Source organism: Paenibacillus thalictri (assembly GCF_004307995.1).
GTDB lineage: Bacteria > Bacillota > Bacilli > Paenibacillales > NBRC-103111 > Paenibacillus_AF > Paenibacillus_AF thalictri.
Genome location: NZ_SIRE01000012.1, coordinates 1 through 230,686, shown reverse-complemented (window position 1 = coordinate 230,686; position 230,686 = coordinate 1). Strand labels below are relative to the sequence as shown.

The 230,686-nt window shown below is 50.6% G+C and carries 200 protein-coding genes, 1 pseudogene and 1 riboswitch (1 of these 202 cut by a window edge); of the genes and pseudogenes, 137 read left to right on the top strand and 64 right to left on the bottom strand.

Features of this window, described 5'->3' with window-relative positions:
• From EYB31_RS18330 to EYB31_RS18270, 13 genes are all read left to right on the top strand, one after another.
• On the top strand, window positions 1–313 hold the 3' portion of the coding sequence (locus EYB31_RS18330) for a hypothetical protein (protein WP_131014813.1). Its footprint begins 482 nt before the window's first position; the window shows 313 of its 795 coding nt (coding positions 483–795); its start codon lies beyond the left edge, outside the window; its stop codon occupies window positions 311–313.
• 69 nt (window positions 314–382) lie between these two features.
• Window positions 383–928, top strand: a complete 546-nt coding sequence (locus tag EYB31_RS18325; protein ID WP_165452473.1) for a hypothetical protein — start codon at window positions 383–385, stop codon at window positions 926–928.
• Between the two features lie 121 nt (window positions 929–1,049).
• A complete protein-coding gene (locus tag EYB31_RS18320) occupies window positions 1,050–2,456 on the top strand; it encodes a DNA primase family protein (protein ID WP_131014811.1) in 1,407 nt (468 codons plus the stop codon).
• Window positions 2,457–2,744: 288 nt separating this feature from the next.
• Complete coding sequence (locus EYB31_RS18315) at window positions 2,745–3,281, top strand: hypothetical protein (protein WP_131014810.1); 537 nt, start codon at window positions 2,745–2,747, stop codon at window positions 3,279–3,281.
• Between the two features lie 18 nt (window positions 3,282–3,299).
• The gene (locus tag EYB31_RS18310; protein WP_131014809.1) at window positions 3,300–3,674 is read left to right on the top strand and encodes a hypothetical protein; all 375 of its coding nucleotides are present in this window, start codon (window positions 3,300–3,302) and stop codon (window positions 3,672–3,674) included.
• Between the two features lie 125 nt (window positions 3,675–3,799).
• Window positions 3,800–4,237 carry a hypothetical protein gene (locus tag EYB31_RS18305; RefSeq protein ID WP_131014808.1) on the top strand — a complete coding sequence of 146 codons (438 nt, stop codon included), beginning with the start codon at window positions 3,800–3,802 and terminating at the stop codon, window positions 4,235–4,237.
• Window positions 4,234–4,695 (top strand): JAB domain-containing protein, encoded by a 462-nt coding sequence (locus tag EYB31_RS18300; RefSeq protein ID WP_131014807.1) that lies wholly within the window; start codon window positions 4,234–4,236, stop codon window positions 4,693–4,695. The genes EYB31_RS18305 and EYB31_RS18300 overlap by 4 nt, the downstream gene beginning before the upstream one ends.
• On the top strand, window positions 4,696–5,013 hold the full coding sequence (locus tag EYB31_RS18295) for a DUF960 family protein (protein WP_131014806.1): 318 nt from the start codon (window positions 4,696–4,698) through the stop codon (window positions 5,011–5,013).
• Window positions 5,014–5,157: 144 nt separating this feature from the next.
• A complete protein-coding gene (locus tag EYB31_RS18290; RefSeq protein WP_131014805.1) occupies window positions 5,158–5,376 on the top strand; it encodes a hypothetical protein in 219 nt (72 codons plus the stop codon).
• 12 nt (window positions 5,377–5,388) lie between these two features.
• A complete protein-coding gene (locus tag EYB31_RS18285; protein ID WP_131014804.1) occupies window positions 5,389–6,969 on the top strand; it encodes a recombinase family protein in 1,581 nt (526 codons plus the stop codon).
• Window positions 6,942–7,427: a recombinase family protein gene (locus EYB31_RS18280; RefSeq protein WP_131014803.1), complete on the top strand. Its 486-nt coding sequence runs from the start codon at window positions 6,942–6,944 to the stop codon at window positions 7,425–7,427. Before EYB31_RS18285 ends, EYB31_RS18280 begins: the two co-directional genes overlap by 28 nt.
• Window positions 7,411–9,087 (top strand): recombinase family protein, encoded by a 1,677-nt coding sequence (locus tag EYB31_RS18275; protein ID WP_131014802.1) that lies wholly within the window; start codon window positions 7,411–7,413, stop codon window positions 9,085–9,087. Before EYB31_RS18280 ends, EYB31_RS18275 begins: the two co-directional genes overlap by 17 nt.
• 68 nt (window positions 9,088–9,155) lie before the next feature.
• Window positions 9,156–10,181: a hypothetical protein gene (locus EYB31_RS18270; protein ID WP_131014801.1), complete on the top strand. Its 1,026-nt coding sequence runs from the start codon at window positions 9,156–9,158 to the stop codon at window positions 10,179–10,181.
• Between the two features lie 20 nt (window positions 10,182–10,201).
• Here the strand turns inward: EYB31_RS18270 and EYB31_RS18265 are convergent, their stop codons facing one another.
• The 5 genes from EYB31_RS18265 to EYB31_RS18245 form a co-directional block, all read right to left on the bottom strand.
• The gene (locus EYB31_RS18265; protein ID WP_131014800.1) at window positions 10,202–10,603 is read right to left on the bottom strand and encodes a hypothetical protein; all 402 of its coding nucleotides are present in this window, start codon (window positions 10,601–10,603) and stop codon (window positions 10,202–10,204) included.
• A gap of 181 nt (window positions 10,604–10,784) precedes the next feature.
• Complete coding sequence (locus EYB31_RS18260; RefSeq protein WP_165452472.1) at window positions 10,785–12,488, bottom strand: M28 family peptidase; 1,704 nt, start codon at window positions 12,486–12,488, stop codon at window positions 10,785–10,787.
• Window positions 12,489–12,597: 109 nt separating this feature from the next.
• On the bottom strand, window positions 12,598–13,770 hold the full coding sequence (locus EYB31_RS18255; protein ID WP_240762563.1) for a sensor histidine kinase: 1,173 nt from the start codon (window positions 13,768–13,770) through the stop codon (window positions 12,598–12,600).
• Entirely contained in the window at window positions 13,760–14,449 is a 690-nt protein-coding gene (locus tag EYB31_RS18250; protein WP_131014797.1) for a response regulator transcription factor, read from the bottom strand. Before EYB31_RS18250 ends, EYB31_RS18255 begins: the two co-directional genes overlap by 11 nt.
• A gap of 356 nt (window positions 14,450–14,805) precedes the next feature.
• On the bottom strand, window positions 14,806–15,603 hold the full coding sequence (locus tag EYB31_RS18245) for an adenylate/guanylate cyclase domain-containing protein (protein WP_206105468.1): 798 nt from the start codon (window positions 15,601–15,603) through the stop codon (window positions 14,806–14,808).
• Window positions 15,604–16,350: 747 nt separating this feature from the next.
• On the opposite strand from EYB31_RS18245, the gene EYB31_RS18240 reads away from it, so the two are divergent.
• Window positions 16,351–16,710: a hypothetical protein gene (locus EYB31_RS18240; protein WP_131014796.1), complete on the top strand. Its 360-nt coding sequence runs from the start codon at window positions 16,351–16,353 to the stop codon at window positions 16,708–16,710.
• Between the two features lie 659 nt (window positions 16,711–17,369).
• Here EYB31_RS18240 and EYB31_RS18235 read toward each other — a convergent pair.
• Entirely contained in the window at window positions 17,370–17,846 is a 477-nt protein-coding gene (locus EYB31_RS18235) for a GyrI-like domain-containing protein (RefSeq protein WP_131014795.1), read from the bottom strand.
• 22 nt (window positions 17,847–17,868) lie between these two features.
• On the bottom strand, window positions 17,869–18,348 hold the full coding sequence (locus EYB31_RS18230; RefSeq protein WP_131014794.1) for a hypothetical protein: 480 nt from the start codon (window positions 18,346–18,348) through the stop codon (window positions 17,869–17,871).
• Between the two features lie 144 nt (window positions 18,349–18,492).
• Between EYB31_RS18230 and EYB31_RS18225 the strand changes: the two genes are divergently transcribed.
• Window positions 18,493–19,485 (top strand): helix-turn-helix transcriptional regulator, encoded by a 993-nt coding sequence (locus tag EYB31_RS18225; RefSeq protein WP_240762555.1) that lies wholly within the window; start codon window positions 18,493–18,495, stop codon window positions 19,483–19,485.
• 65 nt (window positions 19,486–19,550) lie between these two features.
• Here the strand turns inward: EYB31_RS18225 and pdxR are convergent, their stop codons facing one another.
• A complete protein-coding gene (pdxR, locus tag EYB31_RS18220) occupies window positions 19,551–20,981 on the bottom strand; it encodes a MocR-like pyridoxine biosynthesis transcription factor PdxR (protein ID WP_131014793.1) in 1,431 nt (476 codons plus the stop codon).
• Between the two features lie 208 nt (window positions 20,982–21,189).
• On the opposite strand from pdxR, the gene EYB31_RS18215 reads away from it, so the two are divergent.
• The 6 genes from EYB31_RS18215 (at window position 21,190) to nrdF (ending at window position 25,766) form a co-directional block, all read left to right on the top strand.
• Window positions 21,190–21,738: a pyridoxamine 5'-phosphate oxidase family protein gene (locus tag EYB31_RS18215; RefSeq protein ID WP_131014792.1), complete on the top strand. Its 549-nt coding sequence runs from the start codon at window positions 21,190–21,192 to the stop codon at window positions 21,736–21,738.
• Window positions 21,739–21,759: 21 nt separating this feature from the next.
• Window positions 21,760–21,930: a LysR family transcriptional regulator gene (locus EYB31_RS41545; protein WP_420819451.1), complete on the top strand. Its 171-nt coding sequence runs from the start codon at window positions 21,760–21,762 to the stop codon at window positions 21,928–21,930.
• Window positions 21,931–22,130: 200 nt separating this feature from the next.
• Window positions 22,131–22,355 (top strand): glutaredoxin family protein, encoded by a 225-nt coding sequence (locus tag EYB31_RS18205; protein ID WP_131014791.1) that lies wholly within the window; start codon window positions 22,131–22,133, stop codon window positions 22,353–22,355.
• Window positions 22,352–22,723: a class Ib ribonucleoside-diphosphate reductase assembly flavoprotein NrdI gene (gene nrdI, locus EYB31_RS18200; RefSeq protein WP_131014790.1), complete on the top strand. Its 372-nt coding sequence runs from the start codon at window positions 22,352–22,354 to the stop codon at window positions 22,721–22,723. The genes EYB31_RS18205 and nrdI overlap by 4 nt, the downstream gene beginning before the upstream one ends.
• Window positions 22,720–24,813: a class 1b ribonucleoside-diphosphate reductase subunit alpha gene (gene nrdE / locus EYB31_RS18195; protein ID WP_131014789.1), complete on the top strand. Its 2,094-nt coding sequence runs from the start codon at window positions 22,720–22,722 to the stop codon at window positions 24,811–24,813. Before nrdI ends, nrdE begins: the two co-directional genes overlap by 4 nt.
• A complete protein-coding gene (nrdF, locus tag EYB31_RS18190; protein WP_131014788.1) occupies window positions 24,801–25,766 on the top strand; it encodes a class 1b ribonucleoside-diphosphate reductase subunit beta in 966 nt (321 codons plus the stop codon). The genes nrdE and nrdF overlap by 13 nt, the downstream gene beginning before the upstream one ends.
• Before the next feature lie 141 nt (window positions 25,767–25,907).
• On the opposite strand, the gene EYB31_RS18185 is transcribed toward nrdF, so the two are convergent.
• On the bottom strand, window positions 25,908–26,606 hold the full coding sequence (locus tag EYB31_RS18185) for an SDR family NAD(P)-dependent oxidoreductase (RefSeq protein ID WP_131014910.1): 699 nt from the start codon (window positions 26,604–26,606) through the stop codon (window positions 25,908–25,910).
• Window positions 26,607–26,769: 163 nt separating this feature from the next.
• Here EYB31_RS18185 and EYB31_RS18180 point away from each other — a divergent pair, with 163 nt between their 5' ends.
• The 3 genes from EYB31_RS18180 (at window position 26,770) to EYB31_RS18170 (ending at window position 28,784) form a co-directional block, all read left to right on the top strand.
• Complete coding sequence (locus EYB31_RS18180) at window positions 26,770–27,201, top strand: MarR family winged helix-turn-helix transcriptional regulator (RefSeq protein WP_131014787.1); 432 nt, start codon at window positions 26,770–26,772, stop codon at window positions 27,199–27,201.
• Window positions 27,202–27,365: 164 nt separating this feature from the next.
• On the top strand, window positions 27,366–27,974 hold the full coding sequence (locus tag EYB31_RS18175) for a DapH/DapD/GlmU-related protein (protein ID WP_131014908.1): 609 nt from the start codon (window positions 27,366–27,368) through the stop codon (window positions 27,972–27,974).
• 24 nt (window positions 27,975–27,998) lie between these two features.
• Window positions 27,999–28,784: a nucleotidyltransferase domain-containing protein gene (locus EYB31_RS18170; RefSeq protein ID WP_131014786.1), complete on the top strand. Its 786-nt coding sequence runs from the start codon at window positions 27,999–28,001 to the stop codon at window positions 28,782–28,784.
• Window positions 28,785–29,090: 306 nt separating this feature from the next.
• Here EYB31_RS18170 and EYB31_RS18165 read toward each other — a convergent pair whose 3' ends face one another.
• Window positions 29,091–29,423: a DUF1904 family protein gene (locus EYB31_RS18165; RefSeq protein ID WP_131014785.1), complete on the bottom strand. Its 333-nt coding sequence runs from the start codon at window positions 29,421–29,423 to the stop codon at window positions 29,091–29,093.
• Window positions 29,424–29,788: 365 nt separating this feature from the next.
• Between EYB31_RS18165 and EYB31_RS18160 the strand changes: the two genes are divergently transcribed.
• From EYB31_RS18160 to EYB31_RS18150, 3 genes are all read left to right on the top strand, one after another.
• On the top strand, window positions 29,789–31,168 hold the full coding sequence (locus EYB31_RS18160) for an FAD-binding oxidoreductase (RefSeq protein ID WP_131014906.1): 1,380 nt from the start codon (window positions 29,789–29,791) through the stop codon (window positions 31,166–31,168).
• A 309-nt stretch (window positions 31,169–31,477) separates the two neighbouring features.
• Window positions 31,478–33,328, top strand: coding sequence for a YheC/YheD family protein (locus EYB31_RS18155; RefSeq protein WP_131014784.1), 1,851 nt, complete (start codon window positions 31,478–31,480; stop codon window positions 33,326–33,328).
• 41 nt (window positions 33,329–33,369) lie between these two features.
• Entirely contained in the window at window positions 33,370–36,279 is a 2,910-nt protein-coding gene (locus EYB31_RS18150; RefSeq protein WP_131014783.1) for an S-layer homology domain-containing protein, read from the top strand.
• 89 nt (window positions 36,280–36,368) lie between these two features.
• Here the strand turns inward: EYB31_RS18150 and EYB31_RS18145 are convergent, their stop codons facing one another.
• The gene (locus EYB31_RS18145) at window positions 36,369–38,426 is read right to left on the bottom strand and encodes a YheC/YheD family protein (protein WP_131014782.1); all 2,058 of its coding nucleotides are present in this window, start codon (window positions 38,424–38,426) and stop codon (window positions 36,369–36,371) included.
• A 205-nt stretch (window positions 38,427–38,631) separates the two neighbouring features.
• On the opposite strand from EYB31_RS18145, the gene EYB31_RS18140 reads away from it, so the two are divergent.
• Entirely contained in the window at window positions 38,632–40,404 is a 1,773-nt protein-coding gene (locus EYB31_RS18140; protein WP_131014781.1) for a diguanylate cyclase domain-containing protein, read from the top strand.
• A 95-nt stretch (window positions 40,405–40,499) separates the two neighbouring features.
• On the opposite strand, the gene EYB31_RS18135 is transcribed toward EYB31_RS18140, so the two are convergent.
• Window positions 40,500–40,865 (bottom strand): VOC family protein, encoded by a 366-nt coding sequence (locus EYB31_RS18135; protein WP_131014780.1) that lies wholly within the window; start codon window positions 40,863–40,865, stop codon window positions 40,500–40,502.
• Between the two features lie 155 nt (window positions 40,866–41,020).
• Between EYB31_RS18135 and EYB31_RS18130 the strand changes: the two genes are divergently transcribed.
• Complete coding sequence (locus tag EYB31_RS18130) at window positions 41,021–41,710, top strand: TetR/AcrR family transcriptional regulator C-terminal domain-containing protein (RefSeq protein ID WP_165452471.1); 690 nt, start codon at window positions 41,021–41,023, stop codon at window positions 41,708–41,710.
• A gap of 108 nt (window positions 41,711–41,818) precedes the next feature.
• Here the strand turns inward: EYB31_RS18130 and EYB31_RS18125 are convergent, their stop codons facing one another.
• The gene (locus tag EYB31_RS18125; protein ID WP_131014778.1) at window positions 41,819–43,171 is read right to left on the bottom strand and encodes an MATE family efflux transporter; all 1,353 of its coding nucleotides are present in this window, start codon (window positions 43,169–43,171) and stop codon (window positions 41,819–41,821) included.
• 147 nt (window positions 43,172–43,318) lie between these two features.
• Between EYB31_RS18125 and EYB31_RS18120 the strand changes: the two genes are divergently transcribed.
• Window positions 43,319–43,999, top strand: coding sequence for a TetR/AcrR family transcriptional regulator (locus EYB31_RS18120; protein WP_131014777.1), 681 nt, complete (start codon window positions 43,319–43,321; stop codon window positions 43,997–43,999).
• Between the two features lie 116 nt (window positions 44,000–44,115).
• Here EYB31_RS18120 and EYB31_RS18115 read toward each other — a convergent pair whose 3' ends face one another.
• The gene (locus tag EYB31_RS18115; RefSeq protein ID WP_240762551.1) at window positions 44,116–45,222 is read right to left on the bottom strand and encodes a winged helix DNA-binding domain-containing protein; all 1,107 of its coding nucleotides are present in this window, start codon (window positions 45,220–45,222) and stop codon (window positions 44,116–44,118) included.
• A gap of 105 nt (window positions 45,223–45,327) precedes the next feature.
• Here EYB31_RS18115 and EYB31_RS18110 point away from each other — a divergent pair, with 105 nt between their 5' ends.
• The 6 genes from EYB31_RS18110 to EYB31_RS18085 all read left to right on the top strand — a co-directional run bounded on the left by EYB31_RS18110 (window position 45,328) and on the right by EYB31_RS18085 (window position 50,979).
• Window positions 45,328–46,305 (top strand): AraC family transcriptional regulator, encoded by a 978-nt coding sequence (locus tag EYB31_RS18110; protein WP_131014776.1) that lies wholly within the window; start codon window positions 45,328–45,330, stop codon window positions 46,303–46,305.
• Between the two features lie 143 nt (window positions 46,306–46,448).
• On the top strand, window positions 46,449–47,348 hold the full coding sequence (locus EYB31_RS18105; protein WP_131014775.1) for an SDR family oxidoreductase: 900 nt from the start codon (window positions 46,449–46,451) through the stop codon (window positions 47,346–47,348).
• A gap of 284 nt (window positions 47,349–47,632) precedes the next feature.
• Window positions 47,633–49,081 carry a DEAD/DEAH box helicase gene (locus EYB31_RS18100; RefSeq protein ID WP_131014774.1) on the top strand — a complete coding sequence of 483 codons (1,449 nt, stop codon included), beginning with the start codon at window positions 47,633–47,635 and terminating at the stop codon, window positions 49,079–49,081.
• 29 nt (window positions 49,082–49,110) lie between these two features.
• Entirely contained in the window at window positions 49,111–49,467 is a 357-nt protein-coding gene (locus EYB31_RS18095) for a nucleotide excision repair endonuclease (protein ID WP_131014773.1), read from the top strand.
• Window positions 49,468–49,824: 357 nt separating this feature from the next.
• Window positions 49,825–50,178 (top strand): winged helix-turn-helix transcriptional regulator, encoded by a 354-nt coding sequence (locus EYB31_RS18090; RefSeq protein WP_131014772.1) that lies wholly within the window; start codon window positions 49,825–49,827, stop codon window positions 50,176–50,178.
• A gap of 198 nt (window positions 50,179–50,376) precedes the next feature.
• On the top strand, window positions 50,377–50,979 hold the full coding sequence (locus tag EYB31_RS18085; protein ID WP_131014771.1) for a class I SAM-dependent methyltransferase: 603 nt from the start codon (window positions 50,377–50,379) through the stop codon (window positions 50,977–50,979).
• Between the two features lie 98 nt (window positions 50,980–51,077).
• On the opposite strand, the gene EYB31_RS18080 is transcribed toward EYB31_RS18085, so the two are convergent.
• Entirely contained in the window at window positions 51,078–51,482 is a 405-nt protein-coding gene (locus EYB31_RS18080; protein WP_131014770.1) for a MerR family transcriptional regulator, read from the bottom strand.
• A gap of 97 nt (window positions 51,483–51,579) precedes the next feature.
• Between EYB31_RS18080 and EYB31_RS18075 the strand changes: the two genes are divergently transcribed.
• Window positions 51,580–52,410, top strand: a complete 831-nt coding sequence (locus EYB31_RS18075) for an SDR family oxidoreductase (RefSeq protein ID WP_131014769.1) — start codon at window positions 51,580–51,582, stop codon at window positions 52,408–52,410.
• 160 nt (window positions 52,411–52,570) lie between these two features.
• Here the strand turns inward: EYB31_RS18075 and nspC are convergent, their stop codons facing one another.
• The 5 genes from nspC to EYB31_RS18050 all read right to left on the bottom strand — a co-directional run bounded on the left by nspC (window position 52,571) and on the right by EYB31_RS18050 (window position 57,116).
• Window positions 52,571–53,698, bottom strand: coding sequence for a carboxynorspermidine decarboxylase (nspC, locus tag EYB31_RS18070; protein ID WP_131014768.1), 1,128 nt, complete (start codon window positions 53,696–53,698; stop codon window positions 52,571–52,573).
• Between the two features lies 1 nt (window position 53,699).
• Entirely contained in the window at window positions 53,700–54,947 is a 1,248-nt protein-coding gene (locus EYB31_RS18065) for a saccharopine dehydrogenase family protein (protein ID WP_131014767.1), read from the bottom strand.
• Window positions 54,948–55,573: 626 nt separating this feature from the next.
• The gene (locus EYB31_RS18060; protein ID WP_131014766.1) at window positions 55,574–55,825 is read right to left on the bottom strand and encodes a hypothetical protein; all 252 of its coding nucleotides are present in this window, start codon (window positions 55,823–55,825) and stop codon (window positions 55,574–55,576) included.
• 210 nt (window positions 55,826–56,035) lie between these two features.
• The gene (locus tag EYB31_RS18055; RefSeq protein WP_131014765.1) at window positions 56,036–56,479 is read right to left on the bottom strand and encodes a MarR family winged helix-turn-helix transcriptional regulator; all 444 of its coding nucleotides are present in this window, start codon (window positions 56,477–56,479) and stop codon (window positions 56,036–56,038) included.
• Window positions 56,480–56,741: 262 nt separating this feature from the next.
• Window positions 56,742–57,116, bottom strand: a complete 375-nt coding sequence (locus tag EYB31_RS18050) for a MerR family transcriptional regulator (RefSeq protein ID WP_240762550.1) — start codon at window positions 57,114–57,116, stop codon at window positions 56,742–56,744.
• A 112-nt stretch (window positions 57,117–57,228) separates the two neighbouring features.
• Here EYB31_RS18050 and EYB31_RS18045 point away from each other — a divergent pair, with 112 nt between their 5' ends.
• The 19 genes from EYB31_RS18045 to EYB31_RS17955 all read left to right on the top strand — a co-directional run bounded on the left by EYB31_RS18045 (window position 57,229) and on the right by EYB31_RS17955 (window position 79,556).
• Complete coding sequence (locus tag EYB31_RS18045) at window positions 57,229–58,095, top strand: SDR family NAD(P)-dependent oxidoreductase (RefSeq protein ID WP_131014764.1); 867 nt, start codon at window positions 57,229–57,231, stop codon at window positions 58,093–58,095.
• A gap of 253 nt (window positions 58,096–58,348) precedes the next feature.
• A complete protein-coding gene (locus tag EYB31_RS18040; protein WP_240762548.1) occupies window positions 58,349–59,989 on the top strand; it encodes a gamma-glutamyltransferase family protein in 1,641 nt (546 codons plus the stop codon).
• A gap of 25 nt (window positions 59,990–60,014) precedes the next feature.
• On the top strand, window positions 60,015–60,998 hold the full coding sequence (locus tag EYB31_RS18035) for an N-acetylglucosamine kinase (protein ID WP_131014763.1): 984 nt from the start codon (window positions 60,015–60,017) through the stop codon (window positions 60,996–60,998).
• Entirely contained in the window at window positions 60,995–62,311 is a 1,317-nt protein-coding gene (locus tag EYB31_RS18030; RefSeq protein WP_131014762.1) for a 6-phospho-beta-glucosidase, read from the top strand. Before EYB31_RS18035 ends, EYB31_RS18030 begins: the two co-directional genes overlap by 4 nt.
• A 346-nt stretch (window positions 62,312–62,657) precedes the next feature.
• Entirely contained in the window at window positions 62,658–63,995 is a 1,338-nt protein-coding gene (locus EYB31_RS18025) for an ABC transporter substrate-binding protein (protein WP_131014761.1), read from the top strand.
• Window positions 63,996–64,063: 68 nt separating this feature from the next.
• Window positions 64,064–64,885, top strand: a complete 822-nt coding sequence (locus EYB31_RS18020; RefSeq protein ID WP_131014760.1) for a sugar phosphate isomerase/epimerase family protein — start codon at window positions 64,064–64,066, stop codon at window positions 64,883–64,885.
• Between the two features lies 1 nt (window position 64,886).
• Window positions 64,887–66,014: a Gfo/Idh/MocA family protein gene (locus tag EYB31_RS18015; protein WP_131014759.1), complete on the top strand. Its 1,128-nt coding sequence runs from the start codon at window positions 64,887–64,889 to the stop codon at window positions 66,012–66,014.
• Window positions 66,015–66,038: 24 nt separating this feature from the next.
• A complete protein-coding gene (locus EYB31_RS18010; protein WP_131014758.1) occupies window positions 66,039–66,911 on the top strand; it encodes a carbohydrate ABC transporter permease in 873 nt (290 codons plus the stop codon).
• 24 nt (window positions 66,912–66,935) lie between these two features.
• The gene (locus EYB31_RS18005) at window positions 66,936–67,763 is read left to right on the top strand and encodes a carbohydrate ABC transporter permease (protein WP_170318249.1); all 828 of its coding nucleotides are present in this window, start codon (window positions 66,936–66,938) and stop codon (window positions 67,761–67,763) included.
• A 98-nt stretch (window positions 67,764–67,861) separates the two neighbouring features.
• Entirely contained in the window at window positions 67,862–69,655 is a 1,794-nt protein-coding gene (locus tag EYB31_RS18000; protein ID WP_131014756.1) for a sensor histidine kinase, read from the top strand.
• Entirely contained in the window at window positions 69,652–71,232 is a 1,581-nt protein-coding gene (locus tag EYB31_RS17995) for a response regulator (RefSeq protein WP_131014755.1), read from the top strand. The genes EYB31_RS18000 and EYB31_RS17995 overlap by 4 nt, the downstream gene beginning before the upstream one ends.
• Before the next feature lie 134 nt (window positions 71,233–71,366).
• Window positions 71,367–72,572 (top strand): MFS transporter, encoded by a 1,206-nt coding sequence (locus EYB31_RS17990; protein WP_131014754.1) that lies wholly within the window; start codon window positions 71,367–71,369, stop codon window positions 72,570–72,572.
• A 30-nt stretch (window positions 72,573–72,602) separates the two neighbouring features.
• Window positions 72,603–73,670 (top strand): Gfo/Idh/MocA family protein, encoded by a 1,068-nt coding sequence (locus EYB31_RS17985; RefSeq protein WP_131014753.1) that lies wholly within the window; start codon window positions 72,603–72,605, stop codon window positions 73,668–73,670.
• Window positions 73,671–73,706: 36 nt separating this feature from the next.
• Window positions 73,707–74,582 carry a sugar phosphate isomerase/epimerase family protein gene (locus EYB31_RS17980; protein WP_131014752.1) on the top strand — a complete coding sequence of 292 codons (876 nt, stop codon included), beginning with the start codon at window positions 73,707–73,709 and terminating at the stop codon, window positions 74,580–74,582.
• Window positions 74,583–74,610: 28 nt separating this feature from the next.
• Window positions 74,611–75,465: a sugar phosphate isomerase/epimerase family protein gene (locus tag EYB31_RS17975; protein WP_131014751.1), complete on the top strand. Its 855-nt coding sequence runs from the start codon at window positions 74,611–74,613 to the stop codon at window positions 75,463–75,465.
• A gap of 15 nt (window positions 75,466–75,480) precedes the next feature.
• Window positions 75,481–76,569, top strand: a complete 1,089-nt coding sequence (locus tag EYB31_RS17970) for an alanine racemase (RefSeq protein ID WP_131014750.1) — start codon at window positions 75,481–75,483, stop codon at window positions 76,567–76,569.
• Between the two features lie 86 nt (window positions 76,570–76,655).
• On the top strand, window positions 76,656–78,275 hold the full coding sequence (locus tag EYB31_RS17965; RefSeq protein WP_131014749.1) for an N-acyl-D-amino-acid deacylase family protein: 1,620 nt from the start codon (window positions 76,656–76,658) through the stop codon (window positions 78,273–78,275).
• Between the two features lie 31 nt (window positions 78,276–78,306).
• The gene (locus EYB31_RS17960; protein ID WP_131014748.1) at window positions 78,307–78,771 is read left to right on the top strand and encodes a RidA family protein; all 465 of its coding nucleotides are present in this window, start codon (window positions 78,307–78,309) and stop codon (window positions 78,769–78,771) included.
• 206 nt (window positions 78,772–78,977) lie between these two features.
• Window positions 78,978–79,556, top strand: a complete 579-nt coding sequence (locus EYB31_RS17955; protein WP_131014747.1) for a TMEM175 family protein — start codon at window positions 78,978–78,980, stop codon at window positions 79,554–79,556.
• A gap of 142 nt (window positions 79,557–79,698) precedes the next feature.
• On the opposite strand, the gene EYB31_RS17950 is transcribed toward EYB31_RS17955, so the two are convergent.
• Window positions 79,699–80,712: an SDR family NAD(P)-dependent oxidoreductase gene (locus EYB31_RS17950; RefSeq protein ID WP_206105467.1), complete on the bottom strand. Its 1,014-nt coding sequence runs from the start codon at window positions 80,710–80,712 to the stop codon at window positions 79,699–79,701.
• 58 nt (window positions 80,713–80,770) lie between these two features.
• Between EYB31_RS17950 and EYB31_RS17945 the strand changes: the two genes are divergently transcribed.
• From EYB31_RS17945 to EYB31_RS17860, 18 genes are all read left to right on the top strand, one after another.
• Window positions 80,771–81,370 carry a TetR/AcrR family transcriptional regulator gene (locus EYB31_RS17945; protein WP_131014745.1) on the top strand — a complete coding sequence of 200 codons (600 nt, stop codon included), beginning with the start codon at window positions 80,771–80,773 and terminating at the stop codon, window positions 81,368–81,370.
• Window positions 81,371–81,559: 189 nt separating this feature from the next.
• Entirely contained in the window at window positions 81,560–81,775 is a 216-nt protein-coding gene (locus EYB31_RS17940; protein WP_131014744.1) for a YwbE family protein, read from the top strand.
• 2 nt (window positions 81,776–81,777) lie between these two features.
• A complete protein-coding gene (locus EYB31_RS40940; protein WP_240762546.1) occupies window positions 81,778–82,749 on the top strand; it encodes an HNH endonuclease in 972 nt (323 codons plus the stop codon).
• Window positions 82,750–82,969: 220 nt separating this feature from the next.
• Window positions 82,970–83,668: a Na-translocating system protein MpsC family protein gene (locus EYB31_RS17930; RefSeq protein WP_131014743.1), complete on the top strand. Its 699-nt coding sequence runs from the start codon at window positions 82,970–82,972 to the stop codon at window positions 83,666–83,668.
• Between the two features lie 146 nt (window positions 83,669–83,814).
• Window positions 83,815–85,362, top strand: a complete 1,548-nt coding sequence (locus EYB31_RS40935) for an ATP-binding protein (RefSeq protein ID WP_131014742.1) — start codon at window positions 83,815–83,817, stop codon at window positions 85,360–85,362.
• A 314-nt stretch (window positions 85,363–85,676) separates the two neighbouring features.
• A complete protein-coding gene (locus EYB31_RS17920) occupies window positions 85,677–86,372 on the top strand; it encodes a Na-translocating system protein MpsC family protein (RefSeq protein WP_131014896.1) in 696 nt (231 codons plus the stop codon).
• A gap of 296 nt (window positions 86,373–86,668) precedes the next feature.
• Complete coding sequence (locus EYB31_RS17915; protein WP_131014741.1) at window positions 86,669–87,718, top strand: LacI family DNA-binding transcriptional regulator; 1,050 nt, start codon at window positions 86,669–86,671, stop codon at window positions 87,716–87,718.
• 148 nt (window positions 87,719–87,866) lie between these two features.
• Complete coding sequence (locus EYB31_RS17910; protein ID WP_131014740.1) at window positions 87,867–88,610, top strand: glucosamine-6-phosphate deaminase; 744 nt, start codon at window positions 87,867–87,869, stop codon at window positions 88,608–88,610.
• A gap of 44 nt (window positions 88,611–88,654) precedes the next feature.
• Window positions 88,655–90,277 carry a gamma-glutamyltransferase family protein gene (locus EYB31_RS17905; protein ID WP_131014739.1) on the top strand — a complete coding sequence of 541 codons (1,623 nt, stop codon included), beginning with the start codon at window positions 88,655–88,657 and terminating at the stop codon, window positions 90,275–90,277.
• Window positions 90,278–90,316: 39 nt separating this feature from the next.
• Window positions 90,317–91,351, top strand: a complete 1,035-nt coding sequence (locus EYB31_RS17900; protein WP_131014738.1) for a Gfo/Idh/MocA family protein — start codon at window positions 90,317–90,319, stop codon at window positions 91,349–91,351.
• A 6-nt stretch (window positions 91,352–91,357) separates the two neighbouring features.
• Window positions 91,358–92,326 (top strand): AEC family transporter, encoded by a 969-nt coding sequence (locus tag EYB31_RS17895; protein ID WP_131014737.1) that lies wholly within the window; start codon window positions 91,358–91,360, stop codon window positions 92,324–92,326.
• A gap of 77 nt (window positions 92,327–92,403) precedes the next feature.
• Entirely contained in the window at window positions 92,404–93,564 is a 1,161-nt protein-coding gene (locus EYB31_RS17890; RefSeq protein WP_131014736.1) for an N-acetylglucosamine-6-phosphate deacetylase, read from the top strand.
• Between the two features lie 18 nt (window positions 93,565–93,582).
• A complete protein-coding gene (locus EYB31_RS17885) occupies window positions 93,583–94,812 on the top strand; it encodes a Gfo/Idh/MocA family protein (RefSeq protein WP_131014735.1) in 1,230 nt (409 codons plus the stop codon).
• Between the two features lie 29 nt (window positions 94,813–94,841).
• A complete protein-coding gene (locus tag EYB31_RS17880; protein ID WP_131014734.1) occupies window positions 94,842–96,173 on the top strand; it encodes an ABC transporter substrate-binding protein in 1,332 nt (443 codons plus the stop codon).
• A gap of 74 nt (window positions 96,174–96,247) precedes the next feature.
• Window positions 96,248–97,144, top strand: a complete 897-nt coding sequence (locus EYB31_RS17875) for a carbohydrate ABC transporter permease (RefSeq protein ID WP_131014733.1) — start codon at window positions 96,248–96,250, stop codon at window positions 97,142–97,144.
• A 79-nt stretch (window positions 97,145–97,223) separates the two neighbouring features.
• Window positions 97,224–98,042 (top strand): carbohydrate ABC transporter permease, encoded by an 819-nt coding sequence (locus EYB31_RS17870; RefSeq protein WP_240762561.1) that lies wholly within the window; start codon window positions 97,224–97,226, stop codon window positions 98,040–98,042.
• Window positions 98,043–98,073: 31 nt separating this feature from the next.
• Entirely contained in the window at window positions 98,074–99,072 is a 999-nt protein-coding gene (locus EYB31_RS17865; RefSeq protein ID WP_131014731.1) for a Gfo/Idh/MocA family protein, read from the top strand.
• Between the two features lie 194 nt (window positions 99,073–99,266).
• A complete protein-coding gene (locus EYB31_RS17860) occupies window positions 99,267–99,842 on the top strand; it encodes a uracil-DNA glycosylase (RefSeq protein ID WP_131014730.1) in 576 nt (191 codons plus the stop codon).
• Between the two features lie 105 nt (window positions 99,843–99,947).
• On the opposite strand, the gene EYB31_RS17855 is transcribed toward EYB31_RS17860, so the two are convergent.
• The gene (locus EYB31_RS17855) at window positions 99,948–101,399 is read right to left on the bottom strand and encodes an esterase-like activity of phytase family protein (protein WP_131014729.1); all 1,452 of its coding nucleotides are present in this window, start codon (window positions 101,397–101,399) and stop codon (window positions 99,948–99,950) included.
• 566 nt (window positions 101,400–101,965) lie between these two features.
• Here EYB31_RS17855 and EYB31_RS17850 point away from each other — a divergent pair.
• The gene (locus EYB31_RS17850) at window positions 101,966–103,462 is read left to right on the top strand and encodes a malate:quinone oxidoreductase (protein WP_131014728.1); all 1,497 of its coding nucleotides are present in this window, start codon (window positions 101,966–101,968) and stop codon (window positions 103,460–103,462) included.
• A 93-nt stretch (window positions 103,463–103,555) separates the two neighbouring features.
• Here EYB31_RS17850 and EYB31_RS17845 read toward each other — a convergent pair whose 3' ends face one another.
• Window positions 103,556–103,987, bottom strand: coding sequence for a MarR family winged helix-turn-helix transcriptional regulator (locus tag EYB31_RS17845; RefSeq protein WP_131014727.1), 432 nt, complete (start codon window positions 103,985–103,987; stop codon window positions 103,556–103,558).
• Window positions 103,988–104,227: 240 nt separating this feature from the next.
• Here EYB31_RS17845 and EYB31_RS17840 point away from each other — a divergent pair, with 240 nt between their 5' ends.
• A complete protein-coding gene (locus EYB31_RS17840) occupies window positions 104,228–105,715 on the top strand; it encodes an MDR family MFS transporter (RefSeq protein ID WP_131014726.1) in 1,488 nt (495 codons plus the stop codon).
• A gap of 119 nt (window positions 105,716–105,834) precedes the next feature.
• Here the strand turns inward: EYB31_RS17840 and EYB31_RS17835 are convergent, their stop codons facing one another.
• Together EYB31_RS17835 and EYB31_RS41255 are read right to left on the bottom strand one after the other, a co-directional pair.
• Complete coding sequence (locus EYB31_RS17835) at window positions 105,835–106,041, bottom strand: TM2 domain-containing protein (protein WP_131014725.1); 207 nt, start codon at window positions 106,039–106,041, stop codon at window positions 105,835–105,837.
• Between the two features lie 241 nt (window positions 106,042–106,282).
• Window positions 106,283–110,650 (bottom strand): AAA family ATPase, encoded by a 4,368-nt coding sequence (locus tag EYB31_RS41255; protein WP_131014724.1) that lies wholly within the window; start codon window positions 110,648–110,650, stop codon window positions 106,283–106,285.
• 339 nt (window positions 110,651–110,989) lie between these two features.
• Here EYB31_RS41255 and rlmN point away from each other — a divergent pair, with 339 nt between their 5' ends.
• The 9 genes from rlmN to EYB31_RS17785 all read left to right on the top strand — a co-directional run bounded on the left by rlmN (window position 110,990) and on the right by EYB31_RS17785 (window position 120,652).
• The gene (gene rlmN / locus EYB31_RS17825; protein WP_131014723.1) at window positions 110,990–112,087 is read left to right on the top strand and encodes a dual-specificity RNA methyltransferase RlmN; all 1,098 of its coding nucleotides are present in this window, start codon (window positions 110,990–110,992) and stop codon (window positions 112,085–112,087) included.
• Between the two features lie 280 nt (window positions 112,088–112,367).
• The gene (locus EYB31_RS17820) at window positions 112,368–114,137 is read left to right on the top strand and encodes a sensor histidine kinase (protein WP_165452470.1); all 1,770 of its coding nucleotides are present in this window, start codon (window positions 112,368–112,370) and stop codon (window positions 114,135–114,137) included.
• Between the two features lie 8 nt (window positions 114,138–114,145).
• Entirely contained in the window at window positions 114,146–115,708 is a 1,563-nt protein-coding gene (locus EYB31_RS17815) for a response regulator transcription factor (protein ID WP_240762559.1), read from the top strand.
• Between the two features lie 110 nt (window positions 115,709–115,818).
• Window positions 115,819–117,144, top strand: a complete 1,326-nt coding sequence (locus EYB31_RS17810; protein WP_131014720.1) for an ABC transporter substrate-binding protein — start codon at window positions 115,819–115,821, stop codon at window positions 117,142–117,144.
• Between the two features lie 94 nt (window positions 117,145–117,238).
• A complete protein-coding gene (locus tag EYB31_RS17805) occupies window positions 117,239–118,117 on the top strand; it encodes a carbohydrate ABC transporter permease (protein ID WP_131014719.1) in 879 nt (292 codons plus the stop codon).
• A complete protein-coding gene (locus tag EYB31_RS17800; RefSeq protein ID WP_420819450.1) occupies window positions 118,114–118,947 on the top strand; it encodes a carbohydrate ABC transporter permease in 834 nt (277 codons plus the stop codon). The genes EYB31_RS17805 and EYB31_RS17800 overlap by 4 nt, the downstream gene beginning before the upstream one ends.
• Before the next feature lie 309 nt (window positions 118,948–119,256).
• Entirely contained in the window at window positions 119,257–119,763 is a 507-nt protein-coding gene (locus EYB31_RS17795; RefSeq protein WP_131014718.1) for a MerR family transcriptional regulator, read from the top strand.
• Complete coding sequence (locus EYB31_RS17790) at window positions 119,760–120,209, top strand: SRPBCC family protein (RefSeq protein WP_131014717.1); 450 nt, start codon at window positions 119,760–119,762, stop codon at window positions 120,207–120,209. The genes EYB31_RS17795 and EYB31_RS17790 overlap by 4 nt, the downstream gene beginning before the upstream one ends.
• Entirely contained in the window at window positions 120,206–120,652 is a 447-nt protein-coding gene (locus EYB31_RS17785) for an SRPBCC family protein (protein ID WP_131014716.1), read from the top strand. Before EYB31_RS17790 ends, EYB31_RS17785 begins: the two co-directional genes overlap by 4 nt.
• Window positions 120,653–120,929: 277 nt before the next feature.
• Here EYB31_RS17785 and EYB31_RS17780 read toward each other — a convergent pair whose 3' ends face one another.
• From EYB31_RS17780 to EYB31_RS17770, 3 genes are read right to left on the bottom strand one after another with little or no spacing between them, the layout of a single operon-like run.
• Entirely contained in the window at window positions 120,930–122,570 is a 1,641-nt protein-coding gene (locus EYB31_RS17780) for a type 2 periplasmic-binding domain-containing protein (protein ID WP_165452469.1), read from the bottom strand.
• Between the two features lie 26 nt (window positions 122,571–122,596).
• Complete coding sequence (locus EYB31_RS17775; RefSeq protein WP_131014714.1) at window positions 122,597–123,673, bottom strand: response regulator; 1,077 nt, start codon at window positions 123,671–123,673, stop codon at window positions 122,597–122,599.
• Between the two features lie 13 nt (window positions 123,674–123,686).
• Window positions 123,687–125,405 carry a sensor histidine kinase gene (locus EYB31_RS17770; RefSeq protein ID WP_131014713.1) on the bottom strand — a complete coding sequence of 573 codons (1,719 nt, stop codon included), beginning with the start codon at window positions 125,403–125,405 and terminating at the stop codon, window positions 123,687–123,689.
• Between the two features lie 340 nt (window positions 125,406–125,745).
• Here EYB31_RS17770 and EYB31_RS17765 point away from each other — a divergent pair, with 340 nt between their 5' ends.
• From EYB31_RS17765 to EYB31_RS17710, 12 genes are all read left to right on the top strand, one after another.
• Window positions 125,746–130,278, top strand: coding sequence for an Ig-like domain-containing protein (locus EYB31_RS17765; RefSeq protein WP_165452468.1), 4,533 nt, complete (start codon window positions 125,746–125,748; stop codon window positions 130,276–130,278).
• 59 nt (window positions 130,279–130,337) lie between these two features.
• A complete protein-coding gene (locus EYB31_RS17760; protein ID WP_165452467.1) occupies window positions 130,338–132,239 on the top strand; it encodes an S-layer homology domain-containing protein in 1,902 nt (633 codons plus the stop codon).
• A 189-nt stretch (window positions 132,240–132,428) separates the two neighbouring features.
• Window positions 132,429–133,448, top strand: coding sequence for an ABC transporter ATP-binding protein (locus EYB31_RS17755; RefSeq protein ID WP_131014710.1), 1,020 nt, complete (start codon window positions 132,429–132,431; stop codon window positions 133,446–133,448).
• Complete coding sequence (locus EYB31_RS17750; RefSeq protein ID WP_131014709.1) at window positions 133,435–134,361, top strand: ABC transporter ATP-binding protein; 927 nt, start codon at window positions 133,435–133,437, stop codon at window positions 134,359–134,361. The genes EYB31_RS17755 and EYB31_RS17750 overlap by 14 nt, the downstream gene beginning before the upstream one ends.
• 98 nt (window positions 134,362–134,459) lie before the next feature.
• Complete coding sequence (gene opp4B, locus EYB31_RS17745; RefSeq protein WP_131014708.1) at window positions 134,460–135,428, top strand: oligopeptide ABC transporter permease; 969 nt, start codon at window positions 134,460–134,462, stop codon at window positions 135,426–135,428.
• Complete coding sequence (locus EYB31_RS17740; protein ID WP_131014707.1) at window positions 135,406–136,293, top strand: ABC transporter permease; 888 nt, start codon at window positions 135,406–135,408, stop codon at window positions 136,291–136,293. Before opp4B ends, EYB31_RS17740 begins: the two co-directional genes overlap by 23 nt.
• Window positions 136,294–136,308: 15 nt before the next feature.
• On the top strand, window positions 136,309–138,150 hold the full coding sequence (opp4A, locus tag EYB31_RS17735; RefSeq protein WP_131014706.1) for an oligopeptide ABC transporter substrate-binding protein: 1,842 nt from the start codon (window positions 136,309–136,311) through the stop codon (window positions 138,148–138,150).
• A gap of 394 nt (window positions 138,151–138,544) precedes the next feature.
• A complete protein-coding gene (locus EYB31_RS17730; RefSeq protein WP_131014705.1) occupies window positions 138,545–140,071 on the top strand; it encodes a PAS domain-containing sensor histidine kinase in 1,527 nt (508 codons plus the stop codon).
• Window positions 140,072–140,229: 158 nt separating this feature from the next.
• Window positions 140,230–140,925 carry a response regulator transcription factor gene (locus EYB31_RS17725; RefSeq protein ID WP_131014704.1) on the top strand — a complete coding sequence of 232 codons (696 nt, stop codon included), beginning with the start codon at window positions 140,230–140,232 and terminating at the stop codon, window positions 140,923–140,925.
• Window positions 140,918–142,012, top strand: a complete 1,095-nt coding sequence (locus EYB31_RS17720) for a HAMP domain-containing sensor histidine kinase (RefSeq protein ID WP_131014703.1) — start codon at window positions 140,918–140,920, stop codon at window positions 142,010–142,012. The genes EYB31_RS17725 and EYB31_RS17720 overlap by 8 nt, the downstream gene beginning before the upstream one ends.
• 90 nt (window positions 142,013–142,102) lie before the next feature.
• On the top strand, window positions 142,103–142,963 hold the full coding sequence (locus EYB31_RS17715) for a M15 family metallopeptidase (RefSeq protein ID WP_131014702.1): 861 nt from the start codon (window positions 142,103–142,105) through the stop codon (window positions 142,961–142,963).
• Between the two features lie 133 nt (window positions 142,964–143,096).
• The gene (locus EYB31_RS17710; protein ID WP_131014701.1) at window positions 143,097–143,333 is read left to right on the top strand and encodes a hypothetical protein; all 237 of its coding nucleotides are present in this window, start codon (window positions 143,097–143,099) and stop codon (window positions 143,331–143,333) included.
• A gap of 132 nt (window positions 143,334–143,465) precedes the next feature.
• Here EYB31_RS17710 and EYB31_RS17705 read toward each other — a convergent pair whose 3' ends face one another.
• The 4 genes from EYB31_RS17705 to EYB31_RS17690 form a co-directional block, all read right to left on the bottom strand.
• Window positions 143,466–144,224 (bottom strand): SDR family oxidoreductase, encoded by a 759-nt coding sequence (locus EYB31_RS17705; protein WP_131014700.1) that lies wholly within the window; start codon window positions 144,222–144,224, stop codon window positions 143,466–143,468.
• A gap of 65 nt (window positions 144,225–144,289) precedes the next feature.
• The gene (locus EYB31_RS17700; protein WP_206105466.1) at window positions 144,290–145,402 is read right to left on the bottom strand and encodes an N-acetylmuramoyl-L-alanine amidase; all 1,113 of its coding nucleotides are present in this window, start codon (window positions 145,400–145,402) and stop codon (window positions 144,290–144,292) included.
• 26 nt (window positions 145,403–145,428) lie between these two features.
• On the bottom strand, window positions 145,429–146,871 hold the full coding sequence (locus EYB31_RS17695) for a M14 family zinc carboxypeptidase (RefSeq protein ID WP_240762542.1): 1,443 nt from the start codon (window positions 146,869–146,871) through the stop codon (window positions 145,429–145,431).
• Window positions 146,872–147,273: 402 nt separating this feature from the next.
• Complete coding sequence (locus EYB31_RS17690; protein WP_131014699.1) at window positions 147,274–148,797, bottom strand: MDR family MFS transporter; 1,524 nt, start codon at window positions 148,795–148,797, stop codon at window positions 147,274–147,276.
• 312 nt (window positions 148,798–149,109) lie between these two features.
• Here EYB31_RS17690 and EYB31_RS17685 point away from each other — a divergent pair, with 312 nt between their 5' ends.
• A complete protein-coding gene (locus EYB31_RS17685; protein ID WP_131014698.1) occupies window positions 149,110–149,730 on the top strand; it encodes a hypothetical protein in 621 nt (206 codons plus the stop codon).
• Between the two features lie 2 nt (window positions 149,731–149,732).
• Here EYB31_RS17685 and EYB31_RS17680 read toward each other — a convergent pair whose 3' ends face one another.
• The 4 genes from EYB31_RS17680 to EYB31_RS17665 form a co-directional block, all read right to left on the bottom strand.
• Window positions 149,733–150,716, bottom strand: coding sequence for a FecCD family ABC transporter permease (locus EYB31_RS17680; RefSeq protein ID WP_131014697.1), 984 nt, complete (start codon window positions 150,714–150,716; stop codon window positions 149,733–149,735).
• Window positions 150,713–151,735, bottom strand: a complete 1,023-nt coding sequence (locus EYB31_RS17675) for a FecCD family ABC transporter permease (protein ID WP_131014696.1) — start codon at window positions 151,733–151,735, stop codon at window positions 150,713–150,715. The genes EYB31_RS17680 and EYB31_RS17675 overlap by 4 nt, the downstream gene beginning before the upstream one ends.
• A 5-nt stretch (window positions 151,736–151,740) precedes the next feature.
• Window positions 151,741–152,736, bottom strand: coding sequence for an ABC transporter substrate-binding protein (locus tag EYB31_RS17670; RefSeq protein WP_131014695.1), 996 nt, complete (start codon window positions 152,734–152,736; stop codon window positions 151,741–151,743).
• A 98-nt stretch (window positions 152,737–152,834) separates the two neighbouring features.
• Window positions 152,835–153,638 (bottom strand): helix-turn-helix domain-containing protein, encoded by an 804-nt coding sequence (locus EYB31_RS17665; protein ID WP_131014694.1) that lies wholly within the window; start codon window positions 153,636–153,638, stop codon window positions 152,835–152,837.
• A gap of 141 nt (window positions 153,639–153,779) precedes the next feature.
• Window positions 153,780–153,883, top strand: a riboswitch (purine riboswitch).
• Between the two features lie 198 nt (window positions 153,884–154,081).
• Between EYB31_RS17665 and EYB31_RS17660 the strand changes: the two genes are divergently transcribed.
• On the top strand, window positions 154,082–154,693 hold the full coding sequence (locus EYB31_RS17660) for a xanthine phosphoribosyltransferase (protein ID WP_131014693.1): 612 nt from the start codon (window positions 154,082–154,084) through the stop codon (window positions 154,691–154,693).
• Between the two features lies 1 nt (window position 154,694).
• A pseudogene (locus EYB31_RS17655) lies at window positions 154,695–155,350 on the top strand (solute carrier family 23 protein).
• A 49-nt stretch (window positions 155,351–155,399) separates the two neighbouring features.
• On the opposite strand, the gene EYB31_RS17650 reads toward EYB31_RS17655, so the two are convergent.
• Window positions 155,400–156,677, bottom strand: a complete 1,278-nt coding sequence (locus EYB31_RS17650) for a Zn-dependent hydrolase (RefSeq protein WP_131014692.1) — start codon at window positions 156,675–156,677, stop codon at window positions 155,400–155,402.
• A gap of 191 nt (window positions 156,678–156,868) precedes the next feature.
• On the opposite strand from EYB31_RS17650, the gene EYB31_RS17645 reads away from it, so the two are divergent.
• Window positions 156,869–158,182, top strand: coding sequence for an NCS2 family permease (locus EYB31_RS17645; RefSeq protein WP_170318248.1), 1,314 nt, complete (start codon window positions 156,869–156,871; stop codon window positions 158,180–158,182).
• 21 nt (window positions 158,183–158,203) lie between these two features.
• Complete coding sequence (ade, locus tag EYB31_RS17640) at window positions 158,204–159,982, top strand: adenine deaminase (protein WP_131014691.1); 1,779 nt, start codon at window positions 158,204–158,206, stop codon at window positions 159,980–159,982.
• Between the two features lie 166 nt (window positions 159,983–160,148).
• On the opposite strand, the gene EYB31_RS17635 is transcribed toward ade, so the two are convergent.
• From EYB31_RS17635 to EYB31_RS17580, 12 genes are all read right to left on the bottom strand, one after another.
• Window positions 160,149–160,673, bottom strand: a complete 525-nt coding sequence (locus tag EYB31_RS17635; RefSeq protein ID WP_131014690.1) for a hypothetical protein — start codon at window positions 160,671–160,673, stop codon at window positions 160,149–160,151.
• A 33-nt stretch (window positions 160,674–160,706) separates the two neighbouring features.
• The gene (locus tag EYB31_RS17630) at window positions 160,707–161,759 is read right to left on the bottom strand and encodes a hypothetical protein (protein ID WP_131014689.1); all 1,053 of its coding nucleotides are present in this window, start codon (window positions 161,757–161,759) and stop codon (window positions 160,707–160,709) included.
• Window positions 161,760–161,845: 86 nt separating this feature from the next.
• A complete protein-coding gene (locus tag EYB31_RS17625; protein ID WP_131014688.1) occupies window positions 161,846–162,817 on the bottom strand; it encodes a hypothetical protein in 972 nt (323 codons plus the stop codon).
• Window positions 162,810–163,688 carry a cell division protein FtsX gene (locus EYB31_RS17620; RefSeq protein WP_240762540.1) on the bottom strand — a complete coding sequence of 293 codons (879 nt, stop codon included), beginning with the start codon at window positions 163,686–163,688 and terminating at the stop codon, window positions 162,810–162,812. Before EYB31_RS17620 ends, EYB31_RS17625 begins: the two co-directional genes overlap by 8 nt.
• Window positions 163,666–164,322, bottom strand: a complete 657-nt coding sequence (locus EYB31_RS17615; RefSeq protein ID WP_131014687.1) for a cell division ATP-binding protein FtsE — start codon at window positions 164,320–164,322, stop codon at window positions 163,666–163,668. Before EYB31_RS17615 ends, EYB31_RS17620 begins: the two co-directional genes overlap by 23 nt.
• The gene (locus EYB31_RS17610; protein ID WP_131014686.1) at window positions 164,319–164,924 is read right to left on the bottom strand and encodes a type 1 glutamine amidotransferase family protein; all 606 of its coding nucleotides are present in this window, start codon (window positions 164,922–164,924) and stop codon (window positions 164,319–164,321) included. The genes EYB31_RS17615 and EYB31_RS17610 overlap by 4 nt, the downstream gene beginning before the upstream one ends.
• Window positions 164,921–165,556, bottom strand: coding sequence for a phosphate starvation-inducible protein PhoH (locus EYB31_RS17605; protein WP_131014685.1), 636 nt, complete (start codon window positions 165,554–165,556; stop codon window positions 164,921–164,923). Before EYB31_RS17605 ends, EYB31_RS17610 begins: the two co-directional genes overlap by 4 nt.
• A 40-nt stretch (window positions 165,557–165,596) precedes the next feature.
• Entirely contained in the window at window positions 165,597–166,484 is an 888-nt protein-coding gene (locus EYB31_RS17600; RefSeq protein WP_131014684.1) for an ABC transporter ATP-binding protein, read from the bottom strand.
• The gene (locus EYB31_RS17595; protein WP_131014683.1) at window positions 166,471–168,216 is read right to left on the bottom strand and encodes a dipeptide/oligopeptide/nickel ABC transporter permease/ATP-binding protein; all 1,746 of its coding nucleotides are present in this window, start codon (window positions 168,214–168,216) and stop codon (window positions 166,471–166,473) included. The genes EYB31_RS17600 and EYB31_RS17595 overlap by 14 nt, the downstream gene beginning before the upstream one ends.
• Window positions 168,213–169,253: an ABC transporter permease gene (locus tag EYB31_RS17590; protein ID WP_131014682.1), complete on the bottom strand. Its 1,041-nt coding sequence runs from the start codon at window positions 169,251–169,253 to the stop codon at window positions 168,213–168,215. Before EYB31_RS17590 ends, EYB31_RS17595 begins: the two co-directional genes overlap by 4 nt.
• A 75-nt stretch (window positions 169,254–169,328) precedes the next feature.
• Window positions 169,329–170,993 (bottom strand): ABC transporter substrate-binding protein, encoded by a 1,665-nt coding sequence (locus tag EYB31_RS17585; RefSeq protein ID WP_240762538.1) that lies wholly within the window; start codon window positions 170,991–170,993, stop codon window positions 169,329–169,331.
• A 258-nt stretch (window positions 170,994–171,251) separates the two neighbouring features.
• Entirely contained in the window at window positions 171,252–172,169 is a 918-nt protein-coding gene (locus EYB31_RS17580; RefSeq protein ID WP_131014681.1) for a LysR family transcriptional regulator, read from the bottom strand.
• 187 nt (window positions 172,170–172,356) lie between these two features.
• On the opposite strand from EYB31_RS17580, the gene EYB31_RS17575 reads away from it, so the two are divergent.
• Window positions 172,357–172,698 (top strand): antibiotic biosynthesis monooxygenase, encoded by a 342-nt coding sequence (locus EYB31_RS17575; protein WP_131014680.1) that lies wholly within the window; start codon window positions 172,357–172,359, stop codon window positions 172,696–172,698.
• A gap of 139 nt (window positions 172,699–172,837) precedes the next feature.
• Here the strand turns inward: EYB31_RS17575 and EYB31_RS17570 are convergent, their stop codons facing one another.
• The 3 genes from EYB31_RS17570 to EYB31_RS17560 all read right to left on the bottom strand — a co-directional run bounded on the left by EYB31_RS17570 (window position 172,838) and on the right by EYB31_RS17560 (window position 177,904).
• Window positions 172,838–173,866 carry a copper amine oxidase N-terminal domain-containing protein gene (locus tag EYB31_RS17570; RefSeq protein ID WP_131014679.1) on the bottom strand — a complete coding sequence of 343 codons (1,029 nt, stop codon included), beginning with the start codon at window positions 173,864–173,866 and terminating at the stop codon, window positions 172,838–172,840.
• Between the two features lie 99 nt (window positions 173,867–173,965).
• Window positions 173,966–177,037: a hybrid sensor histidine kinase/response regulator gene (locus EYB31_RS17565; RefSeq protein WP_131014678.1), complete on the bottom strand. Its 3,072-nt coding sequence runs from the start codon at window positions 177,035–177,037 to the stop codon at window positions 173,966–173,968.
• Between the two features lie 39 nt (window positions 177,038–177,076).
• Window positions 177,077–177,904 carry a GGDEF domain-containing protein gene (locus EYB31_RS17560; RefSeq protein ID WP_131014677.1) on the bottom strand — a complete coding sequence of 276 codons (828 nt, stop codon included), beginning with the start codon at window positions 177,902–177,904 and terminating at the stop codon, window positions 177,077–177,079.
• 157 nt (window positions 177,905–178,061) lie between these two features.
• Between EYB31_RS17560 and EYB31_RS17555 the strand changes: the two genes are divergently transcribed.
• The 5 genes from EYB31_RS17555 (at window position 178,062) to EYB31_RS17535 (ending at window position 190,721) form a co-directional block, all read left to right on the top strand.
• Complete coding sequence (locus EYB31_RS17555; protein ID WP_131014676.1) at window positions 178,062–179,222, top strand: response regulator; 1,161 nt, start codon at window positions 178,062–178,064, stop codon at window positions 179,220–179,222.
• A gap of 246 nt (window positions 179,223–179,468) precedes the next feature.
• The gene (locus EYB31_RS17550) at window positions 179,469–180,446 is read left to right on the top strand and encodes an HD-GYP domain-containing protein (RefSeq protein WP_240762536.1); all 978 of its coding nucleotides are present in this window, start codon (window positions 179,469–179,471) and stop codon (window positions 180,444–180,446) included.
• A 151-nt stretch (window positions 180,447–180,597) separates the two neighbouring features.
• Complete coding sequence (locus tag EYB31_RS17545) at window positions 180,598–180,957, top strand: response regulator (protein WP_131014674.1); 360 nt, start codon at window positions 180,598–180,600, stop codon at window positions 180,955–180,957.
• 254 nt (window positions 180,958–181,211) lie between these two features.
• Window positions 181,212–189,731, top strand: coding sequence for an S-layer homology domain-containing protein (locus EYB31_RS17540; protein WP_131014673.1), 8,520 nt, complete (start codon window positions 181,212–181,214; stop codon window positions 189,729–189,731).
• Between the two features lie 153 nt (window positions 189,732–189,884).
• Window positions 189,885–190,721 carry a YitT family protein gene (locus EYB31_RS17535; RefSeq protein WP_131014885.1) on the top strand — a complete coding sequence of 279 codons (837 nt, stop codon included), beginning with the start codon at window positions 189,885–189,887 and terminating at the stop codon, window positions 190,719–190,721.
• Window positions 190,722–190,753: 32 nt separating this feature from the next.
• Here EYB31_RS17535 and EYB31_RS17530 read toward each other — a convergent pair whose 3' ends face one another.
• Window positions 190,754–192,031 (bottom strand): MFS transporter, encoded by a 1,278-nt coding sequence (locus tag EYB31_RS17530; protein WP_131014672.1) that lies wholly within the window; start codon window positions 192,029–192,031, stop codon window positions 190,754–190,756.
• 58 nt (window positions 192,032–192,089) lie between these two features.
• Window positions 192,090–192,515 carry a MarR family winged helix-turn-helix transcriptional regulator gene (locus EYB31_RS17525; protein ID WP_131014671.1) on the bottom strand — a complete coding sequence of 142 codons (426 nt, stop codon included), beginning with the start codon at window positions 192,513–192,515 and terminating at the stop codon, window positions 192,090–192,092.
• Window positions 192,516–192,753: 238 nt separating this feature from the next.
• Here EYB31_RS17525 and EYB31_RS17520 point away from each other — a divergent pair, with 238 nt between their 5' ends.
• The 9 genes from EYB31_RS17520 to EYB31_RS17480 all read left to right on the top strand — a co-directional run bounded on the left by EYB31_RS17520 (window position 192,754) and on the right by EYB31_RS17480 (window position 200,755).
• Window positions 192,754–194,310 carry a stalk domain-containing protein gene (locus tag EYB31_RS17520; protein WP_165452466.1) on the top strand — a complete coding sequence of 519 codons (1,557 nt, stop codon included), beginning with the start codon at window positions 192,754–192,756 and terminating at the stop codon, window positions 194,308–194,310.
• A 67-nt stretch (window positions 194,311–194,377) separates the two neighbouring features.
• Entirely contained in the window at window positions 194,378–195,223 is an 846-nt protein-coding gene (locus EYB31_RS17515) for a glycosyltransferase family 2 protein (RefSeq protein WP_131014669.1), read from the top strand.
• A 213-nt stretch (window positions 195,224–195,436) separates the two neighbouring features.
• Entirely contained in the window at window positions 195,437–196,702 is a 1,266-nt protein-coding gene (locus tag EYB31_RS17510) for a glycosyltransferase family 39 protein (RefSeq protein WP_131014668.1), read from the top strand.
• On the top strand, window positions 196,675–197,382 hold the full coding sequence (locus EYB31_RS17505; protein ID WP_131014667.1) for a glycosyltransferase family 2 protein: 708 nt from the start codon (window positions 196,675–196,677) through the stop codon (window positions 197,380–197,382). The genes EYB31_RS17510 and EYB31_RS17505 overlap by 28 nt, the downstream gene beginning before the upstream one ends.
• A gap of 7 nt (window positions 197,383–197,389) precedes the next feature.
• Window positions 197,390–197,773 carry a DUF2304 domain-containing protein gene (locus EYB31_RS17500; RefSeq protein WP_131014666.1) on the top strand — a complete coding sequence of 128 codons (384 nt, stop codon included), beginning with the start codon at window positions 197,390–197,392 and terminating at the stop codon, window positions 197,771–197,773.
• An 11-nt stretch (window positions 197,774–197,784) separates the two neighbouring features.
• On the top strand, window positions 197,785–198,123 hold the full coding sequence (locus EYB31_RS17495; protein ID WP_131014665.1) for a hypothetical protein: 339 nt from the start codon (window positions 197,785–197,787) through the stop codon (window positions 198,121–198,123).
• Entirely contained in the window at window positions 198,108–199,172 is a 1,065-nt protein-coding gene (locus tag EYB31_RS17490) for a GNAT family N-acetyltransferase (protein WP_165452465.1), read from the top strand. The genes EYB31_RS17495 and EYB31_RS17490 overlap by 16 nt, the downstream gene beginning before the upstream one ends.
• The gene (locus tag EYB31_RS17485) at window positions 199,159–199,866 is read left to right on the top strand and encodes a class I SAM-dependent methyltransferase (RefSeq protein WP_276322059.1); all 708 of its coding nucleotides are present in this window, start codon (window positions 199,159–199,161) and stop codon (window positions 199,864–199,866) included. The genes EYB31_RS17490 and EYB31_RS17485 overlap by 14 nt, the downstream gene beginning before the upstream one ends.
• Before the next feature lies 1 nt (window position 199,867).
• Window positions 199,868–200,755, top strand: coding sequence for a DUF3473 domain-containing protein (locus EYB31_RS17480; RefSeq protein ID WP_131014884.1), 888 nt, complete (start codon window positions 199,868–199,870; stop codon window positions 200,753–200,755).
• Between the two features lie 95 nt (window positions 200,756–200,850).
• Here the strand turns inward: EYB31_RS17480 and EYB31_RS17475 are convergent, their stop codons facing one another.
• The 5 genes from EYB31_RS17475 to EYB31_RS17455 form a co-directional block, all read right to left on the bottom strand.
• Window positions 200,851–201,693, bottom strand: a complete 843-nt coding sequence (locus EYB31_RS17475) for a carbohydrate ABC transporter permease (RefSeq protein WP_131014662.1) — start codon at window positions 201,691–201,693, stop codon at window positions 200,851–200,853.
• Window positions 201,686–202,579 (bottom strand): carbohydrate ABC transporter permease, encoded by an 894-nt coding sequence (locus EYB31_RS17470; protein ID WP_240762534.1) that lies wholly within the window; start codon window positions 202,577–202,579, stop codon window positions 201,686–201,688. Before EYB31_RS17470 ends, EYB31_RS17475 begins: the two co-directional genes overlap by 8 nt.
• Before the next feature lie 114 nt (window positions 202,580–202,693).
• A complete protein-coding gene (locus EYB31_RS17465) occupies window positions 202,694–204,055 on the bottom strand; it encodes an ABC transporter substrate-binding protein (RefSeq protein WP_165452463.1) in 1,362 nt (453 codons plus the stop codon).
• A gap of 96 nt (window positions 204,056–204,151) precedes the next feature.
• A complete protein-coding gene (locus EYB31_RS17460; protein WP_240762532.1) occupies window positions 204,152–204,928 on the bottom strand; it encodes a response regulator transcription factor in 777 nt (258 codons plus the stop codon).
• 1 nt (window position 204,929) lies between these two features.
• Window positions 204,930–206,684 (bottom strand): cache domain-containing sensor histidine kinase, encoded by a 1,755-nt coding sequence (locus EYB31_RS17455; RefSeq protein ID WP_165452462.1) that lies wholly within the window; start codon window positions 206,682–206,684, stop codon window positions 204,930–204,932.
• A 274-nt stretch (window positions 206,685–206,958) separates the two neighbouring features.
• On the opposite strand from EYB31_RS17455, the gene desA reads away from it, so the two are divergent.
• The 8 genes from desA (at window position 206,959) to EYB31_RS17415 (ending at window position 212,828) form a co-directional block, all read left to right on the top strand.
• Window positions 206,959–207,945 (top strand): Delta(5) desaturase DesA, encoded by a 987-nt coding sequence (desA, locus tag EYB31_RS17450; RefSeq protein ID WP_131014659.1) that lies wholly within the window; start codon window positions 206,959–206,961, stop codon window positions 207,943–207,945.
• Window positions 207,946–208,099: 154 nt separating this feature from the next.
• Window positions 208,100–208,543: a MarR family winged helix-turn-helix transcriptional regulator gene (locus tag EYB31_RS17445; RefSeq protein WP_131014658.1), complete on the top strand. Its 444-nt coding sequence runs from the start codon at window positions 208,100–208,102 to the stop codon at window positions 208,541–208,543.
• Window positions 208,544–208,736: 193 nt separating this feature from the next.
• Window positions 208,737–209,681: a ring-cleaving dioxygenase gene (locus EYB31_RS17440; protein WP_131014657.1), complete on the top strand. Its 945-nt coding sequence runs from the start codon at window positions 208,737–208,739 to the stop codon at window positions 209,679–209,681.
• The gene (locus tag EYB31_RS17435; protein WP_131014880.1) at window positions 209,681–210,289 is read left to right on the top strand and encodes an alpha/beta hydrolase; all 609 of its coding nucleotides are present in this window, start codon (window positions 209,681–209,683) and stop codon (window positions 210,287–210,289) included. The genes EYB31_RS17440 and EYB31_RS17435 overlap by 1 nt, the downstream gene beginning before the upstream one ends.
• Before the next feature lie 214 nt (window positions 210,290–210,503).
• Complete coding sequence (locus EYB31_RS17430) at window positions 210,504–210,929, top strand: SRPBCC family protein (RefSeq protein ID WP_131014656.1); 426 nt, start codon at window positions 210,504–210,506, stop codon at window positions 210,927–210,929.
• Between the two features lie 5 nt (window positions 210,930–210,934).
• Window positions 210,935–211,315, top strand: coding sequence for an ArsR/SmtB family transcription factor (locus tag EYB31_RS17425; RefSeq protein WP_131014879.1), 381 nt, complete (start codon window positions 210,935–210,937; stop codon window positions 211,313–211,315).
• Window positions 211,316–211,496: 181 nt separating this feature from the next.
• Window positions 211,497–212,564 (top strand): YeeE/YedE family protein, encoded by a 1,068-nt coding sequence (locus EYB31_RS17420; RefSeq protein WP_131014877.1) that lies wholly within the window; start codon window positions 211,497–211,499, stop codon window positions 212,562–212,564.
• A 39-nt stretch (window positions 212,565–212,603) separates the two neighbouring features.
• Window positions 212,604–212,828 carry a sulfurtransferase TusA family protein gene (locus EYB31_RS17415; protein WP_131014655.1) on the top strand — a complete coding sequence of 75 codons (225 nt, stop codon included), beginning with the start codon at window positions 212,604–212,606 and terminating at the stop codon, window positions 212,826–212,828.
• Between the two features lie 51 nt (window positions 212,829–212,879).
• On the opposite strand, the gene EYB31_RS40265 is transcribed toward EYB31_RS17415, so the two are convergent.
• Window positions 212,880–213,605, bottom strand: a complete 726-nt coding sequence (locus EYB31_RS40265; RefSeq protein ID WP_165452460.1) for a DL-endopeptidase inhibitor IseA family protein — start codon at window positions 213,603–213,605, stop codon at window positions 212,880–212,882.
• A 323-nt stretch (window positions 213,606–213,928) separates the two neighbouring features.
• On the opposite strand from EYB31_RS40265, the gene EYB31_RS17405 reads away from it, so the two are divergent.
• The 5 genes from EYB31_RS17405 (at window position 213,929) to EYB31_RS17385 (ending at window position 216,884) form a co-directional block, all read left to right on the top strand.
• On the top strand, window positions 213,929–214,171 hold the full coding sequence (locus EYB31_RS17405) for a helix-turn-helix domain-containing protein (RefSeq protein WP_131014654.1): 243 nt from the start codon (window positions 213,929–213,931) through the stop codon (window positions 214,169–214,171).
• A gap of 3 nt (window positions 214,172–214,174) precedes the next feature.
• Entirely contained in the window at window positions 214,175–214,693 is a 519-nt protein-coding gene (def, locus tag EYB31_RS17400; RefSeq protein WP_131014653.1) for a peptide deformylase, read from the top strand.
• Window positions 214,694–214,843: 150 nt separating this feature from the next.
• Complete coding sequence (locus EYB31_RS17395) at window positions 214,844–215,425, top strand: sigma-70 family RNA polymerase sigma factor (protein WP_131014652.1); 582 nt, start codon at window positions 214,844–214,846, stop codon at window positions 215,423–215,425.
• Window positions 215,415–216,410 carry a hypothetical protein gene (locus EYB31_RS17390; protein ID WP_131014651.1) on the top strand — a complete coding sequence of 332 codons (996 nt, stop codon included), beginning with the start codon at window positions 215,415–215,417 and terminating at the stop codon, window positions 216,408–216,410. Before EYB31_RS17395 ends, EYB31_RS17390 begins: the two co-directional genes overlap by 11 nt.
• A 132-nt stretch (window positions 216,411–216,542) precedes the next feature.
• Complete coding sequence (locus EYB31_RS17385) at window positions 216,543–216,884, top strand: helix-turn-helix domain-containing protein (protein ID WP_131014650.1); 342 nt, start codon at window positions 216,543–216,545, stop codon at window positions 216,882–216,884.
• A gap of 133 nt (window positions 216,885–217,017) precedes the next feature.
• Here the strand turns inward: EYB31_RS17385 and EYB31_RS17380 are convergent, their stop codons facing one another.
• Window positions 217,018–217,623 (bottom strand): DoxX family membrane protein, encoded by a 606-nt coding sequence (locus EYB31_RS17380; RefSeq protein WP_131014649.1) that lies wholly within the window; start codon window positions 217,621–217,623, stop codon window positions 217,018–217,020.
• A 273-nt stretch (window positions 217,624–217,896) separates the two neighbouring features.
• Here EYB31_RS17380 and EYB31_RS17375 point away from each other — a divergent pair, with 273 nt between their 5' ends.
• From EYB31_RS17375 to EYB31_RS17350, 6 genes are all read left to right on the top strand, one after another.
• A complete protein-coding gene (locus tag EYB31_RS17375) occupies window positions 217,897–218,976 on the top strand; it encodes an ABC transporter substrate-binding protein (protein ID WP_131014648.1) in 1,080 nt (359 codons plus the stop codon).
• Between the two features lie 212 nt (window positions 218,977–219,188).
• The gene (locus tag EYB31_RS17370; RefSeq protein WP_240762530.1) at window positions 219,189–220,931 is read left to right on the top strand and encodes an alkaline phosphatase; all 1,743 of its coding nucleotides are present in this window, start codon (window positions 219,189–219,191) and stop codon (window positions 220,929–220,931) included.
• A gap of 124 nt (window positions 220,932–221,055) precedes the next feature.
• Complete coding sequence (locus EYB31_RS17365; protein WP_240762529.1) at window positions 221,056–221,733, top strand: ABC transporter ATP-binding protein; 678 nt, start codon at window positions 221,056–221,058, stop codon at window positions 221,731–221,733.
• Window positions 221,730–222,956, top strand: a complete 1,227-nt coding sequence (locus EYB31_RS17360) for an ABC transporter permease (protein WP_131014647.1) — start codon at window positions 221,730–221,732, stop codon at window positions 222,954–222,956. The genes EYB31_RS17365 and EYB31_RS17360 overlap by 4 nt, the downstream gene beginning before the upstream one ends.
• 9 nt (window positions 222,957–222,965) lie before the next feature.
• Window positions 222,966–223,868 (top strand): hypothetical protein, encoded by a 903-nt coding sequence (locus tag EYB31_RS17355; RefSeq protein WP_131014646.1) that lies wholly within the window; start codon window positions 222,966–222,968, stop codon window positions 223,866–223,868.
• Between the two features lie 475 nt (window positions 223,869–224,343).
• On the top strand, window positions 224,344–225,012 hold the full coding sequence (locus tag EYB31_RS17350; RefSeq protein ID WP_338119953.1) for an HAD family hydrolase: 669 nt from the start codon (window positions 224,344–224,346) through the stop codon (window positions 225,010–225,012).
• 40 nt (window positions 225,013–225,052) lie between these two features.
• On the opposite strand, the gene EYB31_RS17345 is transcribed toward EYB31_RS17350, so the two are convergent.
• The 3 genes from EYB31_RS17345 to EYB31_RS17335 are packed head-to-tail and all read right to left on the bottom strand — an operon-like array spanning window position 225,053 to window position 227,676.
• Window positions 225,053–226,588 carry an MDR family MFS transporter gene (locus tag EYB31_RS17345; protein ID WP_131014644.1) on the bottom strand — a complete coding sequence of 512 codons (1,536 nt, stop codon included), beginning with the start codon at window positions 226,586–226,588 and terminating at the stop codon, window positions 225,053–225,055.
• Window positions 226,589–226,612: 24 nt separating this feature from the next.
• Window positions 226,613–227,329: a pentapeptide repeat-containing protein gene (locus EYB31_RS17340; protein WP_131014643.1), complete on the bottom strand. Its 717-nt coding sequence runs from the start codon at window positions 227,327–227,329 to the stop codon at window positions 226,613–226,615.
• Window positions 227,330–227,346: 17 nt separating this feature from the next.
• Entirely contained in the window at window positions 227,347–227,676 is a 330-nt protein-coding gene (locus EYB31_RS17335; protein ID WP_131014642.1) for a PadR family transcriptional regulator, read from the bottom strand.
• Between the two features lie 162 nt (window positions 227,677–227,838).
• Between EYB31_RS17335 and EYB31_RS17330 the strand changes: the two genes are divergently transcribed.
• Entirely contained in the window at window positions 227,839–230,211 is a 2,373-nt protein-coding gene (locus EYB31_RS17330) for a response regulator transcription factor (protein ID WP_131014641.1), read from the top strand.
• The last annotated feature ends 475 nt before the right edge of the window (window positions 230,212–230,686 follow it).

The following is a 230,686-nucleotide window of genomic DNA, read 5'->3' as shown; positions in this document are numbered from 1 at the left end:
GGACGGGAATACAGAACTGTTCATGCCTTTCTTCGGACTCGCCATCAATGTTGCCGGATATTCAGTGGAGAAAAAGGGATCTATCTGTCAAGCCGTTCAAAGTACTTTTGATATGTTTGATTGTTTTGAGGTCAATGATGAACTACGGTTTACCATTCAAGGCATTCACGGAGAAGGGCCGTGTGTTTACAGCATATGGGATATTATCTCTGTTGCCCGTGAGCAATTTGGTCCGGAAATTGACAAGAGGATGGCTTCGATCGGACTGACCGATTATAAGGTCATTTTCTCAGTCAATGAATTCATTTGTTGAACCTCAAGTAGCGTCAGAGCCGTGTATTCCGACCAAATCATACTAAACTTATAGGAGCGTGCATTAACCATGTTTACAATGTTGAATGTCTTGAAATCGCAAGAGCAATTGAAGCTGAGTTTATCAGATTTCCATAATATCCAGTATTTATGCGATGGGAAATCGCCGATTTACAGACTTAACGCTGAATTTGACAACTATCAAGGTATGAAGTTGTATCAACACCCTGATAAAGAAAAGGCAATACAAGGCTTAATTCAAGCTTTGAGCAAAACTAGCTGCCCTCCTGACCGGGTCTTTGTCTTTAATCAGTTTGACCTGCATGTAAGTGCTGAATGGTACCCCCCGTTTCCACTATTGCTTAAAGACGTAGAGCAGTATTGGACGCTGATTGATAACTTTGTGAAGTATGTTGGGACATTCGACTTTGCGAAAGGGCAATTCAATACGGGAGTATTTTCGGATAGTCCGGGTGAATTGACTGAACGCGAAAAGCAATTCATCCGTACGTTTGGCGTCAGCGTTCGGATTAATCCTATGGAGACGCTTGATTTTCACAGGTTATCTCCTAAAAGCTCCCCTCAAGAAATTACCGTTGTTGATGCGCGGTACTAAAATTACAGATAATTTGCGTAAAAACTGGCTGCAAGTAGCGTCAAACTGTTTGACGCTACTTGTAGAAAAAAATGTGATAACTGCCCCATCACGCTATTGAAAGGGGGTGAACAACATAGTTATGAACCCAAGCGCCAGTAGTTTGCTTGATAACTACAGTATTCCCGTCAATGAAGAGGTTTTGGAAGGCGGTAGCCTAAGCCAGCGGCTAGAAAAACGCGGCTTTTATTACGATGAGCACGGCAAGCTCCGCCTAAATTCCAATATCTTCGTTGCTTATGTCCTGTACAGGATACGCCTTAAATATTGCAAAGGAATCTACTACATTTATCATCGTCGTTTGGGGAAATATCAGGAGATCAGCAATGATGATCTTCTCAGGATTACTCGCGAAATCATTCATGAAGCGCAGGATAACCTGTATCACAGCAGCTTTAGCAATGAATATATGCGGGTGCTCCGGTTGGAAACGCCCCAAGTAGAGCGAATGAACCCGAATAAGCTCTTAATCAACGTGAAGAACGGGATGCTGAATATACTGACGAGCGAATTAATGCCGCATTCGTCGGAATATTACTCTACCGTGCAATTGGACTTGGAGTATGACCCCGAAGCAGAACCATCACGATTCCTTCAATACATCTCCGAGGTTACGCTGGGAGACGGCGAATTAGCCGAACTCCTGCAAGAAGTTGTCGGCTACATACTCTCGCCGGAGACCCGGATTCAAAAGGCGTTCTTTCTGGTCGGAGGCGGGTCCAACGGTAAGGGTATTCTGACTCGGCTGATTACGCTGCTGGTAGGCGAACAGAATGTCTCTAACCTGACCCTTTCCGATTTTGGTGATCGGTTCCGGCTTGCCAATCTGGTAGGGAAAGCGGTAAATATCGCGGCGGAAAATGAAATCGGGCACCGCGGGCTTCATAGTGAAAGATTCAAGCAACTGGTTGCCGGTGACGATGTTGTGGTAGAGCGAAAGTATCAAGAGCCGTGCAGCTTCACGCCGACTTGTAAGTTTCTATTTGCCGTGAATTCGCTTCCGCGAACTACCGACCATTCCCACGGATTGTACCGAAGACTGCTGCTCATTCCTTTTGACCGCCAGTTTAGGGATGAGGAGCAAGATAAGGAGCTAATCGACCAGTTAAAGGGAGAGCTTCCGGGTATCTTGAACTGGGCCCTAAAAGGCTTAAATCGGCTGATGGAGAATGACTTCAATTTTACGACTTCGGAAAAAGCGGAGAGACTGCTCAGTCGATATAAGCAAGAGCAAAATCCGCTGCTTGCCTTTGTTAGGGCATCGATTGTTTCAGGATCCGACCAAGAAGGGCTATTTCGTAGCGAACTACGTAAAGCATTACATGTCTGGTGCACAAATAACGGTATGGAAGAACTGATGAAATTGCCCGGTCAGAAGCTATGGCCGATGTTTAAATCGGTTCTTGAAAGCTTGGACCTGCCGAACGAAGAGAAGCAGTATAACGGAAATTACCGATTTAAGGGGCTGAAATGGAAGGACGGCTGCTAGAACCAAGCAAAATCGTCGGCACTAATTTCATAAAGTGAAAAGCAAGTGTGAACAAAGTGGGGTTCATTCGCTCAACAAACCCAGGCAGCACAAGGAAAAGTGGAAAAGTGCGGAGTAAACCGAAAATTATACAAAACTCAATTTCATTCCGAAAAAATTGAAGAAGAAATTTTCGACCTCGCTCTGCACTTTCCCACTTTTTCATGCGGCACAAGGCGTTGCGGCAACTTGCATTCACACTTGCGCTTCACTTAGCCCTACACTATTTCAAAGAAAGGGATGTTTCCGATGGCAATCATTAGACTAAGAGAACCGAGAGAACTATTGTCTCAAGGTGAATATCACGCCCAAATAAGAGGCGTTACCACCCTTAATGATATAGAAACCAAGTTCGGCCCCAAAAAGATGATGAAGGTAACATTTACGGTGAGTTATAACGGAAAAACGCAAACGGTTAGCGAAAGATACAATGTATCAACGCATCCTGACAGCAATATGTCTCGATTGCTGAGAGTCTTCTACGAAGATATACCGGACGAACTGGATACCGATATGTTGATCGGTCGGGAATGCCGGATTGTCATTGAACATAGGACGCTATCGGACGGAACGCCGTGGAATGGCGTGAAGGAAGTTTTGCCTCCCCAGCAGATAACGACCGCGACTTTGCCAGTCGAGCCGTCTACGGCAGCTCCAAATAATAACGCTGTCGTGAGGGCCATACGCCCCAGACCTCCCCTAGCCGAAGCAGCAGCTAGGAGAGCTAGAAGGGACAACCTGCCGGTAACTGATGCATCACCTATTTTTGAAGTTGACCAACCCTAGCGACAGGAGGAGTAAAAAATGTCCATCTTACGTCTTGCTTGGAATGATGGCAGCTTCATTCGTGAAGGCATTTACGAGGCTTTTATCGATCAAGTCTACGTCGATAAGGCGGTAAGAGTAGAAAACAACCTGTGCGACCAAGTGGTCGTCATCTATAAGGTAGCTGTCGGGCAAGGGGTGCGCTCAATACGGGAGAGATACTTTCTCCCGTATTATCCAAGTAGCCGCTTTGCTGCGGTTCTGAATTCGCTCTATGGTTACTTGCCCGAGCAGTTGGATACCTCTGACCTATTAGATTGCGAATGTTTTATTAGGATTTGCCACAAACCTCTGCCGTCAGGAAAGACTTGGTGCTATGTCGATGAGGTGCTTCCTATAGCTGAACCGCAATAGATTAAAACCGTTCGAGTGAACATCTGAAGCAAAGGTGATTCGCGCGAATGTAACGTTTTGACTACATTTTCTTACAGATATTATGACCTTGAAATTCCGGCTTATGCTAGAAAATTTCAAGGGAGATGAGCAGATTGCTAATTATTACGAAAATCGATCACATTATGAAGTTGCATCAAAGCGGTAAGCTGCCGCGCTTCGGGCTGCATTACCTGATGTCCCAATACCTCGACTTTGCAGCCGGACTGAACCATAGTACGCCGCCTGACGATTTTTCGTTGGAGGAACACAGTTACCAGATGGTGGTGCTGGAGCGCGACGATGCAGACTGTGTTTTACCGATCGTCAGCCTATTCGGAACAAAGCCTATTCTGACCGAGTCCCATCCCGAATACGTGGAGTTGGTCGAGCTATCTGACGATCACTCGATGTACCGGATATGCTATATGCCCGACAACGAGTGTTTTCTCATGTTTTACGTAGCAAAAGGCAGCATGGACGCGGATGTGGAGCGATGGCTTGCCGAACAAGCCGGATATCCGGTAGAGGAGGGCGTACAATGAGCGACCGTAAAGCGGCAAAACGAATCGAGGTTGTATCCCTGCGGATGGTACGCGAGAAGACGTCGCTGCTTTACCCGAACCGCGTCATTCGCTCGCCGCAAGATGCAGCGGACTTGTTCCAGCAATTCATTGGGGATTGCGATCGTGAGTCATTCTGCATCCTTTGTCTGAACACGAAGAACGAGCCCACCGCGATTCATCAGGTTTCCTGCGGGTCACTCAATGCTTCGATTGTTCATCCCAGGGAGACATTTAAGCTGGCTATCCTTGCAAACTCGGCATCCATTATTGCCTGCCACAATCATCCGTCAGGCCAGCCTGACCCTAGCCCGGAAGATGTAGAAATAACGGGACGGCTTCGGGATAGCGGATGTTTGCTTGGCATCGAACTTATCGATCACGTCATCCTCGGCGAAGGCACCCGATTCGTTAGCATGAAAGAACAGGGGCTGATGTAAATGTCCAGTTCATTCGGCTCCAAGCGATATGTATCACGCGGCGTCAACAAAATCGTCAGCCCTGAACTGCAACTAACCTTACGGGCTCTCGTGGACGAGCAAGTTCGGAACGGCTTGGAAATGGATTACCTACAAATATTCGATTTGAGCATCGGGGAGGTTCATGGCCGGAAAGTCCAAAAGGTCATGCACCGTCAAGAACAGCCGGTACGCTGTAAGGAAACGATATTGCCCAGCGTTCGTAAGCCGGTAAATATGACCGTTTGGGTCATCGACAGCGGTGATTACGTCACGATGCTCCTTCCTTCGGAATATTGAGGGAGACATTGTAGGTGAACCCGAATATGATCAGGCTCATTATCGTCGCGTTAGAAATCGCAATAAAGATCGCTAGAAGCAAAAAGAAATAGCTACGCCCATTGGCCTTGTTCAATACAAATTTGCATCAAGGGGGAACGAAATATGCCGGAGACATGGGAAGAGCAGGGCGGCTTAACGGCAATGGTCGAACTGCTCTCGGATATGATTATCAACTACCTCGCTTTGGAAGAGAAGAAGGCCGTACGTAAAGCCGGCTTGGCATGGCTTGACGAAATCATGTGGGCCGAAGCGGAAGAGATTGCGAACCGAGAGCTTGCCGCGCAGAAGCTTGGTACATGGGACTTCGAGCTTGTCGCATAGGAGGGGAGTCTGATGGCAAATGACACAGCGGCCCTCTACATTCGGGTATCCTCCGAAGAGCAGGTCGAAGGTTACAGCATCGACGCCCAGCTCGACGCCTTGCGGGAATATTGCAGGTTTCGCCGGATAACCGTCTTGAAAGAATACGTAGACGCGGGGCGGTCCGCTAAGTCCATTGAGGGAAGACCAGCCTTGCAGGAACTGCTGCACGACGCCGCTCAAGGACGATTCCAGATCGTGATGGTATGGAAGCTAAACCGGCTGGCCCGTAACCTGAAAGACCTGCTTCATATGCTGAAAGTCTTCAATAAGCATAACGTCAGTATTCAGAGCTTGACGGAGGACATACAAACGGATACCGCGATGGGCAATTTCCTTGTCCAGATGCTTGGCGCTGCCGCAGAACTAGAGAGAGCTCAAATCTGTGAAAATGTCCAGCTAACGGTCCAGAACCGTAACCAGCAAGGCAAATGGAACAGCGGCAACATGGTGCTTGGCTACCGCTGGCACAAGAACCCCAAACAGGGACAGCCGCAACTGGAAATCGTTAAGGAAGAAGCGCAACTTGTCCGAACCATCTTCGAAATGTACGCAGGCGGACTTGGGCTGAAAGCAATCACGAACCGCCTAAATGCGGAAGGCTTCAAGACAAAGAAAGGGCTCACGTTCTGTATCGCGGCGGTCAGAGGAATCCTCGCCAATCCGAACTACATCGGTAAAATCCGTATCGGAACAAGCCTCAAGCGAACAGGCGCTGACATTGAGGTACAGCTTGTCGAAGGCGAGCAGGAGCCGATCATCCCGCAGGAACTTTGGGACAAGGTTCAGTCGCGGTTTGGGGAGCGAAAACGTTCGTCCGATCGAACGCCCGACCGGGCTATGCCGCTAACGGGTCTGCTTAAATGTCCCCAATGCGGCAGCGGAATGGTCACGGGGCGTTCCAAGGGATACCGAAAGGACGGAACCTTCCGGCTGAATCATTATTATGTATGTTCGAGCTACAACAATAGAGGGTTCATCGCTTGCAGGCAAAACGCGGTTAGAGCTGACGATATGGAGAATTGGTTTTTCCGGCATGTCCGGAAACTTGTAACCGACACCGGTTTGCTAGAGCATGTTGTCGCGGCGGTGAACTCTAAGCGAAATACCGATCGGAAACCGCTTGAGGATGAACGAAGGCGGCTGGAAAAAGAAATGGCATCGTTCGACCATCGGCAGCAGCGATGCTTTGAATTGTTCGAGGACGGCCATATCGACCGGAAAAGCTTTGTCGAGCGCTTGAATGAATTGAAAGAACAGAAAGCCGTACTACAGGCGGAACTTAAAGAGATCGAGGAAAAGCTATCGGACCCTCTTACGGAATCCGTTGATGCTGAACGAATACGCTCGGCGCTGCTACAATTCAGGAAATTGCTCCAGACAGCGCCGATTAAGCAGCAAAGAAGGCTGCTGCGCGGCCTGTTCGACAAAATTACCTTACCGCCTGATCGTAACATTCAAAATGCGGTTATCCATTGCAGCACCGCCTTACAACACCTACAACTACCTGATATGGGGGAAGAAACATGGAAAACCAACAACAAGCTTGCGTAAATAAGCATCGCGTCGCTCTTTACATTCGTTCGAATCAAGCTGAAACCGTTCCGAATGCCAATTCCACAGAAATTCAAATGATAAATCTGAAAGCACAATGCCAGCAAGAAGGCAAAGAGATCGTCGAGATTTACATCGACGAGGGCGTCAGCGGTACCGACTGGGGGCAGCTTCATTCTTTGAATCGGCTCCTGCGGGAAGCAAAGGAAGGAAAATTTGACGAAGTGAAGGTTTACGACCTTAGTCGAATTTCCAGAAAATCAATTGATTTGCTTGAAGTGGCAAGCTTTCTCGGGAAGCATAAAATAGCGCTCTATACCATTGCGGAACGCTTGGACACGACTAGTCCGATGGGTCTTTTCGCTTTACAAATGATGGCTGCAATACGGGAGTTTGATCCGACGAGAGCAGAAGCTACGGTATTGATTAACAAGTGGGGCGATGGGAATAATGCATAAGTCGCCAATCCCCTTGCCCCGGGTTGCCATCTATGTCCGCGTTAGTACGGCTGAACAGGCTTTGCATGGGTACTCTATTGACGCTCAACTCGATACGCTTCGGGAGTACTGCAAACTATTCGGCAAAGAAATATATAGGGAGTACGTGGATCGCGGCGTCAGCGGTAAAAGTACGGAGAAGCGATTCGAACTTCAGCAAATGCTTAAAGACGCCCAAATGGGGCTTTTTGATGAAGTGCTGGTTTGGAAAATAAATCGCCTCGCCCGGAACACTTATGATCTGCTCGGAATCACGAATTTGCTGAGCAGGCACAACGTGGCGTTTACATCGTTTTCCGAACGGCTTGATACTGGTTCCGCGATGGGCAAATTCGCCCTTCAAATGATGGGAGCTGTTGGTGAGCTCGAACGCAACACGATCGTAGATAACGTGAAGATGGGCCTCAGCAAGCGGGCCAAGACTGGCAGGCATAACGGCAAAGTACCGCTGGGATATAAAACCGTTGAGGTACCAGGGGAACGGGGACGCAAAAGGGACTCCCAAGTAGAGGTTGTGCCCGAAGAGGCCGTCATCATCACGAAAATCTTCGAACGGTTCGCGGCGGGGCAGGGATTCAAGTCGATCGCCAATCAGCTTAACCATGAAGGATACGTGACCAAACCCGGTAAAGCCTTCTCAATCTGCGGGGTCAAAGAGATACTCGATAACCCGTTCTATATCGGAAAAGTCCGCTACAATCGCTTCGAGCAGTGGAGCGAAAAGCGCCGGAAGGGGCGGAATCCTAAACCTATTATTGAGAAAGGCCTTCATCCTCCGATTATTGAGGAGGAGCTTTGGAACAAAGTCCAATACCTTCGACAGAAGAAGGCTGTCGTATCCCTAAAGCGCTTCGACGGGGAGTTTCTGCTGACCTGGCTCATCCGTTGTCCGAAATGCGGAGCGCCGATGGTGGCGAACCGCATCCAGAACCGCCAGAAAGATGGGAGCAAGATTACCCGGTTATACTATTCCTGCAGCAATTTCCGCAACAAGGGCAGCAAGGTGTGCAGCGCCAACAGCATCCGCAAGCAGGAAGCCGAGCAGTACGTGGTAGAGCGGGTCAAGGAAGTGCTGGCACAGCCTCAAATCCTGAAAGCGGTCGTGAATAACATCAACGAACGAAAAGCGAAGCGTATCAAGCCGCTCCAGCAAGAACTCGAATCCATTACGGCGAGGATTGCCCAACTGGAAGAGAAGCGGCAGCGATACTTCGAACTGTACGAGATCGATCAATTGGACAAGGAACTGTTCTCGAAAAGGCTTGATGACATCAACGCGGAACTTGACCGGTTGCATGCCAAAAGGCCCGAACTAGCCCTCGAGCTGCAGGATGACAATTCCGAGCCGGTTCCCTACGAAGTAGTTCGCGCTTTGCTGGAGAAATTCGATAAGCTCCTGGCCTCGTCTCCGTTCGAGCAGCGAAAGATGCTGATGCATCTGGTTATCAAGCAAATCACGATCAAGGATACACGAACTGTCGATAAGATTGAGATGAACTTCGATGAAAATACGGTACAACATTTTTTAGCCGCTGACCCTTCTGCGACCCATGCAGAAGGGTCTTTTGCATTGCGGATGAGGCGAGTGCTTGCAGGGCAGAGAATAACAATTGCCATTTGATGAGCCGTAGATGACAACGAAATAGGCTTATGCGAAACTGAAATCAAAGAGAATTGGAGGAGCGGCATATGTCTGCGCTAACAAAAAAGGAAATCGAATCTATCGCAAAAACCATATCCGGACACTATGACGAGTACACGTCGAAATACGAATCAGAAAAATACCCCGAGGAGCCGTATATAGGGTGGAGGCAGACGTTTGCCGATCCCAAAAAGGTTGGTCAAGACGACGTAAGGCAAGCATTGGAGTGGAAGTACGGGCATTGGGGAAAGGTGAACTACGTCCCGGCCCATAAAGTCATCATCGCCAAGCTGCAAAAATATTGGCCGGAGTTTGCCGAGTCGAGTAGATCGGGACTCGACGACATTTTTGCCTTCTGGGAGGATCGGCTAGCGGGGCACCAATCATTCATCACCATAGCATTCCTATGCCACTTGCTAAATCCCGATAAGGTAGAAATCATGGATCAGCACAATTTCCGGGCGATGAATTACCTTATGTCTACAGTAAGGTCCGATTGGGTTTGGAAGAGGAAGCCCGTAAGCTTAGACGATATTACCGACTTTTCTATGTTCCTTCAGTCGCTGCTTCCCGCGGTCAAGGAGGCGAAAGGGAAGAAGCGTGAACTGGACAAGTTCCTAATGATGTTCGGAAAGCATAAGGTGAAGACCATCCCGGTGACCCGGTCCAAAGTGGCCCCTGCATTGTCCAAAAAGCACGACTGGAGCTCGTTCACGTCAAACGTTTTCGACTTGGGAAAAATCTCGCTACGCTCCAACGCCGATCTGCTGTTCGTGCTCCTCCTGCAATCGCTTGAGGCAGAGGGTGCCGACACCGAGGCAGCATATACAATAGAAGAAGTCCATAAGAGAATCCCCATGCAGAAGACAGGCATTGCGATTAGTTCGAGCTACAACTATGCGATGGTTGCGCTGTTCGGCAATCAGAGGGGAAGGGACTACTTCCAGTTTGAGAACCCCAAAATGGTAGTGTATTTTACGGAACAGGCAAACGATCCATCTAGGGACAATACGTGTTGGAAGAAGTATCTCGATGAAAAGGTCCGAGTCAACTCGAAGTATATAATGGGTTGATAGCCTTATTATTGGAATTCCTAGATTGCGTTAGATATTGTTCCAGAACCACCGAGATCATTCATCAGCTTAATAGTTGACCCGCAATTTGTAACACAAAGACTACTTCTTGATTTGCCTTTGCTTGCCTCAAACGGTCGGTTCCTGTATTCCAATACCTGTCCTCTAGACATGTTCCACAAGGGAACCCAAGGACCGACATTCCAAACAGAAGTAGCTAAAGTAACTTCAGAGTTTGGGTTATAAACAGCCACGCCTTGACTACAAAGTGATGTTGCGGGTAAAGCCACATAATAATATTTTGGAGGAGTCGGATCACAGGCTCCTTTCGTTCCGGTATCAAAAGACGAAGCAATGCCCTGAAACCACACACCAACAGTAGCGCTGGTTTTATTACAATATTGATCAACAATTGTTGACATTAAGCTATCGTTACCCGTAATCTTCACTTTCTCCCGATCGTATAGCAATGCCCAAGTTATTGCGGGTTCATTCCCATCGGATGCGGTTATGTCCTTAGAATTTAATAAAAATCATGCATTCCATGGTTTCCCGTAAGTAATATCAGTTTGTATTTGGCTGCTGTACTCCGGGACAGTTTCGTTACGAGGAGGGCTCTTTCGATACTGTCGCCAACAAAGCGGAAGCGATCGAAATCGGAATGACGCTTATCGCAACCACCACCGGGGTAAAAGGCAGCATGAACAGTACATAGATTAACCAACATACAGGTGCATACAGACAAACTATTACTGTGCCGACCACAACTGATGAAATCCATCTTCCGATTCGGTACCGATCCAGTAGGGTAACAACTAGAATCCCTATGGTGGCAAGTGAGAACAAATAGCTAATATCTTGGAACAGAACGGCGCTACCTACAATCAGCAGCAAGAGAAGGGGCAGAAGACCGGCAAGCGATTCGTGCAGCGACAGCTTGCTATCCCGAATGATTGACACAGCGAGAGCGCACGCACCCACAACGAAAAAGATACTCAAGAACACGGTATCATTATTCGTCGACTCGGACAGATGCAGCAATCGTGTTACCCCCGATACGATTCCCCAGCTCAATACCGCCGCTCCGGCCATCCATCCGAGCAGCCGGCCCAATTCGGCAATCATTATGCGGAGCCGTAAGCTGCCCGTTCGAATCTGAAAGATCAAATACCATAGGGCAAACCCGGCGGCCGCGGCCGACAGGACATAAGAAACGGCTTTGTTCATGATCACTAAATAGCCGGGCAATAAGGAAAAGTAAAGGCTGTCCTGTTTTCTTCCATCTTTAAATGGAACCTGTGCGGCATGATCAGCCATTTCCAAGGTGGTCATCAGAAAATGGTATGCCGTAGCGCGTTCCAAATTTTCAAAGTTGTCCGATTTTTCGTGGTAACTCTCGCCCCCCTCAACTGCCGCGAAATTTAGGCCAGAGTAGCCTGCCTTCAAATAACGGGTCAAATCCGTCCCATTGGGCATTCGGCGGTACAACCCTTTCGTAAACGAAAAAGCTAGCGGATGCGAGCTTGCAGATTGAAAGTAGCGCACCGCATCCAGATTGTCGTCAGAAGTCTCGAACATCAACAGCCGGCCGCGATTGCCGCGCGCTTCGAAGTTGATGACCAGATCGATACTACCGAGAAGCTCCGGGTGCGATCGAACAAATTCCTTCGCTCCCAGTGTCCCTAATTCCTCACCATCCGTGAACAGAAAATAAAGGTCCGATTGCAAATTCGAGTTCATCGCCTGCTCACGCATGGCTTCCAGAATGGCGGTAACAGAGACCATGTCGTCTGCCGCACCAGGGGTCGTCGGTTTGGTGTCGTAATGGGCCGAAATCAGGATGCCACGATCTGTTGCGGGGGCGTCCAGCTTCACCAAGATATTTTGCAGAATCAATTTATCATTCTCGTCAAAATGGGCCCGTGTGCGAATGCCATTCTGGAAGTTATCTTTATGAGAAAGTCCGTTAGCAAGCGGCGGCAAATTCTCAAAATCCGGTACGCCATTACGCTCAAACATATCTGCCATCACGTCTGTGACCGTGTAAGTTACTTTCTCGACCTTCGGTTCCAAGCCCATTGCTCGTATTTGCTCTAACAGATAAGCTCGTACCGACTCCAGCTCCTTCGAGCCGGATGGATGCGCCGCGACGGTCATCGCCTTTAGGTTGGCCATCATCCGCTCATATGCCGGATAATTCACATCGGATTCGGATGGTGGCGTCGGCGGCCGCAAAAGTTGCACCTCCAATCCAATCCCCGTCGCAAGTACAATCATTATCAGAACTATTGAAATGATTCTTCGCATATTTCGTCTCCCCCAATACATGGATATACCATGACTATACGGGAGGAAAGGTTAATTCTAGGTTAATTGCGGCAAGAAACGGCCCGACGCAAGTACGGTAGACACCGCTTCAATGAACGGTGTAGGCGTTAGGCAGTTGAACCTCGAATGTGGTGCCCATACCCATTTCGCTCTGGACTTGTATGGAGCCACTATGCTTGTCGATGACCGCCTTGGTAATGGACAGCCCCAGTCCGTTGCCCCCCAGCTCTCTGGAACGCGACTTGTCCACACAGTAGAAAGGCTCAAAGATTTTGTCCATTTGATCCTTAGGGATCCCAATACCCGTATCGGCGATGGTAATCCGCGTTGTATCCGGATGGCGTGTGCCAGTGATTTGAATGCTCCCATTCGGCTTATTATACTTGATGGCGTTATGAAAAATGTTGGAGAATACCCGGTGCAACAGATTCCTCTCTCCATAGACTGGTATATCCTCTAGGTGGACTTCTACATCGATATGCTTGCTTTGAATCTCCGCAGCAAGCTCACTTAAGATCGACTGGAACAGCTCCTTCGCTGAGAATGTCACACAAGCGGTCACATTCAAGTCCGCATTCATTCGGAGCAGGTCGTGAACCAGGGTGTTAAGTCGCTCCGCATTGCACTGCGTATCCTGCAGTGCTTCCTTATATTCTTCAAGTGATGGCGGGCCACCCAGCTGTACCACCTCAATCCTAGCGAGCATAGCGGCGATCGGTGTTTTGAGTTCATGAGCAGCATTGGCTGTAAAGTGCTTATGAGCCATGAATGATTTTTCTAATTTCCGTGTCATTCGATTAAACGATATGGACAACCTCGCGACCTCGTCCTTGGACGGGGGAACCTGAACTTGCCTGTACAGATTATTTTCGTCGATCTCTTCGATCTCCTTGCTTAAGTCTGTGACAGGCTTTAGCGCCCCTCCTGCTACCCTGTAGGCAAGGACGCTTCCGCCAGCGATGATCAAGATTACGCACAGGAAGCCAGTAGAGGCGAAGTTAATCTGCTGCTCAATCAAGACTGGCGGCACGGAGGGTATGGGAGGTGGAGACGGTATTGGAGGCACGGACGGTATGGACACTGGAAGGGGCTCTCTCCCCATTTCTTCTGAGGTACTGACTTCAGGAACAAGCTGCGGGGCGACATAAACGACGCGAGCTGTATAGATTAAAGCGGCCATGAGCGAGAAGCATGCGATTGAGAGTATCATCGCCATTAATAAAGTTAGCCGCACACGCAGCGGAAGAGAATTAATATGCATCAAGCGGCACCTCCGCTATGTAATAGCCAAGCCCTCTTCGGTTCTTGATCACTTCCTGTTCACCCAAGAGCGCCGCCAACTTCTTTTTGAGAGAATTGATATGAACCTTGAGAGAGTTCGAGAACCCGTCGAAGCTGCTGTCCCACAGGTGCTCAGTGATTTCTTCCGCACTGACGACTTTATCCTTGTTAAGCATCAGGTACTCCAGAATGCCGTATTCTTTCTTCGTCAATTCCATTAGGTTGCCCTTAACGTACGCAGTCTTTAACGCGGTATCAATCAGCAGTTCGCCATGCGACATTCGCGTATCCGTCTGGGTGAATCTCCGGCGTAGTAGCGCCCGCAGTCTAGCCTCCAGCTCCTTGAAGTGAAAGGGTTTCGCCATATAATCGTTCGCTCCGGTATCCAGACCAAAAATTTTGTCCTCTACCTCGGAACGTGCCGACAGAATCAGAATCTTGATGTCCTGGTCATTCTTGCGGATCTCTCTCAGGACATCGATCCCATCGATTCTAGGCAGATTCCAGTCCAGCACGAGCGCGTCATATTCGTGGATTTCAACCATTCGCAACGCTTTTTCGCCGTCCGATGCCACATCGACTGCATAGCTGAATTTTCGCAAACCCATGCAAATTGATTTCTGCATCGACAGATCATCTTCAACTACCAATATTTTCAAGATCCCTCGCCCCTATCCAAATTTGTTTGACCCATGATAGGTCAAAATCAGTTAAATTAAGGTTAAGATTCTAATTAAAGACACGATGCCCCAAAATATATCGCTCTATTTTTTACATCAATGTTTATATACTAACCCGATTAAACTACTTTTTACATTGCCCGGTTCAAAAAAATTTAGCCGTTATAGTGTGTAAGGAGAACCATACCATAAGTGACGGCTAATTTTCGGTATTAACCGCTTACTGAGCCTTGATTCGAACAGCAATAGTTCTTGGGGTAAATTGGCGAGTGCTAAGAAATTCTTAATAGCGCTGGAAGTGTACTAATACTCCTTTTGAATCCAGCAGGGTTGCATTACAACGGAACAGTGTAGGCAATAATGGGTTGGTCAATACCCTTCAGGTTATAAGCACGGGGTTCCAAGTGCGGATAATCGCCTTTGATGCTGGAATAGGCATCGTCTGATATCAAGATTTCCCCGTTTTGGGCTGCGCCTTGAATTCTGGAAGCTTTATTGACAACAGACCCAATAATCGTAAAATCCTTATAAGCTGTGCCAAATTCTCCGATAGAGGCCGTACCTGTATGGATGCCAATCCCGATCTTGACCGGGGTGTCCACGCCTGATATGGCTGAAAATTCGGACTGCATATCTCTGCATTTCCTTTGGATCTCTATGCCGGCCATGACAGCCTGATGGACATGATTGTGCCGCTCCAAGGGGAAATTAAATATAGAAAGCACCGCGTCACCGATCATTTTATTAATAATGCCATCTCTCTTCCAAATGGCCGGCGCGCATTCGTCATAAAATTTGTCTAATAACCGTGCAATGTTGGCTGGATCGGCATGTTCCGATAGACGGGTGTACCCCCTCAAGTCGGCGAACATGACGGTGGCCTGGATTTCGATCTGTTTGTTTTTCTTAACCTTCGTAAACATAGATTCACAAATCGTACACAGATTTGGATGCATCCGACTGGGCCTTATTCCCATCAGGCGAAAAGGAAAAGATATCGGGCCGCGAATAAAGATTGGCACCTTCATCTGTTGCCAGCATCCTTTGCAGTATACACTCTTGAAATCATCCATAATTTCAACCTCTTCCCCAGAAGCCTTCAGCTTCTTAAAATGTTCTTTTAAAATATACAATATTTTCTACATATGCGCGATGGGTGATGTAGCATCCAAAATCTTGCCGTTGCAGACAGCGCGATAAACAAGTTTTTGGGTAGCTGAACTGCAAAAACGTGAGTTGCTTTAAAGTCCCAAACGCCGCCGCGCGGCATGCTTAGGTATGAGTTTTGCTAATTAACCAGGGTCAAAAGGTGGCTCTAACGTGAAACGGTACTTGTTCATTTTATTAGGCTAACGAGTAGATAAGTCCCAATATATGGTGCTATAAGGATGGGCATAATAGATCCTGGTGCAATTTTAGCGAAGAGAAGTCAGGCTGCAATTAAACAATATCAAGGGGGACAATAAAATGTACCTCTCTGATTTAAATGAGGAGCATTTAACCAGAGAATTAATAAACAAAATTTTATTCGAAAATATAGTTGATGATGGAAAATCATGTGATTGTATTTTTGTCCCTGCAACTAGGTCGGGAAGTACCTATCGAATACCAGCCGCAGTTGAACAGTATTTTCTAGGTCGGTCTTTATACTAATTTGTACTGGTTTTTTCCACATGCGCCGCTGTTATTTAACTTTTAAGAAATATGCGCCTGTATGGATTGATTTTAGTTTTTGTCCTGTATTAGATAAAACAACTAGACCGGATAATTGGTGGAAATTCGAAAATGGAAGTGATCGTGTCAACAAGGAAGTACGAGGACTAATTCATTACGCAAAAATTGAGGATATAATGGATTTTAAGATCGAGTAACGATGTATCATGGCTATCCATGAGCTAAATGGTTGGGGAAGTACTGAGGAAGTTGCAGGGATAACCGATCTCATTCTCTCGTTTAAGAAGTCGATCCCGGGACGTTCATGGATTGGATATTCTGCTTCCGAGGTGAAAAGGATGCAAATCTTAGATGAAGACGGCTTTCCGACGATAACGAATCCTAAAGAGCTGTCATGGCTTGTGCTGGAACAATTGACAAAGTTCCCCGTCATTTATCGCGGGGAAGCACATCATGATTTAATTGGACACATGCTGACATTCTCACATGCGTTAAACATCTTGTATGATCTAGGACATGTCTCCTTTTTCGAAAGAGGATTACTTCCAAATAAAGCAGCTGATTAAAGTCCTACGCTATAGTTGTACCGTTACTCCTGGAGATTCAATCAGATTGGTGTCGCCTGTCGATTATTTCCCTCTGCAACCGGCGGTGCGAGTAAACTCACTACCGACCGAAATTCAGTTTTGGGAAAAGAACTACAGCGAACAAGACTGGGATTTCGGTCACGTCTTTAAATTTTCTCATAGTTTTTACGATCATTTACGCCGAGTTGAGCTTAAGAAAGATTCATACAGCGAAAACTTTCGGTACATCATAACTCAATAAACATACGATGGCAAGCACGGTATTTCTCACAGAGAAGGGTTTAAGTTAACTGGAGACGATAGTTGAATCAAGTTTGCAAAGGCCACCGATTTATTTCGGTTGCCTTCGTGCGTTACTATGTAGGCATCTCATGCCTCTTGATGGGGTATTAAAAGGTTGGACAATACGCACCGCGGCCAAATCCTTTAGCATTTTTCGCCGATGTCCCCTTTAAGCTCATAGCTACCACAAGTGAATGCGAAAAGGCAGTTTGCCGAGTTTACGAGATTACAATTACGATAAAGCAAGACATTGTCTCCAAAGTAATAGGCCGCCCTGTTCATGGGCAGCCCTCTTGGCTTGCTGAGAGTTATCTTTGGAGAAATAGGTTGTTTATAGTCAGGTTCTTGCCATCGTACTATTTTTTAACCACAGGTACCCAAAATTCGCCGCAGAAAGTGCCGTCACTATTTTCTTTGCGATAAGTCGCGTTTGGACCGCCGATGTAAGCATAGTCAGTGATTTGTGACAAGACTTCGCCAAAAGCACGATAAGTCAACTGATCAAACAAAGTTTCCTTGTCGCCGGTTCCTGCGAGCACGATGTACTCGCTTTCTGGAAACTCGATGATGCGTGTTGCGTCAGCCACCGATTTGCTAGCTTCTACCGCGAAATAATTCCACGGTTTGCCTTGATAAACCTCGTTGACTGACCACTCGCGATCATCTTTGGCGGCCGCTTTGAGTTTATCAAAACGCCCGTCACCTTTGAGTCTTCCCCAAAACTCTGCCTTTTCCTTTTGCAATGCTGGCGCGTCTTGGAAATTGGATTGAATTGAAAAACCATAAGCGGTCAATGTAAATGATTTCTTATGTTCAACTGTGTAATTTGCCATGGGAGTGCTCCTTTGACTGAGATTAGCCTGCTACTTTTTTTACACGAAGCCACATTTCGCCGTAGAATGTACCGTCTTCAGCTGTTTTGACGAATGTTGAGTTACCGGGACCAATGTATTTGTAGTCTGTGATTTCTTGCAGCAGGCCACCGAAAACTTTGCCTGTTATTTCGTCAGCAAGGCGGTCTTTGTCAGCGCCTGTCCCAGGCACCACGAGGTAGTCCCCAGCGAGGAAGTCTAGGGCGATTGCGCCTTCCACGTCGTATGCTCCCATCACGCCGAAGCCGCGCCAAGCTTTGCCGTCGATGACGTAGTTGATTTGATATTCCTGCCCGTCAGCGAGCGCGAGAAGTTCGGCAAGCTTGCCGTTCTCAGTGATTTCAGCTTTTTTCGCTGCAGTTTTTGCTGCATTGCCTGCCCAGTCGTTGTAGTCTTCAAGTGAAACACCGAAAGCAGTCATTTTGTAGTTTTCCGAGATGGTTTGGATGGAGTAGTTAGACATCTTAATCTCTCCTTAGCGGATTTATTTTTACAAGATTGATACTATTCGCTAAATGTATCATAAAACGATACCTTTTCCCGAATATCAAAAAGTAATGCAGAATCAAAATCAGTACTGATGCTACATTTCTGATACAATAAAATCATGAAAAAGACAGAACGAGTGAACCTGATCATGCGCTTCATCAATAACCGCGCGCATTTTACGATTGCAGAGATTCAGCGGGAGTTCAAGATTTCTCGCGCGACGGCGATCCGCGACATTAACGAGATTCAGGCGATGGGTTTTCCGCTGACGACCGAGCTTGGGCGCGGGGGCGGCTACAATGTCCTGCAAAATCAGTATCTGTCCGCCGTCCGTTTCACGCCGGAAGAGCTGAAAGCGATATTTATCAGCTTTATCGCTTCGAAAAATTCGCAGCTGCCTTATTTGCAAAATCGCCGCTCCATCACTGAAAAACTCATCGGCATCGCGTCGCAAACCCAGCACGACGAGCTGATCGAGTTGAATAATATCTTGCTTTTCGAAAATACAAATCCTGCCAGCCCGAATCTTTTAGAACTCGATGATGCGGCGCCTGCGGAGTTGAACCAGTTGATTACGCTTGCTGCGCGGGATAAGCACTTGCGCTTGACGTATGAGCCGAGTCCTGGCTGTCCGCAGTTGATGGACGTTTTTTTGATTCATATTTTAAACTCAAACGCTCGTTGGCTGGTCGAGGTTTATGATCTTGATACCGATGAGTTTCGTTATTTGCCTGTTGAGATGCTGCGGGATTCAGCCATTTCTGAGCAGAAGATGAGGCGGTCTGAGCAAGAGATTTTAAGCAAAAAACGGCTTGGTGCGCGTGAGTCCAATCTAGTCGTAAAGCTTGATGCGACTGGGATTCAGCGCTTTAAGCGCATGCACCCGCCGGGGATTATTTTGTCCTTTACAGGAATGTTCCAGTCAAGCGGGATTTTCAATGTTCAACTGGATGTGACCGATGTTGAGGCGCTAGCGTATTATGCGGATTGGCTTTTGTTCTTGGGGAAAGGGGTCGAGTTTGAACGAATTCCTGATGAGCTGCGCTTGATTATGGAAGAGCGGTTACGGGGAAGTACCGACACTTTAACTAAATATATGCAAGGCCAATAAACATCCACAAAGGGAGACTGCCTCCATGTTTTGGTACAGCCTTGTGAGTGCAGCTAACGAAAATCTTATAAGATCAACTCCGCAAAACGATGAATGCCCTGCTCAATCGATGCTTCATCTACTTTTGCAAACCCCAGCACCCATCCCTTTCGTTTGCTTGCCAAACAGTAGGGTCCAAGAGGATATATACGTATTCCCTCTTGAAGGGCTAACTTTGTCACGGTTTCTTCGTCGTATGACTCTTCGGCCTCAAGTAACATATGCAATCCCGTTTCTACTCCGCTTAGTTTGAAACGTTCCCCTAAACCGCTAGCCATAATAGCTTTAGTCATGGCTTCGTGTCTTCGTCGGTATACATTTCTGACTCTTCTCATATGGCGCATAAAATGCCCATTCTTGATAAAGTGGGTTAGTGTTAGCTGATCCATAATCGGAAGATGACGGTAAGTCAGCTCTTGTACCTTGGCTAGTTGAGCTATTGCCTCGACAGATCCAACGATAGCCGAAATACGAATGCCTGGAGCAATCATTTTAGAAAAACTCATGAGGTACAAGGTATGATTAGATGCCTGGCTAAACAGTGTCGGAAGCGGTTCACCGCGGTATCGAAATTCACTATCATAATCGTCCTCAATGATCCAGAATTGTTCTTGAGCGGCCTTATGCAGCAATTGTTGCCTGCGCGGCTCCGACATGACGACCCCGGCTGCGCACTGGTGGGAAGGGGTCGCGAAGATCAGCTTGGACTGCGGGTGAATGTGCTCAACCACTAGACCATACTCATCAATGGGAACGGGCACCACATTCATACGCCGATATTTCATCGCCATCCAGGCAGCCGGAAAACCGGGATCTTCTACAGAGACGGTGTCCCCGTCAGCTAAAAGCGATTGTGCGATTAAGTCAATGCTGTGCTGAGCTCCTGAAGTCAACAGGATCTGATTGGTTTGGATATGGATGCCTCGTTCAAGTGATAAATAACGCTGAATTTGCTCTCGTAATGGTGTGAAACCATAGGGATTACCGTAAGCCCAGTTGGATAAATCCATTGCAGAGGAAACGTGAAGAAGCGATTGCCGCCAGTTCTTTTGAAATTGTTCGTCTAAATAGGGTTCATGTGGACTAAAATCAATATCCACTTCTCGCTGTTCTTTGCCCCTGAACCAGTCATGTAATTGATCGACCGCCGAGTTCAGCAAGGGAAGTGAAGGGGGGATAGGGCCATCTGTTATGATTTCCTTCGTTGACTCAGTGACTTGCCTCCATTTACTAACTCGCGTTCCTCCTCGGCGGGATGTAACCGTATAGCCGCGACTTAGCAATTCCTCATAGACGATCTGTATCGTTGAGCGGGAGACACCCACCATGTGAGCAAGTTCGCGGGAAGGAATCAAGAGTTCCCCTGGCGCCCAGATCCCGCTAGTAATATTATTGATCGCTTGATCAAGCAATTGCTGCCAGATGGGTCTTTTGTCATTACGAATTACTTTCATCATCGTACGCCTCCAAAAAGAAACTCCAATCCTAAAATGTCCATTATGGATTGGTCATAACCTCGATGTTTGGATATTTTAAAGCAATCCATTAACTGATATACTACCGTAATAACGCTGGTATATGCAATCGAGTCGTTGCTGCACTCAGGTAGAGTATCGGGGTTTGGGGTGGGATAACTATGTGATGGGTGAAAGGAGAGATTTTGAAATGAATTCGGTTCGTTACAAGATTAGGGAATGCCGGGATCAGGAGAAAATTGAAAGTTTCCTTCATCAAGCGAGAATCGGGTATCTTGGGTTGGTTGATGGGAACTTGCCCTATGTTGTACCGCTTAATTATGTATGGACGGAAGGGAAGCTCTATTTTCACGGGGCCGGAGATGGAAGGCGTAATCATGTCATGAGTGAAAATCCGGAGGTATGTTTTACGGTATGTGAGGAATACGGGACCATCACCGATCCGGTACCTGCCAAAACGGATACGGCTTATATGAGCGTAATGATATTTGGGCAAGCAGAACCAATCACAGATTTGGATGAAGCCACCCATGTACTCCAGGAAATGATCAATAAATACGTACCCGGTTATTATAACCGCCCCTTGTCGAAGCAGCATGTGGACAAGTATAGGTCGGCTGTATTCGGCGGACCGGTTCAGGTCTGCCGGGTTCTTCCGCATCATGTGACGGCAAAAGAAAGTCCTATTGAAGCAGAAAAAATGTATAGAACGGTTATGAATGTCGGAAGAAACACTTAACGCCAAGATACAGTTATTCCAATGACCTTGCAGCAATTGAAATATATTCTGACCATCGTTAGTTGCGGCTCCATAAGCGAAGCGGCAAAGAGGCTGTTTATTTCGCAGCCGAGCTTATCCAACGCGGTGATACCCAAACGAAAAGCCTGTCAGATCAATATATTGATGGGAAAAGACAAAATAGTCCGATAACATCCTGTATATTGTATTATTGACGTATGAGTGCTAAGATAAAAATATCTCTACTAAATCGTTAATATAGTATGGATTCTATGTTGCAATGAGCCGATATTATAAATATCTAAAACTGGAGTCGAATGATGACGGTTGCCGCGCTCTCATCCCCGAGGGTGCTTTTTATTCGGCCAAAACGAAACCGGAGGAGAATCAGTATGAAGCTTTATACGAAAACGGTATGCCCGAAATGCATGTGGATCAAATCTGAAATTGCGCGTTCTGGTGTCGAAGTTGAGATTGTCAACATCGATCATGACGAAGCGGCGCGTGAAAGACTATTGGAAGCGGGAGTCATGAGCTTGCCGGTTATGGAAGCTGACGGCGAGTTTATTTTCGATACGAACGAAATGGTCAAACTTATGGAGCAGGTGAACGTATGATCGCTTTTGCGAGCCGTACAGGGAATGTTCGATACATTGTTTCGCGGCTTCGGTTGCCTGCGATTGAAATCGAAGAAGACCGTATGCTTGCGGAGCCTTTTTTGCTTTTTACATATACGGACGGCCTAGGGGAGATCCCGGCCAAGGTGAAGCTGTTTCTCGAGAGAAACGGCAAGCTTTGCCGTGGCGTCATCGTGAGCGGCAACAGCAATTTTGGCCATAACGTGTTTGGCGGAGCCGGTGATGCGATCGCGCGGCAGCTGAAAGTCCCGCTTGTGCGCAAGATCGACTTGCGCGGCTTCGCGGAAGACTATGAGGCCATTCACGACTATTACGAGCAATGTTTCCAAAAGGAGCACGTCGGATGAAATCTTATTTGAAATTGAACAATGAGATGCTGAATCAATACAGCCGGACGGGAAAGCTGGATCTCGCCAAAGATAAAGAGGCAACGCGCCGCTACTTTTTGGAGCACGTCAACGCGAAGCTGCGTTACTTCATCGATACGAGAGAAAAAATACGTTATCTCGTCGACGAGGGCTATTATGAATCCGGATTTTTGGAGCAGTATGACATGTCGTTCATCGAGCTGCTGTACGAAAAGGCGTACGCTTACCAATTTCGGTTTCCTTCGTTCATGAGCGCGAGCAAATTTTATGAAAGCTATGCGATGAAAAGCAGGAATGGCGAGGAAATTCTCGAGAAGTACGAGGATCGCATCGTCATTACCGCGTTGTACTTGGCGCAAGGGGACGAACATCTGGCGGAGCGCGCGGTAGAGGTCATGATGTCGGCGTATCAGCCGGCAACGCCAACCGCACTCAACAGCGGCAAAAAAGCGCGCGGAGAGCTTGTTAGCTGCTTTAAGCTGACCATGGACGATTCGATGAACAGTATTGCCGAGAATATCGGCTATTGCCTGGAGCTGTCCCGCTTAGGTGGCGGTGTCGGGGTAAACTTAACCGACCTCAGACCTCTCGGCGATCCGATCAAAGAGATATTGAACCGCGCAAGCGGCGTCATGCCGGTCGCGAAGCTGCTCGAGAATTCTTTCTCCTATTCGAACCAATTGGGTCAACGCAACGGCTCCGGCGTGATTTACCTGAACATTTTCCACGCCGATATCGAGAACTTCATTTCGGCCAAAAAGCCGAACGCCGACGATAAAATCCGCCTTGCGACTTTGTCAACGGGAATTATCGTTCCGAGCATCTTCTTCGAGCTGATGAAGCGGGACAAGGACATCGTGCTTTTCAGCCCGTACGACATTTATAAGGAATACGGCAAAAGGATGTCCGAAATCAGCATTAGCGAAATGTACTATGAGCTCTTGGACAATCCGAACGTTCGTAAGATCAAGCGGATCAATGCGCGCAAATTGTACACGGAGGTCAAGAAAGCGCAGTTCGAGTCGGGTTATCCGTTTGAGGTGTTCGACGATCAAGTGAACGAGAAGCATCCGCTGCGCAATCTAGGGCGGGTGAAGATGTCCAACTTGTGTACGGAAATCCTGCAGGTTCAAACGACGAGCATCATTAATGACTACGGCACGGAGAACGAATACGGCCTAGACGTATCCTGCAACCTGGGTTCTCTTGACATTCATAAGGCGGTGCAGGAGGACGATTTCGAACAATTGATCGACACGTCGATGCGCCTATTGACGAACGTATCCATGATGACGGAAATCAAGAACGTGCCGTCGGTCGCAAAAGCGAATCGCCTCATGCATTCGATCGGCCTTGGCCTGATGAACCTGCATGGCCATTTGGTCTCTCAAGGAATATTGTATGGCTCGAAGGAGTCCGTTCAGTTCATTGACGCATTCATGGAATCCGTTAACTATTACACGCTGCTTGCGTCAATGCGGATTTCCCAGGAGAAGCAAGCAACGTTCCACGGTTTCGAACAGAGCGACTACGCGAACGGTACTTATTTCGATCAATACGTGTCCAAAGATGTTACCGCGCTGCCGGAGCAAGTGAGAAAGGCGCTTGGCAACGTTCCGTTGATTACGCAGGAGATGTGGTGTTCCTTGAAGGAGCAGGTCATGGAACACGGCCTGTTTAATGCTTATCGCCTCGCGATCGCGCCAACCGGAAGCATCTCTTATATCCGTAGTAGTACGGCTTCGATCGCGCCATGCACGGAGAAGGTGGAGATCCGCGATTACGCCGACAGCCGCACCATCTATCCGATGCCGTTCTTGAACAACGACAACATCTCCTTATATAAGGAAGCTTATGAGATCGACCAGTATCGAATGATAGACCTATACGCAGCTGCTCAGCGTCACATTGACCAAGGGATATCGATGACCTTGTACGTGACCGATCAATGGACGACCGAGCAGTTGGCCCGCCTGTACATCTACGCCTGGATGAAAGGGATCAAGACGGTGTACTACGTGCGTCAGCGCCTGCAAACGATCGAGGAGTGTGTTTCATGTTCGATTTAAAAGTATTCGAAGCCGTCAACTGGAACCGCAACCAGCATGAGCTGACCAAAGTGTTCTGGGACCAGCAATGGAAGCAGATCTGGTTCCCGGAAGAAATCGCGGTCAGCAAAGACATCAAGCAATGGCAGGATTTCGCGCATCAGGATACCTATAAGAAAGTACTCGGTGGCTTAACGCTGCTTGACACCATTCAAACGAATATCGGAATGAACGAAATCGCCCGTTATGAGTCGAATTTGCAAGAGAAAGCCTTGTACACGGTGTTCGCTTCGTTCGAAGCCATTCATGCGAAATCTTACTCGTACATTTTCACGACCTTGTGCACGAACAGCGAGATCGACTCGATCTTCGACTGGGTCAAGCGCAATGAGTATTTGCAGTATAAAGCGAAGCGAATCAGCGACGTATATCTTTCGATCCAAGAAGGCGACGACGTCACCTTGTGGAAGGCGATGTTCGCGTCGGTCATGCTCGAATCCTTCTTGTTCTACTCCGGGTTCTTCTTCCCGCTGTACTTGGGCGGACAAGGCACCCTGCGGAACAGCGCGGAAGTTATTTCGCTCATTCTTCGGGACGAGTCCATTCACGGCGTGGCTATCGGGTATTTCGCCCAGCAGCGTTTCAAGCAATTCACGGCGGAGCAGAAGGAACAGCTGACGGTTTGGGCTTACGAGTTCCTGCTCGATCTTTACCACAACGAAGTAAGTTATACGAACGACTTGTACGCGGAAACCGGACTTAGCCCTGATGTCAAAAGCTACGTCCGCTATAATGCGAACAAAGCGCTCATGAATATCGGCTTTGAAGTCATGTTCCCGGACGAGGAAGTGAATCCGATCGTCATGAACGGAATTCGCAATGAGGGCTCGACATATGACTTCTTCTCACAGAAAGGCTCCACTTACGCCGTAGCGAAGGTCGCTCCGATCACAGATGATACGTTTCGATTTTAATACTGGGCACCCTTGTGATGAGGGTGCCTTTCATTTCGCCGTTGATTGGTTTGTGTTGTTTATTTACACATGCAGAGTAGTGAAATGTATCACAAGCAACGGCGAATAATCACTTGTATTTGTACCAATCACAAAATTTTATTACCAAGGAATAATACCCTCTCGATTTGTAAATGTTCCTGTCGGACCGGTTTTATCTATGGTAGCCATTCTTACGACGGCATCAGTACCTTCTTGTATCGATTGAACGCCATTTTTGAAGCGGTCCCCGGTGTTGGTTGGACCCGGGTCTATTGCATTAATTCTTATTTCGGGAAGAGCTTTTGCATATTGCACGGTAAGCATGCCGACGGCTGCCTTTGATGAACAGTATGAAAGGGCATTAACCTTAGACTCTATTTTTTCGGGATTTAGCACTTGTCCAAATGAGCCAAGGCCACTGCTTACATTTACAATGACAGGCTCCTCCGATTTCTTCAACAGAGGGAGGAAGTGATGAGTAACCCGAACGATTCCAAAAACATTGGTATCATAGACTTGTAACATCATGTCCGCAGTTATATCTTCCGGCTTTGCATATGGTCCAGGGATTCCTGCATTGTTTATAAGAACATCTATGCGGCCTTCTTTTTGTTCGATTTCCTCAGCTGCTTTTTTAACCGATGCGTCATCTGTTACATCTAGAACTATATAGTCTACTCCTAAAGATTCCGAAGCGATCTTACCTTTGCTTTCATCACGCGAGCTGATATACACTTTGTGTCCGAATTCCTTTAAACGTCTAGCTGTTTCAAACCCCAAACCTGTATTTCCGCCAGTTATCAATGTAACTGTCATGATGAGCACACTCCTTTAAGCGCACGTTTTGAAATTGAGGAATAGTATTCGTCTTCCTGATAAGAATCATACTATTCTCCACTATTGTTGTCAATTTAACTGTTGTATTTTTAATTATTTATTTTTCTAGTGTTATGGTATGATTCTTAGAAAAGGAGCAAGCGTCATGATAAAAGGAGCTAATCATATTTCGGAACAAATTCATTTTGTGAGTATTTTACAAAAAAGTTATATTCAAAAGCAGCTAAGTAAAATAGAGCTTAATGAGATACAAGCAAGAACAATAAATTATATACTTACTCATCCTGGAACTATACAAAGAGATTTGGCTCAATACTTAGGAAAGCAAGATGCTACTATCACCAATATTCTCAAAAATTTGGAAAAGGGAAAGTATATAACACGCAAAATTACGGTCGGAAATGAAAGACAAAAACAATTATATCTAACAGAAGGCGGGGAAAAGCTAGCGGAATTAATTCAAAATATATTTTTCGATCTTGAAAAGGTTATATTAAGTTCCTTGAGTAATTCTGAAATAAATAATCTAATGAATGGATTGAAAAAAGTGAGCCATGATTTAGAGCAAAATACATGATACGGAGGGAAGCGAAGTAGTGACCATTAGTCGCTTACCGGGTGCGGAAAGACACCCGAGGGTACAGGGTTAGGTGAGTATGACTGCAATCGGTGGCCCAGTTGTTTTTTTGAAAAGCCGAGAAATTTGTTATATTTATTCCATTAAGAGCATTGTTGAAAGGAATGTTTAATATGACACAACGTGAGAATATAAAGAATGGTTTATTGTTCACAGACATGGGGGAAGGGTTACCTGAGGAACGGCTTAAGGGAAAAGAGCTGGTGTTTGACTTTAACCACACAAGGCCTTCCGAGGTGGCTAAACGAGAAGAATTGGCTAAGCAGCTTTTCGGGAGCTGGGGCAACAATTGCTGGATCGAACCTCCGATTCACTTCGCTTATGGCTCAAATACGTTTATTGGCAATGATGTCTACGCGAATTTTAATCTTACTATCGTGGACGATACAACGGTCAAGATTGGGAATGGCGTTTTATTTGCTCCTAATGTTACGATATCGACGACCGGACATCCCATTGACGCTGAATTACGTGCAACGGGACAGATGTATGCATTCCCAGTTGTCATTGAAGACAACGTATGGATTGGGAGCGGCGCGGTCATTAATCCCGGCGTTACGATAGGCAAGAACAGTGTTATCGGAGCAGGGAGCATTGTCACGAAGGATATTCCGCCGAATGTGGTTGCGGTAGGCAGTCCTTGTAAAGTGCTGCGGGAAATTACGGACGAAGACAAAGTTTACTATTATAAAGACCGGAAGGTGCAGCCCTAATCCCACTTAAAGGAGCCGTTCTTAATGTATCCACATCATCAAACAGCCATTGAGACGATTACAAACAAACTCAAGGATAAGGAAGAGATTTTGGCTGTCATTGTCGGCGGCTCCGTTGCTCATGGCTTTGCAAAAGAAGATTCGGATATCGACCTTATGCTGGTCGTATCGGATGAGGGTTATCGTTCTTTGTTAGAAAGTGGGGATATTCATTATCATGAAACCGAGTCAACCCCTTATGAGGGCGGTTATGTGGATGGAAAATACACCTCGGTTTCATACATTCAGAAAGTAGCAGAATCCGGCAGCGAGCCTGCTCGGTTTGCCTTCAAGGACGCCATAGTAAGTTACAGCGAAATAAACGGCCTGGAAGAGTTGGTACAAGCCGCATCACGTTATCCAATTAATCGGAAAAATGAAACATTGGAAAAGTTTCATGCTCAATTCGAAGGTTGGCGTTGGATGTTCTATGAAGGTTTAAAGAAGAACGAGCGCTACGTAGTTGAATTCTCTGCGGCTAATTTCGTGTTATTTGCAGGGCGGCTTATTCTGGCTTATAACGAAGTTCTTTATCCCTATCACAAATGGTTTATGAAAGTACTGGAGGGCGTTAATTGCAAACCGAATAATCTTGTTCTAATGATGAATAACGTATTGCAGCAAAAATCGAAGGAAAGCATCGAAACCTTGTACGAATGTGTGTCGCAATTCTATTCGTGGCCTAGATCAGAGAAAGGTTGGCATATTCGATTTATGCTGGATAGCGAGTTGAACTGGATGACGGGACACGTGCCAGTAGCTGATTTATAACACTTGTTTATTAAATAAAGAACGATAGTTGAAGGGTTTAAAGAATAGCCTAGGGATGCATACTGTACGGGTGCCTCCAGCGGCATCGGAGAAGCAACGGCAAAAGAGCTCGCATCTAAAGGCGCCCGAAAAATAAGACGAGGCATCTAACCGGGTGCCTTTTGATGCGTGTATTCCTCGGCGCTGCCATAGGTGAGCCTGTACTTCATCTCAATAGCGCTAATGGCTGGTGAGCGGCGAAAATGAAAGTATTTTCATGATTTCAGTTGGGATTTCGATTTTATTCCACTGACCCCAATGAATCAGCTAGGAGCTATACCCGCGTCCGTTCATATAAAAATTGTCCTCGCGGCCAACACGGAAGGAAATCTCCAGATCGGGTATACCAAGCGACCGGACGTGTCGATCAATCGCTTCAGCCATCTTATCTCGCACTTCGTCCCCCCGCTCAAACCACCATACGTCAATGAAAGGGTACGAATCGGTGTATTTGCCGTCGAATATAGCGGTGACGTGCAGGCACTCCAAGGTGAAATTATCCGTTCCGCATTGGCATATTGCGGCCATCTCCTCCACGAGCGGTATACTAATTGCACGTATGCCCTCGGCTGGAATTCCTCTAAAAATTAATTGCGGCATCTAATATCCTCCTGTCGATATGGCTCTAGCCCTTGTTATTTTCTTATTGTAAATGTACAAGTTCGTCTGTTGCAAACGGAGAATAAATGGAGAGGGATATACATGCCCAGACCGTTTCCCCATGTAGTCCAAAGTTGATGAGAATAGCAGCTAGGGTATTCACTTAGAAAAGTAAAATGTGATGAGCCGCGGCAATTCCTTTCGCGTTATTCACCGATGTCCCCGTTAAGCTGAGAAGTATCATAAGTGAAGGTGATTTGAACTATTTTACGATACAAACAAGGCGTTTGCCGCTACTAGGTCAAGTGTCCCTACATAAGCTGATGAGAAAGGCTTATGCCATGAATAGGGATGGTGCAAAGTGGATGACACAAAACCGGAAAAAGACAGGTACACGATTAACCGGAAGAATCGTAGTTCCGGGCAATCCGTCATATAATGCGGCCAGAATGGAGTTCAATAGGCGCTTTTCCAAATTTCCCAAGGTCATTGTTTTTTGTAGACGAACTCAGGATGTGATCAATGCGGTCAAATGGGCTCGTGAGCAGGGCGTACGGCTGCGAGTGCGCAGTGGACGGCACAGCTATGAAGGTTTTTCGACTGTAAATGGCGGTATTATTATCGATGTAAGCGAGATGAATAAGGTTAAGGTGGATCGAAAAAATAGGGTGGCCATTGTACAGACGGGAAATTCACTTGCCCGTGTATACAAAAAGCTGTGGAATAAGCGTGTGGCACTTCCTGCCGGGACTGCACCCGACGTAGGTGTAGCCGGGCTTACCCTGGGAGGCGGCATTGGACTTCTGTCCCGCAAATATGGACTTACGTGCGATAACTTGAAACAAGTGATGATGGTCGTAGCTTCGGGGCGGTACGGAGCAAAGACGATTGTGGCCAACAGGAGGAAACATGCCGATCTATTGTGGGCATCGCAAGGTGGCGGGGGAGGAAACTTTGGCGTTGCTACAGCCTATACTTTCCGGGTGAGACCCATTTCAACGGTTTCTATATACAGCATCACTTGGAAATGGGGTGATTTGGAGAAGGTGTTGCCGGTTTGGCAGCGCTGGGCCCCGTCTGTCACGAACCGTTTAACCTCAACCATTGAGGTGGCTGCCAAGCAGGTGGGAACGATTGAATCTACCGGGCAATTACTTGGCGGTGCAAAGGAGCTGCGTCGATTAATTAGACCGCTCTTGCGAGCAGGCACTCCGGTGAAGGTGCTGGTGAAGACGGTGCCTTTTAATGAAGCAACCCAATTTTTTGCTCAATCGGACCTGAATTTGGAGCCGAAATTTAAAATAAGCGGCGCTTACGGGTTTCAACCTTTGCCTCGTGAAGGGGTGCGAATTATACGTGACTTTTTATCCAAAGCACCGAACAGGCATGCTACCGTGTGGAGTCAAAGCTTAGGTGGTGCAGGAAGCGCGGTGAGCCAGGTATCGCCTACTGCAACAGCCTATCCTCATCGGAAAGCGGAGACAATCTACGAATTGTCAGCACGTTGGAGGAACAACGGGGAGCAGCAGCGAAATATTCAGTGGGTGAAAAGGTTCCGCAGAGCGCTACGTCCCTTTGTGAAGGGGGATTATGTGAACTTTCCCGATTTGCAGATTAAGAACTGGCCCAAGGCGTATTATGGCGGGAACTTTGGCAGATTAAAGCAGGTGAAACGAAAATACGATCCTCATAATGTGTTTCGTTTTGCTCAGAGCATTCCAGTGGGTAAACGGGTCAGAAAATGATCATCCTCGCACCAGAATGAATGGAAGCAAAGGAGCTGACGGCGGCAGCTCCTTAAGGATGTTTCGCTAACATGGTGGCTAGACGGCTTGATCATCAAATTACAGGAGAACATTCCTTAGTGCAGACTATCTCATTTGCTCATAGGAGCACCGTCCCATAATCGTTGAATGGCTTCCAGATCGTAGCTTACAGATGGGAGTATTTATGCTATACTTTTATTAAATTCGATGGAACTTTCGCTTGTGTTTCTGGGTCTTTTTGCCTAGATCGACTATGAAGTTGAAGCTGCAGAGCTAGGGGTATTGCATATGGTGATAGGTTTATATAAACCGGAATCTACTAGCTTGTCGCCTGAATGGGCGACTTTCATTCATAATGAAGCGAACAAACAAGGGCTTTTGATCATTTTTTTCGATTCTTCAGGTATTGATGTAAACTCATATACTGTTCAGGGAAGCATTTGGATGGAGGGTGTTTGGCAGCAGCAGCGCATTCCGTTACCTGAAGCAGTCATAGATATAACTACCTATGAAACCCAGCAGTCGATAGAAAAAAAGTGGCTGGGTCAACATACCATGTTAATTGCAATGGATATGCCGGTAGAGTATGAGGAGATTTATCTTGGTTTGCAGAAATCTCCGCTTTTGTGTGCGCTTGTTAAGCTCGGCCCAGAGGAACATTTATATAGACCGGGCAGTAAGGAGTACCTCCCCCCGCTAGAAAAAATGTATCGTTTTCGCATCAGGATGAGTTGTTCTATAGAAGGTCGATGGATGACAGACAGTATAGAACTGCGTAAGGATGTAGTCCCCTCCAATGCAGAAGAGACCACTTTGGAAAGGGACATTCATTCATTTCTCCTAATGGAATTTCCTGACTCTCATATGTTCATAGTAGCTCATCTCATGCACAAGGCATCTGAAGTCGCAATGCTGATTCAGTCGCTCAACTCGTCAAGACTACCTTCCATTTATGTCGATCTGACAATTGATGGCCAGAGAGATACCCGGTTCTGCGGGGCTGGTATTGGCCGGGACGAGCTTGAGAGGATGTCGCTTGCAATGGCTTATGCCAAGCAACTGGCGGAAGATGGCAGAAATGCTCCGTTTCAGCCTCATGCAAACGACAGTTCATTTGCCGGACACACCATAGGGATGCTAATGGGATGGCCTCTTTCACCGCTTTTTTTGGAGGCTTGCCATTATGTTGCTCAATCAAACGGAGCACGTTTTTTTTACTTTTACCCAAGAAACGTAGATTTTAAGAAAAAGCAGATACGAGGCTCATTCCGGCAAGATGGAAAATGGATAGAAGCTGATTTTTCTTTTCCTGATGTGATCTATGACCGGATGAGAAGAAGGAACGATGAGTATGCTTCATTCTATCAGGCTTTGTCAGATATTCCGATCACACATGAACTTAAGTTCGGAGCGAGTGATAAGATCACAGTATATCAGGTAATGGTTTCCGAATCCGAGCTGGTATCGGCCGTTATTCCGTTTCAGATGCTGAATCATCCGGATCGTGTAAGGGCTTTTATTGACAGTCATCCAAGTGTCATCCTGAAGCGCAAGAGAGGAACGCATGGGAAAGATAGTATCACGGTAAATCGAATGGACGGGCATTATGAGGTTTTTGATCAAAATTTTTTGCACTTCATGAGTAGAGAGGAATTTGACGATCTTCTCAGGGAGCTTAAGAAGCATCATTTTTTTGTCCAACAATTTGTCAATAGCAGAACCAAGGAAGGTTTTCCATTTCATATTCGTGTGCACCTGATGAAGGACGGCTCAGGAAAATGGGTGATCATATTTATATTTCCTTCGTTTTCGCTAAGACCTTATATGAAGATTACGAACCATGAGAAGACTTTTCGTGGAGTAACGAAATGGGAGTGGTTTATAGGCAGCCAATTTGGCGAGCGGCTTGATGGAGTGACGGATAGTAAAGTTAAAGCATTTTCTTACAGGTTTACTGATTTTTTAGAAAGCTGGCTAGGCAAAGGTTTTCATGAAGTGGGGCTCGATCTTGGCATCGACGAACACGGAGATATCAAGTTATTTGAGGCTAATTTAAACAACGTTGGTATGAATTTTCATGAATTTGAGGCCGCCAAGCACGGAATTGAGTACGCCTTATTATTGGCTTCCGGCAAGTAAATTTCTTAATACTAACTTTTAACCCAAGAAGGTGCATTTGGATGGTTGATAACAATAAGGATGAAGCAGAACTGCAAGCATCACAGCGCAAAAGATCCAATTTGGACAAATATAGCAAGGTAGCTCGCACTTCAATGCTGGCGATCACAATGGGTATGAATTGGAATCCTGCAATCTCGACTGCTGCGAATAATGGGGGGTCAAACCCTTCCGATCTGCCGACTCAACAGGTGGCCGCTGCGGCTCCTATCCAATACCAAGGAAATTCACTGGAATATTTCCGAAACCAATTTTTACCTCTGTCAAGCTTTCATTCTCTGACCTTCGGAGAGAACGCGCCGACGGCGACTGTGTCCATTCAGGGCACGGCTGTAGTAGGTCAGACACTGATAGGATCGTACCAATATGCGGATGCTGAAGGAGATCCGGAAGATGTATCGGTTACCCGAAGCACGTATCAATGGTACAGTTCAACCAATGGGATTACCTATGTGCCAATTACCAATGCAACAAGTTATACGTATACCTTAACGCCTAGTGACGCGGGCAAGTATATTGAGTTTGAGGTAACGCCGTATAGTACAGTAGAACCGAAAGCCGGCACACCTACGAAGAGCCTGGCAACAGCCATGGTAGGTCCTGCACCGACGGCGCCGACGGCGACTGTGTCCATTCAGGGCTTGGCTGTAGTAGGTCAGACACTGATAGGATCATATCAATATGCGGATGCTGAAGGAGATCCGGAAGATGTATCAGTTACCCGAAGCACGTATCAATGGTACAGTTCAACCAATGGGATTACCTATGTGCCAATTGCCAGTGCAACAAGTCATACGTATACCTTAACCCCTGGTGACGTGGGCAAGTACATTGAGTTTGAAGTAACGCCGTATAGTACAGTAGAACCGAAAGCCGGTATACCTACAAAGAGCTCGGCAACGGCCATTGTAGGGCCTACGCCAACTGCACCGACGGCGCCGACGGCAACTGTGTCCATTCAGGGTTCGGCTGTAGTAGGTCAGACACTGATAGGATCGTACCAGTATGCGGATGCTGAAGGAGATCCGGAGGATGTATCGGTTACCCGAAGTACATATCAATGGTATAGCTCAATCAATGGGATTGCCTATGTGCCAATTGCCAATGCAACAAGTAACACGTATACCTTAACGCCTGGCGACGTGGGCAAGTATATTGAGTTTGAGGTAACGCCGTATAGTACAGTAGAACCGAAAGCCGGTATACCTACGAAGAGTCTGGCAACGGCCATTGTAGGTCCTGCACCGACGGCGCCGACGGCGATTGTGTCCATTCAGGGCACGGCTATAGTAGGTCAGACATTGATCGGATCGTACCAATATGCGGATGCTGAGGGAAATCCGGAAGATGTATCGGTTACCCGAAGCACATATCAATGGTATAGCTCAACCAATGGGATTACCTATGTGCCGATTGCCAATGCAACAAGTCATACGTATACCCTGACGTTTGGTGACGTGGGCAAGTATATTGAGTTTGAGGTGACGCCGTATAGTACTGTAGAGCCGAAAGCTGGCATACCTACGAAGAGTGCGCCGACGGCTGCTGTAATCGTTATATCTTCTTCGTCTCGTACAGGGACAGCTACCGGAGGAACCGGGACAACAACTCCAGTAACTCCAGCTCCGGTAACTCCGTCTCCGCAAGAAGAAACGCTGATAGAGGTAGTAGCTGTTAAGAAAAATGTGGAAACTAAGGAGTCAGCGAAGCTGATTCTGACCAAAGATGAAGATGGTAGTTCGTTAGCGACATTCCATATCTATACAGACGGGGTGGTTCAATCCTCACAAGAGGCAAATAAGAAGGAAACGATCGCGGTACGTGCAAAAACGCTCATGGATGCGCGGGTAGTTTATGCAGATATCGCCGGCAATGCTATCGAAACCTTGACGTCAAATCAGCAAAGACTGGCAATTCTGACTGGAGATGTAGCAATTGAATTTCCGGCAGCTTCGCTTCGGATCAACGATCTTGTCAAGCAAAGCGGTGTAGTTGCGGATAAGCTGAAGGTTGAAATTAAAATTGAAAAGCAACCCGCGGCTGTAAAAGAAGCAGCAAATCAATGGGCAAGTCTGCAAAAAGCAACCGTGATTGGCGAGCCTTACAAATTTAGCATTCTGATGAATAACGGAAGCAGTTCTCAGCCTATCGTTCAATATGGGAATAGATATGCTTATCAAACCGTGCCAATTCCAAAGGGAGTAGGAAACTTAAACTCCTTAGGAGCGGTAATGCTGCTTGACGGCAAATATGTCTCCGTCCCTGTTCGGATCGTTGATTCCGAGCATGCACTCATTCAAACGCCTACCAATGCGACGGTCATGTTGATCCAGAGAAACGAGAATTTCCCGGATACAGCAAATCATTGGGGTAAGAATGACATTCGTTTAATGGCGGACAAGGGCAATGTGGATGGAGACAAACAAGGTAATTACAACCCTGATGTTGTAGTTACCCGCGCTGAATTTGCCGATCTTCTGGTGCGTTCCTTTGGCTTGGGACATCTGTACAATGGAACCGCGGCATTGGAATTCAAGGACTTGCCTGCTGATGCTGGGGTTCAAGAGAAGATACGAATAGCCGTAGGGGCAGGTTTGTTTACAGGAATATCGGCTGACAAATTCGCGCCAGATCAAGCCGTTACGCGTGAACAGATGATCACTGTGTTAATGCGGTTCTACAACGAATTTGGGCTAGAGGTTGATCCTTCCATTGCTCCCAATCTTCCACCTGATTTCAGTGATAAGGGTCAAATTTCCGGCTGGGCAAATGCAGATGTGAAGGCAGCTGCCAAAGCGGGGATTATCAACGGATATGAAGATGATACGATTCGTGCGCTACGGACGGGGACTCGTGCGGAGGTCGCAGCGCTGATTAGACGATTCTTGCATACGACTAACCTGACAAACTAAACAGCATAACAAAAGAACCTTCAGACTCGTACCGGTCTGGAGGTTCTTGGCGTGCGGACAACGGTCTAAAGGCCGATAGACGGTCCCTTCTATCTGACATTAAGCACTGAGAGTGCATAAGGAATGACTAATCGGGCAGTATCGTAGGAGTGGAGCGTTTCGCCTGGACCGTCATATTCTCCTCCCAGCAGATAAATGGTTCGGTTGCGATCCATCGCCACATCTATAATGAGCTCGTGTATTCGATGATGATTCGCCAATTCCAATTGTTCAGCCATTGTAACGGCAAGTGTTTGAACATGTATATCTACTTCTGTCCCAGACATTTCGTCAAATTCCCGATTTAACAACCAATCCCAGCTTACGGGAAAAGGGAGGGAGCCTTGCGGATCGGGAGAGACAAGCGCTAGCAGCGGCACAATATGAATGATTTCCCAGGTCCCGTCAGCTTGTTTGAACAAATAAACACGTAAATGGAGGGAGTGTCCGTCATGCGTCTTGCTGTCTATTTGTTGAATAAGGATATAGTTGGATTCTTGAAACAATTCCAGAAAAGAGAGAAATTCAGCTTCGTCAAAGGCATGCACATAGTCCCCGTCTCTCACCGCATAGTGTGAGGGCAACCGCCGGATCATGATGATATCTTCCATTGGCAAGGTACTCTCCGATTTCATCACAACAGGGTTATGACAATCTACAAAGTTCTTGGCTTCTTCGGGACTCTCGGGTCGTAGAAAATAAGGCAAGTGATTGGACAAAAGTGGATGTCTGGAAGCAATGGCGAAAAAGAGCGAAGAAGGGATTGCACCTTTGGGCTCGCTGGATGTCAGGAGCATATTGGAGCTCCGGTGGTACAAAACGTTAGAGGCTTCATCATATTCTTGATCGATCAAGTTATACACGATGTCTGGAAAAGGATAATTTTTGTGAATCCATTTCTGCCCATCGCGCCAAAATCCGGAAATGGATGCTGCCCTGAAGCTAATATCCTCTAGTAAAAAATAAACCAGTTGAACACCGTATGCCTTGGCGACATCGGCATAGGCATCCAGGTCTCGCGATGAGGGGTGTGTGCTATATAGCAATCCAAGTGTGACCTTAGGGTTATTGCCGGATTTGGCCGAAGCTTGGTTGCGCGATGCGATTTCTGCTACATACTTTGCATATGCAATGGCCTGGACGGCTCGTTCTTTTTCATGATACAAGGTTCCTGGACAAGTATTGGCTTCATAAAACCAAATACGCTGTTCCGCATCAATCGCAATGTCGATGCCCAGTTCATTTAATGGATGAGCATAATGGGCGTTGATGGCGTCAGCAATCTCCAAACCTATTTCAGCGAGGCGTTGCGGGAAGAGAAGATAATGATCCGGGAATAGACGCATTAGGAAATTCTCTAAATTTTCTGTGCGGCCGCCTACGCTTACATTACTGGTAATCGTATCTTTGGCTCCAATTCGCGGATAAATGACGGAGATCACCCATTTACCCTCACCGTTGCGCTGAGCAAGAATACGAAAATCAAACGGTTCTCCGTCTGGCGTCAGACAAACAATATAGGGCTGGATTAAATAATCCTGCCGTTTCAAATTATTGACGAATTCGGATAGCTCTCTGCGGTCCATGCCAATCCGTTCCGCTCCTCTTTGCAGCTCATATAGACGGCCATTGTGCGTTAGCGCCTGGACGCCTTCACCGCGACTGCCCCGAACGGGTTTAATGACAAGTTTGGCGTGCGACTTCAATAGTTCGTCGATCTGATCTACATTCTGGAGAAGGGCTGTAGGGACAAGAAACTTCGATAGAGAAGGTGATTGGGAAATCAGTTTGGTAATTTTCCATTTATCATCGATTAAAAAAGCAGTAAATGGGACTATTTTGCGAAAAATAAGTTCACGATCCGAGCGTCTGCGTGGCCCCCACGGTCTTATATTCATGACCGATTGCGGAAACGGGAAAGTTCCCTTTGCCCAGCTGCCATCAGCGTAGACACTTCCGTCAATTGTCCTTTGATCCAGATTGATTCCCGACTCATTAAAAAAAACCAATTTAACCTTCTGTTTGACTGACTCCGCAATAATAGACTGTATGCGTTCCTCAGTCATGACTTCAAAAGGATTATGAGGATGGAAAACGCCTATATACACCAAAGTGCCTCCTTACACGATCAGTTTATTATTTACGGTAGCTACCATTCTTTGAAGTACATTATAGCAAATTCACTTTGTGAGCAAAATATAAAATCTCGGAGCAAGCGAATAACCGATTTAAATCACTATAGGATCGGATTTCATTCGCGTGTTATACTTATCGAAAACGAAGAGTACACCATTCACTAAATGGAGATGTGTTATGTCGAAGCAGAACGAAATTCCGGCCTATACCCTCTTTACCATGCCGTCCAACCGTTTGCAGCGGCGGTCTGCTTTTATCATTGGCCTGGTCATTGCCGTCATCACGTTGATGTGCGTTCCGTTTGCCCGGTTGGACTTGCTCAAGAGCAATACATTCCTGCCGACCTTGCTGGGTACAGTGGTCTGTTTTGAATGGATGACCATCTTCGTGTTCTACAATCAGTTTCGCATCCACCGCTCCCCGCAAATTTTGGTCTTGTGTGCAGGGTATGCGTACACTTCTCTGATGACGTTAGCTTATCTAATCCTGTTTCCCGGGTTCTTTCCGCCGACATTTTATAATCCGGGCAATCAGACGGCCGAGTATTTGTATGTCTTCTGGCACGCCGGATTCCCTTTGGCCATATTGATCTATACCGTCATAGAACGTTGGTTTGGAGAGGTTCGATGGAACCCAAAACAAGCCTTGCGGGGAACCGTCCTATTTGGCGTGGGAGTCGTTGGCATCGTCGCTTGTATCGTATATGGTTCGATTGCTTTTGAAAATCGGCTGCCCTATTTGATGAACTTCGGCCTGGTGTCGAGGTTGTTTACGTTTGGTTTTGCTTTGCCGATTATGGTACTTAGCTGTGCAGCCTTTGCCTTCTACTACAGACTGACCCGGGCAGGAACGGTGACTTCGTCTTGGCTCTGCGTCGCCTTGCTTGCGAATGTATTGGACGTGGGAATTGTTTTATGCGGAGGTAACCGATTCAGCCTGGGGTGGTATGTGTCCAAATTCGATACCTTTATTTTCGCGAATATCGGACTTGCCGGAATCATTTACGAATTTATCCAAATGTACGTGAAGATGACGGGGCTGTATGACCAAAGCCGTAAGGCGGAACGCAAGATTGCGGAACAAAGCAGGATTATTGAACGGATGCTGGCCTCGAGCCATGAAGCGGTTACGATGTGCGACAATCGGGGGATGGTTGTGTTTGCCAATGGGAGATTTGAGGAACTGTTCGGAAGACCCTTGTCTATAGGGGATTCCCTGATGACCTATATCCAGGGGATGAAGCTGCTGAATGGGGGAGTGCTCACCGATGGAATGTTCATTTATTTCGAGAAAACGCAGGCCGCTTTCCGTGAATTCGTTACCCATCGGGCGTCGGATGGAGAGACGTACTACTATGAGTGTCATGTCACTCCGATTAGGGATGAGGAAACCCCGGCCTTCTATGGCCACTTGATCGCCTTCGGAAATCGCACTGAAACCGTACATAAGGCACACAACGATGAATTGACCGGACTGCCAAACCGTCGCTATATCGGGGAGTGGCTTGAACGCCGAGTGTCCTTGCAAGAAGCGGGAGAGGCTCCTTATGCGGTGCTGTTCCTGGATCTGGACGGGTTTAAACGGGTGAACGATACGTTGGGGCATGAAATTGGCGACAAACTCTTGCAGGAAGTATCGGCCGCGCTCAAACGTTGTACCGGCGAGCAGTGTATTGCAGCCCGCTGGGCCGGGGATGAATTTGTGATCCTGGTGGAACGGGTCGAGCATTACGTTGATTTGGAGCAGTTAGCAAATCGTGTTATTGCCGACGTGCGGCGTATTGAAATAATCAAGGGCCACCCGGTGGCCATCTCCTGCAGCATGGGGATCGCTTTGGGCACCGAGGCCGGTATGGATGCTAAGACCATTCTGCATCAGGCCGATCAGGCGATGTACGAGGCCAAGTCGAACGGGAAAAACCGTTACTGTTTTTATAGCCAAACAGCGTAGGTTCAATGGACATACAAATGCCGGTTAAAAAAGAGGAAATACGATTAAATTCGCTTTATTATTGATACGAGCCTTATCCTAAATAAGGCCAAGCTTTAATTGTTAAAACAAGTTACCTCGAACAGGATTCCGCCCAATGCTGTGAAGTATAGGGTGTACCCGCCTCTCATCATTTTAGGCACATCGGATCCAATTCCGAATGCGGTAAGTTTCTTATGGAACTCATCAACCTCCGTTGCGGTGCTGACGTAGAACCCTAGGTGAAAATCTTTCGGATAGCGATAATGTTCATCTTGGTTAGCCTGCATGAGGCTAAGAACTAAGGTAAATCCATGGCCGTCATCCATAACGGCAATGGCAGCTGCTTTTTGTTCGATAAGCTGAAAGCCAAATAAACGTTGAAAAAATACAATCGCTTCGGGTAAATCGAGAACGCACAGGTTCAAGTGGTTAAGTTTCATTTGAATTCACGACTCCTTTAAGGTATTGAATATTACTAAAATGCATGAGACGTTTCGAATTTAATCTAATGCCGTTAGAATAATCTAATCCCATTAGATTGTCAAGTCATGATATACTTTAAATGAAAGAGGTGAGCATTGTGGCGAGACGACGAATGTACATTCACCGGCCAGATGGACAAAACGAAGAACTCGGATCAGGTCATGTGCCGCTTGATCGGGAGAGGATACTTGGAACCGCTCTGGAGGTCTTGAACGAGGTTGGATTAAAAGATCTCAGCATGAGAAAAATAGCGGATAAATTGCAGGTAAAGACGGCTTCCTTATATTATCACGTTAAAGACAAAGAAGAATTAATGCAGCTCCTTTCAGACCGGATATGCAGAGGAATGGCTTGGCCGGAACCGTCCTTGGCTTGGCAAGAGCAAATTTACCAGTGGGCGGAGCAATTAAGGAAGGTTCTTCTTTCCTATCGAGATGCAGTAGAGTTGTTTAATCAAACGATTGCAAGGGGCTCAGAAAGACTCGTTCAGATCGAAAAGTTATATCACCTGCTTGTTAGCGCGGGTTTCCCGGATATCCACATTCCATGGATTGCAGCCATACTGAAAAATTACGTGTTTGGTTTTGTTGCTGAGAATGTTCAACTCATGACTATAGCCAATAACCAATACGATTCTTATGAAAACATGAGCGCTCATTATGAGCAGTTTTATGAACAACTGCCAGAGGATACATTTCCGAATATGATTCGCTTGGCTTCCTACACGACTAAAACCGATTGGGAAAAAGAATTTCATTTCGGCTTGAGCGTGTTAATAGACGGTTTAAAGGATAAGCGTTAGCAGGCAAGTCCTTCATAGATGCTAGTAGCCTATTCCCGCCCATGTACCTAGAAAAAGACAGGATCGGGGAACTCCCTTATCCTGCCTCACGCATGTTATATATTTTTTCTATTGTACTAGACTCTCCAAATCCGGCTGCAATTTGGTCCGCAGAACATACAGCATGATGGCACCAACAAGGAATGCGACGGCGTCGGCAATGACGATCGACCAGACTACCCCGTGGAAGCCGCTCATTCGATTGGCGATAAACAACACAGGAATCAGAGTAATTCCTTGAATAATTGACATAATAAACGCAGCGGTGCCTTGTGCTGTTGCTTGGAAGATCCCCGTGAACAACGTAGTCATTCCTGTAATAAACAAGGATAAGAACGTGACGTGCAGGATGTAGCTGCCCATTTCAATTAATTGCGGGTCATTCGTAAATAAACCAATTAAATGACCGGAAATCAGATAGACGATGACGCCAAACACAACTGCTAACGCTACAATCGTTTTGATCGTAAATCCAATAGTATGCTTCATACGTAACTTATTCGCTGTAAAAGAGAAGGCAATCAACGGCACAACTCCCTCACATAAGCCCATCAGAATAAACTCAGGAAATTGCAATAAGCGGGATGAAATTCCATAAGCCGCGACGGCTTGATCCCCATATTCAACGAGAAAATGGTTGAAAATAAGCGACATTGCCCCCAAAAAAACACTCATAATAAAGACGGGAACTCCGATTTTGAAAACATTGCTTAGAATGTCTTTTGTAGCCTTAAACCATTTTACGGAAACCGTTAAGAATTGGCTCTTAACTCCCATATGAAAGGCGTAGAAAGCACTCGCAACCAAGTTAGAAATGACCGTAGCGGACGCCACGCCGATCACGCCCCAATGAAAGACAAAGATGACTAGTGCATCAAGAATAATATTCACGACAACACTGAGAATCATACCGGTCATCGACGTGATGGCTGAACCCTCGGAGCGCACAATATTCTCCAGCGTGAAAAATAAGACGACGATTGGGGAACCAATAAGCATAACCGTGACATACTCCTTCGTGAATCCGAAGGAATCGGGCGTTGCCCCCAGACCATGGACGATTGGATCGATCAACGGGAGACCAACGGCTATCACGATCAGACCGAGAACTAAACTGCTGTAAAAGGCAAATGAAGACACATGTTTGACATCGTCATATTTTTTCTCTCCCAGCAAACGGGAGATGAATGTGCCGCTGCCCATGCCTATCAAGTTGCCTAGCGCCATAATGATCGCAAATAATGGCAAGGTGAGTGCAAGTGCGGTTAACATCGCCGTATTGCCCAGTGTTCCAAGGAAAAAGGCATTTAAGATGGAATATATGACATTCATCGACGTGCCTAACATCATCGGTACTGCGAAGTGAGCTACGGCTTTTGCGACCGGTGCTTTTCCGAAGTAATGGAGGTTTTCTGCATCCATGTGAATCCCTACTTTCTTATATTTATTTTGGTTTTCAATGTGTTAGACTAACGGTGTAAGATTGAACCTTACAGTGTAAGATGATATCATGAACTTATAGACCTGTAAAGCATAAACTTACACTGTTAGATAAAAGGGCGGATACCGATGAAAAAGCAGCAGCCTCAGATTTCGGAGGATAAGATTTTGGAAGCCTCGTGGAAGCTTCTGGATGAGGAGGGCATCGAGAAATTCAGCTTGCGGCGATTAGCCGACCGGCTTGGGATTCAGGCTCCCTCTTTGTACTGGTACTTCAAGAGCAAGCAGCATCTCTACCAACGTCTGGCCAACCAGGTATCGAAAATAATTCTGGAGGAGTTTCACTCCGAAGGGGACTGGAAGGAGCAGCTGATGGGACTGGCGGTAACGGTACGGAGTGTGCTCAGCCGGTATCCCTGCTCCACGCAGCTCATGATGATGACGCTGCCCCACGAACCGGACATCATCCGGTTCACCAACCGTATGCTGCTCTGTGTGGAATCGACGCCACTAGAGCAAGAACAGAAAATGCAAGCTGTTACTACGCTTGTGAACTATGTCTTCTATTTCGTTCTGGACGATTATCAGCATGAGCGCAATGTCTCTGCGGCCCTTAAGGATCAAGGAACGCTTCCGGGTGAGGAGATGGTCCGACTTCTCGACTCCATGGGCGAGACGGAAGCGGGGCTGTTTAAGAGGATGTTCACGAATGGGCTGTTCGAGTTGATGGGGACCGACGTGGCGTTTGATTTCGGCTTGAAGTTGATTTTGTTGGGGATTGAACAGGTCATAAAAGAGCGAGAGAAGTAGCATGTAAAAAAACGCTCCATCCGTTTAGCGGATGGGCGTTTCCAATGGGTTTGCACCCAATGCGCTGGAAAATGTGTTTGCGGCGGATAACGTGATTGCATGGTTGGATGTATTTATTATTGCACCAGTTGAAAGGATGTTTCGGCTAAAGGTAGTCCCATAAATCCGCAATATCGCCCGGCAGCTTCGATGATGCTTTCTTCTCTGTCTTTCAGAGAGGCAAACAGATTAAATTCGATGTCGATCCCTTTGGTCTTCACGGTTCGTTTCCATATGCCGGAGACTTGGCCGTCGATAACGATGGTCGGCATGAATACGCCGTTATTGCCCGGGATAACATGGCGTGCGTGCGCCGCGCTTAATATCGCGCTCCGGTTTTTGTAGCCAAGCAAATATTCATCGAATCCCGGAAGCAAATAAACAGCCGGTTCTTCGTTGACTGCGTAAACCGGGGCGTTGTCGGCCGTCCAGTATTCTTGTCCGCTTATTTTCTCCGACACCAGCCGGGACCGTATAGCTTCGATTCCTTGTCTTGCGTCAGAGAGCGTGATCCCGGCCCACCAGGCTAAATCTTGTACCGTTGCCGGCCCATGGCTCGCCAAATACTTCTCCGCAAGCACAGCGAGCGCTTCGACCCTGCTGATTTCCTTAGCGGCAGGCACCCACTCATCCAGCAAAACAAAGGTTTGCTGTTTGCCTTCTCTTGGCCCAAGACAAATGAAACTGCTCTGTGCGAGATACCATAGAAGATGATAACCGCGCTGATTTTTCGTGTGGAACCCATTTTCCTCCAGCAACTGCATAAGATTAGGACGGGATATCCGCTTGTTCCCCTGCAAGGCATCATAGATAATCCGCTTGCAGCGCTCAATAATCTCCAGATTAAGCTCCAATTGTTGCAATCTCCGCCCATCCTGCGCCAGCATGCGCGATGCTAGATGTTTGAGCATCCACCTTATGTTTTCCGGATGCACGAAATGAATCGTACCGCGCATCGCCCAAGTCAGAACAATTTTACGATTCTCAATAATTTGCTCGATATCCGCCGTAGTAGCAGATTGCGTACGTATTCCGATTGCCCACAGGGCCTGATGGTAATCTTGTGCTTGCAAAGCGCCGAGTTGTTGGGCAACATGTTCGCTTTGCTCCATTCTTGCGCCAGTGATGTGCAGATTGTGCATCCGTCGAAAGGGGATGTTTGATTCTCTCATGGATTCTATCATGGACTGCCTCCCGAATCAGAATCGGCATTTCTTCCTAACCTTTCCTGTCACATTGTTCTTACATTATACCAGATCGGGGGAGCCATTGGAGGTGCTCTTGTACTTATGACGATTCAATCCGAAGATACATTGGCTGCGCTTGCGAACGGCAGCACCAAGGACGCTCTTGTTGAAGAAACGATTCGCTTGGCAAACCTGATTAGCGGTCAAACCCCATATGACGGCACCTTTAGCCAGCGCATCCCCGGTTTGTCCGTGAGCCGTTATTCTCGGGTAAATGAGGACTATGTGAAATCTTTTGACATGCCCTCCATGATCATTGTTGCACAAGGGGCTAAAACCGTAACAGTAAGGCAAGAGGTTTATCGATTCAATCAATCGCAAATACTTATGCTTCCTGTCGCTCTGCCGATTGCTATGAAGGTCACACACGCTACTTACACCGAACCTTACTTGAGTGTGAAGCTGGTTCTTGACCCGCATAAAATTGCTGAAATGGCCCTCAGGGTATACCCGCAGGGGGTGCCTGCAGCAACGAAATGGAGCGCGGGTTATATTCTTAGCGCCGACCTAGGAATGATGAACGCTGCAACAAGACTTGTCCAATGTTTGACCCATACCGGCGATGCTGAATTGCTCGCTCCCCTTGTAATGGATGAGATTTTGATACGCGTCTTGCGCAGCCCTATTGGTTCTTGGATGGCTGAGCTTGGTTTTGCAGGCTCGGAAGCGCATCTAGTTACGAAAGCGATTGCTTGGCTCCGCAATCATTTCTCCGATCCAGTAAAAGTTGCGGAATTAGCTGAAATGGTACATATGAGTGAGTCCACTTTTCGAGTGCACTTTAAGTCCATGACTTCAATGAGTCCATTACAATATCAAAAAGCACTTCGTCTTCATGAAGCGAGACGCTTAATGGTATCCGAATCATTGGATGCAACAACAGCATGTTATCTAGTAGGCTATGCCAGTCCCTCGCAATTTAGCCGGGATTACAGCCGTTTTTTTGGAAGTCCGCCAAAAAGAGACGTTGTTGGACTGCGTCCACAGGTGACTGCTGATTCGAATCTTCCGTTGGAATAGGCAATAAGTGAAGCAGAACGGGCAATCATCGGGATAAGATGCGTTCTACAATAAACTTAAGCCTGATAACCACGAATGCCGATTACGCGCTAATCATTTCGTCGGTTGGGGAGATTTACTATTCAGTGTAGGAGGGTCTCTTTATGCGTATTTTTGTAACTGGAGCGACAGGTTTTATCGGCTCTGCCGTTGTAAGTGAATTGTTAGGAGCGGGGCACGAAGTCATGGGCCTGGCTCGCTCGGATGAAGCGGCCAACTCTCTTCTTAAGGCCGGGGCATTTGTACACCGCGGTTCTTTGGAAGATCTCGAAAGCCTAAGAAGCGGTGCGGAAGCAGCGGATGGTGTCATTCATACGGCCTTCAACCACGACTTTGCTGACATGGCGGGTGCTGGCCTCATGGACCGCCGTGCTGTTCAGACTTTCGGTGCGGTGCTTGCCGGTTCTGGCCGGCCGTTGGTTGTTACTTCCGTGATCGCTCATCTTCCGCCAGGTCGAATCGGCACAGAGGAAGATGCCCCTGATGTCAACACTGCAGGTAAGCATCGCATCGCTTCTGAAGAGGAGGCTCTTTCCTTGGCTTCTCAAGACGTGCGTGTATCCGTGTTGAGGCTGCCGCCTTCGGTACACGGCGATGGTGACCGCGGCGGTTTTGTTCCGGCATTGATTCATGCCGCTCGGCGTACAGGTGCCGCAGCCTATGTGGGCGAAGGTGCAAACCGCTGGTCCGCTGTGCACCGGCTGGATGCAGCACGACTTTTCCGACTGGCGTTTGAAGCCGCTCCTGCAGGCTCCAAACTGCATGCCATCGGCGAGGAGGGCGTGTCTATTCGCGAGATCGCAGCCGTTATCGGACGCCGCCTCGATTTGCCTGTAGTCAGCAAGTCGCTTGAAGCTGCTCCCGGTCACTTTGGTTGGCTGGCGCATTTTGCTTCGCAGAACATTCAGGCTTCGAGTATGTTGACCCAAGAACGGCTCGGGTGGAAACCTGAGCACGCGGATCTTCTGAGTGATCTGGAAGGGGATTATTATTTTAAAAGCTGATATGGAACGACAGGATTGTCCCGATTCCCGGTACAAGAAAACTGGAGCGTTTGGAAGAAAATCTTGGAGCTGCCGAGCATTCTAAGCAGTCTGTTATATCGAAAATTAAGAGAAGTACAATGGACAAGCTTTTCACAATGAGGTGAAGAGCTTGTTACGATTTTATGCTGATGTTGGAGCAACCTTCTTGCATGGAATAGACAGGCATGTCCATAATAGATAGAATATAATCTAGACTCAAGAATATAGAAATTCGTTGTTACTTAGATAGAAGGGGTATACTTATGAGCGAGCAAGGCTTTAAAGACTATAAGTTAGGCGAAGAAATTACCCGTTCTTTAGATAACTTGGGGTATCAACAACCAACGGAAGTTCAAAGCAAGGTGATTCCGATTGCGCTTGAGCGCAAAGACATGACCGTCAAGTCCCATACGGGAAGCGGGAAGACCGCGGCTTACGGCATTCCGATCTGCGAGATGCTGGAATGGGAAGAGCATCGGCCGCAGGCGCTGATTTTAACGCCAACTCGCGAGCTTGCCGATCAAGTTATGCAGGACATTATGAATATCGGCAGATATAAACGAATCAAGGCAACCGCTATTTATGGAAAGCAGCCTATCGCCAGGCAGAAGGCGCAACTGCAGCAGAGAAATCACGTCATCGTAGGCACGCCGGGGCGGTTGATCGATCATATCGAGAAGCAGACGATTGATTTGGAGCAAATCAAGTTTCTTGTGATTGATGAAGCCGATGAGATGCTGAATATGGGATTTATCGAGCATGTGGAGAAGATTATCCGTGAGCTGCCCCAGGATCGAATGACCATGTTATTCTCGGCGACCTTGCCCAAGGACGTGGAAAATTTATGCCATAAGTATATGAATGATCCATTGGACATAGAGGTAAAGACCGAGGCAAAAACGACAAGCCAAATCGTACATTCGATGTATTCGGTTAGGGACGAGAACAAGCTGAATCTGCTGCGGGACGTCACCGTTGTCGAGAATCCGGATAGCTGTATTATCTTTTGCCGAACGCAGATCAGGGTCGAAGTCGTGTTTAAAGAATTAAATAAACACGGTTACCCCTGCGGCAGAATTCATGGGGGAATGGAGCAGGATAAGCGCACGGAGATGATGAACGCGTTCAAACAAGGGGAGTTCCGCTATCTGATCGCGACGGATGTCGCCGCAAGAGGGATCGATATCGAGAATATCAGCCATGTCATCAACTATGATTTTCCGCAGGAGAACGAAAGTTATGTTCATCGAACCGGTCGAACGGGAAGGGCTGGACATTCGGGAACGGCGATCTCCTTCGCCACACCGACTGAAGAGAAGTTCGTTGCCAACGTTGAGCGGTATATCGGCTTCGAGATTCCCAAGAGAAGCAACCCTTCCCAAGAAGCAATCGCGAGTACCCGTCCTGCTTTTGAAGAGAAGATAAGGGGACGGCGAATTGTCAAGAAGGACCGGGGCTCCGGTTCGAATCAGGAAGTATTGAAGCTTTATTTTAACGGGGGGAAGAAAAAGAAGCTCCGAGCGGTAGACTTCGTCGGCACCATCGCTAAGATTGACGGGGTATCGGCGGATGACATCGGGATTATCACGATAGAGGATAACGCATCGTACGTGGATATTCTCAATGGCAAAGGGCGCCTTGTTCTTGATAAGATGAAAGATACGACGGTCAAAGGCAAGCTGCTGAAGGTACTTGAGGCGAACCGGAAATAAAAATGAAATAGAAGAGAGAGTGAATGTTCATGATTCAAATAACGATGCCGACACCAGATGTCACGATTTACAAACAGGAAAATCCGGAATTAAGCCATATTTACGGGTTTACCGATTTCATTCTGATTCCTAGAGATAAAGCGGGGATCTTTATGTTCTACAACGATAAAGATGAACTCCTTTTCGTCGGCAAGGCGTGGAAGCTAAGACCGCGAATTAAGAAGCATTTCGAAGATACAGTGTCGGTCATCAAAGACTATCGGGAGGAAGTGACCAAGATCGAGCTTTGTTTGGTCGAGGACCCCGTCCATAGAGAAATTTACGAGACGTATATTATCAACGAATATAAGGCTAAGTACAATGTAGATAAGGTGTTGTACAAATAATAGACGGAGTTCCTATTGCCTAAGGCGCCATGATATAAAATAAAGCAAAAAATGCCTTTAATCCACGTTCGGTGGGTTAGAGGCATTTTCACATCTAAGTGTGGCTTACGTAAGTTCTGATAACTGGAGGGAGACATCTGATCGTGTGCCATAAGCAAAAATGGATCATAGTTCTTCCAGTTACGAGAGTTTCCCTCCTTGCAATATGATGCATTCATTACTAATATAAAGTTAGTATCATTTCTTTTTATTGTATCTCGTTATACACGAATGATGAATTAGGCACACTACAGTAACATTGCATTTCATTTTATACAAAAACCGAGATGCATTATATGGTTAAAGGGAGGATAACAAATGGACAGGGACCCGAGTAATTGTAGAGTCGCGACGGCGTTGGAGACGATTGTAGGTAAATGGAAAATCGCCATTATGCTTCATTTACTTCATAATGGGACGATGAGGTTTAGCGAGATACAACATGCAATGCCGGGTGTTACTAAAAAGGTGCTTACTGCCCATCTGCGCGATTTGGAGGAAGAAGGCATCATCCAGCGCGTAGTGTTCCCGCAGGTTCCCCCTAAGGTTGAATATTCAATGACAGCATACGGAGCCACTCTCCAGACCATGCTTCAGATGATGCATGACTGGGGCGAAGCGCACTTGATAAGAAAACAGCAGGAACAAGTACAGCAGTCGCTGAATTGTTAATTCTCCTCGCGGCCGCTGATACGGTTTTTCGATTCGCCCGCCACTAGAAGCGAAAGTCTGAATCAAGAAAAGTCATTGCAACTTGGTTGTAGATTGTTTATTGTGGATATCACGGGTCTATATAGGTTGTTATAAAAAAGAATTCGCCGGAGCATGAGACCGGCTATGGGGACTCAAACGAAAATAGGAGAGATACGAATGGGAAATACGGATAAGTTCGAAATGATTGCCAAAAGGTACGACACACCGGAAAGAATCCAAATTGCCAAGGTATCGTCAGATGCCATCAGTGAATATGTAGTGGATGCTAAAAGCAAGAAGGCTATTGATTTTGGCTGCGGAACCGGCCTTGTCGGAATGAACTTGTTAAACGCTTTTCATTCCATGCTTTTTCTCGATACCTCCCCAAACATGCTGGATCAAATCAAACAAAAAATTTCTGATTTGAATATTCAGAATGCACATACATTATGTTTTGATTTTGAAAAGGAAGGTCTGCCGGGTTTACGGGCCGACTATATTTTCATGGCTCAGGTCCTGCTTCATATTCATGATGCCGAATTCATTTTATCGAGATTATTTGATGTTCTGAACGAAGGAGGGCATCTGCTGATCGTCGATTTTGACAAGAATGAAAAAGTCGTTTCGGACATCGTTCATAACGGGTTTAAACAAGATGATTTGGCTGAGATGATGATGAAAATAGGGTATAAGGATGTTCAATCCAAAACGTTTTATACCGGAAGAGGGATATTCATGGGACATGATGCCTCTATGTTTATTCTCCATTCTCGAAAATAGACTTCCACAGGGAATCGTCTCGTAAGGCCTATGCTTCTGCCGCGGCAAGCGGCTTTATCTTTGTACAAGTGAGAGCAGCCGCGCGCTTTTCGTACGAATTAATCGGATTGCCAGCTTGCAAGCATTAAATGAGCCTTCTGTGGATCATGAATCAGCGCCATTCGGTATTCCAACATCAAGTGAAGAGTAGCCAGCATTTGATCGTATTCGTCTTTTTTACGCTGGATTTCACTTATCTTCTGAGAAATCCACTCAATGATTTGTTGATTGGTAAGCGTATTGGTATCATGATCCTGCAAAACTTCCTTCAGTTCGACTAGCGAACAGCCTACGCCCTGAAATTTCTTAATAAGCTTCAATCGTTCGATCGCCTTGTCCGAGTAATTGCGATAATTATTTTTCTCTCTCTGGACATGACGGCCGTCCAGTAAGCCTTCCTTTTCGTAAAAACGAATGGTGTGAACGGTTAAACCCATCTTTTCAGCTAGTTCTTGAATTTTCATAGCAACTCCCCCTAAAAAACGACTTGCCTTAGAGTTCACTTCATAGTTTACACTAAACGTGTTCAACTAATCAAAGGATTTGTAGGAGGAGATTGTTATGAGAATTTTCGTAACTGGAGCAACAGGATACATTGGTTCCGCCGTTGTCCGCGAGCTCATCCAATTCGGCCATAAAGTGGTAGGTTTAACTCGCTCAGACCAAGGCGCCGCGGCTTTGGAAGAAGCCGGAGCGGAGGTGCATCACGGTACCCTTGAAGATCTCGACAGTCTTCACAGCGGAGCAGCTTCTGCGGATGGCGTCATTCACTTGGCTTTTAAGCATGATTTCTCGGATTTCCCCGGCGGGCTTACAACCGATCTTCGTGCTGTTGAAACGATGGGGGCGGCACTGAAGGACTCCGGCAAGCCCTTTGTGATTACGGCTCATCTCAATGGGGAGGCGTCGGACAATGCAGTCATTGCACTGGCTGAACAAGGCGTGCGGACATCGATCGTGTCGCTGGCTCCGTCCGTGCACGGTGAGGGAGAAAAAGGATTTGTGCCGATGCTGATCCGTATCGCCCGCGAAAAGGGTGTCTCTGCCTACATTGGTGACGGGGCCAACCGTTGGCCGGCTATACATCGCTTCGATGCGGCAAGCCTTTTCCGGTTGGCGGTGGAAACCGCTCCTGCAGGATCACGGCTGGACGGAGTGCACGATGAGGGTGTGCCTTTTCGCGACATCGCAAGCGTCATTGGCAAGCAGCTGAACTTGCCGGTGGCCAGCATTTCACGCGCGGAAGCAGACGCTCATTTCGGCTTTCTCGGAGCCCTCGCGTCGCTGGACATCCCAAGGACGAGTGCACAGACACAAGAGCTATTGGGATGGAAATCTGTGCACCCCACACTGATTCAAGACCTCGAACAGGGCCACTATTTTAACAAATAAAACGATGGTCCAGCTCCGCAAACGGAGGGAAGATCGTCGAATATCAATAAAAAGGCCATCCTTCAGGGATGGCCTTTAAAATTTGATGTTGCATAACTTGTACAATCCTGCTACAAATGACGGAATAAAAATGCCATATTTCTCAGGAAAAACCTTTATGTTACGCGAGCCGTGTCTTGAAATCTTGATAGCCGAATTCGCGCACCACGCGGCAATCGCCATCTTTGCCTTGAACGGCAATCGCCGGAAGCGGCATGCCATTAAATGTATTGGTTTTCACCATGGAGTATATCGCCATATCCCCAAATACGACCCGATCGCCGCATTGTAAGGGTTGATCGAACGAATAATCTCCGATCACATCTCCCGTCAGGCACGTTTGCCCTGTAAGCCGGTACGTAAACGGCTTCTCACCAGGCTCACCGCTCCCCATCAGAGGAGGACGATAAGGCATCTCCAGTACATCCGGCATATGACAAGTCGCGGAGGTGTCCAGAATCGCAATATCGATCCCATTCTTATGAAGATCGAGCACGGAAGCGATTAAGTAACCTGCGTTAAGCGCAACGGCTTCCCCTGGCTCCAAATAAACCTTGAGGCCGTATTGCTCCTGCATTCTCGTAATGCAAGCTTCAAGCGTGGAGAGATCATAATCGTCTCTTGTAATATGATGCCCGCCGCCGAAATTAATCCATTCCATTTGCGGCAGCCACTCTCCAAACTTATCTTCGACCGCCCGCAGCGTGGTCGCAAGGTCGTCGGAGTTTTGCTGGCAGAGCGTATGGAAGTGCAGTCCGGATACGCCGTCCAGCAGATCCGGGCGGAAATCTTCCCGTTTGACCCCGAATCTGGATCCGGGCGAACACGGGTCGTAAATTTCGTGCCCGACCTGAGTCGAGCATTCCGGGTTAATGCGCACACCGATCTTCCGGCCGGCCCGAAGAGCCCGGTCCTTGAACCTCTCTAGTTGGGAGAAGGAGTTAAAAATAATATGATCGCAAATGGAGATAATTTCATCGATCTCGTCTTCCCGATAAGCAGGGGCAAAGACATGATTCTCTTTGCCCATTGCTTCATAGCCAAGCCGTGCTTCAAACAAGCCGCTGGCGGTCGTGCCGTTCAAGTATTCGCCAATGAGGGGGTACAAGGTTGTCATGGAAAATGCTTTTTGGGCCAAAATAATCTTTGCTCCCGTACGCTGCATGACACCGTTCAGGATTTTAAGATTTTTCTCGATGAGCGCCTCATCGACGACAAAACAAGGCGTAGGTAGCTCTTCAAACCGCATCTTAACGAGTCAGCGCCGGTTGTTTGACAGTTTGGAGCGAATCTTCTCTATCATCAACCAATACAGGATTAAAGTCTTCTACCCATGGAAGTCCCCATTTGTTCAACTCTTCCATGAATGGATCCGGATCGAATTCTTCGATGTTGTATACCCCCGGTTTGTTCCATTTGCCAGTCAGAATCATGGCCGCGCCGATCATGGCAGGAACGCCAGTTGTATAAGAGATCGCTTGAGAGCCCACTTCTTGGTAGCACTCTTGGTGATCGCAAATATTGTACACATAATACGACTTATATTCGCCGTCTTTTTTGCCTTGGATAATGCAGCCGATGTTTGTTTTACCGACAGTGCGCGGCCCCAGCGATGCCGGATCCGGCAATACAGCCTTCAAGAATTGGAGAGGAATGATTTTCTTTCCTTCGAATTCGATCGGCTCGATCGAGGTCATGCCGACATTCTCCAGTGCACGGAGGTGAGTCAGGTAGCTTTGGCCGAAAGTCATGAAGAACCGAATACGTTTCAATCCCGGCATGTTCTGCGCAAGGGACTCAAGCTCCTCGTGGTAAAGCAAGTACATATCTTTCTCGCCGACCCCGTTGAAGTCATAGACGCGTTTGATTTCCATCGGCTTGGTTTCGATCCATTCGCCGTTTTCCCAGTATCTGCCGTTAGCGGATACTTCGCGGATATTGATCTCCGGGTTGAAGTTCGTTGCGAACGGATAGCCGTGATCGCCGCCGTTGCAGTCCAAGATGTCGATGTATTCAATTTCGTCGAAGTAATGCTTGAGCGCATAAGCGGAGAACACGCCCGTTACGCCTGGGTCGAAGCCGCTGCCAAGAAGGGCGGTAATGCCGGCTTTCTCGAAACGCTCGCGGTATTCCCATTGCCATTTGTATTCGAACTTTGCAGTATCTTCAGGCTCGTAATTAGCCGTATCCATATAATGAGTTTTGGTCGCCAAGCAGGCATCCATGATCGTCAAATCCTGGTAAGGCAGCGCCAGGTTCATAACGATATCCGGTTTTACCTCCAGGATCAAATCAATAAGATCTTCCAGGTTGTCTGCATCCACTTGGGCGGTCGTAATTTTCGTTTTGCCGCCATCCAGCTTCGCTTTCAACGCATCGCATTTGGATTTAGTACGGCTTGCGATACAAATTTCTTCAAAAACCTCGTAATTTTGTACACATTTGTGAATGGCTACCGATGCCACTCCACCACAACCAATGATTAATGCTTTTCCCATCTCTCCATCTCCTTACCTTGTCATTTTTTTCTTATTTCTTGCCATGCTCGCTGGCCCAGATGATTGCCATCGTTTTTTACGTACAAAAAAACAAGTGGCAAAAACGCATCATCGCGTATCACACTTGTTTGGATATATTTGGGAATATTAAATGTCCCCGTCACCCGGGACATAGCTTTTTTTGAGGAAGCTCTCTAATATTCAAAATATATCGATAACGAATCAGAGTCTATATAGCAAATAATCACTTTTACCACTCTTATTGATCGTTTCACAAGTTAATGTGCGATGCAATGCACTGGTCGTTAAGAAACCAAACTTATAAAATTTGAGCTGCACGCTCAATCAATAAGGCAACCAAAGTTGCCAGTCGGCATTTGACCCGGCTGTCCGTATGGCCTTAACTTCCTTAGTGGATGTGGTCAAAAAAGTTATCTGCTTGGAAAGACTCCGTATATTTTGAATAACAGCTTTCCAACAATGCAATCTCATAATATCATAAACACTAAAGATATCAACAAAAATATTTAAAAAAATTCGTAACATTATATGACAAATTTTGCGACCGAGGAACATATTGGCTTTGGATGTATTTAGAGGAATGCTGGGAAGTGATAAAAATAGGGCTATAGCGCGGCTGAACGATTTAGAATATGCTCCGTCAGTCTATTGCGTTCCTCGTGCAAGCTCTCTACGATTGCGGCGTATTCCGGCGCTTTTTTGCCGATCTCTTCGAAGGTGAACAGCTGCAGCCTGCGTGCGAATTTCTCGAAGGTTTCATCCCCTCGGGCGTCTACCCCTTGAAGCAGCTGCATGCAATCGGCAAAACCTCTCCAAAGCGGCCAGACGCATTCCTGCGAATAACCCGCCGCGTTCATGAACCGGACGCCTTCGATATGGTATTCGCGTTTGACCAGTTGTACATCTGGCCGCAGCTCGGCTGCTATCGTATACAGATCCGCCAGACGATACGTGCGCGGTCCTGCGGCAGCGGACCTGTATGGAGGGCTGGTTTCATAAATAAGTCCTCTCCTTCAATAAACGACTTCAGACAATTAGAATTCTAATTATGAACCAAAAAAATTTTGTTACTCCACCGAATCCTTTATGTGGTTCATATGACCGGCCAGCTTGTTCAGCAGAGTGTTGAGCTGTGCGGATTCTTCTTCAGTGAAGCAGGCCATCGGATCAAACTGTTCGACGGCGTCCAACGCCTCCTTCAGCGATGCAAGTTTATCGCGCCCTTCGTTTGTGATCGCAATGTTGACCAACTTGCCGTTATACGCGTCCTTGCTTTTGGTCACCCAACGCTGCCGCTCCATATTGTTAATGATAACGGTAGCCGTAGGACGGTCGCAGTACAACATCTCGGCGATTTGCGACGGGTTCAACGAAGTTTTGTTTGCGAGCTGCCTGAGGACAAACAGCTGCTTCAACGTGATTTGGTGCGGGAGCAGCCGTTTCTGCAAATAGCGCTCCCAAGTCAGGAAAATAACGCCTATACGGGACATCGCGGCGGGGTTCTTCAACATTCCATACTCCTAACAATTAGAGTTCTAATTATACAATACACATTTCTTTCCCTGAGAGCAATGATCTATTGAGATTAGCGTTGAATGAAATGGAGAAAGCTGCCGCGGCACGCATGCATCAAGTTTTTTCGCAATTCCAGCTGCAACTTGAACCGATTCATAAGCAAGGTGAAAATTGAGGATAATGTAAAATGTGATGTGAAAAAGTAAGCAAATCTCGACTTTTCTCTGAGACATCTTAGTCGCCGTGATTCGGCTTTCGTTATTCCGACGCTTCCAGCTGTTTGAATAAATCGATTTTGTAGTCGATTTTTACCAGCGTTTCTTCAAGCTTCTTCATTTGATCGATCACTTTATTGCGGTATTGCTCCATGAACTGCCGTCGAGCTGTCGTTAGGGAGCTGCCTTGTTCCGGCTTGATGCGAAATTGCTGCATCTCATTGATGGGCATGCCCATTTCTCTATAGTATTTGATAATGTGAAACCATGCGACGTCGGATTCCGAATACAAGCGATAGCCATTTTCGTCCCGCTCGATCCCATTGATTAATCCGATTTTTTCATAATATCGCAACGTATGAATGCTTAATCCTGTTTTCTCCGATACTTGCTTGCTTGTATATTTGTCGCCCATCATTTTCTTGTCCTCAGTCCTTTCATACGTATTGCTATAGAGTTCACTCTATCCTTTATTATACCTTTAGCGATTAGAAATTTCATTTTTCTAAAGTGATGGGGAGGTAAAGGGGATGGAAGGAACGCATCTGGATATGAAGAACAAAACGGTTCTCCTATCGGGGGGCACATCCGGCGTCGGGAAGGCCACGGCGATAGGGCTGGCCAGCCGGGGAGCTAAAGTGATCATCCTAAGTAGGAGCGGCGAGAACGGTAAGCAAGCGTTGCTGGACATTGCAAATGCAACCGGGAATAACCAAGGGGAACTGCTGATTTCCGACTTGTCCCTGCAATCGTCCATTAGGGAAACCTGCGCTGAATTCAAGCGAAAATATGATCGCCTGGATGTGCTGGCCCATCTTGGGGGAGCGATCTACTGGGAAAAGCTAATAACAAAAGAAGGGATTGAGCGGATGTTCGCGGTGAATGTCCTCAGTCATTTTCTTCTTACTCAGGAATTGTTGGACATGTTGAAGGAGAGTCGCCCGTCTAGGGTAATAACCGTTGCCGGCAATCCGCGGTTTCTGAAAAAACCGCATATCGATTTTGAAGACATCCAGCTTTTGAATCATTTCAGCGGCATGAGAGCTGCGACCCAGACCATGAATGCCCGTATATTGCTTGCCTTCGAATGGGCCAAACATCTCGAAGGAACAGGAGTGGCTTCCGTTGCGTTTCACCCGGGATGGGTCAAATCCAAATTGACCCGGCATTCGCCATGGTATCTTAGGATGATGGCGCCTTTCATGAACGCACGGGCAGGGGACGACTGTAAACCTGGCGTCTATGCGGCTTCGGCCATGGAAATTGCAGAGGCGAACGGCGCTTTCCTTGACGATAAAATGCATATTCTCCCCATTCGGCACAATTACGATATAGAGGCCGGTCCGAAATTGTGGCGTGTATGCGAGGAGCTTACAAGCGGCCAGTGGGCTGATTAAATGTGATTTGCTACAGTGATAGGATGGACACTTTGAATAGGGTCATGCGACGGGGCAGAAAAAAACCGGTTTATTCATAAATGTGAAACTTTTATGAATCTTTTGTAACCGCTGTCATTCGGCGAATTATAATAAGAAAAGAGATTCCTTCCCGTATCCGGCAAGGGTATTTTGAGTATTGACACTGAAGAAAAACAAAGGCAATAATGTCATCAAATCGCTGCCCCAAGGTGGGATTTGCCGATTTTAAACGATGCAACCGAAGGGAGAAATGCTGGTGACGATGCAATATGATGCGCTGTATTATCCTTATCCTTCCAGAAGAATGGTTCATTACGCTAACCGGGGTATGGTTTCGACTACCCAGCCCTTGGCGGCAGAAGCCGGGCTTGACATGCTCAAGCGGGGAGGGAATGCCATTGATGCCGCCATTGCTACAGCCGCTTGTTTGACCGTTGTTGAACCCAACTCCAATTCCATCGGCGGCGATACGTTCGCTTTGGTATGGACGCAAGGCAAACTGCACGGACTTAATGCAAGCGGGCCGTCGCCCGGCGCTATTTCGCTCGAGCAAGTGCGGGCGGCCGGTCATGAAAAGATGCCGACCTACGGCTTGCTCCCGGTAACGGTTCCCGGAACGCCGGCGTCTTGGGCGATACTGTCCGAGCGGTTCGGCCGCTTGCCTTTATCGGAGGTGCTGGCTCCGGCCATCCGCTACGCCGAGGAAGGTTTCCCTGTATCCCCAACGATCAGCAGCTACTGGAACCTGGGCTATCACAATATCAAAGCTCTGAATGACGAGGTTTTGTACCGCTCCTGGATGGAGGTCTTTGCCCCAGGCGGCCGCACCCCGCGCAGCGGGGAGCTCTGGCGCTCACCGGGACATGCCCAAACGCTGCGCTCTATCGCTGAAACCAACGCGGAGTCGTTTTATCGCGGCGAGCTGGCCGATCGAATTGATGCTTTTTTCCGGGAGCATGGAGGTTATTTGAGCAAAGAGGATCTGGCCGCGTACAGTCCGGAGTGGATGGAGCCGATCAGCGTGAATTACCGCGGATACGATGTTTGGGAGATGCCGCCCAACGGGCAAGGACTTATTGCGCTGATGGCGCTGAATGTGCTCAAGGGACTGGATTTCGATGCCAAGGATACGCCGGAAACGCTGCATAAGCAGATAGAGGCCGTTAAGCTGGCATATGCTGACGGGCTCCGCTACATCACCGACCCGCGAAACATGGAGGTCACGGTGGAGGAGCTGCTGTCCGAGACTTATGCGGCGCAGCGCAGGTCGCTAATTGGCACGGAAGCGCTGATGCCGGCTCCCGGGGAACCTCCAAAGGGCGGGACGGTGTATTTGGCGGCTGCGGACGGGGAGGGCAACATGGTGTCGTTTATTCAAAGCCATTCCGGAGATTTTGGCTCGGGGTTGGTGATTCCAGGTACCGGCATCTGCATGCAGAACCGGGGCGCGGGTTTCTCGTTGGATCCCAATCATCCCAACGTGCTGGCTCCGCGCAAAAAAACGTACCACACGATCATTCCCGGTTTTATCACCAAGGATGATCAGCCGGTGGGCTGTTTTGGCGTGATGTGCGGTTCGATCCAACCGCAGGCGCACGTCCAGGTGGTCATGAATGCGATTGATTTTCACTTGAATCCGCAAGCTTCGCTGGATGCGCCAAGATGGCGCTGGCTGCGGGAGAAGACGATTGAGGTCGAACCTCAGTTTCCGGACCATCTCGCGCAAGCGCTGTCACGCAAAGGCCATAACGTGCAGAGGGCGCTGGATTCGGGCATGTTCGGACGCGGACAAATGATTTGGCGCGACCCTGAAACCGGTGTGCTGGCAGGAGGCACCGAGCCGCGGGCCGACGGCCATGTGGCGGTATGGTAAGCATAGAGCGAACAGGAGGCTAACGATGCCGTACGTACTAGGGATCGATGGGGGAGGCAGCAAAACCTACACGGTGGTTACCGACGAGCTGGGCAATAGGCTGGGTCAGGGCGTTTCCGGGCGCAGCAATCATCAAAAATTCGGCGTGGATCAGGCAATGGCAAACATCCGCGAATCAATCGACATCGCGCTGACGGAAGCGCAGCTGGCGTACGAAGATATCGTTTTTGTGCAATATGGCTTGGCAGGGGCCGACCGGCCCAAAGATTTTGAGGTGCTGCTCCCTGCCTTAGGCCATCTTCCGTTTCGCAGCTGGGATTTGGTCTGCGATACGATGACGGGCTTAAGGGCGGGCAGCCCCGACAATATTGGCGTTGTGCTCGTTTGCGGCAACGGCACCAATGCGGCCGGGCGCAACCGCCAGGGCCAATCCGTGCAGACCGGAGGCCTGGGCCCTTTGTACGGAGACCGCACGAGCGGTCCCGATTTGGCCCGGGAAACGTTCAGCTGCGCCGTACGCTCATGGGAGCTGCGGGAGCGTCCGTCGCTGCTGACGGACCTTGTGCCCCGCTATTTCGGTTTTGCGGCGATGGAGGAACTTGTGAACGACTTTCTCGACCGCGATGTCCAGAAGGTGCCGGGCGAGCTGACGATTGTACTCCATCAGGCCGCGGATGCGGGAGATGAGCTGGCGATTGAGCTGCTGCGCAGCTCCGGGAAGGAGCTGGGGTTGGCGGCGAATTCGGTCATCGAACGTTTGGGCGGGTTCGATGCTTCGGCAGCCGTGCCGATCGTGCTGGTAGGAAGCGTGGTGCAGGAAGGCCGCAACCCGCATTTGCTGCAGGCTTTACGGGAGAAAATCGCGGAGAAACATGCCCATTTTGAGCTGGTTGTACCCAAGCTGTCGCCGGTATACGGCTCGGTGCTGCTGGCGATGGACCACCTGCAGCTGCCCGTCACGGAAGAGATCATGAATAAATTCGCAAGCTACGGAGGGTACAAATCATGAGAAAATCAGGTTTGAAAATCGCCGTTATCGGCGGGGGATCGTCATACACGCCGGAGCTGGTAGAAGGATTTATCAAGCATTACAAGGAGCTGCCGGTTACGGAGCTGGTGCTGGTCGATGTCGAAGCGGGCAAAGACAAGCTGGAGACGGTGGGCCGTCTGGCCGAGCGGATGATTGCGGCGGCCGGAGTTCCCATCCGGCTCAGCATGACCTTGAACCGAAGGGAAGCCATTGCCGGGGCCGATTTTGTAGCTACGCAAATGCGCATCGGCTTATTGGCGGCACGCTCCCGCGATGAGAAAATTCCGCTCAAGCACGGGCTGATCGGACAGGAAACGACCGGTGCCGGAGGGTTTGCCAAGGCGCTGCGCACCATTCCGGTCATTCTGGATATTTGCAAGGACATGGAGGAGCTTGCACCTGACGCGTTCCTCGTTAATTTCACCAATCCGGCCGGGATCGTCACCGAAGCGGTCATCAAGTATTCGAGCGTTCGCACGGTAGGTCTGTGCAACCTTCCGATCGGTACCCGCATGCAGATTGCGGACATTTACGGCATCGACGTGGCGAGGGTGCAAACCGAAATGGTGGGCATCAATCACTTGAACTGGACGACCCGTATTTGGATCGACGGTGAAGATATAACCCGCAGCTTCTTGAGCAAAGCGGCGGGATCAAGCGGCCTGACGATGAAAAATATTCCCGATTTCGAGTGGGACGACGAGTTTCTGCAAGCGGTTGGCGCATTGCCCTGCAGCTATCACCGGTATTACTACATGCGCAATAAGATGCTTGGCCACATGCAGGAAAAGTTTCAGGAGCACGGTACTACGCGGGCAGATGATGTGCTCAAGGTCGAAGCGGAGTTGTTCGAGCTGTATAAAGACAAGGCGCTGGCCGTGAAGCCTCCTCAGTTGGAGAAGCGGGGCGGAGCTTATTACTCCGAAGCTGCGGTTAATCTGATCCGGGCAATTTACAATAACACCGGCAATATCCAGACGGTAAACGTGAAAAATAACGGGGTTTTGCCGTTTCTGCCGGACGACGCCTCGGTCGAGATCAACTGTGTTATCGATGCCGCAGGAGCACACCCGATCCAGCCTTCGGCTCCGGTTACCGCCCATATGCGAGGCATGCTGCAAGTAGTCAAGGCGTACGAAGAGCTAACGGTGAAGGCGGCGGTCGAAGGCAGCTATGAGGCTGGCTTGGAGGCGTTGACCTTGCATCCGTTGGTAGGGGACGCGGCACTTGCCAAAGTGGTGCTGGATGAGATTTTGCAAGAAAATGAGGCATGGTTGAGTAGATTCCAATGAAAACCAAATCTGTATCCAATGGGTAAAACCGCAGTCCCTGTGTGACGTTATCTGCGGCAAAAAAGCGAAAATAGCCGGCGATTTGAGATCGCTTGGCTTTTTTTGTTTTTTCGGGATACACTAAAGCTGACATGAATAACAAAAAATCAGATTTTATTGAATGCGCTTTCCTTTGTGTAATATAATCTAACATAAAATCATGAAAATAGTCGAAAAAGTCAATGTACATTAAAAATTTAAACACTTTTATATTTCTGTGGGATGGTTAAGCGGATACAAATGAACTTATAATTGGTTTGTGAGGTTTGGTGTTAAGGTTAATGACATTGAAAAGGGGAATGGTCTAGTGAAAAACGCGATTCGTAAAACAATGTTGGTTACTGCTTCAGCTGCGATGGTAGCTGCGATTTCAGGCTGTGGAGGTACGGAAGCGCCCAAACAAGCCAGTGGGAATGGAAGCGCTGCCCCGGCAAAGGATTCGAAAGAACCCGTAACATTGACCATGGAGTATAACTGGTCCAGTCCTAACGTAGATAACTTGATTTACAAAGAACGGATCAAAAAGTTTTTGGAATTGAATCCCGACATCAAGATTGAAGCCCAGGATGTGCCATCCGCCCAATACCGCACCAAACTTCGTACGGAAGCAGCAGGTAACAGCATGCCGGACATGTTCGTCATGTTCCCGAGCGTAGAAATTGAGCCTTATATTGCTGCCGATGTGCTCATGCCGCTTGATGAAATTATGAGCACCTGGAAAGATATTTTGCCGCCTCAAGCGCTGGCCGGATACAACGTAAACGGCAAGCAATACGCGGTTCCGACAAAAATGACCTTTGTTGACATTGTTTATTATCACAAGGATATGTTGGCGAAAGTCGGCTATAACGAATTCCCTAAAACATACGATCAATTCCTCGATCTGGCCAAAAAATTAAAGGATTCCGGCGTAACCCCGCTGGCGATCGGCAATAAAAACAAATGGCCGATGCAATCGACCTTTATGTCGGCAGTAGGAGACCGGATTCTCGGCAGCGATTTCTTGACTAAAGTAAACAAAGGCGAAGCTAAATTTACCGATCCCGACTATGTCAAAGCTTTAAACGTCATCTCTGATCTTGTGAAGATCGATGCCTTTAATGCGGATATCAACACGATGGACGAAGTACAGCAGCAAGATTATTTCCTGCAGAAGAAAGCGGCTATGACGATGACCAGCTCCACCATCGATACGAAGTTTAGAGGCGGTAATCCGGATAAAGCGGCTGCCGAAAATATCGGTATCGCCTTGTTCCCGGCGATCAGCGGGGGTAAAGGAGATCCAACGAAGAGCGCAGGTGTTATTCAATACGGTATCAGCTTGAGCAAAAACTTGACCGGCGCCAAGAAGGAAGCGGCTTTGCGGTTCCTGAAATATTTCTATGCGCCTGAATTGTACCAAGACCTGATGAGCAAAGGCATTGTCGTGCCGGCCAAAGTGGAAGCGCCTGCTGACACCAGCCCGTACTTGAAAGAAATGCTGAAATTGACGCAAAACGGCTCCGCGCTTGTGTTTGACGCCATAATGCAGCCTGCGGTGAAGGATTCAATCGAAAACGGCATTCAAGCAATCATCACGAAACAGAAAACAGCCGAGCAAGTGGCCAAGGAATTGCAAGAATCCGTAGATAAATCGAAAAAGTAAGATCATCCGAGCAAAAGCACGGTTAACGCCGGCATCGTGAATGTGACCGGATCAGGGAGGTTAGGACATTGAACGTTTCTATCGGAGGTTTCTCCTTTTACCAACTGCTTAGCGCTGGGGAAATGGACATTTACGGTTATTTGGAAACCGCCCGGCATCGTTTCGGACTGGGGTCCGTTGACTTATGGAACGGATTTTTCACCGATCGGAGCAATCTTTACTACCCGGTTGCAGATGACGTCGACTTGCGGAAAATCAAACGGTTTTTGGATGAGAAACAATTGACGGTCGCCAACTTTGCGGTTGACCGGGCCCACTTATGGGACCCGGACCCCGCTATCCGGGAGATCCTGCATAAGAACGCGCTGGACTACTTGCGGGCTGCCGAGCTTCTGGGGGCTCGGACGGTACGGATCGATACAAGCCGCGGACCTGTGGAGCCTTCGGAGGAACAATTCGAATACACCGTGATGCGGTATAAAGAATATGCACAGCGAGCGGCGGACTTCGGATACACGATGGGGCCGGAAAATCATACCGGCATATCGCTTGATCCGCATTGGATGAAACGTCTCGCTGAAGCGGTCGGCCATCCGGGTTATGGCGTGCTGCTGCATATCGGACGATGGCAGGACGCGGCAGTGCCTGGTGAAAAATTGCTCGCACCATGGGTGAATCATGTTCATCTGGATGCAGCCAGGGTATCCTCGGAAGCGACAGTAGACATCATGCGAATGCTGATGGATCAGGGGTATCAAGGAGACTGGGCTGTTGAATACAACGCCCAGTCTCATCCTTACATTGAGCTTCAATGGGCATTAGCCTCCGCTAAGCGCCTGTTGGCCAAGGCTGGAGCAGCCGGCCCGGAGCAAGGAAACGGAGGAAACTAGGGTGCAACGAATAAGAATCGGCGTCATCGGCATAGGCATTATTGGAAAAGTGCATTTGCAGGAGTATGCCGGAATTCCCGGCGCTGAAGTTGTAGCGGTGTGCGACATCAACGAGCAAGAAGCGCGTTCGGTGGCGGAGAAATACGGAATTCCGCATGTGTATACGGATTACAAGGAAATGCTGTCAAGAGACGATATCGATGCGGTGGATGTGTGTCTGCACAATAATTTTCATGCGCCGCTTACGATCGCCGCTCTCAGAGCGGGAAAACATGTTTATTGCGAGAAGCCGATTGCCGGCTCTTATCATGACGGAGTTTCGATGCTGGAGGCGGCCCGCGAATGCGGGAAGAAACTGCACATACAACTCGGAACCTTGTATAAGAAAGAAACAAAAGCCGCTAAGGCATTAATAGAAGACGGACAATTAGGCCGGGTGTTTCATGCCCGTTCGAACGGTTTCCGCCGTCGGGGCCGCCCCTATGTAGACGGTTTCGGCACCGTGCATTTTACCCGAAAAGCTAGTAGCGGAGGCGGCGCTTTGCTCGATATGGGCGTTTATCATATCGCCCAGATGCTGTATTTGCTTAATGTGACGGAAGTGGAGCGGCTTACCGGCCGGATGATCCAAGAGATGGACATGGACCCGGAACGCCGGCAGATCAGCGGATTTGACGTAGAAGAGCTGGCGTTGGGCTTTGTTACCTTCAAGGGCGGGGTGACGCTGGATATTTTCGAAGCCTGGGCTGTAAATCTGGGTGGAGTGGAAGGCAGCAGCATTGTCGGCTCGAAGGGCGGCATCCGCTTGCCATCGTACCACTCCGGCGAGCAGACAGGGGAATTCAGTTTCCATACGACAGTGGCGGATCTTGATCTGAACAGCACGATTGATCTCAATCGTATGGATGTGCGCTGGCATCGGATGCGGGAAACCGAAGACGCCTACGATTCTTCACAGAAGCATTGGGTTGCCGCTCTGCAAGGAAGAGTGGAGCTTCTGCCAACTGCGGACATCGCGCTTGCGACCATGCTGATCAGCGAAGGCTTATATTTATCGGATGTTTTGGGGCGCGAAGTCACGGCGGACGAAATTGCAGCTAACTCCCGATCGCTTGCTGTGAGCATGTAACTTAACTGTGAACGGAGGCTGCATATGCATGTATTAAAACGAGCAGGATGGACGGCGTTTTTCGGAATGCTGCCGGCTTTGGTCATTTATATCGGGATTGCGCTGGTACCGATCGGCATGTCCTTTTATTATTCGTTCTTCAATTGGGACGGACTGTCTCCGATGAAATTTACCGGATTGGACAACTATGTGACGACGCTAACGGACGGGATCTTCTGGAAGGGCGTCTCCAACAATATTTTTATGATGATTACCGGGATTTTCGGCCAATTGCCGGTAGGGCTGTTGTTTGCGCTGCTGCTGAACCGCTCGCTCCGAGGGATCAAAGCTTATCGTTCGGTCCTGTTTATGCCGGTGGTCATTTCGGCGGTTATCGTGTCGATTATTTGGGGTATGGTGTTTAAAATCGAATCGGGTTTGCTGAACGGTTTGCTGGACTTAATCGGCTTGGGTTCTTGGCGGCAGGACTGGCTTGGCAGTCCGAAATTCGGGATGCTTTCTGTCAGTATCACGTACATTTGGCAAAACTACGGATTTTTTATGGTTATTTTTTTAGCGGGCTTGCAAAATATTTCGGAAGAAATCAAGGAAGCCGCCGTTGTGGACGGGGCGACCGGGTGGAAGCAATTTTGGCATGTGACACTGCCGATGCTGAAAGAAACGATTTGGGTTACATTGATTTTCGCCATCAGCAATAGTTTCCGCGTATTCGATCTGATTTATGTAATGACGGGCGGAGGTCCGGCTCATAACACCGAAGTCATGACGATTTACATGTACAACAGCGCTTTCCAAAACATGAGCTTCGGCAGCGGCAGCGCGGTTTCCATGCTCATTTTATTGTTCAGTCTTATCGCCATTTACGCCGCCAAATTGCTCACACAACGCAACCAATAAGCAACTATGGCGAAAGGAGGCATTATGCGGCTATCACGGGTTAAAACTTCGTCACTTCATCTATTTCTGGCAGTTGTCAGCTTGGCGAATGTGCTTCCTATCCTTTGGATGATGATGAACGCCTTTAAGGCCGAAGAAGAGTTTTCGGTCAATCCCATGGGACTTCCGAAAATGTGGGACTTCAGCAACTTTTCGAAGGCATGGCAGGTCGCCCATCTGGGAACCTATTTCTGGAACAGTTTGTACGTAACCATTGCTTCCATTTTATTAACGGTGCTGCTTGGCGCGCTGGCTTCCTATTTTATCGCCAGATTCGAGTTCAAGTGGTCCAAATGGGTATACGGCCTATTCGTGATCGGGATGACGATTCCGATTCATGCTACGCTGGTGCCGATCTTCATATTAATGAAGAAACTGGGGATTCTGAACACACATCTGTCTCTTGTGCTGCCGTATACGGCGTTCCATCTCTCCATTACCATTTTCATTCTGGTTGGCTTTATGAAGTCGTTTCCGAAGGATATCGAAGAATCGGCGATTATTGACGGGAGCGGGGCTTACCGGATTTTCTGGTCGATTATTTTGCCGATGACCCGCCCGGCTTTGGCCACCGTTGTCATTATCAACTTCATATACAACTGGAACGAGTTTCTATTCGCTTTGGTGCTGATCAGTAAAAACGGCCTCAAAACGCTGCCTCTCGGACTTGCCAACTTTGCCGGGACCGAAATGAAATTCCAGACGATGCAGATGGCGGCTTTAACCATGGCATTGCTGCCTGTGGTGGCATTCTACCTGATGCTGGAGAAACAACTGGTCCAGGGGATGACCGCGGGGGCGGTAAAGGGATAGATTTTTCAGTAGCCTCCCGCTCGAACCTTCCTATATGATAGAGGGAAGAAGACGGATCTCGCTAACTCCGGGAATCCGTTAAGGGGAGGTACCCGGCTATGAAGATGAATCCATTCAGATGGGCAAACATCAACTTGAGAAAAAAATCGGTGGCAATCTTCGTCCTGTTGGTTACGCTCCCATCGCTGCTGGTCGGATATGCGTTTCTAAACCGGTACGATATTATTTTGCGCCAGCAGTTTATCGATTCTACGGAAAAAAATCTAAACACCATTGAGATGAACCTCTATGAAAAGATCAAAACCGTAGGCGATATGACCGACTATATGATTTATCAAAAAGATTTCCGGGGATTTATGCAGACGGTGGAAACGCCGGAGACGCTGGATCAGCTGAATGCCCACCGGGCTTCCATTGAAGGTTTTGTCGCTTTTCAACTGATGTCCAAAAACTATATTAAATCGATTACGTTAAAAGGGTTAAACGGCAATACGATGCAGATGGGCGAGCCGGTTGAAGGGTTGGAACAACCTTGGATCGATCTGGCGAATAAAAACCGGGGCGGGATCGTGTGGTCGGATTCTTATCCGTTGTCAAGTCCCTGGTCCGGGCCAAAACGCGTCATTTCCTTATTCCGCATTATTAATTCGTTTGACGATTTATCGAAAACGGTGGGGCTGGTTATTGTCCGGTTGAATGAATCGGAAATTTCCACTTTGCTGAAGGCGGCCGTTCCCGAGAAGCAAGGTTCGATCTTTATTTTGCGGCCGGACGGTACGGTGATGGTAGGCGGGGAAGATCAACTGATAGGCAAGCTTTATCCCAATGAAGAACTGCTGAAAATCGTATCGAAGTCTTCGGATCAAATTGCCGAGATGGAAATTAACGGAAGCAACTATGTGGTCATCAATAAAAAAATGCGCTCTACCGGCTGGAACATTGTGACCATGATCAAAGAGAAAACGATGGTGGCGGAAACGAATGGACTGAAGGTGACGCTGCAAATTTTGTTTTTGCTCGTCTTTATATTCGGATTACTTGCCTTAATCGGCTTCGAGCTGACGATCATCCGTCCGATTCTTGAGCTCAAAAAGCAAACAAGCCGCTTGAAAATCGGCGATTTCTCGGCCCGTGTGACGGTCCGCTCGCGCGATGAAATCGGGGATTTGGGCCGGCAGTTCAATAACATGGTGTTAACGATCAAAGATTTGATCGACAAGAAATATAAGCTGGAAATCCAGCAAAAGGAGTCCGAGCTGCGCATTCTGCAAAGCCAGATGGACCCGCATTTTCTGTACAATACGCTGGATATGATCCGGTGGACGGCACGGCTGGAGAAGGCGCCGGAAACCAGCCAGCTGATTGAAGCGTTGTCCGGCTTTTTCCGGATGAGCTTGAACCGTGAGAAGCAGACGGCGACATTGGGTGATGAGCTGGAATTCGTCCGCGCTTATCTGAATTTGCAGCAGAAGCGGATGGGCAGCAAGCTGCGTTTCTCACTGCTGATGGAGGCTAACCTGGAACAAGTTGTACTGCCAAGACGTCTTATTCAGCCATTGGTTGAAAATAGCATCAAGCATGGCTTCGTCTCCAGACGCCAAGGGATCATCCGTGTCCGCTGTTACCGGAGCCCTCTTGATGAGCTGATTATCGAGGTAGCGGATACAGGAACCGGCTTCACGGCGGACCGTTTGAATGCCGTCTACGACGCGATTCATGGAAAAGGCCTTGATGAAAGCGTATGCGGGCATGCGCTCAGCAATATTAACGAGCTGATCTCGCTTGTTTATGGAAGCGGATTTGGCATTGAATTTCCGGAGGAATATAACCAGGCTGGAGCTTGCGTTCGATTAAGAATTCCCATTCAAACGAACGGTCAGGAGGCCCTATGACTATCAAATTGCTGATTGTAGATGACGAGCCTATCATTTGCCGGGGACTGCGGGAGACAATTCCGTGGGAGACAATCGACGCGGAAGTCATGGGCGAAGCCTCCGACGGAGCGGAAGCGCTGGAGCTGATCGGCCGGTTGCCGGTCGATCTGGTGCTGACGGATATTCATATGGACGGCATGGACGGGATCGCCTTATCCAAGAAGCTGCGGGAGCTTTATCCGCACATACGGATCATGATCTTAAGCGGGTATGACGATTTCGAATATGCGCGGCAGGCTCTCCGCATCGGTGTCGAGGATTACCTGCTGAAGCCTGTTGATGTTGATGAGCTGATGGCGATGGTGAAACGTATTGGCGGTGAGCTGACGCAAGAGGCGCAGCGCAACAAGGAGGTCGTACGTGACGGGTGGCTCCATTGGCTGAACCACTTGCAGAAAAGCGGCGGTACTGTGTCTGAAGGCATCCGGCCGCCGGAGGTTCCCGCTGAAGTGCGCTGCTTCCGGCTTCTGGCAAGCCAGCTGGAAGATTACGCGATCTGGGCGGAAGAGGCTGCGGAGGAAGAGCGGCAGGCGGTTCGGCAATATTGGGAACAGTCTGTGCAGCATGCACTGACTGAGCTTGGATGGGAAGCTGTATCGTTTTTCCATCATCCGAATTTGCTGATTACGTTGTGTCTGGATTCCAAGCAAAGCAGCGGGGATCAGCTGGCTGCCGCGTTAAGCGGCGCGGCATCGCTGACTGCGCAGTGGCCGCGGATTCTTTTTGGCGTATCGGCTGAATTTCACGATTTGGATGACGCTTATGCCCGCTGTGAAGCGGCTGTTGCATCCGTTCAGCTCGGCGGCGCAATGGAAGATCAGACCGTATTGTTCCAAGAAGAGGCAGCACGGCGGCACAAACCGCAAGCCCATCTCACATCTGTAGAGATGGAGAAGCAGTTGGTGAACGTGCTGTTCAATGGGAGCATCGGCGAGCTTGAAGAGGTGCTGGAGAAGTTAATGGCCCAATCCAGGGAGCGGGGGTATTTGCCAGCGGATATCATCCGGGCAGCCAAGGAGCTGAAGATTGTGATTCAGCGCCGGTTAAGAACAAGCAGCGTGGAGCTGACCGATGAAATCGAAGCTTTGTTATCCGGCGATATCGATCCGTATGCCTACAACTCGTACCGGGCGCTGGAGTCGCGGATCCGCCGTGAGCTGCTGTCGCTGTTTACGCTGATCCACACCTCGGTCAACGGAAAAAATCATTGGACGATCGACCGTGTTATTAAGTACATTGAGGCGCATTACAACACCGATTTAAAAGCGTCCGAGGTAGCGGCTTGGTTGAAAATTACGCCGAATTATTTCAGCATCGTATTTAATCAATCGTTTGGCAAAGGTTTTGCTGAATATTTAAATGAAGTGCGGATCGAACATGCCAAAGCGTTCCTCAGCGGAACGCATGACCGGGTATTCGAAATTGCCGAGAAGGTCGGGTACAACGACTATAAATATTTCTGCTCGATTTTTAAGTCACATACCGGAGTTACGCCTACACAATACCGCAAGCTTGCGGAAACGACACCGGGATAGGAGTTTGTCCGACGGGTTCACGAGCGGCAGGATTCCGCACATCTCCAGCTGACAACCGCGCTCATGAATAAATTTCCACCGATTTGCTTTCGCCGGACAGATTCCCTTGGCCGGATAAGGAGATGAAGCGCATTATGGAAGCGGCTTCCGGACTGAAGACGCGGTCATTTGCCGTTATCAAGAGCTTTAATTTTTTTGTTTACGGCGCAATTGCGATTTACTCCTCATTTTTTCCGCTTTATCTCAAAGAAATCGGGGTGCCGTCGCTGCAAATCGGCATGCTGCTCGCCGGGGGGCCGTTTATTGCCATTCTGGCTAATCCGTTCTGGGGATACTGGAGCGACCGGTGGCGCAATATCAAGCTGATTCTGATCGTGCTGCTGATCGGCAATGCGGTTGTGATGCAATCCGTCTTTTTGGGGGTAACGGGCACCCTGCTGTTTGTGCTGATGCTGGTCTACTTTTTTTTCCAAAGCCCCTTGTTTTCCCAAAGCAACAGTCTGATTCTGGACACGATTGAACATACGGGGCGGCGATTCGGAGAGTTCCGGGTGTGGGGGTCGTTGGGTTGGGCGCTGATGGCCGCAGCGGCGGGGCCGGTACTTGGTTTTCTGGGAATTAACCGGTTCTGGATCATATACAGCCTGTTGATGCTGATTGCTATCGCCATCGCCTTTGTTCTTCCGCGGGGTAAACCGCGGCCGAAGACGGACGTGCAGCGAGGCGGCTATGTGCGGATTTTTGCGAACAGGCAATTTGTCGCTTTTCTTGCCATCAGCGTTTTAATTTCCGTTCCGAACGGGATGAATATGACGTTTATGCCGATCTACATTTCGGATTTGGGGGGCAAGGAAGGGCTGGTCGGGCTGTCGGCTTTTTTAACGTCGATCTTTGAAATTCCGGTTTTTCTGCTGTTTGACCGGCTGCTGCCCAAAAACAACCGGACGATGATCCTATGTCTGGCCGTAGTCAGCTTGCTGTATGCAGCCAGATGGCTGCTGATGTCGCTGGCGACTTCGCCGTATGAGGTGGTTGGCATTCAAGTTCTCAATGGGATCACGTTCGGAGGTTACTATTATATCGGCACACAGCTGACCTTCAAGCTGGTTCCGCTGGAATACCGGGCTTCGGGCCAGGCGTTATATGCGCTGAGCTGGGGCGGCTTGTCCGGAATTATTGCCGGCATCGCCGGCGGCTGGGTGTTTCAAAATTGGGGTGCGGTGGCCATGTACCAGTTTGGTTCGATATTGGCCTTGATGGGGCTGGCAGGGTTTTTGGGCGTTTATGCGCTGATGAAGCGAAGCCCGTCTACGAACATGAATCTAGATGAAAAGCAATAACATAACACATTCCCAGGAGGCGTAATTACGATGAAAAAACTAAAAGTCGGCGTCATTGGCGCAGGATCTATCTCCACCATGCATCTGGATTCGTACGCAAACAACCCGGAGGTTGAGCTCGTTGCTATATGTGATATGAACCGCACGCGTGCCGAGGAAAAAGCGGCCAAATACGGAATTCCCCATGTATACTCGGATGTCAATGAGCTGCTGGCCAATACCGAAGTAGAGGCGGTCAGCATCTGCACCTGGAACAATACTCACGCCGAGTTCAGTATTGCGGCGCTTGATGCAGGCAAACATGTGCTGTGCGAAAAACCGCTCTGCCAGACGGTGGAGCAGGCGCTGCAGGTAGAGGCAGCGGTTCGCCGCAGCGGCAAGGTATTCCAGGTTGGTTTCGTCCGCCGTTACGGCCAGACGACACAGATGCTGCGCAAGTTTATCGACGCCGGCGACTTGGGCGAGATTTATTATGCCAAAGCCAGCTGTTTGCGGCGTTTAGGCAACCCAGGAGGCTGGTTTTCCGATAAGGAGAGGTCCGGCGGCGGGCCTTTGATCGATTTGGGCGTACACGTGATCGACTTGTGCTGGTATTTGATGGGGAGGCCGAAGGTGGTATCGGTGTCGGGCAATACCTATCACAAGCTGGGGAACCGGGCGAATGTGAAGCATTTATCGTTTTATCAGGCAGCAGACTATGATGCTTCCAAAAATGACGTCGAGGACTTGGCCAATGCCCTGATCCGCTTTGAAAACGGCGCATCCTTGATGGTGGATGTCAGCTTTACGCTCCATGCGATCAAAAATGAGATTTCCATCTCGGTGCACGGCACCAAAGGCGGAGCTCAGGTCGAGCCGGAGCTGCAGATCGCTACGGAGAAACACGACATGATGCTTAACTTGCTGCCGCAGGCCGACAAGCTGACATTCGATTTTCCCGCCGGTTTTCAAAATGAAATCAACCATTTTACCGGGACTTGCTTAGGCCGTGTGGAGACGCTGAGTCCGGTAGAGGACGGCGTCGAAATGATGAAGATGTTGTGTGCAGTATATGAATCGGCTGCTCAAGGTCGAGAAATCCGGTTTGACGGCAAGTAAGGTTGCGATCCGCGATCAAGGGAGGGGGAGTGACTGATGAAGCTGACGAATAAAGTTGGCGTGATGGTAGACAGTTTTGGGATTGGCGTTCGTGACGGTTTGCTGAAAGCGCGCGAGGTTGGAGCAGACGGCGTACAGATTTATGCCGTCAGCGGAGAAATGGACCCGCGGAATTTGAACGCAGCCGCCCGCCGCGAATTAAAACAATATATTGAAGGCTTGGGCCTGGAGATATCCGCCTTGTGCGGCGATTTGGGCGGTCACGGTTTCCAGGACCGCAAGGCCAATTCGGAGAAGATCGAGACGTCCAAGCGGATTCTGGACCTTGCGCTGGAGCTTGGCACCCAGGTGGTGACGACTCACATCGGTATTGTCCCGGACGATATCGGCAGCGAAGTCTACGATGCGCTGCAATCGGCCTGCGAGGAGCTGGGGCAATATGCGAAAAGCATGGGGGCTTATTTTGCCATCGAAACAGGGCCGGAGCCTGCCGCCCATCTCAAAGCTTTTCTGGATACGCTCAGCACTAACGGCGTGTCCGTCAATTTCGACCCGGCGAACATGGTCATGGTGACCGGAGACGATCCCGTCAATGGGGTCTATTTGTTGAAGGATTATATAGTCCACACCCATGTGAAGGATGGAATCCGTCTGCGTGAAGTGGATCCGCGGATCGTATACGGCGCGTTGGGCTTTGACCCGATGGCTCATGAGCATATCGCTCAAATGGCCGCCGGCGGCGACAGCTTCCGCGAAGTGCCGCTTGGGCAGGGCAAGGTTGATTTCGGCCGTTATTTCGCCGCTTTGCAGGAAATTGGATACGGCGGTTATCTGACTATTGAAAGAGAAGTAGGTGAACAGCCGGAGACGGATATTCGTAAGGCTGTTGAATTTATACGCGCATATCAATGAGAGTGAAGCCGGGAATGGAGGGTTTGAAATGAAGACAAGTTTAAGCGTGTGGAGCTGCCATAAATATTTCTATGATCAAACTTGGAAGAATGTAGAGTTTATCCGGTTTACCGGACAAAACACGCGTGCCGAGGGGATCGAGCTGCTGCATCGCTTCTGGTATCCCGAAGCCGAGAGCCGGAACGAGATCGAGCGGGCACTTCAACAGGAGGGGCTCGAGGTGGCCTGTGTAGGCGCAAGCAATAACTTTGCTTTGCCCGATGCGTCCGGACGTGCCGAACAACTGCGTCATATTACCGAGTCGGTCGATATTGCAGCCGGATTCGGAGCGAAGACGGTGCGTGTGTTCTCAGGCAACCGCCAAGAGGGGGTTGATTTTGAAACGGCGCGCGGCTGGATCTTGGAAGGTTTGAAAGCCGCGGCGGAATATGCCGGAAGCCGCGGCGTAGTGCTCTGTCTTGAAAATCACGGTCTGTTTGCCGGAAAGTCGGCGCAGGTGCTGGATATTATCCGCGATGTGAATTCCGAAGCGCTGCGCAGCACGTTTGATATGGGCAATTTCCTGCTTGTTGACGAGCAGCCGGCTGATGCGCTGTCTACCCTGCTTCCCGTTGTCGCCCATGTTCATGCCAAAGATTTTGTGCAGGTGGCGGAAGGTTTTGCAGGCGAAACTTATATGGCTCTAAGCGGTGACCGCTATGCAGGTAAAGTGCTTGGAGAGGGCGGCGTCGATGTGAAAGCGCTGCTGTCGCGGCTGCATACCGGCGGTTATGCCGATTGGGTAACCGTGGAGTATGAAGGCAACGATGAGCAGAAGCTTGGGTCCATCCAGTCCGTAGCGTATGTCAAGAAAGCGTTGGAGTCAATCAAGCAAACCAATTAGCAGAGGAGATCGGACATGCGGGAAACTCCATGCCTTGTAATCGATGTTACGAAGATGAACGCCAATATCAAGATGATGGCCGATGCGGTGCGGCAGCGTGGCGTAACTCTCCGGCCCCATATCAAAACACATAAAACCCCGTCGATCGCCAAAGCGCAGCTGGATGCCGTGGCCGTAGGCATTACCGTGGCCAAAGTTTCGGAAGCCGAAGTGATGGCTGCACATGGCATCGACAACATTTTTATAGCTTATCCGCTGATTGCGGCTTCCAAAATCGAAAGAGCGGTGAAGCTCAGCCGGCAGATTCAACTGGTGGTCGGCGTCGACAGCGATGAAGGCGCGCGCCGCTTGTCTGAGGTGGCCGGGCGGCTGGGGCATGAGCTGCAAGTCAGGCTGGAGATTGACACAGGGCTGCAGCGGACGGGCATCCCTTACGACCAGGCTGTCGCTTTGGCAAGCCGGATCCACACACTTCCGCATCTGAAGCTGACGGGAATCTTCACTTTCCGCGGGGCGCTGCTTGACGGCAAACCAACGATGGACCTGGAGCGGGCGGGCCGGGAGGAAGGAGAACTGATGGTTCGTCTTGCCGAGTCGATGCGGGCGGAAGGCATTCCGATCGCCGATGTGAGCGTCGGTTCTTCGCCGACAGGCTTATATGCCGCTCAAGTGCAGGGTGTGACGGAAGTCCGCCCTGGTACTTATGTGTTTAATGACCGGATGCAGGCGGCATTTGGCGTTTGTTCGCTGGAGGATTGCGCCGGCGTTATTGAAGCGACGGTGGTCAGCCGTCCTTCGGAGCATTACGCCGTCATTGACGGCGGCAGCAAGACGTTTGCGACCGATGTTCAGCCGGGGACGAACCCATTGCAGTTGAAGGGCTTCGGCCATATTCTCGAAGCGCCGGACGCTGTGTTGGAACGGCTTTCCGAAGAGCATGGCGTCATCCGCCTGGAGCCGCATCATATGTTAAAGGTCGGAGACCGTGTGCGCATCATTCCGAACCACATTTGCAGCACGTTAAATTTGCATAATCACTTTTATTTTATAGATGGCGAGCAGTCGGAGAAGGTGCCGGTATTGGCGCGCGGCATGCTGGAATAGACGGATAGCGGTGATTGGCGGGAAACCGGAAACCATGGGCAGGATGAATGAGCGGAATGCCGCTAGGGAAGGGAGACTGAACTCCAATGCTGGACTTCATTATTAAAAATGGCAAAATCGTGGATGGTACAGGGAATCCGTGGTATTACGGCGATGTCGGGGTGGCGGATGGTGTTATCGCCGCCGTCGGGCGGCTGGATATGGAAGCTCATCGTGTCATTGACGCGCAAAAACGCGTGATCTCGCCTGGGTTTATCGACGGGCATTGTCATTCCGATCTGATGATTTTGGATTATCCGCATAGCGAAATCAAGCTTAGACAAGGCGTCACAACCGAAGTCATCGGCAACTGCGGTTTGGCTCCGGCGCCGTTGATACCAAGCCGTGCGGAGATGCTGCAGACATATATTCAGCCGGTGCTGGGATCGACAAGCTGGAAGTGGCCGTGGGAGACCGTCGGCGAGTACATGGCGCATTTGGCCGGTTCCCGTCCGTCCGAGCATGTGGCGACGTATGTGGCTCATGGCGCACTGCGCATTGCCGCTATGGGCTTCGAAAACCAGCCGGCGACTTCGGCCGAGCTGGACCGCATGAAGCAGCTGCTGGAAGAAGGGCTGCAAGCGGGCGCAATCGGCTTCTCGATCGGGCTGCTGTACGCCCCGGGCAGCTATACCTCGAAGGAAGAGCTGGTGGAGCTGTGCCGGGTGCTGCCCAAGTATAACGGGCTATTCTCTACGCATATCCGCGGCGAGGGCAACAATCTGATCGCTTCCGTCAAGGAAGTGATCTGGATTGCCGAGGTCAGCGGCGTATCGCTGCATATCAGTCATCTGAAAGCAGCCGGTAAACGCAACTGGGGGAAAGCGTTGGAGGCGCTGGAGCTGATTGAAGACGCCAGGTCGCGGGGATTGGACGTTACTTGCGACGTCTATCCTTATTCCGCAGGCTCGACCACACTCACCACCGTGCTGCCGCCATGGACTTTGGAAGGCGGCATCAGCAGCACACTGGAACGTTTCCGCGATCCGTCCATGCGCCGGCGCATTAAAGAGGAGCTTGGCCAGGAACAGACCGAGTGGGATAATCTCGTCTGCTCAACAGGTTGGCAGGCAGTCATCGTTTCCTCCGTCCGTCGTCCCGAGAATGCCGTTCTCGAAGGCAAATCGATTGCGGAAATTAGCGAAGAGCGCAGCCAGCATCCGGTTGATTGCGTGATGGACCTGCTTCTGGAAGAAGCCGGACAGGTGTCGATCGTTTATTTCCATATGGCCGACAGCGACGTCGAGCAGGTTGTAGGCTGGGAGAAATCGCTGATTGCCTCCGATAGCCTGCATTGCGAAACGGGCAAGCCGCATCCGCGGTTATACGGCTCTTTTCCGCGTTTGTTTTCAAGGTATGTGCGCGAGAAAAAGACATTGTCGCTGGAGCAAGCGGTGCGCAAGGTGACCTCTTTTCCCGTACAGCGGTTTAAACTGGGCAAACGCGGGTTGATCCTGCCGGGATACGCGGCGGATCTGGTTTTGTTTGATCCGGCAACGATTCACGACAACGCAACCTTCCAAGAGCCGCGCCAATATCCGGACGGCATCTCGCATGTGATTGTGAACGGCAAGGTGACCCTGGATGACGGGGAGCACACGCAGGCTCGCGAAGGGACGCTTATTCGTGCCGTCCATTGCTGCAGCAACGGACATCATCATCACTAATAACGATTTGATACGATAAGGAGATTTGACCATGTCCACTATTGAAGCCCGCCTGAAAGAAATGAATATCGAGCTGCCTCCCGTTGGAGTGCCTCGTTTTGCTTATATTCCGTGCAACCGCACCGGCAATCTGCTTTATTTATCCGGACAGGACTGCCGTATTAACGGAGAGTTGATGTATGAAGGCAAGGTCGGCAGCGATCTTACGATCGAGCAAGGACAGGAAGCGGCTCGTCAGGTGATTATCAACTCCCTCGCTGTAATGAAAGATTACCTTGGCGATCTGGACCGTGTCGTGAAGATCGTCAAAATGCTAGCCTTCGTAAACAGCGCGCCGGGTTTTGGGGATCAGCCTTATGTCATCAATGGCGCTTCCAACCTGTTAATTGAAGTGTTTGGCGAAAACGGCAGGCATGCGCGTTCCGCCATCGGCACCAGCGATTTGCCGTTCCACACGCCGGTTGAAATCGAACTGATCGTTGAAATCCAGGATTAAGCAGCCGGCTGGGTCGTAAAGGAATAAGAAGAAAGCCAAGCGACTTACGGAACCGATAATTGTATACCAGCAGCTAAAGCCGTCGTTGATTATTTCGACGGCTTTTCGTTTTTTTTATATGATACAATAAGCAGAAAAGACAGAGGCCGAAATTACCGGTGCCGAATAGGCTAAAAAACGCGGGAAGCGAGAAAAGGTGAGGCATTCTGAAAGCAAATCGGATGGAAGCCTTCAGCGATGGCGTGCTGGCCATTATCATTACGATTATGGTGCTGGAATTTAAGGTGCCGGAAGGCCATGACTGGCATGCACTGATCCAGCTTGGCCCGAAAATTATTAGCTACATTTTTAGTTTCGTCTATGTCGGGATCTATTGGAACAATCATCATCATCTGCTGCACATGGTTCGAACGATGAACGGACGGTTGATGTGGCTCAACTTGCTGCTTCTCTTCTGTTTATCCCTTGTGCCGTTTACGACCGCTTGGATGGGGGAGAGCTATTTTGCAGCTACTCCAACGGCGTTGTACGGCATCATCTTGCTGCTGGCGGCGCTATCGTATTGGCTGCTTCAGTGCGCTATCATTAGCCAGCATGCCGGTGACTCTTCTTTTGTTATGGCCATCGGGAAAGATTGGAAGGGCAAATTATCTCCTTTGCTCTATCTGATCGCGGCTTTGACCGCATATGTGAGCCCTTGGATTTCCGGCTTCTTTTTCGTACTTGTTGCCGTGATCTGGTTTATGCCGGATAAACGAATCGAGCATGCGCTGAGAGGCCGCTAACATGCTCCTCGAATCTCGCTGGCAAGCGGGTTTCGAGGAGCATTTTTTCTAACGCGGTCACCATGTAGGAGCGGGAGTTCCTGTATTACAGACGGGGGTCGTACTTCGAAAGACGCGGAAATCGACGCAAAATACAATAAAATCAAAATTCAAATGTTACTCCCGTCATTTCTTCGCTTAAGGTCCATAGCCGCTTTGCTTGTTCCTTATCAATCGCCCACGGACGTACCCCAAATCGGGATGTGGAGTCGGCAGGAACTGCGGCAGCCATGTTGTTATCTTCTAGAAATACGCCGCCTTTCCCGTTTAATTCCGGAGATGTGGCTGCCCAGGTTTGTGTGGATGCACCTTGAGCAATGGTTTTGTAATAATCGTAATCGGCGCGTTTGAAGCCGGCTTTGGCTGCGGTGATGAAGTTGCGGATACGGAGCAGGTTAAATGTATTGATGATATTCAACCCGTTGCCGCGGCTGTTGCCCGAATAACGGCCTATACCCGTTGTAGGGACAAGACCGGGATGAACGGCAAAAGCGCGTATACCGCAGCTTTTAGCCAGACGATCCAGCTCCACAGCAAATAAACTATTTGCTGTCTTCGATTGTGCGTAGGCCAATCGGGGATTGTATGCGGTATGCGCAAAATCCACATCATTCCAGATGATCCCGCCTTCGCGTTGAGCACGGCTGGAGACGGCAATTATACGTGCGCCTTCAGCTTTTTTCAGTGCCGGCAGCAAACGGGCGGTCAGTTGGAAATGCCCCAGATGGTTGGTTGAGAATTGAGACTCGTGTCCCCGGCTGTCTCGCTGCAGTGGCGGATACATGATTCCGGCATTATTGATGAGAATATGAAGAGGCCGGTTCGATCTCAGAAAATTGCCGGCATAAGTATCTATCGAGGCCGGATCCATTAAATCAAGCGTACCCACTTCCACACGGGCTATATTTGTAACGGCCTCTTGCGCAATGTCCATTCGACGTGCAGGCACGATTACCGTTGCTCCGGCGGAACTTAATGCTTTGACCGTTTCTAACCCGACACCGCTGTATCCGCCGGTTACCATGGCTACTTTTCCCGTTAGATCGATTCCTTTCACTACATCTTCGGCCGAACTTTTATAAGTGAATTTACTGTGAATGGGTTGTTGATTCGTCATATGAATACCCCCGGCTTTTCATTTAGAGGTTACACTTGTAACGTTACAGTGATATCATATGATCTGGGTAACGAAAGTTCAACCCTCGCGGCCTCATCTGTTACATAAGGAGAAAAGTGTAATGCCTCGATCATACGCCGAAAGCCAAAAACAGCTGACCAAAGAAAGCATCACAACAAGCCTATTTTTGCTCTTGAAGGAAAAAGATTATGCGGGTATCACCATTACGGACATCACGAAAAAAGCAGGCGTCTCCCGAATGGCATTTTACCGTAACTACAACGAGAAAGATCAAGTAATCGAAGAGCATATGAATCAAATATACGAACAATTTTTCACTAAAATCGGCAGCCTGCCGGCTCGCACCCCCGAAACAATCTCCTTTGAATTAGTAGGTTACTTTGATAAATACTCAGGCCTGTTTGCTGAATCGCTTGCTCGGGGGTACAACCAGATCTTGTTTCATTCGTTTGCAAGAGCCCTGGGCGATTTCTATAAGTCTACGGTTACCTGGGACAACTATGAAGGAACAAGAGCTCATTACTGGAATACATTTATGGCTGCCGGGCTATTCTATGTCTTTATGAATTGGATCGAACGCGGGAAAGCGGAAACGGTTAACGAAATGGCTGAGCTTATAACCGAATTGAATACCTAATTTACAAGGTTTTTTAGCCTATGTCAGGCAAGTATTAGGATAATCGCTGATGGGCGGCCGGATTCAAGCAGGAGGGAAGAGGGCATGGTCAAGGAGAACTGAGGAGAAGCTGGGAAATGACAGGTTTTTTGTTGCCGCGGGGATGTGGTACGATAGGGACAACATGATGAGAAACGAGGATGTGCAAGTATGGCCGGCAATGGAAAATTACGCAGCGATGTAAAGCCTGGGCTTGAGGTCGATATTGTCTTGAAGCAGGATCAGCGGACGGGTAAGACGACACGTGGCATCGTGAAGGACCTCTTGACGAATTCGCCGCAGCATCCGCATGGAATCAAAGTGCGGTTGCAGGATGGACAAGTTGGGCGCATCAAACACATTATTAGCGGCGGAACGGGCGGGTAGGGATGAGGCAATCAGCGGACGGAGAGATCACGGGGCGTGCCGAGGGAACGCTTGTCACGGAAGGCATGAGCGAAAGCGTGCAGACAAAGCAATGCGTGTGCTGCCTGAAACAGAAACCGCTTGCGGAGTTCAAGAGAAGAAGCGGCAAGCGGCGCGGGGCCGTGGCTCGCCGCGGGACTTGCCGTGCGTGCCGTGAGGAGATGCGCCAGCCGGAGGTTCCGGAGGGCGCGATGCCGGAGGCCGCTGAGCCATCCGGGGCCAAGACGGCTGCTCCGGCGAAGAAGAAGCGCCGCCGCCGTCGTTCGAAGGCGGGGAAGGGCGTTCCGGCTGTCGAGCCTGCGATTGTCGCAGACTCGGTTACGGGTGCGGGCATGGCCGATTCAACGGCGATGGCCGATCCAGGCGAAGAAGCGCCGCCGACCAAGAAGAGAAAACGCCGTCGCCGCCGCTCGAAGAAGGCTGCTGCCGCCACGGTTGGCGAAGAATTAACCGTGGCGGCGGCTCCTGCGGCGGATGCCGCCGTCAAGAAGGCCTTCGTCTACACGGTATCTCCACGCGCGATGAGGGAGATCGGGTTAAAGCCGACTTGGGGCGGCTTTATTCGGATGCGCGGCAAAACGGATAGCGGACGGGGATGGTACCAGGAGATCGATCCCGACCTTGCGTACACGCTTGTCACGGAGAATGCGGCGGTTGTCGTCAACCGTCACACGATTCGCCGATTGTACAGCAACAAGGAGTTTCGCATGCTCATTTTGGAGCGGGACAAGTACACGTGTTATTTTTGCAAGCAATACGGGGATACGATCGATCATTTGCTGCCCCGTGCCAAAGGCGGCCACACGACGCCGGATAACTGTGTATGCGCATGCAACTTGTGCAACCAATCGAAGGCCGACAAGGATCTCGAAGATTTCATGAACGATTGGCCTCCCGCTAAGGGGGAACTAATGCTTGACTGGCCCTTGCTTTAGGACGGCTGCAACAGCCTTCTACCGATGAAATCCATAGCGGAAGACACTAGTGGACGGCAAGTACATCGGGGCAACCACATGATGTATAAACCACGCCGGGATGAGACAAAATGAGGAAGTAAACGTTAACAGAGTAGTTGCCCGCTTTTCAAAATATAGGTACAATAAAATCAGGTGGAAGATTTGACGCTTTTACCTTAACGTTAGGATATGATCGTTGTTGGAACAAGAGAAAACAGTCCAATCGGAACTGGCCAGTCATGTCGGAAGGCTGCTAAGGGAGTCATTCGGAAAGGGGCCGCAGTCCGTCTTCGTAAGTATTCGCCGGCCTTTTGTCGTGTTCTACTTGCGCGGATTATTATCCCCCACGGAAAAAATACTTCTTGAGCAGGATCAGGTTGTCTCCATACAGCATACTAGAGACTTGCTCATGAAGACGCTTATTCCAGAAATTAAAGCGTATACTTCATTGATTGCCGGCATTCAATTTCAGGAATTTTATTATGACTGGGGATTACATAATTTAACCGGAGTATTCGTTGGGGTTGAATCGAGTGAAGACAATTTAGAAGCGATCAAACAAGAAATGTATACCGGAAAAGAAGCGCTCGAGCAAGAAATTATAGATATAAGCCATCTGGTGCAGAAAGCTCCGGAAGAAACGTATTCCTGCATGCTCAATGACCGAACGCTGCTGGTGATCCGAAACGGTATTCTCATCAGCATCGAGAAAGAGTTAATCCGGCTTGGCTTTGAAGGAAATTTGAAGCTGGCGAAACGGAATCTGGAAAAAAGCCATTTCCATAACAACAATCATCTTGAACCTATATTGGATACGAAAATAATCGATGCTTTTGTGGATTGGGACGTCCACCTTAATAAAAGCGTCATCGTATTTGTGCTAGATCCCATTCGTTAACAAAGGTAGTAATGGCCCAGAGATAGCGCTGGACATAAGCCTGGATAAAAGTTGCGAGCAGCGGCTTTTATTTAGGCTTTTTTTATTCCGGTGAGACGCCAATTAAGGGTAATTGTGGAATTATAATAACGAAGGAGGTACGGAAATTGTCTGTATCGAATGGAACAAATCAGGTAAGCGAGTCCGACCTTAAACTGGACCGGCTGGCTTCAGTCGGTCAAATCGCCGCGGGTATTGCACATGAGGTCAAAAACCCTTTAACCGCGGTAAAAGGCTTCCTCCAATTGCTTAAAGATGAGTCGCCGCACAAGTATCTTGATTACGCTTATTCGGAATTGGAAAACGCTTTATCCACGCTGCAAAATTTGTTGCATGTTTCAAAACCCGATTTAGAAAACGAACCGTTCGACTTGATCAACCTGTGTTCCGAACTGGAATCCTTATTGTATCTTTTTCAAGAAAGGTCGTATCAAGTCTCGATCAATAAACAATTCTCCGATACAGACACGAGAGTATACGGCAAAAGAAATCAGTTGAAAAAAGCGTTTTTCAACCTGATCAAAAATGCGTTTGAAGCGATTTCCGATAAGGGAACCATTACGATTAAACATTATAAATCAAACGACAAACTTATGATAACGATTTCCGATACCGGGAGCGGAATACCCGAGGAGAAAATCAACTTGCTGGGTACTCCCTTTTATACATCCAAGACGGAAGGCACCGGCATGGGGTTAACCCAGGTATTTACGACGATTTACAATCACAACGGGATCATTCGGGTCAAAAGTGAGGTTGGCGTAGGTACAGAATTTTCGGTGCAATTTCCGATTCAAACGATGACGAATCAACTAGGAGTGGTTTCTTTGAACTTAAAGTACGTTCCAGATCAGAGTTTTGCGGACTATTATACGGATAATCAGGATACTTTCTTCGAATTGCTAAAGCTGCAAGGGAAAGAACTATTTGAAATCCTTAAATCGACGTCCATCGATGCCGATTTTATTCTTCAATCCGCGAATAGGGTCGTGCTCCTGCTGAATGATCGGGATGAGCACGGATTAATCATGCATGCCAGGGAACATGGAAGGAACTGGGCAAGCCATAACCTGGATTTAATTCTGAAGCTGGATTGGATTCAAATGCTGCGCAAAACCTATTGGGATGTTCTCTTTAATTACTACTCCCATGTCGAGCAAAACCAGAAACAATTTTTCGAATTGGAGCGACAGGTTAATTTTACCTTAGATTCCTACCTGAAGCATTTTGCGTCCAGTTATTCGGAATATAAAAATGAGCTGCTTTATTCTCAGCGCGGGATTATTGAGGAGCTGTCGTTTCCGGTTATTTCCCTCTCAGATCATATCGCCATGCTCCCTGTCGTTGGTACTTTGGACACAGTTCGTGCCAAAAAAATCCAGGAACACGTATTAACTCGTCTCTATCAATCGAAAGTCAAACTTATTATCCTTGATGTATCCGGCGTCTCCTATGTAGATGCGGCGACCGTGTCCCATCTGTTGAGAATTGTGAATGCGGTTGCTATTCAAGGGTGCAAAACGATCATAACCGGTATACGTCCTGAAATTACGAATACATTGGTAGAATTAGGAAGCGATTTGCATGAAAAAGCGGAGATTAGAGGGTCGTTGCAGCAAGTTCTTGAGACATACGCCGAAAGTAATAAGCTTTAACCTTGCTAAATAGCAATAAAATTATTAAAATAAGGTTGGGTAACAGATATGACGCTCTTGCCTTATCATTTACGTGTAGGGAAACCTGCAGTTAATTTATGCAGTACCAACAAGAATAAGGATCTAGTTGGCCGTAATGAACCAGAGATTGCGCTGGACATAAGCCTGAATAAAAGTTGCTCAGCAACCTTTTATTTAGGCTTTTTTGTTGCTAAGGAAAGTTTAGGGCAAAAAACTACGGTGAATTATATTATCCTAATAATAGGGTAAAGCTATGATGTTTTTACCTAGACCGAGGTTGAGTTTTTTTGAATATGAATGAAAACCAGTTCCAAACTGAAATTGCAAGTCACATAGGGAAAATGCTCAGAGAGGCATTCGGCAAAGGGCCTCAAGCGATTTATGTAAGTATGGACCGTCCGTTTGTTGTCGTTTATTTACGGAATTTTTTGACGCCGACAGAAAAAATATTGCTGAAACAAGGACAAATCCGTACTATTCAACATACAAGAGATATCGTGATGAGGTCGTTAATTCCTGAAATCAAAGCCTACCTGCTGCTGCTAACCGGAATGAACATTCTGGAGTTTTATTATGATTGGGAATTACATAATCACTCCGGCATCTTTATCGGGCGTCAGTTCGAGAATGCTCCATTAGCATCCGGATCACAGGAGTATTATGCGGGCAAAGAGGAGCTGCATCATGAGATCAGCTGTATGAGTCACCGAATTCAAAAGAGACCGGATCAAATCTACTCCCGCATGATTAATAAGAGGACACTCCTGGTTATACGTACCGGCGTTCTGATCGACCTCAGCAAAGAATTAATTCGGCTTCGGGACGAAGAACATTTAAAGCAGGCTTTAAATCGTCTCGAGAAGAGTTACTTGCAGGACAACAAATACGTGGAGCAAATACTGCATACGAAATCCGTCGACGTTTTTGTCGATTGGGATTTTGTGCGGGATAAGAGCGTCATTGTGTTTATTTTAAACCCGATCACATGAAGTTGCGGTGAAAGTCGTATCCGTGTTTGGAGAAGGGGCTGCCCTGGGCATGCTCCTTTTTTATCCCAAACGAATTGAGTGAAAATTCAAATTTATTTTTACAAATGTATTGACATATTTGAATATGTTTAATTAGTATAATAACTAAGCGTGATGTAAATGCTTACATCATAGTTCAATCAAATGAGGTGAGCCTACTCTTAACTATTGTGTCGGAGATACCTTCAAGTTAGAGCCTATGTGTTAAAGCAAGCTCATCGTAGAGTGAAGCCGATCATTAGAACAAGGTGGAGTTTATGCAAAAGCAGGTCACCATCCACGATATTGCAAAATTAGTTAACGCTTCGGCGGCGACGGTATCGCGCGTGCTTAGCAACAGCAGTTACCCCGTCAGTCAAGAGTTAAGCGAGAAGATTAAACTAGCCGCCAAACAATTAAACTACACACCCAATATGCTGGGCAGGCAACTAAAGACGCGGAACAGCATGACGATCGGTGTCATCATCCCCTCTATCAGCAATCCGTTTTACGCAGACATCGTTCTAGGTATCGAAGAGGTCGCACGTAAATACGATCATCAGGTTTTTCTCTGCAATTCACACCAGAACCCCCAACTAGAAACCGAATATCTTCAGAATCTTCTTGAAAAGCAGGTTAAAGGTCTTATTATTTCGTCCATATCCAACCAACAAGATTTATTGGGCGATTATTTGGCGAAAGGGATGCGTGTCATCTCGATTGACCAGGCTATCGATATTCCCGACATTTATCAAATTGGTTTTGACTATCGCAAAGGCGGATACATAGCTTGCAAGCATCTAATTGACAACGGTCATCGCAAAATCGCTTTTCTATCCGCACCACTCGACCGTCCGAGCAGACGCGGGGTGTTTCAAGGTTATCAGGAGGCGCTTCAGGAAGCGGGAATCGAACCCGAGTCGTCTTGGCTGCAAATTCATCAGTTTGTAAAAGGTGAACGCTTGGGCAGCGCCGTTGAGTTTACCAACGGCAGAATGCTGGCCAGGAACATCATCCATATGGCAGATAGGCCAACGGCGATTATCACCTGCAATGACTTGACCGCTATTGGCGCGATGAATGAGCTGATGACGTACGGCGTGAAAGTGCCGGATGAAATTTCGGTAATTGGCTTTGACAATATCGAGATTTCACAGATGGTCACGCCATTATTAACAACCATCGATCACCCCAAATATGAAATGGGTCAGATGGCATGCAGCATGCTGATGGATGTGCTTCAGGGCATTCCGGTACACGTAAAGGAACAGATTTTGCAGCCTAGGCTGATTGATCGCAGCTCGGTTAAGAAACGGGTTGATTTTTAGCCTAATAGAAATCGGTTTCTATAACGCAGAAGAACAGAATCGCTGTCGTTGATCCATGAATGGACTGCGACAGAAGTTTTTCTTGCTGCCAAAAGAAATCGATTTCTATAAAGTCAGTTACCAACTTTATAGCTGAAGGAGTGGCTTCATGAAAGTGCATGTATTGGAAGATGCGCAGAAATTGGGAGAACAGGCTGCTGAGCACGCTGCTAACATCATAAACGAACTGCTTGCTAAGCAAGATAAGGTAAGACTGGTGTTGTCCACGGGAGCGTCGCAGTTCGAGACGTTGTCGGAGCTGGTGAAGAAAAACATCGAATGGAGCAGGATAGAGATGTTCCATCTGGATGAATACATCGGGCTGCCGGAATCCCATCCAGCCAGTTTTCGCAAATATTTGAAGGAGCGGTTTGTCCAGCTGATTCCGCTGGGGAAAGTCCATTTTGTCAATGGGGAGGGTAATATTACAGAGCACTTGGAAGAGCTGACCCGGGAAATCACGAAGGAGCCGGTTGACCTCGCTTTGATCGGGATCGGAGAAAACGGGCACATCGCCTTCAACGACCCGCCGGCTGATTTCGAAACAAAACAGTCCTACATGGTCGTCGATCTGGACGATATTTGTAAAAAGCAGCAGGTAGGCGAGGGCTGGTTCCCGACCGTAGAAGACGTACCTAAACAGGCGATTACGATGACCGTGCATCAAATCATGAAAAGCAGGACCATCCTTTCTTGTGTTCCTAATAAAGTCAAAGCCAAAGCCATCCGAGAATTCTTCGAGAACGATATCGATCATCGATTCCCCTCCACTATCATGAAATCACACCCCAATCTTACCTTATATCTCGACAAACAGTCCGCATCCCAAACTGACCCAAAATGGTTACTATAAGTGGTTGATGATGTTCCGTGCCATGTTCATAAGGGGGTAATGGAATGAATTACCTTAGCTTTGATCCTTTGTATAATCCGTACGGTTCGTTTCAAATGCCTGTCTACGGCAAAAAAGGCATGGTAGCGACCTCGCATCCGCTTGCGGCCCAAGCCGGGCTGGACATTCTGAAGCGGGGCGGCAACGCTGTTGACGCTGCGATCGGCGCTGCAGCCAGCTTAACGGTGCTTGAGCCGAACTCAACCAGCATCGGCGGGGACGCCTTTGCCCTTGTGTGGCATGGCGGGCGTCTATACGGGCTGAATGCAAGCGGTCCGGCGCCGAAAGGGATGTCCATCGACGCTTTGCGGCAGGCCGGGTACAGCAAAATCCCCGAGTGGGGCGTCCTGCCGGTTACCGTACCCGGTACCCCCGCTGCCTGGCAGGCATTGTCCGAAAAATTCGGGCGGCTGCCTCTGACCGAATCGCTGGAGCCGGCCATCCGATACGCAGAGGAAGGTTTTCCGCTGTCACCGGTCATCGGCTATAACTGGAAGTTATGGGTGGAACGTATCGCAGCGAAGCTAGAGGGCCAGGAGCCATTCGACGCTTTCTTCGAAACCTTCGCGCCCGGCGGTCGCATCCCTGAAGCGGGCATGCTCTGGAAATCGCCGGATCATGCCCGAACTTTGCAGCTGATTGCGCAGACCAAAGCGGAAGCGTTCTACCGGGGCGAGCTTGCCGAGCAAATAGGCGCCTTCATGAAACGTTACGACGGGTTCCTCTCACAGGAAGATTTGGCATCGTACGCCCCGGAGTGGGTTGAGCCAATCAGCGTCAACTACCGCGGGTTTGATGTGTGGGAAATCCCGCCGAACGGTCAAGGGCTGGTAGCGCTGATGGCATTAAATCTGGTCAAGGGCTTCGATTTCGCGGAAAAAGATTGTGTCGAGACTTGTCATAAGCAGATCGAAGCTATGAAGCTGTCATTCGAAGAAGGTTTCCGTTACATTACGGACAGCCGCAAGATGAAAGTCCCGGTGCAGCAATTGCTTTCCGAAGAGCATGCGAATAACCGGCGCCAGCTGATTACCGACCGGATATACAATCCGGATCTGAGCTCGCTGCCGAACGGCGGAACAGTGTATCTTGCCGCAGCGGACGGCGAAGGCAATATGGTCTCGTTTATTCAGAGCAACTATAAGGCGTTTGGTTCGGCCATTGTCATCCCGGGCACAGGCATCAACCTGCAAAACCGCGGCATGGATTTCTCCATGAATCCGAACCACGACAATGCGCTCGAGCCTGGCAAGAAGACTTACCACACGATCATTCCGGGTTTTCTGACCAAAGGCGGCCAGCCGGTAGGCCCTTTCGGCGTAATGGGCGGTTATATGCAGCCGCAAGGACACCTGCAAATCTTAATGAATACGATTGATTTTCGTATGAATCCCCAGGCGGCGCTTGATGCCCCCCGGTGGCAATGGAGAGAAAACAACACGCTGGAGCTGGAACCTTCTTTTCCTAATCATATTGCGGAAGCGTTGGCGCGAAAAGGCCATCATGTGGTGCGGGCTACCAACAGCTACGGTTTTGGACGCGGTCAAATCATTTGGCGGGATGCCGAAACCGGCGTTTATGCAGGAGCTTCGGAGTCAAGGGCGGACGGACAGGTGGCCGCATGGTGATGATCGACTTTTATCAGGTGAAGGGAGCGGGTAATTGATATGAGTAGAAAAATAAGATTTGGGATTATCGGAGCCGGCGTCATTGCGCAAGCCCACGCCAAAGCGATTGTCGGCAATCCGGATGCCGAATTGATTGCCATAGCGGATACGGAAACGGACAAAGCGCGGAGGATGGTCGAAGAATACAATATCCGCTATCAGTATTCCGATTACGAGCAGTTGCTGAAACGCGACGATCTTGATGCGATTACCGTGGCTGTACCCAGCGGGTTTCACGCCGACGTAACGATTGCGGCGGCACAAGCCGGCAAGCACATATTGTGCGAGAAGCCGCTGGATATTACAGCGGACAATATGACGCGGATGATTGCAGCCTGCCGCAAAGCTGGCGTCAAGTTAGGCTGCGTATTTCAGCGCAGGTTAGTGCCTTCCGCTATTGCCGCCAAGAAAGCGATCGAAGAAGGGAAGCTGGGCAAGCTGGTGCTTGGCGATGTTTATCAGAAGTATTACCGCAGCCCGGAATATTACCGCAGTGCAGGCTGGCGGGGAACTTGGGCGATCGACGGCGGCGGTGCATTAATGAATCAAGGCGTGCACGGCATCGATCTGATTCAGTGGCTGATGGGCGATGTGCATTCGGTTTTCGCTTATTCCGCCCCCTTGGTGCGGGATATTGAGGTGGAGGATACCGCCGTTGCGGTTGTGAAATACAAAAACGGCGCATTTGGCGTTATTCAAGGAACGACGTCGGTATATCCCGGCCAGGAGTCGCGTATGGAACTGCACGGGGAGAAAGGAACGATTATTTTCGACGATTCGGGTTTTCATCAGTGGAAGTTCAGCGATTCCGAAGAACCGATGCCCATTGTGGAGCCCCGGGTTAGCGCCAAAAACGATCCGACGCAAATTTCCAACGACGGGCATTTTGTGCTGATCAAGGATCTCATTGAGGCCATCCGCGAGGACCGCGATCCGATCATTTCCGGCGAGGAAGGCCGTAAATCGGTTGACCTGATTCTCGCTATTTATGAGTCGGCGCGAACCGGCAAAGAAGTGGTCGTCGGTCAGGCGTAACCCGTCGTGACGCTAAATGGGCTGCCTAGCGGAGCGATCGGGCAAACGCTGATCTCGCTGATCGGATCGCTTGCGGTTATGACGATCGTCGGTGTTATATTATCGCGTTTTATTTCGTCTCGCGACGAGGTGAAAAAGGTTTTTACGACGCTGATCGTAAATATCGCCATGCCGGGTCTGATCTTCAGCAGTCTGACATCGCTGCCGTTTGATGTTCATCTGCTTTGGCAGATGCTGCTCGTATTTCTTCTGTCGCTTTTGTTTCACGGGACGGGTATGGTCCTTGGGTGGACATTCAGCTTGCCGTTTGGACTGCGCCGGCAAAAGCAGAAGGAGCTGGCGGTATTGTCGGGACTGGGGAATACGGGGTTTATCGGCATCCCGTTGTGCGCGCTGTTATTTGGTCCTGAAGGAGCTCTGCTGGCTGCTGTGTACGATGCCGGGCTCGATGTTGTGCTCTGGTCTTATGTGGCGGCAGTTCTAAAGAGGAAGGAGGAAGCCGGGGCAAAAATCAGGGGCCGCCGGAACTTCAAGGCGCTACTGAATGCGCCGCTCTTGGCCATCATCGCGGGGCTGCTCGTCGCTGCCTGCGGATGGACGCCACCTGAGGTGGTGGGACGGACGGCCCTTACGCTCGGCGGCATGACCGTTCCGCTGGCGATGCTGTATATCGGTCTGATGCTGGCGCAGCTGTTTCGCACCAAACCGAAGGTGCAATGGAGACTGCTGCCGCTGCCTGCCGTGGTGAAATTAGCGATTTGTCCCTTATTGGCATGGGGAGTCCTACAGCTGATTCCGATCGCCCCAGCTACGGCTCGCGTCGTTCTGCTGCAGTCAGCGATGCCCACGATGACGCTTGCTTCCATCATCTTCGCCAAATATGGAGCGGATGAGCAACTGGCCGCAGTTGTCACTATCTTGTCCACCGTGATGTCGGTGATTACGCTCCCCTTGCTTCTTTTTCTGATTTTGTAAATCGAAGCGTGTTAGTTGACGGTATGCTCTGAAGAAGTCGCAAGGAACCTATTGATTTTGTGCAAGGAGGTCGGCACATGAGAAAACAATGGTTAGGAAAGCACTGGCTGTCCGGCGACACCATCGAAGTGGTTGCGGAAGCGGGCAAGGTGCTTTCCGTAACAGAGACGAATCAACCGGCGGAACGTTGGATTGCGCCGGGATTGATTGACGTACAGTTGAACGGAATCGGCGGTTATGATCTCAACGGATTGGATACCAGCGTGGAGACCGTCAGCCATATTGTCGATGTCCTCCACCAAGGCGGCATCACCCGGTTTTGTCCGACAATCGTCACCGGCACGAAGGAGCGTATGCTGCACTGCATCCGCACGATCAGAGAGGCCTGCGAGACCAATCCGGCCGTGGACCGGGCGGTGATCGGCATCCATGTCGAAGGGCCGTTTATCGCTTTGGAGGATGGGCCGCGCGGGGCGCATAATCGCGCCTGGGTCAGGGATCCGGACTGGCGCGAATTTCTGGAATGGCACGAAGCGGCGGACGGGCGCATCTGCAAGATCACCTTGGCGCCTGAGAAGCCGGGGGCCATCGAGATGATCCGGAGGTTGCAGGACTACGGCATCGTCGTTTCTATCGGCCATACGGCCGCCAGCGAGGAGCACATTCAGACGGCTGTGGGTGCAGGCGCGCGGATGAGCACGCATTTGGGCAACGGCGCACATCCGTATATCAAGCGGCACCCGAATTATATCTGGGCCCAATTGGCCGAGGACCGGCTCTGGGCGGGTCTGATTCCCGACGGCTTCCATCTTCCGGCCTCGACGCTGAAGGCGATGATCCGGGTTAAAGGCAGAAAAGCGATTTTAACGAGCGATGCGGTCAGTCTGGCCGGTATGCCGCCAGGTCATTACCACACACATATCAATGACAATGTCGTTTTGGAGGAAAACGGGTTTCTTCATCTGGCGGAAACGCCCGATATTTTGGCAGGCTCGGCGACACCGCTGCATATCGGTATAGGAAGAGCGGTTAAGTCGGGATGCTGTACGTTAGGTGAGGCGATTAATATGGCTACGCTTCATCCGGCGGAGCTGTTTGGTTTGGATAAAGACGGCATTGGCAAGATCGAAGCAGGTTCTCCTGCCGACTTCATATTTTATGAGCAGCAGCCTGACGGGAATATGCAGCTGCTTGAAACCGTCGTCGGCGGTGAGACGGTGATTTCCTCCGAATCCTAATAAAAGGAAGGATAAGACATGAAGACTTATGCGATTGTCGGGGCAGGCAGCCGGTGCACTTCCATGTTTGCGGTTCCTCTTTCCACTCAATTTGCGGATGTAGCAAAGATTGTCGGCGTCTACGACCCCAATCCGAAACGGGCTGCGCTGCTGCAGCAAAAATGCGGCGGCGATTTCCCGGTATACTCCAGCTTCGAAGATATGGTCGGCCAGTCGAAGCCGGACGCCGTCATCGTCACCACCATAGACCGCTATCATCACGAATACATCATTAAAGCGCTGGAGATGGGCTGCGACGCGATCACGGAAAAACCGATGACCATCGACGAGGAGAAGTGCAACGCGATTCTGGAGACCGAACGGCGGACAGGGAGGAAAGTAACGGTTACTTTTAATATGCGGTTCCGTCCGTTTGTCGTTCGCATCAAGGAGCTGCTCAAGCAGGGCACCATCGGCCAAATATTGCACGTGAATCTGGAATGGTTTCTCGATACAAGTCATGGCGCCGACTATTTCCGCAGATGGCATCGCAAAAAAGAAAACTCCGGCGGGCTGCTGATTCATAAATCGACGCACCATTTCGATTTTGTAAACTGGCTGTTGGAGGAAGAACCGGTTGAGGTCTCGGCATTCGGTACGCTGCGCTTTTACGGGCCGACCCGGGAAGAGCGGAGCGAGCGGTGTTTAACATGTAAGTATAAGCAAACCTGCGAATTTTATTACGACATCGGAAGCGATCCTTCGATCCGCGAGATGTATCTGGAGACTGAAGACGCAGACGGTTATTATCGCGACCAATGCGTTTTCTCCGAAGAGATCGATATTGAAGATTCGGTCAGCTTAAGCGCCCGGTTTTCCGAGGGGGCCACGATGAGTTATTCACTGACCGCTTATTCGCCTTATGAAGGCTTCAAGCTGGCTTTAAGCGGAAGCGAAGGCAGAATCGAAGCCGAAACTTTTCATGGCTCAGTCGGTCCTTTTGCCGGAGAAGATATCAACCGGCTGCGAATTTACAATCGCCGACAGGAAGAAATTACGGTGAAAGTTCCCCATGTCACCGGGGCGCACGGCGGCGGGGACGAGAGATTGCTGAAGATGATTTTTCGCGGGGGGTTATCCGATCCGTTAAATCAACAGGCCAGCTCCTGGGACGGCGCGCTGTCCAATGCGATCGGGTTTATGGCTAATAAGTCGATGAGAGAGGGGAGAAGCGTGTTATTTAATGAACTGGTAAAGAGGCCGTTATAAACTGAAAAATATGAGGAGGAACAAACAAAATGAAAAAGTTTCTGCCACTATTTTTAACCACGTCTCTGCTTGCCGTTTCCATTGCCGGTTGTGGTGGTGGCGAGACCGCCGCACCCAGCGGAAGCCCGGGGGGCGCCTCCAGCAGCGCTCCCAGCACTTCCGGTAAAAGCGATGCGCCGGTTACGCTGCGCTTCTCCTGGTGGGGCGGGCAAGCCCGCGCCGACTATACGATGCAAATGATCGAATTGTACCAAAAGCAGCATCCTAATGTAAAAATCCAGGCGGAATACGCTTCTTTCGACGATTATTGGAAGAAGCTTGTGCCGCAGGCGGCGTCCAATGATTTGCCCGACATCTTTCAAATGAGCGTAGCTTATATCAGCCAATATGCCGACCGCGGTCAGATAGAGGATCTTGGCCCGCATATGGACAAAGGCACGATCGATAAATCCTCCATCTCGCAAAGCTTCTTGGATGTAGGTAAATACAACGGTAAACCATATCAAATTACATTAGGTGTTAACGCGCTTGCCGTCGTATACGATCCGGCAATGATCAAAGCGGCCGGGGCGCCGGAGCCTTCCAAGACCTGGACGTGGTCCGATGTGGAAACGATCGCCGCCAAGTTGAAAGCTAGCGGCAAACTGCTGACCTCGACCATTGACGACCGCAACTTCTTTAACTTCTACCTGCGGACAAAAGGCAAAAATCTGTTCGACGAAAAAGGCATCGGATACCAGGACGACAAGATGTTCGTTGATTACTATACACGTTATCAGAAGTTGTACAATGACGGTTATTTGCTGTCGCTCGACAAGCTTGCGCAGAAGAAAGATGTGCCGGAGGACGACGAAATGGTGCTTGGCAATGCGGGGATGTCCTTCACCTGGTCCAACCTGTACGTGGCCGACTCCAAGGCGGCTAAGCGCCAGCTGGAAATGGCTCCGCCTCCGGGACCGGACATCGACAAAGGCTTGTTCCTGCAGTCCAGCCAAGGGCTGTCGGTAGCGAAAAACTCCAAAAACAAAGAAGAAGCGATCAAATTCGTCAATTTTATGATTAATGACATTGAAGGGAACAAAATTATGAAGGGGGAACGCGGTGTTCCGGCTTCTACCAAAGTGCAGGATGCAATCAAACCGCTGCTTGCGCCGGAGGACCAGAAAGTATTTGAATATGTGGCCTGGGCCGGCGGGCAAACCAAATCGAACAACCCGATTGACCCGGTAGGCGCGGTTGAAGTTACCAAGCAATTGGTCGATATGAGCAGACAAATTTTTTATAAGAAAACAACCCCTGAAGAAGCTTCGGCCAAGTTCCGTAAGGACGCTGTTTCCATCATGGCTAAAAACGCCAAATAACGGCGGCAAGCGGGCTGGGAGTACGATTTCTCCCGGTCCGTTTACATTACCTAGAAGGGGGTTGACGACAAATTATGAAGCTGCGCGAAAGCAACAATATAGTCGGCTACGTGTTTATCTCACCGTTTGTGCTTGGATTTCTCATTCTGACGATCTTTCCGATCTTATCTTCACTGTATTATTCCATGACCGACTACAATTTGATGGAGTCGCCCCGATGGGTTGGCTTAAGCAACTATGAGAAGATGTTCACGGACGATGAGCGCTTGATGAAATCGTTCCAGGTGACGTTTACCTATGTGCTCGCCAGCGTGCCGCTGCGGCTTGCTTTTGCCCTGGCAGTGGCCATGCTGCTGAATGTTACCTCGTGTGCTGTAGGGTTTTATCGCTCGACCTATTATCTCCCCTCGCTGATTGGCGGCAGTGTGGCGGTATCCATCATGTGGATTCAAATTTTCGGCGATAAAGGTTTGCTTAATTCTTTCTTTGGCCTACTGGGCTACCATACGGATGTTTCCTGGATCGGCAATCCGTCGACTGCGCTGTGGACGCTGGTTGCGCTCTCCGTGTGGCAGTTCGGTTCTTCGATGCTGATCTTTCTTGCCGGGTTGAAAAATATTCCGCAAACCTACTATGAAGCGGCCAGTGTGGACGGAGCCAACGTGTTCCATCGTTTTACGAAAATTACGCTTCCGATGCTGAGCCCTATCATTTTGTTTAATCTGATCATGCAGACGATTTCCGGTTTTATGACCTTCACACCGGCGTACGTAATTTCCAAAGGCGAAGGCGGACCGCTCGACAACACGCTGTTGTATTCGCTGTATTTATACCGCAGGGCATTCAGCTTCATGGAGATGGGCTACGCCTCCGCGATGGCTTGGGTCATGCTGGTAGTCATCGCGATCATTACGTATGGCATTTTTAAATCCTCCGCCTACTGGGTCCATTATGAGTCGAAAGGAGACTAGTGCGATGCTGTCAACCAATCTGCGAAGCAAACCGTTAGCAAGCAGCGGCACCGGCCGAAGAAGCGCCTTTCCCCTCAAAATGCTCGTCTACCATGTAGGTGTCGGAGGGCTGGCGCTGCTGATGATTTATCCGATCGTCTGGATGGCTGTCAGTTCGCTCAAGCCTAATACGGAAATTTTCGCAACCGCCTTTAATTTGATCCCAAGCACACTGGAGTTTCACAACTATGTAACCGGGTGGAAGGGATTTGGTTCGGTCAGCTTTACGACGTTTTTCAAAAATTCCTTTATTATCGTGATTCTTTCCACCATCGGAGCCGTAGCATCGTCCGCCCTGGTGGCCTACGGCCTCGGCCGGATTCCGTTCAAAGGCAGAAGCTTCTGGTTCGGCTGCGTCATGATGACGATGATGCTGCCCCACGATGTGACCATTATTCCGCAGTATATTATGTTTTCGAAGATGGGTTGGATCTCGACGTTTAAGCCGGTCATTGTCCCGCATTATTTCGGGACTCCTTTCTTTATCTTTATGATCATGCAGTTCATTCGGTCGATCCCGCCGGAAATGGATGAGGCGGCCAAAATGGACGGCTGCAGCAAATATTCGATTTTCTTCCGGATTATCGTGCCGCTCATCGTGCCTGCGCTGATTACGGCAACCATCTTTTCGTTCTACTGGCGGTGGGACGATTTTATCAGTCCGCTGCTCTACTTGAACAAACCGGAGCTATATCCGGTGTCGCTTGCGTTGAAGCTGTTCCTGGACGCCGATTCGCTTAGCAACTGGGGCGGGATGTTCGCCATGTCGACTCTGTCGCTGCTGCCGGTTGTGCTTATCTTCTTTTTCTTTCAAAAGTACATTGTGGAAAGCGTCACGACCAGCGGGCTAAAGGGATGATCCATATCGTATATTTTGGAGGAGGTCATTTATGAATACAAAGATGTTCTCAATTATTGGCTGCCGGCATGCCCATATCAGCATGTTTATCAACGAAATGCTGGAGCTTGGCTACAGCTGTGCGGGCGTATACGATGCAGATGAGCCTTCTCTTGCGAATAAGCTGTCGGACCAGTTCAGCATCCCGCGTGTAAGCGACCCGGATGTGCTGTTATCACCGAAAGTGCAAATTGTCGGTTCTTCCGCAATAAATAGCAAGAAGATCGATATCATTGAAACCTGCGAACGGCACGGCAAACATATTATGCTGGATAAACCGATCGTCACTTGCCGAGATGACTTTAACCGGCTGGAAGCGTTGTTCAAACGCAGCAACATCGAAGTGGGCATGCTGCTGGTGTCGCGGCAAAGAAAGTCGATTTATACGCTCAAGCAGATGATGGACGCGGGTGAGTTGGGCGAAATCACCAGCATTACGATGCGCAAACCGCACAAACTGTCTCCGGCTACACGGCATCCTTGGCATTTCTCCAAAGAGCAAAACGGCGGCATTATCATCGACCTGCTGATCCACGACTTCGATCTGCTGAGGTGGCTAACCGGCCGGGAAGTGATTGCAACTACCAGTCTGATGGGGAAACATATTTTGCCTGAGTATCCGCGGTTTTACGATACGGCCGCAGCGCAGGTGTGCATGGAGGGCAATCTGATCGCCCAGTTATATGCGGATTGGCATACGCCGGAGCAGTGCTGGGCGTTCGGCGATTGCCGCATCTTTGTCACCGGAACGAAAGGAAGCGTGGAGCTGAGATTGTTCGGAGACCCGGCGGTATCGATGGAGCAGCTGCTGTTCAAAATGACACACCAGGAAAAATTCCGCAAAGTGGAGCTTCTGGAGGCGCCGTATACGGTGGTCGAGGATTTTATCCATCGCGTGGAGGGCAAATCTTACGAGATTTCGCACCAAGACTTGCTGCTGGCGAGCAAAGGGGTCATTGAAGCCGACGAACAGGCGGTTATTGCCGTTTAGCTTTTGATTACTGAAATGTCCGCTATTAGCGGATATTTGAAGTTTAGAAGCGGCAAAACTAGTTTGACCGGCACATGCATGGGGCAGTTACATTCAATGATAAACAGAAACATGTGTTCCCCTCCGCATGAACCTGATGGCTCTTCGGGTATACTGGTTTCATTGGATGCAACAAGAAAGGGCTGGCGAGAGGAATGGATCATCCATATGTACTCTTACCCGAAGAAGCGGTGCCACATGGTTTGCAGCATTGTGAGCGGTGTGAGCTGGCCAAGCAGCGGACTCGTGTGATTTGGGGGGAAGGGAACCCCGAAGCCCGGCTCATAATGATCTTGGATAATCCCGGAGCCCGGGAGGACCGGCAAGGAAATTCGTTTCTGTGCGGTACTCGCGAAACACTCCAGCACGGCATGAGGGAAGCGGGTCTGGAGATAGATTCGGTTTATGTTACCTATTTGCTTAAATGCAGGCCAATCCGTGCCTACAATAAGCCGGAGGCCAGGGATGCCTGCTTAACGCACTTACAGATGCAGCTTCTAGAGAAGCGGCCGCTTGTATTATTTGGATTCGGAAACGTGGTGGCTGAAGCATTATTCCCAGGGCGGGAGAACGCCAGTGTGAAGGAATTGCGAGGGAGCTGGCATGAGTTTCAGGGGATTCCCGTCGGGTTTACTTATCATCCGCTTGCTGTCAGAAGGCGCCCTAATTTAATGAGGTTTTTCGTGGAGGATCTGGTAGCACTTAAGAAAAAGTGGGAGAACGTCCAGTGAAAGGAACCTTTCTGTAGACGTGCAGCGTGGCCGTCATGATAGCTGTCCAAATAAGTTTACAAAGAAAACAGGACCGATTCTCATCGGCCCTGTTTGACGATCTTATTATTTGATTGTATATGGCAGTTTGAATGTCCACAGCTCGGTGCCGTTGGTTGGAAGCGTGCTGTCGATGCCGAAATCATTGTCGTTGACGATGGCCAACGTATTGCCGTTCACAAGCGATAAACCTTCGATTTTCTCGTACGGGAATTTGAACTCAACCGAATCTAATATCGTGCGTTTGGAGACGGGCATAATGCCGCTTGCTTTCAGGTCTGCAATCTTCATCTGCTCCAAAGATTTGCCTGCGGCTGTTGCATCGTCATATTTGCCGAGGATGTTCGTTGCAGTCGACAGATCGACCGCATAAATACGCTTCAATTGCGCTTTATCGCCGGCAAATTTGTCACGTTCGTCGATCAGCAGCGTGTTTTCATTAACGGCCACCATGTCGGAAAGGACGATGTCGCCTTGGGCCAAATCCTTATATGGCGATGCATCCTCCAGGATGTACACGTATTCCGCAACCGGGTTCAACGTCGCCAGATCGAACTTGATGATGCGTACTTGGCGGGAGTTGTCCATCGCCTTGTCAGGGTTGCGCAGCGCATTTTGCATAGCCATATACATATATTTGCCGTCCGGTGTAATACCTACGGATTCTGCGCCGCGGTTTTGGCGAAGCTTATTGTATACGGCAGGCAGCGTTTCGCGGGCAGGGACAAGCGGAGTCGCTATTTGAGCAGCCCAGCCTTTTGGTACAATCCGCTCAATGATCGTTCCGTCGCGTTTGACGTGTACGACCGACGGGCCGTATTCATCGGAAATCCAGAAGGTGTCGTCACTCGAGTTGTATGCGAGACCTTCGATATCCAAGCCGTATGGATCATAGGACAGCTCTTTCTCTGCTTTCCCATCGTAAGGCGCTTCGTCGCGCCCTTTAATATTCGGGAGCCCGCTGATTGTCGATTTGCCGGTCACAGGGTCCGTACCGTTGAGTTTCAATGGGAACTGATCGAGAATCTTAATTTCGCCGTCGGCGATTTGAATTTTATAAATGGTAGGTACGTAATCTTGAATAGGGAATGTGCGGCGCGTAACCCCATTGACATCGATTTGGCCGTTCGGTCCGCGGTCGGCTGTCGAATAAAACACATTGTCGGGGTCGCCTGAAATGTGCGTCAACGAGGAACCGACGCCCATTTTGATACCTTCGGCCAAGTTAGGCGCGTTCAACGAATATTTGCCGGTCAACACGGGTTTGTCCGTCAAAGCTACGCTGCCGCGGAATTCGTCCCAATCCACATATTTGCCCAGCGATTCGCTTAAGGCGCGAACCGGAAGGTAGAGGCTGCCGTCAATATTGACCGCCGGTGCGGCTGGCGAAACGGCTTGTCCGTTGTTCGAATACTTAATTTGATCGTTTGTTGTTCCGTTCACATTCGCTGCGCTTGCGATGCTTGTACCCGTAGTAAGGGCCAGCACGGCGGATAAGGTAATGAGCCATTTTTTCATGCTTAGTATGAACTCCCTTCAAGTTCTTAAGTAATGATCTTAAAGAAAAGTTTACCAGGGTATTGTAAAAATCAAGGCAGATTCTTATTATTTTTTTGTAAAATCCGGGGTGATGAAATAATGTGTTCACATACACCAGTTTTTTCTATGGGATTCTCAAGCCGCAGGGGTGGCAAAGCTCCTTGAATCGTATTACAATAAGTATTGTAAACACAGTGTCAAAACAGTGTAACGGATCGGATAAAAAAACATCGAAAAACCGACAGGATGTTCGATATGCATGATATGGAAGCAATAAGTCGATAATAGCTCACTGCGATCACGATCTTGGCAAAAGCCAGTAAAAGTGCTTGATTTTCGAGCTGTATTGAGAATTTATCTGCTTTCAAATAGCATGTAACTATCATATAATGGTAGTATCTTAATCTATAATTCATAATGATTCGGTCTGAATCAGGTTATAAGGAAAAGGTGTGTGACTTCGTCGCACCCTGGTTTTGCCATGGAGCTTAAACGGGAGCGGCTTCATCTTTTCTTCAAATATTAGCAAACAAGGGACGGTAAACATGAGTGACAGACAATCCAAAACAGACGTTATCTTAATTGGTGCTGGCATTATGAGCGCGACTCTAGGGGCCATGTTGAAAGAATTGGTGCCTGACTGGGAAATCAAAGTGTTTGAGCGGCTTGCAAGCGCAGGGGAAGAAAGCTCTAACGAGTGGAATAATGCGGGAACAGGGCATGCGGCACTGTGCGAGCTGAACTATACCGATGAGAAACCAGACGGTACCGTGGATATAAGCAAAGCAATCAAAATTAACGAGCAGTTTCAGGTTTCGAAACAGTTCTGGTCTTATCTTGTAGAGCGGAATTTGATCAGCAATCCGCAAGACTTTATCGTACCGCTGCCTCATATGAGCATGGTGCAGGGGAAACAAGATGTCGCTTTTCTGAAGAGGCGTTTTGAAGCGATGTCCAGCAATCCGTTGTTTCAGGGGATGGAATATTCCGATGACCCGAAGAAGCTGATGGAATGGATTCCGCTGATCATGAAAGACCGTAAATCCAATGAACCTATAGCGGCGACAAAAATTGACTCCGGCACGGATGTTAACTTTGGCGCTTTAACGCGTATACTGTTCGATCATCTAAAAAATCAAAACGTCGACATAAAATTCAAACATAATGTCGATGATATTAAACGTACAAACGATGGTTTGTGGGAATTGAAAGTGCGGAATATCGACACCGGTATAGCGCAGCGTCATTGTGCCAAATTCGTCTTTATCGGCGGCGGCGGGGGCAGCCTGCATTTGCTTCAAAAATCGGGCATTCCGGAAGGCAGGAATATTGGCGGATTCCCGGTCAGCGGCTTGTTTATGGTTTGCAACAACCCGGAGGTTGTCGCCCAGCATCACGCCAAGGTATACGGCAAAGCGCCTGTCGGCGCTCCTCCGATGTCTGTGCCGCATCTGGACACAAGATTTATCGACAACAAAAAATCATTGTTGTTTGGACCGTTTGCCGGCTTTTCGCCTAAGTTTTTAAAAACCGGCTCCATGTTTGATTTGATAGGCTCCGTTAAGCCTAATAATGTCGTGACCATGCTGGCGGCAGGGGTGAAAAATGTTCCTCTGACGAAATATTTGATCCAGCAAGTGATGTTATCGAAGGAAAAGCGTATGGAGGATTTACGGCAATTTATCCCCAACGCCAAAAGCGAGGACTGGGATCTGCTTGTAGCGGGTCAACGTGTGCAGGTTATTAAAGATACGGCAGCCGGAAAAGGAACGCTTCAATTTGGCACCGAAGTCGTCAGCGGCGCCAACGGCTCGATCGCTGCATTGCTGGGGGCATCTCCAGGCGCTTCCACGGCCGTTTCCGTCATGCTTGAAGTCATCAATAAATGTTTCCCGCAATATATTAAAGCTTGGGAGCCGAAAATCAAAGAGATGATTTCATCTTATGGTGTATCGCTTCTGAAAAATCCGGAGTTGATTGAGGAAATTCATACATCAACTTCACGTACGCTTGGTCTGAACCGTCAGCTGCAAACCGTGTAACCAACAAATATAACCGGCCTTTGTCCTGTGATCCAGGGGACAGAGGCCGGTTTCTTTTTAGCTGGGGTAATGCTGAATTAGCCGAGAAAGGCTTCAATGGTTCGGTGGAGGGCTGCTGATCTTACGAAGCAGTGCAGCGAGCAGATTGGTCTCTTCTTGAGTGAGCCCTGCGGTAAGGCTGCGGCTGATCTCCGTTAGAATCGACTGCAGAAGAGGAGCGAATTCAAGGGCCTTGGCTGTCGGATAGAGCAGCGAAGAGCGGCGGTCCTTGGGGTCCGGCCTTCGCTCGATGTAGCCGGCCTCCTCCAGATGCTTAACTGCGCGTGCGGTAGTCGCTTTATCGTATTTGGCCTCATTGGTCATTTGATCCTGTGTAATCCCGGGCCGGATCAGCACCAGCTTAAGGAAGTTATATTGTCCGCCGCCGCCAATGCCGTAAGGCAGCAATTCTTTGGCAAGCGTCTTCTGATTCTGCCGGTAAAGCTGAGAGATCAGCTTGCCGACAGGTTCTAATTCCTCGTCCATCCGTCACACCTCTTTGCGATCATATTTACTGCCGTCAGCATCTTACATAAAATAGTACAACAAAGTAGTTGCGCATGCAACTAAAATGAGGTACACTAGGTTCGGGAATTTAGTTGCATTCGCAACTATATATCGAAAAATGGACTTCCAGTTTGAGGTGATGTGAGCCCTCAGTGGATACCGGGTGCTGTATGAGGGATTCAGTTTTGAAGATATGGAGAAGGTAAAGGAGGAACAATCATGGTTGCCAAAGAAAGCAAAACAGGGCTGGTCGTAGCCGGTTTATTATTAGGGCTGTTGATGGCCGCTATGGACAATACGATTGTCTCGGCTTCCATGCCGACAATCGTAGGGGATCTTGGCGGCTTGGATCAATTTATTTGGGTGACTTCCGCTTATTTGGTCGCTACCATGGCCAGCATGCCGATATTCGGGAAGCTTTCCGATATGTTTGGGCGTAAAAGGTTTTATTTATTAGGGCTGGCGGTCTTTCTGATTGGATCCGCATTATGCGGAACTTCACAAAGCATGGTTCAGCTTATTGTGTACCGCGCCATTCAAGGTATCGGCGGCGGTTCCTTAATGCCGATCGCTTTTACGATCATCTATGATATTTATCCTCCAGAAAAAAGGGGGAAAATGGTCGGCCTGTTTGGCGCCGTCTTCGGATTATCCAGTGTCATGGGCCCTTTATTAGGGGCGTTTATTACGGATCAAATCAATTGGCGGTGGGTCTTTTACATTAACTTGCCGTTTGGCGTCGTTTCATTATTTTTTATCGCTCAGTTTTACCGCGAAAACCTTCAACTGAAGAAATTGAAGATCGATTGGTTTGGCGCCCTTACGTTGGTAGGGTCCGTCGTCAGCCTCATGCTTACGCTTGAATTGGGAGGACGTCAGTATGCGTGGACATCCGCCCCGATCACGGCTTTATTTTTCATCTTCGCCGTAATGTTTGTTTTGTTCATATGGATTGAGCGAAAGGTGCAAGAACCTATCATTTCGTTCAGCTTGTTCAGAAGACAATTGTTCGCCGCCACACAAGGCGTAGCTTTCTTCTACAACGGAGCATTTATTATCATCACGGTGCTTATTCCGCTGTTTGTTCAAGCTGTATATGGCGGAACCGCGACGAATGCCGGAGTGATTCTGATCCCGCTGATGGTGGGGTCGGCGGTTGGCGCCCAGGTGGCCGGGCAGATCGTAAAAAAATTCAGCTACCGCGGGATTATGCTTGTATCGGTTGTTATCTTTTTTAGCGGGATGTTATTGCTGGGTACGATTGACGTTCATACCGCCCGGTCTGTTCTAACCGTATACATGGTCATTGCGGGTCTGGGCATGGGCTGTTCTTTTTCAATGACGAGCTTAGCGACCCAGCATAACTTGGAGCCGCAGCAACGCGGCATAGCCACATCAACAAATACATTTTTTCGAACGTTAGGGACTACGTTGGGTGTGACCGTTCTGGGCACGATTCAAAATCATATATACAATTCCTTGTTAGCCGGTCATGTGGATTCGCGCGCAATTCTTTCGGCCGAGGCACGGGAGAAGCTCTCCCCTGAAATGGTTCATCAGATGACGGACGCCATGTCCATTTCCATATCTGCTGCGTTTTATTGGGCGCTGCTGCCGATCGGACTTGGCTTTATCTGCATTGTGTTTATGGGGAAAGCGAGAATCGTGCCGCTTCAAAAAGATCAAAGACGCACGCAGACGTCATAACTAGGGCCGTTTCGATCGGGACCTAAGCGACTTGTATGCAATAAATCCCCCTAAACAGATCGTATTCCAAGTCTGCTCAGGGGGATTTTTATGTACGTTGTTTACGCCAGACCGCGTTATTAAGCGGATGCGTATTTTTGTTGGAATTCCGAGTCAGTTTTGGTCAAATACAAGATACCTTCAATCAAACCGATGATCGATGGGATGCCTGTCCAGCAGAACAGTAAATATACAATGCCGATACCGATTTTGCCCAAGTAAAATTTATGAATACCAAACCCGCCCAATAAAATTGCAAGTACTCCCGCAGTCACTCTCGACTTCATTTATTCATCTCTCCCCGTATATGTTCTTACTTCTTGCCTCAGGCAAGTTCGTTTTTATTATAGAGTGGCGGCTTTTGGTTTAGCATCAAACGAAAGTTGTAAATCCGCATATTTTATACAATTTTCGCCAAGGATGAGATCAAACGAAAGTAGTAAATAGACAATAAGCGACACCAAAAAAGGCCAACATCCGGAATCGCATGATTCCGTTTATCGGCCCCAACACAGCGTTGTCACAAGGTCAATCCAAGATCCGTAATTCTCTGGCTCGGGCAATAGCTTGCCCCCGCCGTTTTACTCCGAGTTTCCCGTATAAGCGGAACACATGGCTTTTGACCGTTGCTTCCGTGATCCCGAAATGATCGGCAATCTCTTTATTCGATAAACCTTCAGCCAGCGCCGATAACATCTCCTTCTCACGGTTCGTCAGGGGGTCAACGAGCGGCTGCTGCGCGGCTGCCGCGGCCGCCGGCGGACCGGGGTCAATATCGGGATCAACATTCGCCACCGGCCGCGATTCCTCCAATGATTTCAGATAAACCATGCGGGTAATCATGAGATCCAGCATATCGATTCTTTCTTGGGTAAAGACGTAAGAAATCAGATTGTTTTCTAAGTAAAGCACAAACGGCCATGATTTCCCCGGAAAAACAACAGGCATGCATAAAATCGACTGAGGGTGAAAGCGGAGGATATAAGGGTCCGCCGCATAAGAACTGCGTGATGCTTCCTCAACTACGACCGGCTCGCCGGTCACGGACACATAACGTACGATGGCTTCCGCATACAGATGTTGTTCCTGTACGTCACTTCGATGTCCTGCTTGCGCTTCTATGGAGAAAACCCTCTCCCGGCTGCTCAGCACGTACCCTCGCTCCGCTCCGGAATAACGCAGCGCCGCTTCGAGGAACCGGTTCATGACATCTTGACGGTCCGTCTTGCTTGACCATCCGGTGATTTGCTTGAGCAGCCCTTGACCGTCGTCAAACAAAGCCGCTTTTTCGCGTACGTCTTCGCCGGGCTCGTTCGCCAGAACGTTTCTCGGAACAGTCTCATTGCCGGACGGCTCTGATTTGCCAAGCGCACCGATCCTGCTTTCTTGCAATGCCGACGCGGATAAGGGCAGTTTAGGGTGGGCCGCTCTCAGCTTATTCACTTTGGCGGTGGCGCCCCAGCGCAGGTAGGCGGCACAAGCGTCCACAATAAGCGCGTCCGCCGCTGTCACGATGCCTGCTTCTCTATAATAAACCGAGGCCCGTTCGCAGGCGATTGCTTCCATCATGGCATATCCTTCTTTGCGTGCCGCTTCAATGGCCTGTTCAAATCCTTTGATCGCGGCCACCCGATTACCGGCGAATTGCTCCAATTCTGCCGAGATAAGCAGATAAGCGGAAGATTGGTGTCCATAATAGCCGGACCAATGCTTCATGGCACCCAACTGTTTGCCGAGTTTGGCACGTATGGCTTTGCGTTCTTTGGGCGGTGACTTGGCGTACAAGGCCGCCAGCGCTAGCGATTGGTAGACATGCTGTTTGCGGACCTGCATGCGTGTCTGCCGGAAATTGTTGAATTGCCCCTGCTGCACCCATTCCAGCGCGTCGTGGTACCGCCCGTCCAGATAAGCGATCTCCGCTTGGCAGGTGCAGGTATAATACACTTCGTTGTTGAGCATATGGGTGGAGCGCTGGGTTATCAACGGGGCTACGACTTCATCGTTTTCACCGAGCTCCCCTTTTAGCTGCGCTAAATACCACCTTGCGATCCGAAAAATGTTGAGGGTGATCTCGTCGACAAGTTTCTGGGAGACTTCCTCATAATCGGTAATCCGTTCGGATAACAACTGCAAATCCCCGGTATGGTTTGTCGTGCAAGTGAGCATCGCAATACTGACAAAGGTCAGATTGGCCGATTCCATCCCGTAACCTACGGATTTGTTAAAATGCTCCGCGGCTTCGTCCGGGTTTTGCAGCAGCGCAGCCAAACCTCTGATGTAATACATCCGGCAGCGCAAGTCCGTGCTTTCCAAAGCGGATGAAAGCAAATAAGCCGTTTCGATATATTGGCTGCCCATTTGCGAAAGGGAAATTTTATTTCTAAGAATGACCAGCCCGTAGCCGGCAAGAATATAAGCAAACGCCTCGTTGTTTCCGTATTTCAGACCGTAACGGACGAATCTGGAAAACAGCACGGCGGACAACTCCAAACTTGTGGAAAATGCCGAAGTCGCTATCGCCATCAGCAGATCGGACAACGCTTTATAATGCGGATCGCGGTTGACCGGCAGGTTAGGCAGTTCCTTGCGCATGCGGTATAATGCCAGATTTGTCCTGGCGACCTCGGACATGACCGTTGTTCTCGACGGTTTGAGCGGCAGCTTCCAGCCAAATTCGGCTAAAGCCTGATGGCCGATGTTCAATGCGATATCTTCCCGCTTCAAGTAGGTATTCATGGCGATCCAAATCAAATAAATTCTTGAACGTTCAATGAGATCCGCGGTACAGGCCATTAATCGGTGAAGCATGTCTTCCGCCGCATCTGCGCGGCCGCACATATAATAGCACTCCGGCAAATCCATCATGAGCCGGTAAGGCAGGGAACCCGGGGACACTTCATCTTTGGCAACAAGGGACAATCCCGTTTCCAGAAAGTGCAGCGCCGCCGCAAACGCCGTAGTCGCTTTTGATTTCAGACCCGCCTGAAGATTATACTCAGCCAGCTCCCGCCGCTCGACTTCATCGGCCATCTTACTACACCCCAGGTTCAAGTGATGTACCAAGTCAAAGGTGAGTTCGCCCGTGTGCTCGTGTACATGGCGTTTGATGGCGCGGCCAATGTTCAGGTGCAAATCTGCGCGATCCGCATCGGGAACGATTTTATAGGCCGCTTGCTGGACCCGGTCGTGCAGAAACATATATACGCTATCTTCGGTTCTCGTCTCGTCGGCGTCATTCTCCGGACTGATTAAACCTTCTTCTTCAGCGCAGCGCAGATGCAGGAGCGTATCCGTCAAGGCGTGCCCGCTGATTAGAGCGATCATGGCCGGGTGGAAACGGTGTCCGATGGCTGCGGCAATGGTAAGCAGCTCAATCGTTTCTTGGGGTAACATGCGAATACGGAATTCGAATAAATGGAGAATATCGGGATCTTCGGGTATTTGCGAGATGGCCGCCGCATCCCATGTCCAGGCGGATTGTTCCTCATCAAAATAAAGCTTTTTCTCACGGTACAGGTTATCCAGAAAGCGGTGCAGGTAGAGGGCGTTCCCGCCGGTTCGGTAATAAAGCGATCTTGCTAGCAAGCGGACACGAGCCGAGTTTTCGTTCAGCGTGGTTGTTACGAATTGTTTGACATCGAGATAAGACAAGGGGTTCAGCATAAGGTGCTGCATGTGAAGCGGCAGTTCGGCCTGATGCGGGGCCAATGCCGATTGAAACCAAGAAGCTGCCGCAAGGTCGCTTCCATGCTGTGCCTGATCGGCCGCCGCTTTGGTCCGGAAAGCTCCAATAACTAACAATCCGTGTAAGCTAGGGTCGCTTGCAAATAAGCGGACAACATCCAGCGTATCGGGATCAGCCCACTGAAGATCGTCTAAAAACAACACAAGCGGATGGTCGTTATCCGTGAATATATGAATGAAAATAGGCAGCAGCCGGCGGAAACGGATTGCTGCTTCGGCGGGGGAAAGTCTCTCCACGGATGGGAAGTCACCGATCAACGCGGCTGCTTCCGGGAGAAACTCCGCGATGACCCCCGCGCCTTGTCCTAACGAATTGGCTAATTTAACCCTTAACTGCGAGATTCGTTCGGGTGACTCACTCCAGATTTGGCGGATCAGTCGGCGCAGTGCCTGAAGGAGCGGGGAAAAGGGAATGTCCCGATTCATCAAATCGCATTTCCCGATGATGAATTGACCGCCTTGCCGGGTAACCGGCACTTGAAGCTCACGGATCAGCGCGGTTTTCCCGATACCTGCCTGACCTGTAACGAGGACAAACGAAGAGGCGCCTTCACAAGCCATCTTCAAAGCATTTCGCAGCTGCTCATCTTCCTTTGCACGGCCGAAAAGCGTCTGCGGCAGCCGAAACCGGCTGGCTTCGTCCATACGGGCAATCTCAAACGGCACGATTTCTCCGGCGTATTCCAGCGACGACGCGCACCGTTTCAAATCGGCTAACAAGCCATAGGCGCTTTGGTAGCGGTCTTCGGGGGATTTGGATAACAACTTCAAAATGATCTCCTGCAAGGGAACCGCTATATCCGGACGCAGCTTATTCAGGGGCTGCGGCATCACGGCAAGATGTGCATGAATCCAATCTTCCGCATGTTGTGCTTGAAACGGCAGCCGGCCTGTAAGCATTTCGTAAAATATGACGCCTAACGCATACAAATCGCTGCGTTCATCGGGTGTACGGTTGATTCGGCCTGTCTGCTCGGGGGCAAGATATGCATAATCCGGCTTACGGTTTGGGGTAAGTTCGGCCATGCTCAAATCCGGCCGGATGCTAACATAAGCGGGGCTTAAATTTCCGATAATCGCAGGCTGCTTATGAACCGTATGTACCAGTTGGGTAATCGTTATAGCTGCATGGATGAAGGATGGCATCTCCATGATAGTCTCATTTAGCAGATTCCTGAGCTCGATGCTGCCGGTGGGTAACACAACAATTCCTCCATTTTATTCCTGCAAAATTCCAATTCTTTCATTTGTGGTTGGGCTTACTTTCCTATTGTATCATGTAACTTAACGGGATATGTTAAGGTTTATAAGAAAATAATAGCGCACGTATGCGGCGGTCTCGACCGTTGCAAGGCATCCGGCAATGCCTGGTATAGCAGAGCGGCGAAGCAGGATCAGCAGGTATCCAAAAATTTTTTTAGGAGTATAATGAAACAATAGGTTATCTTCGTTATGAAACTAGAATCGGATGAAATAGGGAAGAGGATATGCATGAATAAAAGCTCTGTATATGGATTAACACTGGACCGCCTGACAGATTGGCTTGCGGAGCGCGGACATAAAAAAACGCGTGCCACCCAAGTCTGGGATTGGCTCTATAGAAAGCGGGTCACCGATTTCTCCGAGATGGTCGATGTCAACAAGGATTGCATTCAATTGCTGGCCGATCATTTCATGATTCAAACGGCAGAGGAACACTTGAAGCAGCAATCGTCGGATGGAACGGTCAAGTTTTTGTTTAAGCTGCAGGACGGCAACTTAATTGAAACCGTATTGATGCGGCATAAATTTGGATTGTCGGTATGTGTCACCACGCAGGTCGGCTGCAATATCGGATGCAGCTTCTGCGCGAGCGGACTTTTGGCGAAAAGCCGCGATTTATCGAGCGGTGAAATTGTCGAGCAGATCATGAAGGTCCAGCAGTATCTGGACAAAGAAAAGCCGGGAGAAAACGTGACCCACGTGGTTGTCATGGGGATCGGCGAACCGTTTGACAATTTCAATCATGTGGCGGATTTCATCCGAGTCATTAAAGATCACAAAGGCCTGGCTATTGGCCCAAGACATATAACCGTCTCCACCAGCGGCCTTGCCGATAAAATCGTCGAATTCGCCGACAGCGACCTGCATGCGAACCTGGCGGTTTCCTTGCACGCCCCCAATAATGCATTGCGCACGCAAATTATGAAAATCAATCGGGCCATTCCTATCGAGAAATTAATGCCGGCCATCGATTATTATTTGGAAAAAATGAATCGGAGAGTCACGATCGAGTATATTTTGCTCAAGGATGTCAATGATCGTGTGGAGCATGCGTTGGAGCTTGCCGAGCTGATCGGAGATCGCCGCCATGGCGTTAACGTTAACTTGATTCCGTACAATCCGGTGGACGAGCACAGCCAATATCAGAGAAGCGAGCAGGACGCGGTAAGGGCATTTTACGATGTTCTGAAGAAGCAAAACGTCAGCGTCAGCGTAAGACTTGAGCACGGGGCGGACATCGACGCCGCTTGCGGCCAGCTGAGAAGCAAGCAGATCAAGGCGTCCGGGCGCCAGGATCATCGCTCCGAACAAGCAGTGACAGGATAGTCAAACCAATAAGATCAGCAGGCGCACCGGCAGCGGTGCGTTTTTTGCTGCCAAGACATGCTGTGCTGCATCTGTTCATGCGGGGTTCGACCGCCGCCACGCGACGCTGGACGCACGCTCGGGATTCGCGCTCGTTGGTGGGAAGTTTGTTTCAGGGCCGAAAGGCGGCTTCCGCACGTTCCGGACGGTCTACAGGGAGTCATTTTCTGTTGTGAAGGCGGTTGCAACTTGCTAAAATGGCAATACATGCGGGACATGAATACAGGTTGGGGGAATGTACATGTGGCTCAAAAAGAGCTTATTTGCCAAATTATTGATCGGTATGCTTATCTCGGCGGTCATTCCCTTATCTTTATCGATTATTGTCTCATATAAAACGACCTCGCGTTCGGTGGAACGCCAGGTGATTGAGCTCAATCAAGGCACGATGGACAGCGGCATGGACAATATTAAGAGGTATTTGAACGATCTCAATTATATTTCGGTTTCTTTTTATTACGACCAGACGTTAATGCGTTACTTGCGGTCGCGGGAAATTGTGCCGGCCCATACGATGGCTACCACCAGTCAGCTCGTTACCATCTACAACAGCCGGCCGGAGTTTCGCGCCGTACGTTATATTAGCGCTTTGACCGGGGAAACGATTGTAAACGCCGATATCGCCCGTGTTGGAGTTAATATGGTGCTCCCGAGCATATCGATACCGCGTACCGAAAGCGAGACCCAGGACTATGCCAGGTGGTATGAGGTGAATACGGTTGGCGGTGTGCCCACGCTGGCGTTCCACAAGCCGATCGTCGATTACCCGCACCCGGAAGTGCTGGGCGTCGTTTCGATTTATGCCGGGCTTGCGGAGATTGAACGACGAATCCGTCCCTTGACGATTCCTGTGCATAATGAAGGCGAATATGTCATGTTGTACATCAAAGAGGAGATGAAGCTGCTGTATTCCTCAGCCCCGGAACCCGCGGCTGAAATAACGAACGGGAATTTAACGCAGGAGCTTACCGGAGTGAGAGGTTCCGTGAATGGCAAGTGGAACGGCAGAAGCGGGATCTATATTTATGTGAAAGATCAATATTTGGATTTGCCGCTGACGATCGTGAAGTTTGTACCGATTACCGCTGTGAACGAATCGGCGAACCGGACGCTGAACCGCTCGCTGGTCATCCAATTTATTGCCGTCGCTTTTGTCCTCGTGCTTGCTGCGATTTTGTCGTATCGGACGATCGCTCCGGTCAAAAGATTGCTGCGCAGCATCGCCAGAGTGGAGACCGGCAACTTCGAAGTTGTGCCTTCCACAGGCCGCATGGACGAGCTGGGGGTGCTGGAGCATCGCTTTCAGACAATGGTTCGCAATCTCGACGATTTAATGAACCGGGAGTACCGGCATCGCTTGGAGTTGTCGACGGCCAGGCTCAAAATGCTGCAGGCGCAGATCAACCCGCACTTTCTGTACAATACGCTGCAGTCGATCGGCACGCTTGCGCTGCGCCATGGTTCCGACGAGGTCAGCGATAAAATCGCCGAGCTGGGAGCGATTTTGCGTTACAGTATGGATTTGCAGACAGAAACGGTGCCGCTGCACAAGGAAATCCAACATATCGAACATTATTTGTCGCTGCAAACCGGGCGGTTTAAAAATAAGCTGTCCTACACCTTGTCTTGTTCGGACGAGGCTATGGACATCCATGTGCCAAAGCTGATCCTCCAGCCGCTGGTGGAAAACAGCATTATCCACGGCTTTGAAAAAGGCCGCGGCTCCGGCGTCATCCACATCGGCATTGAAGTCGACCGGCAGCTTCGCATCCGTGTCATGGATAACGGCAAAGGGATCGAAGAAGAGATTTTGCAGCGGATCAAACAGGAGTACGGCGAACGCCAGTTTCATACGGGGCAGGAGGGCGGCATCGGCTTGATTAATGTGCTGACGCGGCTGCGGCTGCATTACGAACAAGGCTTCGAGTGGGATATTCAAAGTGTTCCTTACGAAGCGACGGTCATTTCCCTTAACATCCCTATCGATCCATTAACCGAGGAGGCGACTTGAATTTGAAAGTGTTGATTGCCGATGATGAAGAACATGTAAGAGAAGGGATCGAGCTGGCCGTCGATTGGGGCAAATTCGGGATTTCGCAACGGTTAACGGCAGAAGACGGGCTGCAAGCGCTGGAATTGATTCGACTGCACAATCCTGCCGTGCTGTTCTGCGATATGAGTATGCCCCATATGGGGGGCACCGAGCTGCTGCAGCAGCTCCGCGAGGAAGGCTGGGGCACACAGGTGATCGTTGTCAGCGGGTACGACGATTTCCCCTATACGCAAGCGGCGATCCGGGCCAACGGCGTCGATTACTTGCTGAAGCCGTTTCGCAAAAGCGACTTGGAGCGTGCGCTCACACGCGCAGTAGCTGCATGGCAGAAGCAGGAGAACAGTCTCCGTGAGGACCGGGAGACGGAGTTCCGGATCCGTAAAGCCGATGCGCTGCTCGATGAGCAGAAGCTGGCCGTATATTTCAAAGGCGAAACCCCGCTACACGAAGGCCTCCGCAGTGTATTTTTCAAAATCGGCTTGCCTATGGAGCAGCTGCGGGTGGCGTTGGTGCTGCCGCGGAACCGTACGGCGCTTATTGAACGCCGGTTTTTCGGAGACGGCGAGCTGTTTGTGTTTGCCGTCAACAATATCGCACATGAGACGCTAAAATCCTACGGCTCGTATTATTTATGCCGTCTGGACGGATATCAGTGGCTGCTGATTACCGCGGCGGAAGGGAGTGCCAAGGCACTGCCGGGTGAACACCGCCGCTATATGGACAAGGTCAAGGAGGCGTGGCGCAGCACGCTGGGGCTTGAGGTGCTGATCGGTCTCTGCGAAACGGAAGCGGCGGTGGAGACGCTGCCTGCCGCCAGCGTAGCCGCACGGTCGGCGCTGCTCAAATGCGATTTGCTGCATCCCGGCCGTCCGGCCGGATCGGGGAAGCAGGCTCCGCGGTTGATGGACCAGCAGCTTCTGCTGCAAACCGCCTTAAACAACGAGAACAAAACGTACGCGGCGGAAATTATCCGTTCGTTTACGCAAGCGCTGCGCGACCGCGGCGATTTGAGCTTAAAGGAACTGCACGCTTACACGATGGAAGCCAACGTATTGTTGGAGCGGGCAAGCCGTCTGCGCAATCCCGGTGCGGATGCGGCGGACGCTTCGATGCCGCTGTGGATCAGCGATCTGGACGAATGGGAAAAGCTGCTGATCCAGTCATGGTGGATGCTGATCGAAGAGAAGGGTAGCGAGAGTTCCGGCACTCACGGCATTCAGGCGATTCACGATTATATTCACCGCCATTTTCAAGAGGAGCTGTCCTTGTCCTCGTTGTCCGAGCGGTTCCGCTTCAGCCCGCAATACATCGCCAAAAAGTTCAAAGAGCTGTATAACACAACACTGATGACTTATCTAACGGAGCTGCGCATGGAAAAGGCCAAGTCACTGCTCCTGCACACCGATATGACGGTATCCGCGATGGCCGGTTCTTTGGGTTACACGGATGAAAACTATTTCAGCAAGGTATTCAAAAAGCACACCGGCGTTTCCCCGCTGCAGTTCCGTAAGCAGCGCCGAGATTCATAGATTCCTCTTTTTGGCGAAAATATTCTCTACCCCTCCATCAGGCAACCTTGTAGACTAATTTGTGAAGGAACTCATAAATGACTAACTAACCATAGAGGGGATGAGGAATCATGAAAAAGAAATTTTCCTTGCTTACCGTTTGCGCATTGCTGCTGACATCGCTGGTCGGCTGTGCCGGCGGAGAAGAACCGGCCAAAGGCGGCTCCGGCGCGGCAGCGGGTGCGGGCGGCGGCTCGAATACGCAAACTGCGGGAGGATCTGGCGGCGGCGCAAGCGGGCAAAAGGTGACGCTCAAGCTGCTGCAGTTTAAAGTCGAGATTACCGACAAAGTGAAGGCGATGGCAGCCGACTATATGGCGCAAAACCCTAACGTCATCATCGAAGGCGGGGCCACTTCCGATTACGATACGATTGTCAGAACCCGCTTTGCCTCCGGCGATGCTCCCGATATCTTCATGTCGAAAGCGTTTACAGATATCAAGGATTGGTCGGATAAAATCGCCGACTTATCGAACGAGCCATGGATGTCGAAGGTTGCCCCTGCGGCGGTGGAAGGCATGACCGTGGACGGCAAGAAGCTCGGATTCCCGGTTGCTTTTGAAGGATACGGTTTTATTTACAACAAAGATTTATTTGCCAAAGCCGGTATCGACAAGGTGCCGACAACGCTGACCGAGCTGAAGCAGGCGAACGAAAAGCTGAAAGCGGCTGGTGTGCTGTCCTACTCGGAAGGCTACAAGGAATGGTGGATTCTCGGCCAGCACTTGTTTAATCTGCCGTATGCCTATGAGAAAGATCCTGTTGGCATGATTCAGAAAATCAACAAAGGCGAAGCCAAAGTGAACAACGTCGCCAACATGAACGGATTTTTCGATGTGCTGGATATGACGGTCAAATACGGCAAAGGCGCAGAGTCGGTTGGCATTAGCTACGACAACCAGGTGTCGGATTTCTCCACCGGCAAAACGGCGATGATGCAGCAGGGCGTCTGGACGATCGATTCCATTACGAAAATCAATCCTAACCTGAAGATCGGCATGTTCGCCATTCCGTTGAATGACAACGCCTCCGACACAAAACTGCCTGTTGGCGTACCGGGATATTATGTGCTGAACAAAAACTCCAAAAACTTGGATGAAGCGAAGAAATTCCTGAATTGGCTGCACGATAACGGTCAAAAATATTTGGTCGATTCCTTTAAGCTCATTCCTGCATTTACCGACTTGAAAACGTCGCCGGAACTCGGACCTTTGGCTCAAGATTTGAGCGCTTATGTGCAGAAGAACCAAACGATTCCATGGGCGCATACGCTTTGGCCGTCCGGCTCCAACCAAGAGTTTGCCAAGCCGCTGCAAGCTTACGTCGGCGGTCAGATGAACAAGGAGCAAGCATTGACTGAAGTTCAGAAAATTTGGACCGACCGGGTGAAAAAGTAACCTTTCCCAAACATGACGCGGTGCATGGCTCTCTGATCCGAAGCCGTGCACCGATTGTTTATCCACTCCCGCCATGAAAGGAAAGGAGAAGCCCATGACGAAGATGAGAACCCGGCAAATATTGATCTATTCCGCATTTGTGGCTCCGGCGGTATTTTTTTTCACCATCATCATCTTGGTTCCGTTTCTGAGGGCCATTATCTATTCGTTCCAGGATTGGAACGGAATCAGCGCCGACATCCGCTTCGCCGGATGGGACAATTACAAAAAAATCGTGCAGGACACCGGATTTTTTAAATCGTTTTATTTCACCTTTAAGTATGTGCTGGCGACCACGATCTGCCTGAACATATGCGGGTTGTTTCTGGCTCTGGTGCTGAACATGTCGCTGAAAACTCGCAATATGCTGCGCACCGTGTTTTTTCTGCCGTATGTGATCGGGTCGGTTATTATCGGTTTTATTTGGCAGTTTATTATTGTCCGCTTGTTTGGAGAGATCGGAAAAGCGACGGGCTGGGGCCTGTTTCAAAAAAACTGGCTCAGCTTGCCCGATCAGGCCTTCTGGTCGCTTGTTCTCGTCACGGTGTGGCATTCCGCAGGATACTTTATGGTGATCTATTTAGCGGCGCTGCAGGGCGTGCCGAAGGATATGCTGGAGGCGGCGGAGATTGACGGCGCCGGGCGGATCAAGCGGTTCTGGCATGTGGTGCTGCCGCTCATCCGTCCTGCGATGACGATTAACTTGTTCCTGGCGATTTCCAGCGGATTTAAAGGCTTTGATCTGAACTTCGCTTTGACCAAAGGCGGGCCGTTCGGAACAACGGAATCGCTGGCATTCCACATTTATTTGGATGCTTTCACGAAAAATCTGTTTACCTACGCTGCGGCCAAGTCCGTTATCTTTTTCCTTGTGCTGGCCTCGATTACGCTGGTGCAGGTGGCCGTGATGAAACGCCGGGAGGTGGAGATGTGAGCGAACACCGCTATTCCGCCGGCAAGCTGATCATAGAAATATTGATGATTGTGCTTGCGCTGCTCGTGTTTGTCCCTCTGTATATTACTTTTATCAACGGGTTTAAGACATACAACGAGGTGGCGACCTCCACATTGGCGCTGCCGCAGGTGTTTCAGTTCAATAATTTCGCCGTCGTATGGAAGCAGATTAACTTTCTCGGCGTGTTTATGAACTCTTTGATTATTACCGTTATCTCCGTAGGGGGGATCCTGTTCGTCAGTTCGGCAGCCGCCTTCCAATTGGTGCGCAGGCCCGGTCTGGCCAGCCAGATCATCTTCCTTGCCATCTTGTCTTCGCTGGTCATCCCGTTCCAAACGATGATGATCCCGCTTGTCAAGGTCGCTCAGGAGTTAAAATTGATTAATACGCTGTACGGTATTATCGTGATGTATTGGGGCTTTGGCGTTCCATTTGCACTGTTTCTGTATCACGGATTTATTAAATCGATCCCAAGAGAGCTGGAAGAAGCGGCTTTGATCGATGGCAGCGGGACAGTGGGCGTTTACTTCCGGATTTTGCTGCCGCTGCTCAAGCCGATTACGACCACCGTGGCGATTCTCAACTCGCTGTGGATATGGAACGACTTCCTGCTGCCGCTCATTACGTTAAGCTCGAAAAAAAATCAAACGATTCCGCTCGCATCCTCCGTTTATTTCGGACAGTACACCAACGAGTGGCATCTGGCCATGGCGGCTTTGACAATGGCCGTGATCCCGATCATTATTTTCTTCCTGGCGATGCAGCGTTACATTATTCAGGGCATCACCGCCGGCGCGGTGAAAGGGTAATAAATTCCGGTCATAACGAAGCGCTTCCCCGTTCATACTAGGGAATCGGGCTATCTGTAAGATATGAAAGATACACATGTCCGCCCTGAGGAACTATGTTCCTTGGGACGGACATAGTTGTTCCTTCCCTCCGCCATATCGTGGAATTACCCTTATTTCTCCATCTTTCTCCCCCTTATAAGCCATAAAGCCCGGTGTATATAGACAATAAATAATGAGAAAAAATATTTTAATGCTTGCACCTTACGTAACGTCAGGTTTTATAATAAAGCTACCGGTATAAAGCTAGCGGCTACGAAAGGGATGGTTATGAACAAACATTGGAAAGTCGGGGATCTCGCCAAACTGACGGGATTAACGGTGCGCACCTTGCGTTTCTACGATCAAATCGGCTTGTTCTCTCCATCCGGACAGACGGAATCCGGGCACAGGTTATATAACGAAGCGGATTTGGCCCGCCTGCATCAAATTGTTTCGCTCAAAGAGCTGGGTTTGTCTTTGGATGAGATCAAGTCTGCGCTGGACGGCGGACATATTGGCCCGCTTGAGATCGTTCGTTTGCAAATGGAGCGGGTCAAGGCGCATATGCGAATGCAGCAGAAGCTGCTCGATCAGCTGATGCATGTATCCAAGCTGATGCAAGGGCACAAGCAGCTGTCGGTTGAAGATTTCACCGGACTGCTGCAAGCGATGAAAATGGAGTTTGAGAAGCCCGTCATGGAGCGGCAGGCAGGGTGGGAACGTCATTTGGACATGCTCGGAAGCTTTTTGGATGGAGACGAACAATTGCCTAAACCAAAGGAGGAAAACAAATGAACGAACGATTTGTCAAACATGCAACTTTTGTTATTGAGAAGGTATATGCCGCTTCACCGGAGCGGGTTTATCACGCTTGGGCCGATCCGGACGCCAAAGCGAAGTGGTTCTCCAAACCGGACAGTTTGGAGTTCCGGGTTGGCGGTAGAGAGTTTAGCAAAGGGGGACCTCCCGAAGGCCCGGTTTTTACTTTCGATGCCTGCTACCAAGAGATCGTGTCGGAGCAGCGTATCGTTTATACGTATACGCTTGATTCCAATGATGTGCGGATGTCGGTTTCGATTACAACGGTCGAGCTGATCCCGCAAGAAGGCGGAACCAAGCTGATTTTCACCGAGCAAGCCGCTTTCTTCGATGGGCTTGATACGCCGGAAATCCGCGAACACGGCACGAACCTCATGCTTGACGCATTAGGAAAATCGCTGGAAGGGGAGATGGAAGCGTGACGGCAACCGTGGGCAACAATGAAATCATTTCATTTCGCGAATTTGACGCTCCGCGAGAACGGGTGTTTCAAGCTTGGACAACCCCCGACTTGTTGGCTCAATGGTGGGGACCTCACGGATTCACAAATACGTTTCACGAAATCGATATTAGCCCGGGAGGCACATGGAAATTTACGATGCATGGGCCAAACGGCGCCGATTATCCGAATCATAGCGTTTTTGTAGAGATCGTGCCGTCGGAGCGGATTGTGCTGGACCATCTGTCCGGCCACCACTTCCGGATAACCGCTACCTTTGAGGAACAAAACGGCCGCACCGCGCTTACCTTCCGCCAGAGTTTCAGGGACACCAAGGATTTCGAGAAAGTCAAAACCATTTGCGTCGAAGGCAATGAGCAGAACTTTGACCGGCTGGGCAAGGTGCTGGAGGAGATGGCCTCTTAAACCGCAGCCAAGCAAATGTGAACTGCAATCCGGAGGCTGCCCCCACAGGGAAATCGTATAAGCAGTCGCATTAGAAACGGGTTCGCAAGGATGGCGCTTACGGGATCCCCAATTTGCGAAGCTGAATTCGTTCGAGAAAAAGGACCTCGTCTCCATGAACTACCCGCCAATTGTTAGGTTGTACCCAGCAATTGGCGGGTAGTTCACCGCTATCCATGGAGATTGTGGTCCTTTTTGTTCCTGCCGGGATGTTTCAATGTTATGCGAAGACTCCAGTTTACTGATTGTTGACTTCTTCGGTAATTTGACCGCCGCCGTATTCGGTCCATAATCGGATAAACTCGTCAAACGAATCGGCAGCGGTTTTGCCATACACGATTTTCAGGAACGTTTCTTTTTCCAGCTTGGTCAGCAGCGGCCACTGCGTGCTCATGGTGGGCGTATCGGGCCCGATAAATTCGTTCTTCTGGGCATACTTCAACTGCATATCGCCGACGATGCGACCCTCTAAATAAAGCCGGGAGGCCGTGGAAGCGAGCTTTTGCTCGTATACGTTTTGAATATGGCCGCGAAAAACACGGCTTTCAATGCTTTCGTGCACGGGGTTCGGCGGGCTGCCGGGGGCAAACAGCAAATAGTCGGAGATGGTGCTTGTCACGTCCGGGAAATCGTAGACGACTTGACCGTCCTTGTGTATATAGTCGTAGCCTTCTCCGAAACCGATAGCGAAATCGGAATCAAGATCTTCTAGCGCATGGCCAAGCATCTGATCCCAATAAGCAAATACCGCGTCCATCCGTTCGAAGCCTTTGCGGAAAAAATAACTTCCATAAGAAGGCCTGGAACCGATGCGGCCGATTTTGCCATCTGGTCCTGCTGGGTAAGGATACGGTTTAAATACCGCTCCTTCCTTGGCCGGAATTGACTCCCCAAGCGGCCAGCCGCCCATCCATCCGGGACCGGATACGATGCCGGCCCTGCCTTCCGCAAACAGCGCAGCCGCTTTCTGCTCATCGTGTGTGCCGAAGTCGGGGTCGAGATACCCTTTGCGGTACCAGTCGGCCAGACGGATCAGCGCCGTCTTGACGGTCGGCTGTATGGAGCCGTAAGTGAGCCTGCCATCCTGCCCGCGGTTCCACTGGTACGGCTGCTCGCCGTAGGCGCCAAACAGGAAGCTGGCATCGCCCATCCAGCTGTTCAGCGAATTTTTGCCGGCGAGCGCCAGCCCGACCGTATCGCGTTTGCCGTTGCCGTCGGGATCGCCGTTGGTGAACGCATCGAGCAGCGCCTCCAGCTCGTCCAGCGTGGCGGGAGCCTGCAGGTGGAGACGGTCCAGCCAGTCCTGGCGAATCCATAATATCGGGTCTCCGACTTTGCCGTCGGAAATTTGCGGCAGGCCCCATCGTTTGCCGTAAAGCGTTACGGTTTTCCACACATCCGGGTTCTGCTCGAAGGCTTCCTTGACGCGGGGAGGGGCATACTTAGCAAACGCGTCCTCCACGTTCATGACGCGGTCTGATGCGACCAGATCGTCAAGCAGCTCGGGAATTTCGTGGTTGGTCAGAAACAGCACGTCGGGCAGTTCTTCGCCGCTGGATAACGCCAGCTTGACGCGGGTGGCCATCGCTTCGTTCTGATCGGTGACGATCCATTTATTCGTTTGAATGATGCCGAGCCGATCCCTGGCCCATCGCGTAATCGGGTTGTTTTCCGTCGTATCGCCAAATCGCAGCTTGCCATAATGATGCATCGCTTTAGCCGTCGTAATGACGACGGGCGGATCGAATTTGTCTGCGTGTGGTGCGGGCGCCTCCCCCTTACCTGTATCCTCTGAAGGCAATCCGGACGTGCGGAAGAAAAACAATACCCCGATAGCGGCCACGGCTGCCAGCGTTATTTTTATCCATAAGTGTTTCATGATCTCTCGTTCTTTCATCATTTTGTTCAAAGCGGAATATGCAGCTCCAGCAGGGTACCCGGGGGCTCCTCGCATGCCGCCAGCCGCATCGTTCCGCCCAGCCGGTTCACCCGTTCCTGCATCGTACTGAGGCCGAACCCGGGAGCTGTTTCGCGATAAGGCGTTCCGTTGTTCCATAAGGAGAAGATGAGTTTGCCCTTCTGCTCATTCAGTCGCATGCGGAAAATACGGCTGCCGCCGTGGCGGATACCGTTCGTAATGCCTTCCAGCAGCGCATGGCAGACGACTTTGCGGCAGTCGGCATCGGTGACGGGGGCAGCGAGCTCCAACTCGCTGTGAATGGAAATGTCCGCGATACGCTCCGCTTCGGCCGCAATGTCTAGGAGCTCGCACTGCAGGTCGAGCGTCTGCTCCGGATGCTTCAGCAGGCTGACCGCTTCGCGAATGTCGCTTAAACTTTTGCGCACGAGCTGCTGCGATTTTTCAAGCCGCTGCATGCCCTCTTGCTCGTTTCTGGCGAGCAGCAGCCGGGCCGCTTCCATCTGCACAAGCGTGGTGGTGAGCGTATGCCCTACGATGTCGTGGATGTCCTCCGCGATGCGCTCGCGTTCCTCCAGAACGAACAGCTCCGCGTCGGCTTTGGCTGCTAGCAGGTCGGCTCGCAGCTGCGGCACCTGCCGGTCCAGCGTCTCCTGAAGCCGCTGCAATTCAGCTTGCTCCTGCAGCCGAAGCTTGAGTTTCTCCGTAATGCCCCTCACTGAACGAATCAGCTCCTCATCGCGGACCGGTTTGACCAAATAATCGATAGCTTGCAGCTTGATCGCCTGATTGGCATATTCGAATTGGGCATACCCGGTCAACAGGATGCAGTTGATGCCGGGGGCAAGCTCCCGCGCCTGCTGGATCAGCTCGAGGCCGGAAATGCCCGGCATGCGAATATCGGTGACAAGAATATGGACTTCATGAGCAGTCATGATGTCCAAAGCTTGTTCGCTGGAATATGCCGTATAGACATGGATGATTTCGAACTGATCCCATGGTATCGTCTGAGCCATGCTTTCCACGAGATGTTTATGATCGTCGACCAACAGCATTGAGAACATGCGGACCACACCTTTACGATTGCATTTTGCGCCAGCGCAGCACGACCTTAAGCCCTCCCGACGGCGAGGCCTCGACCGTTACCCCGGACTGCTCGCCGAATTGGTAGCGCAGCCGCTGGCTTACGTTCCACAAGCCAAAGCTGTCGCCGCCTGCGTCACTTTCCTTCAAACGAGCATTCAGCGCATTCCGCTCCGCCTCGGGCATTCCGATCCCGTCGTCTTCCACCGAAAGCGAGCACCAGTCGTGCTCTTCCGAACCGATGATCCGGATGCCGCCCCCTTCAGGTTTCGATTCTAAACCGTGAACGATCGCATTTTCTACGACAGGCTGCACGAGCAGCCGGGGAATCCATTGTTTTTCCAGCGAAGGAGGGATATCTATCGTGTAATGGAACTTGTCCAACTGGTAATTCATGATATCGATATAAGATGAGACAAAATCAAGCTCTTCCCGCACGGTCGTCATCATAGCCACATTACGCGTCGTATATTTAAAATAATCGGCCAAGCTGTAGGCCATCGGAACGATAGGCTGCGGCCGGTTCAGCTTCGCCATGCTGACGATATAAGCAAGGCAGTTGTACAGGAAGTGCGGATTGATTTGCGATTGGAGCTGCTTCATGATCGCTTCTTTGGCGCGGATTTCCTCCAGATATACTTTCTCGACCAAATGCTGGATACGCGCAGCCATTTCGTTAAATTGTCCGATCAGCGGTGCGAATTCCTGATTGGCTTTGGAGGTTATCCGTGTGGAGAAGTTGCCCTGTGTCAGCTTTGATACGTTTTCCATGAGCATATTGACCGGTACTTGCACATGCGTATATAAAATAATCGCCGCTCCGATACCAAGCAACAGCAGCAGCGGGACCGTGGCATAAAACAAATACCGGCTTTTGGTCATCGGAGCGACAATGTCCTCCAACGGCACATAATCGATCAAGGTCCAGCCGAGATTGGCCGAGCCGAGAAAATAGATCAGCACCTTTTTATCGTCAAGGCGTATGACGTCGTGGTTTTTGGTGGCAGAATTGGCGGCAATGTCGTAAGAAGCGATGATGCGCCTAGCCATACGTTCATCGGATGAGTGGTTCAGCACATATTGATCGGGCGCTTTATATAAGAATGGATCGTTATTTCCCTTGGATTTGAACTGATCGAGCAGACGAACGATATTGTCTTCCATCAGGTCGAACTCCACGATGATAGACGCGTCCCGCAAATTGGAAATGCCTGTATACGGCTCGACAAAATACCGGGTAAACGTACGCTTGTCGATCCCGTTAATCGTTACGTTGCGGAAGGTCCAATGTGGGTTCAGATGCTGCTGCAAGTAATTTTCGTCATAGACGACCGTGGAATGGGAAGAAACGGCTCGGCCGGTAGCGGGGAAATACAAATTGATGCGGCTCATCCAGTCTGTCGACAAACTGAACAAACCGAGTTTCCATTCGGCGGTCTCGGAAAGTACCGAGTAATCGTATCTGTCGATCGAAGAAGCGTTTCTGGCCAGCTTGGCAAAGTCAGGGTCCTTCGTAATGATGTTCGAGTAGTTGGACACCTGATTCAGCGTGCTCTCGATTTCATTCAGGAACCGCGCCAGCCGGTCCTGGTTCGCCGTATTGATCTGATCTTCGATAACGGCGATGCTCTGCTCGTTGGAATACATGTACAACGCAATGACCGGAATCAGCAGCATCGCTATGAGAATCAGCGTTTTGGATATGAGATTCATAGGCTCAGTTTATCAAACGCTGGAATAAAATACAATCATTATGAACTTTTCGGAATCTGGCCGAAGGCGCGGCCATTTCTCTCTGTTTTTGTCACATTTATTTTATAAAAATTTAATATAGACTCGGTGTGACAATAGTTCCAAGTACATGGGAGATTTGATAGCATAAAGTGTGTATGCATAGGAACATAAAACTTCTGTTATGAAGCTACTCTAGGAGGTGCGACCGCGGTTTAGCGGAAGTTTTTCGGTGACATAAATTATAAAGAAAAAGGTGGAAAGTGACGCAACTATGAAAAAACGAAAGAATCGATTGTGGCCCCTGTTACAAGCCAAGGCAATGCTGTCTCTTTACGCTGTTTTGGCCGTAGCTTCCTTGCTGGGCACTCAGCATGTTTCTGCCGCTACGCCGACTCTGATCAAGCCGGTCCAAAATATCGACATCCCATGGATGAAGGGTTCCTCCGATTCCACGGATTCGGATCCCGCCCGTGCGGCGATTGCGGTGGAAGGCGGCACAGTCAGTATCGACGTGTTCAAGCATTTTGAAAGGTTAACTGGATATACCCTTTCGGCGGTGTCCGATGCTCCGGCGGTGGCGACTGTGGCGCTGGATAACACGCTGATGAAACTTACGGTGATCAGTCCGGGGAGTGTGAACATTCGCCTGATTGCGCAGAAGGACGGCAGCCCTTCCATCGTTGATACGTTTCAGGCGGTATTTACCAAGATCGGCGATGTCACTGGCGATGGCGTCGTGACAGCCGCCGATGCTTTGTACATAACCAAGGTCGTAAACGCCAAGACACCGCTGACAGCCGCCGAAATCAATATGCTCGACATCAATCGGGACGGTGTTGTCACCAGCGCGGACGCCTCTTATTTATTGAGCACTTATGTGGGCAAGTCCGGTACTCCCGCGGCGGATTCAGCGGTCGTCACCCTGAAGTCGGTGAATGACGCTCCTTACATCTTAAATGCGCGCATAACCGCTCTGAATACGCTGGGAAGCCCTGCCGATCTTCAGCAGATCAAGAAGGGGTTCAAGCTTAGCGCGAGTTATGACTATTGGGATATGGAGGACGAGCAGGAAGGTTCATCCGCGATTCGCTGGTTCAAAGGCAAGCTGCAGGACGGTACGGACAAAGTAGCGATTGCCGGAGCGACTACAGCGAATTATGTGATTCAGCCGGACGACGAACAATATTATTTGTTTGCCGAGTTGACGCCACAGACGGCGGCCGGCGCCAAAGGCGATACCGTTCGGTTGGACGCGGGAAGAGTCCCGGATACTACGCCGCCGACGGTCGTAAACGTGGAGAAACCGGCAGACAGCACTTACGTTCAAGGCGATCGGCTGGTCTTCAAGGTGAAGCTCAGCGAGCCGGTGATGATCGATGGGGGACCACCTTCGCTTGGTCTTGTGATCGGCACAGAAACGAGAAGCGCGGAATATGACGCACAGTTGAGCTCGCCTGACACGCTTGTGTTTGCTTATACTGTCGTCAATAACGATCTGGCCCCAGGGGGAATTGCGATAGGTGCCGTGAGCTTGTCTTCAGGCGTAACCGTCGGCGATCTTGCGGGGAACGCCGCCGATTTCACGCTGGGCTCGATTCCAACCGGCAACGTCAAGGTGGATGCCGTCAAACCGTGGATAAGCCAAGTTACTGCTCCCGATGCGGGAACGTATGTGGCGGGCAATCGGCTTCGGTTTAAACTGCAGATGAGCGAGCCTGTACTTCTCACAGGGGCTGCCCCGGTGCTGGATTTGCAGCTCGGAGCGGCTAGCAAATCCGCGGAGTATAACGCGGTCGAAAGCACTGCGACGCTGCTTGTATTTGATTATACGGCAGCCGACGGCGATCTTGCCGTGAATGGTATTGAGGTAGGTCCCTTACGGCTGAGCGGCGCTGCGGCAATCAAAGATGCGGCAGGAAACCCGGCCACGCTTTCATTTTCCCCGATCGATGGCTCGGTGATTAAAGTCGACGCCGTGGCGCCGTCCGCCGTCCGTTTGGACAAGCCCGCTGACGGCAGGTATGCGGCAGGCAAGCAGCTAACTTTTACCGTACACATTGATGAAACGATTACGATTGCCGGGGGTGCCCCGACATTGCCGCTGACCTTGGGAACAGTCGGCAAAAATGCGCTTTACGACGCGGCGGCGAGCACGGCTACGGATCTCATATTTACGTATGCGATTGCGAACGGCGATAATGCTCCGAATGGAATTGGGGTTGCTCCAATGGTTGCCGGTCCGGGAGTTATCATGGCCGATGCAGCAGGGAACCCGGTTCGCTGGTTGATCGGCACGGTGGATGCAACAGGAGTGATTGCGGATACCGCTGCGCCGGTTGTCGACAGTTTCCTTCCGGCGCATCAGGCGGTGAACGTAGCACCCGGCAGCGATCTTGCCATTAACTTTAACGAACCGGTTGTTGCCGTTGACGGTAAGAACGTGCGGATACGCAACTACGACGGTAATGCCGTTGTTCAAACTTATGCGGTCAATGATACGTCCAGCGTGACCGTTAATGTGTATCAAGTAACGTTAAAAAACGCCAGTCTTAACAATAACAATGAGTATTATATAGAAATTGATGCCGGGGCGTTCAAGGACTTGGCGGGTAATGAGTATGCGGGCATTTCGGGCAATAACGGCTGGAAATTTGCCGCTCCGGATACGATCGCACCTACTGTCACGAGTCTGACGCCAGCCGACGACACGACAAATGTAACTCCGGCAACACCGCTTTCGATCACATTCAGTGAAAACGTCGTTGCAGGGAACGGGAAATTCATCTACATTCGCCAAGCTTCAAATAGTGTCGCAGTAGCGACATACAGCGTTACAGATACAACGTACGTGACGATTAGCGGCAAAACGGTGAATGTGGCAAATCCTAGTTTGCAAGAGGGTCAATCCTACTATATCGAGGTTGACAGCGGTGCATTTGTCGATCTGTCCGGCAATGCATTTGCCGGTATGTCCGGTCCATCTGCCTGGAACTTCACGATACCGGATGTGACGCCGCCGACGATTGTTTCGCGTACACCGGCGAACGGCGCTGTCGACGCTGCCGTATCCGGCAGCCTCAGCATCACGTTCAGCGAGAATGTAGTGCCGGTTACAGGCAAATCGGCAAAAATACGCAGGGCCTCGGATCAAAATATCATTACCGCGATTTCCGTAACGGATACGACTACTGTCACGGTATCCGGCAGCGTCGTGACGATGGCGCATCCGAACCTGGCCGATGAAACGGATTATTACGTGGAAATGGACGCCGGGGCTTTCCGAGACACCGCGGGCAATGACTTTGCGGGAATCAGCGGTTCCGCGGGCTGGAGCTTTAAAACAGCGGATACGACACCACCTGTGGTCCTTACCAGATCGCCGCAAGCCAACCAGACGGGCGTAAGTAAAACAGCCGATTTTACGCTGACCTTCAGCGAACCCATTGCGCTTGGCGATCTGAGCAAAAACGTCAGATTGTTCCAAGTAGGGAATCCGTCCCCGGTTGTTACTTATTCGGTGTACCAAGCGGTGTATGTGACGCTCGGAACGTCTTCGGTGACGATTAAAAATCCGGGTTTGTCCGACGATCAAGAGTACTATATTGAAATCGACGGAGGAGCATTTAAGGATCAAGCGGGGAATCCGTTCGCCGGCATATCCGGTCCGTCGCAGTGGAACTTCTCTACCCCGGATTCCAGAACAATGACGGCCGCAGATGCGGAGGAGTTTTCCGAAGCGCAGATGCTCAGTAGTGGCGGAGCTGTCCTCGAATTAACTCTCGTCGGGGATTCGTTCGCCGATTCGCTGGCGGACGCGGATATTGAAATATTCAACGCTCCGCCGGGCTTAACAGTATCGTATGCTGCGAAAATTACGGCAAGTACCGCTTATGTGTTCTTAAATTATGACGGCACGGACTTTGATGAGAATGTGACCAATTTCACCGTCAAGGTCAAAGGCACCGGTCTGAAGAGCGGCCGGGCGCTTACCTCCAACCCGTTGACGATTACGGCAACGATCGAGACGTTCGACTATGTATCGTTATCTCCGGTTAATGGCGCGGCCAATGTCAACAAAACGGACAATCTGGTGTTGACCTTCGACAAAAATGTGACGGCCGTTAGCGACAAGACGATTCGTCTTTATTACAAAACCAACAATCAACTGGCGGCGACCATCAGCGCGACCGATACGGCGAAGGTGAAAATTTCGGGGAAGACGGTGACGATTGAGCAAGCCGGACTTCGAATTTTGCAGGAATATTACGTGATGATCGATCCGGGCGCATTCAAGTATGAAGACGGCTCGACATTTGTGGGCATTGAACAAAATACGGCATGGACCCTCAAAACTACGCTGCAAACGTTGACCGGTCCATTTATTTCCGAATACGACGACGGCGGAGATGGCCGCAGGGCAATCGAAATCATGTTGTACGACAATACAATTACCACTTCGGTGACCGGGTATTCCATTGACGTGTATCGGTATGTCGGCAATCAAATCAGCATCACCAATTATCCTATATTGGAATTATGGAATAATGTTCCATATATTGGTATTAACAGAACGTTTTATGACCCTTTTGATAAGGCAAATATCTGGTATGTCAATGAAGATAATCTCATTCTGGATGATCCTCCATTCAACGCCATTGTTCTAAAAAAGAACAGTCAAGTATACGATGTGCTCGGCGATCCGACGGCAACGACGTACAAGCCGTTTCTATCAGACGGCGGCACTCTCGTCCGCATACAAGGGATCAAAGGGGGAACCTCGTCGTTTGACATCGACCAATGGAATATTTTCCCGAAAGGGACTTTCCAGTATCTGGGGTCGCATACGCCGTAATGTCCCGGTATGACAACAAATCAATCACAAAGAAGCCGGAGGTTCCCTTTATGTCAGGAATGAGATTAGGCAAAAAAATGTACCGTGTGATCTTGGCGGTGTGTCTGGCTGCCGCCGCTTTACAGAACGGAGCGGTCATAAGCCCGGCCGCCGCGGCGCCGACCGAACCGGTGCAACTGTCCATCGGGGACGTAACGCTTCTGAAAGGGGGCACTACCGCGGTTCCTGTCAGTATACAGACAGGCGCCGACGGCGGTGTGGCTTCATACAATATGCAACTTGATTTCGACCCGAATGAAATTCAGGTCGTGCAGGTAACGCCAAAATATGGGAGTAATGACGAGGTTGCTTGCACCTCCGCTGCCGAGGGATGCTTTCAAGCCAATTTCGACAATAATGCCGGTTGGGTGCGGGCCATATGGCTCGACGCCTCGGCCGGCAAAGCCGACACGGACGGGCGGATTGCCGGCAGCAAGCCGTTATTTGAAATCACGTTAAAGGCGGCGACTGGCAGCAGCAGCGGGTTAAAGCATTTTACGATCGACAAGGATAATCCGGAGAAACTGACGTTTACCGGATATGACCATCTGCACCCTCTGCCGGTTACCATTGCCGGCGGCAATCTGAATCTGGTGCTGCTGAACTCCTCTTCGACACCGGCTGCGCCGGCTGAACGCGCATCGGCGGAACAACCGTCTTACGTGAAGGTCATTGTCGACGGCAAAGAGCAGAATACGATGGCCACCGCCGTCACGGAGAAGGCTGGTCAACGCACGGTAACGAAAGTGATCGTAGACAACGACAAAGCGATCGAGCAAGTCAACCAAGGGGAGCTCAAAACATTGGTTGTGCCTGTAAAGGGCACTGGCTCCGATGACATTGTGGGCGAGTTGAACGGAAAGCTTGTCAAAACGATGGAAGGCAAAGATGCCGTAGTTGAAGTCCAGACGGACCGGGCCACATACATACTGCCAGCTTCGCAAATTCAGATTGACAGCGTCTCTGCGGCGCTTGGTTCAAACATTGCGCTTGAAGATATCAAGATCAGTGTGAGAATTTCGGAGACTTCGGGAGACAAGGTGGAGGCGGCGCAAACTTATGCGACAAACGGAAATATGGAGCTGGTGGTGAAGCCTGTCGATTTTGAAGTGGTGGCCAGCTATGGCGACAGCAAGGTCGAAATCAAGCAGTTTAACAGTTATGTCGAACGGACGATCACCTTGCCGGATAACGTCGATCCGAGCCGGTTGACGACGGGGGTTGTTGTCGGAGCGGATGGTCAATTGACTCATTTGCCTACCCGGATTACGATGCGGGACGGCATATATTACGCAGATATTCAAAGCTTGACCAACAGCTCGTATACGGTGATATGGAATCCAAAAACGTTTGACGATGTCAAGCAGCATTGGAGCCGCGAAGATGTGAACGACTTGGCGTCCAGGCTAATTATTGAAGGTTCGGCGGATGGGCGGTTCCTCCCGGACAAGACGATTACCAGGGCGGAATTTACGGCGATTTTGCTGCGCGCGTTGGGCTTGCGTACTCCCAAAGCGGGGACGCCTGCCGTGTCGTTCGCCGACGTAGCTCAGATCAACTGGTATGCCGCGCCGATCGCCGCCGCCGTGTCATACGGGTTGATCAGCGGGTACGAAGATGGCACTTTCCGTCCGGAAGGCACGATTACGCGTGCGGAAGCGATGGTGATGCTGGCGCGTGCGATGGATATTGTCAAGCTGGACAAAGTGTCTGACAGCACGAAAGTAAGCCGGTTACTTGCCGGGTTTACGGATAACGAGGCGATTGGGGTTTGGGCGCAACCGGCGGCTGCTTCCGCCGTGCAGCAGGGTATAGTCGATGGCGTTGACGGAAAACTGCTGCCGAAAGAAGCGATTTCACGGGCGCAGACGGCAGCCATGGTGCGGAGATTGTTAATCCGGGCGAAACTGATTAATCCTTAAGCAAGGCATATTGTTAACCTTTGAGCGAATCCGGTCAGTCCGCAAGGTATCGGAATCGCTCAAAGGTTTTTTGCGTTCAAAACTTGCGGAAATTGATAGTTTCCTGGAGGAAATCCCACTCGTGCCTAGAATTATTGTAATAAAAACAAACGCCGGTAACCACTTTTGATAAGGCAGGAGGAGCTGCACTTGACGCAAGAGGTTTTACACATCGACAATCTGCGGGTTTCCTTCCGAATACGAGATGACTATTATGCCGCGGTGAACGGCGTATCATTAGAAGTGCATCCTTATGAAGTGCTCGCTATCGTCGGCGAGTCGGGATGCGGCAAAAGCGCGCTTGCGCAAGCGGTTACAGGGCTGCACGATCCGGGGAGGACAAAGCTGGAAGGCTCCGTGTGGTTCGAAGGCACGGACCTGCTGTCGCTCCAAGCAAGCGAGCTGAATCAAATTCGCGGTAAAAAAATCGGGTTGGTATACCAGGACCCGCTTTCCGCGCTCAACCCGCTGATGACGGCGGGCAAGCAAATCGAAGAAAGCCTGGACTATCATACGTCGCTTTCTGCTGAAGAGAAGCGGCAGCGAACCTTGCGTTTACTGGAGCGTGTAGGGATTGCGAACGCGGAGCAAATCTACGGCAGCTACCCGCACGAGTTATCCGGCGGGATGCGGCAGCGGGTGATGATCGCCACGGCCATGGCTTGCGATCCGGTGCTGCTGATTGCCGACGAGCCGACGACCGCGCTGGATGTGACGACACAAGCGCAGATTATGGCGCTGCTCAAAACGCTGCAGCAGCAGACAAACGCAGGTATTGTACTGATCACTCATAATTTGGGCGTTGTGGCGGAATTGGCTGACCGCGTAGCCGTGATGTATATGGGAGAGATTGTGGAATTAACGGATGTATACACGTTATTTGCCCGTCCGCTGCACCCGTATACCCGTTCGCTGGTGCATTCCATTCCTTCGCTTCAAGCGCCCGACGAACGGCTTCATGTCATTGAGGGCATCGTCCCGCCGCTGCACAAGTGGCCTGCGGCCGGCTGCCGGTTTCAGCCGCGTATCGGCTGGATTCCCGCAGAGGACCATGAAGCAGCCCCGGCGCTGAGGGAAGTGGAGCCGGGGCATTGGGTCCGCTGCACATGTTACCGCCATTTCTATATTCCGCGTCCTCACGAGGGAGACATGCACGATGGCTTTGCTTAAAATAAACGGACTGAAAATACATTACCCGTTGCGCGGCGGCCTATTCCGGCGGGTCGTCGATCATGTGAAAGCCGTGGACGGCCTCAGCTTGGAGCTGCAGCGCGGCGAAACATACGGTTTGGTCGGCGAATCGGGCTGCGGCAAAACGACGGCCGGACGTACGGTAATCGGGCTGATCCCGGCGACATCGGGGGACATTCTGTTTGAGGGAACCCGCATCAGCGGTTTGCCGCGGCGCGAGTTTGCCCGCTACCGGCGGGATATCCAAATGATTTTTCAAGATCCTTATTCCTCGCTGAATCCGCGCAAAAGAGTGCTGGATATCGTGGCCGAGCCCATTCGCAATTTTGAAAGGCTGTCGCCGCAGGAGGAGCGCCGAAAAGTGCAGTTTTTCGTGGAGCGGGTGGGACTGCCTGCCGAATCGCTGCTGAAGTATCCTCACGAATTTTCCGGCGGCCAACGCCAGCGGATCGGCATTGCGCGGGCGCTTACGCTGAATCCGAAGCTGATTATTGCCGATGAGCCGGTGTCGTCGCTGGACGTATCGGTGCAAGCCCAAGTGCTCAATTTTATGAAGGACATTCAGCGGGAATTTCAGCTGACCTTCCTGCTCATTAGCCATGACCTCGGCATTATTCGCCATATGTGCGACCGAATCGGCATTATGTATCGCGGCCGGCTGGTTGAAGAGGGCACAAGAGAGGACGTATTTGCAAACCCGCAGCACATTTACGCCAAAAGGCTGATCTCGGCCATCCCCAATCCCGATCCACGGCAGCGGCAAGAACAGCAGCGGCTGCGGCTTGAACTGGAGCAGGAATATGAGAAGCTGAAAACTTCTTATTTCGATCATGAAGGAAGAGCGCACCCGTTGAAGCGGATTACGGACACGCACTCAGCGGCCATCTTATAGAGATTGTTCAAAAAGTCATCTTTTGATCACGAAGCACCTTCTCGGTGCCGAAAAGCCGACTTTTTGAGCTCGCACTTATAGAGACGGGGGAACGGGAGATGTGGAAATTTATTTTGCGGCGAGTTGCGATCATGGTCCCCCAACTGCTGGTGCTCAGCGTTCTGATCTTTGTGCTGGCCAAAGCGATGCCCGGCGATGCGCTGACCGGGCAGTTGGAGAACAATCCGAAGATGGACGCGCATACGCTCGCTGAGCTACGGCAGAAGCTGGGATTAAACGATCCGTTTTATGTGCAGTATGCAAGGTGGATCAGCCATTTGTTCCATGGGGATCTGGGTCTTTCGTACATTCATCAGCAGCCGGTCACCGATATATTGGGGCAGCGAATCGGCAACACCTTGCTGTTGTCTGCATGTATACTGGTACTGACGTACCTCATTGCCGTGCCGCTTGGCGTCGTATCGGGCAGATGGACCGACACTTGGGCCGATAAGCTGATCGTCGGTTACAGCTATGTGAGCTTTGCCGTGCCTTTGTTTATTTTTGCGGTGGTGATGTTGTATGTGTTCGGGTTTACGCTGGGCTGGTTTCCCATCGGCGGGAGCGTCAACATCCAGCTGAAGCCGGGCAGCCTGGAGTATTACTTCGATAAGTTGCACCACCTGCTGCTGCCGTCCTTATGTGGAGCGCTGATCGGTACGGTAGGCATCATTCAATATTTGCGCAGTGAGATTATCGAGACCAAATTGAAAGATTTCGTCAAAACCGCGCGGTCCAAAGGAGTACCCGAATCGCGGATTTATTCGCGGCATATTTTGCGCAATTCCTTTCTGCCGATTGCCGCTTTTCTCGGCTATGAAATTACCGGGTTGATCGGCGGTTCGATTTTTCTGGAATCGATCTTCAGTTACCCGGGTATCGGGCAATTGTTCCTGCAGTCCATCATGCAGCGCGATTACAGTGTCGTTACCGCCCTGGTCATGATATCGGGAGCCGCTACCTTAATCGGGACCTTGTTGTCCGATATCATCTTGAGCATCGTAGATCCGCGCATACGGATCGAGTAGCGGAAGGGGGCACAACGTGGCTATTTTATGGCGGGAAGTTGTAAAAGATAAGCTGGCGCTGGTCTCTCTGCTGCTGCTTGCGCTCATATTGCTGTCGGTATATGGGGCGTCGCTCCTGCTGAATCAGGAGCTGGTGAACAGGGTGGACCTGCTGTCCATCTACGAGCCTCCGTCGGGAGAGCATTGGCTGGGCACCGATTACGGCGGCAGGGACATCTTTGGGCAGTTGATGATCGGGGCCCGCAACTCGTTTACGATCGGCTTTACGATTACGCTGCTGACCGGTCTGATCGGGCTGACCGTCGGTTCGCTCGCCGGGTATTTCGGCGGGGTGATTGACAATCTGCTGATGCAGCTGATCGACTTTATGATGATTTTGCCGTTTCTGATGCTGATTATCGTGTTTATCTCCATATCCCCCCAGTATAACGTCGGGACGTTTATTCTCATCATGACTGCGTTCCTGTGGGTGGGGAAAGCGCGGCTTATTCGGGCCAAGATGCTGGCGGAGCGGGAGCTTGACTACGTCAGCGCTTCGAAGACGCTGGGCACTCCCGATTGGAAAATCATCGTGCGCGAAATTTTGCCTAACTTAAGCTCTATCATTATCGTTAACCTGACGTTAAACCTGGCGGGAAACATCGGGATCGAGTCCGGGCTGAGCTACTTGGGTTTCGGGCTGCCGGAAAGCTCGCCTAGTCTTGGGACGCTGGTCAGCTATGCGATGAATCCCGAAGTGCTGCAAAATAAATGGTGGGTGTGGCTGCCCGCTTCGGTACTCATTTTAGTGATGATGCTGTGCATTAATTTTATCGGTCAAGCTTTCAAACGGGCGGCCGACGCCAGACAGAGATTAGGATCTTGAAGGGGGAGAACATCAATGAAAAAACGTGGCATATGGATCGGTGTGCTGGCGAGTCTGCTGCTGCTCTTGTCGGCATGTGAGGGCAGTTCGGCGGGCAGCGGTGCGGCAGGCACGAAAAGCGTCGCGGGCGGCGACGCATCCGGCGCAGCGGCAAGCAGCTCCGCGCCGGCGTCCGGCAGTAAACAGAAAGGGCAGCTGGAGAGCATCTCCAGTTTTCCGATGACGGTAAAAAACGACGCAGCTCCCGTTGACGGCATACTGACTTACGGCCTCGTATCCGATACGCCGTTTGAGGGAACGTTGAACACGGCTTTCTACACCGGAAATCCGGATGCGGAGATTATGCAATTTTTTAATGAGTCGTTGTTTCGTTTGAACGGGGACTATGAAATTACGAATGAAGGCGCCGCTACTTTTGCGCTTTCCCCCGACAAGAAGACGATGACGATCAAAATCAAGGATAACGTCAAGTGGCATGACGGCGAGCCGGTCAAAGCGGAGGATCTGGAGTTCGCTTATTTGATCATCGGCAGCAAAGATTACACCGGTGTCCGTTACGGGGACTCGCTGATTCAGGACATCGTCGGGATGGAGGAGTATCACGCCGGGAAGGCGCAGAACATATCCGGCATTAAAGTCGTTGATGCCAAGACGTTAACGATTACGTGGAACAACGCCAATCCGTCGGTATTGACAGGAGTCTGGTCCAGTCCGGTTCCGAAGCATTATTTAAAGGATATTCCGATCGCCCAGATGGCGCAGTCCGATAAAATCCGCAAAAACCCGATTGGCTTCGGGCCGTTTAAATTAACCAAGATTGTTCCCGGCGAATCGGTCGAGTTTGTCCGCAACGACGATTACTGGGAAGGCAAGCCGATTTTAAAAGGCGTGATTGTCAAGGTGGTCAGCACCAAGGTGGTGCTGCAGGCATTGAAAAAAGGCGAGATCGATATCGCCTCATTCCCGACCGACCAATACCCGACCGCCAAAGGAACAAAAAACGTGCAGTTTATCGGAAATATCGACAACGCCTACACGTATATCGGCTTTAAGCTCGGACATTGGGACGCGCAAAAGCAAGAGAACGTCATGGATAATCCGAAGCTGCAAAATAAAAAGCTGCGTCAGTCAATGGCATACGCCATGGACAATCAGGCCGTTGGCGACAAGCTGTACCACGGCTTGCGGTTCCCTGCGACAACCTTAATTCCGCCTTCATTTGCCAGCTACCATGACAACAATGTGAAGAGCTATACGCACGACCCTGCCAAAGCGAAGGCGCTGCTCGATGAAGCGGGCTACAAGGACAAGGATGGGGACGGGCTGCGCGAAGATCCCGAAGGCAAGAAATTTACGATTAATTTCCTGATGATGAGCGGAAGCGATATCGCCGAGCCGCTGGCCAAATTTTATATGCAGGGCTGGAAAGAAGTAGGCCTTGATGTGCAACTGGTCGACGGACGATTGGCCGAGTTCAATTCGTTCTACGACAGGGTGCAGAAGGACGATCCGAAGGTGGATATTTACGCGGCGGCCTGGTCGACCGGAGCGGATATCGACCCGTACGGGCTGTACGGACGGAACGTATTGTTTAACTACACCCATTGGGTGAACGAGAAAAACGATGAACTGCTGGAGAAAGGCCACTCCGAGCAAGCTTTCGATAAAGCGTACCGCAAGGACATCTACAACCAATGGCAAGCGCTGATGAACGAGGAGCTGCCTGTCATCCCGACACTGTACCGCGCCGATATTTACGCCGTGAACAACCGGGTGAAAAACTTTACCGTCGACCCCAGCTCCAAATTGACCTGGAAAGATGTGAGCGTGACCGCGGATAAGCCGCAAACGGAGTAGGCCGGTGTCATTTAACGCGATAGTTGCCGGGAAAATCTAGCACAATTATGTTTAACCCTCATTTTGGAAAAATAAAAAGCCGCCTATTGGCGGTTCATAGTAAAATATGGATTGTACACGGCGAGTTACATTTTCGGGTATCCACTCGGGGGAATCGTCCAAGTGTTGAGCAGGGAGACGTTAGCGGCGTCTCCTGTTTTCATTATATGCTTGCTTTGATCTTACCATCCCTACGAGAAGCGTCATAATGAGGCATTAAACCTTGACATAATGGATAATTATGACTGAAAATAGACTTAAATTAGAAGTGAATTATGGGAAAAAGTTTCGAAACGAACTTGGGGCGCCATCATTCATTGGGGAACTTACAGCCGGATTGGAGAAGTCGATTTAGATGCTTACAAATCATAAAGACATGAGCTATGCTTTATCCGCGTTGGATGCCACATTCATCATTTCCATTACGGATTCGAGAGGGATCATTACATCTGTAAACGAGCATTTCTGCAAAGTATCCCAGTACAGCCGGGATGAATTGATCGGCGCCAGCCACAAGACCGTAAATTCCGGCTTCCACCCCCCTGCGTACTTTAAAGAGCTGTGGGAGACGATCAGTTGCGGACAAGCATGGAACGGAGAAGTGAAGAATCGGGCCAAGGACGGCGGGGAATATTGGGTCAGCCTCACGATCGTGCCGTTTGTGGACGATCAGGGCGTTGTCTCTGAATATCTCGCTATCGGCATGGATATTACGAAACGCAAGCAAAATGACCTCAAGTTGTCGCAAACTATGGAGAACCTGCGTGATATCGAAAATGCGCTGGATGCCTCTTCCATCGTAGCCATAACCGACGACAAAGGTGTCATTACTTACGTAAACGCCAAGTTCTGCGATATTTCCAAATACGATCGGGAAGAACTAATCGGCAAAACACACCGGGTCATTAATTCCGGTTTCCATCCGAAATCGTTCTTTAAAGATATGTGGGAGACCATTAAGCAAGGGAACGTTTGGCGGGGGGAAGTGAAAAACCGGGCCAAGGACGGCAGCGAATATTGGATGAACACGACCATCGTGCCGTTTCTTAACGAAGACGGAACTCCCCATCATTTTATTTCGATCCGTACGGATATTACCGACCGGGTGAAAGCGGAAGTCGCCCTGGCGGAACGCACCAAGCAGCTCGCCAAAGCGCATGACGAGGCGATCAATGCCAATCTGACCAAAAGCCAGTTTTTGGCTAATATGAGTCACGAACTGCGGACGCCGCTGAATGCAATTATCGGGTATAGTGAAATGCTGCAAGAGGAAGCGAGGGAACTTGGCGAAGAAGTTTTTGTCGAGGACTTGTCCAAAATCAGCAAAGCGGGTAACCACCTGCTCGCGCTGATTAACGATATTCTGGATATTTCCAAGATTGAGGCGGGCAAAATGGAGCTTCATCTGGAGACATACAGCTTGCGGGATCTCGTTCAAGACGTGCTGACGACCATCCGGCCTCTCGTCGAAACCAAGGGCAATAAGCTTCGCACCCAATGTGAGGAATCGGGCGACGTTACGGCGGACATGATGAAGCTGCGGCAAATTCTGATCAATTTATTAAGCAATGCCAATAAGTTTACGGACGCGGGTCTGATTACCTTCGAGGTATATAAAGAAACGAGAGACAACCGCTCCGGTTACAGTTTCCGGATCCAAGATACAGGCATCGGCATGACGCCCGAACAACTGGAGAAGCTGTTCCAGCCTTTTACACAAGCCGATGCTTCCACTACCCGGAAATACGGCGGTACGGGTCTGGGGCTGGCGATAAGCCAGCGGTTCAGCCAGATTATGGGCGGAGATATTCGCGTGGAGAGCACGTTTGGCGAGGGCACAACGTTTATATGCTGGTTGCCCCATCAACAAATGTCTCAGTAGTCCAAGCGCTTTTTTATGCAAAAGGGCAACAGATTAGGTGAACGCATCCTCCTCAGCTGCCGGGTTCATGGAACCGGTGGCTGTTTTGTATTTCGGCCGCAGCGTGATATGGTAAGATCAGAGGCGGGCAACTGATGACGGTGAGGAGTGGGTAGTCGATGAAACCGATCACGATATTGATAGCCGACGATGAAGCGGAGATTGCCGATTTGATCGCGCTGCACTTGGATAAAGAAGGCTACCGCTCAATTAAAGTATCCAATGGACGGGAAGCGCTGCACGCCATACAATCCCAACCGATTGATCTGGCGATTCTGGATATCATGATGCCGGAATTGGATGGTTACGAGGCGACCCGGCAAATTCGGGAGCGGTACCGGATTCCGATCATTTTTGTAAGCGCCAAAACGTCCGATCTGGATAAAATAACGGGCCTGGTTATGGGGGCCGACGACTATATGACCAAACCCTTTAATCCGATGGAGCTGATGGCTCGAGTCCATGCGCTGCTGCGTCGTTCCATGCGGCTCAATCAACCGGACCTGGAACCTACATCGGTGATCGAAGCGGGCGGATTAACCATCGATCCTGACAAGCGGACCGTCACCTTTTACGAGGAGAACGTCGAGCTGACGCCGAAAGAATTCGATATTTTGTATTTGTTGGCCTCCCATTCCAAGAAAGTGTTCAGTGTTGAAAACATATTTCAGCATGTTTGGGGCGAGGCTTATTATGAGGGCGGCAATACGGTGATGGTCCATATCCGCACATTGCGCAAAAAGCTCGGTGAAGATACCCATAAACATAAATTCATCAAAACCGTTTGGGGGGTGGGATATACGTTCAATGGCTAAACTGATGCGCAGCTTTCGGCTGAAAATGATCGTATTGTTAGGTTTAAGCATGATCTTGTCCGGACTCGTCACTTATATCGTGTATAAGGCGCTTCAACTGTATTACCGTTCCAGCGTTCAGCGGGACGATCCGTTGGCCGATATCCGCCATCTGATCAAAAGCATAGGCGACTTCAACAGCTTCCTGCTGCTGTTCATCCCCCTTTCCATTATGTTCTTCTTTATACTCACAGCCCGGTACGAGGTTTATTTCCAGAAGATATCAAGCGGCATTCACCATCTGGCTAACGGCGATTTCACCAAGAGGGTGAGCGTTGATTCCAATGATGAATTTGCGGATATTGCAAGAGACATCAATCTGGCCGGCGAAAAATTGCAGAAAGCGGTGGAAAGAGGCGATTTTGCGGAGAGCAGCAAGGATCGGCTGGTCTTGAACTTGGCGCATGACTTGCGGACGCCGCTGACTTCCGTGCTGGGCTACCTGGATTTTATGCTTCGGGACCGTGACTTGTCTATGGAGCAAATCAAACATTACGCTGCCATCGCTTATACCAAATCACAGCGGTTGGAGAAGCTCATTGACGAGCTATTTGAGATCACAAGAATGAACTACGGCAATCTTTCCATTGAGAAAAAACCGATCGATTTAAGCGAGCTGCTTATACAAATTGACGAGATGATGTATCCGCTATTCGAGAAAAACCAGTTGGCCGCCAAAATCAACGTGACGCCCCATCTGCATATCGAAGGCGACGGGGATCTGCTGGCCCGCGTGTTTGAAAATTTATTGACCAATGCAGTCCGTTACGGCAAAGACGGCCAATTTGTTGAGATCAACGGATTTGCGGATGCAGGGGAAGTGGTTGCGCAGGTGGTCAATTACGGGGACGCTATTCCCGAGAAAGATCTGCCTCATCTTTTCGAACTGTTTTACACAGGGGATCAAGCCCGGTCTCACCAAGGCGGAAGTTCGGGGCTCGGTTTATTTATCGCCAAAAATATCGTAGAACAGCATAACGGCAGCATTTCCGTCCAAAGCAGTGTGATTCGCACGATATTTGAAGTGCGGATACCTTCCAAAGCATAGAGAAGTTTAAGAAAAACTTTATATTTACCCTACTTCTTTTTAAAAAGTTTCCTTTATCCTGATGTGAATGACGGATAGGAGGCAGTGAAAATGAAGAAGTGGGTTTTTTGTCTTGTTGTTTTGTTTCTGGCGGGTTATGCGGCTGTTTCACTCAAATCCGGCGCAGCTATAATGACAATGGAGCAGCCCGGACAAGCTCCCAAAGGAACCTCGACCCAAAACGGGATAACGATAAAAATACCGCAGGAGCAAATATACAAAGGCGATCTGCTGCTGGTCAACAAGGATTACCCCGTTCCGCAGAAGGGGGCGGCAGCCGAAGCGGTTAAGCTGATGCAGCATAAAGAGCTGGTCCAAGGGTTCGGGCTGCTGGATAACACGATTCGGCTGTCGCCAAGCCTGGTGCAAAAGTTCTCGGCGATGACAGAAGCCGCGGCCAAAGATGGGGTACGTCACTTTGTCATTAGCAGCGGATATCGTGACAACAAGGAGCAGGACCAGCTGTACCGGCAGATGGGCGCCGATTATGCGATGCCGGCAGGCTATAGCGAGCATAACCTGGGTTTATCGCTGGATATTGGGTCCACACAAGGGGAGATGAACCAGGCAGCCGAAGGAAAATGGCTGAAGAAAAATGCATGGAAGTATGGTTTTATTTTGCGTTATCCGAAAGACAAGACGGAAATCACCGGCATCCAATACGAACCTTGGCACTTTCGTTATGTCGGCTTGCCGCACAGCGCCATTATGATGGACAACAACTGGGTGTTGGAACAATATTTGGACTACCTGAAAGAACGGAAAACCATAAAGAAGACGATCGGTAAGACCACCTATGAAATTTCGTATTACCCCGTATCCAACAACACCACGATTCAAATACCGGCCAATCGCCATTACGAACTATCAGGCAATAATATGGACGGTATTATTGTGACTGTGTATCCATGAGATAGCATAATCGTGAATATAGCCGACATACAATGAATTTGAGAGGAAAGTGAGACCCTTCGAGGGCCGAATGGTTATAGCTTAAGTCCGGCGTAAAGCTGAAGCAAACTATTCCTTAGAGGAGGTTGTGTAGATGGTTTTTAACGTAAGGGCGATTAAAGGGATGTTCATGGGGATTGCAACAACGGGCGGATGGCTGCTTGCCGACCTGCTTTTACCCGAGCCGTGGGGAGATTTTCTGTTATTCGCGGCTATGGCCGTGGTTAATGCGATCGTGGGCTGGTGGTTAGTTACATTGTCCGATCAGCGGGACCGCGCTCAATCTCAGGTCATCGACACAAGAAGCGCCGCCAAATTCGAAGAGTCTTGACGATAGGATGGGGTGCGAACGGCAGAAAGTGGTTTTTATCGGTGTGATTTAATGTGGGTGAACATCATGAAGACGTCAATCGGGCAGAAGCCGCTTGACGTCTTTTTATGTGCGCTTGGCAGTGCGCCGCCTTTAATACGCTGTCCAGCCGGCATCCGCTGCCACCACGGCGCCGTTCACAAAGCTGGCATCGTCGGAAGCCAGGAACAAGGCGACTTTGGCAATTTCCTCCGGCTTCCCGGAACGCGGATTAATGCCCATTCCCGCCATGGCCCGCTCCATGCCAAACGGATTCGGGGAGTTGATCGTAGTACCGATGTTGGTTTCGACCCCGCCCGGGGCGATTGCATTGCAGCGGATGCCTAGAGGGGCGTATTGGAACCCGACGTTTTTCGTAAAGCCGACAACCGCGTGTTTCGAGGCAGTGTAGGCTGCACCGGCCCTGGATCCATAAAGTCCTCCGGCGGAGGCGATGTTCACGATGACTCCGCTTTTTTTCTCTGTGAACAACGGCAGCACCTTGCGTGTCGTTCTCATCGGGCCTGTGGTATTGATGGCGAATACCCGGTCCCACAGCTCATCGGTTAAGTCCGCCGCAGGTACGAAGTTATCCATAATTCCCGCATTATTGACCAAAATATCCACCGTGCCGAACTGCTTCACCGCAGTATCGATTAATTGCTGAACATCCTCTTCTTTGGCTACATTGGCCGCAACGGCAATGGCCGCGCCGCCGCCGGATTCAATAGCCGAGGCGACCGTTTGGGCGGCTTCAAGACGAAGATCGGAAACAACCACTTGGGCTCCTTCGGCCGCGAACAGTTCAGCGATCGCTTTCCCCATGCCCGACGCCGCTCCGGTTATTACGGCAACTTTTCCAGAAAGTCTCATTTCGGAATCCCTCCTGTGGCTTATTGTTTGCCCGAAACCAATGGATCATGCAAATTGTTTTCTATTTAATGGTTGAGAACCCATACTTCACCGAGCCAGGTATCGATCAAATACCACTCATGCCACTGCTCATGCGCGGTAACCGTTTGAGAGGACAGCCGGGCAGCCGGCTCCGAATCGTAAGGGCTGCGGTAAAGGGGCGTGTTGTCGGCCAGCTGAATTTGCCGTTCTACAGCATTCACGGGGGATAAAGACGAACCCAGCGGTATCCACCGTTCGCCGATCCAGGTGTTCACTTTGCCCCAATTGCCGCGCACCGCGGATAACTTCACGATTTGCGGCGATAACGCTACCTGGGTACGGGTCATTTTACCGTTGTTGTACTCATAGAGCTGGGTAGAACTTGGCAGGAATACCCGGGTTGACGTTTCCTGCTCGGGTTCGTCGGCAGCAACCGATAAGGCCAGATTGATGCCGGTCGCAATGCCTTCCATAAGTTTATTTTGATATTCCGGATCGGACAGCCGCCGATCTTCTTCCGGGTTGGTCATGAACCCCATCTCAACCAGCACGGAGGGTACCGTGGACCAATTAAAGCCGGTCAGATCGGAGCGGGGGACAACGCCTCTGGACACTGCGCCCGATGCTGCGACCGCTTCCCGTAAAATCAGCTCCGCTGCGGCTTTGCTTGGCAGGGAAGGAGCCCAAGCCCCTTGGACAGCGGCCGGATAAAGCAGCGAGATACCCTGTGCTTTAGGCGAATTATCGCCGTCGGCATGGATGCGAACCGCCAAATCGGCTTGAGCTTCGTTGCAGACAAGCGCCCGTTCTATATTGGAAATATCCACATCGTGGGTGTCACGGGTCATGATGACCTTGTACCCGTAGGTCTCCAGCTTGTCCTTAAGCAGCAGCGACGTTTCCAAGGTCAGGACATACTCCGGTTTTTTGGTGGAGACACCTCGGGTTCCGGATGTGACCTTTGCTTTCTTCTCTTTGGCATCCGGCGCGACAGGCTCCAGGGCATTGTTGCCGTACAGCTGATGGCCCGGGTCCAGACAGATTCGTTGTTCATGTTGTTCATTGGCGCTGGCCGGCTCAGCCGGCAGCGCGCAAATCAGCAGAACCACCGCGAGTATAACCGGAAGCATGTGGCGGGCAAGATGGATGGAAGCCATGGACGTTCCTCCTTTTTAGGTGAGCTTTAAATACGTTTGTTTTGGATCCAGACGTTGCCTAGCCATGTTTTGACAAGGTACCAGTCATTCCATCGTTCCACTGTATCGATTTCCTGCGGGGTCAATTGTCCGAGCAGCATGGAACCGTCTTCCTTCGGATGCTTGTACATCGGCGTTTGGGCCGTCAAGCTGATGTGTTCAGTGTGTTTCTCGCTATGTCCGATCAAATACGCTGACGGATTCAGGCGAACCCATTTCGGGCCCAGCCATGTCGGGATGCGGTACCAATCCCCCAGGCGCGCGTCAGCTGTTAGTTTCGCACCGTTCAGTTGTGCGCCAACGGGAAACGAAGCATCGGGACGATTGTACAGCGGTACCGGCTCAAGAAGTTGAATGTTCGTGTTGGCCCATTCGACCGGATAACGTTCATGCCATAACTTGTACCCTTCGGATGCCAGATAAAGCCCGATGGCTTGATTCTCATCCCATATGTCGGTAAAGGTCCAGAGCGGCAGCTCGGTTTCAACTTGATAGGGACCTAACTCCGCCGTAAAACCGGGGCGTCCGAACTGCGCGATAAACCAATCGGTAAAACCGCCGCCGGAAGGATCTTTGGCCGGCTTGATCTGGCTGTAGCCTGTCATATTGCTGATGGTGTCGGCCATCCGTTTATCGCGTGCCATATGCTCCGGCGACGTATTGAAATACCAGTACAGCACTTCGCCGGAAGAGTGGTAAGAAAAGGCGATTTCCGGGTCGGTCTCATAAGCGAAGTGGATCATGCTGACGGCTTCCGCCGTCTCCGCTGGCTCGGAGCCCTTATAGTTTTTGAACATCGGGTATTTGGGAGAATTGCGAATGCCGGTCCACATGGCGGGATACTGGCGGTTGATATCGATTCCGCTGGCATTGGCTTTCCAGCGTTTGAAATCGCGGCTTCCGCCGTTCATCCCGACAAACCAGGAATGGTAGTCCTCAGGGAACGCATCCAAGCCTTGCTGCTGTAGGGTAACACCGTCCGGATTGACCATCGGGACAAACCAGATTGAGCACTGATTCAGCAAATCGCGCACGATGTAATCGCCATATTTCATATTGTGCTCATACGCGTAGGCATAACGGTCGATCATGTACATAATCAGGTTGGTGCCCATCCATTCCCGGGCATGCTGGGAACCGTCGATCAGCACGGTGGCTTCTCCCTTGCCAAGCTTGACGGCTTTAATGTCCCGGTCAAAGTCCGTCTTGCCAATCGTTTTGACTTGAATTAGATCCGGATAGGCCGCGGCAAGCTGATCGATATGTTGTGCCGTCAGTTCATAGGTGTACGTCTGGTAGGGGTCTACGATGTCTTTGTTTATCGTGCCGTTTGCTTGAGGCGCGGCTCCTAGTGCGCTCCCCGCAGCGAATATCATCCCTAGAGCCGCCACCAGAAGCTGCAGCGCTCTTTGGACTTTTTTCTTGTTCACAAGCTTCTCTCTCCTATTCTCTGCTGCAAGATTACCCGTAAGTGGGAGGAACTTCCTTATACGACTCACTATTTTAATAGATTCGTGGGCAAATTGCTATATTCGGAGCAAACGTTCTGCTCCGGGTTCGAGAGAGATAGCAGCGTAGGAAGCGGACAAAGCGGTGTATGTCAAAATTGGGCAGAGGGGCGGCCGGTGAGCGGATGTCGAAACCAACGGCGGTTTTTGGCCGGAAATGAAGATGCCGGCATAAGCTTCCAGCCCAAGGCGAGATATCCCTGGACAGGCAGCATACATGCCGGCAGATGCTTAACCGTTTCTAGCGATGATCAAGAAGAAAACGAAAGAAACTAGAGTACAAGAAAATGGAGACTTAACGGACGAGCCGGCTGCTGCCGCGGACTACTCCGCTACGAGAGCGGCAGGTTGCTCGGGCTCGGATTCTTCTCTTTTTGTAAGCACTCCTTTATTTAAAAACCAAGTGATGACAAAAGCGGCGATCACAAAAAACAGCGATATGATAAAGATGTTTTGAAAAGCGCTGGCGAAAACATGCTGAATGTTTACCGTCAATTCCGGTGCGAGACCGGCAGGAATACCGCCGGTAGCAATATGTTCCGCCTCCCCGGGTGGCAGCTGATCGCTTAAACCGGTCACGCCATTCTTAATATTGCGGGCAAGCAGGCTGCCGAAAATGCTCAAACCCACCGTCGCTCCGAGCGACTGGAACAATTGTACGGTACCAAGCGCTACGCCGCTATGTTCCTTTTCGACGGATTCCTGAACGATCAGGTTGTCGCCTCCGAACAATGCGCCGATGCCGAGGCCTATAATAAAGAAGGTCACAATAATGTACATCACGGTTGTGCTGACGGCGACTTGTGTGAGCAGGAAGAAGCCGACCACAGGCAAGATGAAACAAATGATAAACAAATTGCGGTATGGAACCCGGGTAATCAGAAATCCATTGGCGATGCTGGAGGGGATCGCGCCGGCCATAAAGGCAAGCATGAGGTATCCGGCCGCTGTCGGTGTCAGTCCCATCACATTTTGCGCAAAAAACGGGAATGTTGCCATGCCGCCCATAATCCCTAGCATCAGAATGAGCACTAGAGAAGAAAGGACAACGACATTCCGATTGCGGAACAGGTGAAGCGGAATGATCGGTTCTTGGACTTTGGATTCTATCCAGATAAATAGCGCAATGAACAGTGCGGACAATACAAGCATTCCGATAATGACGGGCGAACCCCACGACAGGCCGTTGTTGTCAATCAGCACAGGCGCCAGCAGAAGGGAGAGCATTGCCAGAACCAAGGTGGCCGCACCCGCCCAGTCGATGCTCCGCTTCTCGCCGCTTCGCGATTCCCTCATACCGACCGATAATACGGCCGCGGCCAGCAGGCCAACCGGAATATTAATCAGAAATACCCAGTGCCAATTAACGTGTCCGACCATATAACCGCCAACCGTGGGGCCAAGCAGCTGGGGGAGAATCATCAACGGTCCGAACAAGCTTTGAATTTTGGCCCGCTGCTCCAAAGGATACGTTTCCCCGATAATCACCAGTGCGAGCGGCATTAAACCTCCCGCGCCAATGCCTTGGATGCCCCGGCCGATGAGCAGCATCGTCATGGTTGGGGCCAAGCCGCTTACAATCGAGCCGGCAATAAATAAGGCCATGCAGCTAAGGTAAATGCGCTTGCGTCCGTACAAGTCGGCCAATTTGCCTAAAATCGGCATAAAAATGGTCACGGCGAGCATATAGACACCGGCCACCCAGCCGTAAAGAGACAGACCGTGCAGCTCGCGGATGATCGTTGGCATGGCCGTCGAAACGACGGTTTCGTCCAACTCGGCAAATATCAGGCCGATCAGCAGGCCGGTCAGCACGAGCTTTTTGTTATTTTCTTTTTGGATGGTCATGAAAGACAACTCCTATCCGTTATTCGATACGTTCGTAAGTATAACCGCGGTTTTTAAACTGAATATAAACTGGAAAATTCTCCTGCCGCTTCATTGATTATAGAGCAGCGACGAAACGGTGTCCTCGTGCCGGAGACGGAATTATTTTTCCCTTAGGGCGGAGCTGATGGTTTCGGAAGGGGCAGGGAATAGACGGATTAACTGGAAATGCAGCTATCCAATCCCAAATAAAGGTAGATAAATGAGGGGATCCAAGTTATAATGGGCTTTCGACAATACAGCCTTAAGGCATAGAGGAGAGGGGAACTCATAATGAACAAAACACTTGTAACCAAAATAGCCGCCGGTCTGGCAGCCATCATGCTCACTACGGTAATTGCGGGATGCGGAGCAAAAGCCGTGGAGGACGGCGCGAAGCCGGCAGACACCGCCAAATCGGCAGACAGCGCAAAAGCCGGAGCGACTGCTAGCACACCGGCACCTGCAGCCAACACACCGGCACCGGCTGCTGGCGTACCGGCGGCAGCTGCGGGCAGCGAAGCGAAGGATGAGGGACAAAGCAAGGGCTTAGACCTCCTTCAATCCAATGGCGCTGCCAAACCTGACGCTATCGATTGGGACAAGATCCATCTCACCAAAAAAGACTTCAAAGCTTACATCGATGCGCTGAACGATAATAAAGGCGATGAAAAGCAGCCGCTCAAAAGTGCGACGATGCCTGACGACAAGACCATTGAAATCGTGATTAATACCGCCAATGGGGGGCAATTGGGCGCCGGCCTCATGATGATGATTTTTGACCCGTTTATTCGTCAAATGTACGTGCATTCGGATTATTTCAAGAACAACCAGCAGCCGGTAATCCGCTTTAAGGACACCAAGGGAGAGGTTCTGGGCGAAAACAACGACTTCCCTAAAGAAAAAGGCAAGTAACTTTAAGCGGACCGCCGATTCCGTTCCCTGCGCAGCAAATAGATGAAATAAGGGGCGCCGATGACGGCGGTCATGACGCCTACCGGAACCTCGCGCGGAATGATGATCACCCTCCCGAGACAGTCACCGAGCAGCATCAGATCGGCGCCGATGACGGCGGCGAGCGGAAGCAGCCGCTGGTTCAAGCCTCCGACAAGGCTGCGTGCCATATGCGGTGCCAGCAGTCCGACAAATCCGATCGCGCCGACCGCCGATACGGATACGCCGGCTAGGCTTACCGCAAGCAGGAGCAGCCAAAAACGTTCGCGTACGATGCGCAGGCCCAGCGACGCACCGATGTCGTCGCCCAGCTGAAATGCGTTCAGTTTGGCGAAGCTCGCGCCGGCAAAAGCAAGCAGTACAGCCAAAGAAGGCAGCAAGTAGGCGATATGATTCCAACTGCGGCTCCATAAGCTGCCGGACAGCCATAGCAGCGCCATATTGATATTGGTTGGATTGGTGACGATCAGATATTGCGTGCCGGCCTGAAAGATGGCGCCAATAGCGACGCCGATTAAGGCAAGGGAAGCGGGAGATAAAGTGAGCCTGCGGCTTAAAGCAAGGAGCACCAGAAAGGTAATCACGGCCCCGGCAAAAGCGGCGATCGGCAGCACATAGACGGGTGACTTCGGAAACAGGAAGATGACAGCCGCCGCGGCGAAACCGGCTCCTTTGGTTATACCGATGACATCGGGGCTGGCTAGCGGGTTACGGATCAAGTTCTGCAGAATCACACCGGCTACAGCCAAACCGAAACCTGCGAGCATACCGACAAGCACTCTGGGCAGCCGCACCTCATGGACAATGAAATAAGTCGGGCTTGCCGGGTCCGTCAGGCTTGCTCCTATATCCCCTAGCGGAATGGACACGGCTCCGACGCAGATGGAGACTACAGCAAGAATGAGCAGAAGCAGACAAGCGCCGCCAAGAATGGTCGTGTTCCTCATTTCTTCTTCCCTCCTTGCCGCCGGGATAAATAAATAAAAAACGGGGCTCCGATCGCAGACGTGACGATACCAACCGGGGACTCGAACGGAAACGATATCATGCGGCTGAATAAGTCGGCATACACCAGCAGCGCGCCGCCGAGCAGTCCTGTCAAAGGAACAAGCAAGGTCAGATTGGACCCGACCAGCGCTCTGGCGATATGAGGGACGATCAGGCAGATGAACCCGATCGGACCGCATACGGCGACGGCTGAGCCGGCAAAAACGATGACCAGCAGCATGCCCGCGGCGCGGACCAGTGCGACTCTCTGGCCTAGTCCGGCAGCTACGTCGGAATCCATCGGCAGCAGGCGAAATGCGGGGATCATAAAGATAAGCAGCGCAAGCCCCCCGATGACAAATGGCAGCAGCAGAGCGACCTCATGCCAGCTCGCGCGGTTTACCGACCCGACCAGCCAAAAGATCATGCTTTCCGTCGAATATTGGTTCAGAATCATGACGCCTTCGGTCAAAGAAGAAAGCAGGAAATGAACGGTAATGCCCGCAAGCGCAAGGCGCACATATTGCCTGTGATCGTTGCCGCTCAAGGACCAGACCAGAATGACGCCCGCTACGGCACCTGCGAAGGCCAGCAGCATGGAAGCAAACAGGCCCAATCCGGAGGCCAATACAAGGCCTAACACTACGGCTAACGACGCACCTGCGTTAATGCCGAAGATGTGCGGGGAAGCCAGCGGATTTTTCGTTGTCAACTGAGTCAGCAGCCCGGCCAGCGCCAGCTGAATACCGACGATGCAGGCGGTCAACGTGCGGGGCAGCCGTAAAGTTTGGATATAGAGGTGCAGCTTGTCGTGGCTTCGGAAGGTTAGCGCTTCGAATAAAGTGCCCCATGACATCTGAGCTTGGCCCCATTTCAGGCTCAACAGCATGCCGAGAGCCAAAAGAAGCAAACAACTGCAAAAAAGGAAGAGCAGAAACCGGGGGCGGCTCTGCTTCTCCAAACGAATCGTGTTATCCATTTATTTTATTCTCCCAGCTGTTTCAAAATATCCTCTGCAATCTTCTCCGATCCGAGCATACCTCTGGATAGCGACCAGTCCCGGCGTTCTACGGTGTATACCTTGTTGTTGTTCACCGCGTCGAGTTTCTTCCATAGTGGATTCGTTTCCCACTGGTTCACGATCGTCACCTTATCCGTCGGCATCAGGAACAACGCCTGCGGGTTCGTTTCCACCAGTTGCTCCAGGGTCATCTGCGGATAAGCCGTATCGTTTTTCAACGGATCGGTATAACCTAACATTTTCAGCATGGATCCGGAATACGAATGGTCGGAGTGACCGAAAAATCCGGTAGGATTCACGACGGCGGGAAGCACGGTCATGTTGGCGTTTTTAATTTTTTTCTTAGCTGCCTCCATTTTGGCTTGGTGTTCCTGCAGACGTTTCTTGCCTTCCTCTTCTTTGCCAACAGCTTTGGCGGTAATGATGTAATTTTTCAACATTTGATCATAATCGGCTTGGAAGTCGTTTAATACCAGCAGCGGCGCGATCGCTTTAAGCTGCGGCAGGGCGTTCTTATGCTTGTTGATATCGACGATAATCAGATCGGGCTTAAGCGAGCTGATCAGCTCGATGTTGGGCTCATAACGGGAGCCTACGGATGTATATGATTTCAGTTGGCTCTTTACTGCATCCATGAACAAAGCCGGACTGCCGTCATCGGCAATGCCCACGGGCTGCACGCCCAGCGTAATCAGCATATCGGTAAAGCTGAAATCCATGGTGACGATCCGTTCCGGCTTTTTGGCTAATGTAACGGTTCCTTGCGCATCTTCTACTGTAATTTTCCCGTCGCTAGGAGCTGCAGCGGGAGCGGGCGAAGCTGCCGGAGCGGGGGCCGGGGCCGCAGGGGTTGAGCTTCCTTGAGCTGAAGGCGCGGCGGTTTGACCGCAAGCGGCAAGACTAAGCGCGATAACGAGAAATAACATAAGAGTGACTAAGCGGCTGGTCTGAAGTTGCATGATGAATCCTCCTGATAATAATAATTATTCTCAATTGATTTTAGCTGCATAACCTCAGATAGACCATATCCAATTCTAAGATTGGACATGTTATATTATTAGATTTTATGCAGCTCCTTGAGATACGCGGCAGGAGAACAACCGACTTCTTGCTTAAACGTTCTGCTAAAATGAAAATAGTCCGCGAAGCCGACCAACTGGGCCACCTCTTTGGCCGGAAGCCGGAATTGCTGGAATATTTGCTTGGCTTTGCTGATGCGCAAACTCCGCAAATACCGGCTCATGGAAGTGCCGGTTACATTTTTGAACAATACGGTGTAATGTCCGACGCTGATCCCCGCACGTTCAGCGAGCATAGGGAGCGTAAGCTTCAGCATGTAATGCTCATTAATATATGAAATGGACTCTTCCATACTTGCAAGCGATGCGGTGGTTTCCCGCTGCATCTGTGTTTCATATATATAAATAAACAGGATTCGTTCGAGAATAAGGCGCTTGCGAACCTGCTGCACGAGGTATTTATCTTCACTGGGCACGTCGTTTGCTTCGGTTGTCCGAAACAGTTCATCCAGCATGTATTTGACCTTCACTTCGCTTGACGTGCGGAGCGAACCGTGCAGGGACCAGGGGCTGTTCTCGGGGAAAACGCGGTAAGTGATGACCACGTATTCGGCTTCTTTTGTTTTTGGCACCTGAATGGTGAAGGGGCCGTATTGGGGATGGCAAGCGAAACCTTGAGATACGAGGATGGGCTCCTGACTCTGTCCGGAGATGGAGAGGTGTCCGCGCAGCACGACAACGAGCATATGCCGGTCAGCAGAGCTGGCGATAACTTGAGTCATTCGGCTGGATTCCACGCGTTCAAATATCGGAATGATGGAAACAAACTGTTGAAAGCTCATGGCGGCGTAGTCCTCTCTCAAAGTGGAGATGCTGAATCAAGCAATGAAATGAGCATAAACCCGAGCGCTATGAAATAGCAGCATGGACTATATTATAAAAAATTCCCTCTTGAAAATACAGGGCCGGGAATGTACTATACAAGGTATCATTTTAATACGACTCATATAATTTTGGGGATATGGCCCATAAGTTTCTACCGGATGACCACATCAATTGTCCGACTATGAGTGAAGGCGAATGCGTCGCGGTATTTACTCAGGTCGGTTAGGGCCGATCCCGCGCCGCAGGTACGTGTTTTATGTACACCACTAGGGGAAAACCCGGAGGGACAAGCTTCACTTGAGAGCTAGCAGCTCAAGGAGGCTTGTTCTTTTTTTTCTCTGGCCTACATACAAAAATGCCGTCGCCATGGGGATTATGTCATAAAGGAGCGATTGGGAAGATGAAACAGCTAGAGGAACGCATACGTCAAGAGGGTCTTATTTTGTCGGAAACGGTACTGAAAGTCGATTCGTTTCTGAACCATCAGGTCGACACACAGCTGGCGCTGGAAATTGGACAAGAGTTCGCGCGGCTCTTTTCCGGCAAACCTGTCACCAAGGTGCTTACCGTCGAAGCCAGCGGGATTCAATTTGCAATGGCTGCGGGAATTGCGCTTGGAGTTCCTTTTGTGTACGCCAAAAAGAAGAAAGCCGTGACTTTGTCCGAGAAGGTATATTCGGCGCCGGTGCACTCCTTTACCCGCCAGGAAACGTACCAGATCAGCATTTCCCACAAATATTTGGGGCCTGACGATAAAGTGCTGATCGTTGATGACTTTCTGGCCACGGGGGCAGCGCTGGTCGGCCTGGTCCAGATCGTTAGGGAAGCGGGAGCGGAACTGGTCGGCGTGGGTAGCGTCATTGAAAAAAGCTTTCAAGAAGGCCGCGGTCTGCTGGAGCAAATGGGCGTCGAAGTCCATTCATTGGCACGGATCGCTGCGATGTCCCCGGGCGTAGTTCGCTTTGTAGGCGAAACAGACGCCGCTGCTGAGCAGACGAAGGAGAATTTATAGCATGTTAAGCAAACAGCGGGTCGTTACACTCGGCTTTCAACACGTGCTGGCTATGTATGCGGGGGCTGTTGTCGTGCCGCTGATCGTTGGGGGAGCGCTTAAGCTGACCAGCGCGCAGATGGCTTATTTGATCGCCGCCGACTTGTTCACGTGTGGGGTCGCCACTATTTTGCAGGTGATGGGCAGCAAGTACTTCGGCAGCAGATTGCCTGTCATTCTTGGATGTACCTTCACAGCGGTCGGGCCGATTATTGCCATCGCTTCGGCCTCCAATTTGGCGACGGCATACGGAGCCATCATACTTTCCGGATTATTCGTCGTATTAGCCGCACCTTTGTACGGCAAGCTACGGTTATTCCCAATGCCGTATTGGGCGGCGCGATGATCGTTATGTTCGGCTCGGTAGCGGCTTCGGGCATCTCGATTTTGTCGGAAGTGGACTTGCGCAAGGATGCCAATTTGCTGATCGCCGCCTGCAGCATCGCCATCGGTCTGGGCTCGGCGACGCTGCCGCAAATGTTCGACCAACTGCCGGACTTTGCCAAAATGCTGCTGCAAAACGGCATCGTGTCCGGCTCGCTGACGGCGATTATGTTGAACTTGGCGTTATCGGGACGAACTGACGTTCCGGTGGTTCGCAATCAGAGAGGCCATTAACAGAGACAGGAAAAAACGAAAAAGTCCTCCCGGGCAGGGAGGACTTCATTTATTCGTTTGCCAACCGTCTAAGTGTCGCGTCGAGTACTTGTACTCCGACGGCAATATCGTCAAGCGCCGCCCATTCCTTCGGGTTATGGCTGATCCCTTCGAGGCAGCGTACAAAAATCATTACGGTCGGGACATGGCGGCCGATCACCATGGCATCGTGCCCGGCCCCGCTTGTCAGCTTAAAGGGCGGGCAGCCCGTTTGTTCAATCGCTTCTTCCACGATACCGATCAACCGCGGCGACATGGAGGTAGGCGCGATCCTGATTTTCAGTTCGCTGGTGACGTCCAGCCCTCTTCTGGCTGCGATGGCGCCGGCTTCGTGCAGAATCGCTTCAATGAGCTTGTCCCGGCTGTCCAGGTCAATGTCGCGGACATCTACGATAAAGCTGACTTCGCCGGGGACAACGTTGCTGCCGTTTGGCGAGATGTCCATTTTGCCGACCGTTGCTACGGCGGTGGGGCTGTACAAGGCCGGCAGCTTCTCAATGGCGACGATGCATTCGCTTGCCCCGATGAGGGCATCCAGCCGCATGCCCATCGGCGTTGTTCCGGCGTGTGCGGCTTTGCCGCGCCACTTGATTTCGAGCCAGGCCGGCCCGGCGATGCCGCTCACAACACCAACCGGTAGCTGCCGTTTCTCCAGCACCTCGCCTTGCTCGATATGAACTTCGACGAAAGCGTGGATCGTTTGCGGGTCGCGTGCGGCTTCCTCCGATTCGGCAGGGTCCAGCCCGTGCTCCCTCAGCACTTGGTCGAAGCTGCGTCCCTCGTCGTCCCTGTAATGGGCCACCGATTGAAGATCCAGCTCGCCCATAAGAAAATGGCTGCCGGTCAAGCTGGCATGGAAACGGGAGCCTTCCTCGTCGGCAAAAGCGGCGACTTCCAGGCTTCGGCGCGGCACAAAACCTTGCTCGAACCAGGATGCGGCTACCTCCAGCGCCGAAATGACGCCGACGACACCGTCGAAATGCCCGCCGTTGGGCACCGTATCGATATGTGAGCCGGATAGAACGGAGGGCAGCTGCGGTTCGGTCCCCGCATAGGTCCCGAATAGGTTGCCGACCGCATCCTCGCGAACGTTCAGACCGGCTTCGCGCATCCACGATTTGAGCAGCTCCTTGGCCGTCCGGTCTTCCGGGGAATAACCGATGCGCGTAGCGCCCTGCCCGGGAGTGGTTCCGATTTCGGATAACGCTTGGATGCGCTGGGCTACCCGTTCCATACGGAGGTCCGTATCCAACCGGCTTCCTTGCATCAGCTTTTCATACACCTGCATAAGGCTTCACCTGCATAATAAATAGTTTTTTGTAATTTACATATCATAGCATAACTGGCGATTGTATAAAAAACCGAAAATCGGCATCGCTGTGCAGGGTCAATAAGATGCCCGCTGCGGATTGACGGTTAAAAAGTTGGCATGGTATATTTTGTTTTTGATTTTATTTTTTTCGAGGAGAGAACTACAACATGTCGAACAGCACAAACCCTTCTTTGCTTAACAAATTGTTTAAGCTGGAACAGCTGAAAACGAACGTGCGGACGGAATTTATCGCCGGACTGACCACGTTTATTACGATGGCTTACATCATTATCGTTCATCCGAGTTTGATGAAAGCTGCGGGGATGCCGGCCGGACCGGTAACGGTCATGACGATTTTGTCGGCAGCCATTTTCTCGATCCTTATGGGCGTTTACGCGAACCGGCCGTTTGCGGTAGCTCCGGCGATGGGCGGCAATGCCTTTTTCGCTTACACGATTGTAGCGAGCGGTGCGGCTACATGGCAAACCGGGCTGGGTATGGTGTTTATCGCCGGGGTCGTATTTCTACTGCTCACCTTGCTGGGGATTCGCGAGACGATCGCCAGAGTGCTTCCGAAAAGCGTTAAAAATGCCATGGCCGGAGCCGTCGGTATTTATGTTATCGGTCTGGGCTTAAATAACGCCGGAATTATTTTGCCGACCAAAACAAACCTCGGACTGGCTTCGCTCCACAATCCGACGGTGCTGCTTGCCTTTATCGGTCTTGCCGTTACGCTGGCGCTGATGTCGCTTAGAGTAAGAGGCGCCGTGTTCTTCGGTATATTGGTTACGACGATCATCGGGATTCCGATGGGCATCACCAAACTTCCAACCTCATTTATTTCATTGCCTCCGAATCCGTCTCCCGTCTTGTTTCAGGTGGACTGGCTGGGCGCTTTGAAATGGTCCTTTTTCCCGCTGATTTTCACTTTTTTCACCGGCGAGTTTTTCTCTACGATGGGAACGGTGCTGGGTGTCGGCGGCAAAGCCAAATTATTGGATGAAAACGGCAACCTCCCGGATATCCAAAAGCCTTTCCTAGTCGATTCGGTCGCTATGGTCGGCGGTTCCGCAATGGGCATGACGACGGTCACGGCATACATCGAATCGGCCAGCGGCGTGGAAGTAGGCGGACGTTCCGGCTTGACGGCGGTATCGACAGGCCTTGTGTTCCTTGTGGCGTTATTTTTGACGCCTGTGTTTCTGGCTATTCCCTCGGCAGCTACGGCCCCGGCTTTAATTGCGATCGGCTTATCGATGCTGCAGGCGCTGAAAAATATCGATTTCGACAATTTGGATGAAACGTTGTCCGGGTTTATGACGATCCTGATGACCGCCTTCACGTTTAGTATCGCTAACGGTATCGTGTTTGGCATTTTGTCCTACGTGGCGATCAAACTTCTGTCCGGCAAAATCAAAGAAATTCCTATCGGCTTGTACATTTTGTGCGTACCATTAGTTTACTACCTGTGGTTGAAATAACGGATGGAAGGGGTTTGAACTATGAACAGCAAGCTTGTTGCCTCCGCACGCGGAGATTTGCCTATCGATGTGGCAATTGAAAATATACGGTTAGTCAATGTATTCTCCGGTGAAATTTACCCAGCTGCGATCGGGATCACCGGGGACACGATTGTGCATGTCACGGCTCCGGGCGTAACGACGCTTGAAGCCAAGGAACGGATTGACGGCAAAGGGTTATTCGCAGTGCCGGGTCTTATCGATACGCATTTGCACATTGAAGTGAGCATGATGACGCCCGCTCAATACGCCGAAGCCGTACTGGTGCACGGAACGACAACCGTCGTCACCGACCCGCATGAAATCGCCAACGTGCTGGGAGAACGCGGAGTGCGCTATATGGTCGACGCTGCCAAAGGACTGGACCTGCGCATGCTGAACGTAGTGCCTTCCTGTGTGCCTGCAGCGCCGAATGTGGAAACTTCGGGCGCGGACTTCACTCCCGAAGCGGTTGAAAAGATGCTCGCCTGGGAGGGCATACACGGCTTGGCCGAGGTGATGAACTATCATGGAGTCATTCATCAGGACCCTCGCATGGTGGGCATCTTGGAGGCCAATGAACGCGCAGGCGCGGGAAAAATCGTACAAGGTCACGCTCCCCGGGTATCCGGCCGCGATTTGTCGGCTTATATGGTGGCCGGCCCGAATTCCGATCACGAGAGCCGGACAGGGGACGAGGCGCTGGAGAAAATCCGCGCCGGCATGATCGTGGAAATCCGCGAAGGCTCATTTTCGATGAATTTGGCGGACTGCGCCAAAGAAATTAAAGATATGGGTTACCTGCCCAATGTTTGCTTCTGCTCGGACGATCTGCTGCCAAACGATATTCTCGAGAAAGGCCACATGAATCACATTGTGCGCAAGGCAATGCAGGAAGGCATTGAGCCGGTCAACGCGATCCGTTATGCAACGTTAAATGCGGCGCAGCGGATGGAACGGAAAGATTTAGGCGCGATTGCGGCAGGAAGGCTTGCGGACATCGTGCTGATCGAGCAGTTGGAGACGATGAAGGCCGTCGACGTTTTTGCATCGGGCCAAAGGGTCGTGCAGGAGGGCAAGCTGATCAGACAGCAGCCGAATCTGGAGCCGCCAGCAGACTTTCTGGAAACAGTGAAGCTGCCGGAGATTACGGAAGACGATCTTGTGCTTCGAATTGAAGAAGCTGGGGCATCGGAAGCCCGGATTCGCGTGATCGAATATGATGCCGCCCCGGGGATCCCGACCGACTTTCTGGAAGTGACGCTGCCGGTGGAGAATGGCTTGCTGCGTCCCGAAGCGTACGAAGGGGAGAAAGGCCCGCTCTGCCGCGTGGCTGTATTCCATCGTCATGGCTTAAACAGCAACCGCAGCTTGGGCCTGCTCGCCGGTTACGGCATTCTGGAAGGCGCTGTAGCGACTACCGTCGCCCATGACAGCCACAACCTTGCCGTACTTGGTGTGGACACGAAGGACATGGTGATCGCCGCCAACACGCTCCGTGCCTCGCAAGGCGGGTTCGTCGCCGTCAAAAACGGCAAGGTGATTGCCCATCTGCCGCTGCCCCTGGCCGGTCTGATGAGCCTGGAAACGGCCGATACGCTTGTACCGAAGCTGAAGGAACTCGTATCTGTGCTGCAGCAGGAAATCATGCCGGGGAAAAATCCGATTCACCGGATGATCGCCGTTACGCTGCCCGTCATACCAAGAGCTAAAATTACAGATATCGGATTGGTCGAAGTGGAATCGCAGACGCTGCTGCCGCTTGTCATCGAGACCCGGTAAATATAAAGAGGTTATCCTGCAGGTTATGATCAGATCATGACCGCGGGATAACCTTTTTTTTATTATATTGCGGCATATCGGGATATGCGAGCTACCTTGCCAACCATATAAAGGTGTCAGACCCCCAGGGTTTGTGGCTGGGGGTCTGTCTTATTTTATCAGGAATTTATGAAATGCGTCTCACTTCCAACAGTTCATCCTGCGGCAGAGCCAAGGCATGTTTGGACAGCGAGATTTTCAAATTGCGGAATTCCTCATTGTCGGCATCCGTCATTGTGCCTTCGCGGGATTTCTTCAAGTAGTCATAAAATACAGGCGGCAGGAAGTTTTCCTTCAGCGTCACTTCGATCGAACCCGCTGTTGCCGATGAGATGACATAAGCATACGATTGCGGGCGGTACGGGTCATGTTGCCCCTTCGGATAATTCACATCCACCGTGTATACCCCGCGGGTCAACGCCCGTGTCACGAATTCGAACGAGTCGCGGAATCCGGGGCCGGCATGGCCGGACATGATGGAAATATCTTTGCGCTGCGGCGCTTGGTCGCCGAACAGCTCTTTGAAAGCGGCCTGTTGAGCGCGGAAAGCGACGGCAACCGCCATCAATGCAAGACGGCCGTGAAATTTCTCGATATCGGCAAAGCTGATGTGCAGTTCATCTGGACCATCCATAATACGAATAACGGACATGTTAAAAAGCCTCCTAAATGTTCTATTGTATGTTTATGATCTGCTGCGTCCGGGCTTCCTTCTGAACATCCAGAAGCCGAGAGCAACTAGCAGCACGATGATAACGATCGGCACCGCGAAGGATGCGGATGCGGGTTTCTGCGCCGTCATCGGTTCCCCGGGGGCGGCTTGCACCGCGTGATTGGCAGCGGAATGGTCCGCATGCGCGGCACCTGGGCTGCCTGGGCTCGGCTGGGCTGCCGCTGGCGGTGCGGCTGATGGCGCGGCCGGCGATGCAGGCTGTGCCGCAGCGGCGTTATTGCCGGAAGCGGCCTGCTGCTGCCCCGACACAGCGCCGCTCGGCTGCCCCGCTGCCGCACCTGCGGGCTGCGCGAAGACGAGCAGCTGAATTTGCCGTACGCCATTTTGCTCCGGCCCAAGCCAGGACGCCTCGACCTTCTTCCCTTCCCAGACAGCGGCGTCGGCTGCGGCGTGCAGCACCTTCGGATGCGCGTTCAGCTCAAGTGATGTCCCGCCGATGCTCAGCACCGTCACCGTTGACGTTTTGCCGCTGCCGTCTTTAACTTCCTTCGTGGCGACTTTCTCCAGCGTTCCCGCCGGCCCGGCAATAAATCCCGCGGCATCGGCTAGCGATTTGCCGTTAACCGGGGAGGAAACCCATTTGCCCATCAGTTGAGCGAACGCTTCCCGTGTAATGGGACCTGCGGGAAGCTGAATGGACGCCTTCCCTTGAAAATAGGCCTGGTTGATATCTTCCGCTGTCGCGTCTCCGTCCAAGCTGGACAGCAGGCCTTTGGCGAGCGCCGCCTTGCGGATCGCCTGGGCATCGGTTTGCTCTCCGGCCGCGCCGGTGAACGATCCGGCCCAATAAGCCAGATCGCTGCGGCTGAGCACGTCTTTCGGCTTAAACAAAGCCGCCCCGTGCGTGTAAGGGATAACGCCCAATCCACTCAGCAGCACAATCGGGTCGCGCGCATCGGAATAAGCGATATCGTCATACAAGCTTTGTTCGTTGGCAATATGAGCCGAGACTACTGTAGGCAGCATCAGCAGAAGAGCCAGCAGCCAAGTCAAATATTTGTACATCTTGTTCTCTCCTTCACAACGGTTCTGATGTCCGGATGCGGTACCCGCACAGCGGACAAGCGGATGAATCTGCTCTGCACCTTATCTTAGGGCTCCGAACGGAGCAGCAGCGTACCTCCGGCCTGCTGCAGGGCGACCGGCTTGCCGGTCCCGACCGCAGCTTGCAGCTGCTCCCGCGGAAGCTGAAAGCCGCGCAGCTCCTGAATCAGCGTATCCGGCATCAGAAAGCCGTTAAAGAAGCCGGCTTCGAACTGCAGCTCGTACGTATGGTTTGCACCGCCGCTTAGTACCTGACCGATCAGAATGACATGGATGTCGTCATTTTTCTGATACACTACATAGACATGATCCGGGCGAAAAAAATACTCCAGCTCGCTTTGCTCGTTTAGCCAGCGCTCGTCCAGCTTCCCCGCCGCGTCGGGCGTTTCGCCGCTGGCGGCCGCCCACTCGCGCACCCGGGTCGCGGCCAGCTGCCCATCATGCTCAAGCTGCTTCAGCAGATGAGGCTCCACTTCGGACATCCAATCGATGTCCAAGTAGTTCGCCTGCTGCTCCAAGTCGACATCCCGGCTGGAGGCGAGAAACGTTTGGCGGGCATTGAGGTTGCGCCCGATCATCGACAGCAGCCGTTTGTGCCCCTCCAGCGTTTCCTGCGTCGCCGACAGCCGCCAATACTCTTTGTACAGCGTATCCAGCTGCTGCATGTAAGCCGACACGTTGCGCTCGACCAGCCGCTGAGCGGAAAGCAGATCGAGCGGCTCCTGCGCCCGCAGCATCAGACTCAGCCAAGAGTCCAGCCCCATATCGTTGTAGAACCGCAGCTTCTCTGCGGCTGCGCCGCGGTTTGCGGCAAACTGCCGCTCCAGCTCGGCCGCTTGCGGGGCAAGCGCTTCGATATCGTTTTTGGTGCGCTGCATTTCTTCTTTGAGCTTGGCGGTCGTCTGCTCGTCATGAACGGTGACCAGGAAATCGGCAAACGCCCCTGTCAAATGCGCATACACAGCGGTGGAGCCGGAGAGCAACAGGAACAGTCCGGCGGCAATCATTTTTTTACGCATCGTTCATCAGCTTTCCGGTTGAAAAATAACTGGCTGCCACGCCGATGCAGGTACCTGCGGCGAGCAGTCCCAGCAGCAGCGCATACATCGCCCCGGGAGATACGTGGATCAGACCGGGCAGCAGCTGTGCCACCCGCTGCAGCACCGCAACGTACAGCCCATAAATCGCAAGCAGCGCGAACAAGCTGCCAAACAGACCGATGATCCCGCCTTCAAGCAGAAATTGGCTGCGCACATGCCATGGTTTGGCGCCGAGCAGCAGCTTCACCCGGATTTCTTTCTGCCGCTGCGAAAGCGCCAGCGTGATCGCCAGAAACACCGTCAGAAAAGCAATGGCCGCGAAAAACAAAAACAACAGCAGACCGTAACGGTTGACAGCATCCGACCAGCGGAGCAGCGTTTCGGCAAACTGCTGAGGAAATAACACGTCGCTGATACCCTTCATGCCGCGCAGTTGATCGGCCACATAAGCGGCGTCGGTGCCCGGCTTCAGCTTCAGCCGAATCGCGTCCGGCATATCGCTGTCCTTGAAGCTGTCCAGCAAATACGCCTTACCTTGGAAAAACAGGCTCAACTGCTGGAGCTGCTGCTCTTTCGTTTCAATCACGGCGCTTTCCACAAAGCCGTTCTGCCGCAGCACACCGGCAATGGCCGCGCTATCGGCTTGAGGCTGCACATAGACCTTCATGCTGACCTGCGATTGCAAATATAACATGATATCGCCCGTTCCGGCGCGAACCAGCAGCAGCACGCCGGCCATCGTCATCGCTGCAAAAATCAGCGCGGCTGCGGCAAAGGCGGCTCCCCGGTTGCGCCGGATCCCTTCGCGCGCATCCCGCCATAAGTAGTTAAACGGCTGCAAGCTCTTCAATCCTTCCTTGCCGCATCATCAGCGTCCGCGCCGCCGCCGATTTCACCAACTGCTCCGAATGCGTGACGACCAGCATGGCCATGCCTTCTTCCTGCTGCAGCTCGCGCAGCAGCGCCAGCACTTCAAGCGCTGTCTCGGGGTCGAGATTGCCGGTCGGCTCGTCGGCCAGCAGTACCCGCGGCCGATTCAGCAGCGCTCGGGCAATGGCCACCCGCTGCTGCTCTCCGCCGGACAACTCGTGAGGATACAGCTGCAGCTTGCCGCCCAGTCCAATCCGCTCTAACAGCCTGCGGGCCTCCGGTTCGATATCGTCAGGGCTGCGTCCGACAACCTCTCCGGCCAGCGCCACATTTTCGTACACCGTTTTCTGTTCCAACAGCTCGAAGGATTGAAAAATAACGCCCATTTTCCGGCGCAGTTCATACCGGGGGAGCTGATCCAGCGGAATGCCATCGATTTCAATCTGCCCTTCATAGTCCCCGATGTCCCGGTACAGCAGCTTAAGCAGCGTGCTTTTGCCCGAGCCGGATCTTCCTTGCAGGAAAGCAAATTCGCCTGCCCGCAAGTGAAGATCCAAGTTCGTAAGCACTGCGGCGGAACCGTAACGTTTGGTCAGACCGCGGATGCGGATCACAAATCGCCCTCAGCCAGCCAAGGCAGGAAGCCGTCCAGGAACAGCTCGGTAGCCGGCATAAAATAAGAGCCGTAATGGAAATCGGGATCTAGCGTAGTCATAATCAACGTTCCGCCTGTGCTGACTTTATCGATATAGAACACAGATCCGCCTTCTTCCAGCGAAATCAGCGTTTCCGAGCCTTCCGGCGGCCAGAACACACCATGCTGGTGCCATGTGGCGTCAGCCATCGTCAAATACTTAAACATGTTATGATCCGGATTATGCTGTACAAGACCACTTTTGGCGTCCTTTTCCAGCCACCACCAGAAGTTGGTCGGGCGGAACTCCCACTTCTGTCCGGGGAACCATTCGGTCGATTGCGGGCCGAACGCCACGACAATCCCGCCGCGATCGGCGAATTCGCGGATTTTGTCCTTTGCTTGCAGCATCAGGCCCTGATGCAACTGGGACGGCAGCAGCAGCACATCGTATGCATCAAGCGACGCTTCCGCAAACTCGGGGAAATAAATCAGGTCCTCGATATATTGCTGGTATTTAGGCTCATTGAAGGTGCGGTGATGCTGTACGCAGCCGCCATAAACTACTCCAATTTTTCTCATGCTTGCAAAGCCTCCCTTGTTTGTTGAAGTCTTTGATGTTCCTCACGGATCCACGCCACCAACTGATGGCCGATCTTCCATGAAGTTTGCGCGGGGTTGCCGTAGCCGAACAAGTCGTTGCCGGAATGCACAAATATCGTCCCTTTGGTGCTTTGACGGTCGATGTATACGACAGGTTCGCCTCCGGGCAAGGAAAGCAGAATTTCCGCCCCGGCAGGAGCAGGATGATGGCCGCGCGCGAAGAAACCGGCCACGCCTTTGTTAAACGTCAAATCTTCGGTGCGTACGCCTTCAAAAATCGGATGCGCCGTCACGACCGAAACTTCATAGTCGTGATGGGTGCGGATCGTCCTCGGAAGAAAATTCGACGCACCCGGAATCCACTCGCGGAACAGATGGCCGCTGAAGGAAAGCACCTTGCCTTCGTTCAGAAAGTTGCGGATAATGTCGCGGTGTTTGTACATAAACTCCTGATCGATCAGATTGGGTACGGTAATGGCGATATACGGGCTCAAATCGACATTAGGCAAATCGTAGCTGTCAATAAAGGTAAAGACGTCTTTGTACCGGGGATCATTCTTGCGGGCTTCCACGAAATTGCTCCCGGAGCTTAGCGATAAAATTGGGGTCATGGCGGGAATTTGCTCCTCTCTGCCTTCGGGCAGCTGTATGTTAAAAGCGGTTCAGCTCAAGCAGCGAGCCGATTAAACTTTGCGTAAACGGGTGCTGCGGCTCATCGATCACTTGCTCGGTAGGGCCCGATTCTACAATAACGCCTTGATCGAGCACGATCATGCGGTTGCAGAATCCGCGGGTCAGCGCAATGTCATGCGTGATAAACAAATAAGCGATATTATGGCGCTGTCTTAAGCGGTTCATGAGCTCCAGCAGCTCCAGACGCAGCGAAGGATCCAACATGGAGGTCGGTTCGTCGGCGATAATGAGCTGCGGCTGGCAGATGAACGCGCGGGCCAGACCGACCCGCTGCCGTTCGCCGCCGGATAATTCGTGCGGGTGGCGGTTCATATAGCGGTCGGGCTGAAGCGAAACTTCGGATAACGCTTGGCGCACCATTTCGCGCCGGGCAGCGGGGTTGCCTGCCTGCACACGCTGAATGACAAGCGGTTCGGCGACCAGTTGTTCAATCGTCATCCAAGGCGACAGCGATTCGTACGGATCTTGAAAAATCATCTGGATTGGCCGCATCGCCTCATTACGCTGCTTGCCTCGGAGCTTCCAAATGTCGGTTCCCCTGAACAGCATGGCCCCGCTGTCGGGGCGCTCCAGCCCGGCGATGATGCGGCCGACAGTGCTTTTGCCGGCGCCGCTGGCGCCAACCAAGCCAACCGTCTCGTTTTCCTCGACGGTAAACTCGATGCCGCGCAGCACCTCGGACCGCCGGGAACGTCCGCCCGGCACCGCGTAGGTTTTGTGCAGGCCTTCGATGCGAAGCAGGGATTGCGCCTGACCGCTTCGCAGCGGTTCGGCCGCCGCCGCTGCTTCGTGAGAAGCGCCGGCGGCGGAATCAGGTTGATTTTGCCGTGAATTAGGAGCCGACATGTACGATCCCTCCCGTTCTGGAAGTTGGGTCAGCAGCGTCTTGCGCTGCAGCGCGTCTTCTGAGGCGCGGTATCGCTGCGAGCAGACGCTGCGTGTACGGATGCTCAGGAGACTGGGCAATCACGGAAGCCTTGCCGCGATCGACGATTTCGCCTCGGTTCATAATGAGGATGCGGTCCGCCAAACGCAGAACGACAGGAAGATCGTGAGAAATAAAAATCATGGATAAGCCCAGTTTTTTCTGCAAATCGTCCAGCAGGGTAATGATTTCGGTCTGTACCAGCACATCCAGCCCGGTTGTCGGTTCGTCGGCAATGACCAGCTCCGGCTCATTGACCAGCGCCATGGCGATAACGACCCGCTGGCGCATGCCTCCGCTCAGTTCGTGCGGGTAAGCGGAGCCCCATTTGGGGTCCAGGCCGACCTGTACGAGCAGTTCGTTGATGCGCCGCTGCAAAGCGGCCTTATCCAGCGAACGGTGAGCAAGAATGGCTTCGGCCATCTGGCGGCGAATATTCAGCACCGGATTGAGCGCATTCATGGCCGCTTGGGGAATCAAGGCGATCCGGCTGCCCCGCAGCTTCTGCAGCTGCGTCGGACTTAGGCTGGACAGCTCTTCTCCGGCGAACCGGATGGAACCTTCGATTTGCGCCGGCGGCTTCAGCAGCTGCATCACCGCAGAGCCGATGGTCGTTTTACCGCTTCCCGATTCTCCGACGATACCTACAATTTCGCCTTTGCGAACGGAGAAGCTGACGGCATTTAACGCTTGAACGATACCGCCGTCTTTCGGATAAGCGACGGTTAACCGCTCTACCTCCAGCACATGCTCTGAATCCGGTTTGAAGGCGCTTGCTGCGGCGGCCGCTTGTTTCTTGAGACGGGAGAGCATTGCACTGCCGAACGAATAAACGCGCAGGCGCGGGCTGAAGCGTTCTTCCAGCACATAACCGACAAAGGAGAAGCCAAGCACCGTGATGACGATGCAGAGTCCGGGCGGGAGTACCCACCACAGCCAAGCGTCGGTTTGGAACGCGCTGCGGGCGTTGGCATAAAACAGCATGCTTCCCCAGCTTTTGGCGAGCGGATCGCCGAGCCCAAGGAAGCTTAATGACGATTCCATCATAATTGCTGAGTTGATCGCCCTCACGAATTGCGGGATCAGCAACGGCATGACGGCCGGGAAAATATGGCGGCGCAAAATATACAAATGGCCGCCGCCCATCGTTCTAGCTGCCAGTACCGGTCCTCTGCTGCGCACGGACAAAATCTGAGCGCGCAGTTCCCGGGCTTTACCCGCCCACATTGCCAGCGTAATAACCAGAATCTGGGTGTATAAGCTGGGTCCGATGTATACGCCGATGACAATCATCAGCGGCAAATACGGCAAGGTCATTGTGACATCCACGACCCTCATCAGCAGTGCGTCGCACCAGCCGGACCAGTATCCGGCGAGCAACCCGACAACCGCCCCGATTAACGTAGCGAGCAGCGCAGAGGTGATGCCGATGGTAAGCGAAATGCGGGCTCCCGACACAAGCTCGGCGAGAATGTCCTGCCCTACGTCGTTGGTGCCGAGCAAATGCTTCTGGCTCGGCGGCTCGAGCGGGCCGCCGGATTTCACCGCAGCGTCGTAAGGGACGATCAGCGGCCCCAATATGGCAAGCATGAAAATGAGGGCCAGCAGCAATATGCCGGCCAGCCCCATTTTATGGGTAAAGAGCTTTCTCATACCGACCCCTCCATATGTTTAGCTCCGCGGGCTCTTGGGTCAACCAATGGATACGTCAGATCCGCAAGCAGATTGGCTGCAATGACCCCAACCGTGATGAACAGAAATACACCCTGCATCGTTGGGAAATCCCTTGCGACGACGCTCTCATACAGCAGACGGCCGATGCCCGGATACGAAAATACCGTTTCTACCACAACCGCGCCGCTTACGAGAACGCCCAGGCTGATCGTAATATGCGTGTAGACGGGAAGCAGTGCATTGCGCAGCGCGTGACGGTAGATCAGCCCTCTTTTGGTAATTCCTTTGGCCTCTGCCATAAATATGTAATCTTGGCCGAGTGTATCGAGCATGGACGAGCGGGTCAGCAAAAAATAAGAACCGATGGTAGCCAGCGTAATGGTCGATACCGGCAGAATCATCCGCTTCACGATTTCCAGCACATACTGGCCTGTGGTTCCGTGGACAAGCGGTACGGCGCCATATGACGGCAGCCAGCCGAGCTGTACGGCAAACACCGTAATAAACATCATGCCGATCCAGAATCCGGGCAGCGATTGCAAGGTCAACATCAAAGACAACAGCCCGATATCCCGGCGTTTTCCCCGATTCCACGCGGAATAAGCGCCGAACACAACACCAAGCAGCATACTTATCAGCAGCGCCGGGGTGACGAGCAGGAATGTCCATCCCATCCGCTCCTTCAGTACCTGGGTGACCGGTTTGCCGAACTTGGTCGAGCTGCCGAGATCAAGCCGGAAAGCGCCGGACATAAAATCGCCGTACTGGTGCAGCACCGACTTATCCAATCCCAGCTCCTTCTCGAGCCGGGCCCGCTGCTCCGGCGACAAGAGATTGATTTCCTGGCCGGCAAAGTAGTTCATTGCATTCCCTGGCGCAAGCCGGGGGAGGGCGAAGTTAATCGACAGCGCCACGAGCAGAACAAGCGTATATTGGACGAATTTGCGTCCGAACCAACGGAAGAGCGCGCTTTGCGCCGCTCTTCCCGATCTTGTTCTTGTTGTGTTGTTCGTCATCTTACCTGCTCCGTTCCATCCTATAAATTCATGGAGTTTACAGCGATATTATGCGATTCATCATAACTCCCGGCTTTATTTGGCCAGGCCGGCCGCTTTCCTTGCGCTTGCAGGTAAAAACGACAATTTCTCCACGATGCCAAAGCCAGGGGATTCCAGCCAGTTATCGTATTTATCCGAACGGAAGGCATAGTTTTCTTTTGGATAGTACATGACGATACTGGTTGGCTGCTTATTGAACAGCGTCTGCATTTCGAAGGAAATCTGCTTCCGTTTCTCTACACTTGGCTCTTTCATCCATTTATCAGTCAGAGCGTCCATTTCAGGATACGGCAATCCCTTCGTCCACAGGTAACCGGAACGATGCGACATGACGAACTGGTCAGGGTCGGCTACGCCATGAGGCACGATGTTGTTCATGTACATATCGAATTTGCGCGATTGCAGCAAGGTGCTGATTGTTGCCGAATCAAGCACTTCCACCGTTACCTTGATGCCGGCTTGAGCGAATTGGTCTTTCAGCAATTCAGCTGTACGGATCCAGGTTGGTTCTGTCGTCGGAGCTTTCAGATTGAGCTCCAGCGGCTGTCCGTTGGCATCTTCCCTTACGCTGTCGCCGTTTTTGTCCGTGTAGCCCAGCTTGTCGAGAAGCTCTTTCGCTTTAGCCAGATCAAACGGAGTGCTCAGGTTCGGGTTCGTCCACGGGGAATCCGGGTGCGGGTAGCCTTGCAGGCCCGGTTTCGCTTGACCCAGCATGACCGTATCGTTAATCGACTTGCGGTCAACCGCGTAGGACAACGCTTGTCTGAATTCCGGCTGATTAAACGGCGCTTTCTCATAGTTGACGCGAAGCTCAACCAGCGTCATGTCCGACGTATTGACGACTTTCATGTTCGGCAGCTTCTTGAACGTCTCCAGCAGCTCTGGAGGCAATCCTTTGCCTGCTGCGTCGACTTCACCGGAACGAAGCGCGTTAAACATCGCTGCCGGATCTTTAATAATCGGCATGACCAGCGAATCTACGAGCGGCTTGCCTTGGAAATAGTTCGGATTGGCTTCAAAACGGTAGTATTGATCGGCTTTGTATTCCACCAGCTTATACGGGCCTGTGCCAATCGGCAGATCGGTGAATTTCCGCGGGTTCTCGACTTTCTCCCAGATATGCTTCGGCAGAATCGGCAGATCCGCCATCGTAATGGAAGCCAGTGTCGGACAAGCGTATGCGCATGTAAACTTCACTGTCGAAGCATCCTCGGCTGTGATCGTTTTGATGCTCGGGACTTCGCTGACGTGGTGGGTGTACCGGTTGGACGGACCGTCACGGTAATAATCAAACGTGAATTTGACGTCGTCGGCGGTAAACGGCTTGCCGTCCTGCCAAGCGATACCTTGACGCAGCTTCACAACCCAGTTCAGATCGTCCAGTTGTTTGGCCGATTCAGCCAACCACGGCTGCGGGTCTTTGACAAAAGGGGATGGAGCAAACAGTTTATCGTATACGAGCTCCAGCAAGCCTTCATTGCCGGAGTTCAGGTACAGATTAAGCGGACCTACATCGGCCGGAACGGCGATTTTCAGTTGATCGGCATGCGGCTCTTTGCTCGCAGCGGTGGTTGTGCCTGCGGCTGCGCTGTCTTTTGGGGCGGCGGCTTCCGGTTTGGCACTGCTGCAGCCTGCCGTAACTACGGCCAATGCCAGCAAGCTGGCGGCGATCATTCGTTTGGACTTACCATAAAACAATGGGGACCCCTCCTATGTATCTTTGATTTGACTCTCGGCTCATTTGCAACAGCAAAATCATAATATAGATGATAATGAATATCAATATCAGTTGAAGTGGTAAAAAATCGATATCTCCTTTACTTCCGTGTATTTGAATCGCGTTATTTAATTTTCTAATACATCAATTAATAAATTGAATGGAAAGCTTTTCACACAAAAACAACGCTCTTCGGCTGAGGAGCGCTGTTCCTTTTTGGAGAATGAGAGTTTATAAGCCTACGCTTCAATGGAGTCAACTTTTACTTTGGCTGCAAAATATCGTTCCACCACGTTGAAGAACGATTGTTCGACAGGGCTCAACCGCACGTTTTTGCGAAAAACAAATCCGTTCTGCCGCCTCATATGGATACCCGAGACAGACCTGACCGCCAATTCTCCGCGCACATTTTCTCCCGCTACGGCCAAGTGGGGCAGGAAAGCCAGTCCCAAGTGGGATTTAACCGCTTGCTTAATCATATCGAAATTGCTCATTTGCAAATACCGGACCTTCGACTGATGCCGGCCCAGCTCGGTCATAATGAATTGCTGGAGGTAGTCGCTTCTCGGCAGCAGGATCGTTTCGTTGCGCAGATCGCGGGAATAGATCGTTTTACGGCCGGCCAAAGGATGGTCTATGGGGACAATGAACTGAAATTCATCTTCAAATAAAACAGCCGATTCAAACTGCGTCTGAATGTATTTATCCTCAGGGTAGATAGGCATCAACGCCATATTCGTTCTTCCGTCCAGCAAAGAATCCTTCAGATCCTGATAACAGTATGTATGTATTTCCATATGCTGTTTTGGTATTTCGTGCTGGAAATGATCGAGGATTTCCGGAAAGAACACCTCTGCGATATAGTTGCTGACATAAAGCGCAAGCACATCCTGCCGGTCCTCTTCCTTCATTTTGACCGACGCTTCCTCAAGCAAGTGTACGATCTGCTTAGCATAACTTAAAAATGTTTCGCCTTGCTTGGTTAGCTTTACCGTTTTGCCGGACCGGTGAAACAGTTTGGTCTGGAATTGCTCTTCCAACTGATGAATATGATTGGTGATGGTCGGCTGTGAGCAGTAGAGACGTTTGGCTGTCTCTATAAAAGAACTGCAATCGGCAAGAACGAGGAACGTTTCGAGTTTATCCAATGTTTTCATGGACGTGCACCCCGATATAGAAGCAATTATTGATAAAGATTATCATTATCATATAGTCGCGCGGCAGGCAATGTCAATGGAACGAACTAACTGTTATCCCAATTTTAGAGTGTATTTTGCGATTTAATTGACGTTGATTCTCATTTTCAATATATTGAAAGAAGATATGATAAGGAAGGTGATATTCATGCTGATTCAAACTAGAACTGTTGTTGTACAAAACGGCTATGCCGACCAAGTGGTGGAGCGCTTTACGAAAGAAAGTCCGATGGATGCGATGGAAGGCCTGATCGATAAAACCGTCATGGTGAATCGAAAGAAACAGGAACACGACGAAGTTGTTATCATGATTCGCTGGGAATCGGTGGATGCCTGGAAGAACTGGGAGAAAAGCGATGTCCATATCCAAGGGCACCGTCAAAATCACGGCAAGCCCAAACCGGAATACGTCATCAGTACGACGGTGAACATGTATGAGGTGAAGGCGATTAAAGCAGGCTCCGGAAAGACCCCTGTGAGCCCACAGTAAGCAGCATATTGAAACGGCCGGCATCAGACGCGTGCATCACTCGCGATTCTGCATGAAGTGCCGGAGGCAAGCGGCAAATATAGAAATCCCCTGGCGGTAGGTTCATTCATGCCAGGGGATTTTTGATTTTGTCGCTTTGTTACTTTTGGGCGGGAGCGACAACTACCTTCAGAGCTCCGCCGATCGGCGGCAGGCTGCGGGTCAACATGCCGTTGTAGAATCCGATCACCTTGCCTCCTTGGACGAGGGCGCTTTTTTCGACGGCTTGCCCGTCTTGATCGACGATTGACGTTTCGCCGGTAATACGCAGAACAATTTCGCTTTGCGACGATTCGTTTAATCCGGTGCCTTTAATCCGCAAACTGACGGTTCCGTCGTCGCCGGTACGGACTTCTTCCACTTCTCCGGCTGTACCGAACACGTCGCCTTGGCGTTTGTTGTCCGACACCGTAATTTGGTACGTCGGGGTTTGCGGCGGCAGACTCAGCGTGGCGGCTAGGGAATGCTCGGCCGTTACGCTCATGCCAAGCTGAAGCTCGGAAAGGCTGAGCTTTGTGCCGTCAACTGCTTGAATCAGCGTATCCTTGCCTATCGTCAGCACGATGCCGTCCATGCCGGCGCCGCGAATTTGCACAGCCGAAGAGGTATCCGACTGACGGATCGCGGTAATGACGCCCGAAGTCTTCGCGCTTTTGCGTTGTTCGCCGGAAGTGATAACAACGGCGTTGCCTTCCGTATTGACCGTGCCGTGCAATATTTTACTGACAAAGGAAGCCGGTACGTAAAGTTTGTTTTGAATCAGCTCCGGCGCTTTCCCGAGGGGGGTCAGCATTTTGTTGACCGCGTAGCTGTCTTCTCCCGTCTTGACGGTAGTCATCACACGATCTTTGGCGAGGTCGCCGGACAATGTGTCTTGATTCCAAACAAGCGTATATCCCAGCGTTTCAGAGACAGCCCGCAAAGGCAGCATCGGTTCGGCAGGGTTGTCCGTTTGAAAGCCTGTATCGGCGAGCGTTTCTCCGCCAATTTGAATGCTGACAGGCGCTGCGGAAGCAGGCGCCGTTGCAGATATGGCATGCGCTTGTTCCGGAGCAGCATAAGCGGCTCCTGTTGTCATAAGCGCGGATAAGGCAGCGGCGGCCAAGCTTTTTTTCATGGTGTTGTTCATAGGATGGGATTCCTTTCAGTTATGTGATTTGATCTTTTCATAACCTCAGACGGAGCCCGCATGATTTATGTTGCAATAGGTTGTGATTGTGAGGGACTTTCATGATTTTGAAGCGACAAAAGTAACCGTTGTGCCTTGCCCCGGTATGCTGCGCATCTGCAGTCCTTTACCGTATATTTGCTTGAGGCGCCGGTCCGTGTTGAGCAGACCGATGCCCGATTTCCTGTCGGAGCGGCCGTCTAACAGACGCTGCAGTGTAGCTTGATCCATCCCTACGCCGTCATCGATGACGGCAATTTCCGCATATTCATAATGATCGGCAATTCGGATCGTAATGGTTCCGCCGCGGTAACGGCTCAGAACACCGTGTTTCACCGCATTTTCGACAAGGGGCTGGATGGACAAGGGCGGGATTTGAAGTTCAATGTCTTCGTCCACTTCCCAAACGATTTGCAGCCGTTCGCCAAATCGTTCCTTCTCGATATATAAATAGGAGCGGATGAGGTCTAACTCATGCTTCAGCGTGACTACCCGCGCGGAGTTTTGAAAATCGAAGCTGCCGTGCAAGTAATTGCCAAACACATCAAGCAATGTCCGCATACGCGCCGTATCCACTTCGCTGAGCGCAGCCACGGAGTTCAATGTATTAAATAAAAAATGGGGCTGTATTTGCGCCTGAAGCCATGCAGCTTCCATGCGCAGCCGTTCGCGGACCGACCTTTTCAGATCGGTTAGCGCCCGCACCCGCGATTTCAGCTCCCGTGCTTCCACCGGTTTGGTCACATAATCGTTGGCGCCCGAGAGAAAGCCGGCGTCAATATCTTCAGGCCGGCTGCGAGCGGTCAGAAGCAGAATGGGCAGCTCCGACATGGAGAATCGGCTGCGTATGGAACGGGACAATTCATAACCCGACATATAAGGCATCATGACGTCGGTGACGAGCAAATCCCATTCTTTCGTATCCAGCAGCGCCAAAGCCTCTTTACCACTGGATGCCGTGACAAGATCAAAGTGCTCCGGAGATAAGATGTTGACCAGCACGCTTAAATTTACAGGATCATCATCTACAACCAGAACATTCGGCCGATCGGCCGATGCGGTAACCTCCGAGGCTGCCGCACTCAAATCCGGGTACATGGAGACGGACGGTTTATCTTGATTGATAAATAAAGGGGGGACTCTCATGGTTTCCTCCACCTTGACGGTTGAGTCGGCGAGCGGCAGCGTGAAAGTGAACACCGAGCCGTATCCCGGCTTGGAGCTGGCCGTAAGCTGGCCGCCATGCAATTCGACCAGCTGCTTGCAGATGCTGAGCCCTAAGCCGAAGCCTCCGCCGATCGCAGTGTTTCCCAAGTCGCCTTGCTCATAAGGCATAAATATTTTTTGCAGCGTTTCATCATCCATGCCGACTCCGGAGTCTGAGATGGTAATATGCGCCGTGCCGTTTATGGCGCGGGCTCCGACCACGATGCGGCCCTCGTTGGTAAATTTGATCGCATTGTGAAGCAGATTAAACATGATCTGAATCAGCCGGTTCTCGTCGGCTTTTACATCGGGAAACGTATCCGGAATGCCGTTGCTCAGCATAATCGGCTTATTTTCCGTCATGAAACGAATCATGTCCAGCACCCCGGAAACGACGGTTTGCAATGGAACGGGCTTTAACTGCAGATGAATCCGGCTGTCTTTCAGCCTTGTGAAATCAAGCAGGTCATTTAACATAAACGACATGCGCCGCCCGACCGTAATCAGAAGTTCCAGGTTTTTGACATTTTTATCGCCAAGCGTCTTCTTGCCGCTCTCCAGAACCGCTTGGGCGATATTAATCATGCCATGAAGCGGATTGCGCAGTTCATGGGAGGTATTGGCCAAAAAGTCGTCTTTGACATGATCGGCCATTTGCAGTTTTTTGGCGAGCAGCTTCGTTTGAGCGGATGCCCGAAAATATTGCTTGGACCAGAACGAGCCAAGCGCCAGGAAGCTGATCAGCATATCGACCGGATAATAGCCAAGCTCGAACCAGACGGTATTTTTCACTATCCCCCATAGGGCGTTGACCGTCAGGCTGGTGGCGCAGAGCAGCAGGAAAATGGCGTCGGGAGTACCCTTCAGCGCCGTCTTGAAGATGATGAAAGGTACGGCGATAAAAGGGAACAGAAAAATAAGGATGAAAAAGTAACCTGTAATCATCGTATAGGGCGCGGTTGGCAGCGGCGTACATAACGCAAACAAGATACACAGGGCAAAGAAGGGGCGAAAGGCGGTCATTTTCATGCCTTCCGGCAGCAAATATCTGAAAAACTGCAGCATAAATACGCCTGCACCGGTATAAGCCAAGGAGGGGATTTTCAGGCTCCAGTCGTAGTTGACCGGCACCCAGGCAAACAGCATTTTCTCATCGTCGGCTAATAGGGCAAGCGATGTGCACGTAAGCGTGAGGGCGAAGTAAATGAGCGCTTTCTGGCGTGTTCCGATCAGATAAAGAATGCAGGCATATACCGCATGCATGAGCAGAACCGTACAGACGACCAATTGCGTGCCCATGGACAGCCGGTGTTCGCGGCTGAGCGCCTGCCCGGTTCCGAATTTGATGGCATTGCTGATGCCTCCGCTGCTTTGGTTACCGAAATTTGCTACATGAATCACAATATCAATGGCGTCGCCGCTTGTTGTAAACGTGCCGATATAAGGAACATTATTGGGGGTGTATATCTCGGGCCGATCGGCAGGATGACCCGAATGCGCGAGCGGGCTGCCGTTGACAAATACTTCGGAGGAGGCGAGAGCTCCCATCATTTGCAGGCTAAACTCCTGATTGCCGCGGGGATCGACCAAAACGTGCAGGCGATACGACCCGTATCCCAGCGGAGACTTGTTGTCCGGCGAGAACGCTTGCCGCCAATCTCCGGGAACCTGAACCCAACTTTTCGAAGTCGTATCGGATTGGGAACCGGCGGCATTTTGCCTCAGCAAGGTGTTTGGGTAAAATTCCCATTGGCCGCTCAGCGTAAGGGTGCGCCCGGCATCGAAGTTCCAGCCGCGCAGATCGATGACGCCTTGCACTGCGTACGGATGGCTTGCCGGCCCCAGCGTAAATATCCAGATCAGCCGGATGCTTGTTAACACGAGGAAAAACAGTCCTGTAACGATAATGATCTTTTTCTTAGACATCTGTCATTGCTTCGGCTCAGCAGCCGAAATCCTTTCTCTCTATAATTCGGAGCACAGTCCGTCATTATAGACATAAACCCGGTTTTTACCTTGTTTTTTGGCTTCATGCATAGCCACATCGGCGGATTGGAGCAGCAGCATGTGTTCGCTGCTTTGCAGTGTCCCGCTGCTGATTCCGATACTGGCTGTAATGTTGACTTCCTTATGATCGAGCAGGAAGGGCTGATTCACCTGTTGCAAAATGTCCTCCGCCAGCGACGCAGCTTGGTCCTGGCCGCATTGCAGGGAAACGATCAAAAACTCGTCCCCGCCTATACGAAATACGCGCTGGTTGGCCGAAACAAAGCTGTGCAGCCGGTTTCCCGCTTCTTGAACGAGGAGATCACCGATATGATGTCCCCAAGTATCGTTAATCATTTTAAATTGATCGAGATCGAAAAACAACATGCTGACGCTTTCTTTCCCGGTACATGTGTCCAGAAACCGGTTCAGCCCGTTGCGGTTAGGCAGTCCGGTCAGCTTATCGGTGTAAGCCAGCTTCTCCAACCCGCGGCGATCCCATAACAAAGCGATCCATGAGACCAGCAAAAAGACAAATGCGGCGGCTGTAATTCCGAACGGGGAGAGGGGAATTTCATCAATTACGGCATTGTTGTAGGGTGGGCTATCGTAACGACTATAGAAGCTGAACAACATCATAATAATGCATACTTCAATAAAAAGAGCGCTGGCTACGAGCAGAAAAAAACGCGGCCGCCCTTCAATGCGCGAACCTCTTGCCAGCGTGTATAAAGTGAAGCAGCTCGCTGCAATTGCTAGCATGCTTGAAATCGCAGCGGTATAATTGTAAAGCTCTGCACTCAGCATATCCCGTTAGCCCCTGTTCAACTGAATATTCAAGTTATATTGTAGCAGTTGCTTCTGAACAATTTCTGAACATCGGCGCAGCAGGAAATGGCCGAGACGGTATCGAATTAAGTGAGCAGGTATGCTTGATTTGCAGGGTGCGGAGGTCATAGAGGTAATGGAATCGATCAAAGTCATGCTGGTAGATGATGAACAACTTGCGTTGATTCAGCTCAGAAAAATGCTGCAGGAAATGACCGGTTTCGAAATCGTCGGCGCTTATCTGGATCCGGTAGAAGCGATTGAAATGGCGAGTGTGTTGCGGCCTGATGTGGTTTTTCTGGACATTCATTTGCCTGAGATTTTCGGGCTGAGGGCTGCCGAAATGCTGAATGATACTTGTCCCGATGTAGAAATCGTGTTTATTACGGCTTATGACGAACATGCCGTAGAAGCGTTCACTTTAAATGCGCTCGATTACGTATTAAAGCCCCTTCAGCGATCCCGCCTGGCCATCACGGTCGAGCGGTTAAAAATAAGCATTGAAAGCAAACGGAAGGACCGTAAAACATCGGACCCCGTTCGGATACATTGCCTGCAAACGCTGCAGATTGAATTTCCCGGGCAGCAGCCGGAAACGATGAAATGGCGCACTTCCAAAGCACAGGAGCTGTTTACCTTCATGTTTCACCATCGGGGGCAATTGGTCCGCAAGAGTGAGCTGTTTGAACTCCTTTGGTCCGATTTTGACGTGCCGAAAGCGATGACTCACCTGTATACGACGATTTACCAGGTACGGCAGGATTTGAAACGGATCGGAGTCAACATTGTCATTCGCAGCTTGAGCATTAAGGACGGGTACGTGCTGGATGCCGCCGGTATTTGTATAGATACCGTGGAGTGGGAGCGGGAGCTGCGGCGGCTGTCGCCGGTTTCCGATACGAACGTCGCCGAACATCAGCGAGTGATGGACATGTACCGGGGCGATTATTTGCAGGATGCCGGGTATTTATGGTCCGAGAACGAGCGGCAGCGTCTTCGCACGTTATGGTTGCAGCATGTGCAGCTGCTCGGAGATTACTATGTTCGACAGGGCCGTATGACGGAAGCGCTCGCCGTGTATCACCGTATGCAGATCCAATGCCCGTATTACGAAGAAAGTTATTTTTGCCTGATGAAGCTGTATGATGAATTGGAAGACCGCGTGGCGGTAGAAGAGCAGTATAAACGGTTGACGCTGGTTTTGAGCGAAGCGCTGGACACCGTTCCAAGCCCAAAAACGGAGGTGTGGTACGCGAAATGGAAAGGGCTGCGTCCACAGTTGGAATCCGGCACTTAAACAATACGTTCATAAGACACGAAGGCAGCTCCATGTTCACGGAGAGCTGTTTTTGTTTGTTCATTTTTTGTTCAGGTCCATCTGATTAAATAGAAAAATATGAACGATTATGATGTTCTGGGTTCATTTGGAAGGGGGAAGAGGGCATTGCACCAAAACGGCAGGCAATCTGCTGAGCATGACTCCACAGGCGGGTTTCCTCATCAGAACGAAGGATTTTTTTACGGAAAACGTCTAAAAAAGGATATGTTTAATCAGACAGGAGTTCTTGTTGCCGCGGCCGGCACAGTACTCAATCATTCCGAACTGGAGAAACTCCAGTTCCACGGTATCGAGCTGCGCGAAGATGATGTGGAGGCGGCCGGATCCTTTGCGGGAAAAATGATGGAACAAAGCGAGCTGATCAATCAAGGCGTCCGCAAAATAAGCCCGATTTTTGAGGAAATGCGCATGACCAAGCAAGTGCCGCTGCTCGAGATTCGGCAAAATATTCTTCCCATTATCCACCAAACGACAGAACAGCCCAATCTGTTCGGTTTATTTGCCTCGCTGCAGTCCAAGGATGATTACACATACCGGCACAATATCGGGGTGGGCGTGATCGCTACGCTGATCGGCAGATGGCTGGGGCTGACGGAAGCCGAGTTGTCCCAATTAACGATGGCGGCCACTCTGCACGATATAGGGAAGGTAAAAATTCCTCTGGAAATTTTAAATAAGCCGGGCAAGTATACCGAAGAAGAATTTTCGATGATGAAACGGCATGCGGTATACGGATACCAAATTCTTAAGGAAACGGTGGGAATTAACCACAGGCAAGCGCTGGTCGCCCTTCAGCACCATGAAAGGCAAGACGGGAGCGGGTATCCACTGGGTATCGGCGGGAACAAAATCGACTTTTTCAGCCGCATCGTAGCGGTGGCCGATATTTTCCATGCCATGACCTCCAAGAGGGTGTACCGGGACGCGTCTCCATTCTACGAAACGCTTAAGCAAATGGAGAATAATGCGTTTGGCGTGCTTGATCCGCGGATTGTGAGACTGTTTTTGGATAAGGTAATGGGCATGCTTGTCGGCAATGAGGTACTGCTGACCAACGGGAAAAACGGAACGATCGTGATGGTGCACCCCCAAGATCCGATGCATCCGCTGGTTCATATCGACGGGACCTTTCTGGATTTGCGAAGTGAACCCGGTGTGCACATACAGCAAGTGGTGATATGAGCATTATACAGAAACGGCGGCCTCTTATACGGGGTCGCCGTTTTGTGAATTTTGCCACAACAACGGGGAAAAGGGCCTGTTTGTTTAGTTTTTGTTCATTGCAGTCGTTTATGATGGAGATATAAATATTTTCCAAACGGGGGGAACGGAAATGGCGGCTGTTATGGTAGTGGACGATACGGCATTTATGCGCATGGTAATGCGCGGCATACTGGAAGGAATGGGCATGGATGTAGCGGCTGAAGCACAGAACGGAGAAGAGGCCGTCAGATTGTACGAGAAGATTAGGCCCGATTTGGTGACCATGGATATTACGATGCCCGAGATGGACGGCATTGCCGCGTTGAAGCAAATTCGGGATATGGATCCCGCGGCGAAAATCATTATGTGCTCGGCGATGGGACAGCGGGATATGGTGCTTGAAGCGCTGCGCAGCGGAGCTCAGGATTTTATTGTAAAACCGCTGCAAAAGGATCGTGTCGAGCAAGCGATTCAAAAGATTTTGCAATAAATAAACGAGGGTATGTTTGGTGAACTGAAAAACATACAAAATCTAAGTGACGAACGGCCGCTTCCCGGACTTTGATGGGGGGTGGCTATTTTTTTTGCAAATCCGCTTGTTTATTTCTTGTTTAGTTTTTGTTCAAATCGATGCCGCATAATCTTTTTAGGGCTTTGGGCCGTGGGTCTCAAGATGTGGAATTTACATTAACGGGACTGAAGATCCATGTGCAATCAATTTGATATGCGGAGGTATAGAAAGAGATGAGGAGAAAGTGGATTTCCGGCGGGCTCGTGGTTTTACTGCTGCTAGAGATGATTCTTGGAGCCGTCGTCGCATCGGCTGCGACCCCATCGCCGGTAGCGCCGGGTTTGTTAAGCGTAACCTTGGATACGGGCGGGGAAATTGTTCTTGGCAGGGATTCGAAAGTGGGTGTAACGATCACGAATACCAGTTCCACTAACTGGGCCTATAACGTAGGCATGGAGTTGGTGCTCGACGATGGCTTGGCATTGGGCGTTCAGGACGCCAAGCTGCCGGCGTACACGTCGAAAACAGGAAACCTCGTTTTAGGTCAGGAGACGACGTATTGGAAGGACTTCAAGAACGTCGCTCCGGGTGAAGCGTACTCGTTTACGCTAACGATCAACTCGCTTGGCAGCTACAGAGTAAAGAACTCGGGGGGGCTGGTGGAGTTCAGCTCCGAACTGGGCATTAGGATGAATTTGTACGGCACCAGCGTGCCTCGTGTCCTATACGAGCCGCCGTCTGTGGCAAGCGCGACGGCTTCGAGGCAGGTAACGATCATTCCGTTTACCATTACACCGTCCAAAGCGGGTAAGCAGGTAAAAGGGGCGGGAGCCAATTCGAGCGCCCCGGCGTCGGGTGATGAGTATGGAAAATTGGATGTCGATTTCGAGATTGTCAACAATTCGAGGTACCCGACTACGTTGTCCGGCTTAAAGCACGAGGCGGGCGGGGAATTGGAGTTGTATGAAGCTAAGTTCGGCAGCCTCGCTCTCACGGCTTCCGAAACGTATGATTTTGCAAGCAACAAGCGTTACGTTTCATGGGGCAATATCACCCTGGGGGCCAGCGAAACGAAACACCTCACCTATAAGGGAGCTTTTCTCGATAAAAGTTTTGACATGACAAAGACGACGCTGGCGCAAGCCGACAACAAAGGCGCCGATCTGGCTCACGACACGATGGTTAAAGGCATGCTGATCTATACGCCTACGGTAACCGGTCTATCGCTGCCGGCCGGCTCGCTTGAGTACGACGTTTTCGTCGCCAAGGATATTGTAATCTATAAGACGGTTACGCCGGTCGATGTTGGGTATGGCACGGTATTGAACTACACGTTAAACGTAAAGACCAACGAGTATTATGATGTAAGCGGAGTTACCGTGACCGACAAGATTGGCGACGGGCAAACTTACAACTCTGGCAGCGCCAGTCTCGCACCCGTGCCTCCGGTTGCGCCCGCAACGGACTACGAGAAAGCGGCGGGAGTTACGACGCTGACTTGGAATCTCGGGAATTTTCCGAAACAGACGGAGCAAACCATTACATATAAAACGACCGTCGACAGCAACTGGTCAGGGGGAACTTACGGAACAGGTCCGATTTATGCGGGCGACAGCATTGATAATGAGGCCACCGTCAGCGGTACTTCGACCGAATCCGGATTAATTGTAAGTGATACGGAAAACACGACCGTTACGATCAAAGCGCCGAAAATCAGCGAAGCGATTACCGCCATCAACGGTTTGGCCCCGGTGTCGCCTTCAACGGATAAACTCGGCAAGGTGACGATCGGAGATACCGTGACGTTCTCCGTTTATTACAAGTCGAGCGATTTTGTCGCCAAGCAACATAAGGTGGAAGTGGTCGATTTCTTGCCGCTGGGCACAAAACCGTCGGTAAGTTCAGGGGGAACAAGAACGACGATTCAATCGGATGGGGTTATCACGGATACTGCCTTCATGCTGAAGGGCAAGTCTCCGTCTTACACAGCTGAATCCAATATGCTGTATTGGGACTTGGGAGACGTCAATGACAATGTGGACGATGTAGCCCAGGTGACGATTGAGGTTCAGAATGTAGCCGACGCCGATATTAGCAAAGCCGCAGAAAACCTGGTCAACCTGTCTTATCAGAATTCAGGCAGCCGCGTCCAAAGCCAGCGCGACAGCGTCAGTCTGAATTATACGGCCCCAAGTTTAAGCGTGACGGCGCGTAAGGTGGATGCTTCTTCCAGCCTGGTCAGGGTTAACGGGGGGCAGACGGTTACTATTGCCATAGATGTTAAAAACAATTCGACTGTACCCGCATATGACGTCAAGCTGACCGAGTATCTGCCTGTGGAACTGGTAAACCCGGTGCAGTCCGGCAATCCGTTTACTGCGGGCAGCCCGGATGGAGCGGGGGTCATTCCACTTGAATTCAAGCACGAAAACAATCCGGCGCTCGTAAAGATCGATCCGGGTCAAACGGTTACGCTGACGTACAAGGCGACCGTACTTAATCCGATCGGCGCATTGAAGGAAATCAAGCAAAAGTCTCATATCGATTACTACGGTCAACCCAGCGGTGTAATTAAGTCTTACACCAACGACGAAAATGCAAAAACAACAATGCAGGCGAAAGATGCGACAGTAACAAAAACATTCATTGAAGGTGTGGCCTTCGACGGAACGACTTTACGAGCACGCGCTCAAAACGATTTGCGCGTCGGCGACTGGGTCGTGTATAAGTTGAATGTCGATCTGCCAACGGGCATCACGGCTTATAATCCGCTTCTCACCGATACGCTGCCAAACAACGAGTCGCTGCTTGAAGTGATGTCGGCTTATAACAGTGTGACTCACACAGGGACGACCGTGGCGGCGAACGTCTATGCTTATACGCCTCCAGCAGCTCCCGTAGCTCCTGAAACGGTATGGAGCAACGGCAAGCTGGTCTTCGGGAATTTGACGGTGACTACGCTCCCGTCTGTCACAACGGCCTATACGTATTATATTAAAGCCAAGATTGACCGGTTAACCGGTACAACCGGATCGCAATATACGGAAGTGCAGCAGGCGGCTGCCGTGTTCGATTGGGATGACGCGAGCGGCAGCGGAAAAGTTCATCATACGAACACGACGGCCAAGGTGTCGGTTACGGTAAAAACGCCGAATCTGACGGCTTCCATTAACCCGAACTCGCTTCAGCTGGAGAAAAGCGATCCGGCTAAGCCGCTGACGTTTACGATTCAAAATAACGGCAACGGCGTTGCATATGATTTTGTGCCTAAAGTAACCGTGCCTGAGGGTTATAAACTAGCGAGCGCCGTTAAAAACGGTACCGCGGAAACCGGGGTTATTGCTCCGGACGGTCTCTCCGTAACGTTTGCGAAGCGGGATTTGAACGCCATGGCGTCGGAGCAGTTTGATCTGACCGTTCAACTGATCGATGTGAAGGGCTCGGGAGCGAGCTTTAGCGTAAATGGAATAACCGGCGATTATTATGTATCGGATGAGGCTTACCAAAACGATACGAGGAAAAATCAAGACGTTGCCGGCGACGACGATATAAGATCGATGAGATATGTTGCCGCGACGGCGAATGCTTCGCTGACCGTGCCGGACGTTTCGCTGGCATACAAAATTATCGCTACAAGCAATGCCGGCGACACGACATATATTCTCCCTGGAGACAAGGCCCGCATACGGCCAGGAGATACGGTCGATTACGAGCTGAAGGTAACCGTGCCCCCGGCGACGCAGGCATTTGAGCTCAATGTGGAGGATACGATCGCAGGGCTTATTTCGGGAGCAGGCAAAACATTCGAGCTGGTCAATGTCACGTTTGATCCGCAAGCCAGCATCAAAACATATGACGGTCCCGACGCCAACGGCAAGCTGACGCTGCATCTAGGCACAAGTCCGGACCCGACGGTAAAACCGGAAGGGATTACTTATACCAATGTAATTCGAGTCAGGGCGTTGTATAGCCAGAACAGCCCGACAACCGGAGAGTTTCAAACCAATAAGGCGACGTTTGGCACAACTGCGTCTGCCGGCTGGAAACCGACCGCCAGCGCAGCCAATAAGATGACGGCATCGCAGACGACATCGGTCGACGTCGTACAGCCGAATTTGGCGATTGCTACCAACGGCGTTGCGCAGACACAATTTTCGGACAGCACGGGCACGATTCAGGTAGGCTATACATTGACGAATTCATGGCCCGGACCGGCTTATGTTCCAAGTCTGGAAGCGAGCATCCCGGTCGGATTGTCCGTATCGAATATTACCGGGGGAGGCACCTTTAGCGGCGGCAAGATCAGCTGGAAAAACTTCAAGGTCGATGGCAGCAGCACAAAATCGTTGACGTTTGATTTAGCGGCCACTTCGGCTGTCGGAGCCGGCTTGAACAATATCACGATTGTTCCTACGATTAGCAGCTACGAGTCAACCCCGACACCAAAAGATACGGTCGATCAAAAAGCAAAGGTGTACACGATTGCGGCGCCCACAAATGTTACGTTGTCCACCGCGCCGGCTGCTTTAACGGCAAGCGTAACGGACAACACATACGGCAGCGGCAACACCACTACGGTCCGTCCCGGAGACACGCTGACCTATAAGCTCGTTGTTCACTCGCCGGGAGCAAGTACGGCTTTCCATGTCGTATTGCCGCCAACCGGACTTACGGAGCAGGATATCGACGGCGTATGGCTGGGAGAGCCTACCGGCACAAAGCTGCCGTATTCGTCCGCAGATAACGGCTATGTGATCGGCGACGTAACGGGAGATACGACTGTTACTGTAACGACTAAAATCAAGCTGTCCGGCGGCAATACCCCGAGCAGTTCGCCGTATACGGCGATGTACCAGCCTAGCGTCACGTATTTATCAGCAGCGGCGGATTCCTCGCCTAAGACACTTACGGTGCCGTCGCCGATGCAGCAAACGGTGATAGAACCTAATGTAGGCGTTGGAATCAGTGTCGACAAAACGCAGCTGACGACAACCGGCGACAACAGCAGCTTTATTCTGACTGTAAACAACATAAACGGACACAGCACGGCTTATTCGGCTAAAATGACCTTGTCCGTCACAAACGACGTGTATCTGGTCAATGTAGGGTCGGGAGCAGCGGGCGAACAAGTGACCAAGGACGCCAACCATATCACTTGGAGCATCGACGCGATTCCTGTCGGTGCCACGCGCCAACTGACATTCCGTATAGGTTCGCACAATACGACCAATGTGACGACCTCCGTTTATGTGCAGGCGAACCTGGAGACATATTACTCGCTGCCTAATAGCGGCGGCAAACAATATGGCCCGTTATCCACGTCCGGTATTGATGTCATTGTAAAAGGCCAGCACATATTAAGCCCATTTGGCGATGTGACTTTGACAGCGGGCAAGGATGCGACTTTTGATCATACGTTGACCAATAACGGCGCAGGCCGCGATCTCTTCCTGATGTCGATTGAATACGGTCCTTTCCCGGCAGATTTGTATGTCGAGGGACAAATCGATAAAATCGCCAGCGGCAGATTAATAGGCGGAAGCTGGGTATGGGAATATATTGCCGATGGTTATAATGTCGGCGGGGTTCTCGCAGTGCAGCTTGATGCGGGAGGTTCCAGGGCGCTGAAGCTGATTGTCCACGTGCCGCAGGAAACGCCGTACAATGAGGCGGCGCCGCACATTTACAAGCTGACCGCAACCGGCCAGAAGAGCGGAAGCAGCAGCTTCGTGCAAGATAAGGTAACCGTCACAGGGATCCCGCTTGACGGCTGGAGCGGCGATCAACTGCGCGAAAACTGGAAGCTGCCGGTATATGGACATGGCGACTCTTATAGGGCAAGCGCGGTAAGCGCTGTGCATGTAGCCGGTGTAGGAGCCATCTACAGCAACGGTACAGCCAGTCCGGAAATGGCCATGAAGCTGGTAAACGATAAAACCTACGTGTTGGACGGCTACAAGCTTTGGAGCTTGGCGCAGCGCCTGCCGGACGATATTGCAGCCGGCAGCTATGAGGTTACGTTTGTCGGCAAGGACGCAAACGGGAGCCAGCTGGAAATCGACACGACTACCGGGCCGGTAGGAGCCAACAATCCGTTTGCCGTCAAATACAAAATCGTCGTACAAGGACAAATTACCGACGCCGCGGCCAAAACGCCGATTGCCGGCGCGAAAGTGACACTAATCGATCCTGCATCCGGAACATCCGTCGCGGATACGACCACGGACGCAAACGGAAATTACAGGTTTGATGATGTAACGGTGAATCGCTATGATCTGAGTGCAACAAAAGACGGTTACGCCGATTCTCAGAAGGAATTTTATGCATTGCCGAAGGATGGTACGGTCAATACGATCGTTGTCGATATGAGCCTGTCGCCTTACCGCGTCACGCTGAGCGCCGATCCTTCCACTATTCTCGGCGATGGCAATTCGGAAACCGAACTCACGGCAATTGTTTCCGACACGACGGGCAAGCCGGTTGCCGGCGTCACCGTGACATTTTCGTCACCGACCGGTAAAGGCGCATTTCCGAAAGGAACTACGGCTGTAACCGATGAGAAGGGCGAAGCCAAGGTGCCGCTCCGTTCCGATGTTGTTACAGGAGTTTCCTCTCAGCGTTTACCCGTTGTCATCGACGTGCAGGATCCGGTGCGCAATCTATACGCTACAGCGGAAATTGTCATTACTTTTGACCCGGGAGCGATATTCGGTATCGTAACCGAGATGGTAAACGGCGTATCGCAACCGGTGGCGGGAGCCGTTGTGGAAGCAACCAAAGACTTTAACGGCGATGGTATCACCGATTTCGCCGCACGTGTCGTGACCAAGTCGGACGGTTCTTACCTGATCGCCATTCCGCGCGGCAACGAGACTTACGACTTGAAAATCACCAAACCTGTGCAAATTGGTGGACAAACGCAATATATTTCGTTTGAACAATCCGCGGCTGCGGGCGTTATTACAGAAGATGGACGGGAAAAATTCCCTTCGACGAAAACCGTTAGCGGCATTCTGCTCGGGAAAAATCCGGATCAGCAGACAACACAGCTGACCAAACAGCTGTATGCCGCGATGAAAGGTTATCTGCTCGACAGCCAAGGCAGCATAGTGACGAAGTCGGACGGTACGCGTCTTGATTTCCCGATCAACGAGTTTGGCGCATTCAGCGCGCAGAACATCAATGCGGGCTCTTATAGGCTGGTCATCGTGGCGGAAGTAGCGCCGGGCCAGGAAATCATCGTCAACCGCAAAGCCGACGGCGCGCTGCCTGAACTGGTGGTGCAGCAAAACGGCGAGATGAACATCGCCATGGAGCTGATCGACCCTTACGGTACGGTGACCGATATAGGAACGGGCGAACTGATCCCAGGCGCGCATGTGGAATTGCGTTATGCCGATACGGATCGCAACCGGACGAACGGGCGGACGCCGGGCACGCTTGTTAATTTGCCCGAACTGATCGGCTTCGCTCCGAATGATAACCATAATCCGCAGGATACGGACGTTTACGGGTTTTATGCGTATATGGTGTACGGCAATACCGATTATGTCGTCACCGCTAATAAACCGACGTACTACACTTATACGAGTCCGATCATCAGCGTAGAGGATTCGATCGTGCGGCACGATATCCAAATGAGGAGGGTGCTGACCGGAAGCAGCAAGCCGGTTGAGGCGCTGTCGGCAGGTTCGGGAGGATCGGCAACAGCGGAACCGGCGCCTGCACCGACTGGGACGCAAACCGATGTGGCTGTCGACTTGTTCAGCGACCGGGCGGCCTACCCCGAAGGCGGAGTCATTACGTACACGATCGAATATGTTAACAAATCGGCCCATACAGCACCAAATGTCGTCGCCGAAGCGCAAATTCCGGAATTTACGACGGTGCAGGACGCAGCGGAAGGAATTGTAGGCAATGGGGTGATCCGCTGGAGCCTTGGCGATTTGGCGGCGAACGCCTCCGGCAAAATCGTTTATCAGGTGCTTGTCGTCGACAAGCTGCTGCAGCAATCGGAGACGATCATGCATAATGAAGCGCGTATCAGCACATCGGCGCCAACGATCAATCCGGAGGACGACCAGTCCGGCCTTCAGGTGATGTTGTTCAGCTCCCGTTACGGGCAGCAGCTGCACAAGCGTTATATTGCGGGATATCCGGACGGATTGTTTAAAGCGGACCGTTCCATCACCCGGGCGGAAATTGCTGCGATTTTCGCGCGAATTATGGATTTGCAGAGCACCGTCAAAGGTGAAAAACTGTACAGCGATGTAGAGCCTTCCTTCTGGGCCGGCGGTTATATCGAAGCGGCATCCCGCGCCGGGTTGTTCGGCGGTTATGAGGATAACAGCTTTATGCCGGATCAGGCGATTACTAGAGCCGAGCTTAGCGCGGTGATTGCAAGATTCCTGAAATTGACGGAACGGCCGCCGGTCAATGTCCATTTCACGGATACAAGCGGCCACTGGGCCCGAAATATGACGGAGCAAATTTATCGTCATCATGTGATCGAAGGTTATCCGGACGGCACGTTCAAGCCGGATGCGTCCATGATTCGCTCTGAGGCGGTCACTATGATTAACCGTCTGCTTTATCGAGGCCCGCTTCGCGGGGCGGAAGTCAGTTTCCCGGATATGACGCCGGAGCACTGGGCTTTCGAGCAGGTTGAAGAAAGTGCGATTACTCACGAATTTACCCGTAATCCCGACGGTTCGGAGACACTGCTGAAGATGATCCCTGAAGAACTCTGGTAACATAGGCATAACAAGCAAGGCTGCCCTGCGACGCAGTATGACGCGTCTTAGGGCAGCCTTGTACCATTTTATCCGGCAAAATGCGGGTTATCGTTTTGGGCCGCTGCTGCTATAATCATAAGATAATTGTGCAATTGGCGGTGTGACGTGATGTTGAAACAAAAAAGCAAAGATATCGTTTTACTGATGGTAGGGTCGCTCTTGTTCGCGCTGGCCGTCAATCTTTTTGTCATTCCGAATAAGTTCGGAGAAGGCGGGGTTACGGGCCTCACCATCATTTTATATTATCTGTTTCAATGGTCGCCGGGTCTGGTTAACTTCGTGCTTAATTCTTTCCTGCTGCTGATAGGTTATAAGTTTCTAGACAAAATGACGATTGTATACACCATTATCGCCGTAGTTTTCAATTCATTTTTCCTATATGTGACGGAAAACTGGCGTATCGATTCCGACGAGCTGCTGGTCAACGCGATATTCGGCGGCGTATTCGCCGGTATCGGCTTGGGATTAATTATCCGCGCGGGAGGCACGACTGCGGGGTCGACGATCCTGGCGAGGATCGCCAACAAATACTTCGATTGGAACATCAGCTATACGCTGCTGTTTCTGGATTTGGCGGTCGCAGGCTGCTCTTATTTTATCATCGGTTCAAAAAGCTTGATGCTGACGATCATTATGCTTTACGTTGGGGCCAAAGTGATGGATTTTATCATTGAAGGACTTAATCCCAAGAAAGCCGCGACCATTATTTCCGCCGAGCACCAACGCATAGCCGAGCAGGTGAATGTGCTGCTCGACCGGGGCGTCACCGTTTTGCACGGGCATGGCTACTATACTAAAGCGCCGAAAGAGGTGCTTTATATTATATTGAGCAAGCAGGAAATCAGCCTGCTGAAGAAAATCGTCAAGTCGCACGATAAAGACGCGTTTATCGCTATTCATGATGTGCGTGACGTGTTCGGCAAAGGTTTTGTCGAGCTGTCAAAATGAAACCGCATCATGGTTCAGCGGCCAGCTGCCGGTTATTGCGCTGCATGCGATTGGCGCACAGCGGCGCCGATTTTGGCGATTCGCACCGCCATTAATGCAGCAAACAAGCAGACGAATCCAGCGGTAACAAACGGCACCGTGTAGGAGCCAAAGAAGTCTCGCATCGCACCTGCCCCGTAAGCGGCGGCGGAAGCGCCCAATTGATGGGCGACGACAACCCAGCCGAAGATCATTCCGGATTTGGCCCTGCCGAATTCATTGGCGGCTAATTTCACGGTAGGCGGTACGGTCGCGATCCAATCCAAGCCGTAAAATACGGAGAAGATAAGCAGCTCGGTTGGGCCTGCAGCCAGCGCGTAAGGCAGGAACAGCAGAGACAGGCCGCGAAGCCCGTAATACCAGAATAGCAGCCAGCGGCTGTCGAAGCGGTCGGAGAGCCAGCCTGACAACGTTGTGCCCAATAAGTCGAACAGCCCCATCAGAGCGAGCAGTCCCGCGGCCATTACCTCAGCAATGCCGAAGTCGCCGCAAGCAGGAATGAGATGGGTGCCGATGAGGCCATTGGTCGAAAAGCCGCAGAAAAAGAATGTGCCTGCCAGCAGCCAGAACGTTTTGCTCGCCATTCCTTCCCTTAGCGCCTGCAGCGGCGCGAGGAACAAGCTGCCGGTAAAAAACACCGGTTTGACCGGGCTTTCGCTCCCGTACGGGGCCGCCCCGATATCGTAAGGATCATTGCGCATCCAGATAGCGACTACAACGAGCAGCACGATCAAAGCGGCAACGGCTGTATACACCGAATATCTCCAGCCGACACTGACCGTAATTTGGGCTAGCATCGGCAGGAAAAGCAGCTGTCCTGTCGCGGCGCTGGCCGTCAGCATCCCGACGACCAAACCTTTTCGTTTGACAAACCAGTGATTGGCAACGGTGACACCAAGCACGTTGGCAAGCATACCGCTGCCAAGCCCGGCCACAACGCCCCACAATAGCTCGAATTGCCATAAGGCCGTCATGAAAGGCGTGACGGATAAGCTGACGGCCAGCACCGCCATGGAAATAACCATTACCTTGCGGATGCCGAATTTCTCCAGCATGGCCGCAGAGAATGGGCCGATCAACCCGTAAAGGAAGATGCCGGTGGAGACAACGGAGGAGATGCTGCCGCGGTTCCAGCCGTATTCTTTTTCAAAAGGGAGCATCAGGATGCTTGGCATCGAACGGATCCCCGCCGATACAAGCAAGGTTACAAAGGTAATCAGAATGACGATCCAACCGTAATAAAAGCCGGTTTTTGTTCTACTCTCGTCCATGCGCTGCTCACTCCATCTATTTATTTTGTTTGTACATACAAACAACAAATCGTAGAAATTATGCCTTTTCAAGCTGGCTGCTAGTCGTCTCCAGCAATTCGGTCAGCTGGTTGGCAGCTTCGACCCCTAGAATGGCCTCATACCGGCTGTGCAAACTTTTGGATGCGGCACGGATGGTTGGCTCCAGTTGTCTTCCTTTATCGGTGGGGTAAACGAGCACGGTTTTACCTTGCACTTTCCGTTCTACGAGCCGTTTAACTTCCAATTTATCGATGAACCGAGTCAGTGTGGATGCAGTGACGCTCAGCTTCTCGGAAAGCTCCTTTTGCGAGATGCCGGGGGCTCCGTTGACCAAACGAATGAGATAGCCGTACATGGGGGTCAGTCCGGTCGAGGCGAATTCCTCCTCGGCCATTTTAGTGATGGCGCGGCCTAGCCGGTTAGCGGTAAAAAACAGGCAAGTATGTAAGAAGCCGTCATCCATGGTCGTTATTCTCCTCTCATTCGTCTATTTTGTATGTACAACAAATATAAACAAAACCTTTTCCCCCGTCAATACCCAAAAAAACCTTCAACCTTCGACTCTTTCTGCCGATTATTATAAAATAACGGTAAGTTCAAAAAAACAGAACCGCGATTTTGACTCGTTTTCCTGAAGGAAACGTTTTGCAACGCTTACGATACATGCATTCCTCATGGAATGCCCTTGGGAGGGAACTTCAGTGAAGAAGTGGAAAGCTGTGCTGAGCGCATGCTTGATGGTAACGGCTATCGCGCTGCCTGCTACGGTGCATGCGGCAGCAGAGCGTCAAGTTAAAGTATATTTGGACAATAAGCTGGTCAAATTTGACGTGCCGCCGATTTTGGATGATGGGACGACATTGGTTCAATTTCGGCCGATATTTGAGAGATTGGGCCTGACGGTGGGCTGGGACGCCGCTACGCAAACCGTAACGGGTACCAATGATTCTTTGAAGATTACACTGACCATCGACGATATTGACGCTTATGTGAATGACGATGTGCGCAAGCTGGACCTGGCTCCGCGGCTGGTCGACGGAAATACATTTGTGCCTTTGCGGTTTGTCAGCGAAGCAAGCGGAAAAGAAGTGAAATGGGTTCAAAGTACGGCCGCGATCTACTTGAAAAGTCCTGCCGGCTCCAAGCCGAATGTAGGCCTGTCCGGAGGAGGGGCCAAACCGGTGTTAGGCTCGGAAAAGGGCGAATACGTTTTTCCAGACGGCAGCAAGTATACCGGCCAGATGAAAAACGACCTGCCCGAGGGCAGGGGGAAAATCGTAAGCGCTGCAGGCAAGCCGCTATTTGACGGAACGATGGTGAGCGGACTGACTTGGGACGGCCGCCAGAAGAGTTATTACGACAACGGTCAGATGGAATATGATATTGCAATCAAAGACGGCGTGTTTAACGGGTCGGGAAAACAATATTCCACTGCAGGCAAGTTGGTCTATGACGGGACTTTTGTCGACGGCGAACGCGAGAAGGGCACGCTGTATTATGACAACGGCGATAAATACGTCGGTCCATTCGCCGGGGATCAGCCTAGCGGCACCGGCAAGATCGTCTACAAAAACGGAGATGTGTTCGAAGGCGAATTTATCGACGGCAACCGTGAGGGCCAAGGCGTCTACACCACAACCAAAGGCGAAAAGCTGATGGGTCCTTATAAAAATAACTTGATGGACGGCACGATGTATCTATACGACAAGAAGGGCAACCTGCTGTCCGTAAGCGAGTACTCCAACAACGTGCAGATGAGCAAGGTGGATATGGGGGACGGAACCAGTACGATCCCCAATACGAACCCGACCGTAACCGATCCGACGACGTATGAAAATGACCGCCACGATAAAGCGTTGAAGCAAATCAAGGAGCGGTATGCGCAGAACAAGAAGGTGCTGGAGGATCAGATCACTCAGATCCGTAAGGATAATCCAGGGATCTATTCCACCCAAGCGGCATATGACAAAGCGCTGCAAGAAGCGAATAAGAAGCAATCCGATATTATCGAGAAAATGAACAGCATTTCCAGAGATTATAACAGCTCGGGGGATGCGGCCATGGAGGAGCTGAATAAGCAGCTGTCCGACATTCAGGAGCAGCTTACGAAGCTATATGCACTCGGATCGGCACAGCGCCGTATCGCGGAGCTTAAGGACCAAGTGTCCGCGCTGACCAAAAGCTACAATACCGAGCTGAAAAATGAGAACGACCAGCACAACAGCGCGCTTAAGCAGATTAAGCAGCAATCGTCATAACCCATACCAGGCGCCGCAGCCGGCGCCGACCGATAAAACCCGCTTCTGTCTAGAGGCGGGTTTTGGCATGAAACGAACTTTACTGCGGCAGTTTTCATACTATAAACGAAAAAGAAAGGATGTGATATGTATTACGGAGCCTACCGAGTTCGTCACGATTGCCATTTTGGCCAAGCAAAAAGCGCATGTGCTGTCGCTGTACCTCGAACTGATCGAAAAGCAAACGTACCCCGCTTCGAAAATCAAGCTGTATATACGCACGAACAACAATACCGATCATACAGCGGAGCTGCTGGAGCAATGGATCGAGAAGGTAAAGGATAAATATTCCGAAATTTACTACGACGGGGGCAACGTCAAGGAGCCGGTTCAAGATTACAGCCCGCATGATTGGAACCCTTTAAAGCTGGATGTGCTGACGCGTATCCGCCAAGAATCGGTGGAATGGGCGAAAGCGCGCGGAACCCACTATTTTGTCGTGGATTGCGACAATTTTATCGTGCCGGAGACGCTCGAAGCGCTGCTCGCTACCGGCCTGCCCGTTGTCGGCCCGATGCTGCGCAACGGCGACAATCCGCTCAGCCTCTACTCCAACTACCATTTTGTAACCGATGAAAACGGCTACTACAGACATCACGATCTGTATTATGCGCTGTTTAATTTAAGCATCAAAGGATTAATCGAAGTCGAGGTGGTCCACTGCACCTATCTGGTCCGCAGCGATGTTTTGCAGCACGTCCGTTATATTGACGGGACCGCCCGGTTTGATTATGTCATGTTCAGCGATAACCTCCGGAAGCTGGGCATACCCCAATATTTGGACAATCGCCGCCCCTATGGAAAACTGACATTTTGCGACACGGAAGAAGAATTTAAAAGTAAAAATATTACTTTCGATACTTTAACGACATAGTATTTTGTTCAAACAGCAGGCCGCCGGTCAAGCATTCGACAGCAGCGGCCTTTTTGTGCGCGCGCCAAATAAAAAACTATTGCCAAAATGCGGTGCCTCAGTGCAAAATAAGGGTAGCGAGAACCAATCTATGACAGGACTGATGCGGAATATCTTTTCCTGAGAAATAGAAGAACCTCACAACTGTATACTGTAATTTGGAGCTGTGGATGAGTGCTGCTGCAACTATATCACAAACTTAAAGATCGGGACTTCATTTACTATATTCCACTCGCGCTGCTTTCTCTGGATGTGAGATTGCGTTATTTACTCTACTTGCTATCCTCTGGCAAGGGTCTCCCCTATTCCGAAGACGCCCAATGGTACATTGATTACGCGCAAAACTTGATTGCCACCTTCAGCATCGGCCACGAAATGAACGACCTGATGTACATCGGGTTTAATGTGCTGCTGGCGCTGCTGCTCGCTATTGTCAAAGATCCGCTTATTGTTATGTATATACAGGTAGTCACCGCTGCACTCAGCGTCATTCTCGTATACAAGATTGCCCGCATACTGTTTAATCGGACAACCGCCATTTTGGCAGGGTACTTCTTCCATGATTTGTGGGACATCACTTTATGGACCGTATACGTCCTTGCCGACAGCTTCTTCATCAGCTTGTTATTGCTTTGCGTCTACTTCCTGCTGCAGTTTAAGGACACAGGCAAAAAAGCGTACAAGATCCTCTTTATCGTTTCCGCTATATATATGCTTGTCTTTAAACCGACAGGTATCGTCATGGTGATGTTTATTGCCATTTACTTGCTTTTGAACACGCACCGGGAAACGATCTTCACTTTCCTCAAAAAACACCGGTTGGCTATAGGCGGCAGTTTAACGATCCTGATTATTGCATCTCTTTCTTTGTATTTGGGACATAAACTTGACCCTCTTATTACCTCCATGCAGTTTAATGCCAAAAAAGTACTGTACAACATTTACGCTAAGGGCTGGATTTACGACAAACCTTCCAATTATGACCATTTCTTTAGGCCGGATTATACGATCAACATCTTCAACAGCTTAATCCTAAGCTTCCTGATCCATAATTGGGACCACATCTTGGTTATTTATGCAAGAAGAGCGCTTGCTTTCCTGGGAAGATGGGTGTGGGACATCGATTTACACAGCAAGCGCGGCATCGTCAAATTCGCGGATAACCTGATGCCAAGTCTGCTGTTTATTCTAAGTACTGTGTCCGCTTTCAAAACCGGAACGTTCCGTAAAGCGTCCATTTTGTGGCTGATTGTGCTTGCCATATTTATATTCTGTATCGTCTTCTTTATCGACGGCTTGTACAGGTACAGGGCGCCGGCCATCCCGTTTATCGTCATTATTGTCGGTTACGGAGCTGAGCGGATCATCTACGCTGCCATCTACATGATAAAAAAATATACGGGGAAGCTGCTATGGAAAAAGAAAAAATACTCCTTGTAATTCCGGCCTTTAACGAACAAAACAACATTTTGCGGGTCATCGGCGACATCCGGGACAGTATCCCCAATGCGGATATTCTTGTGATCAACGATTGTTCGCTTGACGGCACATCGGCTGCCGCCAGGAAAGCGAAGGACGTGAAGGTCGTGGATCTGCCTTACAACCTAGGCATCGGCGGCGCGGTACAGACCGGGTTCAAGTATGCGTATATCTACGATTATCAATACATGGTGCAGATTGACGGCGACGGGCAGCATATCCCCAAGGAAGTCAACAAACTGGTTGGCGCGATGGCGCAAAGCGGCTGCGATATGGTGATCGGTTCGCGGTTTCTGGATGTGCAGTCATTCCGGACAACCTGGGCGAGGAGGCTGGGCATCAAGGTATTTGACTTGCTGTTCAGGCTGCTGATTGATACGAAGGTGACGGACAGCACCTCGGGCTTCCGGATCTACAACCGGAAGAGCATCGAGCTGCTTTGCAAATTTTACCCCGAAGATTATCCTGAGCCGGATGCGATCATTCTGCTGAAGAAACACGGGCTCAAAATTAGCGAAGTCGGCGTTGAAATGAGAGCGCGGGAGCACGGCACATCATCGATTACGCCGATCAAAAGCCCGTATTACATGGTGAAGGTTATTATGTCGATACTCTTCTCCTATACGCGGACAAGGTGGTGATTTGACGATGGCGGAAGGGCATATATACAGCGTTCAGCTGATGGGGATCGTATTCAGCTTGATCATTATCGTTTCCGTGTTTTTTATGGTCAGAGCACATATGATCCGGGAGAAATATTCGCTTGTGTGGTTTCTGATCGGCGTGTTTACGCTGGTGATGTCGGTATTTACCGATCTGATGGAGGAATTCTCCGACTTGATCGGGGTTTATTACGCGCCGTCGGCGTTTTTCGCCATTCTGATCGCTTGCGCCTATTTGCTGCTGCTGAACATGAGCGTCAGCATATCCGGTTTGAAGATGCATAACAAAGCCCTCACGCAGGAGCTTGGACTTACCAAACTCAAGCTTGAGGAGCTGGAGAAGAAATTAAATAATGAGGTGGAATTATAATTAAGTATGTAATGCTTTTCGCCAGCGTATCGATGACTGTATTGGCGCAGACATTGCTCAAACTGGGGGGCAGGTCGATTCAATTCGACGGGGGCCTCCTGTCGATCGTCATGAGCTACATCTCGTCGCCGCTGATTGTCGCAGGGTTTGCGGCATATGCTTTGGCTGCCGTCATCTGGGTGTACTGCCTTTCGGCGTTTGATCTCAGTTATGTCACTTTCGTATCGAGCATTCAATATATTTTGCTTGTCGCGGTGTCCATTCTTATCTTTCAGGAGCACATCAGTATGATGAAATGGGCTGGCTGCGGTTTTATTATGATCGGCGTATTTTTTTGGTTGAAAGGATAACGATGATGTTCAGCTGTGTAGCCTATACGGAAGCGATGAGGGATGAATGGGACCGGTTCGCGTCATCCAAGGGCACCATTTTCCATACGACCGCATTCAGGCAGGTGCTGCTAAGCTCCTTCGGATACAAGTGCTTATATCACGCTGTATTGGATAAGCAAGGCCGGATCTGCGCGATCCTTCCGCTGGTGGCGGGACGTAATCTTGGCCTCAAGAAGGCAGGGGTTTCGCTGCCCTTCGTCAATTACACGGACATCTGCGCAAGCGGCGAAGAGGCGTTTCAATACGCGGTCGAAGTGGTGGCCGGCATCAGAGAACGGCACCGGTTAAGTTACGTCGAGCTGCGGCTGAAGGAGCAGCACATAGACAACGGCAACTGGTCGGCTAATCTTCACAACCACACATTTGTGCTGCCGCTGGAAGAAGACGAAGAGAAGGTGCTGGCTTTATCTTCAAGCAGCAACCGGAACCATGTGCGGAAGGTGTACAAAAACAACTGGTTTGACGTTTCCTACGACAAATCCCAACTGGAGCGGTTTTACCGGGTGTATGTCATCCGGATGAAGCAGCTTGGCTCGCCGGCGCCGGATATTCGGTTTTTTCAAAGCTTTTTTGACCATTTGCCCGAGCATAGTCATTTGCTGACTGTATTGGACCGGGAAAACGGCGACGTTGTTGGCGGCATGCTGCTGTTGACAAGTCCCGGAGACTCGACGTTGTATTATCCGTACGGGGCCAACCTGCCGCAGTACAATCATAAATATTTGAACAATTTCATGTATTGGGAAGCGGTTCGGTTCGGTATCGGCAACGGGTTGAAGCAGTTGGATCTTGGCCGCTCGCAAACGGGGTCGGGGACATACAAATACAAGCAGCAGTGGGGTGCGAAACCGCAGCAGCTGAGATACGTAACATATACCGGTGGCACGCAGGGGGCCGGAGCGCCCGACAAGACGAACTTAAGCCTGTTTGTGGAGCTGTGGAAGGTAACTCCCGGCTTTATTACCCGCGCGGTAGGGAAACGGTTGATTCCATATATTATGCCGTAGTGCAAAAAACCGGAGGATGCATAAAATCATGGGCAATTCCAATTGGAAGCAATATTTCGACAATAAAGCGGAAACGTTCGGCGCATCGGTCAAGTCGTCCGATTATTTCAACGAGGAAAGCTTTTTTATGCAGCGGGACAACACGCTTCGTTGGCTGGGACGGCTTGAGGGCAAGGAGATTCTGGATGCAGGCTGCGGCGTAGGCGCGTTCAGCGAACCTCTGGTAAAGAACAACACGGTATACGGCGTCGATTTTTCCGTAAAAAGCCTTGAGCATGCCGCCGCCCGGGGCTTGCGTACGTCATCCGAGGATTTGACTGCGCTCAGCTTTGAGAACGGCAAGTTCGATGTGGTTATGTGCATTGGGGTGATCCAACTGATTGAGCAATACGAGAACGTGTTGAAAGAGCTGGCCCGGGTAACCAAGCCAGGAGGCACACTGCTGATCGAGACGTTGAACAAGGGTTCGGTGCAGCGGAAAATGCTCAAGCTGTTCGAGAAAAGCAAGAAGTTCGAGAAGATGTACACGATGGACGAGCTGAAGCGCGTATTCAGCAAATACGGCTTTGGGCAGATCGAATTTTTGAAAATATACCATCCGTTCAAATTTGTTACCCAAGGTAGCGGGGACGGACTGATGTCGAGTATGTTCTCCACTTCATTTGCGATCAAAGGGAGAAAGAACATTGACTAAGATGACAGGCGCACAGGCCGGGGGTTCCGCAGCTGCGGCGAATCAGCCGGAGGTAAGCAATATGCTTACCTTCGATATCGAGGAATGGTTCCACGCCAATTACGACAATGTCGTGCCCGATCTCAGCAAAGGCTCCAGCTTCAGAGCGCACATGGACACCTTGCTTCGCTTGTGCAGCGAGGCGGGCTGCAAGGGGACCTTTTTCGTACTGGGCTGCATTGGCGAGAATTACCCGGATGTGGTTCGGGCTATCGCCGACGAGGGCCATGATGTCGCATCCCACGGGTACGGGCATGAACTGGCTTACAAGCAAACGTACGAGGAATTTAAAGCGGACGTGAAGAAGTCCGTTGATATATTGGAGAATTTGACCGGCAAGCCGGTGCTTGGTTACCGCGCACCGTCGTGGTCGATTGTGGAGCGCAATCTGCATTATTTATTGGCGCTGGAGGAGCTTGGCCTGAAGTACGATGCGAGCATTTTTCCGGTCAAAACGTTCCTGTACGGCATTCCAACCGCGCCTACGGAGATCCATAAACCCAGAGTGAACGGGAGGGAGCTTGACTTATTCGAGGTCCCGATGTCGGTAATGAAGCTGGCCGGGCGCAATATGGGGTATTCCGGCGGATTTTACTTCCGCTTTTTCCCGCGTTTCTTCATTAAGCAGGCGATCCGCTCCGCCAACCGCCAGGGGAAAAGCGCGATTGTGTACTTGCACCCGCGGGAAGTCGATGCAAACGAGCATCAGTTGGACCTGCCGGCCAAAGAGCATTTTATCCATTATTACAACGTACGCGGGACCGAAGCAAAGCTGGAGTCGATCATGAAAAGCTTCCGTTTCACCTCCATCTCCGAGCATTTACAGCGCCAGCACGGGCTGAAATGGTAAGCATACGGCAACAAACGCCTCCCGAAAACTATTCCAATGAGCAGTGAGCTGGAATGGTCTCCGGAGGCGTTTGTTTTGTTTCGTACAGCCGCTTTTTATTTTAGTCCGGTCATCGCAATGCCCTCGATAAACTTCTTTTGCGCGAAAAAAAATACTGTGAGCAGCGGAACTGTCGCCACAACGGAGGCGGCCATCACGAGGTGCCACTCCGTGCCGCTGTCCGAGGTGAATAAGGAAAGGGCAAGCGGGATGGTGTACAGCTTGCTCGAATTCAAGTAAACGAGCGGTTCGAAAAACTCGTTCCAGCTGTGCAGAAACGTCAGGATCGACAGCGTCGCCATCGCCGGCGTCGCCAGCGGCAGCATAATCCGATAGAACGTTTTCCATGGCGTGCAGCCGTCGATTTTGGCCGCCTCATCCAGATCGCTGGGGATACCGAGGAAAAACTGCCTGCACAAAAATACCCCAAACATCCCGCCGGCTCCGAGCATCGGAGGCACAATCAGCGGGAAATGCGTATCCACCAGCCCGACTTTGGACAGCCAAGTAAACAGCGGAATCGTCGTGACCTCCGTAGGAATCATCATGCTGCTGAGCAATGTAAGGAAAATCGCGTTTTTCCACGGAAAGGCGATTTTGGCGAAGGCATAGCCGGCTAGTGCGGCAAGCACACAGGTGCCTGCCGTAACGGCGGCGGCAATGTACAAGCTGTTAAACAAGTAGAGATGGAACGGCTGCTTAACGAATAAGTCGGCGTAGTTGCTCCAATGGAGCGGGTTTGGAATCCACTGCGGCGGGAAGGAAAGCACGTGCTGGAACGTTTTGAGCGACGAGCTGACCATCCAGTAGAATGGCACGAGAATGATCAGCGAAATCACCGAAAGCAGCGCATATTTCAGCAAACGGATGCCCGCAGCCGAACGAGACAAGTTACTCATTGTGTACCCACCTCCTTCGCAAATTCCATTGGAGCAAGGTCAACATCAAGATAATAAAAAACAATATAAAAGAAATGGCCGACGCATACCCGAATTCGTACATTTTAAACGCCAGCTGGTAGATGTAATACACAAACACGTACGTGCTGGTGCCCGGCCCGCCTCCGGTCAAGACATAGATTTGCCCGAACACCTTAAGCGAGCCGATCATCGTGATGACGACGACCATAAACACCGAAGGTGTAATGAGAGGCAACGTGACGTTCCGGAACGTTTTCCACCGGGAGGCTCCGTCAATCGTGGCCGCTTCATAATACATCTGGGGCACTTCGTTCAGGGCGGCAAGAAAAATAACCATGTTGACGCCAAGCCCCTTCAGCAAGGTGACGAGAATAACCGTCGGCATCGCCAAGCTCAAATTGTAAAGCCACGCCGGACCCGTGACGTCAAATAGATGAAGGATGGAATTAATGAGCCCGTTGTCGGTTTGGAAGATGTATTTCCAGACCACCGCCCATACGACGATGGAGGTGACAACAGGCGTAAACAGCACCGTCCTGAACAGGCTTACGCCCCATATTTTCTCTTTCAGCAGCAGTGCCAGCCCCAGCGTCAGAGCAATATTCAGCGGTACGAACACAATCGAGAAGTAAAATGAATTCCACACCGTGTTCCAAAAGACCGGGTCTTGGGTAAATGCTCTTGCATAATTGGCAAGCCCGATAAACTCTTCTTCCTTGATTAGTGACCAGTTCGTAAAACTCATCCCAAAGGCGGCGATGATCGGTCCGAGCAAAAACAGCGCATATCCGAGAACCATCGGCGAGATGAACAGGTAGCCGTACCATTTTTCACGCTGCATCAATTTTCCTGAATGCGTACTCACAATAGGTTCTTCCTCCGCTTATCTATTCGTTGTTATATGTGCAGGCTGCATAAATTTCGCCAAGCGCAGGCTTGGCGAAGGGGATACCCGGCATCGCGCAAGCGAGCCTGTCAATTATTTGAGCAGCGGAGTGACTTCATCTTCCATCTTTTTCAGTACGTCTTTGACGGTATAGGTTTTGGTGTACAGCATATCCAGGACCGTCTGCACCTTCACGTCGATCTGCTGCCAATTCTTATGAGCGTTCTGCGCTCTGAGTTTGCCGTTCATCGGATCGATCAGCGACGCTTTAATGCCTTCCTTGGTCGGGGATTCGAAGCCTTTGGTCAGCGCATCCGAGGCCAGCACAGAGCTGCGGTTAGGCACGTACATAAACGAAAACTCGGTCATCGCTTCTTTGCTTGTCATAAACTTGAGCAGTTCAATCGCTTCCAGCTTGTGCTTGGAGTCCTGCATCACCGAGTAGGCGGCCAAGCCCGTGGCTGCGGGAGCGTCTTTATTGGTTCCCCTCGGCATCGGCGCGATGTCCCATTCAAAGTCTTTGACCGCCCTAGCCGTGTTGACGTAAGCGTAGTTTTGCCGCGACATGCCGATTTTCCCGCCTTCGAACGATATTTGGTCGCCAGGCTTCGGATGGGACTGGTCTTTAAAGATCATGTCGGAGATGGCTTGCAGTGACTTCTCGCCTTCCGGGCTGTTCAGCAAAAACTTGGCTCCCGCCTCATCCATAAAATCCGCTCCGTACGCCCAGAACGTATCAAGGTAGGCATCCTCCCACGATTTCCAGCCGTTGGCGGTAATCAGGTAGCCGCCGTAGACGCCTTTGGAGGAATCGGTGAGCGCTTTGGCCGTTTTAAAAAACTCGTCATAGGTCCAATTTCCTTCCTTATAAAGCTCCAGCGGAGTTTTCAGACCTTTCTCCTTAAACAAATTTTTGTTGAAAAAAATCACTTTCGGCGGGTTAAGGAACGGTACGCCGTATATTTTCCCGTCTTTCTTCAAGCGGGCGAAGCTGGGCTGAATGTTATCGGCAAAATCGAAGTTTTTGTCGTTCTGAATGTCAGAGATGTCAGCCAGCTGCCCGGCTTCAAGAAACTGCGGAACCATCTTGTCTGACATCCAGACTACGTCCGGCGCGGTTTTGGAAGCGACCATGATGGAAAGCTTTTGCTGGTAATCGGCAAACGGAACCAACATAAACTCCACTTTGATATTCGGGTGCTGCTCGGTGAATTTTTTGGAGTAGGCCTCCAATATCTTTTTGCGCGAATCGTTCTCCCCCCACATCCCTACCTTCAACACGATTTCCTCTTTAGATGCTTCTTTAGCGGCTGGTGCAGCGGTTGCACTGGCGGGAGCGCCGGGCTGGGCGGCGGTTTTATCGGCAGGTTTGGCGGCTTCCTGGCCGGAAGAGCAGCCGATCAAGGAGCTTGCGGCGAGCAGCGCGACCGAAGCGATGGAAAGCATTTTTTTCATTGTCGAATTCCCCTTTATCATTTTCCGTGTGGTATAAGCGCTTACATGTTTAATCATAGTGAAAAACGAACACCCGAGAAATCCGAATGATTCGAGTTATGGTTCAAAAATTCGAGAACCTTCGTTTTCCCGGTAATCGGACGGCGTTACGCCGATAAGCTGCTTAAACACGGTCATGAAATATTTGGCGTTGTCGTAACCGGAGAGCTTGGCAATCTCGTATATTTTCAAATTGGTTTCGCGCAGTAACTGTTTGGCGCGTTCCATCCGGCATTGAATGACGTAATCGACGAAGTTCTGTCCGGTTTCCAGCTTGAAGAGCGAAGAGAGATACTGGTGATTCATATGTACATTGCCCGCGATAAACTGGAGCGAGATATCCTGGTCCAGATGGGCGTGGATCATTTCCTTGACCTTGCGAATAATTTTTCGCTCGTTTTCTTCGATGCCTCCGGATTGTGGGGCGGACGGGTGGTGCGGTGCGCCCGGCTTGCGGCCGTCGAGCCGCTCCTTCAAGCCGGTCAAATATTGCGACAGCTCAATCCGGTCCACCGGTTTGAGCAAATAGTCCTCGACCTTGAAGCGCAGCGCTTTTTTGGCATATTCAAAATCCCCGTATCCGCTGATTACCAGCACCGGAACGTCGGGAAAGCTGTGGCGCATCTGCTCGATCATTTCCAGGCCGTTCATTTCCTTCATGCGGATATCGGTGATGATCAAATCGGGCAAGCTGCGCTTCAGCGACTCAAGCGCTTCGCGGCCGTTTTTGGCCTCCTGTGCGACGGTAAACCCTCCGATGACGTCTTCTATCAGCTTTTTTAACCCTTGCCGGATTAAATCTTCGTCTTCTACCAGCAGTACCTTGTACATCATGTTATTCCTCCCATTCGAACGGCAGCCGGATCAAGACGGTCATGCCTTTATGATCATTGTGCTGAATACGGATGCCGTAGGGCTTGCCGTATAACAGCTGCAGCCGCTGATGCACGTTGCGCAGCGCGTAGCCGCCGTTTCTCTGGCCGAAGGCGGTGTTTCTGGCGGCTGACGTGGTTTCCTCGGGAGCGGACAGCCGGAGCAGAAGCCGCTCCAATGCCGGATCGTCCATACCGACGCCGTCATCCTCCACGGTCATTATCAGGTCGTCGTTTTCGGCGGCGGCTCTGATCCGAATCGTCACCGGCTCGCTGCCCATGCCGTGTTCGATCACATTTTCAACCAGCGGCTGTAAAAGCAGCTTAGGCACCAGCACAATATGCAGCGACGGGTCGATAAACAGCTCCGCCCGCATGCTGTCGCCGCTGCGCAGCTTCTGAATTTGCAAATACGCCTCCACAAACCGCAGCTCGTCGCGCAAATATACTTTTGTTTGCCGTTTGTCCACCGTATAGCGGAGCAGCTTGCCCAAGCTGGATACGACGCCGGACAACTCCAGATGGTTGATCTGCACGGCCATCATATTAATCGATTCCAGCGTATTGTACAGAAAATGCGGATTCATCTGGCTTTGCAGCGCCGATATTTCGGCATCGCGTTCCCGCAGCTTGGTTTCGTACACTTCGCGGACGAGCCGGTCGATTTCGCTCATCATGCGGTTGAACACCTCGGACAGCTGTCCGATTTCGTCATTGTGCACGACCACGGCGCGCTCTTTCAGAAATCCCTTTTTTACAAGCTCCATCTTGCTCTGCAAATGGCGGATCGGCTTGACGAGCCGGTCGGAGGAGACAATGGCGAGCAGGAAAGCGACGGCCAGCGAGATCAGCGAAATCATCAGCGTGTAACCGGTAATATCTTTGGCTTCCTTCCGCAGCTCTTCCAGCGGGATTTGTCCCCATATTTGCATACCGGTATATTTCGATTTGGCGGAAGCGCTTAAAAAACGAGGGTCGTTAATGTCCGGGCCGGCCGCGGCGCTTTGCGGGTAAAGCGGAATGCCGTTCCGGTCGTAAATGTACAGCTTGCTGTTATTGCCGAAGTTGACGGAGGAAAATATGTTCTCAAACCCGTCGACCTTCAAGTCCACCTTAATAAAGCCGATTTTACTATGCGTATATGGCTCGCGGATCAGGCGCGACAGCGAGATGACTGTCTTGGGCCCGGCCATATAATACGAAACGGCATGAGGCGGCAGGATGGTAAGCCCTCCGTCGTCGTTATCCACCTGCTCCATCCACTTTTTGTTTTCTTCCAGCCAGTAGTTGGTCACATTAGTATCGGCATTGCCAAACAAACTTCCGTCATTGGTGAAAATAAGAATGCTTTCAATCTCTGAGCGGTCAAACGACATGGAGGAGATAAACAGGTTCATCTTGAATTGTTCCTCTGCCGTCAAATAAGCGCCTTTCTGGTATAATTGACTGTGGTTTTTCAAAATCGCAAGGACGTTCGGATCGTAAAGGGGGGCGAGCGTCAATCGTTCAATTTCCTTCACGTAACGATCGAGATTGATGCGGATTTGGTCGACGATTTGCAGTGTGGAGTTTTTCGTGCTTTGTTCGACGTTGGAGGCATATTTTGTGTACGTAAACGCCCCGCTAATCATAAACGGAATCGTAATAAGCGCCATAAATAAAATCATAAATTTCATCCGCAACGACAAAAAGAAACGGTTAAAATGCTGTAGCTGCATGGCTGCACTTCCTTCGGGGATGGCTATTGGCAGATGCTCAAAATCTCTTATTTGGGGTTTTATTCCTGATATCTTATCACAATCTTGGAAAAATAGGGACATAGATCGCGGCTCTGCCGGAAAAGCGATATTTCCAGCTGTTTCCGATCAAATAAACGAAACCTTTTGCAAGGTTCAAACGTATTATATCCGATGGGCATGAATCGTGAATCCCTTGATTCGGAATCCATTTTGTCAGACACCACGGATCCGAAGAGAGGAAGAAAACTTAATAATGCATTTGGAAAACCACGACAGCTGGAGAGCAGATATCTCTCCTTATGAAAGACCTCTTGTGAAGCACAGTGTAAGGCAGTTGCTCAATACGCTGATTCCTTTTTTTGTATTGTGGCTGGGCGCTTATATGAGTCTATCGATTTCTTATTGGCTCACTTTGCTGCTGGCTATTCCGGCTGGCGGTTTTCTGGTGCGGATATTTATTATTTTTCACGATTGCTGCCACAAATCGTTTTTCAGAAACCGGCTGGCCAACGATATTGTCGGGACTGTAACCGGCATACTTACCTGCTGTCCGTACCACCAATGGCGCCACACCCATACTGTGCACCACGCGACAAGCGGTAATTTAAGCAAACGGGGAGTCGGCGATATTTGGACGATGACGGTAGACGAGTATGTGGCTTCATCCAGGTTAAGGAAGCTGATCTACAGAATATACCGCAACCCGCTTGTGATGTTTGGGGTCGGGCCGATTTTTATCTTCTTGATTGATTACCGGTTCAACCGGAAAAAAGCCGGCAAAAAAGAGCGGATGAATACGTACCTGACCAACGCAGGTATTGTGGCAATTGCCGGAGCGCTCTGTTGGGCGCTGGGATGGCAGTCGTTTCTGCTGGTTCAAGGTCCGATTTTTATGATAGCGGGCATCGCCGGCATTTGGCTGTTCTATGTACAGCATCAATTCGAGGATACGTATTTCGAGCATGATCAAGAATGGGATTATGTGAGTGCGGCGCTGCAAGGAAGTTCGTTCTACAAGCTGCCTAAAGTGCTGCAATGGATCACCGGAAATATCGGTTACCATCATATTCATCATTTAAGTCCGCGGGTGCCGAATTACTATTTGCAAGCGGTTCATCAAGACAATGCGTATCTGCAAAATGTGCCTACCATTACGTTTCTATCGAGCTTACGCGCACTGCGCTATCGCGTCTGGAACGAACGGACCAAGAAATTTATCGCATTCAAGGATATATCATAAAGAAGCCAAGGCAGCCGGGAATCAGAATCAGTACCGGCTGTCTTTTTTTAAAGTCGGACATAGGAGTGCTTGACAAACTAGCGCAAATCATATATCTTAAAATTAAGATAACGCAAATTAAACTGTTGCGGTAACGAAAGGGGGCGGCGGCCATATGGCAGAGGGAAAAAACAGCTCGTTGGATCTTTACATTGCCTTATCCAGGGCGAGCGAATGGGTCAACGCCCATGCGGACCGGGATATCCGGGGGCACGGCTTGAACCGCACCGAATTCGGCGTATTGGACCTGTTGTATCATAAGGGTGCGCAGCCTATCCAGCAAATTGGCGGCAAGGTGCTGATGAGCAGCGGCAATATTACGTATGTTGTCGATAAGCTGGAGAAAAAGCAGTTTGTGACAAGAAAGGCTTCAACGGAGGACCGCCGCCTTATTTACGCGGAAATCACGGAGCAAGGCAAGCAGTTTTTCGAGAGTGTGTTTCCCGCCCATACCGAAGTCATCGAAAGTGCGGTCATGGGACTCACCGACGAGGAGAAACAAGCGGCCAGCCAGCTTTTGAAAAAGCTGGGCAAGTTCGCACAGGAAACCTTTAAGTAGCTATCGCCAAAGGTTAGGAACTATCACGGCGCGGCTGCTTATTTTATCCCATATATCTTAAAATTAAGATTCTTAAAATCCGAATACGAAGAGCTGCGATAAGCTGTTTTCATTAGCATGTGGAGTATCCGGTTGATCTATTCTCATCTATTTTCTTCACGAGCACATATTAAAATAAAAGGAGCTGGATTTAATGAACGCAACGGCAGGAATTCACCATATTACCGCATTTGTAAGAGATCCGCAGCGCAACGTCGACTTTTATGCAGGGGTGCTTGGCCTTCGGCTTGTGAAAAAAACGATCAATTTTGATGCGCCGGAAGTTTACCATCTGTATTTTGGCGATAAAGGAGGCAGTCCGGGCACGATCATCACTTTTTTCCCATGGCCCGAATCGCGTAAAGGCCGCATTGGCGGAGGGCAAGTTGGCGTCACGACTTATGTCGTTCCAACCGGTGCACTGTCGTTCTGGAGGGAACGTTTGGAGCGGTTGGGCGTCCAAGTGAACGAGACGGTAAGATTCTCGGAAACGTATTTGCAGTTTGCAGATCCGGACGGTTTGCAGCTGGAAATCGTGGAGCGCGAACAAGGGCCGATGAGTGAATGGACTTTCGGAGGGGTGCCGGCCGATAAAGCGGTCAAAGGATTCGGCGGGGCGATCCTGCTCAGTACGGCTCCGGATAAAACCGCTCATCTGCTGGAGCGGGTGATGGGCCTTCAGAAGGTCGGGCAGGAAGGAGCTTACGCCCGGTACCGGGCAGCCGGGGAGCTTGGCAACATCATCGACCTGAATGTCACCCCCGTGCAGTATGGCGCAGGCGGAGCAGGGACGGTGCACCATATCGCATGGCGGGCTAAAGATTATGAGGAGCATGAGCAATGGAGAAACCATGTGGCTCAAAACGGCTTTCATCCTACACAAGTCATCGACCGCCAATATTTCAACGCGATCTATTTCCGGGAAGAAGGCGGCATATTGTTTGAGATTGCGACAGATCCGCCCGGATTCGCCAGAGATGAGCCTGCGGAACAATTAGGAGAAAAAATTATGCTGCCGGATTGGTATGAACCGCACCGTGAGGTGATTGAAAAGAACCTCATCCCTATCGAGGTAAGAGTTTTGGAGGGGGATCAATGATGAAGCATATTTTCAAACAAGGGACGTTTTCCGATGAGCCGGTGCTTGTGTTATTCCACGGCACGGGCGGTACGGAACAAGACCTGCTGCCGCTTGCGCAGCTGATTTCACCCGGCTCCTCGGTGCTCAGCGTAAGAGGCAATGTGCTGGAAAATGGAATGCCGCGATTTTTCAGGCGGCTTGCGGAAGGTGTATTTGATGAAGAAGATCTCATTATCCGCACGCAGGAATTAAGCGATTTTCTCGAAGAAGCTGCAGCGCAGTACGGATTCGACAGGAGCAATCTGGTTGCGGTGGGATACTCCAACGGCGCCAACATCGCCGGCAGCTTGCTGTTTCATTACCCGAATGCGCTCAAGGGAGCGATCTTGCATCATCCGATGGTGCCGCGGCGCAGTATTGCGCTGCCGGATTTGACGGCAACGCCGGTTTTTATCGGCGCAGGCCGCAATGATCCGATCTGTTCCCCGCAGGAAACGGAGGAGCTGCAATCGTTGTTTCAAGGCGCAGGCGCTGCCGTCACCGTCCATTGGGAAAACTTCGGCCATCAGCTTACCCGTTCCGAGGTAGAGGCGGCGGTGGAGTGGTATCAACAACAGTTTAAGTAATCTATCGCATACGCGGTAAGGCTTATTGCAGCAGCAGCCCAGGCTTAGCTCCTACTAAGCCTGGGTTTTGTTTGCCGGCGGAACGATAGGGAAATAAAAAACGGTTGACGTGAAACCAAATGGTTGCGTATAATAAACGCGAAACCATTTGGTTTCGTAATTAATCGCCGAAATGATCGGAATACTAAATGTTACAATGATGGAGGAAACCTAAATGGAAAACAAAAGCCCAAACGCCTTGCCTGATATTCGTCATACGCTCGTATTTAACGCGCCGATCCAGAAAGTGTGGGACGCCGTTGCTACATCCGAAGGCATCGCGGCCTGGTTTATGCCCAACAACTTTGAACCGGTTGCGGGTTTCGAGTTTCATGTCGATGCCGGTCCATTCGGCAAAGCGCCTTGCAAAGTACTGGAAATCGATCCGCCGAACCGTCTTTTGTTTCAATGGACGGACGATTGGACGATTACTTTTGAATTAAAAGCCTTGGAAGAGAAAACCGAATTCACATTAATTCACTCGGGTTGGGATGCCGACAAGATGACCGGATTCGGACAAACCCATACGATGATCCGCGGCACCATGGATCAAGGCTGGGCGGGATTGGTGCAAAAACTCGGTTCGTACGTCGAGGCTTAATGTCCATGTCCGCGCCATCGCCGCAACACGACGTGTTTCAAGCCATTGCCGATCCTACACGGCGCAGGCTGCTCAGCATGCTCAGCGAACAGGAGATGGCCGTTACTGCGATCAGCGGGCATTTTCCAATGAGCAGAACGGCTGTGTCGAAGCATTTGCAAATCTTGGCGCATGCGGGACTTGTCAGCGAACGGAAGGTCGGCCGGGAGACGCGGTATCGCTTGGAGCCGGGGCCGCTGCAAGAAGTGAAGTTGTGGCTTGAGTATTTCGAGCAGTACTGGCACAATAAGCTGGCTTTGCTGAAAGCTTTTGTCGAGTCAAACGAGGACGGGATGAAATCTCCCGACCTGCCGTTATCCGAAACAGGCAAGCGGGAAGTTGAATAGCAGTACACATGAGAGGGGCCCGTAGTGGGCCTCTTTTTTGCTATGTGGGATATTCAACCAGTTGTTAAAAAACTATTGACTACACCGCCCAATATGATAAAATCTGATCTATCGTTTAAGTCTATAGATTTACTTGGAATTAGACTTAAGAAAATACGGAGGAGGATTTGAAGTGGCACAGATGGTGATTACAGGGTTATTGTGCGGGGCCTTGCTTGGGTTTGTTATGCAGCGCGGACGCTTCTGCTTAACGGGCGGTTTCCGCGATATGTACCTGGCCAAGGACAATCGGATGTTTTATGCGTTATTGATTGCCATTACGATTCAAAGCTTGGGTGTTTATGCACTGATTCAGTTCGGATTGATTCAGTTTAAAGCCGGCGCGTTCCAATGGCTGGCTACGGTAATCGGGTCGTTTATTTTTGGGATCGGCATTATTTTGGCGGGCGGCTGCGCTACCGGTACTTGGTACCGTGCAGGCGAAGGGCTGATCGGCAGTTGGATTGCGCTGGCGGGTTACATGACGATGAGCGCAATTATGAAGTCGGGAGCGCTTATGCCGGTGAACGACAGCTTGAAGCCTTACTCCGTGCCAACGAATTCGATTCCGGCGACGTTTGGCATCTCGGTATGGCCTTTTATCGCGATTCTTGCTATTATCACGATTGTACTTGTAGTTAGACAAGTGCGGAAACCAAAAGTATTTATTCCTTCCTTGCCGCCTAAACGGAAAGGCCTTAACCATCTGTTGTTCGAGAAACGCTGGCATCCGTTTGTGACGGCGATTCTGGTCGGACTCATTGCTCTGCTGGCTTGGCCGTTAAGCGAAGCGACAGGCAGAATGTCCGGCCTTGGCATTACTACGCCGTCGGCTAACGTCTTGCAATATCTGGTTACCGGCGACAGCAAAAAATATATCAACTGGGGCGTTTTCCTGGTGCTTGGCATCTTCCTGGGGTCGTTTATCGCTGCCAAAGGCAGCCGCGAGTTCCGGTTTCGTTCGCCTGACGCCAAAACGGCCGTATCCAGCTTTGGCGGCGGTATTCTGATGGGCTTTGGGGCCAGCTGGGCCGGGGGCTGCTCGATCGGCAACGGTCTGGTCATGACTGCTATGATGACCTGGCAGGGCTGGATTTCCTTGATTTTTATGATTTTGGGCACATGGACCGCATCGTATTTCGTTTATGTACGTCCGCGCACCAAGGCAAGCCGTAAAACGGCAGGTAGTTACCAAACAACAACAGCATAATTGTTGCATAAAGCGCTGAACCTAGAGGAGGAACTCCAGATGAAAACAAAATTGGCCGTGCTCGGCATGGTATGTCCGTTTCCGCTAATCGAAGCAAAAGAAGCGATGCAATCGCTGAACAGCGGCGATGAGCTGGTTATTGATTTTGACTGTACGCAAGCGACCGAAAGCATCCCGCGTTGGGCTGCCGAAGCGGGGCACAAAGTGACGAACTACGAGCAAATCGATGACGCTTCTTGGACCATTACCGTTCAGAAGAAATAATGTTTACATGAAAAATGCCGTCCCCACAGCGATGTGAGGGCGGCATTTTTGTTACTTGATGGAGTCGACGGTTCCGTCGATCCGCCAGCCGTAACCGGGGATGAACCGGTATTGGACTTCAATTTCTTCATGGGTATGATCGACGTCATAGAACGGAACGTTCAGCTTGAACGTTTTTTTATCCGTACTGTCTTTCACCAGCGTCGCTTTCGCTTCCGCCCAGTTCAGGCTGCCGCCGCCATCGGCATTAGGCTGCGCCAATCTGCCGTTAATCTCCAGCAGGATGCTGTTGTCCGTTTGCTTGTTCCAATAAGCCGAAACTTGCTCGGGGGTGTAGGTTTCTTCCAAATAAGCGAGCAATTTCGCCTTGGTTTCAATGTCGCTGCCCAGCCAGCGGTACTCCATACCTTTCACCGTAAAGCTCTGCACCAGTCCTTCGCCTTGTCCGCCTCCGGATACATGCCAGTAATGATTTTTGGCCGATGCGGCCAATTGGGCGGCGTCTAACTCGCTGAACGGCGTCGGAGACGCCAGTTTCGTGACCGTCACGGTGCGGGAGGAGCTATCCCACTCGACCTTGGCCCCCAACGCTTCCGCCAAACCGCGTGCCGGCACCATCGTATTGCCGTCGATAATCTGCGCGGGCACTTCGGATTGAACTTCTTTTCCGTTAACGATAAGTTTAACGACTGCAGGAGCGGCGAATGAAATACTTGAAAAAAAGACGGCGCCAACCGCAACGCCGCTAATAAATGATTTTAAATTGATGCGCACCATATTTTGAGCACCTCTTTTTACAGTAGAAGCTATACATACTTAAACGTATGAAACCGGGAAAGGTTTCTTGCTTTTGTCGTATGGTGGCGAATAATTTTTAGAATCCACGCACAAAAAAGGGAATTTTGTTGCAATTTACTTTAAACCGGTCGTGCTGATGCTGTCCAGGATGTAGCGTGTCCGTAAATAACATGTTGTTCACATATCAAATAAGTAAAATAGGGTAGCATTTCGTCTTCACTTCGCGTATATTAGGTATTAACTAAAAATATTAGGTAATACCTAATATTTCACTCGTGATAATCTGAAAAGGAGCGATAGGCATGTTGGAGTGGATGCTGCGTAAAGTGATGGCCGACCGGGGGGTGTGGTCGGGGGCGGCGCTCGCCAGGCTGCTGCTGGAGAAGGCGAATTACAGCTTATCGGCGCCTTCGATCAGCATGCTGCTGAAAGATCAGCCGAAGCAGATGAAGGCGGATACGCTGGACGCGTTATGCACGGCGCTGGAATGTTCGCCAAGCGACCTGTGGGTGCATACGCCTCCCAAGCAGGCGAAGGGAGCTTAATCGATGACAGTTAGGCAAATATTGCCGTTTGGCGACTCGATTCTTCGCAAGCAAGCAAAGCGGGTGGATGACATCACGCCGAAGATTACGCGGCTGCTCGATGACATGGCCGAAACGCTGTATGCGTCCGACGGGCGGGCCGGCTTGGCCGCGCCGCAGGTTGGCGTTTTGAGACAGTTGATTGTAATGGACTGCGGGGACGGATTGATCGAATTCATTAATCCGCAAATACTGGAGATGAGCGGTAAGCAGACCGGAGCGGAGGCGTGTCTATCGTTTCCCGGCTTCGCCGGTGAGGTGGAGCGGGCCAATGTCGTGAAGATCAGCAGCCAAAACCGCAAAGGAGAGACATTTATTCTGGAAGGCGAGGGGTTTCTTGCGCGCTGCATCCAGCATGAAGTCGATCATCTTAACGGGGTGCTGTTTGTCGATCATATGAAAAGCAAATGGCTGTTTCACGAAAAAACAAACGAGCGGATCAGTCTCCATGAGGTCGTGCGCTTGTCGCGTCAAAACGGCTGACGTTATGGAGTGCTTTTGAGAAAGTTAGCCTGGTACGAGAAAGAGTAACACCTTCTACCTTCTGCATTGCAGAAGGTTTTTTTGCGATAGTGAACCTTTTGGCGGGTTAAGAGCCAATACATAATGTAAATCCTGATGGGAGGCCTGCTGATGAAGGAAGAGGTATTGCACCGTTGGCTGATCCGGATGAGCCAAGGAGATGAAGAAGCGTTTAACCGTGTATATGAAGTTACCCGAGACGACGCTTACCGGATGATTTATTTTCTGACCCCGCACAAACAGGAAGCGGGAGATATTTTAAGCGAGGTGTACATGGAGCTGTATCGGAATGCCGCAAAGTACAACCCGGAACAGCCGTTCCGGCCTTGGTTTACCGGGCTTATTATTCGCCAGGTGAGAAGTTGGAAGCGCAAAGCGTGGCGAAGCTTCCGGCTGCTGGAAAAAATGAAGCTGCTAACCGGCGGCAGCCGGCAAGCAGCGGCAGAGTTGTACCCGGAAGCCGCCGGTGAACGGCTGGATATTCTTCCTTACGTGGAAAGCTTGTCACAGAAGCTGAAAGAGGTCATTGTTCTGAGATATTATCATGACTATTCGCTGGAACAGATTGCTCAGCTGCTTCATGTGCCGGTAAGTACGGCCAAATCGAGGCACCGGCTTGCGCTTAAGAAACTTCGCGGGCACATCATTCCGAGCGGCGGCGAAACAAGGGAGGAAGCGACATATGTCCATTGAACAAAAGTTAAGGCAGGAGTATGGGATGCAAGCGCAGAGGTTAGTGAGCCCATCTTCTTTGGATACGAGGGTATTAGAACGTTTCCGCCAAGAAACGGCTGGGAGCCGGAAGGCCGTTCGGCCCGTGAGCAGGATTCTGTTCCGTAATGCGCTTGTGGCCGTTGTTGTATTTGTGTTATTGTCCGGTTTCGCTTATGCCGGTGGAAAGCTGCTTTTTATCGACAAGAGCGGTTCGTGGCGGATTGAGCACCGGACAGGAGGAAACGATTTTGCTTTGCAGCATATTACGGCTGAGCAAATCCGATCAAGCTTAAAGCAAGTGAAATCGGAGCTGGCGGCCGGGGAAACGGCGGTTGTTTATTTTGCAGAGCTGGAGAAAGAAGCGAATCCGCTATACCGTGAGATGCCATTGCTAGTTGTCAGCAACATGGCGCCGATCACGGACTGGGAGGTATGGTCCAGTATGTGGAAGGCGGGAGAAGGATTGTCACTTGCGCCGTCCCAACGGTTAGGAGACGGGTTTCAATTTCAAGAGGGCAAGGAAGGATACGCTTACGGCGGGGTAATGAGCACAGAGGGAGTGGCACAGCTGGGACCGTTAAGGCAAGAAGCGAAGGAGACGGGACGCAGCGTCGTCTGGCATCAACTTCCGACATCGGATGTGCCGGTAGAGGCATATACGGCGACGTATAGGAATGCGGAGGGAGAGCGGATTTTTGTCACCATGCAGGCTGCCGCGGCAGAGGAAATAACCGAGAAAGTGACTGTTCCCGATTCGATCCGGTATGAGGAAGTGCCGTTACACGGGTTGAAAGCCCACTACCAAAAAAACGATTCGTTTCTTTTCAGCGAGACCGGACAGTTTGCAAACTTGCTTTGGATCCAGCCTGCAACATCAGGAACGATAAAAATCGACGTCGGTTCCGATTCGCCCAATGTAACCAAGGAACGTCTTGTACGCGCGGCGGAAGGTTTGTTCCGGTAACGTATAGAGCATCGGCATGAATTGTATGCCGATGCTTTTGCCTGTGTATGAAGGAATATGCCGCTTGGAATCAGGCGATACTTGATGGTAAAGTGATCCGGCAGGCGGCCGGCAGTGGAGTGGTGAGCATAAATGAATGTAATCGGAAGACAGCTGCAGCGCATCCGGCAGCATAAGGGGATCGGACTGAATGAGTTCGCCCGGGAGCTGGGGGTTTCCCCGGTTTATTTAAGTAATCTGGAGACAGGCAGGACCCAAACGATTCAACTTGAAGTGCTGCACAAGCTGGAAAATGAACTGCTGGAGGCGGCGGATGCCGGTCTTCCCGATACCATGTACGAAGCGCCGGTTGAATTGCGGATCGATGAGCTGGCGGCGAGATTGAAACGGCTTGCCGTCGTGGATGTGGCCGCAGCCGAATTTTTGCTGAATACGGCAGAGCAAGGCATTGCCTTCTGGGTACGGCGGGAATAGCGGAGTTATCGCTTCAAAAGGAAGAAGCCAGGGACAATGCGGTCCGTGGCTTCTTCCTTTTCGTATGACAACTATGCTAACCCCCTGTTGCTTATCCGCGCATGAACTTGAACGGAGGTTTTCTTTAAGTTCTTTAGCCACCGATGGGAGGTTGCTCTTTGCTGCCGCCTTGACGGGGATGATGCTGCCATGGAGTCCCGAGCTTAGGCAGTGCCCAGCGGTCCAGACCGTACCAGCCTGCTACTTTCCAAGCCAGCACAAGCCATGTGGCGAGTACCAGCAGCAGCGGATTGGTGCTGACCGTTCCGGCAAACAAGTAGCTGACGTTCATGATGGAACCGAAGAAAGCCGCGATACCGGTGAGCAGGCCCAATATCAACCCTAAACCGACCAATACTTCCCCATAAGCTACAACATAGGAAAATGCCTTGGCATTAGGCAATACGGCATTCTGCAGAAAGCTGGCGTACCATCCCGCTACATCGGCGTGATCGCCGGAGCTTTTGGTCAAGGCCCCTTTGACGAAACCTTGGATTGCAGTTCCTGCTTTGGCCCCCGTCCATGTATCCGAATGGAGTTTCCCCCAGCCGGCTGACAGCCATTCATAACCTACATAAATACGGATGATTAACCAAATCCAGGCCGAACGGGTGCTGACAAACAAAAAACGCGAAACCGGGTTCTCGGGAATAAGGATTTCCCTGCCGTAAAGACCACCTTGATTAAGATTAGAATTCATGATAAAACGCCTCCCTCTTTGTTCTCAGGTAAAATATAACACTAATTCCTTATTGGGTATAGTGATGAAAATCACACAAAATGAAAGGAAATATGGCCAAATTTCCACATATTAAATGTAAGGTAATATAACGTAAAATAAGCAATTCAAATGCATATAAATCATTATAGCTATATTTATGTAATATATTTGTTATAATTATTTACATTTAATCATTGTAATTATATAATTGTTTTGAAAATACAAAAAATAGAGATAAAAAGGAGTGGAGTTATGTTATTTAATATTACAAATGGTAAAAAGGTAAGGCCAACGGCGGTCATTTTGTTGGTTATTGCTGTAAGCCTCATGGTCTTCGGATGCGGTGTCAAGGAAACTAAAAATGAGCCGACGGCGGCGGCTCCGGCCAAAACGGAAGCTCAAGCGCAACCGGCCAAAGCTGCCGCCCCGAAAGAGCAGGTGCCGATCAAGCTGATTACGGCATGGTTTGCTAAGGGGAATGATGGTGGTTTGTTTGCCGCATTGCAGCAAAATTATTATAAGGATAGCGGAATCGATATGACAATTCAGCCTGGCGGTCCCGGAATCTCCGCTTTGCAGATCGTTACATCGGGGAAAGCGGACTTCGGCATTACCTATGCGGACGACGTATTAAAAGCCAGAGAGCAGGGGCTTCCGGTTGTCGGGTTGATGACGACGTTTCAAAAGGAACCACGCGTATTCCTGTTTCATAAAGAAAACAACATTACGAAGTTTGAGGATATGAACGGGAAAAAGGTGTTTGTAGGGGCCGGAGCGATGTACTGGGAGTTCATTAAGAACAAATATAAGCTCAATGTCGATCAAATCAATTACAGCGGTTCGCTTAGCGGGTTTATCGCCGATAAAGGCTCGCTCAATCAAGGGTATGTGTCCAATGAGCCGTTTGTGTTGAAAAAGCAAGGGGTCGACGTATCGTTCCTGAAAGTGGCCGATTCAGGGTATGCCAATTATTGCAACATCCTGTTTACAACCGAGAAATATATCAAGGAGCACCCGGAAATTGTCGATGCGGTCGTGAAAGCAAGCCAGAAGGGCTGGGAGTATTACAACGAGAACTTCCAAACGGTCAATCCGCTCATCAACCAATACAATCCGGATTTGCCGGTGGAAAATTTGAACAATGAAGCAAGCGTGCAAAAGGACAGTGTGATGACGGGCGACGCGGTGACTTACGGAATGGGGTACATGTCCAAGGAACGCTGGGAAACGCTGCAATCGCAGCTGCTTGAACTGAACATCATCAAACAAAAGCAAGATGTAACGCAGATGTTTACGACCAAATTCTTAAATTTGAAAAACCCGCCGAAATAAACTGCCACAAGGTACATGAAACGGGCGATGTGAGGGCCAACCTCAGATCGCCCGGTTTTTTTGTTCATCTTTACAAAAACTTATTGCGGCCATAACACGCCGTTAACGTTTCGTCATTTTTTTTACATAGCTTGTATGAATCGATAATGCAGCGTTTATGCTCTCCCTTTACGATAAAATCATCTTGAAATTTATGTTTGGAGGGACTAGTTTTGAAAAAAGGATTACAACAATGGATCGGTTCCGGTCTGACGGCTTCCCTGCTGCTCATGGGCGTCTCCGGCGCGGCTTTTGCCGCAGACACGACAGCAACGACAACGGCGGCAGCATCCGAAACGTCCGCAGCACCGTCGAAGAACTTGATAGTGATGATCGGCGACGGCATGGGACCGGCTGAAGTAACGGCTGCCCGTTATTATTCCAAACGGTTCCTCGGCAAAGACCGTTTGGAAATGGACAACGGTTATTACGTCGGCAAGGCGACTACATACTCCCAGCCAAGCCCTTATACAACCGAATCCGGCGCGGTAACGGACTCGGCTGCAGCGGGAACGGCGTTTTCGACAGGTAACAAAACGTACAATAACGCGATCAGCGTTTCCAACGGCGACGTGGCCAAGCCATTTGGTTCCGTGATTGAAGCGGCTATGAAGCAAGGCAAAGCAGCAGGTCTGGTCACTACGGACAACATTACAGGCGCTACACCTGCGGTATGGGCATCTCATGTGCGTCAGCGCAGCAACCAAAACGCGATTGCCAGCCAGTATTTGGCAAGCGGCGTAAACGTGTTTTTTGGCGGCGGCAAAGTTAACTTTGTGACCAAAGATGAAAAAGGCAAACGTACAGACAAAAACATTATTCCGGATTATGAAGCCAAAGGCTTCAAGACCGCGTTTGATAAAAAAGGCTTGGAAGCCATCCCGGCAAACGCCGGCAATGCGCTGGGCATTTTTGCCGACAATGAAATTCCTTACGTGCTGGACCGCGGCGAAAACACGCCAAGCCTGCCGCAAATGGCGCAAAAAGCGATCGATATCCTTTCGCAAAACAAAAACGGCTTTGTGCTGATGATTGAAGCCGGCCGTATCGACCATGCCGGGCATGCCAACGATTTGCCGGCAAACATCCAGGAAATGCTGGAAATGGACCAAACGTTCAAAACGGTAGTTGATTTTGCTAAAAAAGACGGAAATACATCGGTTGTTGTTACTGCCGACCATGAGACAGGCGGTTTGACGCTCGGTATTAACAACGTATACGAACTGAACGTTGACCTGTTTGACAAGCAAAAACATTCCTACGAATACTTGGACGAAATGTTGAAAAAAGCGCAAAACACCGACGAAATCCGTAAAATCGTTGCCGATAATATCGGATTTACCGATTTGACCGAAGAGGAAGCTGCGCTGATTCTGAAAGGCGACGGATCGTCTTATGGCCGTGCCGGCGGATATAACGCAGTGGTATCGCAACGTTTGGCGGTTGGCTGGACAGGTCATGGACACACCGGCGTTGATGTAGGCGTATGGGCATACGGTCCGATTGCCAGCCTGGTCAAAGGCGATGTAGACAACACGGACATTGCCAAGAGCGGTGCGAAAATCATCGGAGCCGACCTCAATGCCGCAAGCCAAGAGCTGCAAAACAAATATGTGTACCCGATGTTCAAAATCGGCCGCGACAACAAAGTATCCTACCCGGCCAGATCGCTTGCTGAAGAATTCGGCATCGCCGTGGGCTGGGACGAAGCTTCCAAAAGCGTAACGTTGTCCAAAGATGGCAAGACATTGTCTGTGAACGTGGAAAAAGGAACGATTACGGAAAATGGCGCCGCAACGGAATGGACGGGCAATATGGACAACGGCAAGTTGTACCTGCCGCTTGAAGTTTACAACCACTTGATCGGCAAAAGCTATATGTGGGACGCAGTAAATGAACGTATCGTGAAAAACTAACCGCTGCTCGCAAGCAGCTCGTATAGCAAGGGTAAAGTGGACAGGGGAACGACCTCTGTCTGCTTTTTTCCGTGAATGGTTTATTTGAAGCGGGATCTATTTTGCCGTAATTGGAGGGGCTGTCGTGATCGAACTGAAAGATATCCGCAAGCATTTTAAGGTGGGGGAAATGAACCTGCCGATATTGCATGTGCGGCATTGGCGTGTGGAAGCGGGAGAACGTATCGCGCTGACCGGTCCGAGCGGGAGCGGGAAAAGCACGCTGCTGCATTTGCTCGGAGGGGTAATGGCCCCCGACAGCGGGGAAATCATCGTGGACGGCGAGGCGCTCCACCTGTATTCGGAAGCGAAGCGGGACCGCTACCGCGCGCAGAAGGTCGGCTATATTTTTCAGGATTTTCACCTGATTTCTTCTTTGACGGCAAGGCAGAACGTCGAGTTGGTTGCCCCCCGCAAATGGAGCAAGCGGCAAACCCGCGAGCAGCTTGACGACTGGTTCGAACGGGTCGGGCTGAAGGACCGGGCCGATCATCTGCCGTCGCAGCTTTCTCGCGGGCAGCAGCAGCGGGCGGCGATCGTCCGGGCGCTGATCGGCAGGCCGCCGCTGATTTTGGCCGATGAGCCGACAGGCAGCCTGGATTGGGAGACGGCAGGAGATATTATGTCGCTGCTGCTGGAGATTTGCAGCACGGAGAAGCTGACGCTGCTGACAGTGACGCATGATTTGCATCTGGCGGGGTTATATCCGCGACGGGTCCATATTGAGGAGCTGAATGAGCTGTGCAGGAGAGAAGCTGTATGAGTGTGCTGCGTTTGTTATGGAGCAACATGACGCATCGGAAGATGCTGTCGTTGTTGACGATATTGTCGGTAGCCGTGACGGTGGCGCTGATTGTGTTTTTGCTGCTGTGCAGCGACGGTGTGGAGCGCGGCGCGGAAAAAGGGTATGGGCCGTTCGAAGTGACCATCGGCGCCAAGGGCAGCTCATCGCAGCTGGCGTTAAATACGTATTACCATATCGGTGCGCCGACCGGAAATGTGCCGTTTACACTGCTGGAGGAAGTGCGCAAAGATACGCAGGTTGAAGCGGCCTACGCGATGACGACCGGCGATCAATTAAACGGATTCCCGATTGTCGGCATGGAGCCGGGTTATTTTGCCACCCGGTATGGTACGGATACAAAGATGGCGCAAGGCAAGCTGTATGGGCAGCTTGGCGAAGCAGTTATCGGCTCATATGCCGCTAAAACGATGGGACTGCATATCGGGGATCGGTTTCAAGGGGCGCATGGCCTGGTCAAGGGAGCGGCGGATGTTGACGATGACGACGAAGACGAGCCGGGGCATGAAGAGCACGACCATCACCACAGCTTTTCGTATACCGTTGTGGGCATACTGTCGCCGCTTTTGACATCGGACGACCGCGCGGTGTTTACGACACTGGATTACGCTTGGGCTGTGCATGAAAGCCAGCAGGGCGACCATAAGGAAGTGACCGCCATTCTGGTCAAACCGAAAACGCTGCTGGGGGCGCAAGCTGTTAAAACCAAATTCGGGCAGATCAGCAATGTGCAGGCGATCTATACAAGCAAAGCGGTGGCCGATGTGGTGAATGTGGTTGATCAGGGGGCGCAGGCGCTTTCCGTCGTTACCGCCGTTTGTATCGTATTGGCGGCGGTATCCATCGTTCTTTCGCTGATTGCTGCGGTGAACGAACGTAAAAAAGATGTGGGACTGCTGCGGCTGATCGGCAAATCAAAGCGATTTATATGGATGTCGCTGATTGGAGAAGGACTGCTGCTGACGTTGATCGGACTGCTGATCGGATTGATTGCCGGGCATGCGGGCGGATACGCGAGCAGGGAAGCGGTTTTTGAGTTTACGGGCTTGCAGATTGAATCATGGGGCTGGATGCCGGGCGAACTGCTGCTTGTGGCCGGAACGCTGCTGATTGGTATCGTTGCTTCCATAGGTCCGGCACTGCAAGCGTACCGGGTGGATCCTCTGCAATTATTCAGGTCTTGAGGTGATGGTATGAAGCGGATGAATATCGCTATCGTTTTGTGTGCTTTAATGGCGCTGGCCGCAGGCTGCGGTCAAAAAAACGCGGCTCCGGAGGGGCAGGCGTTTGGCGCCGCGACCGCAGCGAGCCAAGCGCAGCCGGCGGGAAGCGGCGCGGTGGCGGGAGCAAGCGGCGCAGCGGGTAGCGGAGCGCCTGTGGCGGCTGCGAGCCAGCCCGGGCCGGCGCCAGCGGGCAATGCGGCGCAGCAGCAAGCGCCTGCCACGAGCGCGGCCGTGCCGCCGGCGCAAGCCGCGGCTGCTGAGCGTCCAGCCGGCCCGGCCGGCGCAAGTGTCGCCCCGGCGGCGGAGGCGCCCGCTCGCCCGGCAGCTGCTGTAGTGCCGGCGGGTGCGCCCAGCTCTGCCGCAGCTGCACAGCCGGGCGCTGCGACAGAACTCGCGCCCGGCTTACCCGGCGGCCCGGTCGACAGCGCCGGTGCGGTTTCGCCGCCTGGGTCCGCTGCAGCGCCGGACGCCGGCCAGACCACAGCAAAGCCAAAACCGGCCGCGGCATCCAACGAAATCAACTGGTCACAGTTTTTTGACAACGACAAGCAGGATCGTCCGTCCGAGCGGTTCTGGGATTTGAGCGGCAAGCAGGTGCAAATTAAAGGTTTTATGGGCGAGGTGCTTTCCTTCGACAAGCATTGGTTCCTGCTCATTCCATCTCCGGGAGCGGAGTGCCCGTTCGACAACGGGGACGAAACGTACTGGAACAAAATCATGATCGTGTATGTGCCAAATGATATAAAACTCCGTTACACCTCGGGGCCTTTGCTGATCAAAGGGAAACTGGATGTCGGCATCAAACTCGACGAATCCGGCTATAAAACGATGTTCCGCCTCTACGATGCTTCATTCGAGAAAATAAAGGAATAGATGAGTCTATAGAGGTTGTTCAATAAGTCGTCTTTTGATCACGAAGCAAGTCAGGAAGCGAATCGGCATCCAATCTTGCATCCACCTTCGAAGTCCGGTGATCATGCAGGTTTTGCTCCCGCTCCTCCTTCTTCAGGTTCTCATTTTGTAATCGCTTGAGCCCCGCATAGAACCGATTGTCTTCGGGAAAAGAACCGCAGTCTCCACTTTTACAGTGGAATCTGCGGTCCTTTTGTTTGAAAGTCGCGATGTTCCTATGTCATGTTGACACTTTTGGGACATTCCGTTTTTGTGTGCCCCTAAGCCCGCCCGCGATATTCACCGCTGTGATAAGCTTTTCTGAAAGGCGCGGTCGCAGCGATCATACCTGCAAAACCTCTGCGCTGCATAGTTACAATATAAAAAAATATGCGCCATACTTTACTTTAATATGTTAAAATGGTACATCAATAACATGGTAAAGCGAAGGGGTGCGATGTTAATGATCAAAGCGGTTGTATTTGATTTTGACGGGCTCATAATGGATACGGAAACTTTCGAATATTATTCATTCCGCGATCTGCTGCAAGACTATGGGCTTGAGCTTCCGTTTCAATTGTACAGCAGCCGGATTGGCGGCCATGTCGATTCGTTCGACCCGTACCGCTATTTGCAGGAACGGTGCGCGGAGCCGCTTGACCGTGAACTTTTACGCGAACTGCGAAGAGAGAAGTTTGCGGCTCTTTTTGCGAATGAACATGCCCGCCCCGGTGTAGAAGACTATCTGTGCGAAGCGAAGGAAGCCGGGCTTCTCATCGGGCTTGCCTCAAGCGCTCCGAAGGATTGGGTTGTGCCGCTTCTCGACAAGCTCCGGCTAACCTCTTATTTCGGCTGTATCCGTACTTTCGAGAACGCCACTCGGGTAAAACCCGACCCCGAACTTTATTTGCAGGTGCTCCAATTTTTTGATATCGCTCCTCAAGAGGCAGTCGCTTTCGAGGATTCGCCCAATGGAGCGCTTGCGGCCAAACGGGCCGGGATGCGATGCGTCATCGTGCCCAACGAGCTGACACGTGGTCTGACGTTTCCCGAGGTGGATCTGCGGCTGAATTCTATGCGGGATTTGAGCCTGAATACGATGATTCGGCTGTTGGAGCAAGCGTAGCGCTTCGGATGGCCTGGATGGGGCACGCTAGCTTCCAGAGCTAATGGGCGCCGCCAGAAACCTGCTGTCCCGATTGCTGGGCAGCGGGGTCCAGTTTTTCCTTGCTCATGGCGATGGCGAAGATCAGCGCAATCGCTGCGGGAAGGGCCGTCCAGGCAAATGTAAGCACAACCGAATCCGACAACGCTGAGGTGATTTTATCCAGAATCGGCTTGGGGATCTGCAGCCTTTGGGCAGGATCAAGCAGCGCATGCGGATCGCTGGCCGCTATGCCTTGCGGCATATCCTTTTGACCGGCAAAAGCCGCTGTCAGCTTGCTCGTAAACGCATGACTCTGAATGATGCCAAACACGGTAATGCCGATAGTCATGCCAAGCGAGCGGAGAAAGCTGAGCGTCGAGCTTGCCGAGCCGCGCTGCCTGACATCAAAAGCATGAATCGCCGAATTGCCCAGCACGGAGAAGGTCGCGCCGATCCCCAAGCCAACTACGATCATGTACGCGACAATAACCAAGCGGGAAGAAGCGGGAGATAACGTGCCGATGAGCGCAGTGCCCAACAGCAAAATGAGCGAAGCGGGAATCATGATGGCGCGGTAGCTAAGCTTGCTCATCAGAAATCCGCCTATTGTGGCTGAAGCGACAGACCCCAGCATCATGGGCAGCAGCACAAGCCCCGAATTGGTGGCGGTACCGCCAAGCACGCCTTGAATATAAATCGGGATGTACACCGATGCAGTGATAAATGCGGCGCCGCTAAAAATCGCAAGTCCATTGCTGGTCGCATAAAGCCTTTTTGCAAACATGCCAAACGATATAATCGGCTCCACAGCGCGTTTCTCGGCCCATACGAACAATGCGGCGAGAACGGCGAAACCTGCGAACAATGCGATCAGCTGTGCCGAATCCCAAGCAAGGTTCTTGCCTCCGAGCTCCAAAGCGAACATGAGGCAAACGATTGCGCCGACAAGCGTGAAAGCTCCGAGCCAATCGACCTTTTGCGTGGAATGCTCATACGATTCCTTATAGAAAAACGTGACAAAGATAAACGCCAGAATGCCGATGGGAAGATTGATGTAAAAACACCATTGCCAGTTAATATAATCTGTAATGAAGGCGCCCAGCAGCGGGCCGAAAATGCTGGACATGCCGAATACCGCCCCGAATAACCCGCCAAGCTTGCCGCGGTTTTGCGGAGGCACGGCGTCGAACATAATCGTGAAGGTGATGGGGATCAGTGCGCCTCCGCCGATGCCTTGAATCGCACGGTAGATGCTCAGTTCAACGATCGAATGCGCCGTGCCGCAAAGAATCGAACCGATCATAAAAAGCACAATGCCAAACATGAAAAACCGTTTCCGTCCGTACATATCGGACAATTTGCCGAATATCGGCATCCCGGCCATCTCGGCTACCATGTACGCAGACGTGACCCAGACAAATTTATCGAGTCCGCCAAGTTCCCCGACGATCGTCCCCATAGCGGTAGCCACAATCGTGTTATCCATGGACGACATCAAGATGGCAAGAAGCAGCCCTGCCACCACGATGCCGATGTTACTTTTTTGCCTAATCATCAATTGGTTTCATCGCTCCTTTATCTAAATCACAGTTACGTTCGTTAAATTCGCTTTGTAGCCCTTCAGAATGGCATACGTCGGTTTATCCATAACCGCCCCGTCAAAAATCGCTTTTTTCACTTCGGTTTTAAAGGAAACGTTTTTGAACACGGCTCCCCGGAACGAAGTGCCCTTTAACCCCGAATAATCGAATACCGTGCCTTCAAAAGACTGGTGATCAAAGACGACTCCGGCCAGCTCGGAATATTTAAAGACGGTATGGTTCAAAATAGTATTCTTGAAGCTGGCTCCCTTCAGATTCGATTTATTGAACTCGGCCCCAGTCAAATCAGCGCCGTCGAATTTGGAATTATCCAAATTGCTGCATTTGAACGAGCTGTTCGTCAGATCGGAATGGCTGAAATCGGAGCCCTGCAAGTTGCTGTAGTTGAATTTGCCCTCATGAATTTTGACCGACTTCAAATCCGAGTTTTGCAGATTGCTCTTGGAAAAATCCATGCCGACAATTTGCTGAAGCTCTCTTGTTTTGGCATGAATGGTTTCGATCAGCTCGGAGATTTCGCCGATCGAATTGACCGTCCGGTGAAATGCCGCATCTTCGTCGTAGCCTTCCGATTTCAAATCGTTCAGCTTCTCCTGCAAATCCTGATACAGCTCATCCTTCAATTCCAGAATGGGTCTGGAATCCTCGTATTTCGCAAACACATCGTCTAAATATTGCTTTAATTTGATACTCATGGCTTACTCCGCCTCTCTTAAATGAGTTTGTTAATAATCCGCTGAGCGAACTCCCAGTTGCTCTTGTTGGCCGTATACATTTCTTGGCCTTTGCCCGTAATACGATAATATTTCCTGCGTCCGCCTTGCGATTCGTCACCCCAGTAGGAGACGATGCCGCCTTCTTGCTCCAGCCTTTTCAAACTGGAGTACATCGTAGCTTCCTTCAGTTCATATTCGCCGTCCGAGGAGGCATATATTAGTTTGCTTATTTCATAACCGTATTTGTCGCCGTCCAGCAGCAATTTAAGAATAATGGTGTCGGTATGTCCTCGTAACAAGTCGGCAGACATTTTGGAATCGACCATTGAAGCTCACCTCCTCGAATACAATATAAATCATATTACTATGACAGTCAAGGTATTGTTTTTATCGTTGTATATTCTTGAACATTCGCATCAGTTTTTTACCTAAACAAACGCCGCTTTTGATAAAATGGTATCATTCCATTTGAACCGAGGGGGAGACGTATGTTTGTCGTATTCAAACGAGCGCTGGGCAGTTTTCAATTCCGAAGCTTATTCATCCGGCTCATCTCTTATTTCCTTCTCCTGGTGGTCATTCTTGCGATTTTGCTTTCGATGGTCTGGCGCAGCTGGTTCGGCCAGTCATTGCAGGAGAAAGAAATCGATATTACCAGCTTCGACCGGCTCAACTCAGTGAAGTCGTTTCAGGACGCGCTGCTGAGGGACATTGATCAGATGATCGTTCAACTGGCTAATATGGAGGCGGTACAAAAAAGCTTGGACAATAAGGATGCATCCTTGTTATATCCCGCGGTGATCCAATTTGGCAGCGATTTTAGACAAAGGTTCAAGTCCTCTTATTGCATACAATCCGTAACTATTTACATCAACGAGGGCGGCATCGTTCAAGTGCCTATTGTCGGATCACCATCCAACACCGTTATTGCGAGCTCCGAAATGAATGCGCTTGCAAATATAAAAAAAGAAGATCGTTGGACATTGCTTCCTCAAAATACGGGCCTTTCGGCAAATGGGAACTCGCATTCCGCTGGAGGTTACCTGGTTTTATCGCGGGCGATTCCGCTTGTAGGCTCTACAGTTAAAGGAACCGTCGTTGTCGTTTTTGATCCTGTCGCTTTATTTCAAAGTCCGTTTGTGCAAGAGAGCGGCGAGAAAATCTGGGTAGTGCCCCCCGGGCAAGATAAAGCATTTGAAACGCTCGGCGGCTCGCGAGTGCCGGAGGATGATTTTAAAGCCGTCTCCCGACTGCTTGCTTCCGGTAAATTGGCATTTAACACGCAAATCGAGCGGGTGCCTTATGCGGTAAGAATCAGCGATTCCACCTTGTTTAATTGGAACTACGTCTATGCGGTGCCGTACGATGATGGTGCAAGCTGGGCCAAGTACTTGCTGTACGGTGTCTTGCTTGCCGCGCTTGCGGCGGTAGGATGGCAGGTGACCGCCAAGGCTAGGCAAATCCAGCGGTATATCGCGACGATTACGGCCATGCTGGACAAAAAGCGCAAAAAGCAGGAATTTGTTTCGGGTTCCGCCGGGTCCAATGAGTTCTCTTATGTCATTTCCGAGATTCATTCGCTAATGGAGCAAAGACTGCTGCTGCAAAACCGCATGGAGCAGACGGAATCGGCGATCAAAGAAACGAATAGACAAAAAGTGCTGCTTGAAGCGCTCTCGGAGCCAGCGGTGGATTTGGACGAGCGTTTGCAGCGATTTGCCGAGCTTGATCTTGAGCCTACGGAATTCGGCTATTTTGTTGCCGTAGTGAGAACGGACAATTATTTGGAGTTTACCCGAAAGTATTCCCTCGGAGATCAAAATTTACTGCGTTATTTTATTTCCAAAGTATCGGAGGAGCTGCTTTCCGCAGACTATCAGGTATATGGTGTCCGCAATAACGCACGGGACTTCACGTTGTTCTGCAACCTGCGGACCAAGACGGCCATCTCCGTGGCACGTGATGCCGCCTTTCAAGCGGTTAATACGGTAACGCAGCACATTCACAGCTATTTGAATTTAACGGTCAGCGTCGGCATCGGCGATATCCTGACAGACTTAGGCTGCATCTCCGAGTCGTATAAGCAGGCTTTGCAAAGTTTGGAATTCAGCTTCCTGAAGGGAGCGGGCTCCATTATTCCGACTTGGCATGTGCGCCATAACCATCATTTGGCCATGTTCTTATATAACGAACGCAAATCGGTGGAGCAGGAAATCGCCGCGGCAATCCAAGAAGGAGCGGCGGCCCGGGCGGTCTTCGAATTAAACCGCATGGAGAACATATTAAGGGGCCTGGACAACTGTCCTCCGTCGCTGATCCAACAGACGTTCCTGGAGATTGCGATGACGATGCTGCATCATCACCCCGGTTTTACCCATGAAGCGGAGCAGCAGCAATTGAAGGATATTCATGAGCATCTGGGCAATCCGGGTACGCTGGCCGAGATGATCGAGTGGATGCGCCAGCTGGCCGGCCGGCTTTGCGTTCCGCCGGATCATGACGAAGCTGCCAAAGAATCGGTGATCGCCCATATATTGTCGTACATCCAAGCCAACCACGACAAAGATATATCTTTGAACGGCATTGCCGACCAGCTGCAGATGGACCCCTCTTATTTGAGCCGGTTGTTTAAACAGGAGACAGGCATGAACTTTATCGACTATTTATTGTCCCTGCGCATCAAACATGCCAAAGTGCTTCTGCTCACGACAAACGGCAGCGTGGGCGAGATCAGCCAGCAGGTCGGCTATTTTAATGCAGCGAGTTTCATCCGTATATTTAAAAAGTTCGAGGGTGTAACGCCCGGACAATATAGAGCCGCCAATACGGATAAAAGTCTCGATATCCATGAAATTTACTGATAAGATGGCGGATTGCAAAAAAGGAATATAAAATCAGAAGCGGTTAATCCGGGTCCGGTAAGCGAAAGCTTTTCGCTTTCAGCGGGTGCGAAAACACAGAATCGGTTAATCAAATCAAAAATAGGGCGTATGATAGCGCTTCCCCCTGTGCCTATAATGGGCTCGTAAATCAATTTCATAGATCAAAAAGTCCAGCGGTAATATGTCAAGTCCTGATCTGTGAAAATTGGAAATTGTTTTACCACGGTTGAGGTGGGAATCAGGAAAAATGGCAACACCAAGCTAAACCCAGTCGAAAACCGAAGTATCTTCCAGTTTTTTTACTGGTAATTCCACGCGGGACTTTGGCAAAGGAGGCGTCAATCCTTCGCAGTCATCACCTTCCTTTTCGGCGTATAAAGTTGGTCGTTGCGTAGCAGCGCATCGACCAGACGCACTAGTTTTCTTGCGGTTAAGACGAGGGCGCGTTTATGTT

Excerpts from the sequence above, each read along its gene's own strand:
- EYB31_RS18120 (WP_131014777.1), top strand. The coding sequence starts at position 43,319 with ATGAAAAAGCAGCAGCCTCAGATTTCGGAGGATAAGATTTTGGAAGCC.
- EYB31_RS18175 (WP_131014908.1), top strand. The coding sequence starts at position 27,366 with ATGTTTAATATGACACAACGTGAGAATATAAAGAATGGTTTATTGTTC.
- EYB31_RS18290 (WP_131014805.1), top strand. The coding sequence starts at position 5,158 with ATGCCGGAGACATGGGAAGAGCAGGGCGGCTTAACGGCAATGGTCGAA.
- EYB31_RS17950 (WP_206105467.1), bottom strand. The coding sequence starts at position 80,712 with ATGACGAATCAACAACCCATTCACAGTAAATTCACTTATAAAAGTTCG.
- EYB31_RS17335 (WP_131014642.1), bottom strand. The coding sequence starts at position 227,676 with ATGGTCGATTCCAAAATGTCTGCCGACTTGTTACGAGGACATACCGAC.
- EYB31_RS17835 (WP_131014725.1), bottom strand. The coding sequence starts at position 106,041 with ATGAAGTCGAGAGTGACTGCGGGAGTACTTGCAATTTTATTGGGCGGG.
- EYB31_RS17560 (WP_131014677.1), bottom strand. The coding sequence starts at position 177,904 with ATGCTGAGTGCAGAGCTTTACAATTATACCGCTGCGATTTCAAGCATG.
- def (WP_131014653.1), top strand. The coding sequence starts at position 214,175 with ATGACAGTTAGGCAAATATTGCCGTTTGGCGACTCGATTCTTCGCAAG.
- EYB31_RS17765 (WP_165452468.1), top strand. The coding sequence starts at position 125,746 with ATGCTGTCTCTTTACGCTGTTTTGGCCGTAGCTTCCTTGCTGGGCACT.
- EYB31_RS17880 (WP_131014734.1), top strand. The coding sequence starts at position 94,842 with ATGAAAAAGTTTCTGCCACTATTTTTAACCACGTCTCTGCTTGCCGTT.
- EYB31_RS17385 (WP_131014650.1), top strand. The coding sequence starts at position 216,543 with ATGAATGTAATCGGAAGACAGCTGCAGCGCATCCGGCAGCATAAGGGG.
- EYB31_RS18080 (WP_131014770.1), bottom strand. The coding sequence starts at position 51,482 with ATGAAAATTCAAGAACTAGCTGAAAAGATGGGTTTAACCGTTCACACC.
- EYB31_RS17840 (WP_131014726.1), top strand. The coding sequence starts at position 104,228 with ATGGTTGCCAAAGAAAGCAAAACAGGGCTGGTCGTAGCCGGTTTATTA.
- opp4A (WP_131014706.1), top strand. The coding sequence starts at position 136,309 with ATGAAAAAACGTGGCATATGGATCGGTGTGCTGGCGAGTCTGCTGCTG.
- EYB31_RS18225 (WP_240762555.1), top strand. The coding sequence starts at position 18,493 with ATGAAAAAGACAGAACGAGTGAACCTGATCATGCGCTTCATCAATAAC.
- EYB31_RS18280 (WP_131014803.1), top strand. The coding sequence starts at position 6,942 with ATGGAAAACCAACAACAAGCTTGCGTAAATAAGCATCGCGTCGCTCTT.
- EYB31_RS17725 (WP_131014704.1), top strand. The coding sequence starts at position 140,230 with ATGAAACCGATCACGATATTGATAGCCGACGATGAAGCGGAGATTGCC.
- EYB31_RS17970 (WP_131014750.1), top strand. The coding sequence starts at position 75,481 with ATGCGGGAAACTCCATGCCTTGTAATCGATGTTACGAAGATGAACGCC.
- nspC (WP_131014768.1), bottom strand. The coding sequence starts at position 53,698 with ATGCGGTTTGAAGAGCTACCTACGCCTTGTTTTGTCGTCGATGAGGCG.
- EYB31_RS17710 (WP_131014701.1), top strand. The coding sequence starts at position 143,097 with ATGGTTTTTAACGTAAGGGCGATTAAAGGGATGTTCATGGGGATTGCA.
- EYB31_RS17860 (WP_131014730.1), top strand. The coding sequence starts at position 99,267 with ATGGATCATCCATATGTACTCTTACCCGAAGAAGCGGTGCCACATGGT.
- EYB31_RS17605 (WP_131014685.1), bottom strand. The coding sequence starts at position 165,556 with ATGACCCCAATTTTATCGCTAAGCTCCGGGAGCAATTTCGTGGAAGCC.
- EYB31_RS18255 (WP_240762563.1), bottom strand. The coding sequence starts at position 13,770 with ATGCATATTAATTCTCTTCCGCTGCGTGTGCGGCTAACTTTATTAATG.
- EYB31_RS17980 (WP_131014752.1), top strand. The coding sequence starts at position 73,707 with ATGAAGCTGACGAATAAAGTTGGCGTGATGGTAGACAGTTTTGGGATT.
- EYB31_RS18130 (WP_165452471.1), top strand. The coding sequence starts at position 41,021 with ATGTACATTCACCGGCCAGATGGACAAAACGAAGAACTCGGATCAGGT.
- EYB31_RS18160 (WP_131014906.1), top strand. The coding sequence starts at position 29,789 with ATGACACAAAACCGGAAAAAGACAGGTACACGATTAACCGGAAGAATC.
- EYB31_RS17610 (WP_131014686.1), bottom strand. The coding sequence starts at position 164,924 with ATGAGAAAAATTGGAGTAGTTTATGGCGGCTGCGTACAGCATCACCGC.
- EYB31_RS18035 (WP_131014763.1), top strand. The coding sequence starts at position 60,015 with ATGCCGTACGTACTAGGGATCGATGGGGGAGGCAGCAAAACCTACACG.
- EYB31_RS17360 (WP_131014647.1), top strand. The coding sequence starts at position 221,730 with ATGAGTGTGCTGCGTTTGTTATGGAGCAACATGACGCATCGGAAGATG.
- EYB31_RS17600 (WP_131014684.1), bottom strand. The coding sequence starts at position 166,484 with ATGTCGGCTCCTAATTCACGGCAAAATCAACCTGATTCCGCCGCCGGC.
- EYB31_RS17455 (WP_165452462.1), bottom strand. The coding sequence starts at position 206,684 with ATGCAGCTACAGCATTTTAACCGTTTCTTTTTGTCGTTGCGGATGAAA.
- EYB31_RS17775 (WP_131014714.1), bottom strand. The coding sequence starts at position 123,673 with ATGTTCTCAATGCTGTTGGTCGACGATCATAAACATCTCGTGGAAAGC.
- EYB31_RS18305 (WP_131014808.1), top strand. The coding sequence starts at position 3,800 with ATGAGCAGATTGCTAATTATTACGAAAATCGATCACATTATGAAGTTG.
- EYB31_RS18045 (WP_131014764.1), top strand. The coding sequence starts at position 57,229 with ATGGAAGGAACGCATCTGGATATGAAGAACAAAACGGTTCTCCTATCG.
- EYB31_RS18135 (WP_131014780.1), bottom strand. The coding sequence starts at position 40,865 with ATGAAACTTAACCACTTGAACCTGTGCGTTCTCGATTTACCCGAAGCG.
- EYB31_RS17960 (WP_131014748.1), top strand. The coding sequence starts at position 78,307 with ATGTCCACTATTGAAGCCCGCCTGAAAGAAATGAATATCGAGCTGCCT.
- EYB31_RS17505 (WP_131014667.1), top strand. The coding sequence starts at position 196,675 with ATGGAAAAAGAAAAAATACTCCTTGTAATTCCGGCCTTTAACGAACAA.
- EYB31_RS18085 (WP_131014771.1), top strand. The coding sequence starts at position 50,377 with ATGGGAAATACGGATAAGTTCGAAATGATTGCCAAAAGGTACGACACA.
- EYB31_RS17945 (WP_131014745.1), top strand. The coding sequence starts at position 80,771 with ATGATCTGGGTAACGAAAGTTCAACCCTCGCGGCCTCATCTGTTACAT.
- EYB31_RS17380 (WP_131014649.1), bottom strand. The coding sequence starts at position 217,623 with ATGAATTCTAATCTTAATCAAGGTGGTCTTTACGGCAGGGAAATCCTT.
- EYB31_RS17700 (WP_206105466.1), bottom strand. The coding sequence starts at position 145,402 with ATGGCTTCCATCCATCTTGCCCGCCACATGCTTCCGGTTATACTCGCG.
- pdxR (WP_131014793.1), bottom strand. The coding sequence starts at position 20,981 with ATGATGAAAGTAATTCGTAATGACAAAAGACCCATCTGGCAGCAATTG.
- EYB31_RS41255 (WP_131014724.1), bottom strand. The coding sequence starts at position 110,650 with ATGGAGATGCCATCCTTCATCCATGCAGCTATAACGATTACCCAACTG.
- EYB31_RS17340 (WP_131014643.1), bottom strand. The coding sequence starts at position 227,329 with ATGAGTATCAAATTAAAGCAATATTTAGACGATGTGTTTGCGAAATAC.
- EYB31_RS17900 (WP_131014738.1), top strand. The coding sequence starts at position 90,317 with ATGAGTAGAAAAATAAGATTTGGGATTATCGGAGCCGGCGTCATTGCG.
- EYB31_RS17715 (WP_131014702.1), top strand. The coding sequence starts at position 142,103 with ATGAAGAAGTGGGTTTTTTGTCTTGTTGTTTTGTTTCTGGCGGGTTAT.
- EYB31_RS18060 (WP_131014766.1), bottom strand. The coding sequence starts at position 55,825 with ATGAACGCGGCGGGTTATTCGCAGGAATGCGTCTGGCCGCTTTGGAGA.
- EYB31_RS17760 (WP_165452467.1), top strand. The coding sequence starts at position 130,338 with ATGAGATTAGGCAAAAAAATGTACCGTGTGATCTTGGCGGTGTGTCTG.
- EYB31_RS18310 (WP_131014809.1), top strand. The coding sequence starts at position 3,300 with ATGTCCATCTTACGTCTTGCTTGGAATGATGGCAGCTTCATTCGTGAA.
- EYB31_RS17645 (WP_170318248.1), top strand. The coding sequence starts at position 156,869 with ATGTCGAACAGCACAAACCCTTCTTTGCTTAACAAATTGTTTAAGCTG.
- EYB31_RS17995 (WP_131014755.1), top strand. The coding sequence starts at position 69,652 with ATGACTATCAAATTGCTGATTGTAGATGACGAGCCTATCATTTGCCGG.
- EYB31_RS17845 (WP_131014727.1), bottom strand. The coding sequence starts at position 103,987 with ATGGACGAGGAATTAGAACCTGTCGGCAAGCTGATCTCTCAGCTTTAC.
- EYB31_RS17875 (WP_131014733.1), top strand. The coding sequence starts at position 96,248 with ATGAAGCTGCGCGAAAGCAACAATATAGTCGGCTACGTGTTTATCTCA.
- EYB31_RS17580 (WP_131014681.1), bottom strand. The coding sequence starts at position 172,169 with ATGAAAACATTGGATAAACTCGAAACGTTCCTCGTTCTTGCCGATTGC.
- EYB31_RS17985 (WP_131014753.1), top strand. The coding sequence starts at position 72,603 with ATGAAAAAACTAAAAGTCGGCGTCATTGGCGCAGGATCTATCTCCACC.
- EYB31_RS18005 (WP_170318249.1), top strand. The coding sequence starts at position 66,936 with ATGCGGCTATCACGGGTTAAAACTTCGTCACTTCATCTATTTCTGGCA.
- EYB31_RS17460 (WP_240762532.1), bottom strand. The coding sequence starts at position 204,928 with ATGATGTACAAGGTACTGCTGGTAGAAGACGAAGATTTAATCCGGCAA.
- EYB31_RS18300 (WP_131014807.1), top strand. The coding sequence starts at position 4,234 with ATGAGCGACCGTAAAGCGGCAAAACGAATCGAGGTTGTATCCCTGCGG.
- EYB31_RS17890 (WP_131014736.1), top strand. The coding sequence starts at position 92,404 with ATGAGAAAACAATGGTTAGGAAAGCACTGGCTGTCCGGCGACACCATC.
- EYB31_RS18180 (WP_131014787.1), top strand. The coding sequence starts at position 26,770 with ATGATAAAAGGAGCTAATCATATTTCGGAACAAATTCATTTTGTGAGT.
- EYB31_RS17650 (WP_131014692.1), bottom strand. The coding sequence starts at position 156,677 with ATGCAGGTGTATGAAAAGCTGATGCAAGGAAGCCGGTTGGATACGGAC.
- EYB31_RS17570 (WP_131014679.1), bottom strand. The coding sequence starts at position 173,866 with ATGAACAACACCATGAAAAAAAGCTTGGCCGCCGCTGCCTTATCCGCG.
- EYB31_RS17350 (WP_338119953.1), top strand. The coding sequence starts at position 224,344 with ATGTTAATGATCAAAGCGGTTGTATTTGATTTTGACGGGCTCATAATG.
- EYB31_RS17540 (WP_131014673.1), top strand. The coding sequence starts at position 181,212 with ATGAGGAGAAAGTGGATTTCCGGCGGGCTCGTGGTTTTACTGCTGCTA.
- EYB31_RS17345 (WP_131014644.1), bottom strand. The coding sequence starts at position 226,588 with ATGATTAGGCAAAAAAGTAACATCGGCATCGTGGTGGCAGGGCTGCTT.
- EYB31_RS17405 (WP_131014654.1), top strand. The coding sequence starts at position 213,929 with ATGTTGGAGTGGATGCTGCGTAAAGTGATGGCCGACCGGGGGGTGTGG.
- EYB31_RS17660 (WP_131014693.1), top strand. The coding sequence starts at position 154,082 with ATGAAACAGCTAGAGGAACGCATACGTCAAGAGGGTCTTATTTTGTCG.
- EYB31_RS18325 (WP_165452473.1), top strand. The coding sequence starts at position 383 with ATGTTTACAATGTTGAATGTCTTGAAATCGCAAGAGCAATTGAAGCTG.
- rlmN (WP_131014723.1), top strand. The coding sequence starts at position 110,990 with ATGAATAAAAGCTCTGTATATGGATTAACACTGGACCGCCTGACAGAT.
- EYB31_RS17990 (WP_131014754.1), top strand. The coding sequence starts at position 71,367 with ATGGAAGCGGCTTCCGGACTGAAGACGCGGTCATTTGCCGTTATCAAG.
- EYB31_RS18050 (WP_240762550.1), bottom strand. The coding sequence starts at position 57,116 with ATGATGGGCGACAAATATACAAGCAAGCAAGTATCGGAGAAAACAGGA.
- EYB31_RS17780 (WP_165452469.1), bottom strand. The coding sequence starts at position 122,570 with ATGAAACACTTATGGATAAAAATAACGCTGGCAGCCGTGGCCGCTATC.
- EYB31_RS18055 (WP_131014765.1), bottom strand. The coding sequence starts at position 56,479 with ATGTTGAAGAACCCCGCCGCGATGTCCCGTATAGGCGTTATTTTCCTG.
- EYB31_RS17465 (WP_165452463.1), bottom strand. The coding sequence starts at position 204,055 with ATGAAAAAAATGCTTTCCATCGCTTCGGTCGCGCTGCTCGCCGCAAGC.
- EYB31_RS17940 (WP_131014744.1), top strand. The coding sequence starts at position 81,560 with ATGGCCGGCAATGGAAAATTACGCAGCGATGTAAAGCCTGGGCTTGAG.
- EYB31_RS17435 (WP_131014880.1), top strand. The coding sequence starts at position 209,681 with ATGAAGCATATTTTCAAACAAGGGACGTTTTCCGATGAGCCGGTGCTT.
- EYB31_RS17705 (WP_131014700.1), bottom strand. The coding sequence starts at position 144,224 with ATGAGACTTTCTGGAAAAGTTGCCGTAATAACCGGAGCGGCGTCGGGC.
- EYB31_RS17720 (WP_131014703.1), top strand. The coding sequence starts at position 140,918 with ATGGCTAAACTGATGCGCAGCTTTCGGCTGAAAATGATCGTATTGTTA.
- EYB31_RS17820 (WP_165452470.1), top strand. The coding sequence starts at position 112,368 with ATGTGGCTCAAAAAGAGCTTATTTGCCAAATTATTGATCGGTATGCTT.
- EYB31_RS17805 (WP_131014719.1), top strand. The coding sequence starts at position 117,239 with ATGACGAAGATGAGAACCCGGCAAATATTGATCTATTCCGCATTTGTG.
- EYB31_RS17555 (WP_131014676.1), top strand. The coding sequence starts at position 178,062 with ATGGAATCGATCAAAGTCATGCTGGTAGATGATGAACAACTTGCGTTG.
- EYB31_RS17770 (WP_131014713.1), bottom strand. The coding sequence starts at position 125,405 with ATGAATCTCATATCCAAAACGCTGATTCTCATAGCGATGCTGCTGATT.
- EYB31_RS18100 (WP_131014774.1), top strand. The coding sequence starts at position 47,633 with ATGAGCGAGCAAGGCTTTAAAGACTATAAGTTAGGCGAAGAAATTACC.
- EYB31_RS18205 (WP_131014791.1), top strand. The coding sequence starts at position 22,131 with ATGAAGCTTTATACGAAAACGGTATGCCCGAAATGCATGTGGATCAAA.
- EYB31_RS17870 (WP_240762561.1), top strand. The coding sequence starts at position 97,224 with ATGCTCGTCTACCATGTAGGTGTCGGAGGGCTGGCGCTGCTGATGATT.
- EYB31_RS17440 (WP_131014657.1), top strand. The coding sequence starts at position 208,737 with ATGAACGCAACGGCAGGAATTCACCATATTACCGCATTTGTAAGAGAT.
- EYB31_RS17550 (WP_240762536.1), top strand. The coding sequence starts at position 179,469 with ATGTTTAATCAGACAGGAGTTCTTGTTGCCGCGGCCGGCACAGTACTC.
- EYB31_RS18090 (WP_131014772.1), top strand. The coding sequence starts at position 49,825 with ATGGACAGGGACCCGAGTAATTGTAGAGTCGCGACGGCGTTGGAGACG.
- EYB31_RS18285 (WP_131014804.1), top strand. The coding sequence starts at position 5,389 with ATGGCAAATGACACAGCGGCCCTCTACATTCGGGTATCCTCCGAAGAG.
- nrdI (WP_131014790.1), top strand. The coding sequence starts at position 22,352 with ATGATCGCTTTTGCGAGCCGTACAGGGAATGTTCGATACATTGTTTCG.
- EYB31_RS17795 (WP_131014718.1), top strand. The coding sequence starts at position 119,257 with ATGAACAAACATTGGAAAGTCGGGGATCTCGCCAAACTGACGGGATTA.
- EYB31_RS18000 (WP_131014756.1), top strand. The coding sequence starts at position 67,862 with ATGAAGATGAATCCATTCAGATGGGCAAACATCAACTTGAGAAAAAAA.
- EYB31_RS17920 (WP_131014896.1), top strand. The coding sequence starts at position 85,677 with ATGAATGAAAACCAGTTCCAAACTGAAATTGCAAGTCACATAGGGAAA.
- EYB31_RS17810 (WP_131014720.1), top strand. The coding sequence starts at position 115,819 with ATGAAAAAGAAATTTTCCTTGCTTACCGTTTGCGCATTGCTGCTGACA.
- EYB31_RS18215 (WP_131014792.1), top strand. The coding sequence starts at position 21,190 with ATGAATTCGGTTCGTTACAAGATTAGGGAATGCCGGGATCAGGAGAAA.
- EYB31_RS17685 (WP_131014698.1), top strand. The coding sequence starts at position 149,110 with ATGAACAAAACACTTGTAACCAAAATAGCCGCCGGTCTGGCAGCCATC.
- EYB31_RS17675 (WP_131014696.1), bottom strand. The coding sequence starts at position 151,735 with ATGGATAACACGATTCGTTTGGAGAAGCAGAGCCGCCCCCGGTTTCTG.
- ade (WP_131014691.1), top strand. The coding sequence starts at position 158,204 with ATGAACAGCAAGCTTGTTGCCTCCGCACGCGGAGATTTGCCTATCGAT.
- EYB31_RS17635 (WP_131014690.1), bottom strand. The coding sequence starts at position 160,673 with ATGTCCGTTATTCGTATTATGGATGGTCCAGATGAACTGCACATCAGC.
- EYB31_RS17625 (WP_131014688.1), bottom strand. The coding sequence starts at position 162,817 with ATGCGTAAAAAAATGATTGCCGCCGGACTGTTCCTGTTGCTCTCCGGC.
- EYB31_RS17330 (WP_131014641.1), top strand. The coding sequence starts at position 227,839 with ATGTTTGTCGTATTCAAACGAGCGCTGGGCAGTTTTCAATTCCGAAGC.
- EYB31_RS18235 (WP_131014795.1), bottom strand. The coding sequence starts at position 17,846 with ATGGCAAATTACACAGTTGAACATAAGAAATCATTTACATTGACCGCT.
- EYB31_RS17530 (WP_131014672.1), bottom strand. The coding sequence starts at position 192,031 with ATGGACGAGAGTAGAACAAAAACCGGCTTTTATTACGGTTGGATCGTC.
- EYB31_RS17730 (WP_131014705.1), top strand. The coding sequence starts at position 138,545 with ATGCTTACAAATCATAAAGACATGAGCTATGCTTTATCCGCGTTGGAT.
- EYB31_RS18150 (WP_131014783.1), top strand. The coding sequence starts at position 33,370 with ATGGTTGATAACAATAAGGATGAAGCAGAACTGCAAGCATCACAGCGC.
- EYB31_RS18075 (WP_131014769.1), top strand. The coding sequence starts at position 51,580 with ATGAGAATTTTCGTAACTGGAGCAACAGGATACATTGGTTCCGCCGTT.
- EYB31_RS17680 (WP_131014697.1), bottom strand. The coding sequence starts at position 150,716 with ATGAGGAACACGACCATTCTTGGCGGCGCTTGTCTGCTTCTGCTCATT.
- EYB31_RS17495 (WP_131014665.1), top strand. The coding sequence starts at position 197,785 with ATGCTTTTCGCCAGCGTATCGATGACTGTATTGGCGCAGACATTGCTC.
- EYB31_RS17670 (WP_131014695.1), bottom strand. The coding sequence starts at position 152,736 with ATGCAACTTCAGACCAGCCGCTTAGTCACTCTTATGTTATTTCTCGTT.
- EYB31_RS18165 (WP_131014785.1), bottom strand. The coding sequence starts at position 29,423 with ATGCCGCAATTAATTTTTAGAGGAATTCCAGCCGAGGGCATACGTGCA.
- EYB31_RS17575 (WP_131014680.1), top strand. The coding sequence starts at position 172,357 with ATGCTGATTCAAACTAGAACTGTTGTTGTACAAAACGGCTATGCCGAC.
- EYB31_RS17595 (WP_131014683.1), bottom strand. The coding sequence starts at position 168,216 with ATGAGAAAGCTCTTTACCCATAAAATGGGGCTGGCCGGCATATTGCTG.
- EYB31_RS41545 (WP_420819451.1), top strand. The coding sequence starts at position 21,760 with ATGACCTTGCAGCAATTGAAATATATTCTGACCATCGTTAGTTGCGGC.
- EYB31_RS18110 (WP_131014776.1), top strand. The coding sequence starts at position 45,328 with ATGACGATTCAATCCGAAGATACATTGGCTGCGCTTGCGAACGGCAGC.
- EYB31_RS17975 (WP_131014751.1), top strand. The coding sequence starts at position 74,611 with ATGAAGACAAGTTTAAGCGTGTGGAGCTGCCATAAATATTTCTATGAT.
- EYB31_RS17690 (WP_131014699.1), bottom strand. The coding sequence starts at position 148,797 with ATGACCATCCAAAAAGAAAATAACAAAAAGCTCGTGCTGACCGGCCTG.
- EYB31_RS18260 (WP_165452472.1), bottom strand. The coding sequence starts at position 12,488 with ATGCGAAGAATCATTTCAATAGTTCTGATAATGATTGTACTTGCGACG.
- nrdE (WP_131014789.1), top strand. The coding sequence starts at position 22,720 with ATGAAATCTTATTTGAAATTGAACAATGAGATGCTGAATCAATACAGC.
- EYB31_RS18295 (WP_131014806.1), top strand. The coding sequence starts at position 4,696 with ATGTCCAGTTCATTCGGCTCCAAGCGATATGTATCACGCGGCGTCAAC.
- EYB31_RS18105 (WP_131014775.1), top strand. The coding sequence starts at position 46,449 with ATGCGTATTTTTGTAACTGGAGCGACAGGTTTTATCGGCTCTGCCGTT.
- EYB31_RS17885 (WP_131014735.1), top strand. The coding sequence starts at position 93,583 with ATGAAGACTTATGCGATTGTCGGGGCAGGCAGCCGGTGCACTTCCATG.
- EYB31_RS17590 (WP_131014682.1), bottom strand. The coding sequence starts at position 169,253 with ATGACGAACAACACAACAAGAACAAGATCGGGAAGAGCGGCGCAAAGC.
- EYB31_RS17665 (WP_131014694.1), bottom strand. The coding sequence starts at position 153,638 with ATGAGCTTTCAACAGTTTGTTTCCATCATTCCGATATTTGAACGCGTG.
- EYB31_RS18115 (WP_240762551.1), bottom strand. The coding sequence starts at position 45,222 with ATGATAGAATCCATGAGAGAATCAAACATCCCCTTTCGACGGATGCAC.
- EYB31_RS17865 (WP_131014731.1), top strand. The coding sequence starts at position 98,074 with ATGAATACAAAGATGTTCTCAATTATTGGCTGCCGGCATGCCCATATC.
- EYB31_RS17965 (WP_131014749.1), top strand. The coding sequence starts at position 76,656 with ATGCTGGACTTCATTATTAAAAATGGCAAAATCGTGGATGGTACAGGG.
- EYB31_RS18315 (WP_131014810.1), top strand. The coding sequence starts at position 2,745 with ATGGCAATCATTAGACTAAGAGAACCGAGAGAACTATTGTCTCAAGGT.
- EYB31_RS40265 (WP_165452460.1), bottom strand. The coding sequence starts at position 213,605 with ATGGTGCGCATCAATTTAAAATCATTTATTAGCGGCGTTGCGGTTGGC.
- EYB31_RS17420 (WP_131014877.1), top strand. The coding sequence starts at position 211,497 with ATGGTGATTACAGGGTTATTGTGCGGGGCCTTGCTTGGGTTTGTTATG.
- EYB31_RS18030 (WP_131014762.1), top strand. The coding sequence starts at position 60,995 with ATGAGAAAATCAGGTTTGAAAATCGCCGTTATCGGCGGGGGATCGTCA.
- EYB31_RS18125 (WP_131014778.1), bottom strand. The coding sequence starts at position 43,171 with ATGGATGCAGAAAACCTCCATTACTTCGGAAAAGCACCGGTCGCAAAA.
- EYB31_RS17375 (WP_131014648.1), top strand. The coding sequence starts at position 217,897 with ATGTTATTTAATATTACAAATGGTAAAAAGGTAAGGCCAACGGCGGTC.
- EYB31_RS17430 (WP_131014656.1), top strand. The coding sequence starts at position 210,504 with ATGGAAAACAAAAGCCCAAACGCCTTGCCTGATATTCGTCATACGCTC.
- EYB31_RS17480 (WP_131014884.1), top strand. The coding sequence starts at position 199,868 with ATGACAGGCGCACAGGCCGGGGGTTCCGCAGCTGCGGCGAATCAGCCG.
- EYB31_RS17790 (WP_131014717.1), top strand. The coding sequence starts at position 119,760 with ATGAACGAACGATTTGTCAAACATGCAACTTTTGTTATTGAGAAGGTA.
- EYB31_RS17905 (WP_131014739.1), top strand. The coding sequence starts at position 88,655 with ATGAATTACCTTAGCTTTGATCCTTTGTATAATCCGTACGGTTCGTTT.
- EYB31_RS40940 (WP_240762546.1), top strand. The coding sequence starts at position 81,778 with ATGAGGCAATCAGCGGACGGAGAGATCACGGGGCGTGCCGAGGGAACG.
- EYB31_RS17565 (WP_131014678.1), bottom strand. The coding sequence starts at position 177,037 with ATGTCTAAGAAAAAGATCATTATCGTTACAGGACTGTTTTTCCTCGTG.
- EYB31_RS17855 (WP_131014729.1), bottom strand. The coding sequence starts at position 101,399 with ATGAAAAAATGGCTCATTACCTTATCCGCCGTGCTGGCCCTTACTACG.
- EYB31_RS18170 (WP_131014786.1), top strand. The coding sequence starts at position 27,999 with ATGTATCCACATCATCAAACAGCCATTGAGACGATTACAAACAAACTC.
- EYB31_RS17475 (WP_131014662.1), bottom strand. The coding sequence starts at position 201,693 with ATGAGTAACTTGTCTCGTTCGGCTGCGGGCATCCGTTTGCTGAAATAT.
- desA (WP_131014659.1), top strand. The coding sequence starts at position 206,959 with ATGCATTTGGAAAACCACGACAGCTGGAGAGCAGATATCTCTCCTTAT.
- EYB31_RS17525 (WP_131014671.1), bottom strand. The coding sequence starts at position 192,515 with ATGGATGACGGCTTCTTACATACTTGCCTGTTTTTTACCGCTAACCGG.
- EYB31_RS18230 (WP_131014794.1), bottom strand. The coding sequence starts at position 18,348 with ATGTCTAACTACTCCATCCAAACCATCTCGGAAAACTACAAAATGACT.
- EYB31_RS17415 (WP_131014655.1), top strand. The coding sequence starts at position 212,604 with ATGAAAACAAAATTGGCCGTGCTCGGCATGGTATGTCCGTTTCCGCTA.
- EYB31_RS17915 (WP_131014741.1), top strand. The coding sequence starts at position 86,669 with ATGCAAAAGCAGGTCACCATCCACGATATTGCAAAATTAGTTAACGCT.
- nrdF (WP_131014788.1), top strand. The coding sequence starts at position 24,801 with ATGTTCGATTTAAAAGTATTCGAAGCCGTCAACTGGAACCGCAACCAG.
- EYB31_RS17390 (WP_131014651.1), top strand. The coding sequence starts at position 215,415 with ATGTCCATTGAACAAAAGTTAAGGCAGGAGTATGGGATGCAAGCGCAG.
- EYB31_RS18040 (WP_240762548.1), top strand. The coding sequence starts at position 58,349 with ATGCAACCGAAGGGAGAAATGCTGGTGACGATGCAATATGATGCGCTG.
- EYB31_RS18155 (WP_131014784.1), top strand. The coding sequence starts at position 31,478 with ATGGTGATAGGTTTATATAAACCGGAATCTACTAGCTTGTCGCCTGAA.
- EYB31_RS18140 (WP_131014781.1), top strand. The coding sequence starts at position 38,632 with ATGTCGAAGCAGAACGAAATTCCGGCCTATACCCTCTTTACCATGCCG.
- EYB31_RS18240 (WP_131014796.1), top strand. The coding sequence starts at position 16,351 with ATGGCTATCCATGAGCTAAATGGTTGGGGAAGTACTGAGGAAGTTGCA.
- EYB31_RS17750 (WP_131014709.1), top strand. The coding sequence starts at position 133,435 with ATGGCTTTGCTTAAAATAAACGGACTGAAAATACATTACCCGTTGCGC.
- EYB31_RS17395 (WP_131014652.1), top strand. The coding sequence starts at position 214,844 with ATGAAGGAAGAGGTATTGCACCGTTGGCTGATCCGGATGAGCCAAGGA.
- EYB31_RS18275 (WP_131014802.1), top strand. The coding sequence starts at position 7,411 with ATGGGAATAATGCATAAGTCGCCAATCCCCTTGCCCCGGGTTGCCATC.
- opp4B (WP_131014708.1), top strand. The coding sequence starts at position 134,460 with ATGTGGAAATTTATTTTGCGGCGAGTTGCGATCATGGTCCCCCAACTG.
- EYB31_RS18095 (WP_131014773.1), top strand. The coding sequence starts at position 49,111 with ATGATTCAAATAACGATGCCGACACCAGATGTCACGATTTACAAACAG.
- EYB31_RS17850 (WP_131014728.1), top strand. The coding sequence starts at position 101,966 with ATGAGTGACAGACAATCCAAAACAGACGTTATCTTAATTGGTGCTGGC.
- EYB31_RS18065 (WP_131014767.1), bottom strand. The coding sequence starts at position 54,947 with ATGGGAAAAGCATTAATCATTGGTTGTGGTGGAGTGGCATCGGTAGCC.
- EYB31_RS18265 (WP_131014800.1), bottom strand. The coding sequence starts at position 10,603 with ATGTCAACAATTGTTGATCAATATTGTAATAAAACCAGCGCTACTGTT.
- EYB31_RS17630 (WP_131014689.1), bottom strand. The coding sequence starts at position 161,759 with ATGTACAAATATTTGACTTGGCTGCTGGCTCTTCTGCTGATGCTGCCT.
- EYB31_RS17425 (WP_131014879.1), top strand. The coding sequence starts at position 210,935 with ATGTCCGCGCCATCGCCGCAACACGACGTGTTTCAAGCCATTGCCGAT.
- EYB31_RS18010 (WP_131014758.1), top strand. The coding sequence starts at position 66,039 with ATGCATGTATTAAAACGAGCAGGATGGACGGCGTTTTTCGGAATGCTG.
- EYB31_RS17355 (WP_131014646.1), top strand. The coding sequence starts at position 222,966 with ATGAAGCGGATGAATATCGCTATCGTTTTGTGTGCTTTAATGGCGCTG.
- EYB31_RS18320 (WP_131014811.1), top strand. The coding sequence starts at position 1,050 with ATGAACCCAAGCGCCAGTAGTTTGCTTGATAACTACAGTATTCCCGTC.
- EYB31_RS17445 (WP_131014658.1), top strand. The coding sequence starts at position 208,100 with ATGGCAGAGGGAAAAAACAGCTCGTTGGATCTTTACATTGCCTTATCC.
- EYB31_RS17500 (WP_131014666.1), top strand. The coding sequence starts at position 197,390 with ATGGCGGAAGGGCATATATACAGCGTTCAGCTGATGGGGATCGTATTC.
- EYB31_RS17515 (WP_131014669.1), top strand. The coding sequence starts at position 194,378 with ATGAAACGAACTTTACTGCGGCAGTTTTCATACTATAAACGAAAAAGA.
- EYB31_RS17910 (WP_131014740.1), top strand. The coding sequence starts at position 87,867 with ATGAAAGTGCATGTATTGGAAGATGCGCAGAAATTGGGAGAACAGGCT.
- EYB31_RS18270 (WP_131014801.1), top strand. The coding sequence starts at position 9,156 with ATGTCTGCGCTAACAAAAAAGGAAATCGAATCTATCGCAAAAACCATA.
- EYB31_RS17545 (WP_131014674.1), top strand. The coding sequence starts at position 180,598 with ATGGCGGCTGTTATGGTAGTGGACGATACGGCATTTATGCGCATGGTA.